A 226987-nucleotide genomic window follows, 5' to 3' on the forward strand; every position below is an offset into this window, starting at 1 on the left:
GGCAGAATGGCCTGTCCGTCGGTCTCATTGTACAAAGAGACGTTGCCCGACACGATCGGCATATCCAACGCGCCGACTGCGGCGCCGATGCCCTGTATGGCACCGACAAACTGGCCCATGATTTCGGGCTTTTCGGGATTGCCGAAGTTCAGGTTGTCCGTGGTGGCCAGCGGCTTGGCTCCGACGGCGGTCAGGTTGCGATAGGCTTCGGCCACCGCTTGTTTGCCGCCCTCAAAAGGGTTTGCGCGCACATAGCGCGGGGTCACGTCGGATGTGAAGGCAAGCACCTTGTCGGTCCCGTGGACGCGGACCAGGCCCGCACCCAGACCCGGCGTGCGGACGGAATCCGCCATCACCATGGTGTCGTATTGTTCATAGACCCATTGCTTGCCTGCGTAGTTGGGCGAAGCGAGCAGGGCGCGCAGCCCGTCAATCGGGTCGATCTGGGGCACTTCGGCCAGTTCCTCTGCCTGTGGCGTAGGCTCCCATGGGCGGTCGTATTCCGGCGCGGTGGAAGACAGTTTGGACAGAACCAGATCGGCTTTGACTTCACCGTTATGCATGATCAGAAAGCGGTCTTCGGCAATGGTTTCGCCAACGATTGCGAAATCAAGATCCCATTTTTCGAACACGGCGCGGGCCTCTGCCTCAAGCTCGGGCTTGAGGACCATCAGCATACGCTCCTGAGACTCGGACAGCATCATTTCATAGGCTGTCATGTTTTCTTCGCGCTGAGGAACGTTCTCCAGATCAAGACGCACGCCAAGGCCACCCTTGTCACCCATTTCAACGGCCGAGCAGGTCAGGCCCGCCGCGCCCATGTCCTGGATCGAGATCACCGCACCGGTCCGCATCAGTTCCAGCGTCGCCTCCATCAGGCGTTTTTCGGTGAAAGGGTCGCCGACCTGAACGGTGGGGCGCTTTTCTTCGATCGTGTCGTCGAATTCGGCGGATGCCATGGTTGCACCACCCACACCATCACGCCCGGTTTTTGCGCCCAGATAGACGACGGGCATACCCACGCCCGACGCGGCCGAATAGAAAATCTTGTCACTGTCAGCCAGACCGGCCGCAAAGGCGTTCACAAGGCAGTTGCCATTGTATGCGGGATGAAAGCGCACTTCGCCACCGACGCAAGGCACGCCGAAGCAGTTGCCATAACCACCGATGCCCTCGACCACGCCGTTGACCAGTTGGCGGGTCTTGTGATGGCCGGGATCGCCAAAGGACAATGCGTTCATGGACGCAATGGGACGCGCGCCCATGGTAAAGACGTCGCGCAGGATGCCCCCCACGCCGGTCGCCGCACCCTGATAGGGTTCGATGTAAGACGGGTGGTTGTGGCTTTCCATCTTGAAAACCACGGCCTGACCGTCGCCAATGTCCACCACGCCTGCGTTTTCACCGGGTCCGCAGATCACCTGGGGACCAGAGGTGGGCAGGGTGCGCAGCCATTTCTTCGAAGATTTGTAGGAACAGTGCTCGTTCCACATGGCCGAGAAAATGCCGAGCTCGGTGAAAGTAGGTTCACGCCCGATGATCTCGAGGATCATGTCATATTCCTCGGGCTTGAGCCCGTGTGCGGCAATCAGATCGGGTGTGATGGCGGGCTCTTGCATCTTCTGTCCTGTGTCCAAGTGGGCCGAGATTGCGCGCCTTGTAGGGCAAGCGCGCGCGTGTGGAAAGGGTCAAGACGGCGCAGGTTGCGTCTTTCAAAGAAAAACGGAACCGGCATCACTGCCGGTTCCGGATGAATGCGCCCCGAAATGGGTGCATGCAGCTGGCGTGGGCCGCGAGGGTTACGCCGATCCCTGATCCTTGTTGAGCTGCGCTGCGGCCGCGGCACCAACAGCCGTCTTCTGTTCCGGGGTCAGGTTTTCATTGTCGTCCAGACCCGGAATTGCAACGCGCACCTCGCGGCGGGCAAAGTCGATGCCGTTTTCCTTGAAGGCCGCCTTGACCCGGTTGAAGATCTCTTTGCGCAATGTGAACTGCTTGCCGGGCTTGGCCATGAACTTGCCACGGATGATCATGCCGACATCGTCAAAATCGAACACACCTTGCGATTTGAACGGTTGCAGGAAGCCATCCTTGTGGGTCTCGTCCTCCATCATCTCAGCACCGATCTTCTTGAAGATCTTCTTGACCTTGTTGGGATCGGTGTCGAACGGCACGGTGAATTTCAGCTTCATGATCACCCAGTCGCGGCTGAAATTTGTCAGCTTCTGAATCTCACCGTAGGGAATCGTGTGTACGGGGCCGCGATGGTGACGCAACTGCATCGAGCGAACCGAGATTTTCTCGACAGTTCCCATCGTGCCGCCGACGTCGACATATTCTCCGACGCGGAAGGCATCGTCGATCAGGAAGAAAACCCCGCCCACGATGTCAGCAACCAGCTTCTGCGCACCAAAACCGATCGCCAGACCCAGAACACCGGCACCGGCCAAAAGCGGCGTGATATTGATGCCCAATGCGCCCAGCGCCAGCAGGCCAAAAATCACGGCAATCGTAATCTGGGCCGTGATCCGCATCAGAGGCAGAACCGTCGCCAGACGAGAGCCGCCGGCACCGCCGCCTTCACCGCCTGCCTCTTCGTCCAGGGCCTCGGCCGCCGTCTGTTCCCGGGCCAATCGGCGGTTGATCCAGAGCGAGACGACCTCGTTCAGGATATAGCCAACGGCGATGATCAGCAGGAATTCGATCACAGCCCCGCCGACTTCGGCACCGACACCGGCCGAAGCGACGTTGCGCAGGTCAAGATGCCATGCGCGTGCAATCATGAAAACCACGACCAAGCCGGCGATAACGCGACCAATCCGGATATAGCTGCGTTTCGCGGAACGGTAGGCGCGTTCGGCAAGAGGGCCTTCGCCCGACATTGGCGGTTGCAAATGCCGCACAAGACCGCGGATCAGCGTATCCAGCGCAGGGGCAATCAACAACCAGAACATCGTCGTGAAATGCGCACCGCTGGTCAGCAATCTCAGTGTTGCCGGATCACGCTGCGCGACCAGGAACTCGACCAGCAGCCAGATTGCCACCGAAACGCCGATGGCAAAATAGGGGTAATAATGCGCAACTTCTTCATCGAATTTCGTGTGATCCGGGTCTGTCCCAAGCATCATCTGCGACAGTCCTTCGCGCGCGGTCCACGCGATTACGGCGATATAGACGTGAATTGCAGCGTTCAGCCAGAAGCCAATGCGGGTATCGTCACCCGTGACGCCATTGAGCGCGTTGAACCGTACGACGAACAGCGTGAACCCGATCAGGATCAACAGGCCGATCAGGTTGCGGTGCAGGTACTTTGCCCAGTGGTCGTCGATATTGACCAACCGAAATTGCGGCTTTTCCGGTGCCAGAACAAACCGGGACGCTGCTGCACCCAATCGCGGCACCCAGATAAGATAGAATACAAACGGTGCAGCATAGGTGATCTGTTCCGTGGTTAGAAGACCGCGGCCAACTGCGCGGATCACGACATAGAAAATGATCAGCCCGGCGATTTCGCGGCAGAACCGACGAAACAGGTATCTGACGGCGCCCCAAAGGTCGGCCTCGTCCGCCGCTTCGGTCGCTTCATGCCAGCGACGTGTCAGGAAGATGAACAGCTTTTCCGCAATGAAACCGACAACAAGTACAGAAAGGACAAGCCCCATAAGTGTAAAGACACCGGTCGTTCCGAATGTATCGCTAAAATTGCTGAACGCGGTAATCTGCGCGGTGATAATGTTGGGAGCAGTTGTCAGAACATGTGTCCAGGATGCGACCATGGCTGCCCAAATCTCGCTTATCTCGGTCAACGGGTCTTCTACGTCCGCCTTTTCGGCGGCTTGTTTTTCCGCCACAGCATCAAGACGCTCCAATAGAATTGCGCGAACCTGATCATCGGACATGCGTGCAACAAGATCGTCGACCTGTTCGGGTGTCAGGTCTTCCGGAATGGCCACTGTAGAAGTTGAACCGGAGTCCTGTGCATATAGTGGCACTGCCATGAACAATGCGGAGACGAGCGCCAAAACCAGGCGGAGTGGGTGGAACATGTATTTTCCCTCAAACACGAAATTGTATCGTTTTTTGGGGATCATATGCCTATGCGTGTATTTTTCCCAGAGCTTTCGCTGACTTAATGCAGGGTCCAGCCAAAAAAAAGGCCGAGCTATGAGCTCGGCCGTAGTCCAACAGGGAGGTATGAAGATGATGAGCGTTTCAGCATCACCGCCTTCGAGTGCTCATTTAGGGGTCAGTTTGTGAACGTTCAAGGCAATTAACTCTGTGATCACTTCATGTCCGTTATGCTATTTGCGCATAGCTACAGTTTTCCCATCTGTTTCAGCTGCTTACGCTGTGCGATGATTTCGTCCTGCACGAAGTCCCGAAACGCGCCAACGCGTTTTGAATGCCGTAATTCTTCCGGGTAGGCCAGATAAACCGGAACATCTGCGGTTTCGATGTCTGACAGGATGGGCACGAGGTGCGGAAAATCCTGAGTGACATAATCGGGCAGAACACCGATGCCCAGATTGTGCAAAACGCCCTGAAGCACACCAAAATAGTTGTTCACAGTCAGCAAGGACCCGGGATTATAGGTCATCAGGTGGCGCACCATAGCGGCACTGGCCCCAACCTGCGGCGCCGCAGGGGTCTGACAAATCAGACGGTGGTCCTTGATCTCTTCCAGGGACTGCAACATGCCGCCGTGGTTTTCGATATAATCCTGGGTTGCATACAACATCATCTGAACGGTCATTAGGCGCTTGCGCACCAGATCAGCCTGGCTGGGCTCTTTCATGCGGATGGCGACGTCCGCTTCGCGCATCGGAAGATCCAGAACGCGTTCTTCAAGCATCAGGTCGATGTTCAGGTCCGGGTATTGCTCATAAAGTTTCGGCAAGCGCGGTGCCAGCCAGAGCGTTCCAAAGCCGAAGGTCGTCGTGACACGCAAAACACCAAAGACTTCTTCCTCGCTGTCGCGAATACGTGCAGCTGCGGCATCCAACCGTTTCGACATGGCGGATGTGGCGTCAAACAACAACTCGCCCTGTTCGGTGAGAATCAGCCCCCGCGCGTGACGGTGGAACAGGGTGGCATCCAGAGACTCTTCCAATGCGCGGATCTGTCGGCTTACGGCGGATTGAGACAGGTTCAGCTTGTCTCCGGCGTGCGTAAGGCTGCCTGCATCGGCCACCGCGTGAAATATTCTAAGCTTGTCCCAATCCATCACCGCAACTTTCGTTATCTTTCAGAAGCCCTATATGAAATAGGTAACAAGTTCTACATTCAAAGGACGAAATCGTTACATATCAGTGGATAAATTCTATACAGGTCAGAAATTATGACCTAAAATGAACCCAAGTAAAGCACACTGATCTGACGAGGGGAGACGTCTGATGAGCCAGCCACAGATAACGCTGAACGACCGGTTCGATCTTGAGAAAAACCCGGTTCTTCTGAATGGAACGCAGGCGCTTGTGCGCTTGATGCTGATGCAAAAGGCCAGAGACCGGCAAGCGGGCCTTAACACGGCGGGATTGGTTACCGGGTACCGCGGGTCGCCTTTGGGCGCAGTGGATCAGCAAATGATGCGGGCCCAAAAGCCACTGGCCGAAAGCGATATCACGTTTCAGTTCGGTTTGAACGAAGACCTGGCGGCCACCGCGCTTTGGGGCAGCCAGCAGGCGGGTCTGCGCGGCGACGGCAAATTCGATGGGGTCTTCGGGCTTTGGTATGGCAAGGGGCCGGGCGTTGACCGGTCCGGTGACGTCATGCGCCACGCAAACATGGCGGGAACAGCCAAACATGGCGGTGTGCTCATGGCGATGGGCGATGACCATACCGGCGAAAGCTCGACGGTGCTGCATCAGTCGGAATGGTCGCTGGTCGACATGTACATGCCGATCGTCAGCCCTGCCGGCGTTCAGGAAATCCTTGATTATGGAATTTATGGATTTGCACTCAGCCGTTTCGCGGGGGTCTGGGTGGGTCTGAAGACGATGAAGGACACGATCGAAGTCACCTCGGTCGTGGATGGACGCCCGGACCGGATGCAAATGGTCATCCCAGAATTCGACATGCCGGAAGGGGGGTTGAACATCCGGTTGGGCGACACGCCGCACATGCAGGAAACGCGTGTCATCGATTACAAAAGGTTCGCGGCCGAAACGTTTTCACATGCCAACAAGCTGGACAAACGGATGTGGGGCAAACCCGGCGCCAAGATCGGCTTTGTCGCTGCGGGCAAAAACTGGTTGGACCTGACACATGCGCTTTCGCTTCTGAATATCGACGAAGCCGAGGCCGAGCGTCTGGGGATTACCACGTACAAGGTGGGGCAGACTTTCCCGCTGGATATGGCCGGATTCCACGACTGGGCCGAGGGGCTGGACCTGATCGTGATCGTCGAGGAAAAGCGCAAGCTGATCGAGGTTCAGGTCAAAGAGGCCATCTTTGACGACCGGCGCGGACGCCGAGTATATGGGTGGTACAAAGGCGGTGCCGGGACATTGCACCGCGAAGAACTGTTCCCGACGCGCGGTGCGCTTGATCCGATCATGATCGCTGAAAAGCTGGGCGAGATCCTGATTGAAGAGGGGCGCGAGACCGATGGTATCCGGGCCGGGCTGGCGTCTTTGTCAGAAGCGCGCCGGGCCGACAATGCACAGGAAATAGCGACGCGGCTACCGTATTTCTGTTCCGGCTGCCCGCATAACAGCTCGACAAGGGTGCCGGAAGGCAGCCGCGCCTATGCCGGTATCGGCTGTCACTACATGGTTCAATGGATGGATCGCGAGACGACCGGTTTCACTCAGATGGGTGGGGAAGGCGCCAACTGGATCGGCGAGGCGCCGTTTTCGACGACCAAGCACGTGTTCCAGAACCTTGGCGATGGCACGTACAACCATTCCGGCGTTCAGGCGATCCGGGCTGCGTTGTCCGCAGGAACGAACATCACCTTCAAGATCTTGTTCAACGACGCGGTTGCCATGACCGGCGGGCAGGAGAATGAGGGCGACCTGACCGCCGAACGGATCGTTGCCGAGGTCAAGGCAATGGGTGTCCGAGAGGTGGCCCTGGTTTACGATGAAAAAGAGGACGTCAACTTCAAGGCTCTGCCCGCCAGCGTTCAGACATACGAGCGTGCCGAACTCATGCAGGTGCAGGAGAAGTTTCGCGAGATCGAGGGCGTATCGGTCATCGTCTATGTACAAACCTGCGCTGCCGAAAAGCGCCGCCGCCGCAAGCGCGGTACATTCCCCGATCCCGACAAGCGCGTGTTCATCAACACCGATGTCTGCGAAGGCTGCGGCGATTGCGGTGTACAGTCAAATTGCGTGTCGATCGTTCCCAAACAGACCGAGCTGGGCCGCAAGCGGGCCATTGATCAATCGAGCTGCAACAAGGATTACTCGTGCTTGAACGGTTTCTGCCCGTCTTTCGTGACGCTTGAGGGCGCGAAAATTCGCAAAGAGGCGACGACCGAAATTGATCTGCCAGATTTGCCAACACCAGATCTGCCGAAGATCACCGGCACGCACAACGTCGTGATTACCGGCGTCGGCGGTACGGGTGTCGTCACCATTGGCGCCATCCTTGCGCAGGCGGCGCAGATTGACGGAAAAGGCGCGGGCATGATGGAAATGGCGGGGCTGGCGCAGAAAGGCGGCGCAGTCCACATCCACTGTAGATTGGCCAACCGCCCCGAGGATATCAGCGCGATTCGCGTCGCCACTGGCGAGGCCCACGCGCTGATCGGCGGCGATCTGGTGGTCTCGGCCGGCGCAAAGACGTTGGGCCTGACGCGCACTGGACGTACGGGGGCCGTCGTGAACAGCCATGAAACGGTGACGGGCGACTTCACGCGTGATACCGAGTTCCGCATTCCGGCGGATCAGCTGGAACTGGCCCTGCAAGCGCGGCTGAAAGAAGATGTCTCGCTGTTTGATGCGACCGAACTGGCGCGCGCGGTGATGGGGGATTCAATCTATTCCAACATGATGATCTTCGGCGCGACCTGGCAGCGCGGGCTGTTGCCGGTCAGCCATCAGGCGATCTTTGAGGCCATCGAATTGAACGGCACGGCGGTCGAACGCAACAAACGTGCGTTTGATATTGGACGTTGGGCGGTTCTGCACCCGGAAGACGTGCAATCCATCCTTGCGCCGACCGTGGCCGAGATGCCCAAGACACTGGATCAGATCATCGCGTTTCGCGCGCAGCACCTGACGGAATATCAAAGCGCCCGGCTGGCCAGGCGGTACCGCAAGCTGGTGGACAGTGTCGAGGACGCGGATGTGCGCGAAGCGGTGGCGAAAGGGTATCACAAGCTGTTGTCGTACAAGGACGAATACGAGGTTGCGCGCCTTCTGCTGACCAGTCGGGAAAAAGCGGCGGCCGAGTTTGATGGTGACTTCAAGATGACCTTTCACCTTGCCCCGCCGATATTCGGCGGATCGGGCAGCAATGGCAGGCCGAAAAAGCGTGCCTTCAGCGAATCCATCATGACTGCGTTGAAACTGTTGACCAAACTAAAGGCATTGCGCGGCACACCATTGGACATTTTCGGGTATTCATCCGAACGCAAGATGGAGCGCGCCCTGATCCGACAGTATGAAAAGGACATGCGCGAGGTACTGCCCCTGGTGTCGCAGGACACCCGTGATGCGATTGCCGCCCTGGCCCGTTTGCCGCTGGATATCCGCGGATTTGGGCCGGTACTGCGGGAAAACGAGGCCAAGGCTGCGAAACGGCGAGAAGAGCTGCTGGCCGTCATCCGCAGCGGTGGGCCTGAATTGCAAGCTGCGGCAGAGTAATTCGTCACAAGCGTGTCACGATAGCTGGTCAAACCTGTTGCTTGTACTTATTTTGCGGGCAGCAAAACGGAGCCCTTCATGTCTTCTCGTCGTCATGTCGTTCGTGACATCTCGTATGCGCATTCCGCCGAAACCAAGGGGGGGCGGTTGGTCATCAGGCTGATGGAGAACACCACGGGACGGTTGCGTCTGATCAAACGGGCCGACGGATATGAACAAGAAGTCGCAAAGGGTCGGGATTTTTGGTCGGTCATGGTCGATCGCTATGGATTGACCTTGGATGTCGTTGGTGGCTCGCTGGAGAATGTCCCCAAGAATGGTCCGCTTATCCTGATTGCAAACCATCCATATGGAATTCTGGATGGGCTGATGATGGGGCATATATTGTCCCAGACCCGTGGTGATTTCCGGATTCTCGCAAATCGCGTTTTCCGCAAGGCCGAAGACCTGAACCGTATCGTTTTGCCTGTTTCGTTTGATGAAACCAAAGAAGCGGTGAAACTGAATCTGGATACGCGGAAGACCGCATTGAACTACCTTGGCGATGGCGGCGCGATCGGGATTTTCCCTGGGGGTACGGTCAGCACTGGCGTTAATCCGTTCGCGCATCCCATGGATCCGGGTTGGCGCGGTTTCACGGCCCGAATGGTGGCCAAATCAAATGCCACCGTCGTTCCGGTGTTCTTCGACGGGCACACGTCACGTCTGTTTCAGATTGCTAGTCATATGCACAACACCCTGCGCATGGGGTTGCTGATCAAGGAATTCAAAAAACGTGTCGATACTCCGGTCAAAGTGGTGATTGGCACGCCTATCGAGCGCGACATTCTGGATCCGCTGGGCAAGGATACGCGCAAGATGATGGATTTCCTGCGCAAAGCGACGTATGAGCTGTCTCCGACACCGCTGAAGTCTTATGACTATGGCTATGAATTTGAGGAACGGCATCGCGCCTGAAGGGGCTAATGGCAGTAGGTATCTTTGATTCCGGATTGGGCGGTCTTACCGTCCTGAGCGCCGCGCAGACACGTCTGCCTGACGTTGATTTCCTGTATTACGCGGACAGCGCGCATGCCCCTTACGGTGTGCGCGATGCCGAGGACATCTATCAGCTGACCCGAAAGGCCGTGCAGGACCTTTGGGATCGCGGCTGCAACTTGGTGATTCTGGCCTGCAACACCGCCAGCGCGGCGGCGCTGCGCCGGATGCAGGAAGAGGGCGTGCCCGAAGGCAAACGTGTGCTTGGTGTCTTTGTTCCCTTGATCGAAGCCCTGACCGAGCGGCAATGGGGCGACAATTCCCCACCACGCGAAGTGGCGGTCAAGCATGTCGCCTTGTTCGCCACGCCAGCCACTGTATCCAGCCGGGCCTTTCAGCGCGAGCTGGCGTTCCGGGCAATTGGCGTGGATGTCGAGGCGCAGGCATGTGGTGGCGTCGTGGATGCCATTGAAGACGGTGACATGATCCTGGCCGAGGCGCTGGTGCGCAGCCATGTGGAAGCCCTCAAGCGCAAGATGCCTGAACCGCAGGCGGCCATACTGGGCTGTACGCATTACCCGCTAATGGCTGACGTATTTCAGGCGGCATTGGGACCTGATGTGCAGGTCTACAGCCAGGGGGCGCTGGTTGCGGAAAGCCTTGCGGATTATCTGCATCGCCACCCCAACATGCTGGGTAACGGCCCGGGAGGGTTCCTGACGACGGGGAAACCCAATGTGGTAAGCGATCGGGCGACACAGTTCCTCCGACGACAAATCACATTCGAGGCTGCCTGACTTCGGTCAAGGACGCGGCCGCTCTGCTTTCATTATTTCCAGACCGTCGCATCGGCGGTCGTAACAGGTGACACACGTTGAGAAGAGGTCTGACATGACCCATAAAATCGCAATTCTAGGCGCCTCGGGCTATACCGGCGCGGAACTGGTGCGGCTGATCGCCGAACACCCGAACATGGATATCGTTGCGCTGGCCGCTGAACGGAAGGCGGGAATGACAATGGCGCAGGTTTTCCCCCATCTGCGCCACATGGACCTGCCGGATCTGTGCAAGATTTCCGAGATCGATTTTTCCCGGATCGATCTGTGTTTTTGTGCCCTTCCGCACAAGACCAGTCAAGAAGTGATCAGTGCGCTGCCCAAGGATCTGAAGATCATTGACCTGTCTGCTGACTTCCGGCTGACTGACCCGGACGAATATGAAAAGTGGTACGGAAACCCGCATACCGCGCTCGAGCAGCAGGAAGAGGCCGTTTATGGCCTGACCGAGTTCTATCGCGACGAAATCCGGGACGCGCGACTGGTGGCGGGCACGGGGTGCAATGCGGCAACCGGGCAATACGTTCTTCGGCCGCTGATTTCTGCCGGAGTGATTGATCTGGACGATATCGTGCTGGATCTGAAATGCGCTGTTTCCGGGGCAGGGCGGTCGCTGAAAGAAAACCTGCTGCACGCTGAACTGAGCGAGGGCGCCAATGCCTATGCCGTCGGCGGGACCCACAGGCATCTGGGCGAGTTCGATCAGGAGTTTTCCACACTGGCCGGTCGTACGGTTCATGTGCAGTTCACTCCGCACCTGATCCCTGCAAACCGGGGCATTCTGGCCACCACCTACTTGAAAGGGGACCCGAATAGCATCTATGAAACGCTTGCAAAGGCTTATGCGGATGAGCCTTTCATTCAGATGCTGCCGATGGGCGAGACACCATCGACCCACCACGTGCGCGGGTCCAACTTCTGTCATATCGGTGTTGTGGCAGACCGGATCGAACGGCGCGCGATCGTGATCGCGGCGCTGGATAACCTGACAAAAGGTAGCAGTGGCCAAGCCTTGCAGAACGCCAATCTGATGTTAGGTGAGACTGAAACCCGGGGCCTGATGATGGCACCGTTATTTCCGTGAGGACGGTATGAAAACGCTCAAGAAACGTCGCCGAGTACAAGTCATTCTGGTAGCTGTCGTTGCCTTGGTGGCATCGACTGCGTTGATTGGCTATGCCATGCGCGACGGGATCAACTTTTTCCGCTCGCCAAGCCAGGTGATTGCCGAACCACCCAAGCCGACCGAGGTCTTTCGGATTGGCGGCCTGGTCGAAGAAGGTTCAATCATCCGTGGGCAGGGCGAAACCGTACATTTTGTCGTCACCGACGGCGGCGAAAGCGTAAAGGTATCTTTCACTGGGGTTCTGCCTGATCTGTTTTCGGAAAATCAGGGCATGGTCGGCACCGGGCGTTACGTGAACGGTGTGTTTGAAGCCACTGAAATTCTTGCCAAACATGACGAAACCTATATGCCGAAAGAAGTCGTGGACGCGTTGAAAGAGCAGGGCGTGTACAAAGAGGCTGAAGAAAGCTGACCTGACCCACATTCGTGTTGAGGGCGTTGCGCGCGGGATGCGGGCAGCGCCCTCTGTCGTTCAGGCTTGTTAATTCTTTTTCGGGATCGTCAGCGCCATTCAACGAAATGAGGGCGCTATGCAAACGGTTCGGCAGATTGCCAATGAAATTGTGCGCCGGGAAGGCGGGTACGTGAATGACCCGGACGATCCGGGCGGGGCAACCAAGTTCGGTGTCACGATCCATACGATGCGCCGGCTTGGATTGGATCTGACGGGGGATGGGCTGGTTGACGTGGCGGATGTCCGGGCGCTTACTCAGCGCGAGGCGGTCGATATCTTTGTTCAGCACTACTTTGAAAAGCCACGCATCGCGCTGTTGCCGGATGTTATGCATGCCTCTGTTTTTGACATGTATGTCAACGCCGGTGCGCAAGCAGTAATAATCCTGCAACGGCTTTTGCGTGATATGGGGTTTGACGTGGTGGCAGATGGCGTGATCGGCGCGCAAACGGCGCACGCATGCACAGACGCGGCCCAACCAAATCCCAACGCGTTGCGCGATGCGTACGGTGTGGCGCGGCGGAACTATTACTTTCGGCTGGCCGACAAACGACCGGCATCCAGAAAATACGCGCGCACCCGATCCGGTGGCAAAGGAGGCTGGATCAAACGGGCCGAAGAGTTTCTGTCGCCGCGCTATCGTCTGACGGAAAGTGAATTCAAGGAAAGGGTTGCGGCATGGGGTTGATCTCGGGGGTATTGGCGCTGCTATTCGGGGGCGGTCGCAACGCTGTGCGTGAGACGGTTGAAATATACCGGGAAAACGCCGAGTCCCGTGCCGAGCGCGCGACAGAGTTGCAAAGTCAGGCAATGACGCAGTTCGGCCGAGAGTTCGTGGTTCCTCAAAAAGGCCTGTTCGACCGCGTCATGGATGGTGTCAACCGGTTGCCGCGCCCGGCTTTGGCGCTTGGAACGCTGGGATTGTTTGTTGCCGCGATGGTGGATCCGCTGTGGTTCGCTGAATGCATGCAGGGCATTGCGCTGGTGCCGGAACCTCTTTGGTGGTTGCTGGGCGTGATTGTCTCTTTCTATTTTGGCGCGCGCCATCAGAGCAAAATGCAGGATTTTCAGCGGGATATAGGCGCAGCCATGCAGCGGTTGCCGACGGTCATGGGGAACATAGAAACGGTGCGGGCCATGCGCAGCGACAGCCCGGGCGTCGCCGACCCCGGCCCTGATGCCAACCTGATACAGAACGCCTCGCGTCCTGATGCGAATCCAGCATTGACCGATTGGCGCAAGCTTCGGGGGCTTTGACCCGCGACACTATGTGCCCTCGGATCGTGCGAAAGTTAATGGCCCCCGGTTCGGCCTCGCAGTATATTCCGGGGCATGATTACAGAGCTTGGCCACTTCGCCCTCATCCTCGCCTTTTTCGTCGCCATCGTGCAAAGCGTGGTGCCTCTGATCGGTGCGTCAAAAAACTGGACCGGCTGGGTGGCTTTTGCCGAGCCTGCGGCCATCGTGCAGTTTCTGCTGACTGCATTTTCCTTCGGTGCGCTGATCTGGGCTTTCATCGTGTCGGACTTTTCGCTGCGGATCGTGGTCGAAAACAGTCATTCGGCCAAGCCGATGATCTACAAGATCAGCGGGACGTGGGGAAACCACGAAGGATCGATGCTGCTTTGGGTGCTGATTGTCACGCTGTTCGGAGCGATGGCGGCATTCTTTGGGGGCGGGTTGCCCCCAAGCCTGAAGGCGCGTGTGCTTGCGGTTCAATCTGCCATTGCCGTGGCGTTTTTTGCTTTCATTCTGTTTACCTCGAACCCGTTTGACCGGCTGGCAATTGCGCCGTTTGACGGGCGAGATCTGAACCCGCTGTTGCAGGATCCCGGTTTGGCCTTCCACCCGCCATTTCTGTATCTCGGTTATGTGGGGCTGAGCATGGCGTTCAGTTTTGCCATCGCGGCGCTGATCGAAGGGCGTATCGATGCGGCATGGGGCCGCTGGGTTCGCCCATGGACGCTGGCCGCCTGGGTGTTTTTGACGATCGGCATCGCACTGGGGTCCTGGTGGGCCTATTACGAGCTGGGCTGGGGCGGTTTCTGGTTCTGGGATCCGGTTGAGAACGCCTCTTTCATGCCGTGGCTGCTGGCGGCAGCGCTGCTGCATTCGGCAATCGTTGTTGAAAAGCGCGAGGCGCTGAAAAGCTGGACCATCCTGCTGGCAATCATTGCCTTCGGGTTTTCGCTGATCGGAACATTCATCGTTCGTTCGGGGCTACTGACCTCGGTTCACGCCTTTGCCAATGACCCGGAACGCGGGGTGTTCATCCTGTTCATTCTGGTGGTTTTCATCGGTGGGGCGCTGACTTTGTTTGCCGCGCGGGCGCAGGCGATGGAGGCCAAGGGTGTTTTCGGCATGGTCAGCCGCGAAAGCGCGCTGATCGTAAACAACGTCCTGCTGGCGGTTAGTTGTTTCGTGGTCTTTGTCGGTACGATGTGGCCGATGGTGGCCGAGATGATGTTTGATCGCAAACTCTCGGTCGGGGCGCCGTTTTTCAACGCTGCATTCTCTCCTTTCATGGTTTTGCTGGGATTGATCCTTCCCATCGGGGCCATGTTGCCGTGGAAACGCGGGCGGATTGGAAAAACGGCCTGGTCGCTGCGCTATGCCTTTGGTCTGGCCTTGGCGATTGCCTTGCTGGTTTGGGCGATGCAGACCGGCCGCAGCGCTTTGGGGCCGGTGGGTCTGTTCCTTGGGGCGTGGATTACATTTGGCGCCATCGTTGATTTGTGGAGCCGTACGGGGCGCAACGGCAGCCTGAAACGCTTGTTCCGCCTGCCAGGTGCGGATTGGGGTAAAGCCGTCGCTCATACCGGGCTGGGTGTTACCATCTTTGCCATTGCAGGCCTGACTGCATGGGAGGACGAGGATATTCGCGTCGCCCAACCCAACCAACCTTTCGAAGTGGGACAGTTCACGCTGACGCTGCAAGATGTCCGTCGGGTCGAGGGGCCGAACTATTTTTCGACCACGGCGGATGTTCTGGTTGAAAAGAATGGTCGTCCGATCGGGACATTGCACCCGGAAAAACGGGACTACCCCGTTGCGCGGATGCCCACGACCGAAGCGGCGATCGATTATCGTTTCCTCGGGGACCTTTACGTCGTGATCGGCGATCAACAGGCAGATGGTGGCTGGGTGATGCGAACCTATATCAAGCCGCTTGCAAACTGGATCTGGGGCGGCTGTATCCTGATGGCGCTTGGCGGTGTCCTGAGCCTGTGTGACAGGCGCTTCCGTGTGGCCGCAGGCGCAAGAAAAACCCCGGTCGGCGGAGTACCTGCGGAATGAAACGCCTTGTTCTGATTCTGATGATGCTCGCAACACCCGTCTTTGCGGTGCAGCCTGACGAGGTTCTGGATGATCCGGTACTGGAACAGCGTGCGCGGGATCTCAGCGCCGGACTGCGTTGCCTCGTGTGCCGCAATGAGAGCATCGACGAAAGCAACGCGGATCTCGCGCGCGATTTGCGCGTGTTGTTGCGGGAACGGTTGATGGCTGGGGATACGGACGAACAGGCGATCGCGTTTATCGTTGATCGGTATGGCGAATACGTACTTCTGAAACCGACAGCCAGCGGCTCGAACCTGTTTTTGTGGCTGGCCGGGCCAATCATGCTGTTGATCGCTGCCGCGGTTGGGTTGAACTTTCTCCGTACCCGGGCCAAGGCCCGTGCTTCGGTGGACTCTGCCGCGTTGAGTGAGGACGAAAAAGAACGTCTGCGTCAAATTCTTGAAGACTGACGCGTGGTTCTGCTTTTCCCGTCCCGTCCGGGCCAGTAAGTGTGCAAAAACACATGGCGCGACGGGAGGGTTTTCATGAATTACGAAACGGTTGCTCTGGAGATTGCAGACGGTCTGGCGGTTCTGACGCTGAACAGGCCGGACAAGATGAACGCGCTGACCACCCAGATGCGGGCAGAGATTACGCACGCCATGAAAGATGCAGCGATCAAGGCGCGCTGTGTCGTCATCACCGGTTCGGGCCCTGCGTTTTGTTCCGGGCAGGATCTGGGCGATGCGTCTTCAACCGGCAAGATCGATCTGGAACGGTCGCTGCGCGATGAATATGAACCGATGCTGGAGACGATCCACAATTGCCCGGTGCCCACGATTGCCGCGGTGAACGGACCGGCGGCCGGGGCAGGCGCGAACCTTGCCCTTTGTGCCGATGTGGTGATTGCCACCGAAAGCGCCTACTTCCTACAGGCATTTGCCCGTATCGGTCTGCTTCCCGATGCCGGGGGAACATGGTTCATGCCCCGTCAGATGGGGTTGGCCAAAGCAATGGGCGCGGCCTTGTTTGCCGAAAAGATCACGGCAAAGCAGGCGGATGAATGGGGCATGATCTGGGAAGCCGTGCCGGATGACGCTTTCGCCGATCATTGGCGCAAGAGGGCAGAGTATCTGGCAAAAGGCCCCACGGCCGCCTATGGCGCGATCAAGCAAGCCATTCGCCGAACGTATGAAAACACTCTGCAACAGCAGCTTGCGACCGAGGCGCACCTGCAAGGCGAATGTGGCCGTTCGAGGGACTTTGCCGAAGGTGTCGTGGCCTTCATGGAAAAACGCCCTCCGAAATTCGAAGGGCGCTGATCAGGCTGACATCATGCGCGGCGGCGGCGGCGTGTGCGACGTTCCGGTGCCGCATCGTCATCCGTCCCGTCCGAGGCGGATGTGAACGGACCCAGCGCATCAGTGATCTGATCGAGCGTCGGGCGTTCACCACGCGGCGTGCTGTCCAGCGCCTCACGCATCTTGCGCAGGTGGTCGGGCATGGTTCCGCAGCACCCGCCAATGATGGTCGCGCCGGCATCCCGCGCCATGGCGGCATACTGCCCCATCAGTTCGGGCGTTCCGTCATAATGGATGTGACCATCCACGTATTTCGGAATGCCTGCGTTGCCCTTCGAGATCAGCGGGCGTTCAGTGCCTTGCGCGGCAAATCCCAGTACTGTGCGCAGAATGTCGGATGCGCCGGTGCCGCAGTTCGCACCGAAAGCGATGGGAGGATTCGGCAGAGTTTCGACCAGCTGGGCCAGATCGGCCGATGTGACACCCATCATCGTGCGTCCGGCAGTGTCAAAGCTCATTGTGCCGCACCAGGGCATGTCGGTCAGGGCAAAGGCTTCGGCGGCGGCGCGAAACTCTTCGGGGGCGCTGATGGTTTCCACCCACAGAACATCCACCCCACCTTCTTTCAGCGCTTCCGCCTGTTCATGGAACATTTCCACGGCTTCGGCGTGCGACAGGCTGCCGACCGGCTCCATGATTTCACCAGTCGGGCCGACCGATCCTGCAACGACGACAGGTCGTCCGGCCTTGTCGGCGATTTCGCGCCCCAGCTCGGCGCCGATGCGGTTCAGCTCGCCCACGCGGTTGTGCGCGTCATGAAGTTTCAGCCGTGCCGCTGTGCCGCCGAACGTGTTGGTCAGGAACAGATCGCTGCCTGCATCAACCGACCCCTGATACAGAGCCCGGATCTTGTCCGGGGCATCCACGTTCCAGAGTTCGGGAGCGTCACCAGATTGCAGGCCCATGTTGAACAGATTCGTTCCCGTGGCACCATCGGCCAGAATGGCGTCATTGGATTCCAGAAGCTTGCTCAGCGCGTTTGTCATAGGGTTGTTCCAGGAAAAGGCGCAAAACGCCGTTAAAAAAAGAGACGCCCCGTGTCTCATGACCAAGGCGTCAAATCAAATTCATAAAACTCATGAAGATCATGAGTCGGACGCCCTAGGCTCAGTTGGTCTCGCTCAGGACCTGCGCCTTGGCTTCCGGCAGAAGCTCGGCCATTTTTGCGCGGATTTCCTCGTCCGAGGACAGGTTGCCCAGATCGCCCGAAACCTTGCGAACGACATCTTCGTGCCCGGCTTCCTCGAAGTCGGAAATCACGACCGTCTTTGCATATTCTTCGGCGTCGGCACCGGATTTACCCAGTTTTTCAGCAGCCCACAGACCCAAAAGCTTGTTGCAGCGGGCTTGTGCCTTGAACTGCATCTCTTCGTCATGGGCAAACTTGGCTTCAAAGGCGTTTTCGCGTTCGTCGAACGTCGTCATAGGGCAAGGACCTCTTGGGTTATGTCTTCTTTCCTGATGATATGACTATACGACGTCCCATGCGCAAGGGATTTGCGCTGCGTCAAAGCCTCTCGGGTACATGAACTTGCGGGAAATGGGTGCTTGGACTATGAGGACGCCAACGTGAGGGGACTCAATCCCTCTGTGCAGAGTGGAAAGGTCGCTTATGGCGCGTCGCAAGAAAATCTACGAAGGCAAGGCCAAGATTCTGTACGAAGGCCCCGAACCGGGAACGATCGTCCAGTATTTCAAGGATGACGCCACCGCCTTCAACGCGGAAAAGAAGGACGTGATCGACGGCAAGGGTGTGCTCAACAACCGCCTGTCGGAATTCTTCATGACCGGCCTGACCCAGATTGGCATTCCGAACCACTTCATTCGCCGCCTGAACATGCGTGAACAGCTGGTTCGCAACTGCGAAATCGTTCCGCTGGAAGTGATCGTGCGCAACTATGCCGCCGGATCGATGTCCAAGCGCCTGGGCATTGCAGAGGGCACGCAACTGCCGCGCCCGATCGTCGAGTACTGCTATAAGGACGATTCGCTGGGTGATCCGTTGGTCACCGAAGAACACATCGCCGCGTTTGGCTGGGCCAGCCAGCAGGACATGGACGATATCCTCAGCCTTGCCTTGCGCGTGAACGATTTCATGAGCGGTGTGATGCTGGCGGTTGGCATTCGTCTGGTCGACTTCAAGATCGAGATCGGCCGCGTGTTTGAAGGCGATTATCAGCGCCTGATCGTTGCTGACGAAATCAGCCCCGACAGCTGCCGCCTGTGGGATATCGAAACCGGTCAGAAGCTGGACAAGGACGTGTTCCGCCGTGATTTGGGCAGTTTGACCGACGCCTATTCCGAAGTTGCACGCCGACTGGGTGTCCTGCCCAGCAACAATGTCACCAAGCCGACGCTGATCAACTAGGAACGGCCGGACCACAAGTTTGCCAAAGCGCCGCAACCGTGTTTGCGGCGCTTTTTCGTTCGTGGTTGAAATTGACAGTTTCTCGTTTCCCCAGCATGTTTGCCTCGGGCAGGCACAAAAGGTTCAGGATGGGTGTCAAATGGCGGAACTGTTTGATCAGACAGTATTTCTGAAGTTTCTGGCCGCCGTGCTTGCAATCTTCAATCCGCTTTACAACATCCCCATTTTTCTGAGCATGACCAAGAACTGCACTGCGGCAGAACGGCGGCATGTTGCGGTTGTTGTCATGATCTCGGTTACCGTCATTGCGCTGACCGCTGTCGTGATCGGGGAAGAGGTGCTTGGGATTTTTGGCATTGATGTGCCGGCTTTCCGGATTGCCGGAGGGATCATCATCTTCGGAATCGGGATGTCGATGCTGAAGGCCGAGGACCGGCCGCCGGGCGATCAGGCCGCGATGGACGACGGGCACGAGCGGAAACTGAATTTTGCGGTCGTACCGCTGGCGATACCTTTGACCATCGGGCCGGGCACGATCGCCATCACGATCGTTTTTTCGCACCAACTGTCAAGCGGCGCCGAAATCGTGACGCTGGGTTCGGCGGTCCTGATTGCCTGCGCGATCGTGGGGCTGGGATTGTTGTTCGCAGATCAGATCTCGCGCCTGTTGGGTGAGACAATGATCAACGTCCTGACCCGGATCATGGCCATCTTGCTGGTCGCCGTCGCGGTCGAGATGGTTCTGACTGGCACGTTCCATGCAATTGACGCGCATTACCCGGGATTGGCCAAAGAAGGCGGATAGTTGGATTGCTGCGGCAAACTGCTTTGCAAACAGGGTTGTCGAAAGCCATTTGGCGCGCTATCCCCCGCGCAACGAAATGGGCCTCGGATTGCGGCCCGCAGGTGGAGTTGCCAAAATGAAAGCACGGGTTCATGTGATGCTCAAGAACGGGGTGCTGGACCCGCAGGGCGAAGCGGTTCGGCACGCATTGGGCGCAATGGGCTTTGATCAGGTCGAAGGTGTGCGTCAGGGCAAGGTGATCGACCTTGAACTGGCCGACGGCGCGACCGAAGCAGATGTGACCGAGATGTGCGAAAAGCTTTTGGCCAACACGGTTATCGAACGCTACGAGATCGAACTGGTCTGATGGAATGCGGGCCGCGCGTCTGATCACCTACCGTCAGCCGCTTGAGGTAACGACGATCCCGGATCCCGCACCTGCGGAAGACGGCGTGGTCGTGCGGGTGCTGGCCAGCGGCGTGTGCCGGTCTGACTGGCACGCGTGGTCTGGTTCGGACCCGGACGTCATCCTGCCCATGACGCCAGGGCACGAGTATTGCGGCGAGGTGGTTTCCGTCGGCGCGCGCGTCACCCGGTGGCGTGTCGGAGATCGGGTGATTGCTCCTTTCATTCTGGCCTGTGGCCGGTGTCCGGATTGTGCGCAAGGTCATCAAACGATCTGCGCGGATCAGGTTGTGCCGGGGTTCACCTGTGACGGCGCTTTTGCGGAATATGTCGCGGTGGCTCATGCCGACGCGAACCTGACATCCTTGCCGGACAGCATCGCGCCGGACATCGCGGCCGCGTTGGGTTGCCGCGTGACGACAGCGTGGCAGGCATTGGTCGGCCGGGCACAGGTTCAGGGCGGTGAATGGATTGCCGTCTTCGGCGGTGGCGGTGTCGGGATTTCCACTTTGCTACTGGGCAAGGCGCTTGGCGCACGTGTGGTAATTGTCGATATCACGGATGACAAACTGAACTATGCCAAGGCTCTGGGCGCAGATGCGGTGGTCAATGCGGCAACCTGCGACGCGCCGCAGGCGGTGAAGGAAATCACTGGTGGCGGCGCCCATGTTGCGATCGAGGCGCTTGGCGTCGAAGCAACCGCCGTTTCCGCGATGCGTTCCCTGCGCAAAATGGGGCGCATGGTGCAGATCGGGATGCCTGCTGGAGATCACACCCAGATGGCGTTGCCGATGGATGTGCTTTACTCTGGCCAGCTTTCCGTCTTTGGCACACGCGGAATGCCAAGCTGGCGCTATCCGTCTTTGTTGTCGCTGATCGCGGGCGGTGGAATTGACCTGAGCCCGTTGGTCACGCGAAAAATATCTCTCAACCAAGTGAGCGCCGAGCTTGCCGCCTTTGACCATCCAACTCCTCCGGGCGTTGCGGTCGTCACCGATTTTGTCTCGTAGGAGGGCCCGCCATGCGCGCAGCCGTAATCGTTTTCCCCGGATCAAACTGTGACCGAGACCTCGCGGTCGCCTTTGAGCAGGCCGGTTTTCAGGTCGACATGGTCTGGCACAAAGATGCAGCGCTGCCGGACGGTATTGATATCGTGGGCGTTCCGGGCGGGTTTTCTTACGGTGACTATCTGCGGTGCGGTGCAATCGCTGCGCAGTCGCCGATCTGCAAGGCCGTGGTCAACCACACCGAACGCGGCGGTTATGCGGTCGGGATCTGCAACGGATTTCAGGTTCTGACAGAAACAGGTATCCTGCCGGGGGCGCTGCTGCGCAATGCCGGGTTGAAATACATCTGCAAGACTGTGGGCCTGAAAGTTGAAACCAGCGACAGCGTGTTTACCGGCGGCTACAATGCGGGCGACGTGATCGGTATTCCGATCGCGCATCACGACGGCAACTATTTCGCGGATGACGCAACGCTGGCGGCGTTGAGAGATCAGGACAGGATCGCATTCACCTATACCGAGAACCCCAATGGCTCGGTCGGTGATATCGCGGGGATCCTTTCCGAAAACCGTCGTGTTCTGGGTATGATGCCGCACCCCGAACGCGCGGCCGATCAAGGGCATGGCGGCACCGACGGGGCGGCGCTGTTCCGCGCATTGTCAGGTGTGTTTGAAGCGGCGTGACTTGAGGTCACGCGCGCCCGCGCGTAACGTCTGATCATGAACTCGGACGTGCGATCAGGCTGGTCAAAGCTGCTGAAACCGTTTCGCGGCGCCCCGTTGGGGTGGCGGCTGCGGCTGGCTGTTCTTGTTTTGATGGTGGCAACAATCGCAACGGTTTGGACCACCAACCGCTTGTTGACCGACAGGTTCACCGAATCCACCCGCAACCGGGCCGAGCTGCGCCTTGCGCTGTATTCCGGCAATTTGCTGAGCGAACTGCGCCGCAACTCGATCGTGCCCCAGTTGCTGGCGCGGGACCCGACCCTGATTTCGGCACTGCAATCCAGGGACTATTCGCTGTCGACGCAGCGTTTGATTTCGTTCGTAGAGGAAATCGGTGCGGCGTCGTTGATGCTGTTGGATGGAGACGGGCGAACGGTTGCGGCGACGGACCGGAACCGGCTGGGTGAGGCGCACCGGAATATTCCTTATTTTGTGGACGCGATCCGGTCAAATGCGACGATCTTTTCCGTTATTCCCAAGGAATCCGGCGGATACAGCTTTGTCTATTCCCGCCGGCTTGAAAACAGCGCGGAAATACTTGGCGTGATCGTTGTAGAAGTTGATCTGCAAAAGTTTGAACAGGCATGGGCCGGTATTTCGGATGCGGTGATGGTCACTGACAGCACCGGAACCATCATTCTGTCCACCGAACCGCGCTGGCGGGGTCTGGATGAGGGGGCGGCCCTGCTGCGTCAACCGCCGCAAGGGGCGATCCAGCGGGCCATTCGCGCAACGACCGACTGGACCGCTTTGCCGCCTGACGCCTACCTTCAAGGCGAGGCGGTAATGCGTCTGGAAACGCGCATCCCGTTCCGCGGCTGGCAAATGACATCATTCACGACCTATGCCTCGATCCGCGAGAAAGTGAACAGCGTTCTGGCGCTCGAGATCATGGGCTTTGCGATTCTTCTGGCACTGGCGTTCTACGCGCTGAGCCGACGCGCGACGTTGCGCATGACCCTGTTTCAGCGCGAGTCGGCAGAGCTTCGCGCATTGAACGCCAGGCTACAGCGGGAAATCGCTGAGCGCGAACGGGTTGAAAAGACGTTGGATTTGGCCGAACAGACCCTTGCCCAAAGCTCGAAACTTGCTGCTCTGGGTGAGATGTCAGCGGCGGTCAGTCACGAGCTGAATCAACCGCTGGCTGCAATGAAAACCTATCTGGCCGGCGCCCGTCTGCTGTTGCGTCGAAACCGGCCGGAAGAAGCGTTGGCAAGTTTCGGGCGCATCGATGGTCTGATTGAACGGATGGGGGCGATTACGCGGCAGCTCAAATCTTACGCCCGCAAGGGGGCGGATGCGTTTTCACCTGTAAATCTTGGCGAAGCGCTGGCCTCGGCCTTGTCGATGATGGAACCGCAGCTGCGCCAGCGCCATGTGAAGATCACCCAGATCCTGCCGGAAGAACCGGTGGTGGTGATGGGGGACCGGATGCGGATCGAGCAGGTGATGGTCAACCTCTTGCGCAATGCGCTGGACGCCACCAAATCAGTGGCAGAGCCGGATGTGGAAATCATCCTGGCGGCGGGTGACACGGCTGTGCTGACCGTGCGCGACAACGGGCATGGGATCGAAGATATCGAGAACCTGTTCGAACCGTTCTATACCACCAAACAACCCGGAGATGGAGTTGGGCTGGGGCTTGCCATCTCGTCGGGGATCGTGAACGACCATGGGGGACGGCTGACTGCGCGCAACGGCCAATACGGCGGTGCGGTGTTTGAAATGCAGTTGCCAGCACTGGGAAGCGACGGCCTCGAGGCCGCGGAATAACGAGGAATGACTATGGCACAGGCCATGAAAATTGCCATTGTGGATGACGAACAGGACATGCGCCAATCGATCAGCCAATGGCTTGCTTTGTCCGGATATGACACGGAAACCTTTGCCAGCGCGGAAGATGCGCTCAAGGTTCTGGGGCCGGATTATCCGGGGATCGTGATCTCGGACATCAAGATGCCGGGTATGGATGGCATTCAGCTTCTGAAAAAGCTGATGGGAGCCGACAGCACCCTGCCGGTGATCATGATCACCGGTCACGGCGATGTTCCGATGGCGGTCGAGGCGATGCGGGTTGGCGCGTTTGACTTCCTTGAAAAACCGTTCAATCCAGACCGTATGTCCGAGCTGGCCAAACGCGCCAGCAATGCGCGCCGACTGACACTGGACAACCGTGCGCTGCGGCGCGAGCTGTCCGGTGGCACGCAGATCATGAACAAGCTGATCGGTGCCAGCCCGGTCATGGAGCGGCTGCGCGAGGATATTCTGGATCTCGGCCAGGCCGACGGCCATGTGTTGATCGACGGTGAAACCGGTACCGGGAAAACGCTTGTGGCTCACGCGCTTCATGCCGTTGGCAGCCGTGCAGGCAAGAAATTTGTCCTGGTGTCCTGCGCCGCGCTTGAAGAGGATGCACTGGCCAAGCGTCTCTTTGGCCCCATGATGCCAGAGGATGCGCAACTGCCTGCCATCGAAGAGGCGCGGGGCGGAACGCTGGTTCTGGAAGATGTGGAAGCGTTGAGCGATACGTTGCAGGCCAAGCTGCTGAGCGTGATGAACGAGCAGGGCACACCTGCGGAGACCCGGATCGTTGCCATCTCGAACCTGCAGGAGGCGGGCAAGACGTCGGAAGACGTGCTGCGCCCGGACCTGTTCTATCGCCTGGCGGCGCTGCGCATCACAATGCCGCCGTTGCGGCAGAGGGGCGAAGATATCCTGACCCTGTTCACCCGCCTCAGTGAGCAGTTTGCCGAGGAATACGGTTGCGATGCACCCCAGGTGAGCGCGCAGGAGGCTGCGCAACTGTTGCAGGCCCCTTGGCCCGGCAATGTGCGTCAGTTGATCAACATTGCCGAACGGGCGGTGCTGCAATCGCGCCGTGGTTCGGGCACCATCGCGTCTTTGTTGATGTCCGATCACGAAGAGATGCAGCCGGTGATGACCACCGAGGGCAAGCCGCTGAAGGAATATGTCGAAGCTTTCGAACGAATGCTGATTGATAATACGATGCGCAGGCACAAAGGCTCTATCGCGTCAGTCATGGACGAGCTTTGCCTTCCTCGCCGGACGCTGAACGAGAAGATGGCCAAATACGGCCTTCAGCGTTCGGACTATCTGTAAGCGATGCGATTTGGGGGCTCTGCCCCCGTCGCCTATGGCGCCTCCCCCGGGATATTTTTGGCCAGATGAAGGGGATCCGTTGCGCTGGTTGGTGGCGGAGTGCAGTTTGCCCATTGTCTTTTCCACAGGGTTGCTTTTATTGTGTCGGAACGGGCCGGGCGATTTTGACGCCTGCAAGTCCCGAATCTTTGAGTTTCGCTGCTGATCCGTTGGTGAGGGTCAAGACCTCGCGGTTCAGCAGACCGATTATGCCCCTCAAGGGGCAGTGGAGTACCTGAGCCCGGGATCACTGGGCGAAAGGAATAAATGGGCAGGCTGCGTTCAGACGCGCCTGTCGGAGAAGAACCGCGATGACGCGCGCGCAACGATTGAGAGAACGGGCAGGGGGCCACAGCGCCAGACCCTGCCGCGCGCCGTCTGATATCGCCCTGACAAGACACCTCCCCAAAAGCGCCTGTCCGCCTGGACAGGTCAGGACAACGCGTTTGGCGCGGTGCACCAAGGACAAATGGCTAAGAAAATGCTTATCGATGCCACCCACGCGGAGGAAACCCGCGTCGTGGTGGTTGACGGAAACAAGGTCGAGGAGTTCGATTTTGAATCCGAAAACAAACGCCAGCTTGCCGGCAACATCTATCTTGCAAAAGTAACGCGGGTTGAGCCGTCGCTTCAGGCGGCCTTTGTGGATTATGGCGGGAACCGGCATGGCTTCCTGGCATTCTCTGAAATTCACCCGGATTATTACCAGATCCCCGTCGCCGACCGTGAGGCGTTGATGGAGGAAGAGCGCGCCTATGCCGAGGCCATGAAGGCGCGGGATGAGGCTGAGGAGGCCAAATCCAAGAAGCGGCGGACCCGGTCTCGCGCGAAGGCCGCTGACGTGAAATCGGATGATCCGGTTGAAACGATGGAGGTTTCGACCGAACCAACCGGCATGGAAACCATCGATCTGGACGAGGGTGAAGAAGCAGATGTTGAGGTTCCGGAAGGAACGTCACCGATGGAAGTCGTTGCTGAAACTCCGGTAGAGGAGCCGGTTGACGATGACGCGCCGGCCACTGAAGAAGCAACCGAAACCGCATCGGATGAGGCTGCGTCAGACGACGTTGCCGAGGAAGCCACTGAACAGGCCATTGAGGCGTCGGGTGACGACGCGGAGGATCAGGCCGAAGAGCCACTGGAAGCCGTTGAAGACGTTCAAACGGAGGGGGATGAAGCCCAATCCGAGCCGGAGCAAGCAGAAGAACCTGTTGAAGCTGCGGATGATGAACAAGACCCTGATGAGGACGTTGACGAAACCAAAAGCACAGACGCTGCATCAAAAGACGCATCGATTGAATCGGTTGCTGATGATGATGACAGCGAAGACATTCGTCCGCCGCGCAAACCGCGCCCGCGTCGCTACAAGATACAGGAAGTCATCAAAGTACGTCAGGTCCTTTTGGTGCAGGTTGTCAAGGAAGAGCGCGGAAACAAGGGTGCTGCGCTGACCACCTATCTTTCGCTGGCAGGACGGTATTGTGTTCTGATGCCCAATACCGCACGTGGTGGTGGCATCAGCCGCAAGATTACCAACGCGGCGGACCGGAAAAAGCTGAAAGAAATCGCAACGGATATCGATGTGCCGACCGGGGCGGGTTTGATCATTCGAACCGCCGGAGCCAAGCGAACCAAATCCGAGATCAAGCGCGACTATGAATACCTCCAGCGTTTGTGGGAGCAGATCCGGGCGCTGACACTGGAATCCATCGCGCCGGCAAAGATTTATGAAGAAGGTGATCTGATCAAACGGTCGATCCGAGACCTTTACAACCGTGATATCGACGAGGTCTTGGTCGAAGGCGAGGGCGGGTACCGCATCGCCAAGGACTTCATGAAGATGATCATGCCGTCGCACGCCAAGAACGTGAAACGGTACGAAGATGCGCTGCCTCTGTTCGCGCGCTATCAGGTGGAAAGCTATCTGGCCGGGATGTTCAATCCTACCGTACAGCTGAAATCCGGTGGCTATATCGTAATCGGCGTGACGGAAGCACTGGTGGCGATCGACGTGAACTCGGGCCGTGCCACCAAGGAAGGTTCGATCGAGGAAACCGCACTCAAGACCAACCTCGAGGCCGCTGAAGAGGTTGCACGTCAGCTGCGCCTGCGCGATCTCGCCGGTCTGATCGTCATCGACTTCATCGACATGGACGAGCGCAAGAACAACTCGGCTGTCGAAAAGCGTTTGAAAGACAAACTGAAAACGGACCGCGCCCGCATCCAGGTTGGTCGTATTTCGGGTTTTGGTCTGCTGGAGATGAGCCGTCAGCGTCTGCGCCCCGGCATGATCGAGGCAACGACACAGCCGTGCCCAGCCTGTCACGGCACCGGTCTGATCCGCTCGGACGACAACATGGCCTTGTCGATCCTGCGTCAGATCGAAGAAGAAGGTACCCGCCGCCGTTCGCGCGAAGTCCTGGTGCGCTGCCCTGTCAGCATCGCCAACTTCCTGATGAACCAGAAGCGAGAGCATATTGCGCAGATCGAGGCGCGTTATGGGCTTTCGGTGAGGATCGAAGGGGATATCCATTTGGTCAGCCCGGACTTCTCGATGGAGAAGTTCAAGACGGCCAGCCGGATTGTTCCCGAGGCCACGGCGCCTGTTGTTTCTGTCGATGCGTCGCTGATGGATCTTGTCGATTCATCGGACGCGGAAGAGACCGAAGAGGAAATCGCTCAGACCGAAGAAGAGGCAAAGCCCAAGCGCAAGCGCCGTCGTCGTCGTCGCAAGAAAGGTTCGGGCAATGGCGACACGCCAGAGCAGGCCGCGGAAGAGGGTGACGCGCCAGCACAGGAAGACGCAGAGAGCGATACGCCTGACGTCGAAAACGCTGAGCCGGCTGAAGCTGAGGCTTCGGAGGAAGAAAAGCCGGCAAAGCCCAAGCGCAAACGCGCCCCGCGCCGTCGCAAGAAAGACGCGGTTGCCGAAGAAGTTGCGGATCAGCCTGAAGAGCCATCCGCCGCGACGGCCGACGCTGTAACGGAAGAGCCGGCAGCCGAGGAAACCGGCGAGAGCATCGAGGGCGAAAGCGCCGAGATAGCGGCGGAGCCGGTTGAGGAGGCCGCTGAACCAGCCGAAGCACAGGCTGACGCTCCGCCGTCGGAAGAGCAACCTGCAAACGGTGTGGATGCGGCACGAGCGGTTGAAGAAGCGGATGAGACGGAAAAGCCATCTGCGGAAGCTGTAGAAGCCTCTGACGTTGCAGAAGCCGAAGATCCTGCCGAAGACTGGCCAGCAGAAGCAACGCCCGAGCCGGTGCTTGAAAGCGTGGCGGAAGAGCCTGAACCCGTACCCGCCAAACCCAAACGACGCGGTTGGTGGTCGCTGGGAAGTTAATGAAAAAGGCGGGCTGATCGGCCCGCCTTTTTTGACCTGCAACGAAGGTCAGCTGGATTTTTGGATCAGATAGATCTGATGTGCGCCGTCAGTGTCCTGCGAAAGCAGTGTATGCCCGGCCTCGGCACAAAAATGCGGAACATCCACGATGGCCGCAGGATCATCGGCCAGCACCCGCAGAACGGCACCCTCCGGCATGGATTTCAGTCGTTTGCGGGCTTTCAGGACGGGCAAGGGGCACAACAGGCCCAAAGCGTCCAGGGTATCTGTAATCTCTGACATGATTTTCGGGATAGGGTGAAGTTGTAATATTGTCCAGATTCCGAGCACGAGGATGTGACTGTTTGGCCCCGTGACGGATCGCTCTTCATCACATATGTGCAGAAACATGTTCGGAATCGAAATCATCGACGCGGGACTGCTGCCCGCCATGTTCGTCGCGCTGCTGGGTGGCCTGATCAGCTTTCTGTCGCCTTGCGTATTGCCAATCGTACCGCCTTATCTGGCGTATATGAGCGGCGTTACCATACATGAGATGCAGGACGAGGCCCGTGCGCGGCGCAAGGCAACCCTGTCGGCGCTGTTCTTTGTCATGGGCCTGTCGACCGTTTTTCTGCTGCTTGGCTTTACCGCATCGGCCTTTGGCGCGTTTGTGCTGCAAAATCAGGTGCTGTTCGCCAAGTTGTCCGGTGCCGTTGTCATCGTCTTTGGCCTTCACTTTCTGAATGTCTTCCGGATTCCTTTTCTGGATCGCGAAGCACGGATTGAAACCGGTGATTCCGGTGGGTCGGTCTTTGGCGCTTACATTCTTGGCCTGGCTTTTGCATTCGGCTGGACCCCGTGCATTGGTCCTCAACTGGGTGCGATCCTGTCACTGGCAGCCAACGAAGCGTCTGTCGCGCGTGGCACGTTTCTACTGGGGGTTTACGCTGCGGGTTTGGGTATTCCGTTCCTGTTGGCGGCCATGTTCCTGAATCGCTCCATGACCGTGATGAACCGGATCAAACCGTATATGGGCACGATCGAAAAGATCATGGGCGGGCTGTTGCTGTTTGTGGGCATCATGCTGATAACCGGGCTTTTCACCCGTTTCAGCTGGTGGTTGCTGGAGACTTTTCCGGCGCTGGCAAATTTCGGGTGATCAACTGACCCTCTTACCTTGACCTCAAGCCTGCGTTAACCTGCGCATCAGAAGGTAAGGGCATGAGCAGTCACACAAATCAGCCGCAGGTGCGCAGACGTCGGGTGTTCTATATACCCGGCTATGATCCGATGCCGCCCCGGCGATATCGCGAGCTGTATCGCACCGAGTCTCAGAAGCAGGCCCGGATCTCGGGGTACGAGATCGCAATCGCCCCAAAGACAACGGACGGACGTTTTGGCTGGCGTGTGAACTCGGAACAAGATGGGCTGACTGTTGAAACGGAATTCGAGGTTCTGGTGTGGTCCGACATCGTGCGCGACAGCATGTCGGTCTCGATCCCGGCGACCTATTGGCAATTGGCCCGCACGGCGTGGATTTACATATCAACCGGTACGTTGTGGCGTCTGATGCGATTGCGCAAGGGCCCGGTGATCGTTGCGTTGTATCCAGTGGCGATGTTGGTGTCTCAGCTGCTGATCGCGCTTGCGTTGGCGTGGGCGTGCATAGCCATGGCTGGTTGGTGGGGGGTATTCCCCGGAGCGGCCATCGCCGTCGCGTTACTGCTGTGGTTTCGCAAGGTCGATAACCGGCTGTTTGCGTATTACCTGATGCATGATTACGCCTATTCAGCGCAGTTGAGCGGGCAAATGCCGGTCGAGCTGCGGGAAAGGTTGTCTTCGTTTCGTGAAGCGATCCAAGACGCGTTGAATTCCGATGTGGATGAGGTGCTGGTCGTTGGCCACAGCTCGGGCGCGCATCTGGGGGTGTCTGTTCTGGCCAAGCTGATCCGAAGAACGAACGTGCACGAGCAACGCGCGGTGCTGTCGTTTCTCAGCCTGGGACAGGTGGTTCCCATGGTCTCGTTTCTGCCCCAGGCACACGATTTGCGGTCCGATCTGCATTTCCTGTCCACACGGTCCGAGCTCAGCTGGATCGATGTCTCGGCTCCCGGTGATGGCTGCGCCTTTGCGCTGTGCGATCCGATTGCGGTCACAGGGGTGGTCGATGCTGATAAACGCTGGCCGCTAGTCCTGTCAGCGGCTTTTTCGCAAACCTTGTCTCCGGAACGCTGGAAAGCTTTGCGATGGCGATTTTTTCGGCTTCATTTTCAGTATCTTTGCGCCTTCGATAAGCCGGAAAGCTATGATTATTTCCGGATAACGGCTGGCCCGTTGACGCTGGGGCAAAGGTTTGCGGATCGTGAGGCTTCGCGCAGCCGCATCGAGACGCCTGTCTCCAAGTTCACTTCGGTACACCCATGACCATAACCCCGCCCAAGCCAGACCCGCGCCCCGAGAAAGTTTCGTTGCTGCGCTATGTGAAACTGTTCAGACATGACCTGCTGTCGGCCCAGCCAGCCCGGCTGTATCGCGCGTGGATGGCAGAATTCAAAACCCCGTTCTTCCGGTCGTTTCTGATCAATCAACCGGATCTGGTTCAAACGGTCCTCAAGAAACGGGCTGACGATTTCCCCAAATCCGGCAGGATCAGCGAAGGCCTGCGTCCGTTGCTTGGCAATTCAGTGTTTCTGACCAATGGCGAGGCCTGGAAACGACAGCGGCGGATTATCGATCCCGCGTTCGAAGGGGGCCGTCTGAAGAATACATTCCCTGCCATGCTGGCCGCTGCCGAGGCGTGTGTGGAACGGCTGCGGCCTCATGTCGGCGAGGAACTCGAATTCGAAGAACAGACAAGCCATGCGGCGGCGGACGTGATATTTCGCACCCTGTTTTCCGTTCCTATCGACAACGCTATCGCCAGCCAGGTGTTCGAAAAGTTCCGGGCCTATCAACGCGCGCAACCTTTGCTGAATCTGGCGGCTTTTGTTCCTTTGCCAAAGTGGCTGCCCCGGTTTCATTCCGGGGCGACCAAACAGAACGCGCGGGATATCAGGGCGCTGATTGCCGAACTGACCAGAACACGCGCAAAGGCCATTAAGGACGGAACGGCACCTGACGATCTTGCGACCAAGATCATGACGACGGCTGACCCCGAAACCGGGCAGTTCTTCGACCCCGAGGAAATGGTTGATCAGGTGGCGATCTTTTTTCTTGCCGGGCATGAAACCAGTGCGTCAGCCTTGGCCTGGACGCTGTACCTGATGGCGCTTTATCCGGAATGGCAGCAGAAGGTTGCAGAGGAGGCCGCTGCTCTGGATGATCCTTCATTTGCCTCTGTTTCAAAACTTCGGATCAGCCGGGATGTGTTCCGCGAAGCGCTGCGCCTTTATCCTCCGGTGCCCATGATGGTCCGCGAGACCACGTGCCCTGAACGGTTCCGTAACCGGGATGTGCCGGTTGGCGCGCAGATCGTGATCAGCCCGTGGCATTTGCACCGTCAGGCGCGTTTGTGGGACGATTCGGACGGTTTTGATCCCAACCGTTGGGGCACGGAAAACGGCAAGCGGTGCCAGCGCGACGCTTACATCCCGTTCTCAGCAGGCCCCCGAGTGTGCACCGGGGCCGGGTTTGCAATGGTCGAAGGGCCGCTGATCCTGTCGATGCTCTTGCGCCGCTACAGGTTCGAAACAATCCCGGGAAAAACACCTGTTCCGGTCGCTCACCTGACGGTTCGATCCAAAGATGGCATATGGTTGCGCCTGTTTGAGCGCTAACAACCTACCATCGGTTCACGCCCTGTTGTATGCGGGGAGGAACATCGGAATCATCATTGAACGGGAAAACAATATGTCCAAAGCAGAACAGCGCGCGCAGATGATCAACGGCACGGGCTTTATCGCGGCACTGGATCAAAGCGGCGGATCAACCCCGAAAGCGCTTGCGTTGTATGGTGTCGAGGCATCCGACTACAACTCAGACGAAGAGATGTTCGGTGAAATCCAGAAGATGCGTGCCCGCATCATTCTGGCCGACGATTTCACAAAGGACAAAGTGATTGGTGCAATCCTGTTCGAACGTACCCTGGGCGAAGAGATCGAAGGCCGCAAGGTTGCCGATTACCTGTGGTCGGTCAAAGGTATCGTGCCTTTCCTGAAGATCGACAAAGGCTTGGAAGAACAGGCAAATGGCGTTCAGATGATGAAACCGATCCCCGGTCTGGCCGAGACCCTGGCCAAGGCCGATGGTGTGTTCGGCACCAAGGAACGCTCGGTCATTCACGAAGCGAATGCCGACGGCATCGCGGCGGTGGTTGCGCAACAGTTCGACGTCGCCCGCGAAGTCACCGATGCCGGTATGGTTCCGATCGTGGAACCCGAAGTGAACATCCATTCGGAAACCAAGGCCGAAGCAGAAGACATCCTGAAGGCTGAAATCCTCAAAAACCTCGATCAACTGGCCGAGGGTCAGGAAGTGATGCTGAAGCTGACGATCCCGACAAAGGCGAACCTGTATGACGCGCTGGCAGACCACCCGCGGGTATTGCGGGTTGTGGCCCTGTCGGGCGGTTATTCGACGGAAGAAGCCTGCGACCTGTTGAGCCGAAACGGCAAAATGATCGCATCCTTCTCGCGGGCTTTGACCGAAGGTCTGTCGAAGCAGCAGTCAGATGCCGAATTCAACGCGGCTCTGGGTGGCAACATCGACAAGATTTACAAAGCCTCGGTCTGATCCGTCAGGCAGGTTTGATGAAAGAGCGGCGCATCTGTGCCGCTTTTTTTCTGCCGATGCAGCCCTCGGCGTGGTCATTGACCAACCCCATGGCCTGCATGAACGCAAACACGGTTGTAGGGCCGACAAACTTCCACCCCCGTTTCTTGAGATCCTTCGACATGGCCACGGATTCGGGTGATGTGGATGCTGTTTGCGGGGGCGGAGGCGTTTCAGCCTCATAACGCCAGACATAAGCCGCCAGAGATCCTTCGGCGGCCACAAGGTCCTGCGCGCAACGCGCATTGTTGATCACCGCTTCAATCTTGCCGCGATGACGGATGATCCCGGCGTCCTGTAGCAGGCGTTCCACATCTGCATCAGAAAACGCGGCCATCTTGTTGAAATCAAATCCGCAGAAGGCTTTCCTGAAGTTTTCGCGCTTGTTCAGGATTGTCCGCCAGCTGAGGCCTGACTGAAAGCTTTCGAGGCACAGTTTTTCAAACAACCGTTGGTCATCGTCGACAGGGTAACCCCATTCATTGTCGTGATATTCAAAGAATTCGGGCGCGGCCTGACACCATGTGCATCTTTGCTGCCCATCCGGCCCGGTAATGGTGTCGCTCATGGTTGTACCCTTTTTGTTCCAGCTCACGTTACACGTCGAGGCGACGACGTGACAAGTCTCAATCAGGGTTTCGGAACCAGTTCAGCACAAAGACGCGTATGGCGGATGCAAGACCCGTTTCCGGGTCGCGCTCCACATCAATCTCAGCCGCCAAGACATTGATTGGCTTATCTTGTTCCTGAGCGATCTCGCGAAAAGCACGCCAGAATTCATCCTCGAGTGATACCGAGGTTCGATGCCCTTTCAGGGTCAAAGAGCGTTTGACAGGGCGGCCGCTCATTCGTCCAGCTCATGATTGTCGAGGTCGCGCTTTTGTTTTTTCTGTTGAAGCTTCACGACTTCTTTTTCAGCTTTCGTTCGCCCAAACGCGACGGCGTTCCGGTCGGCGCGGGCCTTTTTCACGGCCCGCGCTTTTTCTTTTCGATACCGGTTCAGATTGACCGGCTTGCCCATCAGTCTTTCGGGCCGATCATCTGTTCGGGACGGACGACGGCATCAAAGGTCGCTTCGTCCACGAAGCCCAGTGCGATGGCTTCTTCCTTGAGGGTGGTGCCGTTCTTATGAGCGGTTTTCGCAACGGTGGTCGCATTGTCATAACCGATTGTAGGGGCAAGCGCCGTGACCAGCATCAGCGATTCCTTCATCAGTTTGTCGATGCGCGGCTCGTTCGCTTTGATGCCCAGCAGCATCCGCTCGGTAAAGCTGTCGGTGGCATCCCCTAGCAACTGGATCGATTGCAGCAGGTTGTAGGACATCATCGGATTGTAGACGTTCAATTCGAAATGACCTTGCGACCCGGCAAAATTCATCGCCGCGTTGTTGCCCATCACATGCGCGGCGACCTGCGTCAGCGCTTCGGCCTGCGTTGGGTTTACCTTGCCGGGCATGATCGACGAGCCGGGCTCATTTTCCGGCAGGATCAGCTCACCCAGGCCGGAACGAGGCCCGGAGCCCAGGAAACGAATGTCGTTTGCGATCTTGTAGCAGCTGCCGGCAATCGTCGCCAAAGCGCCCGACAGGAAGACCATGGCATCATGGGCGGCCAGCGCTTCGAACTTGTTCGGTGCCGTCACGAAGGGCAGGCCGGTGATCTGGGCCATATGGCCTGCGACGGCCTTGTCCCAGCCGTGCTGGGTGTTCAGGCCGGTGCCAACGGCCGTACCGCCCTGGGCCAGTTCATAAATCCCCGGCATTGCCGCGTGTACACGTGCGATCCCCTGACGAACCTGGTGGGCATAGCCACTGAATTCCTGACCCAGTGTCAACGGTGTCGCGTCCTGCGTATGGGTTCGGCCGATCTTGATGATGTCCTTGAATTCCTCGGCCTTCTGCTCGAGCCCGGACGCCAGTTTCTCAAGCCCCGGAAGCAGCACGTCGCGCACGCTCATCGCCGTTGCGATATGCATGGCGGTAGGGAAGGTGTCGTTCGACGACTGTCCCATGTTGCAGTGGTCATTCGGGTGTACCGGGTCTTTGGATCCGATCTTTCCGCCCAGAATCTCGATGGCTCGGTTGGCGATGACCTCGTTCGCATTCATGTTCGACTGGGTGCCCGAACCCGTCTGCCACACGACCAACGGGAAGTTGTCGTCGAACTTGCCCTCAATCACCTCGCCTGCGGCCTGAATGATCGCATCTGCTATCTTTGCGTCCAGTTTACCCGTTGCCTTGTTTTCCATGGCGCAGGCTTTTTTGATCACGCCCAGCGCGCGCACGATGGCGACCGGCTGTTTTTCCCAGCCGATGGGAAAATTCATGATCGAGCGCTGCGTCTGCGCGCCCCAATATTTGTCGGCAGGAACCTCGAGCGGGCCAAAGCTGTCGGATTCTGTGCGGGTTTGAGACATCGGTCACTCCGTCTGGTATGCAGTTGTATGCCGTTTAGCCGCAGCCACGCCGTGACGCAATCGGCCAGTTGCGCGCACCTTAAACTCAAGGACGCCAAAGGTATAGGCGCGGGGTGCGTCACTTTAATCGTTATTGGCGGGGAATGTGCATTGTTTGCGGACACCTCTGGGCTACAATAGAGAAATGACCGCCCAGGAGGATAAAATGCCAAATTTACATCGCCTTAAGCTTGAAAAAGCTGCCGCGATACTTGCAGTTTGCGCTTTGTGGCTGTCGGTTCTGAGCGCAGCGGCTCGCGCGGCAGACATTACACCGTTCATAGGAGATTATATCGGTTCAGCCGAAGTCGTGGACGCGGATGGCACGACAACGCCCCGCGACATGAGCGTTTCCATCGTCGAGACCAAGAACGGTTTCAACGTCAGTTGGCGGACGACGACATACAAGCTGGATGGACGCGTAAAGGAACAGAAGTTCTCGATTGATTTTGTTCAGTCAGACCGCCCGGATGTGTTTTCGGCGGCGATGAAACGCAATGTCTTTGGTCACGAAGTCCCGCTGGACCCGATGAAGGGCGAGCCATTTGTATGGGGCCGCATCGTCGGCGAAACACTGACCGTGTTTTCTTTGTTCATTGACGAGGACGGAGGATATGAGTTGCAGCAATTCGACCGCACGCTTGCCCAAGGCGGGCTGAACCTCGCGTTTTCACGATTCATAGATGGTCAAAAATCACGATCGGTCGAGACTTTCCTGATGAAACGATAAACCCCGCGCCGGGCGGGGTTTGAAGGTTCATTTCCGAAAGCTGTCCAGCGATACGATATCCGCATCGTGATGTATTTCTTCTTCTTCGACTTCGATGTCGTCTTCGATGATTTGATCTTCTTCGATTTCGTCTTCCGGGCTTTCGAAGCGAAGGCCGAATTCCACGGATGGGTCCACGAAAGTCTTGATTGCAGAATAAGGGACGTACAGCGGTTCCGGGGCATCGCCAAAGTTCAAAGTGATGCCAAAGCCGAGGTCTCCGACTTCGAGGTTCTCGAACCAGTGCTGCATGACGATGGTCATTTCTTCGGGATATCGTTCACGCAGCCAGTCGGCGATTTCCACACCATCTTCACGTGTGTCGAAAGTGATGAAAAAGTGATGCGCCCCGGGTAGACCGGTTTCAGAAACTTCCTTCAGCACTGTTTTGATCAGGCCGCGCATGGCGGTGTGCATCAGGTTTCCATAATCGATGCCTTGCGACATGTGTGATCCTCAAAAGTGGTTATGCTCAGCATAGGGGTTTTGTTCGGAAACGAAAGGGCGGGTACGACCGTATTGATCAGATATTGTGTGCAGCCAGGCCGGCAATCGACATCAGGGCAAGCACGGTTCCCATCCCTAATTTTAGTCGAAAAATCAAGGCTCCAGCAAGGATAGTTAGACCGAACGCGGTAAAATTCAACGCGGAAATCTGCGGCATGGGGATTGCCAGAGGACCCCATGATTTTTCAGACACTGATTCGAAAAGAACATTCAGGGCGAACCACACGGAAAGGTTGAGAATCACTCCGACGACGGCCGCGGTGATTCCATGCAGGGCCGCAGACAGGCGGGGACGCGCGGCCAGACGGTCGAGATATGGGGCCGCAAGAAAAATCCAAAGAAAGCACGGAACGAACGTCGCCCACAATGCTACCGCTCCGGCTGCAAGCGCCAGCGTGAACCCGCCGGTCAGTTGTCCGGTCAGCATGGCGACAAACTGTGTGACAAGTATGAGCGGCCCCGGAGTCGTTTCCGCCAGCCCCAGCCCATCAATCATCTGATCCGTGCTGATCCAGTGGTACTGGTCGACAACCGTTTGGGTCATGTAGGCCAATACGGCATATGCGCCGCCAAAGGTTACAACGGCGAGCCGGGCAAAAAACCACCCCAGATCGCTCAGCAGTTGATGGCCTGTGACGCTCAGAGCGACGAGCGGGCCCAACCAAAGGGGCAACCAGACAGCAATCGTTCGCAGAGACCGCGCCAGATGTGGTGTTCCTTCTCGCGTGGGAGTTTCTACGGGTCCTTTGAAGGTCACGTACCCCCAGGCTGCGGCAACGAATATGATCGCCGGAAAAGGAAGGTTCAGCAGAAAAATGGCCAGGAAGGACAGGATTGCGATTGTTCGATGCTCGCGATCATTCAATGCCTTGCGCGAAAGATTGCGGAGCGCCTGCAAAACGATGACGATGACGGTTGCCTTGATGCCCGTGAAGGCCGACTGCACCAAGGGAACATCGCCAAATGCTGAATAGAGCGCGACCAGAACCGCAATCACCAACGCGCCGGGCAACACGAACAAGCTGCCGGCAATCAGCCCGCCAGCAACGCCGCGCAGACGCCACCCCGCATAGGTTGCCAGCTGCATCGCCTCGGGGCCCGGCAGCAACATGCACAGAGACAGTGCGCGCAGGTAAGTCTGTTCATCCAGCCAGGGTCGGCGTTCGACCAATTCCTGATGCATCAAGGAGATCTGAGCCGCAGGACCGCCGAAAGACAGCAGACCGATCCTGCCAAAAACCTTGGTAATCTCGGCCAGTGTCGGTGTCATGACGTTCGCCCGGTGGGCCAGTCGTGGCTTTCGTCAAACCCATCGCGCGCCCAGCGATACATCGCGTCGTAAAGGTTCATCCCGGCTTTCAGGTTTTCATGGTCATCGCGATACTGCCTTGAAAGCCCGACGGACACCGCCAGCAATCCCGCCGCTTCGGGTGCAAGCGCGTGCCGGTTCGTGTCCGCTGCCCGGATGACCGTCGCCAACCGGTCCAGCGCAGGGGAGTGAAGCCCGAATTCATCCAGCATGGTGTCAAACGTGCAATTGTCCCCTCGGTGGCTCCAGAACGTGTTCTCGATATCAAAAGGTGACGCCCCGAAAACAGTCGCAACGCTTTCGACTTCGCCGGGTGCCACAAACAGGAACTTGGCGTCGGGATCAACAAACCTGCGTATCAGCCAGGGACATGCGATTCTGTCGATCTTGGGTCGGTGACGCGTGACCCACAACGTGTTGCCACCAATTCGATCAGGAATGCGTGCTGCGGGCACACGTGGTGCATCGGCCATGTCGCGCCAGGCATGCATTCCACCTTCCAGATATTCGGCTTGATGGCCTTCGCTGCGCAACCAGGAGACAACGCCCTGGCTCAGCTTTTTGCCTTTCTGACAGATAATCACGGCTGGGCGATCGGAGATCTTGCACGAAAGCTCCCGAAGATCTGCGGCCGGGTGCCGGATTGATGCGGGGATCAGATAGGGATCTTCTTCAAAATCGTCATTCAGGCAGACGTCGAATAGAACGGGCACGTTCGGAGTACCAATCAGACGCAGGAGCTGTTTGGGAGAAATAGAGTTGGGCGATGCCATGGCATGTTTCCTTGTGACCGCGGATACATGCGAAACTTGGGCTGTCGCCTCACGGGGCGTTCGCAATCTTACCCCATGGCAATTGCTAGCGCGCAAGGGTCATGGGGGTCAAGATTGCTTTGGGTTCACGCCCAGTCCAGACGTTGCCCGGTCATGCATACGGGCAGGGTGTCCGATGGAAACTGGCCCAGTTCTTCAAAAAACGAGATGAAGTCAAAATGGTTGTAGGCTTCAACCATCTTTTTGTCCTTGAACCGCGCCATGACCTGGCCGGTGACTTCCAGCGGCGCGCCATTGTCAGCACGAAAAGTACGCACATGCAGAATGGCGGACACCCAGTCGCCGTTTTCGATGATCTTGGGCAATTCGACCTTGATGTCCCCCAGAATATGGCGGAACGCCATGACCAGATCCCGGAAATCGTCCGCACCGACCTGCATTTCCGGAATCAGCCCCTCGGCCATCGTTTCGGGTGCGAAGAACTGATCAATTGCTTCGGTGTTTCCATTTTCCCAAACCTCGGAGTACCACTTTCTGAGTATCTCTGAATTCGTCATCCCAGTTCTCCTGTCCAAGTGCTGGCAAGATGGCAAAAAGGAATGAATAAACTCTGAATCCGCCTAAGGGCGGGTAAAAAAAATCAGACATGTGGGTGATTAATGCAGGTTTCTGTTGCCAGGTACCTGCGAACCCCGCCTTACGCGGCTAGGCGCAAGGGCTTAAGTTTCGGTCTTGCTACTGCTTACGCAGCAACTGCAACCGGAGCACGATTGTCGTTTGCAATTGTACTGTTTTCGCCGGTAACGGTGGCAGACAGCCGAGACAAAGCTAACCCCTTTAGACGTTCGTCGATCCTGTTTCGGCCCCAAAATCCCCAAACGAAGGATGGTTGGTGGAGCCGCCGGGTACCGCCCCCGGGTCCGATCCGCTTATTACGAGCGCGTTTATGTCCATAGTCCCGAAGGACGACTCTTATATAGGTGAGGTAATGGGTGGATGCAAACTCAGAATGAACGCAACCGTGTTTAACATTTCCAATCTGTTAGGTGGCTTTGTTGAAGTTTGCAGCAATCAGCCAGACGGCCAAAACCAGTTCGATTCCCCCAAAGATCAACGCCTTGGCCAAGGGGGGATTGTCCAGCGCGACCGACACAAACCGGCCCAGCGCTGCACCGGAATAGACAATGCCCAGCATGACATAGGCCATTGGGTTGTTCAGCCAGATAACGGCAATCCCCGTCACAACAAACAAACCACCGACCGAGGCGCGCATCTCGGACAACCCCATCGTGCTGTTGGTCGGGGCCAAATCCAGGGCCGACGCGGTGTGGGCCGGCGCCAGAAACCCGAATGCGCCGAACCCGATGGTCAGCAATGCCGCGATGACGTTCAGAGTTGCGACCATTCCGGCCCCCTTATGGTTCAGGCCGCGTAGGCGGCGTCAAAGAAATCACGTTCCAGTTCGACAGCGCGATGGAACAGTCGCGTGACCTCGGCCTGTTCGGCCGCATCCAGCGTCGGCCAGACGTTGTCCAGCTGACTGCGCAGATATTCCACGACGCTTTCGAACCCTTCGCCCGCATGTAGCGTGATCCATTCCGCAAACCAGAACGGCAAGCCGTCCTTGGGCGGGTTTTCCGGGCTGGCCCAGCTCAGGTAAACCCATTCCGCCACGACGAGTACCGCCAGCATTTTCTGATAACGGCCAGAGGCTGCAGCTTCGGCCATCAGATCCTGAAACGCGCGTGTGGCGGGCGCGGGCTCGGTGCTGGGCTCAGTGCCCAAAGCGTCCATCGCGCGCAGGAAATAGGTGTTCTCGGGGCCTGTGATCACCGCCAGAAACTGCGCGGCCGGTACGCTGTCGGCAAGGGTCGGCGCATGCGCGATGGCGCTGGCCAAAAGACGCACGAAACCGTCGACGAACTGATAGTCCTGTTGCAGATACCAGCGCATCTTGTTCTCGGGCAGGGTGCCGTCAGACAACTCGCGGGTAAAGGCATGGGATGTGGCGGCCGTCCAGTCGTCGATTTTGCCCTGACGCAGCACTTCGGTTGGGCGGGTTTGGTCCTGCATTCGGAAGCTCCAGTTTTGTTTCGATGCAGACAAAGCGCGTTTCAAAACAAAGTACAAGGTCAGCCAATTGCGGACCAAAGACCCAGACCACCGACCAGAATGAGGCTCAGGGCCCAGAGGAGCTCCAGGTTGAACCAGCTGCGCGACAGGAATTGCAGACCAAGCCAACGATAGACCGCAAAGGCCAAAAACCCGCCACCCAAAACCATGGCGGCCGTATGCAGCGCGGCGACGCCCAGAACCAAAAGGGTGTTCGTGGTCATGATCTGAGAAATCGCTTGATGGCCCGCGTCCAGTTCATCTACGGCACACAGGCCCAGATAGATTGGAACCAGCATCAGGGCAGCCCCGTGGGCAAGCGCCACAAGAAAAGACCACAGCGCGAGCCTGCTTGGCGGGATCCGCGAAAGAAAGCGGGGGTGACGGCGGGTTATCGCGATGTACAGGCCCATGCCAATCACGACCAGAGCCGCGCCGATGCGGATTACATTTTGATAATCGACCAGTACGGCCATCAGGGCAAAAGGAAGAAGTACGCCGAGCATGGCTACGAAATGCCCGCCAGCCAAAGCCGCGAGTGCACCCCAAAGCGCGGATTGGCGTTGTTCCATCAAAGCCGAAGACACCGCCAGTGGCCAGCCCATGCCGGGGTTCAGGCCGTGATAGGCGCCGCTCAGAACAACGGCCAGCCACAGGCCAGCCGTTGATGACATCAAAAATTCCAACTCAGACCGACGGATAGCAGAAGCTGTCGGTTGAACAGTCTCCGCCCTCCAACCGGATCTGGTGGCTGCGATAGCCCTTGGGAAACTCTACCCAGAACTTCGGATCCAATGTCAGACCACCATTCTCGCCGACATCAGCCTTGACCATGGCCGCACCACCTTCCTCGGGGTAGAACTGATCGTCCCACGTGGAATAGAGCGAATTGGTCCAATAGACGCGTTTGCCGTCGCGGCTGATTTCGACCATCTGTGGACCATAGCCAAAGGTTTGACCATTTGGATGCTTTGTCTTTTTGACGATTCCGCCGATCTCGACCTTGCCTGCCAGGGTTGGGTTCATCGGGTCGGATACATCGTATTGATGCATCTCGCCGGTTCCCCAGCACGCGACATAGAGGTACTTGTCGTCCAGGCTCAGGTCGATATCAGTGACCAGCGGCGGAACGGCTGAGAAGCCCTTCAGAAGGTCAGGAAGATCATCAGGATCAGCGGGTTGCGGATCGATTGTTATGGTCTTCTTGGCTTCGAACGTGCCGTCATCATTGCGCCACCAGGTGAAGATCGCACCTTGCAGGTTGGTTGTGTCGACGACAACGCCGCAGAACCCGTATTGTTTAACGGGATCATGCGCGGGGCGGATTTCCAAGGCCATCTGATGGTTTTCGCCCAGATCGATGGTTTGAATATTCGTCCGGTTCCGAAGGTTCCAGAAATGGATCCGGTGGCCGTACTTGTTGGACAACAGATCCTCGGCCACCAGCCCGTTTTCGAATTGCGGCGGCAGCCCCCATTCGGAACTGACCATGTAGTCACGCGGTAGGTTCCACCAGAAATCATAATGCTTGTCCTGCACGCCGCGCTCGATCTCATAGCGCCCGATGATATCGAAGGTCTCGCAATCCATGATGAATATGCCCGGAGGGCCATCTGTGCCGTCAGGGCCACCACCACCAAGGGTGCTGACGTAGATCCCCTCGGGCCCGCAATGGATCGTGTGCGGACGGGAGTACCCTGTCTTTGCAAAGACTTCTTCGGGTTCGATGATCTTGTGAATCTTGGCTTCTAGCGGGTTCTTCACGTCAATGACATAAATCCGGCTGGACCGGATGCCCGGGATGATCAGATAGCGCCGCTCCAGAAACGCGTGACCGCTCAGCGGCGACAGGGAAGAAGAACAGGCGTTCCAGCCGAAATGGTGAAATTCGTCACCCTTTTCGGGCATGATCACCTGATGCACGATCTTTCCGAAATCGTCCGAGCTTGGATCGACATTCACAACCGCCAGCCCGTCGGGTTGAGAAAAGTCAGGGCTGAGCATCAGCGTGAATGCAAGTGTCTCGGCGGGGCCCTCCATCGCCAGTTTCGCGGATGGATAAAAACTTGGATCCGGTCTTTGGTTCATAACGTCCTCCCGTAAGTCATTGAACTTCAATTCATATTGAAAGTTCCGATCTTGGCGCCGGATGACAATCTGCCCGTTCGTATGCCCCTTGTTCTGATCTTGTTTCGAATGCGGCCCTCAGATCGGTTTACGTTTGCTTTCGACCACGTCGTGGGCCAGCCGTCGTGTGTAATGTTCCAGATCAATAAGTGCGGTGTCTACGGTGTCTGCGTCTTTTGCCTCAAGCGCGTCCACTATTCTGCTGTGCAGTCCGATGATCTCTTCGCGGGATCGCGCGGTAAACGTGATCATGTTCATCAACGGTTGCATCGCTTCCACGGCGCCTGCCAGCTGATAGGACAGGACCGGGTTGCCAGCCCCATCCACCAGCGCGCGATGGAAAGTCACGTCCGAGGCGCAAAATGCTTCGTCCGTCAGGCCCGGTTGGGACTGGCGGAATATTTCTGCCCGCATGGTCGCCAGGTGATCTGCCGTGCGCCGCTGGGCAGACAAGGCCGCACAGGCCCTTTCCAGGGCATATCGCGCTTCGCATGCGGTATCGAAGCTGACCGCATTCATCGACAGCAGCAATGTCGAAGTCGTGACTTGCTGAGAATAGGCATCCTCAAAGCTCAGGCGATTCACGAACGCTCCGCCAGAAGCGCCGCGTTGCGTGCGGATCAAGGATTGCGCGGCCAGCCGTTTCAATGCCTCACGTACGGTCGGGCGAGAGACCTGGAACTGATCCGACAGTTCGGCTTCGGACGGCAGGCGCGCGTCCACGATCAGTTCACCCGATACGATCGCATCCCGAATGGCCTGGGCGATCTGGGCAGACAGGTCTGCGGTTTTCCGGGGCGCGGTTTTCATCTTCAGACGACCTTGGGCAAATTTTTATTTGTCTGACATTTAAAAGTCTGACATTTGAAAAGCAAGGGAGTTGAGTCGGGAGGCCGAAGTGAGTCGTACGTGGCTGCGCAGCGGAATGTGGCTGGGCTTTTATGTTCTGATCTTGTGGGCGTGGTGGGTCATGTTCTCGATGAGCCGGGACATGGACCTTGATCTGATCGGCCGTCCGGGGCCGATGGGGCAGGCGATGGCCGCGATGGATCCGCGCATGGATATGTACATGCCCATGGCCGAGTTCGGCCCGCTGTTTTCAATGTGGGCGATCATGATGGCGGCCATGATGCTGCCGACCCTGATCCCGACCCTGCGCAGTTACGATGACCTGATCCGCAGCGCAAATGGCAGCCGCGCCGGCTGGCTGGGGGTTCTGGCCGGGTATTCCGTCGTCTGGGTCGGGTTTGCGGCCGTGATCGCAGGAATTCAGCTGGTTCTGCTGTTTGGCGGCGTTGTCGACATGCTGGGAATTGCCAAATCCGGATGGATCGCGGGCGGCTTGATGATTGCCGTGGGCGTCTTTCAGTTTTCCCGCGCCAAAGAGGTGTGCCACGGTGTCTGCCATGCCCCGCTGACCTATTTCCTGGGACATTGGAGAACCGGTTTTGCAGGTGGCGTGCGCATGGGACTGGGTCTTGGCGCGTTTTGCGTCGGCTGTTGCTGGGGCTTTATGGCACTTGGCTTTGTCGGCGGTGTGATGAGCCTGTTGTGGATGGGGCTCGCGACCCTGTTCATGGTTTTGGAGAAACTTCCTCAGATCGGGCACGCCGTGACCCGTCCAATGGGGTTTGTGTTGATTGCGGGCGGTCTTGTCCTGCTCGTGTATCCAATTAGCTACGGAGGATAAGCCAATGGCTAAAAACAGAAAACCAGACGCCGATCGGCTGCCCGTCAGCCAGCGTATCGACAGCCGCATGCCCAATCCCAAGCGGCGAGAGATGAGCCCGACGGAATGGGCCATCAAGGGCGAGTTAATCCTGAATTGTTCATGCGACGTGTTCTGCCCCTGCGTGGTGTCGCTAGGCTCACATCCCCCGACGGAAGGTCACTGCCATGCTTGGATGGGCATCATCGTTGATGAAGGCCACTATGAAGGCGAGGATCTGTCGGGTCTGAATGTCGGCTTGCTGGTCGATATTCCGGGCCGGATGGGGGAAGGCCAGTGGAAAGTCGCCGCTTATGTCGACGAGCGCGCAAGCGGCAAAGCTTATAACGGTTTGTTGCAAATCTTCAGCGGTCAGGCGGGCGGCACGACCGGTCTGTTTACTATGCTGGTCAGCGAGATCATTGGTGCGGAACGGGCGCCGGTCCAGATTGAGCGCGACGGAAACAAACGTCGGATCGCGATTGGTCGCAAAATCCAGGGAGAGATCGAGATGCTTGCGGGCAAGGACCCGGAGCATCCGGTGATGGTCTCAAATTCCAAATACTGGATGGGACCTGACATCATCGTGGCGCGTGGCACCAAATCGAAGGTGCGCGACTATGGCCGGGTCTGGGACTTTGGCGGCAAGTCCGCAGAGATCTGCCCGATCGACTGGCACGGGCCCAAATGATGATCACGGGTAGGTATGCGCAGGAAATGGCGCGTTACAATCACTGGCAGAACAAACAGTTGGCAGAGTTTTTGCAATCTCTGACACCGAAGGAGCTGACCCTTGAACGCGGGGCGTTCTTTGGCTCGATCATGGGCACGGTGAACCATCTGCTGTGGGGCGACTGGATGTGGATGTCGCGTTTCGAAAAGCGCGACGGGCCAGATGGCAATATTCACAAGGCGGGCGGGGGTATCCATGAAAGCGTATACCTGTGCCCGGACCTGCAAAGCTGGTTGGCGTTACGCGAAAAGATCGACACGCGTATCCTGCACTGGGCAGAAGGGCTGGGGGATGATCCGCTGACCGGATCGTTCACGTGGTATTCCGCCGCAAAAGAGGCCGATGTCACAATGCCTTACGCGCTGTGCGTGATCCATTTCTTCAATCATCAGACCCATCACAGGGGACAAGTGCACAAAATGCTAACCGAGACGGGCTCGGAAGCGCCTGTCAGTGATATCGTCTTTATGCCGCAGGAGGTATGAATGCCGCAGATTTCCGCCTCACGCCGCTTGCGGCGCACTCCGTTCTCTGAAGGAGTCGAAGCTGCCGGGGTCAAGGGCTATACGGTTTACAACCGCATGTTGTTGCCGACGGTATTTGAAAGTGTTGAAGCCGATTACCGGCATCTGAAGACCCATGTTCAGGTCTGGGATGTGTCGTGCGAGCGGCAGGTTGAATTGCGTGGCCCTGATGCTGCGCGTCTCATGCAGATGCTGACCCCGCGCGATCTGCGCGGTATGCTGCCGGGGCAATGTTTCTATGTGCCGATCGTTGACGAAACCGGCGGCATGCTGAACGACCCGGTGGCGGTGAAGTTGTCCGAAGACCGATGGTGGATCTCGATTGCCGACAGTGATCTGTTGCTGTGGGTCAAGGGTATCGCCGTTGGGTACCGTCTGGATGTGCTGGTGGATGAACCGGACGTGTCGCCGCTTGCCGTTCAGGGCCCGAAGGCGGACGAGCTGATGGCCCGTGTCTTCGGGGACCGAGTGCGCGACATCCGTTTCTTCAAATTCGACATGTTCGAGTTCGAGGGGCGCGATCTGGCCGTCGCGCGATCCGGTTATTCGAAACAGGGTGGTTTCGAGATATACGTGGAAGGTGGCGATATCGGCATGCCTTTGTGGAACGCCCTGTTTGCCGCCGGCGAAGACCTGCACGTGCGCGCGGGCTGCCCGAACCTGATCGAACGCATTGAGGGCGGGTTGTTGTCCTATGGGAACGACATGACCGACGACAATACCCCGCATGAATGCGGTCTGGGAAAGTTCTGCAACACGCATACCGCGATTGGCTGTATCGGTCGGGATGCCCTGTTGCGTGTCGCCAAGGAAGGGGCGGTGCAGCAAATCCGGCCAATCGCCATCGCCGGTGATCCGGTACCGGGTTGCGATCATCCCTGGGACCTGTTTGCAAGCGGCAAGCGCGTGGGGCAGGTGACATCGGCGGCTTGGTCTCCGGATTTTGAAACCAATGTGGCGATCGGTATGGTGCGCCTGAGCCATTGGGATGCCGGGACGGAACTGGAAGTGGAAACACCGGCTGGGATGCGCCGCGCGACCGTGCAATCGCATTTCTGGATCTAGCAGAATCAAGGACGCTGCCGCGTCGACCTCGGGATATTTTGAACCAGCTGACGACATGGGCTGGTCACTGAACACGAAAGGAATGACAGATGTTCAATGCACTTGTGATGGACAAGGATGAAGAGAGCGGACTTGCCACCGGCTCGATCAAACAATTGTCGGTGGATAATCTGCCGCATGGTGATGTCACGGTTGCGGTCGAATATTCCACGGTGAACTACAAGGATGGCCTGTGCCTGTCTCCGAAAGGGGGCGGGCTGGTGCGGGCCTATCCGCATGTCCCGGGCATTGACTACGCCGGCACGGTCGAGGCCTCATCGGATGACCGCTACAAACCCGGTGACAAGGTTGTTCTGACCGGATGGCGCGTTGGTGAGGCACACTGGGGCGGCTATTCGCAAAAAGCCAACGCGCGGGCCGATTGGCTGGTGCCGTTGCCCGATGGGCTGACAACGCGTCAGGCAATGGCTGTGGGCACTGCCGGGTTTACTGCGATGCTGGCGGTCATGGCGCTGGAGGATCATGGGCTGACCCCGGATCGTGGACCGGTATTGGTAACCGGTGCCGCGGGCGGTGTCGGGTCGGTGGCCACGGCCATTCTTGGCAATTTGGGCTATGAGGTCGCCGCGGTCACCGGACGGCCCGAAACCGGTGACTATCTGAAATCACTTGGTGCGACGACCATTGTGCCGCGCGACGACCTGAACGAGACCACAAAACGCCCCCTTGAGAGCGAAACATGGGCGGGCTGCGTTGATGCTGTGGGCGGCGCCATGCTGGCACGTGTTCTGGGCCAGATGAAATACGGATGTTCAGTTGCTGCGGTAGGTTTGGCAGGGGGCGCTGCTTTGCCTGCGACGGTGATTCCGTTCCTGCTGCGCGGCGTGAACCTTTTGGGCATCGACAGCGTGATGCAGCCCTATGACAACAGGGTGCGCGCGTGGAAACGGATCGCCACGGATCTGCCGATGGATAAGCTTGAGGCGATGGTTCAACCGGCCGGTCTGTCCGATCTGCCGCAACTGGGCGCCGACATTCTGAAAGGTCAGGTCAAGGGGCGCGTCGTGGTGGACGTGAACGCCTGAGGCTGACCCATGAACTCAACCTGGCCGAAGAAACTCGGCCAGGTTCCGGAAAAGATGTTTGCCCAAATTGGTCGCAACACCTCTGGCCATTGATACAATTCCCGATCATGATTGCTATACATCCCAATTGCGATGGCGTAAGACCCATCCAAAGATTACCTGAAGACGGGGAGTGAGCAGAATGTCTGACGACTTCGAACTGGACACCGATGATCTGCAGCGCCGCATGGATGGCGCAATGGCCAATCTGAAAACCGAATTTGCATCATTGCGAACGGGGCGTGCTTCGGCCTCGATGCTGGAACCTGTCATGGTTGACGCTTACGGTTCGATGACACCGATCAACCAGGTGGGCACCGTGAACGTGCCCGAACCGCGAATGGTCACTGTAAACGTCTGGGACAAGTCACTGGTGGGTAAGGTGGAAAAGGCCATCCGCGAAAGCGGCCTTGGGATCAATCCGCAATTGAACGGCACCATCATAATGCTGCCGATACCCGAGTTGAACGAAGAACGTCGCCGCGAGTTGAGCAAGGTCGCCGGTCACTACGCAGAAAACGCGCGCATTGCGATCCGGAACGTGCGTCGCGATGGCATGGATCAGATCAAGAAGGCCAAGGCGGACGGCATGTCGGAAGATGACCAGAAGCTTTGGGAAAGTGAAGTTCAGGACATGACGGATGAGATGATCAAGGCCGTAGATGCTGCGCTCGAAACCAAGCAAGCCGAAATCATGCAGGTCTGAGCCGAACTGATGCCAAAAGACCCGCAAACCGAGCTGGAGTCCGGCCCGCGCCATGTGGCCATCATCATGGATGGCAATGGTCGTTGGGCGCAGGCGCGCGGCCGTCCCCGGCTGTTCGGCCACCATGCCGGTGCGCGGCGCGTGCGCGAGGTTGTCGAGGCCTGCCCAGGTTTGGGGATCAAGTACCTGACAGTGTTCGCTTTTTCGACCGAAAACTGGAAGCGGACCCAGGTCGAGGTGGCCGGCCTGATGAACCTGTTCCGCCGCTATATCATCAAGGAAACCCGGACACTTGCGGATAATGGCATCCGCGTTCGGTTCATCGGAGATCGGGTCCGGCTGGATTCCAAGTTGATCGAGTTGATGGACTCGCTGGAAGAAGAAACCAAGAACAACGATCTGGTTCATTTGACCGTCGCGCTGAATTATGGTGGGCGCGACGAAGTCGCACGCGCCACCAAGCGTCTGGCGCGGGATGTGGCTGAAGGGCGGTTGAAACCCGAAGAGGTGGATGAAGAAACTCTTCCTAAGTATCTGGATACGCGAGTTCTTCCTGATCCCGACCTTGTTATTCGAACCAGCGGTGAAGCGCGAATTTCAAACTTTCTTCTTTGGCAATCGGCTTACTCGGAATATGAATTCATCGACACCCTCTGGCCGGACTTCACTGCTGCTGAACTGGCCCGTCTGTGCCAGAATTACGGCACCAGAGATCGGCGGTTCGGAGCGGTTCTGGCATGAGAGACGGCCGATGGTCTGACCTGACAACACGGGTTCTTTCTGCTGCAGTTCTGGTCGTGATCGGATCAATCGAAGTCTGGCTTGGCGGGTGGTGGTTCGAAACCTTCATTGCCGCAGCCTGTGGTCTGATGACGTGGGAATTGGTTCGAATGATCGACCCGCAAGCCCGCGGCGTGGCCGTTCAATTGGGGATTCTGACAAGCATCACCGTGGTTCTCAGCTATCATCTGCCGCCGATTTACACTTTGCCGGTCGTGCTTGCGCCTGCGCTTGTGGGAGTGGGGCAGATCAGTCGTTCGAAGGTTCTGTTCGGGATGTTCGTGGTCTGGATCGTCGGGGCCGGGCTGGGTTTCATTTCGATCCGCGAAAATTCCGGTTTTGGCTGGATGGTTTGGCTGATTGCTGTCGTGGTTGCCACGGACGTCGCGGGCTATTTCGTGGGCAAGGCGGTTGGTGGCCCGAAATTCTGGCCCAAGGTCAGCCCGAAGAAGACGTGGTCGGGAACCGCCGGCGGGTGGGCCGCCGCGGCATGTGTCGGCGCGGTTTTTGCAAGCCTGGCCGGCTTTGGATTCGCTTTTGTCGTTGTTTCCGTCTTGGCTTCAATGGCAAGTCAGGCCGGTGATATTGTCGAAAGCGCGGTCAAGCGCAAGTTCGGTGTCAAAGACAGTTCGAACCTGATACCGGGCCATGGCGGCTTTCTGGATCGGTTTGATGGCATGATGGGTGCTGCGCTGTTTGTTCTGATCGCAGGGCTGATCTATTCGCCGGGTGAAATGTAATGCGAAAGGTATCTGTTTTTGGAGCCACCGGGTCGATCGGGCAGAACACGATTGATCTGATTTCGCGCGCACCGTCCGAGTATGATGTCGTGGCCTTGACCGGTGGTGCCAATATTCAAAGGCTTGCGGATGACGCGCGTCGGCTCGGTGCCGATATTGCCGTCACCGCTCATGAAAACCGGCTTGATGACCTGCGTTCCGCTTTGGCCGGCAGTGACGTCGAGGCGGCTGCGGGCCGGCGTGCGATCGTCGAGGCTGCGGCACGTCCGGCGGATTGGATCATGTCGGCCATTGTCGGCTCGGCCGGGTTGGCGCCGGGCATCGAGGCGTTGAAACAGGGGGCGACCCTGGCGCTGGCAAACAAAGAGACATTGGTCTGCGCAGGATCATTGGTTCTGGAAACGGCCAAACAGCATGGTGCGCGATTGCTGCCGGTCGACAGCGAGCATTCGGCGGTGTTTCAGGCTTTGGTCGGTGAAGACGTCGAAACCGTCGAGCGCGTGATCATCACCGCCAGCGGCGGGGCGTTCCGAGATTGGCCCCTGAGAGAACTGGTGAACGCGACTGTTGAACAAGCCTCCAGCCATCCGAATTGGGATATGGGGCAGCGTATCACCATCGACAGCGCATCGATGTTCAACAAAGCGTTGGAAGTCATCGAAACAAAAGAATATTTCGGTGTTGAACCGGATCAGATCGAAGTGCTGGTGCATCCGGAATCCATAGTACACGCCCTGGTTGGCTATCGTGATGGTGCGATGATGGCCCATATGGGGGCACCCGATATGCGCCACGCCATCGGTTACGCGCTGCATTGGCCCGAAAGACGGGAATTGCCGATACAGCGCCTTGATTTGGCCAAGCTGGGGCAGTTGCGTTTCAACGCGCCGGATCTGGCACGTTATCCCGCATTGAAACTGGCCCGGGACGTGATGGCGCGTGGCGGCCTGGCGGGCGCTGTTTTCAACGCCGCGAAGGAACGTGCGCTGGATCATTTCATCGCACGCCGGACCGGATTTCTGGATATGGCTGATGCCGTCGCCGCGGTTCTCGACAGGTTCGACGCGTCAGACAGCCTTATTGATGCCCCGATGACCCTTGATAACGTACAGCAAACAGACCATCTGGCACGTCAGTGGGTCGATGACGCTGTGGTGGAACGAGCAGGATAGAATTTTGGACGTACTTTCCCTAATCCCGCAATTTGGCAATCTTCTCTGGACGATTGTCGCGTTTGTCATCGCATTGTCGGTCATCGTCGCGGTGCACGAATACGGCCACTACATTGTGGGGCGTTGGTCCGGTATCCATGCCGAAGTGTTCTCGATCGGGTTTGGCCCGGTTCTCTGGAGCCGTGTCGACAAACGGGGGACCAGATGGCAGATCGCGTTGCTGCCTTTTGGGGGGTATGTGAAGTTCCTGGGCGATGCCAATGCAGCATCGGGCAAGGATGAAAAGGCGATGGAAGGCATCGCTACCCAAAGCCCGGAAGAGCTGCGCCGCACCATGCACGGTGCCCCTTTGTGGGCACGGGCCGCAACGGTCGCGGCCGGACCTGTCTTCAACTTCGTCATGTCCATTCTGGTGTTTGGCCTGATTTTCTGGTCACAAGGCGTATCGAAAGAGCCGCTGACAGTCGGATCGTTGCAACCCTTGCCGGGCACTGTGCAGGAGCTGAGAGAAGGTGATGTGATCACGGCCATCGCCGGTGTTCCGACACCTGACTATGATGAAGAGGGGGCCTGGCAGGACTTTATTGAGGCGCTGCCTGTGGAACCGGTTCTGGATTACACGGTGATCCGGGACGGTGAAACGCTGGATGTACAAGCACCATGGATGTTTCCACCCCTGATCCGCCAAGTGGCCCCACGCAGCGCGGCGATGGATATTCAGCTGAAACAAGGCGATGTCATCACGGCGGTGAACGGGGAGCCGATCTTTGCCTTCGAGCAGCTGAAGGATTTTGTCGAAGGGTCCGATGGCCGGGTTCTTCTGTTGGACGTCTGGCGGGATGGGTCCGAGCTGGAATTCGCATTGGCCCCGCGACGCACGGATGAACCTCAGCCGGATGGCGGTTTCGTCACCCATTGGCGGATTGGGATCATCGGGGGCATGATGCTGGAGCCGGCAACTGAACCGGCTGGTATTCTGGATTCACTGACCGGTGGTGTCAGACAGACGGGCCGCATTATCGAAGGGTCGCTGTCGGGTATATGGCACATGGTGACGGGGGCAATCAGCACTTGCAACATCTCGGGGCCGATCGGAATCGCCGAAACCTCGGGGGCAATGGCCAGCCAGGGGGCGCAGAACTTCATTTTCTTCATCGCGGTTCTGTCGACGGCGGTCGGATTGCTGAACCTGTTTCCGATCCCGGCATTGGATGGCGGGCATCTCGTGTTCTACGCTTATGAAGCCATTGCAGGGAAACCACCCAGTGACGGGGCCTTGCGGGTGCTCATGGGGGTAGGGATCACCTTAATTCTCACCCTCATGCTGTTTTCAGTGAGCAACGATCTGTTCTGCTGATTGTGGCGCGCGGCGCAAGATTGGGCCGCAATATTGCCTCATTCTGACGTTATGATTTTTGCGTCTGAGGGAAAAGCCATGACCAAAACGCTGAAAAAATCGTATCAGAGCTTTAGCTTCCTGTTCGTGCTGAATTGGGACGTTCTGCTGAGCTTTGCGGTTACGGCGTTGGCTATGGCAGGTGCCGCCTATCTGGCGGCCATGTGATTCTTACCGAAATTAACGTCGTCAATTTGAATGGCAGTCTTCGCGGCTGCTTCTATTTCGCCTTTTGACAAGCTCATTCAATCCCGCTACTCAGCATTAAAGTCTTAAATTCTGGGTAGAGCATAAAATGACTGACAGGCGAGGGGCGGGCACATCCTGCGGGCAGCAAATGCCAACAAACAATATTTTGTGGCAGGCGCTAGCGGTTCTTTTCCTTTTTGTTGCTGCAAGCTTAATGACTTTTCCGCATGCAGCACTGGCGCAAAATTTCACGATCAATTCGTTTGACGTTGAGGGCAATCGCCGGATTGAAACCGGCACGATCATCGCCCGAACGGGAATCGAACCTGGCCAGACCGTAACTGCCGGCCAGCTCAATGATGCCTATCAGCGTTTGCTTGACAGTGGTGTATTTGAAACAGTTGAGCTGACGCCGCGGGGGTCTACGCTGGTCATCACGGTTCAGGAATATCCGACGATCAATCAGATCAGCATCGAGGGTAACGCCCGTGTCAAAGACGACGTGTTGTTGGACGTTATCGAATCTCAGCCGCGCCGCGTCTTTACCCCGCAGTTGGCCGAGTCTGACGCCGACATGATTGCTGAAGTGTATTCAGCCCAAGGCCGAGTTGCCGCGACCGTAATCCCTCGGATTATCCGCCGTAGCGACAACCGAGTCGATCTGGTTTTTGAAGTGGCAGAAGGCACGACCATTGAAGTGGAACGTGTCAGTTTTGTTGGCAACCGTGCCTTTTCGGACCGTCGTTTGCGCCGCGTTCTGGAAACCAAGCAGGCAACCTTCCTGCGGACGTTCTTCCGGAACGACACGTTCATCGGCGATCGTATCGAGTTCGACAAGCAAGTCATTCGGGATTTCTACCTTTCACGAGGCTATGTCGACTTCCGTGTGAACAGCGCCAACGTCGAGTTTACCCGTGAAAGGGATGCGTTTTTCCTGGTGATGAATGTAACCGAGGGCCAAAAATTCTCGTTCGGTAAAATCACGACCGTCAGTGAGATTCCGGGCGTCGATCCGGCACCTTATCAGGACGCGCTGAAGATCAAACCCGGCGTGACATATACGCCGACGCTTGTTGAAAACTCGATTACAAGACAGGAGCGACTGGGCCTGAAGCAAGGCGTGGATTTCCTTCGGGTGGAACCACGTGTTACGCGCAATGACCGCGATCTGACTTTGGATGTCGAATTTGTTCTGACAAAAGGTCCTCGGATCTTTGTCGAGCGGATCGATATTGAAGGCAACACAACCACCCTGGACCGAGTGATCCGGCGGCAGTTTGACACTGTCGAAGGTGACCCGTTCAACCCACGCGAAATCCGTCAGGCTGCGGAGCGTATCAATGCCTTGGGCTTCTTTGCTGTTGCCGAAGTCGAACCACGCGAGGGATCGTCGCCAAGCCAGGTCATTCTGGATGTAGACGTTGAAGAACAACCCACCGGCTCGTTGAGCCTCGGAGGCAGCTACTCGGTTACGGACGGTTTCGGGATTGCAATTGGTCTGAACGAATCCAACTTCCTGGGCCGTGGCCAGAACCTTGGTGTCTCGATCTCCACCGCGCAGGACTCGGAACAATATACGCTCAGCTTTACAGAGCCCTATCTGCTGGGTCGCAAGCTGCGCTTTGATCTTGGTCTGGGGCTGTCGGCTACCAATTCCGGGTTTGCAAGCTACGACACAAGCAGTCTTTTCTTTGCACCGCAGCTGACCTACGCGATTGGTGAATTGTCGGCTCTGCGGGTTCGCTATGGCTGGGACCGCAGCGAGATGACGCAGCAGGACAACGAAGTTAACGGTGCGGTGATTTCTTCTGAAATTGCGCAGGGCAAACGGACGTCCAGTTCATTGGGACTGTCCTACATTTATGACAGCCGTCTAGGCGGTCTGGACCCCAATACCGGCGTTCTGTTCGAGGTTGGCGTTGATGCTGCTGGGCTTGGTGGGGACAACAAATACTTCAAGACCACGGCGCGTGGTATCGCGCAAACCCGGGTTTGGAACGAAGAGGTGGTGCTTCGGGCAACGATGGAACTGGGCGCTCTGCATTGGCGGGGAAACGATTTCAGCCGTACTGTTGACCGGTTTGTGCTGGGCCCCAATACTTTCCGGGGTTTCGAACCTGCGGGTATCGGACCACGTGACCTGTCCAGCGGTCAGGATGACGCGATCGGGGGCAATTACTACTGGGTTGCCCGTTTCGAAACCGACTTCCCGCTGGGTCTTCCCGAGGAACTCGGTCTACGCGGTGGCTTGTTCTATGATGTTGGCAACCTCTACAACATCGACAACGTCAATACGGCAGGTGCAACTATTGTCGGTGCAAACGGATCGATCCGGCACGTGATTGGGATTTCGGTGCTCTGGGAAACTCCATTCGGGCCGTTGCAGTTCAACTTCTCGCAGCCTCTCAAGAAAGAATCTTTCGACAAGGAGCAGAACTTTGACTTCACGATCCAGGCCCGGTTCTGATCCGCGATGCTGAACAGATTGCTTGGCAGAACACGGGGCCCGCTTTGGGCCCTGTGTGCATTTGTGACGATGGTCTCGGCGCCTTTGGCAAATGCACAGCAGCTTGGTGTGCCACAAGCCAGTGTTGTCACCCTGTCCAGTGAAGAGCTGTTTGCCAAGTCCGCCTTTGGACAGCGCGTTTTTCGCGAAATTGAAAAGGAAAGCGCCTTACTGGCCGAAGAAAACCAACGGATTGTCGCGGAACTGAGCCGCGAAGAAAAGGAACTCACCGAGCAGCGCGCCACCATGTCGGCCGACGAGTTCCGCCCCCTGGCCGAGGCGTTTGATCTCAAGGTTCAGTCCCATCGCGAGGGGCAAAGGGCAAAGCTGGATGTTCTGGCCCGTCGCAGCGAAGAAGCCCAGCAGACCTTTTCCGAAATTGTGCGCCCGGTGCTTGTCGATCTGTTGCGCGAAATCGGGGCCAGCGTGATGATCGAGCGGTCCAATGTCGTCGTCAGCACGTCCGACATCACCGAAGCCGCAATCATCCGAATAAACGCTGCGATAGGTGACGGAAGCGATTTGCAACAGGGTCAAGGCGAATAGGTTCGCTTGCCCTTGCAGTGCTGTATTGCTAACCACGCAAAAAAAGAAACATCCAAAACGGGATATCTGCATCATGAGCACTGAAACCAAAAGCGCAGACATTCAGCTGATCCAGAGGATCCTGCCGCACCGCTATCCGTTTTTGCTGGTCGATAAGGTGGTAGATATCTCGGGCTATCAGTCGGCGCGCGGAATCAAGAATGTCACCATGAACGAACCGCATTTTCAGGGGCATTTCCCCGGTACGCCGATCATGCCGGGTGTCACGATTGTCGAGGCAATGGCGCAGACCGCCGGTGTGATGCTGGGTGTGGGAATGGACGTCATCGACACCGAACTGTTGATTTACTTCATGAGCATCGACAAATGCAAATTCCGCCGCAAGGTTGTGCCCGGTGATGTGCTGGAAATGCATGTGGAAACCGTACGTGGGAAAAAAGGCGGAAAGCTGTTCAAATTCAGCGGCCGTGCAACTGTCGAAGGCGAAGTCGCCGCCGAGGCGGAATTCTCGGCCTATGTCGACTGGGATATGGAAAAAACAACATGAACGGAGTCCATCCCAGCGCAATTATTGAAGATGGTGCGCAGATTGGACAGGATTGTATCATCGGTCCCTTCTGCCACGTGGGCCCACAGGTGAAACTGGGCGATCGGGTCGAGTTGAAATCGCATGTGGTCGTGACGGGCGACACCTCGATCGGCGACGATACCGTTGTGTTCAATTTCTCGGTGATTGGTGAGATCCCTCAGGATCTGAAATTCAGCGGCGAAAACACCCGGCTTGAGATTGGCAAACGCAACCGGATCCGCGAGCATGTGACAATCAATATCGGGACGGAAGGTGGCGGAGGGGTCACGCGGATCGGTGACGACTGTCTGTTGATGGCGGGTGTTCACGTGGCCCATGACGTTCAGATCGGCAGCCGTGTGATCATGGTGAACCATGCCGGCGCCGCCGGGCATTGTATCGTTGAAGACGACGTGATCGTCGGTGGCATTTCGGGGTTGCATCAATGGGTGCGCGTTGGACGCGGGGCCATTATTGGCGCGCTGACCATGGTGCCGAAAGATGTTATTCCTTACGGTCTGGTACAGGCGTCGAGGGGTGAGCTGGATGGCCTAAACCTCGTCGGTCTCAAGCGCAAGGGTGTATCGCGGGAAGATATCTCGGCGCTGCGCGCGGCCTTCAAGGAATTGTCCGACGGCGAAGGCACCTTTATGGATCGCGCCAGCCGGATCGGTGAAGGCAACGAAAGCGACTATGTGCAGCAGATCGTGGATTTCGTCACCGGCCACAGTGACCGATCCTTCCTGACCCCGAGGAAATAGGGTCATGCTTGCGTTGATTGCGGGAACCGGGGCGCTGCCGACCGAAGTTGTTGCGCAGTTGACAGAACGTCCTTTGATCTGCGCGATGGAGGGGTTTCTGCCGGACACCCTGAGCGCGGATGTCGTGTTTCCTCTGGAACAGCTGGGCAGTTTCATCGCTGACCTGAAGGCGCGGGGCGTGACCGATATCTGTCTGGCTGGCGCTGTTCGGCGCCCGCCAATTGACTCCTCGCGCATCGACGCCGCGACGCTGCCATTGGTTCCGATCATCCAAAAGGCCATCCTGTCCGGGGATGACGGCGCTTTGCGCGCCGTGATCGGAATTCTTGAAGGGGCCGGCCTCACCCTCAGGGCCGCGCATGAGATCGCGCCCGGTTTGTTGCCGCCTGTGGGATGTCTGACCGAAGCCCAGCCCTCGGACGCCGACATGGCCGACGCTGACCGCGCCGCCGGGATTCTTCGGGCAATGGGGGCGGCGGATACGGGGCAGGCTTGTGCCGTGTCCAAAGGGCAGGCGCTGGCCATCGAGGGGGTGTTCGGCACCGCGTGGATGCTGCAATCCCTGACCCAACGCCCCGACGCTGGCGGCGGCATTCTGTTCAAAGGTCCCAAACCCGATCAGGATCGGCGCGCCGATTTGCCCGCCATCGGGCCGGAAACTGTTACCGACACGGTTGCGGCAGGTTTGTCCGGGATCGTTTTGGAAAAAGGCGGTGTACTGGTTCTGGAAAAAGAGCGTGCCATCGCTGAATGCAACCGTCTGGGTCTGTTTCTCTATATCCGCGAGCGGGCGGTCTGATGCGTGTCTTTCTGGTCGCCGGTGAACCTTCGGGCGACCGGTTGGGCGGCGCGCTAATGGAGGGGTTGAAAACCCTGGTGCCTGATGTTGAATTCGACGGGGTCGGTGGCCCGTTGATGCAAGCGCAGGGCCTGAGCAGCCGGTTTCCCATGTCCGAGCTTTCGGTCATGGGGCTTGTTGAAGTTCTGCCGAAGTTTTTCCACCTGAAACGGCGGATTTCCGAGACAGCACAGGCGGTGCTGGACACGAAACCGGATGTATTGATCACCATAGACAGCCCTGATTTCAGCTTGCGCGTCGCCAAGATGGTCAAAGCCAACAGCAAAATCCGAACCGTGCATTATGTCGCGCCCAGTGTCTGGGCCTGGCGCCCCGGGCGTGCAGACAAGATGGCAAAGGTCATCGATCATGTGCTGGCGCTTCTTCCTTTTGAACCTCCGTATATGGAGCGGGCAGGGATGGAATGCGACTTTGTCGGCCATCCAGTGGTTGGCGAACCGATTACAACACCTGACGAGATCGCCGCCTTTCGCCACCGCTTTGATCTGGGCAATGCGCCGATCCTGCTGGCCTTGCCCGGGTCTCGGCGGGGTGAGATCGAACGTCTGGCAGAGTCTTTCGGCGGCGCGTTGCGGTTGTTTTTCGATGACCACCCGAATTACCGCGTGGTGATCCCGACCGTAGGTGCGACAACCAATCTGATAAATGACCTGGTACCAGAATGGCCAGGCGCGCCCGTGGTGCTGGACCCGCGCCAGGTGGGGGCAGAGCAAGCCATGGCCGACAAACGAGCAGCCTTTGGCGCCGCAGATCTTGCCCTTGCTGCTTCGGGAACGGTTTCGCTGGAACTTGCGGCGCAGAATACGCCGATGGTAATTGCATACAAACTCAACTGGCTAACGCAGAAAATGGCGGAACGGATGGTCAAGCTGGACACCGTTACACTGGTCAATCTGGTTTCGGAAACACGCGCCGTGCCGGAATGCCTGCTGGATGATTGTCAGCCTCAAAAAATCGCCGAAGCCTTGCGAAAGGTAGCCGACGCACCCGATGCGCAACAGCATGCCATGAACCTGACCATGGACAGGTTGGGGCGTGGGGGCGAAGCACCCGGCTTGCGCGCGGCGCGGGCGGTTTTGAACAGAATGCAGCCAAGCAATGCTTGATCACGCGCTGTTTGCAGTCTCTGCGGGGATCGCGATGATCTCTACCAATCTGGACAATCTGGCTGTCTTGTTGGGCTTGATTCTGGTGATGGAACAGCGCCGTGCGATCGTGGGCTTTGCCGTCGCTCAGACGATCGTACTTTCCCTGGCCATGACCGTGGCCGTGGGCCTGAACCAGAGCGGCCTTCCGTTTTGGATCGGCTATCTTGGCCTTGTCCCGCTGGTGTTTGGCTTGCGCGGAATCTGGCATCAGTTTCGCGACGCGGACACCGAAGGTGCGGAGTCAAAAGGGGCGGTGACTTCGGTGGTGACGCTTTTCCTGAGCCTCTCGATAGACAGTTTTGCGGTAATGACCCCTCTGCTTGCGGATTCGGCGCCGTCCTATCGGGTCGTGGCGTTGATCGGTGCCGCCAGCGCGGCCGCCTTGCTGGTTGTTGTTGCGGCATGGGGGGCACCCCACGCCAAAAGCCTTGGCCCGCGCGTTGCCCGGCTGGATCGGATTGCGCCATATATCATGGTCTGCGTCGGGCTTTATATTCTCTTCAATTCTCCCACCGATATTTTGTGACCCGGCAAAGAGAGCGCTTCGTATCGCATATGTGACCTGCAAGGTCTGTTGCTGGGGCGCAGGTCCAAGGTATCGTGACCCAGAAAAGGAGCTTTCGACATGACCCGCATCCCCCCTTTGTCGGATCAGGAAATGACCGCCGACGCGCGCGCGTCCCACGCTGCATTGGGCGCCTATGGACCATTTGACAACTGGGCCCGCGTCGCTGCGTATTGCCCTCCGGTTCTGAACCATGTCACGGGAATGCTGACAACCCTGCGAGAGCAAGAGAACTTGCCGCGCCGTGCGTTGGAGCTGGCGATGGTGACGGTTTCAAAACTGAATGCCTGCGATTATTGCGTCTCGCATCACACACCGCTGCTGACCGTGGCGGGGCTGAGCCTCGAAGGGGCGGCGCGTCTGCCGGACGTCGAGGATCATCCGGAACTGGATGCCTGTGACAAGGCGGTCGTGCGCTATGCCGAAGCCGTGACGATCCGGTCGGGCCGTATGAAGGATGCCGAAGTGGCGGATCTGAGGGAATGGTTCACCGATGCCCAGATCGTTGAGCTGACCTGGCGCATCGCCTTGTGCGGTGCGTTCAATCGGTTCAACGATGCATTGCAGATTCAGATCGAACCCGAGGTCGAGCCGGTTTCAGCCTAATACCCACGCCAGATCCAGCCGCCGCCGAACACGCGGCTGCCTTCGTTTGCGTAAAATACGCAGGCCTGCCCGGGCGAGATGCCTTCCTCGGGGGTCAGCAGTTCGACCTCGGCCGTGGTGTCCGACAGCGGCCGAATGATTGCCTCGCGTGGCGGGCGGGTCGAGCGGACTTTGACGGACAGATGCCATTCATCGCGTGACGAGAAGGGTTCATCGCCCAGCCAGTTGATCTCGCGCACCGGAACGACGCGCGTTGCCAGCATCTCTTTCGGGCCGACAACGACCTGCTTTTTGTCGACGTCCAGTTTGACGACGTAAAGCGGCTCGCTAAGGCCGCCGATGCCAAGACCGCGACGTTGCCCGATCGTATAGTGGATCACGCCGTTGTGCTGCGCCAGTACGCGGCCATCGGCGTGAACGATCTCGCCGGGTTCCGCGGCTCCGGGGCGCAGTTTTTCGATGACGCTGGCATAGTTGCCGTCGGGCACGAAGCAGATATCCTGGCTGTCGGGCTTGTCCGCCACCGACAGCCCATACTGCGCCGCCATCTCACGGGTTGCGTCTTTTGACGGCAGGTGGCCCAGCGGGAAGCGCAGAAAATTCAATTGCTCTGGCGTTGTCGAGAACAGGAAATAGGACTGATCGCGATTGGCGTCTTCGGCGCTGTGCAGTTCCGGTCCGTTAGCGCCCATCTTGCGCTGAATATAATGGCCGGTGGCCATGCAGTCTGCTTCGAGATCCTTGGCGGTTTCCAGAAGGTCCTTGAATTTCACGCGCTCGTTGCAGCGGATGCAGGGAACCGGCGTCGCGCCTGCCAGATAGCTGTCGGCAAACTCGTCGATCACGGCATCCTTGAAGATGTTCTCGTAATCCAGAACGTAATGCGGAAATCCCCGCTCTTCCGCCACGCGTCGCGCATCATGAATATCGATTCCAGCGCAACAGGCACCTTTCTTGGCCAATGCCGCGCCGTGGTCGTATAGCTGCAAAGTCACACCGACCACATCATAGCCCTGATCGGCCAGATAGGCCGCGACAACGGAACTGTCGACGCCCCCCGACATCGCCACAACGACCCGCGTTTCCGAAGGTGGTTTGGCAAAGCCAAGCGAGTTCAGCGGGGTCTCGGTATCGAGGGCCATTGCAGATTCCAGTCCGGGTTAAGAAAGACCGGCAGAATATAGGAAAATTCTACACACTCTCAAGGGGCGGTTTCACGCGACTTTAAGTAGGCTGAGGGCAGCTTTGGTGCAGCAAGAAGGGTAAAGCGATGTATTTGCACAAAGTTGAAGGGCCAAGGTCTGTTGCTCTGCCGGATGGATCCATTTTGACGCATGCGGATTTGCCGCCGGCGAACACAAGGCGATGGGTGGCGTCACGCAAGATTCTTGTCGTGCGTGGCGTGCTTTACGGGCTGATCAGCCTGTCTGACGCAAAAAAGAAATATGGCCTGAGCGACGAAGAATTCAACGGTTGGGTTTCTTTGGTCGCGGAACACGGCGCCGAGGCGTTGAAGGCGACGGCGCTAAAAAAGTATCGACAACCTAAAGGAGAGCGTGAATAAATAATTCAACGGTAACGTCAGATTAACCATTCTTGGTCAGGTTTAAATTTAATTGGAATTATTGACCCGAATTGGAGCAGTGAAAAATGCGCATACTTCTTGTCGAGGATGATCCGACCACGTCTAAAAGCATCGAACTGATGCTGACGCATGCGAACCTGAACGTCTATGCGACGGATCTTGGCGAAGAAGGAATCGATCTGGCGAAACTCTATGACTACGACCTGATCTTGCTGGATCTGAACCTGCCGGACATGAACGGGCATGAGGTTCTGCGCCAGTTGCGGATCGCCAGGGTGGAAACGCCGATTCTGATTTTGTCCGGTGCCGATGATACCGAAAGCAAGATCAAGGGATTCGGCTTTGGCGCCGATGATTATCTGACCAAGCCCTTCCATCGCGAAGAACTGGTGGCACGCATCCACGCCATCATCCGCCGTTCCAAAGGGCATTCGCAATCGATCATTCATACAGGGCGAATTGCTGTGAACCTTGATGCAAAAACCGTGGAAGTGGATGGCAAAACGGTTCATTTGACCGGCAAGGAATACCAGATGCTCGAGCTGCTCAGCCTGCGCAAGGGGACGACTTTGACCAAGGAAATGTTTCTGAACCACCTGTATGGCGGCATGGATGAACCTGAACTGAAAATCATCGATGTGTTCATCTGCAAACTACGCAAAAAGCTCAGCAATGCGACCGGCGGAGAGAACTATATCGAAACCGTCTGGGGCCGTGGCTATGTGCTGCGAGATCCGCAAAGCAACACGCTGGACGAAACACGGATGGCAGTCGGGCTTTGAATTGAACCACCCGTGCCGCCGGTGGTCCAGGGCGGCACATTGCACTCACGGCTCAGCACGTCTGGACCTGGCCATGGCCTCGCCCTATCACTGAGGTCCAAGTACGCGTGACAGGGCGAGGCCATGAGCAACTTAATTTCCATATCCGAGCTGACGGAAGATGAGGCGCGTGCCGAGCTTGCACGTCTGGCCGAACTATTGTCGAAAGCAAACACGCTGTATCACACGGCTGATGCGCCTGACATGTCGGATGCCGACTATGACGCTCTCAAACGGCGCAATGCCGAGATAGAAGCGCGCTTCCCTCATCTCAAGCGTCCCGACAGCCCGACGGATCAAGTGGGTGCAAAGCCTGCTGATGGTTTTTCGAAAGTCACGCACGCCGTGCGCATGATGTCGCTGGGCAACGCTTTCGATGATGACGACGTGGCCGATTTCGACAGGTCGATCCGGAAATACCTGGGTCTTGGGGCGGGTGAAAGTCTGGCCTACACCGCCGAACCCAAGATTGATGGCCTGTCGTTGTCATTGCGGTATGAAAACGGACAGCTTGTTCAGGCTGCCACGCGCGGAGATGGTGAAGTCGGTGAAAACGTAACGGCCAATGCCCGCACGGTATCTGATATCCCGCAGCACCTTGAAAACGCGCCAGAGGTTCTGGAAGTCAGGGGTGAGGTTTACATGTCTCACGCGGATTTCGAGGCGTTGAACGCGCGGCAGGCAGAGCGCGGCGGAAAACCCTTTGCCAATCCAAGAAACGCGGCGGCGGGGTCTTTGCGACAACTGGATCCGGAAATCACGCGCTCGCGCCCGTTGCGTTTCTTTGCTTACGCCTGGGGAGAGGTTTCAGAGCCATTGTCCGACTCGCAGATAGGGGCGATCGAGCGGTTGAAATCACTTGGATTTTCGACGAATCCCCTGACCCGCCTGTGCAAAACGACGCAAGAGATGCTGGAACATTACCGGGATATCGAAGCGCAACGTTCCACCTTGGGCTATGACATCGACGGGGTCGTCTACAAGGTGAATGATCTGTCGCTTCAGGCGCGTTTGGGGTTCCGCTCAACTACGCCGCGATGGGCGATTGCTCACAAGTTCCCGGCCGAACTGGCCTGGACGAGGCTGGAGGCGATCGACATTCAGGTCGGTCGCACAGGCGCGCTTAGCCCGGTTGCCCGGTTGCATCCAGTGACTGTGGGTGGTGTTGTTGTGTCCAACGCCACCTTGCACAACGAAGACTATATCGCGGGGCGCGATGCCAAGGGCGGCACGATCCGCGATGGCAAGGATATTCGTGTCGGTGACTGGGTTCAGGTATACCGCGCCGGGGATGTGATTCCGAAACTGTCAGATGTTGATCTGTCCAAGCGCCCGGCCGGTTCGCAGCCCTTTACCTTTCCGACGCGCTGTCCGGAATGTCAAAGCGAGGCGATCCGTGAAGAAGGTGATGCGGTCCGCCGCTGCACCGGTGGCTTGATTTGCCCCGCGCAGGCCGTTGAAAAACTGAAACATTTCGTCTCGCGCAAGGCGTTTGACATAGAAGGCCTTGGTGCAAAACAGATCGAGATGTTCTATGATGATCCGATCCTTCCGATAAAGACTCCGGCGGATATCTTTGCACTGGAGCAGCGTGACAGGGCCAATCTGGCACGGCTGAAAAACCGGGATGGGTGGGGGGAAACCTCGGCCAGAAACCTGTTTGCCGCGATCGACGAAAAGCGGACCATTCCGTTTGCGCGCCTGTTGTTCGCTTTGGGCATTCGACATGTCGGCGAGGTCGGAGCGCGCGACCTGGCGCTGTTTTACCGCGATTGGGAGACCATGACGCAGGCCCTGGACGCCGCCCGCCCTGCGGCTTTGGCTCAGCGGCAAGCGGATGAGGCCGAGGATGCCGAACGGGCAGCCGCGCTGGCAGAAGGTCGTCGGGCACGTGTCAAGGAAGTGCGGGATGCGGCCATAACCGCGGCGCGTGTTCCGCCGGATGCCAATGCCGCCTGGGCTGAGTTGATTGGAATAGATGGGATTGGCGCAACGCTGGGTCTGTCCCTGTCCGATGCGTTTTCGAACGTGGAAGAGAGGCGCGCGTTCGATACGTTGCGCAAGGAACTGACAATCGTCGCACCTGATGCGCCCGCCTCAGACAGCCCGGTGGCTGGCAAGACGGTCGTGTTCACCGGTACTCTGGAAAAGATGACCCGCGCCGAGGCAAAGGCACGGGCCGAGGCGTTGGGAGCGAAGGTTTCCGGTTCCGTCAGCAAGAAAACAGATATTCTGGTCGCCGGGCCCGGTGCGGGTTCGAAAGCCAGGAAAGCGGCAGAGCTGGGTATCGAAACCCTGGATGAGGATGGCTGGTTGCAGCTGATCGAAGGCGCATGAGCGGGAGGCCGGAACAGCTGTTCCCGCTGTTTGCGGGGCTTGAAACACTCGAGGGCGTCGGCCCCAAGACCGCGCAGGTCCTGCAACAGGCCGGCGTTGAGAGCCCACGCGACGTTCTGTTCGGCCTGCCTTATGCCGTCGTCGACCGACGTCGGCGAGAGACGATTCAGGGCGTCGATCTGCCCGCGACGTTGACGGTCGAAGTGACTGTCGGCCCACACAGGCCGCCTCGAAACAAGGGTGGCGCATACCGCGTGCATGTCGAAGACAGCCAGGCCGATTTTCAGCTGGTTTTCTTCCACGCGCGCGGGGACTATCTGAAGAAAGTGCTGCCTCAGGGCGCGCGCCGTTTGATCTCGGGCAAGCTGGAGCTGTTCGATGGCATGGCTCAGATGGTGCATCCGGATCATATGTTGCCGGTCGAGCAAGCCAGTGAAATTCCGGAATTCGAACCGGTATACCATCTGACACAGGGGCTGACCCAAAAGACGGCCTTCAAGGCCACCCGCAGCGCATTGGCGCGGGCGCCAGAGCTGGCCGAATGGATCGACCCGGCGCAGATGGCACAGCAAAACTGGCCGGATTGGATCTCGGCAATTCGTGCTGGCCACAATCCTCAGGGGGCTGATGATGTCTCACCATTTGCGCCCGCGCGTCAGCGTCTGGCCTATGACGAGCTGTTCGCCCATCAGTTGACGCTGGCTCTGGCGCGTCAGCGAGAGCGGAAATACCGTGGTGTCGTCAGCGTAGGGACAGGCGCGTTGCAATCCAGGGTGTTGGCCAGCCTTCCTTATCGTCCGACCAGCGCACAAAGCCGCGCGATCGAGGAAATCGCGGCCGATATGGCATCGGATTCCCGCATGAACCGATTGTTGCAGGGTGACGTGGGGGCCGGCAAGACATTGGTGGCCTTCATGGCCCTTCTGATTGCAGTCGAGGCTAAAGGGCAGGGCGTGATGATGGCCCCGACCGAGATACTCGCCCGCCAGCACTTGGAAGGGTTGCGCCCGTTGGCGGAAGAGGCCGGAGTGGTGTTGGAACTGCTCACCGGGCGTGACAAGGGCGCAGAGCGGCGCGCCAAGCTTGAGGCTTTGAAAAATGGCAATATCCAAATTCTGGTCGGCACCCATGCCGTGTTTCAGAGTGATGTTGAATTCAAAGCGCTGCGCTTGGCCATAGTTGATGAACAGCACCGGTTTGGCGTGCGCCAGAGGATGGAGTTGTCGGAAAAAGGGCAGGGCGCGGATGTATTGGTGATGACCGCCACCCCGATTCCACGCAGTCTGGCGCTGGCGCAATATGGCGATATGGATGTGTCGGTGCTGGACGAAAAGCCGCCGGGGCGCAAACCGATCAAGACAGCGATTGTCAGTACGCAGCGCATGGACGAGGTCGTGTCGCATCTGCGTCGGGCGATTGATGAGGGGCGGCAATGCTATTGGGTCTGCCCCTTGGTCGATGAATCCGAGGTCTCAGACCTGACGGCAGCTGAAGAACGGTTCAAACGCTTGCGTGCCATTTTGGGCGAAGGTGTGGTCGGGCTGGTTCACGGGCAAATGCCGCCGTCGGAAAAAGACGCGGCAATGTCCGCATTCCAGAACGGGGACACCAAGGTTCTTGTGGCCACGACCGTCATAGAAGTGGGGGTCAATGTGCCCAATGCCACGATCATGGTCATCGAACGGGCCGAAATCTTTGGTCTGGCCCAACTGCATCAATTGCGCGGCCGCGTGGGCCGGGGTCATGCGGAATCGACGTGTCTGTTGATGTATCAACCGCCGCTCAGCGACGGGGGACGCAAAAGGCTGGAGGTTCTGCGTGAAACCGAAGACGGGTTCCGTATTTCGGAAACCGATCTGGAGATGCGCGGCGCCGGGGATCTGATCGGAACTGCGCAGTCCGGTCTGCCAAAGTTCCGCATTGCGGATCTCGAGCGTCAGGCCGGCTTGATGGCCGTGGCCCAATCCGATGCCCGGGCATTGCTGAATGCGGATCCCAAGCTGACCTCGGACCGGGGGCGCGCGGCACGCGTACTTTTGTGGCTGATGAAGCAGGATCAGGCGATCCGTTTGATTTCAGTGGGTTAGGCAAAAAGTTCCAGAAAGTTCACAAATGTTCTCAAAAAGTTCTTTACCGACTCGCGTAAATATGAGAACAAAAGGTCAACACAGGATTAAAGCTCTGACCGGAGGTGACCCTATGCTGACCCAGATCAAGACCGTATTCAGCCGCTCGCAATCGACGATCCTACAGGATGCCGTGGGCGTGATGTCTCTGGTCGTGATCCTGATGGTCGCCTTGCACCTGCCGGTTGGCTTCTAAACCTTTCTGCCTGCGATCTCGTGCCGAAAAAAACCGCGCTGTCATCCCCATTTCAGTCAAGGGTGACCTGCCTGTCCCAAACCCCTTGAGGGGCCTTGCCTCGGCCCCGTGCGGTAATCCGGACCCCACGCGAGACACGCAATGCTTACCGCCGCCCTTTCGCCCGGAAGGTGCGGCGGTTTTTTTACAACTGGCCGGTTTTGAAAATCTCAAGCAATGCGGACAGGACCGAATTGACCGCGACCGAGGCTAGGATCATCCCCATGATACGGCTGATTATCGCCGCTCCTGAATGGCCAATCAGGCGGATGATCGGTTCGGCCAGAAGCATGAGAACAAAGGCTACTACCAAAACCGACAGCATGACCAATGCGGTAATCCCCTGATCGGCTGCACTGTATCTATGGTTGTCCGTCAGGATCACCACTGCAAGCATCGCGCCGGGCGAGGCCAGAGACGGAACCGCAAGAGGAAATATCGCGGGATTCTGCTTGTGATACTTATCTTCCTGATCCTCTTCGGCCTGACGCTGTTCTATGTCTTGTTTGCTTTCGCCAAAGATCATGGTCAGAGCGAACAGAAACAAGATGATGCCGCCTGCGACCTGAAATGAATTCAGTCCAATATCCAGCGCTTCGATCAGCAATTGCCCAAACACGAGAAAGAACAAAAGGACACCGGCGCTTATTATCGATGCCAACAGCGCTGTTTTGCGACGCGCGGCGGCCTCTAGCCCCGCAGTGACGGCAATGAAAACGGGAATAGTTCCAATCGGGTCTATTACGACCCAAAGAGTTACAAAATGCTCGAGTAGATTTTCCAAAACCCATCCCTCCTTAAATTTAAGCGGAAGGTAAACGGGTTTACATCAAATAGCTATGATCAGGCGCAATCTGCCTGTTCGGCCTGCGCCATGGCTTCGGCGGCGGCATCCAGCGCCAGCAGAATTGACGCGTGGCGGTTCTTGTAGTCCCGCGCCGGCATCAGGACCTCAAGACCGTCAAACGGCGCATCCGGGGCGGGGCCGTCCTTTTTCAACATGGCCGCAAGCTGATCGCGCGCTGCTTCGACCTGCGCACGCGTGGCACCAATGATCGCGTCGCCAACCACCGAAGCCGAGGCCTGTCCCAGCGCGCAAGCTTTGACGTCCTGCCCGAAGGCGCTGACACGTCCATCCTGAACCTTCAAATCAACCGTCACGGTAGAGCCGCAAAGAGGCGAGCGTTTCTTGACCGTTGCATCCGGGTTTTCCAAACGGTCCAGATGCGGGATGTCCGCCGCCAACGCCAGAATGCGTCCGGAATACAGCTTGATCAGGTCGTTCTCGCCGCTCATGGCTTTCCCTCGTCGTGTGTTCCTCATACATAGTGACCAACCCAACGGATGCAAAAGGTTTTTGTCATGTCTCACCCCGTCGCGTTTGATCCATCGACTCTGAAATATAACGAGGCGGGGCTGATTCCGGCAATTGCGCAGGATGAGGTGTCGGGCGAGGTTCTGATGATGGCATGGATGAACGCACAGGCCATTGAAAAGACACTGGAAACGGGCAGGGTGACCTATTGGTCGCGCTCGCGTCAATCTTTCTGGATCAAGGGTGAAACTTCGGGCCATGTGCAGGAACTGGTGGATTTCCGCATCGACTGTGACCGCGATTGCCTGTTGGTTCTGGTGCGTCAAACCGGTGCTGCCTGTCACACCAACCGCCGGACGTGCTTTTATACTGCGGTGCGGGACGGGGCCGAGACCGAACTGATGGCCCCGATGGAGTAACCGAGTCAGATCAAAGCCCCACCATATGCCGGATGTCTGCCGGGCTGGCACCATCGGCCCGGTATTTCGCGATGGCACGCGCATCGTCGCGTTTCGCCAGCCGTTTGCCGGCGTCATCGCGGATCAGATCGTGATGATAATACACAGGCGTCGGCAAATCCAACAGCACCTGAAGCAGCACATGGATGCGTGTGGCTTCGAACAGATCCTGACCTCGGACCACATGGGTGATCCCCTGGGCCGCGTCGTCAAGAACGACGGATAAATGGTAGGACGTGCCCATGTCGCGGCGGGCCAGAACGATATCGCCGACACTGGTTTCCAACTCATCCGGGGTAAAAGAAATTGTTCCTGTTTCGCCACCGGGGCCGGAGCCCAGTTCCAAGAATTGGAATTTGGCCGGATCTTGGATTGTTTGACAGGCCTTGGCAACATCCAGTCGCAACACCTGGTCCCTCGGGTGAGGGTTTTGACTTAAGTCTATACCCTGGTTTATTTTTCGACACGTTCCGGGATAGATAATTCCGTCTGGCCCAAGCAAGGGCGCGCCTTCCTGGGGCGCGCTTGCGGCGGCGGCAATATCCTTGCGATTGCACAGGCAGGGATACAGAAGACCTTTCATCCACAACCGCTCCAACGCGAGATCATAGATACTCAGCCGATCTGATTGACGCAGCACTGGTTCCGGCCATGTCAGCCCCAACCAATTGAGGTCATCATAGATCTGGTCCTCCCAATGCGAGCGCGAGCGGGACCGATCGATATCTTCGATGCGAAGCAAGAACCGGCCGCGTTCAGATCTGGCCATATCACTGGCGATCATCGCAGAATACGCGTGACCAAGGTGAAGCGGGCCAGTCGGGGATGGCGCGAAACGCGTTACGAAAGTCACGCTTTTTCTATAACATACACGTCAGAGTTAAGGTTGATGCCGGGCAAGTGCGGCCCGTGTTCACGAAATAGCAAACGTGCGGCACCCATGTCGACCCAATCCGTCAGTCGGCAGGTGAATTTGTGATCTGACAGCGCATGGTCGTTCAGGGAAAACGCCAGCAACCCACCTTTGGGCAAGGCGTGCATCAACTGGTCGAATGTCTCGGGCGGGGCCGCGCCCTGACCGATGACACCGATTGCGGTGATCACCGAATACGCGCCGCGCCTGAGGGGGGCCGGTTTGGTGATGTCAAACCCGGTCAGAGTTCGGTAAACACCCTTGGCCTCTGCCTCTTCCAGCATTTTGGGGGTGGGGTCGATGCCATCGATGACCTCAAATCCCGCCGCCCGCAAGGCGAGACCGGAAAGCCCCGTTCCGCAGCCGAAGTCCAGAATCGGCGTTTGGGGGTGAGGGTGGAATTGCCACAAAGCCGCGGCCACCCGTCCCGGGGTTGCATATCCCTGTTCCGCGACCTCTTTTTCGTAGGTCGCGGCCCAGTTCTGATAATGCGTTTCAGTGTCTTCAGGCGTGTCGAGATTGTAGGTGCTGTCCAGGAACTTGTCGCTCATCCCGTCATGCTAGGCCGAGATCACGCCGCGCGTCCAGTCAGCATTGATCCAACCAGGTTTGCCATTCTGTCTTGGCACGATCGGTATAGGCCTTGTACCGGTCCTTCCGGCCGCGCCGCCCGCCTTTCAGGCCGTCCACGGGGCGGAACAGGCCAAAGTTTACGTTCATCGGCTGAAACGTCTTGGCTTCGGCCCCGCCCGTAATGTGATGGATCAACGCACCCATTGCACTGTCTTTCGGAACTTCGGGCAAGTCTCGCCCCAGTATTTCCGCGGCGGCCATGCGACCGGCAAGCAATCCCATAGCGGCGCTTTCAACATAGCCTTCGACGCCCGTAATCTGGCCGGCAAAGCGGATGTTGGGCTTGGATTTCAAGCGCATCTGTGCATCGAGCAGGGTAGGAGAGTTGATGAACGTGTTGCGGTGGATGCCGCCCAGCCGGGCAAAGCTGGCGTTTTCCAGGCCGGGGATCATGCGGAACACGTCGGTCTGGGCGCCGTATTTCATCTTGGTCTGAAACCCCACGATATTGAACAATGTGCCCAACGCGTTATCGCGCCGCAACTGAACCACGGCATGGGGTTTGACGTCAGGTGCATGGGGGTTTGTCAGCCCAACAGGCTTCATCGGACCATGGCGCAGTGTCTCGCGCCCGCGTTCGGCCATGACTTCAATGGGAAGGCAGCCATCAAAATAGCCTGCGGTCTCACCTTCGTGAAACTCGGTTTTGTCCGCTGCCAGAAGGGCGTCGATGAAAGCCTCGTACTGATCACGGTCCATCGGGCAGTTCAGGTAAGCCGTGCGTTCTTCCTCGGTCTCGCCTTTGTCATACCGGGATTGCATCCACGCTTTGCTCATGTCGATGCTGTCGGCATAGACAATGGGCGCGATTGCATCGAAGAAGGCCAGCGCGTCCGATCCCGTTTCCGCCCGGATGGCTTCCCCCAATGCGGGTGAGGTCAACGGGCCGGTCGCAAATATCCAATGGCCGTCATCAGGCAGCGAGGTGACTTCCTGATCGGTGACGCTCACGCGTGGGTGGGCGCGCAGTTTTGCGGTGACCGTTTCGGCAAACGGGTCGCGATCCACGGCCAGAGCCCCCCCGGCAGGGAGCCTGTGTGCGTCGGCGGTTGTCATGATCAACCCATTGGCTGCTCGCATTTCCCAGTGCAGCAGACCGACGGCATTCTGTTCATCATCATCCGATCGGAACGAGTTCGAACACACCATTTCCGCCAGGTTTCCTGTCTGATGTGCGAAGGTGCCAACGGTGGGGCGCATTTCATGAATGATCACGTCAACGCCCATTTCAGCGGCTTGCCAGGCCGCTTCGGACCCGGCCATTCCACCGCCGACGATATGCAAAACTTGTGTCATGTGCAGCCACATAGGGCACCGCACACACAGGCGCAACTGCCGTATTGTACGTGACTGATTTGGTGGAGGGGTCTTGGGGTCGCCGCTGCGGGAATGTCAGCGCTGGTGAGAGAGACCAGCTGGAGGGACCTTCCGCCCACGGCGACCCAAAAGTGTCTTGAGGCCTTGGCCTCGACCCAGCTTTGCCACAGAGTTGCCCTTTTGGAAAGTGCAAAAATGAAAACAGTGGCAAAAAATGTTCAAAACAATTGCGTCATTGGGTCCAATTCGGGGGGCGCTTTTCAATAAAGGCGGAAATGCCTTCTTCTGTATCGCGGTACAACATATTCTGCGCCATTGCGTCTCCGGTATAGGCATAAGCTTGGTCCAAAGGCATTTGCAGCTGTTGATAGAACGCTTCTTTGCCGATCTTCACGGCGACGCCAAGCTTGGATGCGACCAGTTCCGCAAGCCCGTTGGCTTCTTGTTCCAGCAGCGCTTCTGGAACGACGCGATTTACCAGCCCCAATTCGGCGGCGCGCTCTGCTGAAATGAATTCGCCGGTGGTCAGCATTTCAAATGCCTGCTTTCTGGGGATGTTGCGGCTGAGAGCCACCATCGGCGTGGAACAGAACAAGCCGATATTGACCCCGTTGACACCAAACCGTGTTCCCTCCGCCGCCACTGCCATGTCGCAGGTCGCTACCAACTGACACCCGGCGGCAGTCGCAATGCCATGGACTTGCGCGATAACGGGTTGCGGCAGGGACTGGATCGACATCATCATCCGGGCGCAACGGGAAAAGAGATCTTGAAAGTAAGCTTTGCCACCATCTTCGGATTGGCGTCCGGCCGTCATCTGCTTCAGGTCATGCCCGGCGCAAAACGCCTTTCCCGCCCCTGACAGGACTACGGCCCGGATCGAGCCGTCGTCGCGCAGCGCATCAAGTTCGGCTTGCAGCGCAGCCAGCATCTCATCACTCAATGCGTTCAGCCGGTCCGGGGCGTTCAGTGTCAGCCGTGCCACCGCGCCCGTGTCGTAACGTTCCAGAATTGCCATCTTGCCCTCCGTTCCCAAGTTGGGCCAACTCTAGGTCGGCAAGAGCAGGAGGGGAAGTATGGCTTTGGCAATGAATCGGGACGAACTGTCACAATACCTCAAAGAGGTGTTCCCGCAGGTGCACAAGGATTTCGTCGTTGAAGATTTGACCGAAGACACGATCACCATGCGCCTTGTGGTTCAGGATCAACATCTGCGTCCCGGGGGCACGGTATCGGGCCCGTCGATGTTCGGGCTTGCCGATGTCAGTGTCTATGCGATGGTTCTGGCACGAAAAGGGCGTCAGTCACTGGCCGTTACCACCAACAGTTCTTTTGATTTCCTGCGCAAGCCGGAAGGCGGCGCCGATATGATTGCGGCCTGTCGTTTGTTGAAGCTGGGAAAAACACTGGCCGTTGGGGATGTGCTTTTATACTCGGAAGGCAGTGATCTTCCGGTTGCACGGGCAACGATGACCTATTCCCTGCCGCCAGCAGGGTCCGCTGCCGCGAATTTCGGATAAAAAAGGCCGGGGACAGGCCCCGGCCCAGGAAGAGGTCCCAATAATTGGGACTGGTGATCAGTCAGGGCTGCCAGAAAAAGCGCTTTGTTTCCCGGCCAGCCTGATGGCGGGTCAGCCCGACGTCCTGAAGCAGACGGTCATCCAGATAGCTCAGATTGACGCGACTGCGGCGACGGCGTTCCCATTGAGTGACCGCCGCCGCAAACCGCACGGCCATAGCCGCGAGCAGAGGCAGCCGTGGGCTGTCGTTCAGCAGCAGAAGGGCGGTGGTGTGCATTGTGCGTGTCATCTCGGAATTCCTTTCAAATTGTATTGACACAAAACAGTGTTGCTTGGTACACAGATTTGATACATTCGAAATTGTGTCAAAGGCAAAGGAAGAATTGTAATGGATACAATTTGGCCGGAGGCTCTGCCAAAATCCAAGGGTCCGAAATACACATTGGTTGCTGACGCAATAAGAAAAGCCATTGGTGACAAGAAATTAGATGTTGGCGCCAAGCTTCCGCCGGTTCGTGAACTGGCGTATCGCCTGCAAATCACACCTGGTACAGTCGCACGTGCCTATACGATCCTGACTGACGAAGGCTTGCTCCACGCCGAGGTTGGGCGTGGTACATTTGTGGCCCCGCCGAAATCACCGATTCTGGATGATGTCTGGGCCAGGCAACTGCATCTGAGGGAAGACAAGTACAACGCCAATGTCAGCCTGTTCAGCCCGCGTTTGCCGGATGCGGGGCAGGTCGCGCTCATCCGGGAATGCCTGCAAAAGGTTTCGCAAGCTGATCCCGGGCTGTTTCTGAATTACCCCACGCGGGACGCGTATATTCCCATGAGGCAATCGGTCGTGGATTGGCTGTCGGATTTGCCGCTGGGCCCGCTGACCCATGATGACATCGTCTTGACCCATGGCGGTCAGAACGGATTGTGTCTGGTGTTCCAGACCATCCTGCGCGGACCCAAACCGATCGTGTTGGTTGAGGACCTCTCTTACGCCGGGTTCCGTCGGGCCGGAGAGTTGATGCGCGCCGAAGTCATTGGCGTCAAGATGGACAAATGGGGCATCGATCCGGCGTCGATGGAGCATGTTTTGCGGCAAACCAATGCTCAGGCCGTTTGCGTCTCGCCAGAAGTTCAGAACCCCACCGGCATCCACACGCCGCTGGCACGCAGGAAAGAGGTCGTGGACGTCGCCCGGCGCTTCGACCTTCAGATCGTGGAAGACGATTGCTATCGCATGGGAGAGGCGCGTGAACCCAGTTATCGTGCGCTCGCCCCCGAGCGGGGCTGGCACGTGTCGTCCATTTCAAAGATACTCACACCGGCTTTGCGCGTTGGCTTTGCCATTGCCCCAAAGGATCGCAGCGCTGATCTGCGCCGATCGGCCGAATATGGGTATTTTGGCCTGGCTCAACCCTTGGCCGAACTGACCCGGCTGCTGCTGTCGGATCCGCGTACCCGCCAGATTGCCCAGGATGTGCGCAAACGGATGGGCGATTATGTTCGGATCACCGTCAATGCGCTGGGTGGTTTCGATCTGAACTGGGCACCGGATGTGCCGTTTGTCTGGCTGAACCTGCCATCGGGGTGGCGGTCTGCCGCGTTCAGCCGCGCGGCAGAGCGGGAAGGCATTCAGCTCAGATCAGCGGATGAGTTCGCCCTGCGCGACGGGCGCGCCCCAAACGCCGTACGCATCGCAATGAATGGCCACGTTTCGTTGGAACGGTTCGAGGACGCAATGCTGAGGTTGCGCGCTTTGCTGGACAATCCGCCTGAACAGATCAGCGTCTAGCATTCAACTCAGCGGCGGCGGGTCGCCAAAGAAACCGGCCAGATGGGCAATTCTTCCGTCCTTGTCCAATCGAATGAAATCATGCCCGGCCACCATGATTGCGCCGTCCGGGGCCACCATATGCCACGTGAAGTGGACGACATCATGGTGCGACACCGGACTGCTGGTGATTTCGACACGCCCATTCGAAGTCAATAGGACTTCGCCGATATGTGCACTCAACTGCTCTCGGCCTGAAACATCGGCTGTCGGATCCACGTACCGACCGTTTTCCGCAAAGCACTGGGTCAGAAGCGCAAGCCGTTTATCGGCGGACTTTTCCTGCCAGGCCGCGCCATAGTTTTCAATCGTGCGCATCAATTCCTGCATGCGACCCTCCGAGGTTGAGCATGATCAATTCCAACCGAGTGTATCAGAGTGTCGAAATTGGGGCGATTTCCGTGCTGACGATATGGGGTAAAATAATACCTATTTAACAAGTCATTGTTTTAAAACATTTTAAATGGCGTTTGGTCGCTTGACGTGGCGATCATGGGTGTCTAGATACGCATACATCGAATTCGGGCCGCCTCGCTTGGGGCGGTCTTTCACATCAAACAGGACTATCCTGCCATGAAAACCTTTTCTGCAACACCTGCAGACATCGACAAGAAATGGATCCTGATCGACGCCGAGGGCGTTGTTCTGGGCCGTCTTGCGTCGATCGTCGCCATGCGCCTGCGTGGCAAGCACAAAGCGTCGTTCACCCCGAACATGGACATGGGCGACAACGTCATCGTGATCAACGCTGACAAGATCCAGATGACCGGCAAGAAGCGCGACGAAAACTTCTACTGGCACACTGGCCACCCGGGCGGCATCAAGTCGCGCACCAAACAGCAGATCCTGGAAGGTGCACACCCCGAGCGCGTCGTCACCCAGGCGGTCAAGCGCATGCTGCCGGGCAATCGTCTGGCGCGCAAGCAGATGACCAACCTGCGCGTTTATGCCGGTGCCGAGCATCCCCACGAGGCGCAAGCGCCCGAAGTTCTGGACGTCAAGTCCATGAACAAGAAAAACACCCGGAGCTAATGACCGATGGCTGATCAGATCAATACTCTCGAAGAGCTGAGCGCCGTCGCAGGCGTTGAAACCGTGGCCGAAGAAGTCATCGTGCGTGAACCCGTACGTGACGAGCTGGGCCGTTCCTATGCCACCGGCAAGCGTAAAGACGCTGTTGCCCGCGTTTGGATCAAGCCGGGTTCCGGCAAGGTCACCGTGAACGGCAAGGATCAGGACGTCTATTTTGCACGCCCCGTTCTGCAACTGATCCTGCGCCAGCCGTTTCAGGTTGCTGGTGTCGAAGGCGAGTTCGACGTTGTCGCCACTGTCAAAGGCGGTGGCCTGACCGGTCAGGCCGGTGCGGTCAAGCACGGCATCTCGAAAGCGCTGCAACTGTACGATCCCAACCTGCGCGGCGCTTTGAAAGCTGCTGGCTTCCTGACCCGCGACAGCCGCGTTGTGGAACGTAAGAAATTCGGTAAGCGCAAAGCCCGCCGTTCGTTCCAGTTCTCCAAGCGTTAATTCGCCGGGAAAACCCAACAAAGAAAGGGCTCGCAATTGCGAGCCCTTTTGCATTGTTTTGCGGGAAATCTTATTCTTCGTAAACCAGTTTCCATGCGCCGTTTTCAACGACATTGACGAAAACCGTATCCGCCCCCTGGTGATCATCCGGGCCATAGGTAATGTGGTTGCCGACCAGGTCATCCTGATAGTCCAGCGACTCCATCGCTTCGATAAAGCTGTCATGCGTCAGGTCAGGGCCCGCTGCTTCAAGCGCCTTGACCATCATTTCGGCAGCGGAATAGCCCAACATGGCAAATCCAACCGGATCTTCGCCGGTCGCGGCCTTGTATTCTTCGATAAATGCCGCCGGGGCAGGTTGGTCCGCACGCGCCCAAAGATCCTGCCACGAGGCTGCTGCATAAAACCCGTCAGTCACCCCACCGGGAACCTGTGCCACGACAGTCAGGAAACTGGCCGAAGTCCCGAGGAACTTCATGTCCGTCAGACCCATCTTCTTGGCCGTGCCTACTACGGTGATCGCCTGCCGCACGCCAAGCGCCATGGTGACGATATCGCAGCCCTCTTCCTTTAGCTTGCTGAGCGACCCGACAAAATCTGTCTCATCCGGCTTGTGGGTCGTTTCAGATCCAAAAGCGATCCCGGCTTCTTCGGCGCCGGTCTTGCTGCCTTCAAGAATTTCCTCACCGAAATCTGTTGGCAGATACATGGTGCAAACCGTCTTTGATCCAAATTCGCCGGCCAGATATTTCACACCGACACGCGCCTGATCATAGTAGGTCGAGAAAGACGTGAACTTGTTTCGCATCGGCTCTTGCAACATCTGACGCGCAGCGGTCAGAGGGGCCACGTTGGGAATGCCCTTGGGATCCAACAACTTGAACCCAGCCATGTTCATCGGCGTGCCAAGCGATTGCAGCATGGCGAACACCTTGTCGCGGTTCAGCAGTTTGTTGTAGCCCTGCATCGCACGCGGCATCTGGTATCCGTTGTCCTCGACCACATAGCGGATTTTGCGCCCGTGTATGCCACCGGCTTCGTTCACCCGGTCGAATACCACGTTGGCACCTTTGGTCGCCGGGACACCCACCGCGGCAAAGATGCCGCTCAGGTCGTTGACGGACCCGATGACAATCTCATCATCCGTCACGCCCTGCGTCTGAGCCCAACCGATGCTTGCCGAGGCGGTCAACGCCGTGGCGGCGGCCAGCCATTTGAATGACTTCTTCATCTTTCTCCTCCCGAAAACTCTTTGGCTAAGTGTACATGTCTTCAATCAGATGTCCGTGTTTCTTTTCGACCAGGCCGCGTTTCAGCTTCATTGTGGCGGTAAGCTCGTCATCCTCGGCGGTCAGCAGAACGTCGATCAGGCGAAAATCCTTGATCTGCTCGACCCGTGCGAATTCCTTGTTGACTGCGGCCACTTCGGCGCCGATCAGCTCCTTGACTTCGGCCGCGGCGCAAAGCGAGGCAAAGTTCGAGAAAGGGATTTTCTGGTCCTGCGCATATTTTTCGACATTTTCCTGATCGATCATGATCAGCGCCGTGAGGTATTTGCGCCGGTCGCCGATGATCACCGCGTCCGAGATGTAATGGCTGAACTTCAGCCGGCTTTCGATTTCGGCCGGGGTTATGTTCTTGCCACCGGCGGTGATGATGATGTCTTTCAACCTGCCGGTGATGGTAACGTACCCGTCCTTGTCGATACGTCCCATATCGCCGGTGCGCAGCCAGCCATCGGCAGTAAAGCTTTCCGCCGTCTTTGCGTTGTTGCGCCAATAGCCCTGAAAGATGTTCATGCCCTTGAGTTGAATTTCACCCTCGTCCGAGATGCGGATATCGCACCCCGGGACGACCTTGCCGATGGTTCCGATCTTGTTGCTTTCCACAGTGTTGAGTGTGGCAAGGCCGGACGTTTCGGTCATGCCGAAGCCCTCGACGATCGGCACGCCGATGGCCCAGTACCATTTCAACAAATCCGCCGAGATAGGCGCAGCACCCGTGCCACCCCGGCGCAGTTTGTCCAAACCGAGCATCCGGCGCAAATTCTTCAGAACCAACTGATCCCAAACCCAGAACCGGGCTGCGATGGCGGCGGGAACGGGTTTTCCCGAACTCACGTACCCGGCCCGCCGTGCGCCGGCCTTCAGGGCAAGACCGTATGCCATTCGACCCAACGGCGTTGCATCCTGCGCCAGGATTTGCACATGCGCATAGATCTTTTCCCAAACTCTCGGCACTGCCGTGAAGGTCGAAGGCGAGACCTCTTGCAGATTTGCAAAGACCGTCTCAGGGCTTTCCGCGAAATTCACCGTGCAGCGGGCGGCCAGCGGGAAATAGACGGATACGTCGCGTTCCAGGATATGGCAGAGCGGCAGAAAGCACAGTTGTTCGTCACTGGCCTGTGTTGGCAATGACCAGGCACCGGCCTCGATGCCGGCCAGGATGTTTTCATGGCTTAACATCGCACCCTTGGGCTGGCCGGTGGTGCCGGATGTATAAACCAGCAAGGCTGTATCCTGAGGTTTGGCCAATGCGATTTCGGCTTCGAACCGTCCCGGATCTTCCTGTTCGGCCTGCTGGCCCAAAGCGTAAAGATCGTCGATCATCATGCAGCGCGGATGGCTCAGGTCGTGCAAGCCTTCGTCTTCCAGAATGATCACCTTGATCAGTTCCGGAACTTGATTTTCGACTTCCAGAAACTTGTCCAGATGCTCTTCGTCCTCGACGATGAGGAACTTGCTGCCACTGTCGTTGACCAGATATTGCAGTTGATTGGCCGAATCCGTGGTGTAGACGCCAGAAGAAATGCCCCCGACGCACTGAATGCCCATATCGAACCACATCCATTCCTTGCGGTCCTCGGACAGGATCGAAACAACGTCACCGCGTTCCAGGCCCAGCTTGCGCAGGGCAAGCCCGATCCACTTGGCGTGCTGCCAGTAGTCGGCCCAGGAATATGACTTCCAGATGCCCAAATCCTTTTCGCGATGGGCTGTACGATCCCCCAGTTCCGCGCAACGGTGTTGAAACAGCATGCTGATGGTGGTGCACCCATCCACGCGCAACGGGCGTTGTCCGGGGGTTGCATTCAGTTCAACGCCGTTGATCTTGACCTGCGAGGCGAGGGGCGTGGCATCCATCTTGCTTACCTCCACGTCTTCTTGCGTTTCCAACGGCGGCTTTCGCGTGCGCCTTCTTCCTGCACGCCAAGATAGAAGTTCTGGATGTCTTCGGATTTCAGCAACGTATCCGCAGCGCCGTCCATGACGATGCGGCCTACCTCCATCACGTATCCATGATGCGCCAGCCGCAACGCCGCATTGGCGTTCTGTTCGACCAGCAGCATCGTCATATGCTGTTCTTCGTTCAGACGTTTCAGAATGGTGAATATTTCCTGCACCAAAAGCGGTGACAGACCCAGCGACGGCTCATCCAGCAGCATGATGCGGGGACGGGCCATCAGCCCACGTCCGATTGCCAGCATCTGTTGCTGCCCACCTGACAGGGTGCCGGCCTCTTGCGTGCGACGATCTTTCAGAACGGGAAAGTAACTGAAAACAAGCTCGCGATCCTGGTCGATCTGCACTTTGTCCGTTCGGGTATACGCGCCGAGGCTCAGGTTTTCATCGACGGTGAGCAGGGGAAACACCTCGCGCCCTTCGGGTACATGCACGATCCCGCGCTGGACGACGGTATGCGGCTCGGCCCCCTGAATGTCGTCTCCATCAAAGGTGATCGTGCCTTTTTCCGGGTCCATCACCCCCGAGACGGTTTTCATCAACGTCGTCTTGCCGGCACCGTTTGCGCCAAGGATCGAAACAATCGTACCTTCGTGAACGTCCAGCGAAACACCGCGAATGGCCATGATCGGGCCATAAAAGCTTTCGACATTTCGGATTTTCAGGATTGGCGCGCTCATGAAGCCTTCCCAAGATAGGCTTCGATCACTGCCGGGTGCGATTGAACTTCGGCCGGGGTCCCAAGCGCCAGTTTTGCGCCGTCTGCCATGGCCAGAACCCGGTCTGACACGCCCGAGACCAGGCCCATGTCATGTTCTACCATCAAAACGGTGATGCCCATCTGCCGTCGGATATCATCGATCCACCAACGCATGTCCGTTGTTTCTTCCACGGACAACCCCGAGGCCGGCTCATCCAGCAGCAAGAGTTTTGGGTCAGTTGCCAAAGCCCGTGCAACTTCGACCACTTTGCGCACGCCGTAGGGCAGCCCCGATATCATCTTGTCGCGATAGGCTTGCAGGTCGAGAAAGTCGATGATCCGTTCGACTTTATCGCGGTTTTCCAGTTCCTGTCGCTTTGCCGACGGGGTGAACAGAATCTCGGAAATCAAGTTTGTCCTGCGGTGGCGGTGGCGTCCGACCAGCAGGTTTTGCAGAACGGTTGCGTGTTCGAACAGCTCGATGTTCTGAAATGTCCGCGCCACGCCATAAGCGGCGACACCGGACGGTTTGACCCGAAGCAGATCATGACCGTCATACCAGATCGCCCCGTCAACGGGATCGTAGAACCGGGAAATCAGGTTGAAAACAGTGGACTTGCCCGCACCGTTTGGACCGACGATGGCAAAGATTTCACCTTCCCGAACGTCGAATGACAGGTCATCCACCGCCGTCAGGCCGCCGAACTTGAGGGTTACATTTTCGAACTCCAGCAAGCTCATCTCAGACGCTCCGTCTTGAGATAGGATTTCTGCCGTTTGAACATGTCTTTTCGATAGAAGGGGAACAGCTCGAACCACGTGCGGATTTTCAGCCAGCGGCCATAGATGCCCATGGGTTCGAACAGGATGAAGGCGATCAGGATCATGCCGAAGATGCCGAACTCCAACCCCGGAATGGCGACTGTATTGCCGCCGAACAGGGCACCGGCATATTCTTTTGAGATCGACAGAAACTGCGGCAGGAACCCGATCACGATCGCGCCCAGAAATGCGCCATGGATCGATCCCAGCCCACCGATGACGATCATCATAAGCAGTTGGATCGAGATCAGAACGCTGAAGGTTTCGTTGTTGAACGCTCCGGCGAACAACCCCATCAGCGCCCCGGCCCAGCCCGTCACCGCGCAGGACAATGCGAAAGAGATCATCTTTGTCCGCGCGATGTCGATGCCCATCGCCTGGGCCGAAACCTCAGAGTCGCGCACCGCGATGAAGCTGCGCCCCAAAGGCGCGCGCAGCAGGTTGATATATCCCAGTGTGACCAGCACGGCGACGGTTAGGACCAGCCAGAAAAACTGATCGGGCGTTCCCCAGCGGTCCACCAGATGGCCGAAGATTTCGACCCCGCCGACATATTTGCCCGCAACGCCGCCAGTGATGGGTTCGGACAGAACGATGATGTCGTCCATCAGGATCGAAAGAGCCATGGTGAAGATGGCCAGATAGATGCCATGCAGGCGCAGGGCAGGGATCGCAACGGTCACGCCCGCGATCCCCGTCAGGATGCCGGCCAGCGGAAAAGCGAGAAGAAAGGGCACCCCGGCTTCAATCAGGGCAACGTTGGCATAGCAGCCAAAAGCCAGAAAGGCTGCGTGGCCCAGACTGACTTGACCTGTATGCCCGGTCAGGACCATCAGACCCAATCCGGCAATGGCCCAGATCAGCACGTTTGTCAGCTCGCCCAGATAAAACTCATCCAGCCACCAGGGGGCTGCGGCAACCACCGTCAGAAGGATCAGATACAGGACAAGCTGGTAACGGTCTTTCCACGGGCGGATATCCTGCATGTAGTCGGTTTTGAAGATGATCCGCATGGCTCAGACCTTTTTGACCCGAACCTGACTGAACAACCCGTTGGGGCGAAAGATCAGCACGGCAAGCAGCAGGGCGTATGGCGCGATCTGGCTGTAACCCGCCGCGATATAGCGGCTGGCGAAAGGCTCGATCACCCCGACGACAAGACCACCGGCCAGCGCCCCGGGCAGGCTTCCGAACCCGCCGATGACGGCGGCGGCAAATGCCTTGATGCCCAGCAATCCTGTTGTCGGATCCACGGCGCCCTTGGCGGCGAACAGAATGCCTGCAATCCCCGCCACGATCCCGGCCAGCGCCCAGATGAACCCCTGAACCCGCTTGACAGGCACGCCCATGTAATACGCCGCCAGCTGGTTTTGCGACGCCCCCTGCATCGCCAGCCCAAGTTTGGAGCGTTTGAAAAAGACGTAAAGGCCCCATGTCAGCAGGATGGTCACGACGATCACGGCGACATCCTCCAGCCCCAGCACAAGGCCGCCAAAGCGCAGATCTTTCCCCGCCAGCGGGTTTTGCAGTGTTTGCGGTTCGTGCCCCCAGATCAATCCGGCCACGAAACGGATCACGAAGCCCAGGGCGATGGTCAGGATAACAACGGCGGTCTGACTTTCGCCAAACAGGCGACGGATGATCAGGCGATCCAGAAGATATCCCAATGCCCCCATGATCCCCAGTGATATCGGCAGGGCCAGCCAGAACGGCAGGCCCATGTACTCGGTGTTGGTCAGGCCGATGGTGACAAAGGCCCCCAGCATCATGAAATCGCCCTGCGCGAAATTTACCGCTTCGGTCGCCTTGTAGATCAGAACAAAGCCAAGCGCGATCAGGCCATAGACACACCCGTTTGCCAGTCCGCTGATCAGCAGCTGTGCGTTATCCAAACTGTCCTCCCTCGACCGGTTTGCCGGTGTCGCGTTCTGCCCGCGCGTATCCTGCGGTGACGCGGGTTTGTTCTACTATGGCGTGATAATCACCTTGCCGTCACTCTTTTTCAGCGCATCCGCCAGATTTGGCACAAGATTTTTCAGCCTAAGATGTTCTGAAACATCCGTTTTCCAGCGTCCGTCGGCAAACCGGGCCTGAACCTCGGCCACGACGCGCATCTGATCGGCGGGCGGGGTCGACATCATCCAGTTTGTCAGCCAGAAGCCTTCGATCCGCTTGCTCATGAAGATCAGTTGTCCGGTCTGCGTCAGCGTCGGCGCCTCGGTAGACAGCTTGCCATAACTGATCCAGCGCGCCCGGTTGGGCATGGCGCAGAACAATTGTTCAGACAACTGGTCCGTCACGGCATCCAGAAACACGCGCGGTTTCAGCTGCGCGCTCAGATCCGCAAACTTGGCGACAACGTCTTCATCGGTTGTCACCAGCACTTCGGCCGCGCCAAGGTCTTTCAACATCCCTGTCGTCTCGGCCCGGCGCACCAAGGCGATCGGCTTCAACCCCAGGTCGCGGCCAAGGCTGCACATCAGCTTGCCCAATTGGCTGGTCGCGGCTGATACGACAAAGGCATCTCCATCAGCCTTGGCCATATCCACCATGGCCATCGCCGTCATTGGATTGACGATCTGAGCAGCCCCATCATCGTCCGAGATATCAGGGCGCAGAGGGATGCACATCTGCATCTGCGTGACGACATATTCCGCCCAGGCCCCCGATCCGGCGGCGACGAACGCGACGCGTTGCCCTTGCAGGGCCTCGGCGCCCTTTCCTGCGGCCACGACGTCTCCGCATCCTTCAAAGCCGGCGGGGGATCCCTTGACCCTTGGCTGCCCGTATTCACCTTTGATGAAATGCAGATCGGACGGATTGACCGAAGCCGCGCGCAAACGGATCAGCACCTGGCCCGGGCCGGGTTCCGGCGTGGGAACTTCGGCTCCTTCCAACCAGTCGGCGGCGTTTTCAATGGCCGGTCCGGTGGCCGTACCGGAATACCCGTTATGCTTAAGGATTGCGGCGAACATAGTCTGTGGCAGGTCGGTCATCGGTTGATCCTCGAATTTGGCTGAATCAAAGCGCGCCCCTTGTCCGAAAAGCCTCAGACCAGTCGGGCAGGGCGCGGGCTTTTTGTCAGGCACAGCCAATCAAAAGCCGCGCAAGAGGTCAATTCAACGACACCGTAACGTAGGGGCAGCGCAGATGCGCCCCAGGGCAAAGGCCGACCCGTGGATCGGCCTTCAACACTTTACTGTTGGGTCAGCAGGTTGGTCAGTTCCTGAATTTTCTGAACAATCGTTTCAGGCGAATCCTTGATATCATTCACAATCTTGATCGCCTGATCTTTCAGATCGGTGGCCAGAGTGCTGTCCTGAAGGGATGTCATAATGCCATCATAGTCGAAGTTGGTCGGGTCCAGCTTGCCTTCCTGAATCCATGAGTTCAGCAACTCCTGCCCTTGACCGGCCAGCGCGGCCACCTGATCGCTGGCCTCCTGAGCCGCATCAGAGGCCTGATCCGCCACCGATGACGCCGCTTCGCTTGCCTGATCTGCAACCGATGACGCCGCTTCTGTAGCTTGGTCCGTCAGCGACGAAGCTGCTTCGGCGGCTTGTTCGGTCGCTGCATCGACAGCGTCAGAGGCAGCGTCCTGTACAGATGAAGCTGCGTCTGTCACCGCTTCGGCGGCTTCTTCTGCCGCGGTTTCCAAACGCTCGGCGGGTGTGGGTTCGGGTTGATTCAGGTAATAGTATCCGCCGGCGCCAATTGCGGCGATGACGATGGCAAGAATTAGAGTACGCGACATGTGTGTCTCCTTTGGAAATTGTGTCGCCGGGATGCGCTAAAAATAACTCAGGTACAAAGGGGAATTCCCGATAATTCTCAGCAGAATAGAGTATAAGCCGGGCTATGCTCATTGTCCTTTGAAACGCGGCAAGAACACGCCGGCACAAAGATGTCGCGCCCTGTTTTGGCGGCGATCCGCCGGGAATGGCCCGCAGGCGCAACCAATTTTCGGGCGTTTCTAGTGGGCCAAAAGGCAGCATTGGGCCAGCATCGGAAAAGTGGCGGAGAGACAGGGATTCGAACCCTGGGTGGGCTTGCACCCACAACGGTTTTCGAGACCGCCCCGTTCGACCACTCCGGCACCTCTCCGCGGGGGTCTGTGAGGGGGGGATTTAGTGAGGAACGGGCAGGGGTGCAAGCAGAAAATTCGGGAATTGAAGAAACCCGGGATTTTCCGTTGCCTGCCAGCGCAAAACTCCTAGTCTGATATCCATGATACAGTTTGTACGCCGCTCCGCCTTTTGGTTTCTGGCCCCGCTCTTTGCGCTTGTTCTGATCCCGTTGGAACTTTCCGCCGCCAGCCGTGATCGGATAGAGGCCTTTCTGACCACGACCGGGTTTGACGTTGCCCTGGAAAGCATCGCGCTGAGCTCGAGGTCTGCCCCCCAGATGCTGGGGATTGATCCCGATGGCTTCGGTTCGGACTGGACGCGTCTGGCAGACGAAGTCTTTGACGTCGGCGCCATGCACGAGACCGCGGTTTCCATCCTCGAACAAACCCTGAGTGATGAGGCTCTGACACACGCGGTTGACTTTTATGCATCGGATCTGGGTCAGCGCTTGGTAGAGGCCGAAAACGCCTCGCATATGCTCGAGGACGATGAGGCCAAGCAGCTGGAAGGCCAAAAAATCATCGCAGACTTGATCAAGGACGGATCGCAACGGGTCGAAAGTTTCAAGCGTATGAACAAGGCGATCGATTCGACCGGTACCGCAGTGCGGGCCCTGCAAGAAATTCAGGTGCGTTTTCTTCTGGCAGCCAGCGCATCAGGTGTCATTGACCTGCAACTTGATGCGGATGAATTGCGTGCGCTGATGAAGCGGAACGAAGCCGGTATGCGCCAGTCGCTGCAACTGTCCAGCCTTGCGGGGGCAGCGTATACCTATCAGGACTTTTCCGATGCGGATGTCGACTCGTATGTCGAGGCGCTGGAACAACCCCTGATGCAGGAAGTGTATGAACTGCTGAACGCGATCCAATACGAAATCATGGCCATGCGGTTCGAAGTACTTGCGGCCCGAATGGCCGAACTGCATCCCGCGCAGGATATTTGATGCACCGCGTTTTTCTGGCGATTGCGTTTGTTCTGTGGGGCGCTCAATTGCTGGCCGATCAAAGGGTCGACCGGCTGGCGCAGGCCATGCATCTTTCGCATGTGATGGAAATTCTCGTACAGGAAGGTCAAGGGCACCGCGAGGAACTTGACGAAACGCTGTTGGACAATACCGGCGGCGCCTATTTTGAAGCGCAGGTCAAAGATATTTACGACCCGGTCTGGATGCAGAAATTCCTGACGGATGCCTTTGAGGCGGGTCTGTCCGTTGCGCAGCTTGATCAGGCGATCCTGTTTTTCGAAAGCGATCTTGGTCAGACGATCGTGTCGCTGGAAAACTCGGCCCGGCAGGCGATGTCGGACCAGGCCATCGAGGACATGGCCCGCGAAGCTTACGAGTCCGTTGAGCGCGATTCGACTCGTTTCGAGTTGGTCGATGAGTACATCCGGGCAAATGACCTTGTCGAAAAGAACGTTCATGGGGCGCTGAGTTCCGACTACAGCTTCTTTCAGGGTCTTGATGTCGACGCGCAAGGCGACGATCAGGAATTGCTGGCCGAACTTCTGTCACAGAAAGAAAGCCGCGCAGCGGAAACCGAGGCGTGGCTTTATTCCTTTCTTCTGATGGCCTATCGGCCGTTGAACGAGACCCAGATGCGTGAGAATATTGCGTTCTCCAGAACCGAAACCGGGCGCGCCCTGAATGAGGCGCTGTTTGACGGCTTTGACCGGATGTTCAACGATATCTCTTTCCGGTTGGGGCGGGCGGTCGCACAGACACTCAGGGCGTCTGATCTCTGACGACGCTTTGGTGTTGACTTTTCCCGGCGATCTATGGATAAGCGCGCATCCCGGCCGGTTTTCCGTGCCGGGTATCGTTATTATTTGACCCTTGGGATGTCCTGATGGTCATTCACACAGCCCGAAAAGGGCGCGCTGTTCGAGGTGGCTTTCAAGTGTCTTGGAGCCGGAAACTCCCGAAAGGGGACCACAGAACGCGGTTAGACAAAGGAAAGACGCATGTTTGCGGTCCTCAAGACTGGCGGCAAGCAGTACAAGGTTCAGGCGGGTGATATCCTCCGCGTTGAAAAGTTGGCTGCCGACGCAGGTGAAAAAGTTCAATTCAACGATGTTCTGATGCTGGGTGGCGACGCTCCGGTTGTTGGCGCACCGTTCATCGAAGGCGCAGGCGTTCAGGCCGAAGTTATCGAACAGATCAAAGGTGACAAGGTCATCAAGTTCGTCAAGCGTCGTCGTAAGCACAGCTCGAAGCGTACCGTTGGCCACCGTCAGAAGCTGACACTGGTCAAGATCACCGACATCCTGTCGTCGGGCGCTGACAAGTCGGGCATCAAGGCTGCAACCGGTTCGGCTCCGGCTGGCGAAGCGGCACCTGCTGCAAAACCTGCCAAGAAAGCCGAAGCCAAGGCAGAGGCACCTGCCGCTGCTGCTGCGGACGATCTGACCAAGCTGAACGGTGTCGGCCCTGCCGCTGCCAAGAAGCTTGCCGAAGCCGGTATCGAGAGCTTTGCCGCTCTGGCCGCCTTGTCGGACGAGCAGATTGCTGCTATCGAAACGGTCAAAGTGAAACCCGAATGGGTTGAGCAGGCCAAAGAGCTGGCCAAAGGCTAAGGAGAGAGAGAATGGCACATAAAAAAGCTGGCGGTTCCTCCCGTAACGGCCGCGACTCAGCGGGTCGTCGCCTTGGCGTCAAACTGTATGGTGGCCAGGCTGCCATCGCAGGCAACATTATCGTGCGTCAGCGCGGCACCAAGTTCTGGCCGGGCGAAGGCGTAGGCATGGGCAAGGATCACACCATCTTTGCAACTACTGATGGCGCCGTGAAGTTCCACAAGGGGCTCAAAAACCGCACCTTCATTTCGGTCCTGCCAGTGGCGGAGGCCGCAGAGTAAGCCGAAACCCAGAAGGTTTAAGAAAAATTCATGGGGGACCGGCACAAAGTGCCGGTCCCTTTTTCGTTTTAACGCAGTCGTGATCAAACAAACCGATGACAGTTGCAACCACCAGTTTCCTGATCTTTGCCGCCAGCCAGGTCGGCACGCCGGGACCGGCCAACATGGTCCTGCTGGGTACTGGTGCGCGTTTTGGATTTCGCGCCGCGTTGCCTTTTGTCGGGGGTGTTATCCTTGGGAAGCAGTTGATCATTTGGCCGGTCGGCTTTGGATTGCTGCATCTCGCGGATCAGGCACCCGCGGTGTTTACGGTGCTTAAATACGCGTCAGCGGCCTATATTTTTTGGCTGGCGTGGAAGATCGCCAACACGCGTTTGTCGCGACAACAGGCTGAAGGGAACGCCCCCGGCTTTCTGGCCGGGCTGATTGTTCATCCGCTCAACCCCAAGGCCTGGGCCATGATCATTGCCGGGTTCACCGGGTTCGTGGCTGCGGGCACCCCCAGTTTCGAAGCGACGGTTACGATTGCTCTGTGTTTGTTGTTTTGCCAGGTGATCCTTCATCCGATCTGGACTTTTGCGGGCGATAGAATTGCCCATGCGGTTGAAGGACGACCCGTTGAAAAATATCTGATGTGGACGTTGGCAGGCCTTACGGTTGCGTCCGTACTTTTCGTGTTGTTCGGAGGAGGAACACACCCATGAAACTTGAAACAATAATAAATCAGCCGGTCATAGAAACCGAGCGGTTCGATCTGCGCCCTCTGCGTCGGTCGGATATGGGGCTGATCGAGCACTATGCCGGTGATGAGCGTGTGGCGCGCATGACGACGAGTATCGCGCATCCTTTGGCCCCCGGCTCGACCGAGGCCTTTGTGACGCGCTCGATGGCCGAGGACCGGGACGAGGACGTCTGGGTCATGGATGCCACCAAGGACGGCGGTCCGGAACTGATTGGTCTGATCACGCTGAAGCGGCTGGATCGGAACCAGTCCGAAGTGGGCTATTGGGTGGCGCCGATCTACTGGAACACCGGCATTGCGTCGATGGCTGTCGAAGCGCTGGTAAATGCCAACCCGCTGAAAAACGCGACGATGTTTGCCAGCGTGTTTCAGGACAATCCGGCCTCGGCCCGGGTCCTGACTCATTGCGGGTTCCAGTATCTTGGCGATGCAGAAAGCTATTCGGTGGCGCGTGATGCGAATGTGCCCACCTGGACATACAGTAAAAAACTCTGACTTGTGGCCGATGGGGCCTTTGCAGTAGGGGACAGACCATGAAATTTCTCGATCTTGCAAAGGTCTACATCCGGTCCGGGGCCGGCGGTAGCGGCTGCGTCAGCTTCCGACGCGAAAAATACATCGAATACGGCGGCCCTGATGGCGGGGACGGCGGTAAGGGCGGGTCTGTCTGGGCCGAAGTCGTGGACGGGCTGAACACCCTGATCGACTTCCGGTATCAGCAGCATTTCTTTGCCAAGAACGGCCAGCCGGGCAGGGGCCAGCAACGTACCGGCAAGGATGGCGATGACATTGTCCTGCGCGTGCCTGTCGGCACCGAGATCCTGGACGAGGATGAAGAAACCGTCATCTGCGATCTGACCGAGGTGGGTCAGCGCGTTCTTCTGGCAAAAGGGGGCAATGGCGGTTTCGGCAATCTGCACTTCAAATCGGCCACCAACCAGGCCCCCCGGCGTGCAAATCCGGGGCAGGCGGGCATTGACCGCACGATCTGGCTGCGTCTGAAGCTGATCGCCGATGTAGGGCTGCTGGGCATGCCAAATGCAGGCAAATCGACCTTTCTTGCAGCCACGTCAAACGCGCGGCCCAAGATCGCGGATTATCCGTTTACCACGCTGCACCCAAATCTGGGTGTCGTGGGGGTCGACAACGTGGAATTCGTGGTGGCTGACATCCCCGGCCTGATCGAAGGCGCGCATGAAGGACGCGGGATCGGAGACCGCTTTCTTGGTCATGTTGAGCGCTGCGCCGTGCTGTTGCATCTTGTCGATGGTACCTCGGAAACGGTTGCCGATGATTACCGCACAATTATCCACGAGCTTGAGGCCTATGGCGGCGAGCTGGCCCAGAAACCCCGGATCACCGTCCTGAACAAGGTCGATGCACTGGATGACGAAGAACGTGATTTGGCCAAAGCCGAGCTTGAAGAGGCCGTTGGCGGCCCGGTGATGATGATGTCCGGTGTTGCTCATCAAGGTGTAACCGAGGTTTTGCGCGCGTTGCGCGGCCAGATCGATGACAATCGTGTGCGTCAGAAACCCGCTGAGGAGGCGCAGCCTTGGCAACCCTGACTTCAGCGCGCCGATTGGTTGTCAAAATCGGGTCGGCTTTGCTGGTTGATCGCGAAACCGGCCTGTTGCGCAAGGAATGGTTGTTTTCGTTGGCGCAGGATGTCGCGTGGCTCAAGGGGCAGGGGACAGATGTAATCCTCGTCTCGTCCGGGTCGATTGCACTGGGCCGCGGCGTTTTGCGTCTGTCCATGGCGACATTGCCATTGGAAAAGTCGCAAGCTGCCGCTGCCGTCGGGCAAATTCGTCTGGCGCGCGCATATGAAGAGGCGTTGACACCTCATGGGATCACCACGGCGCAGGTTTTGGTGACATTGGAGGACAGCGAGGATCGCCGCCGCTATCTGAATTCACGCGCGACCCTGGAAACTCTGCTGGGTTTGGGTGTCGTGCCGATCGTCAACGAAAACGATACCGTGGCAACGGATGAGATCCGGTATGGCGACAATGATCGTCTGGCCGCGCAAATTGCCGTGACCGTGGGGGCGGATCAGTTGATCCTGCTGTCGGATGTCGATGGATTCTATTCGGGTAATCCGAACGAGGACGCCTCGGCCACGCGTTTCGAAACGATCGACAAGATCACGCCCGAGATCGAAGCCATGGCGGGCGATGCGGGCTCTGGCCTGTCAAAGGGCGGAATGAAGACAAAGCTGCTGGCCGCCAAGATGGCCACCGGGGGCGGATGTGCGATGGCGATCACTGAAGGATCGGTTCTGAATCCTCTGAAAACGCTGGGAAATGGCGCGAACTCGACGTGGTTTACCGCAACGCTGGACCCGCATGCTGCGCGCAAACGTTGGATTTCGGCCATGAAACCGCGTGGCGAAATCACCATCGATGAAGGGGCTGCCAATGCGCTGGCAAATGGCAAAAGCCTGTTGCCCGCGGGTATTGTTGAAGTGACCGGCGATTTCGGGCGCGGCGACCCTGTCGCGATCCTTGACCCCAAGGCCCGCCGGCTGGCGCAGGGGATCAGCCGTTACACCGCGCAGGAGGCTGACGCGATCAAGGGGCGCAAGTCGTCCGAGATCGAGGCGACACTTGGATATCCCGGCCGTGCGGCCTTGATTCACCGGGATGATCTGGCCCTGTAAATACTGAAAAAGGTGACCTGAAAGGCACGCGACATGAAAGATTTCGACAGCATTCCCGCTCTGATGGCTGATCTTGGGAAACGTGCCAAAGCGGCATCGCGCGATCTGGCTTTTGCAAACCCAGAACGCAAACATGCCGCCCTGATTGCAGCGGCCGACGCGGTTTGGGCCAATCGGGCGCAGATCATCGAAGCCAACCGGAAGGATCTGGAGTTCGGCCGCGAGAAAGGTCTGAGCCCCGCGATGATGGATCGGCTGATGCTGGATGAGGCGCGTGTTCAGGGCATGGTCGATGGTCTGCGCGCAGTGGCTGATCAGACCGATCCGGTGGGCGAAGTGCTGGCCGAATGGGACCGCCCGACAGGATTGAAAATCCAACGCGTACGCACCCCGCTGGGTGTGATCGGCGTGATCTATGAAAGCCGCCCCAATGTCACGGCCGACGCAGGTGCGCTGTGTCTGAAATCCGGAAATGCGGTCATTCTGCGCGGCGGCTCCGAGAGCTTTCATTCTTCGACAGCAATTCATGCCTGCCTGGTCGAGGGGCTGAAGGCCGCCGATCTGCCGGAAGATACGATTCAACTGGTGCCGACACGTGACCGTGCGGCGGTTCAGGAATTGCTGACCATGACCGACTATGTCGACGTCATCGTTCCGCGCGGCGGCAAGGGGTTGGTCGGGCTGGTCCAGCGTGAGGCCCGTGTGCCTGTTTTTGCCCATCTTGAAGGCATCGTGCACATCTATGTCGACAAGGCCGCAGATCCGCGGAAAACGCTGGACGTGGTGTTGAACGCCAAGACACGCCGTACCGGGATCTGCGGCGCTGCCGAATGCCTGCTGATCCATCAGGACGTCGCCGAAACGCTGGGGCGTGACGTGATTGCCGCGTTGCTGAAAGCAGGGGTCGAGGTTCACGCCGAAGGCGCACTTGCGGTCGAGGGTACAATTCCCGCTACGGCGGAGGATTGGGGAAAAGAGTTTCTGGACAGCGTGATCGCGGCCAAGCCCGTCGCCGATATCGATGCTGCCATTGCGCATATCCAGCATTACGGGTCGAACCATACAGATTGTATCATGACCGAGGATGACACGGCCGTGGCCCGTTTCTTTGAGCGTTTGGATAGCGCGATCCTTATGCACAACGCTTCGACTCAGTTCGCCGATGGTGGTGAATTCGGGATGGGCGCCGAGATCGGTATCGCCACGGGCAAAATGCATGCCCGCGGCCCGGTGGGGGCCGCCCAATTGACCAGTTTCAAATATCTGGTGCGCGGGAACGGAACAATTCGGAATTAAAAACGCAGCACAAGGCGGGTCGCGGCGGTTTCCACGGAAACGCGTCGACCCATCGCATTTGCCGTTTCCGGCAGCAGAGCGAACTGGACCTGCGCGGGGGTAATCTTGTTGGGGAACCGGCCGGTTGCAACGTGTTTCCATAAGGTATTGTCTACGTTCAACTTGTCGGCAGTTCCGGTCACTGTCCAATTGGTGCCTTGGTTCTCGATCTCAACCTCTCCGCCCATCGGCATGGCACTTTCGCAGCACATGAGCGCAAGGAACGCCAGCTTGATTTGGTTGCGCGGCATGGGCTCGGTCATAAACCAGTTTACCCGCACCCGTCCGGTGCGTTCGATGTCCTTGAGCAGTTCGGCCACTTCGGCCCGGCCCAGCGGCTGTTCTCCTGCTGATCCGAAGGCAACCCGAAAAAACCGGATACGCGCGCCCGCACTGCCGACGCTGCCCGAGATCAACTCCATCTCGGGGCCCTGGACAGCACCAACCATGTCCAACAGCTCCAGCCCGTTGGTGATCGCCCCGATCGGGCTGATCAGATCGTGGCAGATCCGTGAGCCGATCAATTCAGCCAGGTTGACGTTCGTGTTGCCCATGCGTACCTCCTGCGGTATCTGCCGCTGGAACCGGAAGCCCCAAATGACAGACATGAATGCTATTCTTGCACCGGGCATGTTTGTTCGCCACCCGGATTTCCCCGAATGGGGTGTCGGACAGGTTCAGTCCAACATCGCAGGCAAGATCACCGTTAACTTTCGCGAGCAGGGGAAAGTGGTAATCGACGGAATACGCATCGCCCTGATGCCGGTCTTTGATCCGTGAAACTGGTTTAAGAAGAGTTAACGGAAAAGACCAGATCTCCACTTGTTGCCTTCCCCCGAAGAACTGAGGTATCAGCCGCGTTGATAAAACAGGATTGATAAGTCTGACATGCCGGACGCTGGCCCCTCGTTCACGATCAAACTGGCGGAAACCCAGGACGAACTGCGCGCAGCGCAGCGGTTGCGTTATGACGTATTTGTGCGCGAACTCGACGGCGGAGGGGCTCTGGTCGATCATGTGGCCAGGCTGGAACGGGACCGGTTTGATCCCTATTTCGATCACATGCTGGCCATTGATGATGCGACCGGAGAAGTTGTCGGCGTTTACAGGCTGTTACCGGGTGATCGCGCCGCTGAATTGGGGCAGTTTTATTCCGAAGACGAATACGATCTGAGCGTTCTCAAGCAAAGTGGCCGCAAGTTGCTGGAACTGGGCCGGTCGTGCCTGCACAGGGACTACCGGGGCGGTACGGCCATGTATCATCTCTGGAATGGTCTCTCTCGCTATGTGGCCGAACGCCAGATCGAAGTTCTGTTTGGCGTCGCCAGCTTTCACGGCACGGATGTTCAGGAACTGGCCCAGCCGCTGTCGATGCTGCATCACAATCATCTGGCGCCGCCAGACCTGCGGGTGCGCGCCCAGCCGAGCGTGTTTCAGACCATGGATCTTGTCGCACCGGACGCGCTGGATCGTCGCCGTGCCATGGTACAGGTTCCGGCCCTGATCAAAGCCTATCTGAGGCTTGGCGGGTTTGTGGGTGAGGGGGCGTTCATCGATCATTCCTTCAACACCACCGATGTGTGCCTGATCCTGGATACGACCCGTATGAACGAGCGGCAGAAGCGCATTTATGGCGGGGCTTGATCCGGTGAATGATCCGCTTTGGAACAGTGAGGATGCGCCGGATCCGATCGAACTGGGTTTTGTCGGCTGGATTCTTGTGATCCTGAGGGGCTTGCCCTTGGCCATCCTTGTGTTCGGTGGGCTGCTTGTTCTGTTGGCCATTCGACTGATCGAGTTGCCACTTTGTGGTGTTCGTCGCCCCGTTACACCGTTCATCAGCCAGTTCGTGTGCCGAAACGCGTTCCGAATCCTGGGAATCGGATTTCGCTGCTCGGGCGCGTTGATGAAGCAACACGGTGCCGTTGTCGCCAATCACACATCCTGGCTGGATATCTTTGCCCTGAACGCCCGAAAAAGGGTCTACTTCGTGTCCAAGGCAGAAGTTGCGACCTGGCCGGGTATCGGGTGGTTGGCACGGGCCACCGGGACCGTATTCATCGAAAGGGATCGCAAAAAGGCGCGCGAGCAGACGGCGATCTTCGAAGAACGCCTGAAGGCCGGACACAAGCTGTTGTTTTTCCCCGAAGGCACCTCGACCGACGGATTGCGTGTTTTGCCATTTAAAACAACGCTCTTTGCCGCTTTCTTCGCAGACGAGCTGCGGGATTTCATGTATGTTCAACCGGTCTCGGTGGTGTTTCACGCGCCGAAAGGTCAGCCTGACCGGTTCTATGGCTGGTGGGGCGATATGGATTTCGCGCCCCATCTGCTCAAGACATTGGGCGCGCGCAGGCAGGGGTCCGTTGAGCTGATCTATCACGCTCCCGCCCGGGTCAGGGATTTCGCCAACCGCAAGGAACTGGCGGCCCATTGCGAGGCGGCAGTGCGCCACGCGCATGCATTGGCGCGGCTTGAAAAATAAGGCTTTGACCCTTGCACTGCCTTTAAACCTGCCGTATACGCGCGCCATTCAAACCCGCAGGCGGGGTTTGGGCCTTGTAGGGGAGACATCCCTATCTGGCCCGCCGGTTGGAGCATTCGCTTCTTTCACCCCCGCCGAGGCGTAAACCGGAAAAGGAAAACATAGCATGGCTCTTCCCGAGTTCACCATGCGTCAGCTGCTGGAAGCTGGCGTTCACTTCGGCCACCAGACACAGCGTTGGAATCCCCGCATGGGCCCGTTCATCTACGGCTCGCGCAATGGCATCCACATCATGGACCTGACCCAGACCGTTCCGATGCTGGACCAGGCTTTGCAGGCCGTTCGTGACACCGTTGCCAAAGGTGGCCGCGTTTTGTTCGTTGGTACCAAGCGTCAGGCTGCTGGCCCGATCGCAGAAGCGGCTGAAAAGTCGGCTCAGTACTACATGAACCACCGCTGGCTGGGCGGCACGCTGACCAACTGGAAAACCGTTTCCCAGTCGATCAACCGTCTGAACCAGATCGACGAAGCGATGGAATCGGGCGCCGAAGGCCTGACCAAGAAAGAGCGTCTGGGCATGGAGCGTGACCAGGCCAAGCTGCAGGCTTCGCTGGGCGGTATCCGCGAGATGGGCGGCGTACCTGATCTGCTGTTCGTCATCGACGTCAAGAAAGAAGCACTGGCCATCGCCGAAGCCAACAAGCTGGGTATTCCGGTTGTGGCTGTTGTCGACACCAACTGCTCGCCCGACGGTGTTGATTACATCATCCCTGGCAACGATGACGCAGCCCGCGCGATCTCGCTGTACTGCGATCTGGCCGCACGTGCCGCTCTGGACGGCATGACCGCTCAGCTGGGTGCCGCTGGCGTTGATTTGGGTGAATTCGAAGAAGCGCCGGTTGAAGAAGCCGTTGCGGAAGAAGCACCCGCTGAAGAAGCTGCTCCGGAAGCCAAAGCCGAAGCGTAAGCTGCCCGTCACGTAAATGACATATGGGGCAGGGTAGACCTGCCCCAATTCCATTTGAATTGAGGAGAGCCTAAAGATGGCAATCACAGCAGCAATGGTTAAAGAACTGCGCGACTCGACCGGCGCAGGCATGATGGACGCGAAAAAAGCGCTGACCGAAACCGGCGGCAACATGGATGAAGCCGTTGACTGGCTGCGCACCAAAGGTCTGGCTAAGGCGGCCAAGAAATCGGGCCGTACCGCAGCTGAAGGTCTGGTTGCAGTGCATGTCGATGGCGGCAACGGTGTTGCTGTTGAAGTGAACTCGGAAACCGACTTTGTCGCGAAAAACGCCGAGTTCCAGGAAATGGTCGGCAAGATTGCATATGCGGCTGAAGGCGTCGACAATGTAGAGGAACTGCTGGCAGCAGATCTGGGCGGTAAGTCCGTCGCGGACACCCTGACTGACAAAATCGCCACCATCGGTGAAAACATGTCGGTGCGTCGCATGGCGAAACTGTCGGGCGACACCGTTGTGTCCTATGTCCACAATGCGGCCACCAACGGCATGGGCAAAATCGGCGTTCTGGTTGCTTTGACCGGTGGCGACGAAGCGATTGGCAAGCAGGTTGCAATGCACATCGCGGCTGTGAACCCGGCGGCCCTGTCCGAAGCAGACATGGACCCGGCAGTTGTCGAGAAAGAAAAGCAGGTCCAGATGGACATCGCCCGCGAATCCGGCAAGCCGGAGCAGGTGATCGAAAAGATGATCGAAGGCCGCATGAAGAAATTCGTCGCGGAATCGACTCTGCTGAACCAGCAATTTGTCGTGAACCCTGACCTGACCGTCGAAGCAGCGGCCAAGGAAGCAGGCGCGACCATCACCGGCTTCATCCGTCTGGAAGTTGGCGAAGGCATCGTGGTTGAAAAAGAAGATTTCGCCGCCGAAGTCGCCAAAGCCGCGCAAGGCTAAAAGGGCACAGGGAAAGTACCAGCAACGGCCTTTCCCAACAAATCTAAAGGGTTACGCACTGCGTAACCCTTTTTTCTGCCATCGGCGGATTTCAAAATTCTGAAATGAAGAGAAGAATTGGAGGGCCCCGCATGATGGGGATGGTCGAGGCCCCCCAAAATTCCGACACCGGTACGCGGACAAATAGGCGCCCCCTTGTCAGAGTGATCGGAGAGCTTTGTTATTGCAAAGATCCAATCCAATGTTCCCTGGCTAAAGCCACCACTCACGGAACACTCTCACTTTGCAACTTTTCCGATTGGTTTGAAAAGTAGTGATTTCCTTACCTAGGGTAAACTGACGCGGGATAGCGTCAAAATATTGCGGTTATGCTTCCATAATGAACATCTGGTTGTGCAGTGACGCCTTGAGAACCGCTTGCGCCGTCGTTTCGACCGAAAGCGCCTCGCGCGCGAGTCGCAGGTGCTTTTCCACCGTTGCAGATGTCAGACCCATCAGCAGCGCGATGTCCTGAGTGGTTTTCCCGTCACCAACCCACTGCAAAGCTTCGCGTTGGCGTTTGGTAAGTGCCCGGTTCGGCGGATGGAACGGCAATGTCAGGATTTTCAGGTGGGCGACATTGTTCATAAGTAGAATGTCGTCGCCGTGCTCTTCCCAGACCGCATCCACATCCTCCTGGCTCAACCCATTATTGGCCGACAGGGAAATCGCCCCTTTCGAGCGCATGGAAACCGAGTTGAAGCTGACGGTATAACCGGAAACCACGCCCATGGATTTGTTGAACTCGAAAACTTCGCGTTCCTTCGCGGTCATCGTCCCGCCCGAGTTCATGTCCTGCAACATTTTCCAGCTGGCGGCGCCTTCGTTGTCCAAGGCCCACTTCAACATAGGAGCGTGAAAATACAGACCATCCTTGATGAACCCGTCCACATAGGCCCGTTTGTGGTTCGTCAGGATTACGAAATCTTCTGGATCACCCAGAGACGTGGCCGTCCGGAATTGCGTGTACCCATAGATCAGGCGGGTAAAACCAAATTCAGCCATTTGGCGGCAATGTGCATCCCACAGGTCTTCCAGGGTTTTGGCGTAGCTGACAAACCGAAGATATTCCTTGAGCTTCATGTCGTGCTGCCTGCTTTCAGATGAGCCGCGAGCGCATCCAGCGCGAGGATATAGCTGTGGGCACCGAATCCACAGATCTGACCCAGTGCGACAGGGGCTATGTAGGACCTGTGCCGAAACGTTTCCCGGGCATGAATGTTGGAAAGATGCACTTCGACAACCGGCAGTTCCACCGATGCAATCGCATCCATAAGGGCAATCGACGTATGCGTGAACGCGCCTGCGTTCAGTATCAGCCCGCTTTGTACACCGCGGGCCGCGTGAATGGCGTCAAGCAGCACACCTTCGTGATTGGATTGCAGGTGGGTGACGTCCAGCCCAATGGAGGCGCCATGCTGAACGCAACGATCCTCGATCATATGTAGTGTCGTACTGCCGTAAACCTCGGGCTGCCGTGTTCCAAGCAGGTTGAGGTTTGGGCCATTCAATACCAAAACGTTATGCATGTTTTCACGATCCCCATAGTTGGTTCATAGACGCGATAAGGCCGGGTTGTCTACCTGACTTTGGTGGATTGAATACAGAGAGTTGCCCTGAAAACAGACCTTGAGATGGAAGAGGAAACCAAGTTCAGTCCTTCGACACGACGACACCGCGCGTCCGTTTGGACTTGGGCCGTACCTTTTCGTCCGTTTTTCGATTGCGGGAAAACAGGTTTTCGGGCGCATTGTCGTCGGTATCAGTATCGGAACATTGGAACTATCCGGGCTTACCAGCCGGCGCTTTGCGACGCTGAGTAATCCTTGCAAACCGTCTCTGATGCGATTGAAGATTGTCATGTGGAGTTTTGGTGCAACCCGGTTTCGTGCCAACGCAGCGGGCGGCTGATCGCCGCAAAGACAACAAGGCTTTGAACCGGGCCGGAATGCAACCGAAATCAGATTTAGCAGAGGAACATGACAATGACCCCCGATACCCTTTTCTCGCTGCCCGGCAAAACCGCATTGGTCACCGGAGGCGCCACGGGTATCGGTCGGATGGCCGCAGAGGCGTTGGTCAGTGCCGGCGCGCGCGTGTTGATTGCTTCTCGAAACGGGGACGCCTGCGTCGCGGCCGCCGCCGAGCTGAATGCACTGGAGGCACCGGGAAGTGCCGAAGGGTTTGCCGGAGACATCAGCAGCGAGGCAAGTATCGCTAAACTGGTTTCGGACATTCAGGAGCGGACAGAAAGGCTTGATATTCTTATGAATAACTCTGGCGTGACCTGGGGGGCACCCTTGGGCCAGTTTCCGTATGACGCGTGGGACAAGGTGATGTCGGTCAACGTGGCCGGGGTATTCGAGCTTACTCAGAGGCTGCTGCCGATGTTGATGCAATCCGGAACCGCAGACGATCCGGCCCGTGTCGTGAACGTCGGATCCGTGATGGGAGAGGTTCCCATGGGGGATGGCGCCTATAGCTATTCAGCCTCGAAAGCTGCGGTTCTGCATTTGACAAAAATCATGGCCAAGGAACTTTCGCCTTACCACGTGACGGTCAACGCGCTGGCTCCGGGGCCGTTCGTATCGCGGATGACAGCCTTTGCTACGGCGGATGAGGACAAGCGTGAAAAGGTCGGCAAGTCAGTGCCTCTTGGGCGCGTCGGCTGTGATGAAGATATAGCGGGGTGCGTGCTGTTTCTGTGTGGACGCGGGGGCAGTTATGTAACCGGTTCGATCATCCCGGTTTCTGGTGGGATCAACGTTGTAACGTCGGGCAATATCTTTGCCGAAGCTTTCTAAGTCGCGCTGCGATCAAAACCGATCCCGTTCACAACGTGTTGGATTTGTGTCGTTTCTTGTTTTTCGACAGTTCAATTTCCAGGTTCGGCAAGCTGTTCTTGCCAAAGAACATTTCAGAGCCGTAAAACAGGCTGGGAACGCCAAAAACGCCGCGGCGCACGAACGATTTGGTCTGATCCTTCAGATCCTGTTTGATTTCAGGGCTTGTCATGGCCTCGCGCAGCTTGCGAACCGGCAGTTCATTTTCCTGTAGAATGTCAATCAGAACGGCCAGTTCATCCGCCTTTTGGCCATGCACCCATATGGCATCAAAGATGGCGTTTATGTATTTGATTTCCCATGATTTACCACTAGCGAACCGGGCGCCGCGCATCGCAAATTTCGTATTGATCGGAAAATGCGGGCTCATGTGAAAGCTCAGCCCGCGACGCCGCGCGAACCGATGCAAGTCATGAGTAAGATAGGCGGTTTTCTGGCGGTTTTCGGAAAACGCCTGAAACGGGCTCTGGTTGTGCGTTGCCTTGAAAACAACAGGCAGAAGGACAGGGGAAAACGTGATCTTGGCACTATGCCGCGCGGCCAGCTCTGGCAGCATCTTGTGGGCCAGAAAGGCATTTGGGCTGCAAAAATCGTAAACGAAATCTATGCTTTGCGTCATGCTATTCCTCCAGGCCAATCCGGCACGTCGCCGTCCAACAATTTACAAGCGAATCTGTGACGGTTTCACTGTATCACTTGGATTTAAGGCGTGCCTCTTGGCTCTGCTTGTATAACCATTCATTTCAGCCCGGGTTTTGCTGTTGTTTCAGGCCCTACGCGTACACGATGTTAGTCAACTTCTGGTGGAACTCAAAAATGCTTCGAAAACAAGTCATGTTCGATGAAACGCGCCTGAACCGGATTCGCATCTGGATGGACAGCTATGTTGAGCAGCGCAAGTACGCGGGTTCGTCCTTTTTGCTGAAGCACAATGGGGATGAGGTCTTTTTCCACGCCAGCGGCCTTCGAAATCTTGAAGAGGACTTGCCGTTCCAACGCGATACGCTGGTGCGCATCTACTCGATGACCAAACCCGTCACGTCTGTTGCCTTGATGATGCTGGCGGAACGTGGGCTGTTTCACCTCGACGCGCCGCTGTCGGATTTCCTTCCCGAGTACAAACAGATGCAGGCTCTGGTACCCGGCGCGGACAAGCTGGATCAAACCGAGGACGCGGCAAGCCCGACCCTTCATCAGTTGCTGACCCATACCAGCGGTTTCAGCTATCCGTTCAACCCCGGGATCCTGCCGGAGGCGATGGATGAAAAGGACCTTATATTTAAACCAAATCAGGGTCTTCTGAAAGATCGCGTACGTGAACTGGCAGAGTTACCCTTGGCTTTCCAGCCGGGAACACGGTGGGAATATTCGGTTGGAACCGATGTGCTTGGGCGCGTTGTCGAGGTCGTCTCGGGACAGACCCTGGAACAATTCTTCCGGCAGGAAATCTTGGCGCCCCTCGAGATGCGCGAAACCGGGTTTTCCGTGCCCGACGGGGCAGGGGGCCGGTTCGCCTCGCTTTATACGCCGCTGGCCGGCGACGCGATGGCGTTGAATTCCGCAGATCAGGGAGGCGATACCTTGCGGCTGGTGGATGCCCACGAAACCTCTCCATTTGCGAATGCGACAACGTTCTCGGGCGGCGGCGGGCTGGTTTCCACAATCGATGACTATGTCAAATTCGTCGACATGCTTCGCAATCGCGGGTCCGGCAACGGGCATCAACTGCTTGGCCCGAAAACGGTGGACTTCATGATGCGCAACCACTTGCCGGGCGATATCGCTTCGATGGGACCAAAGAGCTTTGCAGAACAGCCCATGGAAGGCATGGGATTTGGCCTTGCAGGGTCGATTGTCCTCAACCCGGGTCGGGTGCGCGTGCCCGGATCCGTTGGTGATTTCAGCTGGGGTGGCATGGCCTCGACCTATTTCTGGATCGACTGGCAGAACGATCTGACGGCTGTGTTCTTCACGCAATTGTCGCCGTCCAGTTCCTACCCATCCCGGGCTGAACTCAAGGCCTTAGTGCACGCCGCCATGATTGAATGATTTTGCTCAGGCTGATACCCGGGTTTCGATCAATTAGCCCATGAGCAGACAATGACCGAAGCGGAACGCATCTTACTGGACCTTCTGGATATCGAACGACTTGAAGTCGATCTTTTCCGCGGCACAGGATCGGGTGGAGAAACACCGACCCGAATTTTCGGCGGTCAGGTCATTGCGCAGGCCCTGGCCGCGGCATACAGAACCGTGGAAGACCGGTTGTGCCATTCCCTGCACGCCTATTTCATCCGCCCCGGGAATCCAGATAAACCTGTTATTTATCAGGTAGATAGGGCGCGTGACGGTGGGTCGTTCACAACCCGTCGCGTTGTTGCCATTCAAAATGGCAAGCAGATCCTGAATATGTCAGCTTCCTTTCACGTTCAGGATGAAGGTTGGGATCATCAGCATCCGATGCCAACCGTGAATCCTCCACAGACATACCCATCACGTTCCGAGCTTCGACACGCATATGTGGATCGCGTGCCCGAAGGTTTTCGCGGTGAGCTTCTGCGTGAACGCCCGATCGAAGTGCGGGAGGTGGACCATCTGGATCCGTTCAACCCCGAAGTGTCGGACGACCGCAATAAAACCTGGTTTCGCATGGCGGCTGCCGCGTCTGCGGACGCGAAAACTCAACATCTGCTTTTGGCCTATGCGTCTGATATGAACCTGATGTCGTCAGGTTTGCGACCGCACGGGCTGAGCTGGTTTTCCGGAGAGTTCAACGGCGCCAGTCTGGACCATGCTTTGTGGTTTCATGCACCTGTGAAATTTCAGAACTGGCATCTGTATGTGATGGATTCTCCGTGGACGGGGCAGGGACGCAGCTTCAATCGCGGATCGATCTATTCAGAAGACGGAACCCTGGTCGCGTCGGTGGCTCAGGAAGGTCTTATGAGGAAGGTTCAGAGAAAACGTTAAGTATCTGGCGTAAACTGTTGATTCAACTTTCGCATCCCGCCCAGCCAGCGATCGTAGTCAGCCGCTTTGAGTTGCAGATAATCCAAAACCTGCGGATGCGGAAGAACCAGAAATCGTTCTTCCCGGATGGCTTGTACGCAGGTTTCAGCGACGTCATCGGGCTCCAGCATTCCGTCGATCGATGCCACTGAAACCTCATGTCCTTCAGTCATTTTTGACCGAACCGCCTGAGGACAAAGAACCGAAACCCGCAGACCTTTGGCGCCATATGTCAGCGACAGCCACTCGGCAAATCCGACCGCCGCGTGTTTCGTGACACCGTATGGCGCTGCACCCGGTTGGTTCAGCAAACCCGCCGCAGAGGCCGTCGTCAGAATATATCCGCCGCCGCGACCGATCATGCGAGGCACCAAATGGCGCGCGGTCCACACGTGCGACATCACGTTGATTTTCCAAATTTTTTCCCATTGATCATCGGGAACATCCAGACCGCCAAGCGTCAGGATGCCGGCATTTGCGCAGAACAGATCAATTGGGCCAACAGTATCTTCAGTGAAATCAATTAACGCCTTGATCTGTTCCTCATCCGAGACGTCACACGTGAAGGCAACGCCGCCAGTTTGAGTTGCGATGTCACGGGCTCCGGCCTCGTCAATATCCGAACAGATGACGCGCGCACCTTCCTGAGCAAAACGTTCCGCCAAACCCCGGCCAATGCCATCTGCGGCACCGGTCACGATGACAGTTCTATTTCTGAGCTCCATGGCGCATTCCAAAACAAGTCTTATGTGTTCTGGGCAGAGTGTTCGCTTTGCTGCCAAGTTACAAGCGGCCAATAATTACCATAATACCGATTATACGAACACTCGAATGCCGCCACGGAGGCGCCACCCACAAATACGGCTCCTGCCAGAATTCAAACGTTTTTGGCGTCATATGCGCAGGATGTGGTTACCCCAAGGCGTATCCAGCGCCTCGGACGGTTCGTACTGGATCGGTCCCGCCATATTGCGTCAGAGCTTTGCGCAATCGCCCGATATGCACATCAACGGTTCGGGTATCGACATAGATGTCGCGACCCCAAACCCGGTCCAGCAATTGCTCGCGGCTCCAGACCCTACCCGGCTTTTCCATGAATGTGCTGAGAAGACGGAACTCGGTCGGCCCGAGTTTTAGGGGTTTGTTGTCCCGGCTGACCTTGTGCGTCTCGGAGTCAAGAATGATGTCATCGAATTCCAAGCGCAAACCAACGGTCGAAGGACGGACGCGGCGCAATTGCGTGCGAACGCGCGCCATAAGCTCGACCACGGAATATGGCTTGACCACGTAATCATCCGCGCCGGTCTCAAGACCGCGGACTTTGTCGACTTCCTCGGTCCGGGCCGACAACATGATAATCGGGATTGAACGCGTGTCCGGACGGCTTTTCAGGCGTCGGCAGACTTCGATACCGCTCAGATTGGGCATCATCCAGTCCAGAACAATGATGTCCGGACAGTCTTCGTCAACCAACAGCATGGCTTCTTCGCCGTTGCCAGCCTTGGAAACCCGAAACCCTTCAGCTTCAAGGTTGTAAGCCAAAACCTCACGCTGGGCCATTTCATCCTCTACAACCAAAACGGTAGGTTGATCTGCGGACATCTCGCTCGTCTCCTAAACAGTTTGCGACGTGTTGTCAGCCTTGGGCCGGGCTTCGGCCGGGCGGTCGCCGGTGACCAGATACACGACCTGTTCAGCGATCGAGGTTACGTGATCGCCCATGCGTTCGATGTTCTTGGCGATGAAATGCAGGTGCATGCAGGCCGAGATATTGCGTGGGTCTTCGGCCATGAATGTCAGAAACTCCCGGAACAGGCCGTTATACATCTGGTCAACTTCTTCATCACGGTTGATGACGTCTGTGGCCAGTTCCGCATCGCGCTGAATATAGGCATCCAGCGCATCACGCAGCATCCGCTCGACCTCGCGTGCCATACGGCGCAGGGCCGCAGCGCTTCCGTTAATCTCGCTGGCATTGACCAGAACCGTAGTTCGTTTGGCGATATTCTTGGCATAGTCGCCAATGCGCTCAAGGTTGCCGGACACCTTCAGAACCGACAGGATCAGCCGCAAGTCACTGGCCGTGGGTGCCCGCAGCGCAATCAACCTGGCCGTTTCTTCGTTGATCAGTTCTTCAAGCGCGTCGATGGCTTTGTCGCCTTTTCGCACCTCTTGCGCCAACTCTTCATCACGGGTTTCCAGCGAGCGGGCCGCGCCTATGATGGCGGCCTCGACCAGTCCGCCCATCTTCATGATATGCGCTTGGATCGCCTCGAGGTCGCGGTCAAAAGCAGTTGCAATATGTTGTTCGCTCATTGTCAGATACCTGTGCTTAGCCGATGCGGCCTGTAATGTAGCTTTCCGTGCGCGGATCTATCGGATTGGTAAAGATCTGGCCGGTTTCACCGAATTCAACCAGATTACCCAAATGGAAAAAGGCCGTTTTCTGACTGACCCGTGCCGCCTGCTGCATCGAGTGGGTGACGATCACAACAGAAAACCGCGACCTCAGTTCATCGATCAACTCTTCGACCTGTGCGGTCGCAATCGGATCAAGGGCCGAACACGGCTCGTCCATCAACAGAACTTCGGGTTCGGTGGCGACGGCCCGGGCGATGCACAAACGCTGCTGCTGGCCGCCGGAAAGGCCGGTGCCCGGTGCATCCAGACGATCCTTGACCTCATCCCAGATCGCGCCGCGGCGCAGGGATTTTTCCACGATTTCATCCAGTTCCGCCTTGTTGCGGGCCATGCCGTGAATGCGCGGGCCATAGGCCACGTTGTCATAGATCGATTTCGGGAACGGGTTGGGTTTTTGAAACACCATTCCGACCTTGGCGCGCAACTGGACCGGATCGACACGCTTGTCATAGATGTCTTCACCATCCAGCAGGATGTCGCCTTCGACACGGCAGATATCAATGGTGTCATTCATTCGGTTCAGGCAGCGCAAGAAGGTGGACTTGCCACAACCAGATGGCCCGATGAAGGCCGTGACGGTCTTGTCTTCGATCTCAACGCTCACGTCCTTGATGGCATGGGTTTCACCGTAGAAAACCTGTACGTTCTTGGCGTTGATCTTGATGTCTTTGGAGTCCACGGTTCTCTCCACTCGTGTCATGTCGTTCATTCCAGCCCCCATTTACCAGCGGCGTTCAAAGCGGCGGCGCAAGATGATTGCGATGATATTCATGGTCAGCAGGAACATCAAAAGTATGATGATCCCACCCCACGCCTTCTCGTAAAAGCCAACGTCAGCACGTGCGGCCCATGTATAGATCTGGGCGGGCATGGCTGAATTCGGCTCGGTAAAGCCTGCAAGAAAGCCGTCGGGATATCCGCGTGCGACAAACCCCACCATGCCGATCAGCAAAAGAGGTGCGGTTTCACCCAAGGCTTGCGCCAGACCGATGATGGTACCTGTCAGAATGCCCGGCGCAGCCAGCGGCAGCACGTGGTGAAACACCGCCTGCATTTTCGACGCCCCTACCCCAAGCGCCGCGTCGCGTATCGACGGAGGCACGGCCTTCAAAGACGCGCGGGTCGAGATGATGATCGTCGGAAGCGTCATCAGGGTCAGAACCAGACCGCCGACCAGCGGTGCCGATTGCGGCAAGTGCATGAACTGAATGAAAACGGCCAGGCCCAGAATACCGAAGACGATGGACGGAACCGCGGCCAGGTTCGAAATGTTCACCTCGATCAGGTCAGTCAGCTTGTTTTGCGGCGCAAACTCCTCGAGATAGATCGAAGCTGCAACGCCAATCGGCAGAGACAGACACAGAACGACCAGCATCATGAAGAACGATCCCACAACCGAGACACCGATGCCTGCGCCGCCGGGGTTGTCCACGCCTGCGTCCGCGCCGGTGATGAAGGGCCAGTTGAATGCCTGCCTGATGATGCCGGCCTGTTCCAGCGCATCGACCAGATCCAGATCGCTTTTTTGCAGAAACCGGCTGTCCTGTATCGTGTCGCGGGATACGCGGCCTTTGAAATACCCGTCCACCCGGCTGGATGCCGCCAGATCGAAATGGACCGGCTCACCCAGCTTGTCGGGGTTTTCGGTGTAAAAGGTCCGGATCGTCCCGCCGACTTTACCCAAAAGACGCTCGATCGCGGCCTCATCAAAATCAACGCTGATCCCGCGTTCAGCAAGTTCACTGTTCAACTGAGCGACGAACAGGCTGGAATAGACTTTTGTCTTGAACAGGGCCCCTTCGGCCTCGTCCCGCTGCGGTTCGGTCAGTGTGAAATCAATGCTGACGACCGTGCGCTGGAAGGCCGGAATCCCCTGCGACAGGATCGAAGCGAACAGAACAACCAGAAAGAACAGACCGGTTGCGATTGCGGCGATGCCATAAGCACGGAACCGTTTCTCGGCTTTGGCACGTTTCTTCGTGCGTTCATCCGAAGCCGTGAGCGAGATCGTATGGCGACCGGATTGGGGGCTTTGCATACTGGTGTCGGTCATTCGTACTGCTCCCGGTACTTGCGCACGATATACAGGGCACACACGTTGAGCCCCAAGGTGAGAATGAAAAGGGTCATGCCAAGTGCGAAGGCGACCAGCGCCTCGGGCGAGGCAAAGTCGGCGTCCCCCGTCAACTGGCTGACGATCTTGGCTGTCACAGTTGTCATGGCTTCGAACGGGTTCAGGCTGAGGCGGGCCGCAGCCCCTGCCCCAAGAACCACGATCATGGTCTCGCCGATGGCGCGCGATGCCGCCAGAAGGATCGCGCCGACGATACCGGGCAACGCGGCGGGCAGAACGACCTGACGGATGGTTTCGGATTGCGTGGCGCCAAGACCGTAGGAACCGTCGCGCATGGCCTGCGGCACCGCGTTGATAATGTCGTCAGACAGTGATGAGACAAACGGGATCAACATGATCCCCATCACCAGACCCGCAGTCATGACGGCGGTTCCGGCTTTCATCCAGCCCAGGCCACTTTCACCAAAAACATCCAACAGCAGCGGGCCAACGGTCAACAAAGCGAAGAGACCGTAAACGATGGTCGGAATCCCGGCCAGCACCTCAAGCAGCGGCTTGGCGACAGACCGCAAACGGGGCGAAGCGTATTCGCTGAGATAGATCGCGGCGAACAACCCGATCGGCACTGCGACCAGCAACGCCACGACAGAGATGTAGAGCGTCCCCCACAGCAGCGGCAAGATCCCAAGTTCGGACAACCCGCCGCGGCCCGAAAAGCTGGGCGCCCAGGTCATACCGAAAAAGAAATCTGACGCCGGGTATAGTTTGAAGAACTCCCAGGTGTTGAACACAAGAGACAGGACAATGCCCACCGTTGTGAGGATTGCAACCGACGCGGCCGCCAGAAGTAAGACACGAACCCCCTGTTCCACAACGTTGCGCGCACGGTATTCGGCGTTGGTTTGCAACCAGCCCGCTACGGCACCGATCAAGGCAACCGCGATAACGGCAATGGACATGATCGCATACCCGGTCGAGCTCATGGCGCGATAGCTCTGCGCAGCGCGCAGTACCGGTTGAGTGATGTCCGAGGTCACCACCTGCCCCGCATCCTTCAAAAGCTGTGTGATCTCGCCGATATTTGCATCGGCATCACTGGCGGCGTTCTCGGTCAGGGTTCCAAGCGCAACCGCATTGTCCAGCCCGGCGGCCGTGCGGCGTACTTCGGCCATCACCAGGCTGCGAGAGGAACCTTCCTTTATCACGGAGTCCGGTATCATGTCCGACACCTGCGCATTGAGAAAGAAAGGCTGCGCCAACAGCCACACGATCAAGAGACCGAAGGCCGGAACAAGTGTCTTCAGCGCAACGTTTGCGCCGTAAAATGATGGCAGGGAATGCAGATTCCGACTGTCACCATCTGCGTTTTGCAGTGCGCGTGTGCGTCCCAACAGATAGCCGACAGCCGCGATCGCCGAAACGATCAGAAAGAGCCAAAGTATCGGCATGACACCCCCATTGCCTTCTATTGCGAGTAGTAAAAAGACAGTGAAGGGGCGACTGATCCGTCGCCCCTATTTGCATTAGAACGGTGTCAGGCTCAGCTGCCCGAACCCATGGTGACTTCGTTGGCGATCGCGTCCTGAGTTTTTGCCAGTTCGGGATCGGCGACAAGGCCATAGTTGGCAAGCGGGCCCGAGGGACCGGCGATTTCGTCATGGGTGAAGAACTGCGCGTATTCCTTCAGGCCCGGGATCACGCCGATATGAGCTTTCTTCACGTAGAAGAACAGCGGGCGAGAAACCGGATATTCGCCGGTCGAGATGGTTTCGGTCGACGGCGCGACACCCGACATGGTGGCAACCTTCAACTTGTCGGTGTTGTTCTCGTAGAACGCCAGACCAAACACGCCGATACCGTTGGGGTTGGTGTCGATACGCGCCAGGGTTTCGGTGTAGTCACCGTCGATATCAACCGATTTGCCATCGGTGCGAACCGCCAGACAGGCATCTTCAGCGTCGTCTTCGCTCATGCCGCCCGCGATCATGGCTTCCATGGCGCCGGTTTCTTCACAACCGATCAGCAGAACTTTTTCTTCGAACACTTCGCGGGTGCCGTGCTTGGTGCCCGGGATGAAGCTTGCGATTTCAACATCGGGCAGTTCTGGGTTGAACTCGGCCCAGGTGTTGTACGGGTTGTCAACGATCTCGCCGTCTTTCAGAACTTTTGCACCCAGAGCGTTGAAAATGTCGGACGGTTCGAACGCGGTGAAGGCAGGCCCGGTCTGCTGGCTAGCGAATACGATGCCGTCATAACCGATGCGGATTTCCATGATGTCGGTCACGCCGTTTTCGGCACAGGCTTTGATCTCTTTTTCACGGATCGCGCGCGACGCGTTTGCAACGTCGATGGTGTTTTCGCCGACGCCTTCGCAGAAACGCTTCAGACCAGCCGACGAACCGCCGGATTCAACAACCGGAGTTGGAAAGTCTGTGTTTTCACCGAACAGTTCGGCTACGATCGAGGCATAAGGCAGAACGGTCGACGAACCGGCGATCTGAACATTGTCACGCGCCGCAGCAGTGGTCGCCGAGACGGCAGCGATAGCCAGCGCAGATGCCGACAGTTTTACAAAGGACATTTCAGTCTCCCTGAAAAGGTGTACTTGATCACCACCATGATGATCCTGCGGGGACCCCTATGGGGCGTGCGTAAGCCTTTTGTGACACATGCGTAACGGTTTTATGACAGCAGGGCATTTTTTTGCGTTTGACCCCTGGAACAGCCAATGCCCCGTGGGGTCAGATTAAAAGCAAACTTGCATTCCAAGTTGTTTCAACGGGGCAAAATGACCGTAAAAACAGAACCTTTTCCCAATTCGCTTTCGACACGAAGTCTTCCACGATGGCGATTGACGATGTGCTTCACGATCGCAAGGCCAAGCCCGGTTCCACCCAGCTGCCGCGACCTGTGGCTGTCGGCGCGATAGAATCGCTCTGTCAGGCGCGGCAGGTGAACGGCATCTATGCCGGGCCCTTTGTCTATGAACTGGATTCGGACAGCCGGGCCGCGCATCGCCGGATCCCTGTCCGCCGGCAGGACACGTACCGTAACACTACCGCCACTGGCGCCATACTTGATCCCGTTCTCGATAAGATTGGTGAAAACCTGCCGCAACTGGTCGCCGTCACCGGTGACTGAAAGCGGGCCGTTTTTCACATCCAGCGACAAAACCACGCCAGCATCCTCCGCAAGGGGCCGCAGCGAGTTTATCGTGGATTGAAGAAGACCGGTAAGTTCCAGCTGTTGCCTGGGTCGCACACGTTCTTCGCTTTCGACCCGGTTCAACGACAACAGATCCCCGACCAGACGGTTCATCCGGTTGGCCTCGTCGGCCATGATCTTGAGGAACCGGTCACGCGCGGCGGGGTCATCCCGGGCCGGACCGCGCAGGGTTTCGATAAACCCCATCAAGGCAGTCAACGGCGTGCGCAATTCATGGCTGACATTGGCCACGAAGTCCCTCCGCATCTGGCTGGCGTGCTCCAGATGGGTGGTATCCTGAAACGTGACCATGACGGCCCCTTCGGAAGCGACCCCGTTCATGTATCTGCATTCAACTGTGTATGTTGTGTCCTGCGCACCGTCATTTGACAGATGACGTGCTTTCTTTGCGCTTCTGCTTGTCAGGCTTTGCTCAATCGCGTCCAGAACCTGTGGCTGTCGCAATATGGTCGCAAAATGACGTCCAACAATGTTCTGGCCCAGAAGGGACGTTGCATCTGTGTTCGCGGCAATGATCCGTTCGGTCTGATCCACCATCAGCGCCGGCAGCGGGATCGCAAGAACAATGTCCTCAAGAACGTCTTCGGTCATGCGTCAAAACCCACTCATTCCGTGGCGTCAAAGCGCAGGTTTCAGGGTTTCGCGGAATTTGCGCATGTTTTCCTGATAGTGCAGCGCACTGAACGTGATCCTTTGCGCCGCGGCCTCATCCAGCTGGCGCACGACCTTGCCCGGCGATCCCATGACAAGCGAATTGTCGGGGATTTCCTTGCCCTCGGTGATCAGGGCCCCTGCTCCGATCAGACAGTTCCGGCCGATCTTTGCCCCGTTCAGGACGATTGCGCACATTCCGACCAACGTGTTTTCGCCTATGGTGCAGCCATGCAGCATCACCTTGTGGCCGATGGTGCAATTTCGGCCAATCGTCAGGGGAAAACCGGCATCGATATGCATCACGCAGTTTTCCTGAACGTTGCTGCCCTCGCCGATCCGGATTTCTTCGTGATCCGCGCGAATCGTACAGCCGAACCAGACCGAGGCCCCCTGCTCCAGCACAACCTTGCCAATCAGATTGGCATCCGGCGCGACCCAGGTGTCCTCGTGAATGTGCGGAGCTTGCTCTCCCAAAGCATATATGGTCATGACAGTCCCTCGAATTCTCTCTGCAACTTGCGGACGTGCTGTTGCAACCTGGGTTGCTGAATGCGGCGCATCCGTTCCGCGCTGACGATGGTTTTCAGCTTTTCTTCGGTTGCCTCGAGGTCGTCGTTGATCAGGACGTAGTCGTAATAGCCCCAGTGGCTGATTTCATCCCAGCTTTTGAGCATTCGACGAGCGATGACGTCATCACTGTCCTGCCCGCGTGTTTCCAGCCGGCGGCGCAGCTCGGGGATGGACGGCGGCAGAATGAAGATCGACAACGCGTGTTTGCCCAGATCCGAGTTTCGGATCTGCACTTCACCCTGCCAGTCGACGTCGAACAATACGTCCTTACCGGCATTGATCGAATTTTTGACCGGCTCGGCAGGCGAACCATAGAAGTTTCCGAATACATGGGCGTGTTCCAGCATCTGCCCATCAGCGACCTGCTGTTTGAACTCGTCCTCGGACAGGAAGAAATACTCGCGCCCATGCTCTTCCCCGAGGCGCGGGGCACGGGTCGTCGCCGAGATCGAGAATTCCAGATCCGTATCCCAGGCCATCAGCCGTCTGGCCAGGGTCGATTTGCCCGCTCCGGACGGAGAAGACAGGATGATTAGTAGGCCTCGGCGGTCCGCCATGTCAGTCGTTCCCATTCTTATTCCACATTCTGCACTTGCTCGCGCATCTGATCGATCACCGCTTTCAGTTCCAGCCCGACCGATGTCAGGTCCGAGCTTTGCGCCTTGGAACACAGCGTGTTGGCTTCGCGATTGAACTCTTGCATCAGGAAATCCAGCTTGCGGCCCACGGCCCCGTCCTGTGCCAACAACTCACGAGCGGCCGCCGCATGCGCGGTCAGGCGGTCGATTTCTTCGGTGATATCCGCCTTGACCGCGATCATCGCAAGCTCTTGCGCGACACGATCGGGATCCGCGCCCTGCGTATTCTCCAGCACCCGCGCGAGATTCTCGCGCAGCCCCTCGGTCATCTTGTCCTTGCGTTGCTCGGCAATCTCTGCGGCCTGCGCCGTCAGCTCCGCGACCTGATCCAGTTGCGTGTTCAAGACAGCGGCCAAAGCTGCCCCTTCGGCTTTGCGCATATCTATGAACGCCGCCAGAAGATCTTTGAATTCGGACGTTAGATGAGCAACAAGCGGAGCCGGATCGTCGGCCTCGGTTCCTGCATCCATCATCCCCTTGAGCGCCAAAAGATCTGACGCACGCGACGGCGCAAGCGTGATGCCGCGCGCAGCTGCCCGCGCTTCAGTTCGCTCAAGAGCCGTCAGGGCCGCAGCCATCGCGGTTTCGTTCAAGGCCAGTTCCGGGGGAGAATCCTCGCGGTTCAAGCGCATCGACAGGGTCACGTTTCCCCGGCTCAGGGATTTGGACAGGGACGCCCGCAACGCGACTTCGAGGCCGGTCAACCAGTCGGGCACGCGCAGACGCATGTCCAGCCCCTTGCCATTTACGCTGCGAAGTTCCCACGACCAACTGTGCGGGCCGAAAGTTCCCTTCCCCGAGGCAAACCCGGTCATGGATCTGATCATGATGGCCCTTTCCTGTTCCCCTGCTGTTTCGAGCATGTGCCGCACCTAATGCCATTGACTGGTGCAGAGCAAGAGTTTGCTGACGACGCAATTGTTTGGCGCAAGTTAACCATTCGTTAAAGAATTGCTCCAAAATTGAATTAACCCGAGTCAAAATGCCTATAGCAATGGTTTGCGGGCCGCAGATGCTTCCAATGTGTTGCATTTTATGAAAAAGGCGGCCAATTGACGGTAGGGTAATGAAAATGAAAACCTTTTTCGGGATAGGTTCCGGGTCAGAATTTGGAAAGATCGTCGCAATGGATCGCTTTGACAGTGGGCGCAGCCTATCGCCGATCCGCCAGGCCGAGGCGTATTGGACCGCATTGTTGAGCGGCGACAGCGTGCCGATGCGGTCTCAAATCGACCCGCGCGGTCTTGAGAATGTTCTTGAATACACTTTCATCCTGGAACGCATCGCACCCGGCCTGGCCCGTTTTCGTCTGGCAGGCAGCCATCTGAACGCGCTTGCAGGTATGGAAGTGCGGGGAATGCCGTTGACCGCGTTCTTTCAACCCGATGCCCGCGCGCAGACCAAGGATGTACTGGAGCAGGTGTTTGCGTCCCCGGCTGTTGCCGAATTGAGTCTGAACTCGGGCGGGGTGTTGGGACGTACCCGGATGCAGGCCCGGATGATCCTTCTGCCGCTGAAAAGTGACCTTGGGGATGTCAGTCGTGTTTTGGGGGTCATGATCGCCGATGGCGCAATCGGCAAGACACCGCGCCGGTTTTCACTGACCGATACGCGGATCAAACCGGTTTCTGAAATTCAGGTGCCCGCGCCCACACAGCGCCGCCCTGTGGACGGTTTTGCCGAGGAACAACGCGAATTCAAACGCTCTGCCAGCCATCTTCATCTGGTGGTGTCTCGCGACGACTGAGACCTGCCGATTGCTGTGATCAGAAACAGCGGGCCGATGGCCCGCTGTTGTCATTGTTACAGATGCGCTCAGCTTACCGCGCGTTTCGATCCGTTGCGGCGCAGGTTGGTCAGCTCTTCCGCCACCAGGAACGCAAGTTCCAGCGACTGCGACGCGTTCAAGCGCGGATCGCAAGCGGTGTGGTAGCGGTCCGACAGGTCCTCTTCAGTCACGGCACGTACACCGCCGGTGCATTCGGTCACATCCAGCCCGGTCATTTCGAAATGCACGCCACCGGGGATGGTTCCCTCGGCCTGATGCACTCCGAAAAAGTCACGCACCTCGCGCAGAACAGAATCGAACGGGCGGGTTTTATAGCCCGTGGCCGATTTGATCGTATTTCCGTGCATCGGGTCGCAGACCCAAGTGACCTTGGCGCCCTCTTCCTTGACCGCCTTGATCAGACGCGGCAGATGCTCGCCCGCCTTGCCCGCACCGAAGCGCGCGATCAGGGTCAGACGCCCCTCTTCATTGTCAGGGTTCAGCTTGGACATCAGAAATTTGAGGTCCTCGGCCGTGGTGGTCGGGCCGCATTTCAGACCGATCGGATTCAGAACCCCGCGGCAGAACTCGACATGCGCGCCGTCGGGCTGACGGGTGCGGTCGCCGATCCAGATCATGTGACCAGAGCCAGCCAGCCAGTTGCCCGAGGTGGAATCCAGACGCGTCAGTGCCTCTTCGTATTCAAGCAGCAGCCCTTCGTGGCTGGTGTAGAATTCGACGGTCGAGAATTCATGGGTTGTTTCCGCAGTGATTCCAGCGGCTTCCATGAAGTCGATGGTGTCCTGAATGCGATCGGCAACCTCGGAATATTTCTGAACGTCCTGTTCATCCGCGAAACCCAAAGTCCAGGCATGCACGCGGCTCATATCCGCGAAGCCGCCGGTCGAGAACGCACGCAGCAGGTTCAGCGTCGCCGCCGCTTGCGTGTAGGCCTGCAACATCTTGTTGGGATTCGGAATCCGGGCTTCGGGCGTGAAGGCCAATTCGTTGATGATGTCGCCGCGGTAGCTTGGCAGTTCCACACCATTAACGACTTCGGTCGGGGCACTGCGTGGTTTGGCAAATTGCCCGGCCATACGACCGACTTTGACCACTGGCACCTTGGCGCCATAAGTCAAAACCATCGCCATTTGCAGCATCACCTTGAAGGTGTCACGGATCGCATCAGCGCTGAATTGTTCAAAGCTTTCAGCGCAATCCCCGCCTTGCAGTAGGAAGGCCTCGCCGCGCCCGGCGGCACCCAGATGCTGTTTGAGACGCCGCGCCTCGCCGGCGAAGACCAGCGGGGGATACTTTGAAAGCTGAGCCTCGACCTTGGCCAGCGCGGCCGCGTCGGTATAATCTGGCATCTGAACCCGGGGCTTGTTGCGCCAGTTCGATTTTTGCCATTCGGTCATAGCTTTGATCTCCGCTGAAGTTTTCAGGTGGTCTCTATACAAAATGCAATGAAGAGTGACCATATCCCATTTGCGCCTCTTGACGACGTAAACAAGCTTTGATCATGGTGGCTGTCAAATCTGCTGCTGGATAATCAACTGACCAGCAGCGAAGCAAGGACATCTCGCCATGCAAGAGCAACGCCAAGTTGTCACGGTGGAAGACACTGCGGCCCCACCCCGGAATTTCGTGTTTGTCCTTTTGGACAAATTCTCGCTTCTGTCCTTTGCTTCGGCGCTTGACAGTCTGCGCATCGCCAACCGCATGGCGAACAGACAGCTTTACACCTGGAAGCTGATGGGAGAAGGCGGAGAGACGGTAACCTGCTCGGCCGGGACCGAGTTCAAGCTTGACAGTGATCTGGTAGAGCTGCAGCGAGACGACGTTGTTCTGATTTGCGGTGGCGTGGACGTTCAGGCGGCCACCAGCAAGCGCGTGCTGAACTGGCTGCGGCGCGAAGCCCGAAGGGGATTGCGGATCGGCGGCCTCTGCACTGCGGCCTATACTCTGGCAAAGGCCGGGTTGTTGGACAACAAGAAGGCAACGATCCATTGGGAGAACTCTGACAGTTTCATCGAGGAATTCGATGAGGTCGAACTGACCAAAGCCGTCTTTCAGATCGATGGCAGCCGCATGACGACTGCGGGCGGCACCTCGTCGATTGACCTGATGCTCAAGCTGATTGCAGATGACTATGGCGAGGATCTGGCCAACGCGGTGGCGGATCAGATGATCTATTCCTCGATTCGAACCGACCAGGACACGCAGCGCCTGTCAACTCCGACCCGAATCGGTGTGCGGCATCCGAAGTTGAGCCAGGTTATCCTGATGATGGAGAAAAACATCGAAGAGCCGATCTCGCCCTCGATCCTTGCCAAGGACGTGGGTATGTCAACCCGCCAGCTGGAGCGTCTGTTCCGCCGGTATCTCAGCCGTTCCCCCAAGCGCTATTACATGGAACTGCGCCTGCACAAGGCCCGCAACCTGCTGATGCAGACAGACATGAGCGTCATCAACGTGGCGCTGGCCTGTGGTTTCGCCTCGCCCAGCCATTTCTCGAAATGCTACCGGGCGCATTACAACACCACGCCCTATCGCGAGCGTGGTGCGCAAAGTGGAAGACTGTCAGTCTAAGGCTCAGCGTCAAAGCTCTTTGACGAAATAGTGCAAGTACGGTCGGAGCATGGGCTGATCTTTGTAGGTTGTTGTCTCGATCGGAGAGTCCAGTTCCACAAACCCGAGCTTGGGATACAAAGACCTCATTTCCACATTTGGGGTGAGTGTATCTGCGATTAACCGCTTCAGCCCCATAGCTCTGGCGGCTTGTTCTCGTGCTTGAATCAATGCGCGCCCGACTCCGGTACCCCGAGCGTCTTCGGTTACAAATACACGTTTCAACTCGCCGGTAGACTGATCAAACCGTTTCATCATTCCACACCCCACGATTTTGCCACCTCGGTTTCTTGCGACGATTAGGCATCCGTTCGGAGGCATGTAGTCATCCGTGTTCGCCCAGAATTCCTCAAGTGCGCTTTGCGGTGCGGAAGGATCCAATTCGAACCCCATACCCTGCATTCTTTGAGCGATAAGAGCATAATATTGCTCCAAAATAATATTCAGCTCGGTTCTTGGCGGGATACTTGTGCACAATTCAATGTCGAAATCACTCATTGATATCCCCTTAACCGTGTAACCTGTTGGACAGAGTGACTGCGACGATGGAAACGCGCAAACGGAATTGTAAAGTCTGCTGGCATGCCTTGTATGTCACTGTTTGACAGACATCCTGTAAACCGCGCCCTGCCCGACTGAAATGAACCAGATCGCCCCATCCGGGGCCTGCACGATGTCGCGGACTCGTTCGGTCTCGGGGCCCTTGATCTGCTCGACCTCGCGCAGCGGATCTCCAGACAGCCGCGCGATATAGTCGAATTTCAGCGAGCCTACGAAAATGTCGCCCCGCCATTCAGGAAACATATCGCCGGAATAAACCATCAACCCCGACGGCGCGATCGACGGGTCCCAGTACAGGCGCGGCTGTTCCATACCGGGCTTGCTGGTGCCCTCGCCGATCTTCTCTCCGGAATAATGCGTGCCGTACGAGATGACCGGCCAGCCGAAATTGGCGCCGGGTTTGACAAGGTTCACCTCGTCACCGCCGCGCGCACCGTGTTCAGACACCCACAATCGGCCGCGCGCATCCAGATCGGCCCCCTGTGGGTTGCGGTGCCCATAGGTCCAGATTTCAGGTCGGATATCTGCCTTCCCGATGAAAGGATTGTCCGACGGCACCGAGCCGTCGCGGTTGATACGGATCACGGACCCTATGGCGTTCGAGCGATCTTGCGCCTGTGGCGCATCTCCTCGGTCTCCGATGGTTACAAAAAGCGTGCCGTCATTGGCTTCTACAACGCGCGAGCCGAAATGCCGCCCGCCTGATCCGCCGGGGGAAGCCTCGAAAATGACCCGCAGATTCGTCAGGCGCGTGCCGTTCTTAGACAGGCGCGCGACGGTGACAGCCGTGCCTGCGCCACCTTTTTGCGGTTTTGAAAAGGTCAGAAAGACCTCGCGGCTTTGATTGAAATCGCGCGGGATCGTGATGTCCAGCAATCCGCCCTGCCCCGAAGCTGCAACCTTGGGAACGCCGGATATGGCTTTCGCCTCTCCGTCCTTAACATACAGCAGGTTTCCGTCCCGTTCGGTGACAAGAAAACTGCCGTCAGGCAGGATGCCTACGGCCCAGGGCGTATCCAGCCCGCCTGCCATTTCGACAAGTTCAATATTCCCGACCGAGGTCGACAACGCCTGTGCCAAGGCGCTTTGAGTGCAAAAAGTGAAGAACAGAATCGCGGCAGCTCTGAGCATGTTGACCCCTCTCCGGACAATCTTGGGCAAACCCTAACAAAACAGATAGATTTCCGATCGATAAAGGCACGATTGCGTTAGGACTTTTCTTTTCCGGGCAGCTTGCCTAGGTTCGTGGCCAGAACGAATACGTTCACAATAGGGAGTAACCATATGAAAAAGCTGCTTACAGCAACTGCAGCATCCGCTTTGCTGGCCGGTCCTGCGCTGGCCGAAGACATTACGCTTGGTGTTTTGTTCGGTTTCACCGGCCCAATTGAATCGCTGGCACCCGCAATGGGTTCGGGCGCTGAATTGGCGATGGCGGAAGTCACCGAATCCGGAAAACTGCTGGATGGATCCAAAGTGACCACATCGCGCGCCGACACCGGCTGCATTGATAACGGTCTGGCCACTTCGAACGGCGAACGCATGATTGCCGACGGTGTTGCCGGCATCATAGGCGGCGATTGCTCGGGCGTGACCGGTGCGATCCTTCAGAACGTCGCGATTCCGAATGGCATGGTCATGATCTCACCCTCGGCGACCTCGCCGGGCCTGTCGACCATGGAAGACAACGGCCTGTTCTTCCGCACCGCGCCTTCAGATGCGCGCGAAGGCCAGGTGATGGCGGATATCCTGAAGGATCGCGGCATCAACTCGATCGCTCTGACCTATACCAACAACGACTACGGCAAGGGTCTGGCGGACGCGATCCAAACCTCTTTCGAGGCAGCAGGTGGTGAAGTGACCATCGTTGCAGCGCACGAGGATGGCAAGGCCGACTATTCGGCCGAAGTTGGTGCTCTGGCCTCGGCCGGTGGCGACATTCTGGTTGTTGCGGGCTATCTGGATCAGGGCGGTTTGGGCATCATCCAGTCGGCGCTGGACAGCGGTGCGTTTGACACCTTTGGCCTGCCCGGCGGCATGATCGGTGACTCGCTGCCGGCCAATGTCGGCCCCGACCTGAACGGTTCGTTCGGTCAGATCGCCGGTTCGGGCGGTGAAGGCGCCGAAAAGTATTTCGCCATGGCCGAGGCAGCAGGCTTCGACGGTTCGTCGCCCTATTCGCCCGAATCCTATGACGCTGCGGCTCTGTTCATGCTGGCCATGCAGGCTGCCGGATCGACCAATCCGGCCGACTATGGCGGCAAGATCATGGACGTTGCCAACGCTCCGGGCGAAAAGATCTATCCCGGCGAACTGGCCAAGGGTCTGGAATTGCTGGCAAACGGTCAGGACATCGACTATGTCGGTGCGTCCGGTGTCGAGCTGATCGGCCCCGGCGAAAGCGCGGGGTCCTATCGTGAGATCGAAGTGACCGACGGTGAAAACAAGACCGTCAACTTCCGTTGATTGATCGCCAAAAGCTATGAATGCAAGCAGCCCGGGCCTTGTGTCCGGGCTGTTTCAATGAAAAAAGACCGCACCCGGCAAACGGGGTCGAGACAACAGCGCCGAACAGGCGGCAAGGGGAAAAGATGATCGTCGTCGAGGACGTGCACAAGCATTTCGGCGGATTTCATGCGGTGGACGGGGCATCGCTGGAAATCCAGAAAGGGTCGATCACCGGCCTGATCGGGCCCAACGGGGCAGGAAAAACCACTCTGTTCAATGTGATCGCAGGTGTTCTGCCGCCGACCAGCGGCAAGGTGGTGATGGACGGCGAGGATATCACCGGTCTGCCCCCGCATGAACTGTTCCACAAGGGTCTGTTGCGCACGTTTCAGATTGCACATGAATTCCCGTCTATGACCTGCCGCGAAAACCTGATGATGGTGCCCGGCGCGCAATCAGGCGAGTCGCTGTGGAACACGTGGTTTGGCCGCAAGCGCATCGCTGATGAAGAACGCGCGTTGAAGGCCAAGGCCGATGAGGTGCTGGAGTTTCTGACGATTGAACATCTGGCCGATCACAAGGCGGGTCAGGTCTCGGGTGGTCAGAAAAAGCTGCTGGAGCTGGGCCGCACGATGATGGTGGATGCCAAGATCGTGTTTCTGGACGAGGTCGGCGCGGGTGTGAACCGCACCCTGTTGATGACCATTGCCGACACGATCCTGCGGCTGAACAAGGAACGCGGCTATACCTTCGTTGTCATCGAACATGACATGGATTTCATCGGCAAGATCTGTGATCCGGTCATCTGCATGGCTGAAGGCAAGGTTCTGGCCGAGGGTACCTTGGACGAGATCAAGGCGAACGAGCACGTGATCGAAGCCTATCTGGGCACCGGCCTGAAGAACAAAGACAAACTGGAGGCAGGCGCGTGAGCGACAACCCCTATCAGGATGACAAGGGCAACAAGGACGCCTCGATCACCAATCCGCACGGTGTCGGCACCATGACTCCGGCCCATCGCAAAAGTGGTGCGACGCATAAGGTCGAGGGCGGCCCGTTTCTGATCGGCGACACCATGACGGGTGGCTACGGCAAAGGGCCCGACATCCTGCATGACTGCACCATCGCGGTGGACAAGGGTGAAATCGCAGTCATCGTCGGCCCCAACGGTGCGGGAAAGTCTACGGCGATGAAAGCCGTGTTCGGGATGCTGGGTGTCCGTTCAGGGTCTGTGCGTCTGGATGGCGAGGATATTACAAACCTCACCCCGCAGGATCGGGTCATGCGTGGCATGGGCTTTGTGCCGCAAACACAGAACATCTTTACCTCTATGACGGTGGAGGAAAACCTGGAAATGGGCGCCTTCATCCGTCGCGACGACATCAGCCAGACGATGGAGCAGGTCTATGACCTGTTCCCCATCCTCCGCGACAAACGCAATCAGGCCGCCGGAGAGCTGTCGGGCGGACAACGCCAACAGGTCGCCGTGGGCCGCGCCCTGATGACCCAGCCCAAGGTCCTGATGCTGGACGAGCCTACGGCAGGTGTTTCGCCGATCGTGATGGATGAACTGTTCGACCGGATCATCGAAGTGTCCCGCACCGGCCTGCCGATCCTGATGGTCGAGCAAAACGCCCGCCAGGCCTTGGAGATTGCCGACAAGGGATACGTTCTGGTTCAGGGGCGCAACGCCTATTCCGGAACGGGCAAGGAACTGCTGGCCGACCCCGAGGTGCGAAAGTCGTTTTTGGGCGGCTGATCGACGCTTTTCAATGGAAGATTTTCATGTGGGGCCAGTCGAGATTCTCGGCTGGTCGTTTTGCTTGATCGCAATGCGCAAAATTGAAGGCCAGAACATGGCAACCGGTGGTTCAAACCGAGGCTCAGGACATGAGAGCCTTTATTAGGTATCTGAAAAATATCAATTAATCTCCTGCGGACCGTTGCGGAAAAAAGACTTTGAAAACGCGCTGAATGCCAATCTGCTGCTTTAATCAGGCCCAATTTCAAAAATATCGCTGCGCCCGAACACCTAAACCAATCCCCGAAACGCGCCCCGGTTGGGGACACAAGAATTGGAAGTCAAAATGAAAAAATGGATGATCGCCGCCCTGGCCGCACAACTGGCAACCGGTGCCGCCGCTCAGCAGCGCGAATATGTGTGTACATCGGAAATTGATGGAACCGAGTATCGGTTGACGCGGTTTGAAGGTGCGCAAAAGGGATCGGTCAAGTTCGGTGACACGACCGGGGACGCGCAGGTGTTTCCGGGGCTGAACAACTTGACGTTCATCCTGACGACCGAACAGCATGTCATGACGTTCTTCGTCAAAAGCCCGGATCTGTCCTACAACCTGTCCATCCGCCGCCCGGTTCTGCAAAATGATCGCGGCCAATGCATGGAAACCGGTGCCTAGCCCCGCGATCTTTCACGATTTCGGACCGCGCCCCTCAGTGTGGCGCGGTCTTTTTCTTTGGGGAAGAACCAAGGGGCCTCTGCCAGCGTGTCCGAAGCCTGCCAAACGGCATAAAAACATGCATAAAGCCCTAAAAATCATGTTCCAAATTGTTGTGTCTTTCGTCGGCGTCGTGCCATAAAGCCGCACCCGGACAGTGAGAAGAAATAATGGATCTACTCAACGCGCTTGTTGCGCTTGCGAATTTTGTGTTGGTGCCAGCGGTCGCCTATGGCAGCCAACTGGCCTTGGGCGCGCTTGGCGTGACCCTAATCTACGGCATCCTGCGGTTTTCGAACTTTGCCCATGGCGACACCATGGCCTTTGGCGCGATGGTCGCCGTACTGGTCACATGGGGGTTGCAGGCCGCCGGAATCAGCTTTGGACCGTTGCCAACCGCCCTGCTTGCCCTGCCCTTTGCCATCCTGGGCTGTATCGTGCTGGTGCTGATCACCGACAGGCTGGTCTACAAATTCTACCGTGAACAAAAGGCAAAGCCCGTTATTCTGGTGATCGTCTCCATGGGCGTGATGTTCATCATGAACGGCCTTGTCCGGTTTATCATCGGGCCGGATGACCAACGGTTCTCGGATGGGGCTCGGTTCATTGTTTCGGCGCGCGATTTCAAGGCGATGACCGGTCTGCGCGAGGGTCTCGCCATCAAGACGTCGCAAGGCATCACGGTGATCGTGGTCGTTGTTGCCGTGGCGCTGCTGTTCTGGTTTCTGAACAAGACGCGCACCGGTAAGTCGATGCGGGCCTATTCGGACAACGAGGATCTGGCGCTGTTGTCAGGCATCAACCCGGAACGTGTGGTGATGATCACATGGATCATCGTTGCGGCACTGGCCACAACTGCTGGCGTTCTTTACGGGCTGGACAAAAGCTTCAAACCCTTCGTTTATTTCCAGCTTCTGCTGCCGATCTTTGCCTCGGCCATCGTGGGTGGTTTGGGCAATCCTCTGGGCGCCATCGCAGGCGGGTTTATCATCGCGTTTTCGGAAGTGACGATAACATACGCTTGGAAGAAGGTGCTGACCTATGTGTCGCCTGATAGTCTGGCGCCGTCAGGTTTGGTCCAGCTCCTCTCGACCGATTACAAGTTCGCGGTCAGCTTTGTCATCCTGCTGATTGTGCTTCTGTTCAAGCCCACGGGACTTTTCAAGGGAAAGGCCGTATGACCGACTCTGTCAAAAACACGCTGCTGTTCGCAATTGTCGGCGGCCTGATCCTGTTGACCGGTTTCACGCAAAGCTGGAACACCGCGATCCTGATCCTGAATATGGGGCTGATTTCCGCCATCATGGCGATCGGAGTAAACCTGCAATGGGGTTTTGCCGGTCTGTTCAATGTGGGCGTGATGGGCTTTGTCGCACTGGGCGGTCTGGCCGTCGTACTGGTTTCAACGCCGCCCACGCCCGGTGCTTGGGCCGCCGGAGGTTATGGCATCGTTCTGTCTTTGCTGCTGGGCGCCGCGACAGTGGTTGCCGCCGTTCTGGTGGCAACAAAGCTGCCGAAAGGCCGTGTGCAAACCCTGACGATCATCGCCGTTCTTGTCGTGGGCTTTTTTGTCTATCGCGCGGTGTTCGATCCCAGCATTGCGGCGGTCGAGGCCATCGACCCGGCGATTGCCGGCAATATCGGCGGTTTGAATCTGCCGGTTCTGTTGGCCTGGCCGGCGGGTGGTTTGCTGGCGGCGGGTGCTGCGTGGCTGATTGGTAAAACGGCGCTGGGCCTGCGTTCGGATTATCTGGCGATTGCCACATTGGGTATCGCCGAAATCATCATCGCCGTCATGAAAAACGAAGACTGGCTGGCCCGGGGCGTCAAGAATGTCTACGGCATCCCACGCCCGTCCCCTGTTGTGGGCTACGAAGTGGATTTGCAGAACGACCCGGCCTTTCTGGCGCGGGCCGAATGGTTGGGGTTGGACCCCGTCACCGCGTCCACCCTCTCGGTCAAACTCGGCTATTCGCTGCTGTTCATGATAGTACTTCTGGTTCTGCTCTGGATGGCACAGATGGCGCTGAAAAGCCCGTGGGGCCGGATGATGCGCGCAATCCGTGACAATGAAGTGGCGGCTGAGGCCATGGGCAAGGATGTCACCCGTCGTCATCTGCAAATATTCGTACTGGGTTCGGCCATTTGCGGTATCGCGGGTGCGATGATGACAACGCTGGACGGCCAGTTGACGCCAAGCGCCTATCAACCGCTGCGCTTTACCTTTCTGGTCTGGGTGATGGTGATCGTGGGTGGTTCGGGCAACAACTTCGGGGCCGTTCTGGGCGCATTCCTGATCTGGTTCCTGTGGGTTCAGGTTGAACCGATCGGGTTGTGGCTGATGAATGTCATTACCGCCGGCTTGCCGGACGGAAGTGCATTGAAAGCTCACCTGCTGGACAGCGCCGCGCATATGCGCCTGTTCACGATGGGTCTGATCTTGTTGATTGTTCTCAGATTCAGCCCAAGAGGGCTGATCCCAGAGAAATAGATCACTTCCACCTTCAATAAGCGAAACCGCGCCTCTCATCCGGCGCGGTTTCTTGATTCTTAACGATTTTTTGAATAAACGGACACACCGCAGTGTTTTCTTTTTGCGGTATGTCGCCGGCACTCACATCCGTCTACGCCGATCTGTAACGATCATTTACACGTTTTGAAAAGAGTCAAAAATGAAAGCACCACGGTTCAAGACACTGCTTCTGTTTCCGGTTGTTGCCATCGTAACAACCGCCTGCATTCCCACACCGGAAGAACTTGAGACAACTCCCGTCAAGGTTCAAACGCCCAAAGGTGTCGTAACCTGTCAGCTATACCGTCACGACCGGGTGACCTGGGACCGGGCGATTGACTTCCCGGCTTCGAAAATGTCCGTGCCGGAGGCTGACGCCTACTGCCGTCAGGAAGGCCAGCGTCGTCTGAAGTAAACACTACGGCGCCCGTGATGGGCGCCGTAACGTCATCTGTTGCGGAACAATCCACCCAGAATACCGCGAACAATCCGGCGTCCGGTCGTTCCCTTCAGTTCCTTGATCACCGCATCGGTCATCGCCGATGCAAACGTGTCTTTCCGCCGTTGCACCCGGGACGAGGATCTGCCGACCCGGCTTCCCGAATATCTGCGAGCCGAAGAATACTCTCGTTCCATCGGTGATTGTGCCTCCAGCAATTCATCGGCCTCTGCCTGTTCAGCGGCCTTGGCGGCGGCCTCAGCCCGAGCCTGGAGGATTTCAAAGGCCGATTTTCGATCAATTTCATGATCATATTTCGACGCCATTGGCGAGGCATCGAGAATGGTCCGCCGCTGCGCATCAGATATGGGCCCCAACTGGGAACCCGGCGGACGAATCAATGTGCGCTCGACAATTCCGGGAACACCTTTTTTCTGCAGCATCGACGTGACAGCCTCACCAACGCCCACCTCACGAATTGCGGCTTCGGTGTCGAAGGCGGGGTTTTCGCGATAGGTTTCCGCCGCCAGACGCAGGTTCTTTCGGTCACGCGCCGTGAAGGCTCGCAAAGCGTGCTGAACGCGATTGCCCAACTGCCCCAGAATATCCTCGGGAATATCGGCGGGATTCTGGGTGATGAAATAGACTCCCACGCCTTTGGACCGGATCAGGCGCGCAACCTGTTCGACCTTGTCCACCAGCACTTTCGGAGCACCGTCAAACAACAGATGCGCCTCATCGAAGAAGAACACCAGCTTGGGTTTGTCAGGATCACCGACTTCGGGAAGTTCCTCAAACAATTCGCTCAGCAGCCACAGCAGGAATGTCGCATAAAGCCGTGGCGCGGCCATCAGTTTGTCCGAAGCAAGGATGTTCACCATCCCCTGCCCGTTTTCATCGGTGCACATCAAATCGGACAGATCCAGCGCGGGTTCGCCAAACAGCTTTGTTCCACCCTGGTTTTCCAATACCAGCAATCGCCGCTGGATCGCACCGATCGAAGATGTCGATACATTGCCATATCGCAATGAAAGCTGGGCCCGGTTCTCGCCGATCCAGACCAGCAGCGCCTGAAGGTCTTTGAGATCCAGAAGAGGCATTCCCTCTTCATCGGCCACGCGGAACGCGATGTTCAGGATGCCTTCCTGCGCTTCGCTCAATTCCATCAACCGGGACAGCAGCAAAGGGCCCATTTCAGTGACCGTCGTCCGCACCGGATGGCCCTGTTCGCCAAAAAGATCCCAGAACGCAACCGGGCAGGCAGAATAGGAAAAATCGTCGAACCCAATGCGTTTGGCACGATCCATAAATGCCTGATGCATTTTGTGCGCGTCGCTTCCGGGCAAAGCCAGGCCCGACAGATCACCTTTGACATCGGACAAAAACACCGGAACTCCGGCTTGGGAAAAGCCTTCCGCGAGGATTTGCAACGTTACGGTCTTACCGGTCCCGGTGGCGCCGGCAATCAGCCCATGACGGTTCGCATATTTCAGCGCCAGTTCCTGCGGCTGGTCATAGCCTTCGCCTCCGCCACCCAAAAATATATTCTTGCCCATTAACATTGCCTTATGTTTCACCGATCCGTGACCAGCATACAAAGTTAACCTTTGACTGCGATAGTCAATTTGCCCCGCGTTTGTTTCCTTCACGTGGGGCAGACTTCCTCCCTGTCGACTGGCCGTGCCTTCGGGCACGGCTTTTTTGCAGGTTCGAATTTGGTTTCAAAGTTCTGACCGTAAAATTAAAATTTGAGGATAGCTGTTGACCCGTCTGCGCCCCTTTCGTAGGGTTTGCGCATAAATAAGTCGGCCAGTCCGACGGGGAGAACCTTTTGGAAAAGAGAGCTGGCTTATACAGCTCTCTTTTTCTGTCTCAGGGCAGTTGGTTTCTGGTGTTCTGGCAAGAATCCGTTCACGTTCAGACATGGCGTTCTGTTAGTGCCTGACACCAGTTCAGAAGAGTGTTAAACGAAGCAAAAAGCTCAAGCATCAAGTCGAGGCATTCATGATCAAGAAAATCCTCTCGCTAAGTACAGTGGCGGCAATTCTTCTATGTGGCGCAGGATATGCGCAGGACACAACGACATCCGAACCGGACAACGGTCTCGATTTGGGTCAGGAAGGCCCGCGCCCCGGAGAACAGTTCGTCAAGGAAAAGTTCGGTGACTGGGACTTGTCCTGCATCAAGGCGCAGCAAGGCGAAGACCCGTGCGCCATCGTCCAGATTCTGAAGGGCAACCAGGGTGATCCGATAGCTGAGGTGTCGATTGGAAGACTGCCCGAGGGCGGCGCGGCAGTTGCATGGGCGAATGTGATCGTTCCGTTGGAAACACTGCTGCAAGCTCAGCTCGCCCTGTCCATCGATGGTGCGCCCCGCAAGTTGTACAACTATCATCATTGCCTGCCTGTTGGCTGCGTCGCACAGCTGGGCCTAAGCCAAGGCGATATCGATGCAATGAAAGCTGGCACCAAGGCGATCTTCTCGCTCGTTCCGGCCCGCTTCCCTGATCAGGTACTGGAGATGGAGATGTCGTTGTCCGGCTTTACGTCCGGCTATGACACTCTGACCGTCAACGCGAACTGAGGGTGCGTTTACGATTGTGCCGCCGCACCGATTGCGGCGGCGCTTCGCTGATTAAATTCGCTTCAACGCCAAAACCGCATTCAGCCCGCCGAAAGCAAACGCATTGCTGAGCGCGACGTCAACTTTGGCTTCCCGAGCCTCGTTCGGCACAACATCAAGCGCGCATTCCGGATCGGGTTCCTCGTATCCGATGGTGGGTGCAATCACACCGTCCCGCAGCGCCATGATACATGCCAAGAGTTCCACCGCGCCGGTTCCACCAATCAGGTGACCATGCATGGATTTGGTCGACGATATCATCAGGTCGTCAGCATGGGGCCCAAAAACATCCGCAACGGCGGCGCATTCGGTTTTGTCATTCGCGGCCGTCCCGGTGCCGTGTGCGTTGATATAGCCCACATCGCTTGCATTCAATCTGGCGTCGGCCAAGGCACCTGACATGGCCCTTGAAGCCCCTTGCTTGCTGGGCATCACGATATCGGCCGCATCCGACGACATGGCAAAACCAACGACTTCGCACATGATCTCGGCGCCACGGGCGCGGGCGTGCTCGTATTCCTCGAAAACAAAGATACCGGCCCCTTCGCCCTGTACCATTCCGTTGCGGTTGGCGCTGAACGGTCGACACGCATCCTTGGACATGACGCGCAACCCTTCCCAGGCCTTGACGCCTCCAAAGCACAACATGGATTCAGATCCGCCAGTGATCATGACCGGGGCCATACCGCTTCGGACCATCTGAAAGGCCTGAGCCATGGCATGGTTCGACGACGCGCAGGCGGTCGACACGGTGAAGCTGGGGCCTTTGAGATTGTGTTCCATAGAAACATGGCTGGCCGCCGCATTGTTCATGAGTTTGGGAACAACAAACGGGTGTACCCGGTTCTTTCCGTCCTCATAAACCGAGCGATAATTGTCATCCCAGGTCGATACGCCACCGCCGGCGGTCCCCAAAACAACACCTGATTTTGCGGCCAACTCTCCGTGAAACTCGATGCCGGACTGATCGATGGCCTCTTTGGCGGCGGTCAGAGTGAACTGAGTGAACCGGTCATACAACGACATCTGCTGACGGTTGAACCGACCTTCAGCCTCAAAGCCGCGAACCTGCCCGCCGATTTTGATGGCCAACCGATCAACATCCCGAAATTCCAGTTCCGAGATGCCGCAACGGCCTTCGCGCATGGCTTCCAGGGTGTCAGGAACCGAATGGCCCAGTGAATTGATCGTACCTGCGCCGGTAATGACAACACGTTTCATGAGCGCCAGTCAGACCTTTTCCGACACGAGCTTTTCGATCCCGGCAATGATCGCAGCGACATTGGATATGTCAAAATCGTTGGCCTTGGGTTCGTTGGCGTTGAACGGAATTGAAATGTCGAACTCTTCCTCGATGGCGAAAATACTTTCGACCAGACCAAGGCTGTCGATTCCCAGATCTTCCAGCGTGCTTTCGGGCGTCACATCCGATGGCTCCAGCACGGCCTGCTCTGCAATGATTGCGATGACGCGGTCGCTGATGCTCATGTCGATCCCCTGATTTTCAGTTTGACGATGATTTAATCGCTTGGGGTCTGTTTGAAAACAGCCTTTTTCAGTGCCTCAACGTCGCGTGCCATTCGGGGCAGTCGCCGCTGCGCCTTGTAGACATCGGTATGCGTCTCCATTTTGATGCCCGGATACCCCATTACGACGCGCCCGGCGGGCACATTTGACAGAATCTTCGTGCCCCCACCCGAAATGACGCCGTCCCCTATGAAGATATTGTCGACCACTCCGGTCTGACCACCCAGAACAACGTTGTTGCCGATCTCGACCGAGCCGGACACACCCGTCTGACCGCACAACAGACAATCCCGCCCGACGCGGGTGTTGTGCCCGACATGGACAAGATTATCCAGCTTGGTGCCGTTACCGATCCGCGTGTTGCGGATGGTTCCATTATCGACGGTGCAATTGGCGCCAACCTCGACATCGTCACCAATCTCAACCGCGCCCAAAGAATGAATACGAAGCCAGCTTTGGGCCTTGGCGTCCCCCTGATCACCCAACGTTTCGCGGGCGCGCTCAGCGCCAGAGACCTCGGGCGTTACGAAACTGAACCCGTCGCCGCCAATTCTTGCACCGGGTTGCGCGATGAACCGATCCCCGATTTGTGCGCGCGCGCCAATACTAACCATTTCGCGCAACAGGGCCTGTTCGCCAAGAATGGCGTCCATTCCCACCACGCAGTGTGCACCGATGACCGAGCCCGAACCTATTCGCGCCCGAGCACCAACAACAGTCAGAGGTCCTATCGCCACATCTGGTCCAATTTCGGCCGTTGGATCGATCACTGCGGAAGGGTGAATGCCCGGTTCAATCCCTTGCCCGCGATCCAGCATTGCGGTGATCCCCGCCATCGCCATGCGCGGACGCTTCACGAAAATGGCCGCTCGCAACCCCATTGCCTGCCAATCCGCGCCTTCCCACAGAACGGCGGCGCGCGCTTCCCCTTTCGAAAGCGCTTCGGCGTATTTCGGTGACATGGCCATGGCCAGATCTGTTGGTCCGGCATCGCCCGGCTCGGCCGCCCGCACGATCGTCAGGCCACCATCGCCTTGGCATTCGGCACCCAAAGCGTCGGCGATTTGCTGAATGGTAAACTGCATCTCGGGCTTCCTTTTGGCAGGATTTGCCCTGTGCTTAACCCTGAACGTCCGGCAGGGCCACCCCTGCCTTTTGCAGGGCTTCCCAAATCTTGCGGTCCCGGCCATAGACATCGCGGCGATACTGCACCTCGCCTTTTGGACCGACATATGCCGTTCTATAGATCAGGTGGACCGGAACTTTTTGTTCCAAATCAACCTTGGTTTCTTTTCCCGTGTTCAGAACACGATGAAAGAATGCTTTGGGGTCCTCTTCCTGTTTGGCCAACAATGCATAGGCAAATTCGAAAGGCTGTGCCAGTCGGATGCAGCCGTGCGAGAACGCCCGAACCTCACGCGCGAACAGGCTTTTCTGAGGCGTATCATGCAGATAGATATTGTACTTGTTGGGGAACATGAACTTGACCAGCCCCAAAGCATTGCTTTTGCTGGGCGGCTGGCGCATCGCAAAAGGAAAGCTTCGCGCGGTGAACTGATTGAAATCAACCGCCCCGCGATTGACCTGCCGCCCCCTGCTGTCCGTGATCTGGATATGACCGACCGCGTTGGGGTTCGCTTTCAGCTTCGGAAGGTATTCCTTGGTGATGATCGAGCGCGGGACATACCAGCTGGGGTTTATCACCATATGTTCCATCACGTCCGAGAACTCTGGGCTGCGGCGATCATGCGTGTTTTTGCCGATCACCGCACGGGTCTCGAACGTGACTTGCCCGTCATCCACGATCTTTGCCGAAAAATCTGTCTGGTTGACAAGAATATGACGCGCGCCGCGTTCCCGAGGCAACCAGCGCTCTCGTTCCAGAGCAACATAAACAGCCTTGAGCCGGTCCACGGCGGGGCGATTCAACTCGGCAATCGTGCCCTTGCCTGCAACACCATCGGGTTCCAATCCATGCGCGATTTGAAAGGCCCTGACCCCTTCCAGCAGCGCGGCGTCGAAAGACGGGCTGGCCGATGGTTTCATGTAGCCCATCAACACCAGCCGATTGCGAAGCTTTACAACATTAGGCCCGGTATCACCGTATTCCAGCTTGGTTTCCGGGACGGTCGCCCCCCAACCGCCTTGATCTATCAAATCCTGTAGCGCCAGTTTCTGCTTCATAAGAGCCCGGTACTGAAGGGTTTGAGGAGCCAATTGCGCAAGATACGCGGCGCCATGTGTGTTCAGGGCGTTCAGATGCTCGGCCGCGCTGCGACGATCCACCGACCGAACAAGCCCGTCGTCGATGTTTCCGGGCCGAAGAAAACCCGAGTACAATGCGTCGGCAAACTCTACGAAAACCCTGCTCAGTTCAGCCTCAACGGCGCCAAGGTCGCGTGTCGAGCGTGCATCCTGCATTTTCTGAATCAAGGATGAAACAGTGGCATCAGCCTGCGGCAGACCGTGCAGATGCGCATGTGACAGTGCCTGGATCAATGCGGCCCGGCGTTGCATATGCTCATCGGATTCACCCACCCAAATCGGCGAAAACCCGTTTGTCCGGTAAAACTCTGCGATCTGCGATTCCCGTGGGGTATGTTCTGCAACGGCCATCTGAAACGCCGTGTTGTGCGCAGGTTCAGAAGTGGTGTTTGCCATACTGGCGGTGGCCGCAAAACAGGCGGCAAGCAGGATACTGGTACGGGTTCGGAAAACAGAAAGCATTGGATGGCCTTGGAATCAATGGCTTGGTTGGTGATACGTGCGTCGAACAACTATGAGTTTGACTGCGCAGACTTGTCTATTCACAAATTCCTTACCGAATTGCTTCTATTGTCGCCTGATGCGCGTTTGCATCGGCCCGGTGATGCGCAGCCCACACTTGCAAATATTCTGCGCTCGGCTGTGACATTTGCGCAAAAATCTGCCGAAAATTCCCCCTTGAAAAGGTGACTATGAAACACTTCTTGGCCGTCGAATCCGATTGTGTCATAAATTCCGCATCTGGGATGGGAAAAAATTAAGACAGCGCGCGTAACATCGTGCGCAGGCAGGAACAGTACGGGACGAACCAAAATGACCAAGAGCAGTTCCTCGGGCTTGACCCGACGTGCCCTATTGGGTGCGTTTGCAGCAACAGCAGTCGCAGCAGCACCCACCTACTCCAAAGCAGCAGGCTTTTTGCGCGGCGGCGGCGATATCCGTCGCATTCGCATGTATTCCGGTCGCACGGGCGAACGGTTGGACATGATTTATTGGGTCGATGGTAAATATATCAAGGACGCTGTCAAAGAAGTGAACCATTTCATGCGCGATTGGCGCACGGATCACGTAAAATCCATCGATTTACGTACGATTGATATCATGGCGGCATCACACAACCTTCTGGATGTCAACGAACCTTACATGTTGCTGTCGGGCTATCGCTCCCCCCAGACCAACGCCATGCTCCGCGCCCGCTCTCGCGGCGTCGCCCGGAAGTCGCTTCATATGAAGGGACAAGCGGCAGACCTGCGCCTGTCTTCCCGCTCAGTCTCGCAGATGGCTAAGGCTGCTATGTCATGCCGGGCCGGCGGTGTCGGTCAATATTACGGATCCAATTTCGTGCATATGGACTGCGGTGTCGTCCGCACCTGGCGCGGCTAAGACAGCGACTTTACGATCTCGGCTTTTATGACAGGGGTTTGACTGGGGCGGCCAGTTACATCCCCGCGTCTCCCCCTCCGCCGCCGGCATCTCCGCCTCCGGTGTCATTGCTGGATGCTGTCGCCGTAGTGGAATTGCTGGTCTCACGAGACTTTTCATCACCGACGTCAGTGGGAACACTGGAACCGGAAGCATTGTCGCTTTCTGAATCATCATCGCTTTCGGGTTCTTCATCATCGGTCAGCTTTCCAATGATAAACGCCAGAATTACGGCGACCACGATCCATCCTAAAACGCTTGAAGCTGAAACCCCGGTAATCGCGCTACCCAATAGTGCTACAATCACGACAACGATTATCAGCTTCTTATTTGAAGAGATGACTTTCACATTCCTTCCTCCATTTGAGCTGACGCGCGCCAGCCTCGTTCGTAAAGTGTACATCAAAAAAACCACTGCTTGAGGGGTTAAGCCTCAAAATGATTGTCAGGATTAATAGGGTGGTGGCAAGCGGGCGAAAAACGGAGGCGTGCAGACACTATCCATGGCCCGAAGGGGTATTCGCGTTGAAAATTTCCCGAGAGGGGATCAGCCAGGACACCTTTCGTAGTTTCAACAGCAGATGCGGGTTGGAACTGTCGGAAGCCAAGATGCTTCGGGCGCTGGAAACCGAAAACGCGAAAGCAAAAGAATTCCTGGCCGGTCAGATGTTGAATGACGCTATTCTGCGGCATATCCTCGGACCAGCGCAGGACGCTTGTCCTTCATTAGCGACGGCCATGTGGCCCGCGAACTTCTGCCAATTCGGCGCAGAAGTTCCTGTTTTGCCAAAAAGCCTTAGAAATTTGGCGATGGTGGCGCACCTGAGAGGATTCGAACCTCTGGCCTCTGCCTTCGGAGGGCAGCGCTCTATCCAGCTGAGCTACAGGTGCCTTGGCCGTTAGCTAACCTTGTTCCGATCCGGGTGCAACTGAAAATCGTGATTGTTGCACCCTCTTTGAAACCAAAATCAGGCGAAAAGATCATGCGCCAATTCAAGCGCTTCGATCAGCGTGTCGACCTCATCCGTCGTGTTATACAGACCAAAGCTGGCACGACAGGTCGCCGTGACGCCCAAGTGATCCATAAGCGGGCCTGCGCAGTGATGCCCGGCGCGGACGGCAACGCCTTTTTTGTCCAGAATGGTGGATACATCATGCGCATGGCCGGCCCCGTCCAGCGTAAAGCTGAAGATGGCTGCCTTGTCTGGCCGCGTGCCCTGCACCTGAAGCCAGTTGAGACCGTTCAGGCACTGCATCGCATAATCCCGCAAGCCGGATTCATGGGCGGCAATGTTTTCCATTCCCAAATCCATCATGTATTCCAGCGCAACGCCCAAGCCGATGGTTTGGACAATGCCGGGTGTTCCGGCCTCGAACTTCATAGGCGGGTCGTTGTAGATCACCTGATCCTTGCTGACCTCTTTGATCATGTCTCCGCCACCGATAAAGGGGTGCATCTCGGCCATGCGTTCGGACTTGATGTAGATCGCACCCGACCCCGACGGGCCATACAGCTTGTGGCCGGTGATGGCGTAAAAATCGCAACCGATGTCCTGAACGTTCACCGGCATATGCACCGCGCCCTGACTGCCATCAACCAGCACCGGAACGCCCCTGGCATGTGCACCTTCGGTGATGGATTTGACATCCACGACAGTACCCAGAACATTGGAACATTGCGTCACGGCCACAAGTTTGGTTTTCGGGCCGATCGCATCGATCACCGCCTGGGGATCCAGCCCTCCGTCAGCGTCCACATCCACCCACTTCAGAACGACGCCCTGCCGTTCCCGCAGGAAATGCCAGGGCACGATGTTGGCGTGATGCTCCATGACGCTCAGGACGATCTCATCCCCGGCTTCCAGGCGCGGCATGGCCCAGCCATAGGCAACAAGATTGATCCCTTCGGTCGTTCCGGAATTCAGAACGATCTCATCCTCGTTCGATGCCCCCAGGAAACGGGCGATGATCCCCCGAACAGCTTCGTATTTCTCGGTCGACAGATTGGACAGATAGTGCAATCCACGGTGAACATTCGAATACTCTTCGGAATAGGCACGGGTCACCGCATCGATGACGACCTGAGGCTTTTGAGCAGACGCACCGTTGTCCAGATAGGTCAACGGCTTGCCATTCACCTGACGTGACAGGATCGGAAAGTCAGAGCGAATTTTCTGCACATCATACATGATACGGTTTTCCTAGACAGGCGCGGCCGGTGTTAAATACAGGACGAAGGGAACCGCAATCAGGGCTGACAACAGGATTACGGCGAAGGACTTCCAAAGGGATCCGAATTGATGCGCTTCGTTCAGGAAATGAAGCGTGATGTAAAGGCTCAGGATCGCCGTTGCGAACAGCATCATCATCATCAGAAACGGCATCGTCAGGCTTAGAACAAGCGTCATGACCAGGGCGACGATTTGCAGGAACTGCAACCACACTGTCAGGACCATCAGATCGTCAAAGCTTGCTTTGCCGCCTATCGCTTTTCCAACGACGAAGAACGCGAGGATGCTCAGCAGCATTGCTCCGGCGGATCGCAGCAAAACAACTGGGACACTTTCGGGTGGTGGTGCGATTTGACCTTGCGGCACAGGCACCGACAAATCGATTCCCAACTGCACGAGACAGTTCAAAACCACTGCCAGCGCAAAGGCCAGCCACAACCCTTCCCGCCCCGGTTTCAGGGACAACAGCTGGCGGGCGGCTTGGTCGGGGCTTCTGATCGTCAGAACCGCCAGAGCGCCGAGGGAATTGATAGTCATGCAGCGGACCTTTGTACTTGTCTCAGACCGGATAACCAGAACCAGACAAAAACAGCAACCCAGACGACACCCACAATTGTCAAAGCGGGCCCGGGCCCGATGAACCCGGCAACCAGACCATTCAACAAGACCAGGGGGGCGGATGCCAACAACGCCCAGAACAGGGCCAGTCGTGCGCCATAAGCAGTGCCCTGCCCGCCCGCCATCCGCGCTGCCCAATAGGAAATCAGCGCCAGCGTGTAGAAAAACAACGGCAGTATGAACACCGACCCCAGTAAAGCGCCGCCCAAAAGCATGTTCAGCTCGACGCCTTCAAGATGCGCTTTGCGGGCAAGGCTGGGCATTTGCGCGACAAAGGCCACAACGCAAAATGCCATGACAAACACCAGCGCCCTGTCTTCCCGCCGACCCATTTCAAGAAGCCGGCGCACCACGCGCCCCGGCCCCCGGTATGTGGCCAATATGTCAGACGAGACGGCCATCAGCTACGACGCGCCAGCCACCCTTCCAGACGGCTTACGATCTCTTCCGCCAAGGCGCTGTCTTCGATCTCATCCACCGCTTCGGCAAGAAAGGCCAAAGTCAGCATGTTGGTTGCGTCCTTGACCGGCACGCCACGGGACCGCAGATAGAACAGCGCGGTTTCGTCGATCGCACCCGAGGTCGAGCCGTGCGAACACGCCACGTCATCGGCATAGATCTCAAGCTCGGGCTTGGCGAGGAATTGGCTGTCATCATCCAGAAGCAGCGATTGGCTGATCTGGTAACCGTCGGTCTTCTGGGCGCCTTCCTTCACGAGGATCTTGCCCTGGAACACGCCGGTCGCCCCGTTGCGCAGCACTTTCTTGAACACCTGCCGGCTTTCGCAGTTTACCGCGTCATGGGTGATGAAGACCGTGTCGTCATGATGGAAGTCGCCATCGCCAACACAGGCCCCGGCCACATGGGCGACCGCGTCATCGCCGGTCAGCTCGACGACCTGCTCATTGCGGGTCAGCACGCCGTTCACGGTCAAAGTGAATGACTTGTAGACCGATTCCGTGCCCAGACGGGTGAACATATGGGTCGCGGCGCGACGTTCATGGTCCCTGCCCTGCGCGCGCACATGGTGCAGCGTGCCCTTGTCGGCGATGTCGATCTCCATGCATTTGTTGAAGCGTGACGCAGCCGGGCCGGTTTCCAGTATGGTGGCCTCGGCCCCGCTTTCCACGCGAATGACGTGGTGCAGGATCGCATCCGAGGTCGGCGACGCATGGCGATAGATCAGGTTGATCGGTTTGGACGGTTTGCCGGTGACATGAATGGCCACACCATCCGACGCAAAAGCCGTGTTCAGCGCCGCCAGCGGACGCTGGACCGGAGACTGACCGCGCGTCTCTAGCACGCCATACAGGTCTTTCGCCCAATGAATGTCCTTGCAGCAGATATCCTCGAGCCGGTCGATGGTCACGCCTTCCAGCGTCAGGTCGTCCGACTCTTCGGCGCTGAATTCACCGTCCACGAAGACGATGTTCAGCCGGTCGAGCCCGCTGAACATCAACGGCTCGTCATCGGCAAACACCGCAGCCGGAGGCGCGTCTGGCCAGACCAGAGTGTCCGGTTGAGTGTATTTCCAATATTCGTCACGCCGTCCGGGCAGACCAGTTTCCAGAACACGGGCCAGCGCGTCTTCGCGCGCGGCGCGGGTGCATCCCGCGTCGGGCATGGTCAAGGCGGACAGCCGGGCCTCGGTCGCGGTTTGTTTGACTTCGGGCAAGGCCATCAGTTCACCTCGGCAAGAATGTCGGCATAACCGTTGTTTTCAACCTCAAGCGCCAGATCTGGGCCTCCGGTTTTGACAATGCGGCCATCGGCCATGATGTGCACGACGTCGGGTTTGATGTGATCCAGCAGGCGCTGGTAATGGGTGATGACCAGGAACCCGCGACCTTCATCGCGCAGCGCATTCACACCTTCGGCGACCAATTTCATCGCATCCACATCCAGACCCGAGTCGGTTTCGTCCATGATGCACATCTTGGGTTCCAGCATGGCCATTTGCAGGATTTCATTGCGCTTTTTTTCACCGCCCGAGAAGCCCACATTGACCGGACGCTTGAGCATATCCGCATCGATCTTCAGCGTCTTGGCCTTGGCACGCACTTCCTTGAGGAAATCCGCGGCGGACAGCTCGTCCTCACCCCGCGCCTTGCGCTGTGCATTCACGGCGGTGCGCAGGAAGGTCATGTTGCCCACGCCCGGAATTTCGACCGGGTACTGGAAGGCCAGAAACACGCCGGCAGCGGCGCGCTCTTCCGGTTCCATCTCCAGCAGATCCTCGCCATCCAGCGTGGCGGAACCCTCGGTCACTTCGTACCCGTCGCGGCCCGACAGCACGTAGCTGAGTGTTGACTTGCCTGACCCGTTCGGCCCCATGATCGCGTGTACCTTGCCGGCTTCAACCGTAAGGTCCACACCCTTTAGGATCTGCTTGTCTTCTTCTTCAAGCTTCACGTGCAGATTCTTGATTTCCAGCATTTTTTATCCTTTTGCGTATCGCAGGGGGCACCGTGGCCCCGAAACCTTCTTATCCCAGCAACTTGCGGATCAGACGCGCGACGATCCAGCCCAGGATCGCCCCTCCGCCAACCGCCCAAACCGGGTTGATGAATTCCATGTGGTTGATGTTGACGTAAGCCATACCCAGCAGACCGCCAAGAACCGGCAACGCGTAACCCAGCCAGGTCAGCACGTCTTCTTTCCGGATGCCGCTTCGTGACGCCCGCGTCATCAGCCAACCGACCCTTCCAGCGAGATTGCCACCAGTTGCTGCGCTTCCATGGCGAACTCCATCGGCAGTGCTTGCAGAACGTCCTTGCAGAACCCGTTGACCACCAAAGCCACGGCCTCTTCTTCATCCATGCCGCGCTGACGGCAATAGAACAGCTGATCGTCATCCACCTTGGATGTCGTCGCCTCATGCTCAACGCGGGAGGAGTTGTTCTTGACCTCGATATACGGAACTGTATGCGCGCCGCATTTGTCGCCGATCAGCAAGCTGTCGCACTGGGTATAGTTGCGGCTGTCCTTGGCCTTCGGGTGCATCGAGACCAGACCACGATAGGTGTTCTGCGCCTTGCCCGCACTGATGCCCTTGGACACGATGCGCGACTTGGTGTTCTTGCCCAGATGAACCATCTTGGTGCCGGTATCGGCCTGCTGATAGTTGTTGGCAATCGCGATCGAATAGAACTCACCCTGGCTTTCGTTGCCGCGCAAGATGCAGGACGGGTATTTCCAGGTCACGGCAGACCCAGTTTCCACCTGCGTCCACATCACTTTGGACCGATCACCTCGGCAATCGGCGCGTTTGGTCACAAAGTTATAGATGCCGCCCTTGCCGTTCTCATCCCCGGGGAACCAGTTCTGAACGGTCGAGTATTTCACCTCTGCATCTTCTTCGACGATGATCTCGACCACGGCCGCGTGCAGCTGCGCGGTGTCGCGCTGGGGCGCGGTGCAGCCTTCCAGATAGGACACGTACGAGCCTTTGTCAGCGATGATCAGAGTGCGCTCGAACTGGCCCGTGTTTTCGGCGTTGATGCGGAAATAGGTGCTCAGCTCCATCGGGCAGCGGACACCGGGCGGAATGTAGACGAAGGACCCATCCGAAAACACGGCCGAGTTCAAAGTTGCATAAAAGTTGTCCGACACCGGAACCACAGTGCCCAGATACTTTTTGACCAGCTCAGGATGTTCCTTGATCGCTTCGGAAATCGAACAGAAAATCACACCGGCCTTTTTCAGTTCGGCCTGAAAGGTCGTGCCGACGGACACCGAGTCAAACACCGCGTCCACAGCAACCTTGCGCCCCTCGGCCGGCGCATCCTCAGCACCTTCGACGCCGGCCAGAATCATCTGTTCTTTCAGAGGGATACCAAGCTTTTCGTAAGTGGCCAGCAGCTTGGGGTCGACATCGTCCAACGATTTGGGTTTCTCTTCCATCGATTTCGGACGCGCATAGTAATACTGATCCTGAAAATCGATCTTCGGATATGTGACCATGGCCCATTTCGGTTCTTCCATCTTGGTCCAGCGTTCAAACGCGGCCAGACGCCACTCGGTCATCCATTCCGGTTCTTCATTCTTTTCCGAGATCAGACGAACGATGTCCGGGTTCACACCTTTCGGCGCGTACTCCATTTCAATGTCCGTGTCCCAGCCGTATTTATAGGTTCCGACCTCGCGCACCGCATCCACGGTTTCCTGATCGACACCCTCTTTCACCTGGGTCTGGTCCAAAGCGGCCATAACTTACCCTCCGTCAGATCACGCGGCGCGCGCGCGATGCTTTTTCTCTTTCTCAAGCCACGTTTCGGCGAAACGCAGCACATCTTCTTCCGTTGTCCGAGGTCCCAGCGATACGCGGAGTGCGCTGCTGGCCGTTTCCTCGTCAAATCCCATGGCGGTAAGCACCGCGCTGGAACGAACCTTGCCGCTGGAACAGGCAGAGCCCGCACTGACCGCAAATCCCGACAGGTCCATTTGCATGACCTGGGTTTCGCCCTTCCACCCGGGCGCAGCAAAACACAGGGTGTTCGGCAGGCGTTGCCGCCCTTTCCCGACAAAAATAGGTGATTTTACAGCGGCCTCAAGAGCGTTTTCTAGAATATTTCTAAATTCTTCGATCTGCTCCCAAACGCCATTGGCCAGATCCTGCATCGCAGCTTCAGCTGCGGCCCCGAACCCCACGATACCAATGACATTTTCGGTTCCTGACCTGCGGCCCATTTCCTGGCCGCCCCCCTTGATCTGAGCTGCCAGATCGGTTCCGCGCTGCATCACAACGGCCCCGACACCCTTTGGACCGCCCAGTTTATGCGCCGAGACCAGGGCCATCTGGGCATTCATCCAGTTGAACGCGACGGGCAGCTTGCCAAAAGCCTGTGTGGCGTCTGTCACGGCTAGGCCGGACGGCAGTGTTTGAACAATCCCCGTCTCTGAGTTTGCCAATTGCAATGTCGACATTTCGGGCGCGATTACCTGCACGTCTCCGACCTCGGAAACCGTAAGATCCTCTTTGATCCAAGCTCTTACCGCGTCATGTTCAATCGCCGCGCCGTGCAATTGGCGCCCCGACAAGGCCAGCGCCGAACCTTCGGTTGACCCAGATGTAAAGACGATATCCGCTCCATCCGCCCCAAAGGCCGATGCAACCTGGGCCCGGGCGCGCTCGATCAGAGCTTTGGCGGCCCGACCTTCCGCATGAACCGACGAGGGATTGCCGCAGACATCCATCGCCGCAATCATCGCGTCCCTCGCTTCGGGGCGCAGCGGCGTTGTTGCATTGTGATCCAGGTAAACACGTTTCATGGATACATCTTTTTTGCCGACAGACTTCATTTCCTATCCCGCCCGTTCAGATCATTCATCTACAACGGAAAACAGGCTCGGAACGGCCGGGCACGGGGCGAGGTCGTTCTTGATCACATCTGACAAACGGGTTTGATGCAGGAACACATAGACATGCGCACTGAGACTTTCCCAAAGCCGATTGGTCAATGATTGAGCGCGGCTGCCGGACGAGGCCCCGGACGCTCCGGCCCCTTTTTGCAGCGCATCAACGGTTTCGTCCACGGCCGCCAGAATTTCGACGACACGAATTTCAGATGCCGGGCGTGCCAGTCGATACCCGCCGCCGGGCCCCCGCACGGAAGACACCATGTCCGCCCGGCGCAGTTTGACAAAGAGCTGCTCGAGATATGGTAACGAAATGTCCTGCCTTTCGGAGATTTCCCCAAGCGTCACCAGTCGTTCCGTCGGCTGGAGCGCAATATCCGCCAGGGCGACCATTGCGTAACGCCCTTTGGTCGACAGCTTCATTCCATGCCCCCTTTCAGCAGGATTTGCGCGAAATCATTGACGCCGACGTTGCCAGTGCGTATCTCCGACTGACAGCGCAGAAAAGCGCCATGCAATGCAATTAGAACCGTTCTAAGGTGCCCGACGATTATCGTCAAGTATATCCGGGCATCTGTACGAAAAAGACAGGACCAAAGCACACATGCCCGAGGTGATTTTTCCCGGACCCGAAGGCCGCCTGGAAGGCCGCTACCACCCGCAAAAGGAAAAAGACGCACCGATCGCCATCGTGCTTCACCCGCACCCTCAGTTCGGCGGGACCATGAACAACAAGGTGGTCTACAATCTGCACTATGCCTTCTACAACATGGGTTTCACCGTGTTGCGCTTTAACTTCCGCGGCGTCGGTCGCAGCCAGGGCGAGTATGATCAGGGCGTGGGCGAGCTGAGCGATGCGGCGTCGGCGCTGGACTACCTGCAATCGATGAACAACAATTCGAAACACTGCTGGGTCGCAGGTTTCTCGTTCGGTGCGTGGATCGGTATGCAACTGCTGATGCGCCGCCCTGAGATCACGGGGTTCATCAGTGTATCGCCCCCTGCAAACATGTATGACTTTTCGTTCCTTGCCCCCTGCCCGTCTTCCGGCCTGATCATCAACGGCACCGCTGACAGGGTGGCGCCACCGGCTGACACGACCTCGCTGGTGAACAAGCTGCACGAGCAGAAGGGAATCACCATCACTCACACCGAAGTAGAAGGTGCAGATCACTTCTTTCAGGATCGTCATATGGATACGCTGATCACCAATGTCAGCGACTATGTGAAACGCCGCCTGACCGAGAACACCCGCTGATGTCCGACACCATCACATCTCTTGCCGCCAAACTGGCCGAAGATACGATGAAGGTTATGGATGAGACAGGCGAAGACAGGTTCTTTGTCGAAGTTGGTGAAGTGCTCGGGGCCGCGTCTCAGTCTCTGGAAGAGGCGTTTCTGACGGAAATTCGTGTTCGGTTGGCTGAGCGGAAAGCCAGGCAGTTCGTGATCAAACGCTTGTCTGCGCATCGTGCAAAGCAGAAGGCGATCGAAAAGCAATGACCGACCGTTTGTCGGCGCAAATCGCATTTCTGAAACGGGCCGACGAACTGAAAATGGTCGAGCGGGCAAATGTCCTGCTTGACCGGTCCAGACCCGAAAACTCGGCAGAACACAGCTGGCATCTGGCCTTGTGGGCCTTGGTCATGGCCCCGTTGGCAGGGCCGGATGTCTCGATTGATCGGGTCATACGCATGCTATTGCTGCATGACCTTGTTGAAATCGTTGTCGGCGACCACCCAATTCACCTTGAGACTGATTGGAACCTGGTTGCCAAGGCCGAGCAAGCCGCAGCCAAAGAGCTGTTTGGGCTGTTGCCAAAGGATCAGGCCGATGCGTTTCACGCTGTCTGGCGTGAATTTGAAGAGGATCAGACCGCCGACGCCCGGTTTGCAAAGGTTCTGGATCGTTGTCAGCCACTGTTTCAGGTTCTGTGTGCCCCGAACCCCAATCCGGATCACGTGGACATAGCGCGTTCAAATCTCGAAGGCGGTCGCGCCGCCTATCTGGAAAAGGTTTTTCCACTGGCCTACGAGCACGCCGCAAACCTGCTGGCTGGTGCAGATACGCAGGCCAACGCGTTTACGACACGGCTGGCGTTTCTGACCGAAGCTGATCAGCTGAAGTCCGTTCTCCGTGCCTCGCGGCTGATGGCGGGTGATCGTTTCGAAAACTCGGCAGAACACTCATGGCACATCATGCTCTACGCCTGGGTCCTGGCTGAAAACGCGCCCCCGGGGATCAGTGTTGATCGGGTCCTTCAGATGCTGTTGCTGCACGATATCGTCGAAATCGACGCTGGCGACAATCCGATCCACGGGCAGGTCGATCACGCAGCGCAAGCAGCCAAGGAACAAGCGGCGGCCAAGCGCTTGTTCGGGTTGCTGCCCGACACGCAATGCAACACCTTCACGACATTGTGGCACGAGTTTGAAGCGGCAGACAGCCCCGACGCCAGGTTCGCCAAAGCCGTTGATCGTTTTCAGACACCTGTCGCCAATCTGGAAACCGGTGGCGGATCGTGGGTCGATTACAAGGTAACATATGCCCAGCTTGAGGCACGCGTTCAGCCTGCGATTGCAGCAGGTTCTCCCGGGCTGTGGGATTGGCTGCAACCGCAACTGGCTGCACACTTCCAGAGCGTCGAGGCTGTACACCACTAGGCAGAAAAGAAAAAAGGAGCCCGACGGCTCCTTTTTCCCTGCTAAGCTCTACGTGGCGCTTAAAAAACACTACTACCATCAAACTGTTCAACCATGTTGGCTGCTTCAACTTCGACGGACCCCCCGTCAGCAAGCCACCCAATCGCCACTGTCAGACCCGCAGCAAATATTACGGATTTCGAAAATGTCGTCATAACTCAAAACTCAATAACAAATCATAAAATACGTTGAGAAGACTACACCAATTCGATTCTCTGAATAGTCAGGTATACCTGACCTCAGATGGTATTCTCATATCCTCAGACCCAAAAAATCGCCTTGCCCACCCCTTCGGTTTCATGCTCAACGCGAGGGTATCTTTCCTGTTTCGAGGATCAAAATGCCCCAAGCGTATCTGTATCTGATGCTGGCTGTTGTTGCGGAAACCATTGGCACCACGGCCTTGCAGGCTAGTCAACAATTCACGCGGTTCTGGCCGTCCGTCCTTGTGGTCGTAGGGTACGGACTCGCATTTTACCTCATGGCGCTGACGCTGAAATACATGCCTGTCGGTATCGTTTATGCGATCTGGTCCGGTCTGGGCATCTTTCTGATCGCCGTGATCGGATTCATCGTGTTCGGCCAAAGGCTGGATTGGCCTGCGATCCTGGGGTTGACGTTGATCTTGTCCGGAATCCTGATCATTCACCTCTTTTCCAAGACTGCCGGTCACTGATCATCGGTTAGGGCTGGTATATTTTGTCGCGCCGCGCTATGCGCGCGGCAACTTCCCGTTCAAAGGCTGACCTCTCATGGACCTGCGCAACATCGCAATCATCGCTCACGTGGACCACGGCAAGACGACCCTGGTGGATGAGCTGCTCAAACAATCCGGCGCGTTCCGGGAAAACCAGGCCGTGGCGGAACGCGCCATGGACAGCAACGATCTGGAGCGCGAGCGTGGCATCACCATTCTGGCCAAGGCAACTTCGGTCGAATGGAAAGACACACGCATCAACATCGTCGACACCCCCGGCCACGCCGATTTCGGTGGTGAGGTCGAGCGTATCCTCAGCATGGTCGATGGCGTTGTCCTGCTGGTTGACGCCGCCGAAGGCCCGATGCCGCAGACCAAATTCGTGACGTCGAAGGCGTTGGCGCTGGGCCTGCGCCCGATCGTGGTTCTGAACAAGGTCGACAAGCCGGATGCGGAACCTGATCGCGCACTGGATGAATGCTTTGACCTGTTCGCAAACCTCGGTGCCGATGATGATCAATTGGATTTCCCGGCCATGTATGCCTCAGGCCGTTCAGGCTGGGCGGATATGGAGCTGGACGGCCCGCGCAAGGACCTGAGCGCACTGTTTGATCTGATCGTCGATCACGTTCCTGCCCCGAAACAGATCGCGCATAAGGGCGAGCCGTTCCGGATGCTGGCCACCACTTTGGGCAGCGATCCTTTCATCGGCCGCATTCTGACGGGTCGTGTGGAAAGCGGCACATTGAAAGCTGGCGACAGCCTGAAAGCCCTGAGCCGTGACGGATCGTTGATCGAAAACTTTCGCGCCTCAAAAATATTGGCATTCCGTGGGCTGGCTCAGCAACCTATCGATGTGGCCGAAGCCGGTGACATCGTCACCATCGCCGGCATGAGCAAAGCCACCGTGGCAGATTCTCTGGTTGCTCCGCAGGTCGAAGAAGCCCTGCCTGCACAGCCCATCGACCCGCCGACGATCACCGTAACTTTTGGCATCAATGATTCTCCGTTGGCCGGTCGTGACGGCAAGAAGGTTCAGTCGCGCGTCATCCGTGATCGCCTGATGAAAGAAGCCGAATCCAATGTCGCGATTCGCGTCACCGACACGCCCGGCGGCGAGGCTTTCGAGGTTGCGGGCCGCGGCGAATTGCAGATGGGTGTTCTGATCGAGAACATGCGCCGTGAAGGGTTCGAACTCAGCATCTCGCGCCCTCAGGTTCTGTTCCGTGAAGAAAACGGCCAGCGGCTGGAACCGATCGAGGAAGTCACCATTGACGTGGACGATGAATACTCGGGCGCCGTGATCGAAAAGATCACCGGGGCCCGCAAAGGTGAGTTGGTCGAGATGCGCCCGGCAGGTGCAGGCAAGACCCGCATCATCGCGCACGTACCGTCCCGTGGCCTGATTGGCTATCACGGCGAATTCCTGACTGACACCCGCGGCACAGGTGTTCTGAACCGCGTGTTCCATGGCTGGGCGCCGCACAAAGGCCCGATCCCGGGCCGCCGGGCGGGTGTTCTGATCTCGATGGAGAATGGCCAAGCCGTGGCCTATGCCCTGTGGAACCTGGAGGAGCGTGGCCGGATGTTTGTCGGTCCTCAAACGGATGTCTATCAAGGCATGGTGATTGGCGAGCATTCTCGTGACAATGATCTGGAAGTGAACCCGCTGAAAGGCAAGAAGCTGACAAACGTACGCGCCAGTGGCTCGGACGATGCGGTTCGTCTAACGCCGCATATTCAGTTCTCGCTGGAAGAGGCTATTGCTTATATTGACGACGACGAACTGGTCGAAGTCACCCCGAATGCAGTGCGCTTGCGCAAGCGTTATCTTGACCCGCACGAGCGCAAGCGGATGGCCAAGTCGGCCTGATTTACCCGGCAGACCGCTGCCGCAATCGGAAACAATTGCCCAAGTGTGGCAATTTTGCGTCCAAACGGACGAAAGATAAAAAACGGACAACCGGGCACTACGCCCGGTTTTCAATTGAAAAGATTAATATTTCTTCTTTAGGTTGCATTAATTCTCCATCACTCCCCCAATCCACATATTGTGATTGAGACCCGTTTAAGGTGAAATTGTGCCAGTTGTGTGACGTCGTTCATAAACACACTCGCTTCGGTGGTTCATATGAACACGTAGTAAAGTATCGAGTTTCGAGGAGTTCCAAATGGGTATCCGGTCCCGCAATATCCCGCTGTATTTTGTTGCTACGACGTTTTTGTTTTCGCCCGCGGGCGAAGCTTTCGCAGCCGGAACATGTACCGTTCAAACAGCCAGACAATCCGCAGCATCCGCACAGGTGTTATGTGAGTGCGACGCTGTGACATCGGGCATGATCCGATACATTCAACGCCGGCACGATTTCGATCAAATTCTGGCGCGTGTTGGAGCTGAATGTACACCACTTGCAGACTTGCTTTCTGATTTTCCCACGGCCTCGATCGGCGCAAGTGATCAGCGATCCGGAGATGGTCCGTCCGATGAGACAGTCGACAGCAGCCCGGATTTCGGAGGAGGCGGCGGTTCAAGCGGTGGATCTGGCGGCACAAGCGGTGAAAACGGCGGCACCGGCGGCGGTGGCACTGGCCGAGGGGGCGAAGGCAGCGGTTCTGGCGGCGGCGAAAACGAAGGCGGCGGTGAAAACGAAGGCGGCGGCGAAAACGAAGGCGGCGGCGAAAACGAAGGCGGCGGCGAAAACGAAGGCGGCGGCGAAAACGAAGGCGGCGGCGAAAACGAAGGCGGCGGCGAAAACGAAGGCGGCGGCGAAACGTTCTAATTGGGAAGCAATATTACCGGTGCAAGATACGATTGCACCGGTATTCAGTTTGTCAAAAAGACTTTCAGGTTTCCTCAGCTATGGCCGTACACACCGACCCAACGTCCGGGCCGGTTCGGGTCTTGCATGCGAAGAAACAGGTACCGCGTCGCCGTCCAGGGTTTGATACGGTTTGTGAGGTTGTCCAAAACCAAATCACCGTTTGAAGAGCGATACACCAGCACCGCATGAGGCACCCGACGCGTGTCCAGAACCGTAGCGATCAACAGTTTACTTGGATCGACGCCGGCATGGATCAAATCCCTTTTCTTCAACAGCGCGAAGTCTTCGCAATCGCCACCCCTGGCTGTCGGAAGAGCCCAACGCTCGGTCATCTTGTACTGAGATTGATCGGTGACTTCTCGCGTCGATCTGTTCACGCGCCGATTTACCTGTTCGACAACCTTCAGTTCTTGCTGGCTGGACATGGATACGGATCGTTTTCCTGCACAGGCCCATTGGTACTGAGCACACAGGTTGATAGCTCCTGACGGTGGCGGCGAGGACGCGACACTTGGGATAAACCCGTTCCCGGAAGCATGTGCGGCGGGGGCCATGGCGATGGTGCAAACGCCCAAAAAACTGATGCTGAAAGCCCGCACTGAAACCGGCAGAAGTCTTGCACCAAACCGCTTGGCCAGATTTGTGAAGTGTTTCATACCTGTACCCCAATCCGATGTTCTTCGTACGATTGCACGTCAAACAGGGTCGCATTCCGATTCGTGAAACTATCCGCGAACAACCCCGCGCAGGCAATCACCTAAAAAGTTGAAGGGGAAAAAGGGCGGAAATTCGTCCGTCAATCTGACCTTTTTGCGCAAGAATTTGGGTGAAGCAGCCACAATTCAGGCGCTAAACGCGCAAATCCGCGACGGCGTGACCTGACAAGTAATTGAAATAATGAAAAAATAAACTCAGCCCATATTTGCGAGCTGAGTTTCCAAGGTCGATCGTGGCATAAGCCAATGATTGCCTATTGGCTGCCCGTTTACCGGGCAAACCGCGCTACACTTCGTGAACGCAGACGTTCACTCCGTGATTTCAACCACAACCAATTCACGTTCACTGGCGTCGCGCGCATGACTCAATGCTTGTTGATAGTCATCCGAGTTATAGCATTCGACAGCCGCTTCAAGCGACGGGAAACGGGCAACAACGTTGCGTGGCCGTTCCTTGCCTTCCAACTGAACGTAACGCGCCGCACGGGCGATGAAAGTGCCCCCGTGCTTGGCAATGGCCGGCCCGGCCAATTCGGCATATTTTCCATACGCCTCAGCATCGGTCACCGTCACATGTGCAATCCAGAGTGCGGCCATCTTATCCTCCCAAAACCTGTTCTGCGGCCTTGATCGCCGAATCCGCGTTTGACGCATCCCGTCCACCGCCCTGGGCCATATCCGGGCGGCCGCCGCCGCCCTTGCCGCCCAATTCCACCACGGCGGCCTTGACCAGATCGACCGCCGAAACGGTTCCTGTCAGGTCTTCGGTGACGCCAGCCGCAACCGCGGCCTTGCCGCCGGTATCCGCGATGAGCAACACCGCCCCCGACCCAAGACGCGCCTTGTGTTCGTCGATCAATGCCGGAAGATCCTTGCCGGACACCCCGCTGAGGGCCTGCGCTATGAATTTCACGCCGTTCACATCACGCGCTTCGGCACCACCGCCCTGCCCGTTCCCGCCGGCCATCGCCAGATCTCGACGCAGTTGCGCCACTTCGTTCTGCAATGACTTGCGTTCCTCCAGCAGGCTTTTCACGCGGGCCACCACATCATCCGGCTGCGCCTTCAGTTCCGACGCCACCTGCGCAAGACGATGATCCTGTGCCGAAAGGTAACGGAACGCCTCATCCCCGGTCAGTGCCTCGATGCGGCGCACGCCGGCACTGCTTGCGCTGTCGCCCAGGATAACAAAGGTGCCGATGTCACCCGTCTGGCGCACGTGGGTGCCGCCGCACAGTTCGATCGACCAGGTTTCGCCATCATGGCCCTTGCCTGTAGGTGCCTTGCCCATCGAAACAACACGCACCTCGTCACCGTATTTCTCGCCGAACAGTGCCTGCGCGCCCAGTTTGCGCGCGTCATCCGGTGTCATGACCCGTGTCTCGACAGCCGAGTTCTGGCGGACGAAATCGTTCACCTCACGTTCGATCTTCTGGATTTCCTCCAGGCTCAGCGCTTTGGAATGGCTGAAGTCGAACCGCAGACGATCCGCCGCATTCAGCGAGCCGCGTTGCGCCACATGGTCGCCCAGCGTTTCCCGCAGCGCTTCATGCAGCAAGTGCGTGGCCGAATGGTTGGCCCGGATTGCCGTGCGGCGCGCATGATCGACTTCCAGTTCGACAGAATCGCCTTTTGACACGGCACCGCTGAAGACCGTCACCTTATGTGCATAGACCTTCCCATCGGCGAATTTTCTGGTGTCCTCCACCCGGCTGAGGTGATCGCGATCTTCAAGACGCCGCAACTCGCCGGTGTCGCCCACCTGGCCACCAGCTTCGCCATAGAACGGCGTCTGGTTCACCACGACCCAGCCGCTGTTGCCCGCTTCGATCTTGTCAACCAAGGCACCGTCGACAACCAGTGCCATAACCTGAGCTTCGGCTTTCTCGGTGTCATAGCCAAGGAAGTCGGTCGCCCCGGCGCTGTCCAGAACATCGAACCATACCGCCTGATCCGCGGCTTCACCGGACCCGGCCCAGGCAGCCCGCGCTTTGGCCTTTTGTTCGGCCATCGCCGTTTCAAAGCCTTCGGTGTCAACTGTCCGGCCTTTTTCACGCAGAGCATCCTGTGTCAGGTCCAGTGGGAAACCGTAGGTGTCATACAGTTTGAATGCCGCTTCACCGGACAAAGGCGCCCCCTCGGAAAGGCCGGACACCTCATCGTCCAGCAGCCTCAACCCCCGGTCCAGCGTCTGCTTGAAACGCGTTTCTTCAAGCAACAAAGTCTCTTCGATCAATGGCTGTGCCTGGGTCAACTCGGCATAGTGACCGCCCATCTGTTGTACCAATGCCGGGACAAGCCGGTGCATGACAGGATCCTTGGCACCCAACAGATGCGCATGACGCATGGCACGACGCATGATGCGGCGAAGAACATAGCCGCGGCCGTCATTGCTGGGCATCACGCCATCAGCAATCAGGAACGAAGTCGAACGCAGGTGGTCCGCGATCACGCGGTGGTGCACGTTCTGATCCCCGTAAGGATCCACGCCGGTTGCATCGGCCGATGCCTCGATCAGGGCCTTGAACAGATCGGTGTCATAATTGTCATGGCTGCCCTGCAACAATGCACCGATCCGCTCGAGCCCCATGCCCGTATCAATCGACTGCATGTCGAGCTCGACCATCGAGCCGTCTTCGAACTGCTCGTTTTGCATGAAGACGACGTTCCAGATTTCAATGAACCGATCGCCGTCCTCTTCGGCAGAGCCCGGAGGACCACCCCAGATGTGGTCTCCGTGGTCGTAGAAGATCTCGGTACACGGGCCGCAGGGGCCGGTCGGGCCCATCTGCCAGAAATTGTCGCTGGTGGCGATGCGGATGATCCGGTCTTCGGGTACACCGACCTTTTTCCAGATTTCAAACGCTTCGTCATCGGTATGATAGACCGTTGTCAGCAGGCGGTTCTTGTCGATCCCAAATTCCTTGGTGATCAGCTCCCACGCGAATGGGATCGCTTCGTGTTTGAAGTAATCACCAAACGAGAAGTTCCCCAACATCTCGAAGAATGTATGGTGGCGCGCCGTGTAACCCACATTGTCGAGATCGTTGTGCTTGCCGCCGGCACGCACGCATTTCTGCGCCGTGGTGGCGCGCTTGTAGTCACGTGTTTCCAGGCCGGTGAACAGGTTCTTGAACTGCACCATGCCCGAATTGACGAACATCAGCGTCGGGTCGTTGCGCGGCACCAGCGGGCTGGACGCCACGACCTCATGCCCCTGTTTTTCAAAGTAGTTCAGAAAGGTCGATCGGATGTCGTTCAGGGTTGGCATAGGGCTCTCTCGGCGCACAAAAAACTTGGTCCCCGCAGGTTTATCCCCCTGTCAAACGAGTGTCCACAGTAGAGGCGCGTCCGAAAGAAACAAGGCGGTCCGGGGACCGCCTTGTTCATGTATTTTCAACACAGCGCCTCGGGTCGGGAACGTACCGCACCCCGTCAGCGACCGTCAGGCTTCAAGGATGTCATCATCCTCGGCTGCGCCCGGAGGCATGTCGAAATCCAGCCCGTGAGCCGCCCGAATCTTGTCTTCGATCTCAAAGGCAATGCGGCTGTTGTCGCGCAGATATTGTTTGGCATTCTCACGCCCCTGCCCGATCCGTTCGTCGCCATAGCTGAACCATGACCCTGACTTTTCGACCACACCGGCTTTGACACCCAGATCCAGCAGTTCGCCCATCTTGCTGATGCCTTCGCCGTACATGATGTCGAATTCCACCTGCTTGAAGGGGGGTGCAACCTTGTTTTTGACGACCTTGACGCGCGTCTGGTTGCCAACAACTTCGTCCCGGTCCTTGATCGCGCCGATGCGCCGGATATCCAGACGGACCGAGCTGTAGAATTTCAGTGCATTACCGCCGGTGGTGGTTTCGGGGCTGCCGAACATCACGCCGATTTTCATCCTGATCTGGTTGATGAAGATCACCATGCAGTTCGAGCGGCTGATCGAGCCCGTCAGTTTCCGCATCGCCTGGCTCATCAGACGGGCCTGAACGCCGACATTGCTATCACCCATGTCGCCTTCCAGTTCGGATTTCGGCGTCAGCGCCGCAACCGAATCGACCACGACCATGTTGACCGCGCCCGAGCGCACCAGCGTATCGGTGATCTCCAGCGCCTGCTCACCGGTATCGGGCTGCGAGATCAGAAGCTCATCCAGATCAACGCCCAGCTTTCGCGCATATTGCGGGTCCAGCGCGTGCTCGGCGTCAACAAAGGCGCAGACGCCGCCGCGTTTCTGCTGTTCTGCAATGCAATGCAGCGTCAGCGTCGTCTTCCCCGAGCTTTCGGGGCCGTAAATCTCAACAATACGCCCCATGGGCAGACCGCCGATTCCCAACGCAATATCCAGCCCGAGCGAGCCTGTCGAACTTGCGTCGATGTCCTGTTTGGCGCCTTCGCCAAGCTTCATGATGGAGCCTTTGCCGAACTGCCGTTCGATCTGGGCCAGCGCGCTGTCGAGCGCCTTTTGCTTGTCTGCGTTTTTCTTGTCGCTCATTGTCAGAAGATCCGCCATTGTCCTGTCGCCTTCCCTTTTGTCACACCCTTGATCGGGCGGCAATCGCTGCTTTGTTCGCCTCTTGTTCCTTATGGGACCAAAAGAAGAACATTTCAATAAAAACTTACGGGATTTAGTCTTCAGCAATTGTATTAAGAAGTCCTTTACGACAATCTGCGCGCATAGCCGGATGACAATTGGAGCAATTAAATGCTTGTTTTCTATGAGGAACGCCTTGCCTTCCTTGCCGTTCCGAAAACCGGCAGCACGGCTTATCACACGGCGTTGCGGGATCGCGCTGATATCGTTGTCACTCATCCGCCCGAGCTCAAACATGCTCCGGTGCGCAGGTATGATCGGTTTTTCCAGAACGTTTTTCGGAAGATGTACGATACCGAGATGGAGATCCTGGCAGTTGTTCGCGAACCCGTTGACTGGCTGGGCAGCTGGTATCGATTTCGCAGCCGCGCCGATCTGGTCGGCCACGTCCATTCGACCCGAGACATGAGTTTCGATGCGTTTGTGCAAGCCTATATGACAAACCCGCGCCCGGATTTTGCCGATGTTGGCAGCCAAAGCCAGTTTTTCCGTACCCGCAGCAATGGTCGCGGCGCCACGCATATTTTCAAATACGAAAACCAGGACAAAATTCTCGACTTCCTGCAAGCGCGACTGAATATGCAGATCGACCTGCCGCAAGAGAATGTATCACCACCGGGTGATCTGACGCTGACGCCCGAGACACGGCAGAAATTTCGCAAAAGACACGCAGAGGAATTCGCGCTCCACGATGCAGCCTTGTAGGGTGCTCAGTTCAGCTGTTGGAAAACCGCCTCGGTCAACTGGGTGAGGGAAAACGGCTTGGGCAGGAAGGTCGAATTGGCGATCTCGGATTCTGAATCGCCAAAGGCACCTTCCGTGTAACCCGATACGAAGACCACGCGGGCATCCGGACGTGTTTCCCGAGCTTTGCGCACCCAGGTCGGCCCATCCATACCGGGCATGACCACATCCGTTACGAATACGTCCACGTTCAAAGACGGATCTTCCAGAAGCCGCAGGGCTTCCTCGGCCGAATCCGCCTCCAGCACGGTATAGCCCTTGAGCCGCAGGGCCCGGGTTGCAAAGGCGCGGACCGGCGCTTCGTCTTCAACCAAAAGCACGACGCCCTCTCCTTGCCGGGCGCTTTGGGTTTCGGGCTGGGCCGGAGTGTCCTGTTCAGCCTCTGCCACCGTGGCGCAAACCGGTAGAAAGACGGTGAATTCGGTGCCTCGACCCACCGTACTGTCGACAAAGATGAAACCGCCCGTCTGCTTGACGATACCATACGCTGTTGAAAGCCCAAGCCCTGTCCCCTCGCCCGTACGCTTTGTCGTATAGAACGGCTCGAAAACCTTTTGCAGTTTGTCGGCAGGAATTCCCACACCGCTGTCCATGACCCTGACCGTAACGTATTCGCCGGGCTGGACGGTCGCCCTGTCCCTGCTGAGCGGTTGCGACAGGTTCAACACCTCGGTCTCGATACGGATCTCGCCCCCGTCAGGCATGGCATCGCGCGCGTTGACGACAAGGTTCATCAACACCTGTTCCAACTGCCGTTTGTCCGCCCGAACCGGCTTTAACACCGGATCATGGCTGAGGGTCAGCAGAACTTTCTCGCCCACAAGGCGGTTCAACAAGTGAATGAGATCCGAGATCGTGTCGCGCAAATCCAAGACTTCGGGCCTGAGAGTCTGTTTGCGCGAGAATGCCAGAAGCTGGCTGACCAGCGCAGCGGCCCGGTTGGCGTTCTGATTGATCTGAACCAGATCCCCATAATCCGGGTCATTCTGATCGTGACGCAACAACAGCAGATCGCAGTGCCCGGAAATGGCCGTCAGCAGGTTGTTGAAATCATGTGCGACCCCGCCGGCCAATTGACCCACAGCTTGCATTTTCTGCCCTTGGACGAATTGAGCCTCCAAAGTCTTCAACTCGGTCGCATCATTCAGAACCGCGATCAGACAGATCTTACCATCGACAACGACACGGCTCAGCGTGACCTGTACGAAGACTTCCTTGTCTTTTCGGGTCAACTGAAGAAACTCGGATCGTTGCGCGTCTTCTTGCGCGGCCGTCCGCGCCAGCCAATCCAGAATGGGGTGCCCCATACCCCGCATGATGTCGGCTATGTTCGTGCCTTCCAGGTTTTCATTTCCCAGCAGCTTATTCGCCAGCCTGTTGGCATTCAGAATGGCCCCCGCCGGAGACAGGGTGAGAACCGGAACCGGAAGATCTGCAAAAGACGTGCTGGCCCCGGGCGCCTGAGTTTCAATGAGCGGCACCAACCCAAGGCTTCGTTCCTTGCTGGATCGGGAAAGTTCCGTCACAGCGACCGAAATCATTCCGTCCTGTGACTTGATGATGTTTGAGGCTCCGATCCGGGGGTCAGCATCACCGAAGATGTCGCGAACCCGACCGGGACGCGGCCCAAGCAACTTTTTCGCCGCCGGATTCGGGCGCACCACGTCATCCGCGCATCCGATGGTCAGAACCGGCAGGTTGAAAGACTGCCAGCTTTCCTGTTCTGACTGTTGAAACCGCCAGCAAAAAATGTCGGGAGCCAATAGAAACACGGTTACACTGCTTGTGTTTCCCCCGATCACGCAGTCTTCGCGGGCCCGACCGAATGATCGGGCCTGAGATTGCAACCTCAACAAAATCACCTGAGGGGTCGAGAACGTCGAACTGAGGCAGTTTTCAAGGCTGGCTCCTTTCGCCGCACCGAACTGTTCCCGCGCTGATGCGTTGGACGCCAGAACGTCGCCATAGGTGTTTGCGATCAGGAAAGGTGACTCTTCCTGTTCTGCAAACGCGGCCATGACGGCAGTGGCTTGTTGCGCATGTCTGGCGTGGACCTGGCCCTTGATCACGACGCATAGTGCAACGATCAAAAGTGAAGTTCCCGCGACCATCATGCCCATGGTCCAATTCGGTGGCAGCAACCCGACCATGGGGGCAATGCTGATCAACAATGCCACCGCCACCAACGACCATAGACGAGATGCGGAAGGCGTGTGGACAAGAGATGGGTCGCTGAAAAATTCTGCTGTGTCAGACATAAACGGCTCGGGCGCAAAGGTATCGGCTATAACGGCCAAAATTGGTTAATTCCCGCTTAACGGCGTTCGGAAAGCAGCGATCTACCCAAGGTTGTTATTTGCCAAAAACTCAGCGCGTCAAGTGCGACGTAAAGAACCCGTCAGATTCGTGTGTAACGTGCCACGTTTTCCGGAAGGTTTCCCGCCACTGGGAAAACTGATCCAGAAAATCGTCTATGATCTTGCCGTTTTCATCGTTCAGAACCGAACAGGTTGCGTAAGCCAGCAGGCCGCCCGGATGCACCAAAGGCGCAATGTCCGATAGAATACCGGCCTGAATGGCGGTGAGGTCCCGCAAGCGATCCTCGGTCAAGGCCCATTTCCCGGCCGGCGCCCTTCGCCACGATCCGCTGCCAGAGCACGGCGCATCAACCAAAACCACATCAAACGGATCAACACCTGTAAGGTCATCGGAGTTGAGGATGGTTATCTTTGCACCTGCTCGTTCCGCCCGGGTCGGAATATCCTTCATGCGACCGGCATTCACATCATGTGCAAACACGTCGACGCCCTCGTGCGCAGCAAGCGCCAGCGCCTTGCCGCCACCACCCGCGCAATAATCCAGAACACGCATCCCCGGCCGCAGATCCAGCGCGGCCACGACCGCCTGGCTTGCAGCGTCCTGAAGCTCGACCAGACCCCGGGCATAGGCCTGGCTTTGGGCAATGCGCCGGGCCCCCTCTGTCACCTCGAGCGCGGTTTGGCATACCTGAACCGGATGGGCGATCACGCCCTCGGACTTCAAGGCATCGATGGCCCCGCCAAGATCGGTTATTCGCAAGTTGACCCGCAGTTGAACGGGCGCCCGGTTCTGCAATGACATCACGCAAGGAACCAAGGCATCCTTCAGAGAGTCAACGAACCGAGGCCACAGCCACTCCGGAATGTCATATCTTTCGGCCTCGGACGCGAAATCTCGCGCCGTTTCCGTTTCCTCAACCGGCATCGGAGCGTGACGGTCGCCGGTGAACAGGTCGGCCAGATCCCAGCCTGACGCACGGGTCGCACCGATCATCAAACCGCGCCCGGTGTCGGACCCTCCCAACGCAGCGTACGAGCGCTTACGTCGTAGCGCGTCGAATACGTGATCGCGAATGGCCGCGCGATCCTTGGATCCAGCAAAGCGACTGCGCCGCGCCCAGCCGGTGAGTGCTTTTTCGACCGGCGCGCCAGCCAGAATATCATCCAGAATTTCGATCGAGGCCTGAACACGGGCGGCGGGTGTCATGGTGGAATACCTCGGAGGAAATGGGCCCGGCTGGCCGATCCAATTGGTAAAATGGCACCCGCTCGCGAGTGCCTTGTGTCTTGCTGGATGGCTTACATGACCCGGTAGTTCGGGCTTTCGCGGGTGATCTGAACATCGTGCACGTGGCTCTCCTTCAGACCGGCGCCGGTAATTTTCACGAAATTGCAGTTCTTGCGCATCTCTTCGATGGTGGCGCAGCCGGTATACCCCATCGCCGCACGCAAGCCGCCAACCAACTGGTGGATCACGGCACTGGCCGAGCCTTTGTAGGGCACCTGCCCTTCGATGCCTTCGGGCACCAGTTTGTCATTGGCTGCATCTTTCTGGAAATAGCGGTCGGCTGATCCGCGCGCCATTGCACCCAGGCTGCCCATCCCGCGATAGGATTTGAACGAACGGCCCTGATACAGGATCACCTCGCCCGGGCTTTCGTCGGTGCCCGCAATCATCGACCCGACCATGGCACAGGATGCCCCGGCGGCAATCGCCTTTGCAAAGTCACCCGAGAACTTGATACCGCCATCCGCGATGACCGGAACGTCGCCCGCTGCTGCCGCACAATCGCTGATCGCGGTCAACTGAGGAACACCAACCCCCGCCACCATCCGTGTGGTACAGATCGACCCCGGGCCAATACCCACCTTGATCGCGTCGGCACCAGCATCGATCAGCGCTTTGGTCGCCTCGCCGGTTGCAACGTTGCCGGCAATGATTTGAACCTCGTTCGACAGGGTCTTGACCCGCCTCACAGCGTCCAGCACGCCCTGAGAATGACCATGCGCCGTATCGACGACGATGATGTCGACACCCGAATCCACCAATTGCTCGGACCGTTCGAATCCGGCATCCCCGACCGACGTCGCCGCAGCAACCCGCAGGCGACCCAGGCGGTCCTTGCAAGCGGTTGGGTTCAAAACGGCCTGTTCCGTATCCTTCAGCGTCAGAAGACCGGTCAGCTTGCCTTCACCATCCACGACCAGCAGCTTTTCGATACGGCGCGCCCGCATCAGGCTTTTGGCTTCTTCCAGATCGGCCGGTTCCTGTAGCATCGCCAGGTTTTCCGAAGTCATCATCGCGTGTACCGGTGTATCGTCCGAGTTCGCAAAGCGCATGTCGCGGTTGGTCAGGATACCCACCACGCGGCCCTGCTCGTCGACGACTGGAAAACCGGTGAAGTTGTAGCGCTGTACCAGCGCGTTGGCGTCGGCCAATGTCTGATCCACCCGCAACGTCACGGGGTTATAGACAATACCGGATTCGAACCGCTTGACCCGGCGGACTTCGCGGGCCTGTTCTTCCACCGAAAGGTTCTTGTGTACCACACCGATGCCGCCCGCCTGCGCCATGGCAATGGCCATTCGTGCCTCGGTCACGGTGTCCATGGCCGAACTCAGCAGCGGGATGTTCATGGTGATTTCGCGCGTCACACGCGTGGTCGTATCCGCCGTTGCCGGCAGCACGGAAGATGCGCCCGGAACCAGGAGAACGTCGTCAAAGGTAAGTGCCTCACGAATCTGCATCTGAATACCCCATGCAAAAGCCCGTTTGGCGGTGACCCTATTACATGGATTGAACCAAAGGAAAAGCCCTTGGGGGCAACTCTTTGGCTCTGGTTGTCGATGCAGTGGAAGAAAACGACGCTCGTTGTGCAGATCGTGCCGCTGATGGCCTTTCCCTTTTCGCGCAAACCCATATCTTGCCCGGCATACGCGCGAATATGAAAAGGTATGTCACTGATGACCACCGACCCTCTTGTCGTCTTTACCCCGTCCGGCAAACGCGGGCACTTCCCCGTCGGCACCCCAATTCTGACGGCGGCCCGTCAATTGGGGGTGGATCTGGATTCGGTCTGCGGGGGCCGCGGCATCTGTTCAAAGTGCCAGATCACACCCAGCTATGGCGAATTTCCCAAGCACGGCGTCACGGTGTCAGAGGATGCGTTGAGCGAATGGAACGCCGTCGAACAGCGTTATGACGACAAACGCGGTCTGAAACCGGGCCGCCGTCTGGGCTGTCAGGCCTCGGTTCAGGGCGATGTGGTGATCGACGTACCGCCCGAAAGCCAGGTGCACCGGCAGGTCGTGCGCAAGGCAGCCGCCGCGCGTGCCATCACGATGGACCCGGCCACGCGCCTTTACTTCGTTGTGGTGGAAGAACCCGACATGCATTCGCCCACCGGTGATCTGGAACGGCTGGAGCGGGCGTTACGCGAGCAGTGGGACATCGAAGCCGTCACGGCGGACCTCACGTTGATGTCCAAACTTCAACCGGTTCTGCGCAAGGGTAAATGGGAAGTCACCGTGGCGCTCCACAAAGGTCACAAGGACAGCGTGGCGCGTATCGTCGAAATCTGGCCCGGCCTGCATGAAGGCGGGCTGTATGGTCTGGCCATCGACCTTGGCTCGACCACCATCGCCGCGCATCTGACCGATCTGGAAACCGGCGAGGTCAAGGCATCCTCTGGCCTCATGAATCCACAGATCCGCTTTGGTGAAGACCTGATGAGCCGCGTTTCGTACTCCATGATGAACCCCGGCGGCGATCGGGAAATGACCAAGGCAGTGCGCGAGGCGATCAACGACCTGGCCACATCGATTGCCGAAGAGGCAGGCATTGACACCTCTCTGATCGTGGAAACGGTGTTCGTCTGCAACCCGGTCATGCATCACTTGCTGCTGGGGCTGGACCCGGTGGAACTGGGTCAGGCGCCGTTTGCGCTGGCAACGTCGGAAAGCATGTCGCTGCCCGCGCGCGAGATGGATCTGACCACCATGAACCCACGCGCGCAGGTCTACATCCTGCCCTGTATCGCGGGCCATGTGGGCGCAGATTGCGCGGCGGTTGCCCTGTCCGAAGAACCCGGCAAGTCCGAAGATCTGGTTCTGATCGTCGACGTTGGCACCAACGCCGAAATCCTGCTGGGCAATACCAGCCGCGTGCTCGCCTGTTCCTCACCCACCGGGCCTGCCTTCGAAGGTGCTCAGATCAGTTCTGGCCAGCGCGCTGCGCCCGGCGCAATCGAGAGAATCGAGATCGACCCTGTCACCAAGGAACCCCGATTCCGCGTCATCGGGTCCGAGAAGTGGTCTGACGAAGATGGCTTTGATCAGGAGATCGCCACGACCGGGATCACAGGCATCTGCGGATCCGGTATCATCGAGGCAGTGGCCGAGATGCGTATCGCAGGCCTGCTGGACGAAGGCGGCCTGATCGGATCGGCGGAACAGACTGGCACTGCACGCTGCGTGCCCGAAGGTCGCACGCACGCCTATCTGATCCACGATGCCAGCGCCGAAGGTGGCCCCCGCATCACGGTCACGCAGGGTGACATCCGTGCCATCCAGCTTGCGAAATCCGCATTGTACGCAGGTGCACGCCTGCTGATGGACGAAATGAATGTCGAAAAGGTGGATCGCGTGGTTCTGGCCGGTGCGTTCGGCGCGCATATCTCGACCAAACACGCCATGGTGCTGGGAATGATACCCGACGCGCCACTGGATAAAGTCTCCAGCGCGGGCAACGCCGCAGGCACCGGCGCACGTATCGCGCTGTGCAATATCGAATCGCGCGCCGAGATCGAGCGCGTCGTGCGCGAGATCACCAAGATCGAAACCGCCATCGAGCCGAAGTTTCAGGATCACTTCGTGGCCGCCAATGCGATCCCGCACAAGACGGATCCGTTCCCGGAACTGGCCCAGGTTGTCACTTTGCCCAACCCAAGCTTCAACACCGGCGGCGAAACCGAAGCAGGTGGCGGTCGGCGTCGCAGGCGCCGCGGTTAAAGCGACAGCTCAGTGACCCGTGGGAAACCTCGGGTCATTGCCGTCATCCACATCAAGCGTTGCGTCGGACCTCGTCCAGCGACGTGACGCCCAGCTGGGCCATGGCGATGCTGATTTCTTCGCTGAGTACCGACCATAGCTGCGCCAGACCCTTTTCGCCTTCGGCCGCAATTGCAAATTGAAGGATGCGACCGAAAAAGGCAAAGTCCGCCCCGTTCGCAAGCGCCTTGAGAACGTCTTCACCAGAACGCAGCCCGCTGTCGTAGAAAAGCGGAAAATCCGGACCGACGGCCTTGCGTATCTGGGGCAGCACCGTGATTGGCGCGGGCGCACTTTCCAACTGGCGTGCACCATGGCTTGAGACCTGAATTGCGTCCACGCCCGCTGACTTGAGCCTTTGCGCGTCGTCTGCGTCCAATACGCCTTTGACCACCAGATTTCCGGTCCACTGGTCGCGCAGACGGGCCAATGTCTCCCACGTGGCCTTGGCGCGGCTTTCAGTGCGGTCGAAATCGTAGCCATCCATCCGGAAATTCGCCATTTCCGGCTTGCCTTTCAGCAGGACCGGCAAGGACCACCGGGGGTGCAAGGCAAAATCCATCACCTGCTTTGGCCCCATTTTGAAGGGCATTTTGAACCCATGACGCAACTCGCGCGGGCGTCGGCCAACCTCGGGCACATCCACGGTCAGCACCAGTGTCTCGTACCCCGCCGCCTTGGCGCGATCGACCAGCTTGAATGTGCCGCTGCCATCGCCGCTGAAATACAGCTGGAACCAGGCATGGCCTTCCGCTTCGACGATCAGATCCTCCATCGCGGTCGAGGCCACAGTCGAAACCCCAAGCGGCACCTCGTGGCGTGCCGCGATGCGGGCCAGCATCAAGTCGGCCCCCGGCGCGGACAAATTGCACATGCCCATCGGCGCGATACCAAACGGGCGTTTCGCGGGCCGGTCGAACAGCGAAGTTGCCAGAGATCTTTCACTGACGTCGCGCAGGATGCGCGGGCGCAAGGTCATTGCATCCAAAGCGGATCGATTGCGACCGGCACCCATCTCGGCCCCGGCTGCACCATCAATATAGTCGAACACCATCCACGGAAGACGCCGCCGCGCCAGGCGGCGGGCGTCCTCGGCGCTGTGGATGGCGCTTGCACCCATCAGGCCTGAACGGCCTTCATGAAGCGGTCGCGGATGACCACCGGATCCATCGTGATCGGCGGCATCTTGGCATTGCCGCTTTCGCACTTGCTGACGATGATGGTCATCTGTTTGGCATCCAGCGCCTCTTGCAGCACACGCCCGGTGTCTTCGGCGGCACATTCGATCACGCGCTCACACCCGGCGGCCTCGGCCATTTTGGCCAGCGAGGTCTTTTGCCCCGCATAGGTCGGCTGATCGCCGGTCGAGCCGTACGAGCCATTGTCCACGATCAGCAGGATGTAATTGTCCGCCACGTTGTTGGCGATCGTTGGCAGGGTGCCCAGATTGGTCAGGATCGAGCCGTCGCCGTCGATGACGATCACCGGCTTCGGCTGTGACAGCGCCAGCCCCAGACCGATCGAGGACGCAAGCCCCATGGTGCCAAGCATGTAGAAGTTGGTGGGCTGGTCGTCGATGGCATGCAGCTCCTGGCTGGGAATGCCGATGTTGCAGACAACCAGTTGATCACGCAGGATCGGGGCGATTTCCTTCAGAATTTCAGAACGGATCATTGGTCGCCATAGCCTCCCCAGAAATTGGCGTCGGTCAGGATGGCGACCGGCTTGTTGCACATGAAGGTGTATTTCAGGATCGCGTCGAGCTCTTCGACATCGGCCTGATGGTGGAAGTGGTAGGTGGGGATGTTCAGCTGAGCCAGCAGCGCCTTGGTGTGAACCGCCATTTCAACCTGGCAGGCAATGGGTTCGCGCAATTCCCCTCGGTACGATATCAGCATCGGCAGCGGCATCCGGTAATACTGGATCAGCGTGGCCAGCGTATTGATCGTTACGCCAATGGCTGTGTTCTGCATGATGATCGCGGGCCGCTTGCCGCCCATCCAAGCCCCTGCACACAGGCCCATCCCTTCGTCTTCCTTGTTGGACGGGATGTGATAGATGCCTTCGCGCTCGTCGATTTCCGCGATGACACCTGCCAATTGCTTGCACGGGACAGTGGTGACAAACGAGATATCGTTGGCCACCAGATCGTCGGTGATCTTTTTGTCTATGTTCATGATCCAGCTTTTGGTCCTGTTTGGGGCGCTAGACGCGCGATTGAGGAATTCAGGCCCTTCGGTGCACGTGTACGGCACAGGGGGCATGGCGGACGACGCGCGAAGCGGTCGATCCAAGGAAGTAGTCGCTCAGGTCCGGCTTGTGCGAGCCGATTACGATACAGTCGACATTCTTGCTGCTGGCATAGTCGATGATGGACCGCGCAGTATGGCCTTTGACGATTTCGGCCGTCACTCCTTCAAGCCCTTCGACTTTTTGCAACAATTGCAAACGGGCCCGTTCGAACCCTTCGGCGACAACCGATTTGTCCAGATAGGCGCTGACCGATCCCTGAGGCATCTCGTAGACATGCAGCGCAATTATTTCTGCGCCCTCTCCTGACAAGGCCCGTGCGATTTCCAGTGTGTGTTGCGATATGCCGTGATCCAAAGCTAACGGGACCAGTATTTTTGTGTACATGAAGGTCTCCAGTTCTGTCAGTTCTATCCCCAGGGTCTCAGGATAATCTTCGGTGCGGCCACGGCGCCAGACCGGATATCGCAAAACGCTTGCGCGCCGTCGGCCAGAGCGCGTTCTTCTATCCAGTCCAGAGCCCCCAGCCGCCCGTCAAAGATCGCCTGAGCCGTCTGGCGAAAGTCTTTGGCGGTGTATGTGTAAGTCCCTATGAATGTGATTTCCTGCAAGGTCATCCGGCGAACATCCAGACCACCGGTATCCTCACCCAAACCCACATGCGCGATCACGCCGCCCGGTTCGGCCATGGCCGAGGCAACCGACCGCGTCGCAGCGTACCCCACGGCATCTATGACCAACGGGTAAGTCCCTTTGGCTGACTCCACCAGCGCAAAGCTTTCGATTTTCGCCAGGTAGTTGCGACGCAGCTGGTTTGGTTCCGCGATGGTCACATCGTCAACGCCCATTGCCCGCAAGGCCAACGCCGCCGCAAGGCCGATGGCCCCGCCGCCGATCACCAGTGCGCGACGGTCCATCGCAGGATGCAGAACCTCGATCCCCAACCGGACCGCATGCCAGCTGACGGCAAGCGGTTCCGCCAGCGCGGCTTTGGCAAACGAAACATCCTCCGGGACCTCAACAAGATTGCTGGCAGGCATGGTGACGTATTGAGCAAACGCCCCTTCCCGCGGAGGCATCGAGATGATCTGGCGATCCGGACACAGGTTTTCCCGGCCGGCCAGGCAGGCCGCGCATTGACCGCAGCTTACCAGCGGATTGATCGTGACACGATCACCGGCTCGTATCCCGTCGACAATCACACCGGCCGCCTCGTGCCCCAGAATCAGCGGAGCCGGACGGCGGGCATCATGGCCCAGATAGGCGTGCATGTCCGACCCGCAGATGCCAACCGCCTCGATCCGGATCAAATGCTCGGACGGACCCGCCTCGGCATCCGGCACATCGCCGAACACCATCTGCTCCACACCTTGGTAAACCAGTGCCTTCATTTGGCTGTGAACCCTCCATCAACCATAAGAACCTGCCCCGTGACATAGCCGGACGCGTTCGAGCACAAAAACAGGATCGGCCCGTCGATATCCTGCATCTGCCCATTGCGCCCAATGCAGGTTTGAGCGGCGTTGCGTTCCGCGCGCTGGGGGTCGTCAAACACGGCCTGGGTCAGCTCGGTCGGAAAGAACCCCGGACCGATTGCGTTGGCGGTAATGCCAAAGGGCGACCAGGCTTCGGCCATGGCACGGGTCAATTGCGCGATCCCGGCCTTGGTCGCGCCATAGGCAATGCCGCCCGGAAAGGCCCGCGTCGTTTGCAGCGAGGCGAAATTGACGATGCGCCCCCACCCCTTTTTTTTCATTTCGGGCACCATCGACTGACTCAGGAAAAACGGCGCGCTCAGGTTCAGGGCAAGCGTGGCATCCCAGCCATCAGGTGTCACCTCGTCGGCGGCCTCACGCGTGTTGACGCCGGCCGCGTGCACCAGAATATCCGGTGCGCCAAACTTGGAATTGATCACCTGCACCAGCCCGCCGATTCCGGCACGATCCGCAACATCAGCAACGACGGCTTCTGCGTGTTCGCCGATTTCGGCCTGCATCTGCGCCAACGCGTCGCTGCGCCGTGCCACGCCGACAACGCGCGCGCCGGCCGCGGCAAGTGTCCGCGCCACCTGCCGCCCCAGCCCCGAACTGGCGCCGGTGATGCAGGCCACCCGGCCCGTCAGGTCAAACAGTGTGCGCGGGTCATCCATCGGCGGTCAGATCGAACTGCTCATCCGGGAAATACTTGGCCAGACGCACATCCGCTGCACGGGCGTGACCTTCCATACCTTCCAGTCGGGAAATCCGTGCGGTGGCTTCGGCGATCGATTTCGATCCTTCACGTGTCGCGCGCTGCCAGGTGACGATCTTCATGTATTTGTGAACACTCAAACCGCCGGTGTAACTGGCCGCACCCGAAGTCGGCAGAACATGGTTCGTTCCGGTTGCCTTGTCCCCGTAGGACACGGTGGTTTCCTCACCCAGGAACAGCGAACCATAGCAGGTCAGGCGATCCAGCCACCAATCCAGATCCTCGGCCTGAACTGTCAGGTGCTCGGGCGCATATTCATCGGAACAGGCGGCCATCTCTTCGCGGTCGGAACAGACAATGACTTCGGCATAGTCGCGCCACGCGGCCGAGGCGTTTTCCCGGTTCAGCTCGGGCAGATCGTCGATCAAAACCGGAACCAGCTCCATGACATTCTGCGCAAGGTCGCGATCATCCGTCACCAGCCAGACGGGCGAATTGTACCCGTGCTCGGCCTGACTGACCAGATCGGTTGCCACCACATGCGCGTCCGCGGAACTGTCGGCAAGGATCAGGCTGTCGGTCGGGCCGGCGATCATGTCGATACCAACCTTGCCGTACAGGATGCGTTTGGCCTCGGCCACGAACTGGTTTCCCGGCCCCACAAGGATATTGGCGCGTGGCAAACCGAACAAACCATAGGTCATGGCGGCCACGCCCTGCACACCGCCCATGGCCAGAATGCTGTCGGCTCCGCAGATATGCGCGGCATAGACAATCGCTGGCGCCACGCCCTCGCCCGGACGGGGCGGAGAACAGGCCGTGATGTGACGGCACCCGGCAACCTTGGCCGTTGTCACCGTCATGATCGCGCTGGCGATATGGCTATAGCGCCCACCGGGAACATAGCATCCTGCCGCATCCACCGGGATCGCCTTTTGCCCCGCAACGAAACCGGGAACGATCTCCATCTGTACGTCCGACACGGTAGCCTTCTGCGTCTCGGCAAAGCGTCGGACGTTGTCATGGGCAAAGCGTATATCGGCCTTCAGTTTTTCCGGCACCAGCGCGATGGCAGCATCAATCTCGTCCTGCGTCATCAGGACATTTCCTTCGAACTTGTCGAACTTGACGGCGTATTCCAGCGCCTTGGCATCGCCACCGGCCTCGATATCGGCAAGGATGGTCTTGACCGTATCATGCACCTCTGAGGCATGTGATTGAGCGGTTAAAGTCGCCTTTTTCAAATATTCACGAGGCATGTTCAGCAGGTCCTATTGGTAGATTTCAGGAAGCAGTGTGGTCGACACAGCAGGCACGTAGGCGATCAGGATCACCACGATCAGCATGGTCAGTACGAAAGGAATGGCCCGAGCGGCAATCTTCAGAATGGACTCACCGGTAATGCCAGATACGACGAACAGGTTCAGACCCAGCGGCGGCGTGATGAAGCCCACACCCAGCGCGGTGATCATCATGATGCAGAACTGGATTTCATTCATGCCGATATTGTCGGCCAGCGGTTTCAGGATCGGCGCCAGGATCACGATGTTCGGCGTTGTCTCCATCACACAGCCCGCTGCGATCAGGATGCCGATCATCAGCAAGATCAACAGATACGGATCATCGGTAAGCGACGTGACCGAGGCCACGAAGCCCTGTGGCACGCCCATGATCGCCAGTGCTTCGGCCAAGGGTGCCGAGAAGGCGATGATCGGCAGGATGACTCCGTTCACCTTCGCCGAACTGACCAGCATCGATGGAAAGTCCGCCAGCGTCAGTGTGCGCAGGATGAAGCCCATGATGATGGTGACGACCACGGCGGTTGCGCCGGCTTCGGTCGGGGTCAGGCGACCTGAGAAGATGCCGTAGAAAATGATCCCCGGCACGATGAACGCGTACCAGCCCGATTTCAGCGCCTTGCCCAGATTGGCCAGCCATTCCCCCATGGTCATCATGCCGCCGCCCTCATAGGCGTAAAGACGGTTCATGATGATGTTGGTGATCAGGATCGACACCAGGATGGCCAGACCCGGGATCAAGGCTGCTAGAAACAGGGTCGAGGCGGAAATACCCAGCACGAGGCCGATGATGATATAGGCGATCGAGGGCGGGATCAGGATGCCGGTACAGGCACCAGCCGCAACCAGAGCACAGGCATAGGGACGCGGATATCCGCTTTCCACCAGCCGGTTGATGGTCATCCGACCAACCGCCGCCGCCCCGGCAGCATCCGACCCTGAAATCGCGGCAAACATACCGCAGACCAGAACCGTTGCCGAACCGAACCCGCCTTTGGCGAAGCATGTCAGCGCCTCGGCTACGTCCAGGAATTTGCGCGACAGACCGGTCCGTACCAGAACGTCCCCGGTCAGGATGAACAATGGCACAGCGGTCAGGGCAAATGCGTCGATACCTGTGAACAGGCTTTCTCCGACCAGGCTGAGAGGTAGATCACCGGACATGATCAGCATCACGATCGCCGCTGTTCCTATGGCGGCCCAAACGGGCACGGCCAAGGCGATCAGGCCTACGAACAGGATCACCGGCAGGTAAAAATCCCAGCCCAGTTCAACGGTTTGATTGAGAGAATTCCAAAGCATCCGTATTCTCCTCAGTCAAACAGCTTGTCGCCTTCGAAGACGGGGGTGCCGTCACGAAGTGATTTCAGGTCACGCAGGAAGGATTGGATCAGCCGCCATATCATCAGGGCAAATCCAGTGGGCACGGCCATAAGGAACCAGACTTTCGAGACCCGAAGCCCATCCGTGACCGAGCCGAACTTGGCCGAAACGTGAACCGCCTCATACGACCAGTAGAGCGCGATGATCGCCACGCCGAACATCACCAGATCGCCAAAAATATAAAGCACCGCCTTGGGGCGCGGCCCGATGTAGTGCATGATCACATCGATCCGTATGTGCGCCCGCTCTTTCACCGCAGCGGCGGCACCGATCCAGGCAAGGTAGATGAAGGAATACCGAACGATCTCCTCGCCCCAGATCGACGAATAGGCAAAAATCTCGCGCCGCAGCACCTCGATGGCCATGGTAATCACCAGCATCACGTAGAACACCAGCAGCAACCAACGCTCTGCGTTTCGGTCTATGTTTTGAAGAATGGTCATCTGATCCTCCGGCGCAGGGACAGCCTGACCCGCGCCTTATGTGGCGGGTTGTTGTCGGGCTGACTGAAAGTAAGGTTCGTGGACGCCCGTCAGGCGTCCACGGCTTGGGCTTACGCGTCGTGGACGTAGTATTTGCCCTGAGTACCGGCGGCTTCGACCAGCTTTTCGAAGTTTTCCATCGATCCAGCCAGTTCCATCTTGAACGGATCCCAATCGGCGTTTTGATACCCGCCGGCATCCTGCCATTCCGCTAGTTGGTCGTCACTGAGCGAGTGGAACTGCACCCCGGCCTTGTTCAGCTCGGCCATGGCATAGGCGCGGGCCGACGGAACCTTGGACAGGTTCTGATGGCTGGTCATTTCCGACCCCCACATGATGCCTTCCTGCACATCAGCCGGCATCGAGTTGAACCATTCCAGATTACAGGAATAAACTTGGCTGTCCGGCACCGCCTGCGTGAAGGTCACATGGCTGAGGATGTCCTTGAAGCCGAAGACATAGAGTGCGCCAACCGAAGGATCGAGCGCATCCGCAACGCCCTGCTTGATGGCCGAGGGGGTCTCGCCCCAGGCAACGGGCGTCGGGTTGGCGCCGACCATCCGGTAGTATTGTTGCAGCATCTTGGATCCCGGCACGCGGAACTTGATCCCGCTCATATCACCGGGTGTGAGCACGGCATTGCCGCCCTGACGAACCGCAACGACGCGCGGGTCGATGTTCACATAGAACAGAGCCTTGAACCCTGCCGCTTCGACCTTGGGGTGAACCTCACTTTTCCACGTGTCCGAATGGACAAGGTTCGTGAAACGCTGGTTCGAGCCGCACAGGTACGGCATGTTGATCAGGTCGACTGTCGACGCGAACGGCGCGAAATTCGACAGCGAATGCTGCGCCGCCTGAATGGTGCCGCCCTGCACCTTCTGGACCAGTGCGCCACCCGCACCAAGCTGACCGCCGGGGGCCAGTTTGACATAGACCTTGCCGTTTGTGGCGTTCTGGATGTTCTCTTTCAGATCCAGTTGCATGATGGGGTAGCTGCGCGATGCGCCCAGCACGTAAGCTGTGGCTACTGTCATTACATGGTCAGCGGCCTTTTCACGCTCGCTTTCTTCCTTCGCGGTCTGCGCGGCGGCCTCGGAAGACCACAAAACGCCCCCTGCCCCAGCGACCAATGCGGCCGTAAACGCGCCACTGGCGCTCAGTTTCAGAAAATTGCGGCGCTCGGCCGATGCCAGTTCGGTCTTGTCGGTTTTCATCAATTGCCCTCCCAAGCAAAAGTTCAGCTGCCGTCTTGTGCGTCCCGGTCAGCTTCCTTTTTCAGAATTGCGACAACGAACAGGATCGAAGCCGCGAACAGAACCAACATCTCTCCAACGTCGCCAAGAAACGCGCTGCTCGCAAAAGCACCCAAAGCGACATTTGCGAAATAGATCGCAAAAACGATGACTGATGCAGCGAGATACATTTCCGGGACTCCCTTCAGAATCGGCTCAAATACATTTGTAAGCGCTTACATCATAAATGCAAGCGCTTACATAAACGCTTTCATCCTTGGAAAAATGCGACTAACTTAGGCGAACCGGAATTGAGAGTTCGAGAATGTCAAAACATCGGTCCGCACCGACGCTGGATGACGTTGCCAAGGCAGCAGGCGTTTCAACTGCCACCGTGTCACGGTGCCTGAACACCCCGCAACAGGTGGTCGAGGCAACGCGGAAACGTGTTCTGTCTGCCGTAGACACCCTTGGCTACACGCCGAACTTTGCAGCCCGAGTGATGGCTGCACGGCGTTCTTTCACGATCGGCGCGATAATTCCGACGATGGAAAATGCAATCTTTGCAAGGGGGTTGCAGGCGTTCCAAGAGGAGATTCACAAACAGGGCTACACCTTGCTGGTCTCCAGCTCGGCTTACCAGCCGGCCGCAGAAGAAGAACAGATCCGAACGCTGGTTGCGCGGGGCGCCGACGGGCTGTTGCTGATCGGGCATGACCGGGACGTGCAAATCTACGACTATCTCGAAAGGCGTAAAGTGCCGGCCCTTGTCGCGTGGTCCTTCCTGCCAGACGAACCAATACCGTCCGTCGGGTTTGACAACAGACGGGCGATGAAGGCTTTGACAAGCAAGATCATCGAATTAGGCCATACGCGGTTGGCAACGATTTCAGGCATCAGCAAGGGCAACGACCGTGCGCGTCTGAGGATCCAGGGGATAAAAGACGCGATGTCCCGACATGGACTGTCGCAGGACGACCTGTCGGTGATCGAAACCTCGTACGAGATTGAAAACGGCGCCGATGCGTTCAAGCATCTCATGTCGAATGACAACCCGCCGACCGCGGTGTTGTGCGGCAACGACGTTCTGGCCGTCGGTGCGGTACGCCAAGCTCAGCAGATGGGACTGCGGGTGCCCGAAGATGTATCGATCACCGGATTTGATGATATCGAGCTTGCGCGCATTGTCGCCCCTGCCCTGACAACTGTCCATGTTCCTCATCGTGACATGGGACGCAAGGCTGCCCAGGCGTTGATTCAGATGATCGAATCCAATGCACCGGGCAAATCTGTTGAACTGCCGACGCACATCGTTGGCAGAGAGTCCTTGCTTGGCCTCAACAGCTAGAACCGGCTATACAAGCCCTTTGATCAAATCCGTGGAAACACGTGCCGATTAGATCCGCGAAGGTGGTGGCAAAGCCACGCAGCGTCACCTTTTTCGATGAAATAACAGCGCCTTGCAGTCCGGTTTTGGAGCGGGTAGCGGGAATCGAACCCGCGCGTTCAGCTTGGGAAGCTGACAGGCTACCATTACATCATACCCGCCTTGTCAGATGAAATAACACCAGAACATCCAGACGTTCAACCCGGATCGCAACCAACCTTTTTCGGGTTCTTATTCGGTTCGGGCTCGCAGGCTGTCGATCAGGGACTGGTCGACTGCCAAGGTCTTGCCTGCCGCTTCCAAGGTACGGCGATCCAGATGCTGGGGGTTCAGATCAACCCCTTCCGAAAACGCCTCGACAATGGCCTTCATGGCCGTGATCCTCGCATATTTCTTGTTGTTGGACGGGATCACGTGCCAAGGGGCAACTTCTGTAGACGTCCGTGCCAGCATTTCATCCACGGCCACCTCTGCGACATCCCATTTTTCGCGGTTTCTGAAATCTTCATAAGTCAGCTTCCAGCGTTTCATCGGGTTGGTCAGCCGCTCAGTAAATCGGCGCATCTGCTCTTCCTGCGAAATGTGGAAGAACAGTTTCACGATTCGAGTCCCGTCATCGACCAGCATTCGTTCGAAATCATTGATTTCCTGATACGCGGCCCGCCAGCGTGTTTCCGGAGTCAGCTTTTCGATCCGCTCAACCAAAACTCGGCCATACCAGCTGCGGTCGAAAGCGGAAATCGCACCCGAAGGCGGCAGGCGTTCCCAGAAACGCAACAGATAATGCCGGTTGAGATAGTAGTTCCGGGGTGCACCGATCGGCCAGACCTTGAAGCTGCGCGGGTCCAGGGCCTGACTGATCCGGCGAATGGTCCCCCCTTTTCCGGCAGCGTCCCACCCTTCGAAAACCAACACGCCCTTGAGCCCATGAAACAGATAGGCTTGCTGAATTCTGGCCAATCGTGTCTGCAATTCGATCAACTGATCGAAGTAGACCTTTTTGTTCAGTTTCCTGGTCAGATCCGCATCCGAGAGTTTTGGGGGGTGATGTTTACTCATGCTGCCACCTGATCAATGCATCCTGGATCAGGGTATTCTGAAACCTTCTGCAAATTCGACATTGATCAGGGTCAAATGCAAAAGGCCGGTCGCTGAGCCCGGCCTTTGCAGTCTGTGTCGTTCAGATCAGGCGCGGCGCCGACGGCCACCACCGCGACGTCCACCTACGGGTCCTGCGGCACCCGCTTCGTCCGGTGCTTTGTTGAACCGGATCCACTCACCGCCATGCGGGTCGTTGTTGGTCAGCAGGTTTGCCGCGCGGATGGCTTCCATTTCCTTGCCGGCGCGCGGCTTGGTCGATCCCAGACCGAACATCTGCACGAAGGTTTCATCGTCCATGCCTTCAGGCAGGATGATACCGGCTGCCGCCACGGCCTCTTTTTTCTCGGCGATCTTCTTCTGCGTCACGGGCAACGCCACCGGGTTCATGATGGCCGAGGTCATGCCCGCACCCATCGCCATCGGCAGGAACGCGTTGTTGATGCCGTGACGGTTCGGCAGACCGAACGAGATGTTGGACGCACCGCAGGTGGTGTTCACACCCAGTTCTTCGCGCAGACGACGGACCAGCGCGAACACTTGTTGACCGGCGGTCGCCATCGCACCGATGGGCATGACCAGCGGGTCAACCACGATGTCATGTGCAGGGATGCCGAAATCGGCAGCGCGCTCGACGATCTTCTTGGCGACGTCAAAGCGCACATCGGGGTCTTCCGAAATGCCAGTGTCATCGTTCGAGATAGCCACGACCGGTACGTTGTACTTTTTGACCAGCGGCAGAACCAGTTCCAGACGTTCTTCTTCGCCGGTGACCGAGTTCAGCAGTGGGCGGCCTTCTGCGGCCTCAAGGCCGGCTTCCAGCGCGCCCGGAACCGACGAGTCGATACACAGCGGCACGTCAACCAGACCCTGCACCAGCTCGACGATCTTTCGCATCAGCGGTGGTTCGGTCTCGTTCGGGTTGGGGTTCGAGTTGTAGACAACGCCCGCATTGATATCCAGAACGGTCGCGCCAGCCGCCACCTGAGCCAAGGCGTCCTTTTCAACGGTCGAAAAGTCGCCCGCTTCCAGCTCGGCGGCCAGTTTCTTACGGCCGGTCGGGTTGATCCGCTCACCGATCACGCAGAACGGTTCGTCAAAGCCCAGGACGGCTGTTTTTGTTTTTGATTCTACGACTGTTCGGGTCATGTCCGTTCCTTAGGAGTTTACAGGCTTTGCCGAAGCGCCGCCGTTATTGATCGCCCAGTTGGCGTTGGTCTTGATCCCGCCCAGCGGGAAGAAGTGCACGTTGGTGATGTTGAAATCCGGGTTGGCCGCCTTGTGGTTGGCCAGTTCGGTCACGACATCGGTCGGCTCGTAGGGCAGCAACAGCTTGGAGACATCCATGGCGCGCTTTTGCAGAACCTTCAGAGACGGCCCAACGCCACACGCGATAGCGAATTTGATCAGGGTTTGCAGCTTGGCCGGACCCGCGATTCCGATATGGATCGGCAGATCGATGCCCGCTTCCTTCAGGCTGTCGGCCCAGGCGATGATCGGCTTGGCGTCAAAGGCGAACTGTGTTGCCAGCGCCATTTCGGCATCCGTGGTCTCGTTGAACTTCTGCTTCCAGCGCAACGCGTCATCGACGTTCTTGGTCGAACCGTCGGGGTCGATGTCCTTGTTGCCTTCGGGGTGGCCCGCCACGTGCAGGCGCTTGAAGCCCGCCTTGTCAAACAGACCACTTTCCAGCAGCTGCATCGAGCTGTCGAACTCGCCATGCGGGTTGGCGACACCGCCCGCCAGCAACAACGCCTGTTCAACGCCTGCTTCGCCCTGATACATGGCGATCCAGTTTTCCAACGTCGCCGCATCCTTGATGATACGTGCCGGAAAATGCGGCATGACAGGGTAACCTTCCGCCGCAATTCGCTTGGCCGTCTTGACCATGTCTTCGATGGGCGTGCCCTCGATATGGGCGATGTAAACGCTTGTCCCCTCGGGCAGCAGCGCGCGGAAATCGTCGACCTTTTCGGCGGTACGCGGCATGACCTCGATCGAATAGCCTTGCAAAAAGGCTTCGACGGTCGGATTTACTGGGCCGCTTTCGACCGCATCACGTTTCTTGAAGTTCAGCAAAGCCATTTCGGCCTCCCATAAAGTCTGGGGCTCATGCCCAACCGTCATTTGCGATCAGCGCTTTGACGCGGTCCTGATCGTATTCCGTTTCCAGACGCACAGCCTCGGCTTCGGCAATCTCGGCAGGATCGCCTTCAACCGCGAAAGGTTCGGCTTTGCGCCATTCGGCCAGATAGGCATCACTGTCCTTGGCGTTCACCTTCATTGCGGCACGGTCGATTGCTTGTTCAAACCGTTCTTCCAACTGCCGCTTTGCGCCACGACGGCCTTTGCCGACGATGACCTGAGCGGGAATGTCGCGCCAATATACGATGGTGACGTCAGGCATTGCTGTGATTCCTCCTAACCCGATGGGCCGGTTCTAAACTTCAATGTAGGCCTGGGTCGGTCGATTTTCGACACACGACGCTTTCCAAACGACGTTTTGCGCCCACTGCTGTGTAGTGGCTTTTACCCAGTTTCCGGGAAAACGCGCATATCATAATTCTCATCGTCTCTATGAAAGCGCTGCATGAAAAAGAAAAACCCCGGACGGGAAAAACCGTCCGAGGCAAGAATTGATGGGGCAAATGGCCTTAGCCGACCAAACCGCCATCTTCGCGCGTAATGGCGATAATGGCCGAGCGTGGCACCGAGTCCCCGCCTTCAGGCCAATGGCTGTTGCCATCTTCGCCCGGGTGCTGAATGCCGACAAACATCGTACGACGGTCCGGCGACCAGCTGAGACCGGTGACCTCGCATTCGTTGGGGCCAACCAGAAAACGGCGGATTTCGCCGGTGACAGGGTCGCCTGCCAGCATCTGGTTGTTGCCCTGCCCGGCGAAGTCGCCTTCGTTGCCATAATTGCCATCGGTCTGGATCCACAGCAAGCCGTTGCTGTCGAACTTCAATCCATCGGGTGAGTTGAACATATTGTCGGCGTTCACGTTCTCGGATCCGGCATAGGCGTCTTGGTGGACAGTGGGATTGCCTGCCAGAACGTACAGATCCCAGCCAAAGCCAGCCGCAGCATGATCGCCGCCATCCGGGCGCCAGCGAACGATCTGACCGTAGTTGTTCTTGTCCCGCGGGTTCGGGCCGTTGGCCGAGGTATCGTCGCCCCCTGCATTCGGCTTCACGCCACGGTTCTTGTTGTTGGTCAAGCAACAGTAAACCTCGGGCGCGTTTGGATTAGCCGCAACCCACTCGGGACGATCCATGGTGGTTGCTCCAACTGCCGAACCAGCCTGACGGGTGTGGATGCTGATCTCGGCCTGCGAGGCCATGCCAGTGCTTTCCGGCGTCAGATCAAGCCACTCACCGGTTCCATCGTCGTTGAACTTGGCAACCGAAAGTGTGCCTTGTTCCAACAGTGCGTTTGTGTCCACACCAGCGGCATAAACACCTTCCGAGACAAAGCGGTAAAGAAACTCGCCGCGTTCATCATCGCCCATGTAAACGACGACGCGACCGTCATTGTTTACTATGACTTCGGCGTTTTCGTGCTTGAAGCGTCCCAGAGCGGTCAATTTTCGCGGAGTCGAGGTTGGGTCAGTCGGATCGATCTCAACCACAAAACCAGCACGGTTCGGTTCGTTTGGGTTTTTCGAGACGTCGAACCGGTCATCAATTTTGGCCCAATCGTAACCCCAGTCTTTTGACGATACGCCATAACGTTTCAGATCAGCATTGACCTCGTGATTTTCGTCTTCGGCCGAGAAGTAGCCATTGAAGTTTTCTTCACAAGCCAGGTAAGTGCCCCACGGCGTCACGCCATTTCCGCAATTGTTCCATGTTCCCTTGCACGTCGTTCCGGACGGATCGGCGGCCGTTTTCATCAAGTCATGACCGGCGGCCGGACCCGTAATGGACATTTCGGTCTGCGGTGTAACGCGGCGGTTATAGGGGCTGTCCTTCACAATGCCCCACTTGCCATCGGTGCTCGCGATTTCCACGATCGTGACACCATGCGCCATCATGCCCTTTGCGATGTCGTCATCGGATGCTGGCTTGGCGTCCGGATTGTTGCCCCACAGGATGTCACGATTGGTATATTCGTTGTTTACAACCAGCAGAACGTGACCGTCATGCAAGAAAATGTCCTGACCATCGGTATTGTCACCAAAGGCGCGTTCCTGGCTGGCAGCCGTACCACGGGTCGCGTGATCGAACTCTGGCGCGTCCGACCAAAGCGGATCGCCCCAGCGCACCATAACATCCGCCTTGTATCCAGCGGGAACAATGACCTCGTCCGCAGTCGACACGGGAATCGCCTCAAACGCGAAGCGGTTGGAAACCGCGTGAGCCCCTGAAGGAATCAGCGAACCACCAACAGCTGTGAAACTGCCCATCGCCAAAACGCCGCCCAGAAAACCGCGACGGGACAATGCGCGTTCGACAACGCGATCAAATTCACATTCTTCTGGGCGCGGATTTACGACTTCATCGAATTCGTCGAAGGAAAGGATGCGCTCATCTTTCATTGCGGTCTCCGTATCTGGCTGAGAGCTAATAGATAAACCCGAACGTGGGTTCGCCCATGGAGATCGCATCATTTTGTGAACGGCATGTGACATGCGCGTTAATTTCAAAATTGAAATCACTTGCACGTCGGCAATCCCCCGCCTAGGGTCGGGGTAACTCGAAAATCGGAGGGCGTAAAGATGGCGCCCAAGCGTCCCAAAGGTGCGGGCGCGTTCCCGAAAGCGGTCGAAAGCCCCGCGCCGGCAAGACCCGATCCGGATGCTCTTTACGCGGCACTGGATCTGGGGACAAATAGTTGCCGCATGTTGATAGCCCAGCCCAAGGGAAGTGGGTTCCATGTGGTCGACAGCTTCTCCAAATCCGTGCAGTTGGGCGCGGGTCTGGAACGCACCGGGCGACTGTCGCGGGCGTCGATGTCGCGTACCGTTCAGGCATTGCGAATCTGTCAGCAAAAGCTGAAACGCAACAAGGTCAAACGGATGCGTCTGATCGCGACCGAGGCGTGCCGCCGCGCCAAGAACTCGCGCGAATTCATCCGGCAGGTGAAGCGCGAAACCGGCCTTACGCTTGAGATTATTCAGCCCGAGGAAGAAGCCCGTCTGGCGGTGATTTCCTGTGCCCCGCTGGTTTCGACCAAGACCGAGCAGTTGCTGGTCGTCGATATCGGAGGCGGCTCGACCGAATTGGTCTGGATCGACATCTCGTCCGTTCCACGGCGCGACCGACCTGCGGCCATCATGCGGCTGCACCACGGGTTTCACACTGTCGACAGCCCTTTTCCAGCGGCCAAGGTCGTTGACTGGATCAGCGTGCCGCTGGGCGTCGCAACGCTGCGGGACCAATTCAATGATGTCGAGGATGACGCGGCCCGTTTTGCGTTGATGAGTTGGTTTTTCGAGGAAAACCTTGCCGACTTTGCCCCCTACAAGGACGAACAGGCGCGCGAAGGGTTTCAGATCGTCGGCACCAGCGGCACGGTCACCACTGTTGCGGCCTCGCACCTGGGCCTCAAGCGGTATGACCGGACCAAAGTGGACGGGCTGCGCATGACCAGCGATCAGATTGACAAAGTCATACGCGGGTATTTAGAACTCGGCCCTCATGGGCGGCGCCGGGACCCTCGCATCGGTGAAGACCGGCAAGCCCTGATCATGTCCGGTTCGGCCATATTGCAGGCTTTGCTTCGTTGCTGGCCCACTGACCGCCTTTCGGTGGCGGACCGGGGGCTGCGCGAAGGTCTGCTTTATGCACAGATGAGCGCGGACGGTGTATTGGAAGACGGACCGTTCTGATGGCGAAGACACCAAGTGGAAAAAACAATTCAGGCCGCGGACAGCGCGACCTGAAGGTCAAGGTCAAGACAGCGCGCGGGCGCAAGCTCAGCTCGACCCGCTGGCTCGAGCGGCAGTTGAACGATCCTTATGTAAAACGCGCTCAGGCCGATGGATATCGTGGGCGAGCGGCATATAAAATTCTGGAACTGGACGACAAATTCCGCTTTCTGGTGCCCGGCGCGCGCGTGGTGGATCTGGGTTGCGCGCCCGGTGGCTGGTGTCAGGTCGCCGTCAAGCGGGTGAACGCGCTGGGCGAGAAATCAGGCAAACGGATCGGATCGGTGCTGGGCATTGACCTGCAAGAGGTCGAACCGGTCGCCGGCGCCGAGATCCATGTTCTGGACTTCATGGAAGATGACGCCGACCAGAAGGTCAAAGACTGGCTGGACGGCAAGGCAGACGTCGTGATGTCGGATATGGCCGCGGCATCATCTGGTCACAAGCAGACCGATCACCTGCGAATCATGGCGCTGTGCGAAGCCGCAGCTTATTTCGCGTTTGACGTTCTGGAAGAAGGCGGAACCTTCGTCGCCAAAGTTCTCGCAGGCGGTGCTGAAGGCGATCTGCAAAAACTGCTGAAGCAGAAGTTTCAGAAAGTTGCCAACGTCAAACCGCCTGCGTCACGCTCGGACAGTTCGGAAAAATTCGTTGTGGCAACAGGGTTTCGCGGCGATTCTTAATCATCCAACCGAATGCGATTTCCGCTCAGGCGTTGTTCGCGCAACGACGTGGCCGCCATGCCCTGCAACATCAATGTGTCACCATGGGTCAGGTATTCAGGTTCGCGGCTGCGCAACTCTTCAATACGTTGCGCCAACGAAATAGATCGTACACCCGTTGGTCTCTGCTTTGACACTTCAATGGACATCCGTCACCTCTGAACAGCACACCTGAAATGTTGTTAGCGGGGAATTTTGCCGCGAACATGGAGCAAATCGGGCACGTATATGCCGGTTCAGGGGCTGAGTTGTTGCGACAATTGCAGCAGGTTCGGATCATCCGGCAGCCTGTCCAGCGCCTCTTGCATCACTATGCGCGCAGCTTCCGGGCCACGATTGATCTGCGCCAGTTGTACCAGCATCGGCCACGCCTCGGCCCGCTGCGGGTCCAGCGTCACAACTTCGCGAAAGGCCTGTTCAGCCGCAGGAGCGTTGCGAAGCGTCAACGCCATGCCCCCCAGAACAAGGTGGGTTTCCGGGGCATCCAGCCTATTCGAAATCGACTGCTGCCATTCTGACATGCCCTTCCCGGTCAAAGCCCGTTGCCGAGGTGTCAAAGACTGCGGAGGAATGCTCAGGAACTCTTTGGCGGCAGCGATGCGCACGTTTCGCAGAGGGTCAGACAACAAGGGCTCAAGTCTTTGCACCTGATCTGCCGGGCTGGCCTGACGTTGCAGCGCCGCTGCATTTGCTCGTATCAGCGGGTCAACGTCCTGCAAAAGCGGCGCTGTGTCAGCGGCGATCTGTGGCGACCCAAACGGTTGCAACAGATACGCGGCGGTCGCTCTGACGATCCCGGGCTGCGACGCATCCATTGCGACCGCAAGCAAACCTTCGGGCGTGTCGAGCTGCCCTTCGGCCGCAGCTTTGAAAACCGTCCCGTAATGCGGGCGTCGATTTGGCGATTCCGGAAACCAGCCTTCAATCTGGCTTGCGGCCCAGGCCTGATCCTGGTCTTGATGGCAGTCCGTGCAGGCATCAACGCCCAACCCAAGATCCGGTCGCGGTATGCGAAAGCTGTGATCGCGTCGACCATCGACACCCATGTAGGTCCGCTGGATCATATGGCAGCTTTTGCACTGGGCCCCTTCCCCGCCTTCCGGGTGATTGTGATGCGCAGGCGTGTCATAGTTCTTTGCGGCAAGGGTGGCGAATTCCGGATTTCCGGCAGGCGAATGGCATTGTGTGCAAACCCCGTTTCCTTCGGCTTTCAACTCTGCACTGTGCGGCTCGTGGCAGCTTATGCATCCGACGCCCTGCGCGTACATCTTGGATTGCAGGAACGATCCATAGACGTAAACCTCATCCAGTATCTGCCCGTCGGGATGATAGGTCCCGGGGCGCAGCACGGCCAGATTATACGCATCATGGTACGGAGTTCCCGGAACCGGGTTTCCGTTGCCATGCGCCTCGCGCCGGGAATGACATCCGGCGCATTGCTGTATTTCTTCTTCGGTCCGCCCCTTGCCCCAATTCAACAGAAAGCCGGCATTGCCAAGGCCATCTGAAGACCCCTGTTCCCGGACCCAATCGATATGAGCGGACCCCGGCCCGTGGCAGGCCTCGCACCCGACCCCGATTTCGACCTGCTGAGACGTGTAGGATCTGGTTTGAGGGTTGTAGTTCTTCTCAAAACCCGTGGCATGACATTCGGCGCAGCGCGCGTTCCAGTTCTTGTAAGGACCGGTCCAATGCAACCCGTCATCAGGCGGCAGATCCTGATCAGGGTACAGGTGATACCAGCGTTTTTGCTCTGTGTCCCAAACCACATCGAAACTTTGCAAACGGCCCGGTTCGGTCTCGAAAAGGTATTGCTGCAAGGGCTCGATTCCAACGACGGAATGCACGTCATATTCCGTCGTCGCACCGTCTTTTTCCGTTACGCGGGCCGAGTACCTGCTGCCTGCCTCACGTTTGAACTGGACGGACATACCGTCATGATCGAACCGGGTTCCGTCAAAATCGGCCGCAAGAGCGCCGTCAGTGGTATCTGTCCACGCCAGCGCATGATGTGACCCAGCCCAGGCTTCGGCTTCTTGCTGATGACAGTCGGTACACTGATCTGAGCCCACATATTCTGGGGTCTGCGCCTGAGCTTCGCCTGCGATTGCAAGGCAGGCCAGTATCAGGGCAAATCTCATGCCGTATCTCCTTCTGAGGCATTTTGCAGATCAATCATTGCACCATTGTATTCGGCCCCCAGAATCAGGATCGCGGAATAGAGATACAGGAAAATCAATGCCGCCATGGCCCCCGCCAATCCTGCATAGGTGGCGCTGTAGGTGGCGAACTGACTGATATAAATTGAAAACGCCCATCCACCGGCCGCCCACAAGGCCAAAGTCAGCAGGACACCGGGCAGAATTTGCATCAGGCTGTGCCTGCGGGTCGGCAGCACGAGATGTGCCAGAAGAACGGTGCCCGCAGGAACCGCCACCGTGAACGTCCAGCGCAGGCGATCCACGGAAAACCAGTTGGCCACGGCAACTTCCGTGTGTTCGGCCACCAGTTTCGTATAGACCGGCAAAACCACCTCGACCGCGGCGATGATCAGAATGGCCGACCCACCCAGAATGACCAGCACCAGGCATAGCAGCCGGGTTTTCCAGAACGGCCAACTGTCTTCGTCATGGTAGGCCTGGTTCATGGCTGCACGTACGGCGGCAACGCCGTTTGAGGCAAAATAGATCGCCAGCAAACCACCCAAGGTGATGACACCCGAACCGGATCCGGCCAGAACGGCCCGCAGTTCGGCCACGATCGGATCTGCGACGTCCTTGGGCCACGCTCCGAAAATCAGGTCAATTAACTCATCGGTGACATAGCCTTGCGACAACGCCCCTGCCAGCGCCACGGTGAACAGCACAAAGGGAAACAGCGCCATCATCAGCGACATGGCCACGTGGCTGCTCATGACGAAACCGTTCTTTCTGCTGAACCGGCTGATCGACAGCCAAAGTGCCTGAACAGGTCGGCCAAACAGGGGATTCGCGGCAGTGGACATGCTGCAACCCTAACCTGCCGAAATAGAACACAGAACCCGTCGTGAAAATCTATTTGTAGAATGAGGGCCAACAAACGCCTGAACGCATTGCATAAACAAGACCTCGCGTGCAGGATTGGGTCACGCAGGATGGGAAATGGGCACTGCTTGTGCCGGACACAGGATACCGAATGACCCCGGATCAAAAAGACATTACGGTTAGTCCCAGGCTTCGACTGTCTGTTGTCCGGGATACATGCATCATCGCGACGCTGATCGTGCTGGGCCTCTATGCCGGGGCAAACTTCCTGATCCCGCTTGCCATGGCGCTGCTGGTCAATGTTCTGATCATCGCACTGAGCGATCGCGTCGTAGCCCTGACCCGCGCTCCGGTCTGGCTGGCCAATATTGCCGGTGTGACTGTCGTTCTGGCGGGTTTGTTCATGATCATGTACGTGCTGGGCAGTCAGGCGACGCAGTTTGCACGCTCCATCAGCACCTATGAAAACCAGTTTGATGGTGCAGTCGAGCGTGTAACGGGGCTGGTCGGCAACGACGTGACCACCTTCATTCGTGACAATCTGGTCAGTATCGACATGTCCTATGTCGCACGCGTATTGCTGGGCAGCGCCACCTCATTGTTGAACCAGTTCTTCCTGATCAGCCTTTATGTCGCCTTTCTGATGGCCGAACGACTGGCCTTTCGGAAAAAGATCCAACTGGCCGCCGGAGATCCTGTCGCCGCAGCAGAGTTTTCCACCATGCTCGACGCGATTTCGGTCAGCTTGCAGCGCTATGTCGGCGTCAAAACCCTGATCAGCCTGATAACGGCAACCATCAGTTATACGGTTTTCCGCGCGCTTGGTCTGGAATACGCGGAAACCTGGGCCGTATTGACCTTTGCCCTGAACTTCATCCCCTCGATCGGTTCGATCATAGCGGTGTTTTTTCCGGCCATGATCGCGCTTGTTCAATTCGAAACGATCCTTCCCTTCCTGGTGATCGTGCTGGGATGTGGAACGATCCAATTCCTGATCGGCAATTTCCTGGATCCGGCCATGCTTGGCCGATCCCTGAACATGTCGACCTTTCTTGTCATTCTGGCCCTGACCTTCTGGACAACGGTCTGGGGGCTGATCGGTGCGTTTCTGAGCGTACCTCTGACCGTATGCATCCTGATCGTGTTCAGCCACATCCCGGCCCTTCGGCCGGTCGCCATACTGATGTCATTGGATGGCAGGTTGGGCGAGGATAACAGTCAGGCCGCAGCAAGCTAGGTCATGAAGCGCCCCCTGTTCATCGGATCGGATATCTACCGCAACTCGACCTACGGTTCAAAACACCCGCTGGCCATTCCACGGGTTTCAACCGTCATCGATCTGTGTCGCGAACTAGGTTGGTTGACGCCCGAAAACTACCGCGTCAGCCCCTGCGCAAAGCCAAGTGTATTGGAAAGGTTTCATACGCCGGACTATATCGCCGCCCTGCAAAAGGCAGAAGCGGACCAGCATGTCACGGACGAAACACGGGATAAATACGGTTTGGGGACGCTGTCGAACCCAGTCTTCGCCGAGATGTACCGCCGGCCGGCAACCGCCGCCGGTGGTTCCATGCTGGCCGCCGAACTGATCCGGGATGGAGGGATCGTTTTCAACCCTGCGGGCGGTACCCACCATGGCCTTGCGGACCGGGCGAACGGGTTTTGTTATCTGAACGATCCGGTTCTGGCGATACAGACCCTTTTGAGCGCTGGCCTGGATCGCGTGGTCTATGTCGACATCGACGCCCATCATTGCGACGGGGTTGAACTTGCGTTTCACGGGTCGGACAAAGTTCGGATGATTTCGGTCCATGAAACGCGGCGATGGCCGTTCACGGGCCAACTTGAGGAAGACGCCGGTGGCGCGGCCTTCAACCTGCCTGTTCCAAGGAATCTGAACGACGACGAATTCGCCGCCATTCTGGATCAATTGATCCTGCCAGCGTCCGAGGCGTTCAAACCGCAAGCCATTGTCCTGCAATGCGGGGCCGACGCCGTGGCCGAAGACCCGCTTTCGCGTTTGACCCTGTCCAACAACGCGCATTGGCGAACAGTCGCGGCGCTGAAGCCTCTTTCGCCTCGTTTTCTGGTTCTGGGTGGCGGCGGATACAATCCCTGGTCCGTAGGGCGCTTGTGGAGCGGCGTCTGGGCCACCCTGAATGATTTCGAAATTCCTGACACACTTGACGTCGGTGCACAGAAAATCCTGCGGGATCTGACCTGGAGCAGGGCCGCGGGACAGGCGCCTCACCCTCACTGGCTGGACAGTTTGCGCGACGCGCCAAACACTGGGCCCATACGACAGGAACTGAGGAAAGATTTGCGCCACCTCACCGCCAGGCATTCACGGTAGATCGGTCCGCCAAAGCCTGTTAGCATTCCGATATTTCGGGATATTCCTGACCGGCTTACCCCCTGTTCCGTTATCAATTCGTTTCTTCCAGCTTGGCACCGATTGGACCACCACCCATGAATGCACTTAATCAGATACTTGATCTCAAAACCCGCATGGGCCAGTCCATCATCGGGCAAACCGAGGTCATCGACCGACTGCTGATCGGGATGCTGGCCAACGGAAACCTTCTGATCGAAGGTCTGCCCGGATTGGCCAAAACACGTGCGGTCAAGGCGATGGCGCGCAATCTGGATGCAGCCTTCAGCAGGATCCAGTTCACACCTGACCTGCTGCCTTCAGACGTGACGGGAACCGAGGTGTTTCAACAAACTGACGAAGGCGGCACCTTTCGGTTCGAACCCGGGCCGATCTTTGCCAATATCGTCCTCGCTGACGAAATCAACAGGGCACCGGCCAAGGTGCAGGCCGCTTTGCTGGAGGCGATGGAAGAACGCCAGGTTACGGTTTCCGGGACCACCCACAAGATGGAACCGCTGTTCATCGTGATGGCAACCCAGAACCCTATTGAACAAGAAGGCACCTATCCCCTGCCCGAAGCGCAGATGGACCGGTTCCTGATGCATGTTCAGATCACCTATCCGCCGGTCGAGGACGAGGTTGAAGTGATCCGGCTGGTGCGGGGCGAAGAGATCGCCGCCGGGAAAGGCGCGTCAAGCGAGCCACCACCGACAATCCCGCAGGACGCCGTTTTTGCAGCGCGTTCGGAAATCGGGCAGATCCATGTTTCGGACGCAATGGATCGCTATATGGCCGATCTGGTTCAGGCGACCCGGACGCCTGCGGCGCTCAGCGAAGAACTGGCCAGCTGGATCGAAATCGGTGCCAGCCCGCGTGCCTCATTGGCATTGGACAAATGCGGTCGGGCGCATGCGTGGATGAACCAGCGTGACTATGTGGACCCTGCGGATATTCGAGCCATTGCACATGACGTGTTCCGTCACCGCATCACGCTGAGCTTCGAGGCGCAGGGGAACGCCAAAACGGCAGATGACGTGATCGCGGAAATCCTGCGTCTCGTCGCGCTGCCCTGACTGTTAGGGTTGGCCGGGTGCAGCGATCCTCAGCATATCCCGATGATCCCCGCATTCACGTCGATGCGGATCACCTGTTGCGTCTGGAACTGCATTCCCGTGCCCTGAGCTTTTTACCACGTCAGCCTGCCCGCTCGATCCTGAATGGCAGACACGCATCGCGCCTGCGCGGACGCGGCCTGAATTTCGAGGAATTGCGCAACTACCAACCGGGCGACGACATCCGAACAATTGACTGGAAAGTCACGGCACGAACCGGTGAGCCCCATGTTAGGGTCTATACCGAGGAACGAGACCGCCCTGCCCTGTTGCTGGTCGATCAGCGCGTTTCGATGTTTTTCGGAACCGAAGTCTACATGAAATCGGTCATCGCAGCCGAAGCTGCCGCAATCACCGCGCATCGCGTTCTTGGTCAGGGCGATCGTGTCGGTGGTCTGGTATTCAACGACACAAGCGTTGCTGAACACAGGCCGCAGCGCCGCGCGGCGGCGCTCATGCGGTTTCTGTCTTCCATCGGGGCTGCCAATTCGGCCTTGCATGCTGCCTTGAACCCGCAACCAACCGTGACTTTGAATGACATGTTGTCGGAAGCCGCGCGTATGCTCCAAACCAACGGGCTGGTTTGCCTGTTTTCCGACTGCGACGGGCTTGACGAAAGATCGGAATCCCTGCTGCGCCGTATTGCGGTTTCAAACGATATGATCGTGTTCAATATTGCTGACAAGACAGCAAAGGGGCTGGCGCCTGATCTGAAACTCACGGTCTCGGACGGGCGCGACCAGATCGAAATCGACAGCGCCGACCCCGAATTGTCCGGCAAAATTCGCAAATCCATGGAAGACAGGTTGGACCACCTGCACACATGGTCCCGTCGATACGGTTTTCCGGTTGTTCCATTGACGACCGCGGAACCTGCCCTGGATCAGTTACTGTATCTGTTCGGACATCGCAGGGGGCAGAAATGAGCATCGACACGACAGGGAAATCTCTGGTTGATCTGCTGAATATGCTCGAGCCGGCACCGGAACCCACGCCTGTTTCGATGTTTCCGCAGACATGGGGGTGGTTGGCGCTGGCCATCATACTGCTTGGCCTTGCCGTACTGGTCAGTGTTCTTTTCGTCCGGCGAAGTCGGGCGAACGCGTATCGCCGCCATGCGCTGGCCGAGCTGGCAGACCCGGATATCACGTCGGCAAAAGTTGCCGAAATCCTTCGCCGCACCGCGTTGGTCGCGTATCCGCGCAGGCAGGTTGCAGGGATTCACGGGGATGACTGGTTGAACTTCCTTTCGCAAACATCTGATAAAAAGTCTTTTTTATCAGAGGTCGGGCAAACACTGATCGACGCGCCGTACAAAGACCTGCCGCCAAACCGTGCCTTGACCCAGCTTGCTCGGCATTGGGTCAAGTCCCATAAACGGTATCGGTGAACGTGATGTTTTCCTTCTCAGCCCCCTGGGTATTTCTGCTTTTGCCGCTGCCGCTGCTGGTGTACGCCATTGCTCCGCCCCGGCGGGAAACAACCGTGTCCATTCGCATTCCGTTTTTTCGCCGCGTGGCGCAGGCGGCGGGCGTCGAGCCGCAATCCGGGTCAATGATCCGAACCCGGGCCCGGCTGCAAACAGTCAGCGCCGGCTTGATCTGGATACTTCTGGTTCTGGCGCTGGCGCGTCCGGAACGTCTGGGCGACCCCGTGGTGATGGAAAAATCTGCACGCGATGTGGTTTTGGCGCTGGATATCTCTGGCTCGATGGATCAGCGCGACTTCCAGACCGGATCCGGTGCCCCGATGCAACGGTTGGAGGCGGTCAAAGAGGTTCTCAAGCAGTTCATCTCTGAAAGAGATGGTGACAGGATGGCGCTGATCATCTTTGGAACACGCGCGTTCATTCAAGCGCCCTTCACGGAAGATCTGAACAGTTTGAATGGGTTCCTGGACCAAACTCAAGTTGGCATGGCGGGTCCGAACACGGCTTTGGGCGATGCGATCGGGCTTGGCATTCGAACTTTTGAATCCAGCGAGGTTGACCAGCGCCTGATGATCGTTCTCAGCGATGGCGCTGATACGTCCAGTCGCATGGCACCCGTCAATGCCTCGGCCATTGCTGCGGAAAAGAACGTGGTTGTCTATACGATTGGTGTCGGAGACCCGAATGCCACGGGCGAAGACCGTGTCGATCTTCAGGCACTGAAGGACATAGCCGATCGCACGGGCGGAGAATATTTCTTTGCCGACGATGCAACGGCCCTTGAACAGACCTATGCACGCATTGATTCACTGAACCCCAGAATGGTGGAAACGCAAAGCTATCGCCCCAAGCAAAGCCTTGCCCATATTCCGTTACTCATCGCGTTGATCGTCATTTTGGTCAGCATGACCTGGTTCCATTTTTCACAGCGACACCAGGGGGCCGTCTGACAATGGATCTGGCTGATTTCCATTTTATCCGAGGCTATTACCTGCTGCTTCTCATTCCCATCCTTGTGTTGTGGTGGCGGATCAGACCCAGACCGATGGCAGACACCAAACTGCCATCAGGGATCGCCCCGCACCTTGCAGAGGCCTTGCTGCTGGGCAAGGAAGAAAACAGGCGCATCCAGCCCATTGATGTTGCGCTGATCATTGCGGCGCTTGTCACATTGGCGGCCTCGGGTCCGACATGGTCGCGCGCGCCCAACCCGTTGATCGCAGACACGGCCCCGTTGGTGATCGCTCTCAAAGTCACCGACAGTATGGAAAGCTCGGATCTTGCGCCATCGCGGCTGGATCGGGCACGGTTCAAGATTTCCGACCTGATCACCGAACGTGCCGGCGCACGAACCGCTTTGATCGCCTATGCAGGAACGCCGCACCGAGTTGCGCCTTTGACCGAAGACGCGAACATACTTCGTCCGTTGCTTGAGGGGTTGACGCCTGCGGTGATGCCGAAGGATGGCGATGCGGCAGCCGATGCGCTTGCGTTGGCTCAGTCCATTCTGGACGACAGCGACAGCCCGGGGGCGATTCTGTTTGTATTGGACGACCTTGATCCATCTCAGGTAATGGGGCTAAGCTCCTCTTCTTCTGATATTTTCTTTCTCACCATGCTGCCGGATGGTGGTCGTATCGCGCAGCTGGACAACATCCCAAACGCCTCAGTGGTCGCGTTTTCGGACGACGATCAGGACATCAATCAACTGATGCGCCGCATTCAATCGGCCTATACTGCCGCCCTGGATGACGATGATCGTCTGGACTGGCAGGACAAGGGCTGGATCCTGGCCTGGCCTGCTGCGGTGTTGTCTCTGCTGTGGTTCCGCAAGGGCTGGGTAATTCGTTGGGCGGTTCTGGTTTTGATTGCGTTGCCTTCATCCGGCGCGCGGGCAGAAGGATGGCGAGACTGGTTTTTCACCCCCAACCAACAAGGCCAGATCGCGTTGAACCAAAAACGATTTGGCGACGCGGCCGAGATGTTCGAAGACCCATATCACAAGGGATATGCCTATCTCAGGGATGGTCAATATGAAAAGGCGTCGTCCGTGTTTTCCACACTGGACACACCGGAAGCTGCGTTTGCCGAAGGTATGGCCCGCATAAAAAACCGCGAGTATCGCCCAGCCATATCGGCGTTCGAGACCGCCTTGGAACGTCGCCCCGACTGGCCCGAAGCCCAGCATAATCTCGACCTGTCCAAGGCCATCCTGGACTATGTCGAAACGACGCGTGAACAGTCTGACACAGGGGAGGAGGCTGGCATCGGTGCCGATGATACGGTGTTTGACAACGATGCAGCACGTGGCAGTGACACCACGGTTCAAGCCCCCAAGGACGGGCCACAGTCACTGTCCGCCGACCAGTGGATCAGCATGATCGACACCGACATGCAGGATTTTCTGAGAAACCGTTTCCTTTTGGAAATTCAGGAGCAAACAGAATGAGATACCTTGCCATCTTCATCCTGTTGTTGCCGTTATCCGTGTCCGCACAGGAAAACTCAGGCTATCAACCTCGGGTGTCAGTGGACGTCCCGAACGAGGCCGTCATCGTCGGCCAACCCGCCATCGTCCGCATCAAGGTTCTGGTACCGACCTTCATGCCGCAGCCGCCCGTATTCCCACCATTGGAGCAACAAAATGTCCTTGTTCGCCTGCCTGAGAGGGCTTCTGGTCCGATAAGCGAAACGGTAGACGGAGAAACGTGGTCCGGAGTACAGCGCAGTTATCGCCTGTATCCGCTGACATCAGGGCCGGTTGCGTATGATGCGCAAGAGGTTGTCGTGACATTTGCCGACCCGCAGTCCAATGACCCGGTTCAGGTTTCGGTGGCGCTTCCTTCCATACAGCTGAACGCTGAGATCCCCGAGGGCGCTCAAGGTCTTGACCCGCTGATCATCGCAAGTGGTTTCTCTCTTGATCAGAAGCTGGACGGTCCGACCGATATGCAGGCCGGCGATTCCATCACGCGCGAGATAAGCGCGCAGATCTCTGGCACCACGGCCCTGACAATCCCGGCGCTGACGCCGCAGGATCAAAGCCAACTGCTTCGCGCCTATCCCAAGGAGCCCCGCTTTTCGGAAACAGAAGACCGGGGCATCTTGTCCGGGCAGCGGGTCGAAGAAACCGTGTACATCGCCCAAGATGGTGGCGAAACACAGTTGTCGGCCGTTTCCATCGACTGGTTCAATCTGGACACCGGTCAGATCGAAACGGCATCACTTCCCTCGACCAAGCTGACACTGGCACCACCCAGGCGACAGCCGCCTGACGCGCAAACCATCATCAAATCAGTTCTTTACCTTGTCATTGTTGTATTCGCATTGTGGACATTGGGAAGGTTTCTGCGCCCGCGCTACTCAACCTGGAAAACGGAACGGCGCCGCAGATATCTGGCATCCGAGAAATATGCCATCGATGCCTTGCGATCCGCTTTAATATCACGGGATTTGCCTGCGGTTTATCAGGCATTGGATCTTTGGAAATCGCGAAGCGCGCATCCAGAGCGTTCTTTGGATCTTGAGAAGAGCCTTATGAATATCGGTGCGGCGCGGTATTCAGCGACGGCTTGCAACAGCCCGGAAGACTGGGAAGCGGCCGTGCAACACCTAGGCGCACTGAAAAGCGCAACAGAACGAAAGAGCGGGTCTTTGCCCCCGCTCAACCCTTAGACTTCAACTTTGACAGTTGCTGATCAGCTTGCGCCGGTCGATCAACCGCAGCCGGCCATACCCCAATTCCACAAGGCCCAGATCCGCCAGATGATGCAGATGTCGATGCAAGGTCGGCTGAGATACCGCAACCATTTCAGCAAGTTCTTCCTGAGACACAACAATCCATCCGTCCGAACTCAAGGCGCCTTCGTCAAGATGCAGCAGACGCAGCACAAGGCGCTTTTCAGACCCCGTAACCGCAAGATTGGCCATGATGCGCAGAGCAGTCTTCATGTTTTCATGCGTCAACGCATAGAAATCACGGATGTATTCCGGGTTCTTCTGAACCAGGCGTTCTACCCGCGAGCCGGGAAAATACAAGGTGCGGGTCTTTTGCGTTGCCACGACGCTGACCAGGCGTTTGGCTTCGGCAAACAGCGCAAGATCCCCGATCCAGAATCCTGATCCATCCTGATGCAAAACGAATTCCTGTCCATCATCGGCAGGCGCCGTGATCTGAAGCGCGCCTGCGAGCACCGCATGAATACCGTTGGCGCGGTCACCGTGGTGGTACAGTGTTTCTCCGGAATCGAAGGTTCTTTGAATTGCGCACGTCATAAGATCGCTCTGAAACTTTGAATCGCGCGTGCCAAACCAGTCGGTCTTGGCCAGAATCCGCATATCGTCATCAGAATCAAACATTTGTATCTTTCAAAGTGATCATATGATAAGTTTTCGATACGTTTCATCGCGTAAAATAGCTGTGTTCACTGCCCGAACAAGAAATTGTTTTTATTCGGGCAATCAAGAACTTGCTTGCAGCTTCAAGTTATAGGCTAGCGGCTTCAATTAAATTTCAATTTTCCGGGTCATTAAGGCTCGACTGATCAGGAGCACTTCATGTCTTCTCCACGAATGATTGCAGATAATTGGCGTAGAACACTGCGCCGGTTCGCAGTGGCGACCGTAACTGTCGCCCTTGCCGTGCCCGCCTGGGCGCAGGATCAAAAGCCCAATATTCTTGTGATATGGGGCGACGATATCGGTCAATCCAACATCTCGGCCTACACAATGGGTCTCATGGGATATCAAACACCCAATATCGACAGGGTTGCCAAAGAAGGCATGATCTTTACCGATTATTACGGCGAACAATCCTGTACCGCCGGCCGTTCGTCATACATCATGGGGCAATCCGTGTTCCGCACCGGTCTTTCCAAAGTCGGCCTGCCTGGGGCAGATCTTGGAATGCAGGTTGAAGACCCAACTATCCCGGGACTTCTTAAAGACCACGGCTATGTGACCGGTCAATTCGGCAAAAACCACCTTGGTGACAAAGACGAACATCTTCCGACAAACCACGGTTTTGACGAATTTTTTGGAAATCTTTACCACCTGAATGCCGAAGAAGAGCCGGAAAACGAAGACTATCCGGGTGATCGCGTTCTGGCGGATGGGCGAACCTTCCGCGAAGCCTATGGCCCGCGCGGCGTCATCAAGTCCAAAGCGGATGGCACGATCGAAGACACCGGACCGTTGACCCGCAAGCGCATGGAAACGGTAGATGACGAAACCGTGGCCGCGGCCATCGACTTCATCAAGCGGGCGCATGAGCAAGGTCAGCCCTTCTATGTCTGGTGGAACGGTACCCGCATGCACTTCCGCACCCACGTCAAAGACGAGATGCGCGCCAAGGCCAATGAGTTGTCGGGGCGGGTCGCTGATGAATACACCGCCGGTATGATCGAACACGACATGCATGTAGGTCAGCTGCTGGATCTGCTGGATGAGCTTGGCATCGCTGACAACACGATCGTGCACTATTCCACTGACAATGGTCCGCACATGAACACCTGGCCGGATGCAGCTGCGACGCCGTTCTGGGGCGAGAAGAATACCAACTGGGAAGGTGGTTGGCGTGTTCCGTCAATGGTACGCTGGCCGGGCAAGATCGAGGCCGGATCAGTCACCAACGAGATCGTGCATCACATGGACTGGCTGCCCACTTACCTCGCTGTGGCCGGCGATCCGGACATCAAGGAAAAACTGAAGACCGGCTACAGCTCATCGGGCATGGGTCGCGACTATAAGGTGCACCTTGATGGCTACAATATTCTGCCGCTGCTGACTGGTGAGACTGCGGCAAGCCCCCGGAAAGAAATCTTCTATTTCTCGGATGATGGTGACCTCACGGCGCTGCGCTTCGAAGACTGGAAGCTCATCTTCCTGGAGCAGAAGGCCTGGGCCACGTTGCGTGCCTGGATCGAACCATGGACCGAACTGCGCATCCCGCTGATCGTCAACCTGCGCCGCGATCCGTATGAACGCGCGTACCGCACGTCCAACACCTATTACGATTGGCTGTTGGACCGGGCCTATTTCCTTGTGCCCGCCCAGCAATACGTTGGCAATTTCCTAAGCACGTTCGAGGAGTTCCCGCCACGTCAGAAAGCAGCAAGCTTCAACCTGGATCAGGTCATGGAGAAGCTGACAACGCCGACCAACAACTAGGACCGGCGGCCCCACGCTGTAGGCCGCCCTGCGCAGGGCGGCCTTTTTTCAACACAACAGATATCGAGAGCTTCATGAAACACGTTCTTTTGGGTGCCTTTCTGACCTGTGTTCCCGTATCCCTGCTCGCTGATCCGCTGCCCAGTTGGAACGCCACAGCGGCAAAAGAGGCGATCCTTGAATTCGTGTCCAGTGTTACCGACGCGGAAGGACCTGACTATGTCACGCCTTCAGATCGGATCGCGGTATTTGACAATGACGGCACACTCTGGGCCGAACAGCCGGTTTATTTCCAGTTTATCTTTGCCATGGATCGACTTTCTGAACTGGCTGAACAAGATCCTTCGATCCTGTCCACACCCGCTTTGAAAGCCGCTGCCGAAGGTGATCTTGCGACGGTTCTTCAAGGGGGCCACGATGCGTTGATCGAAGTTGTCAACGCGTCACATTCCGGAACGACTGTCGAGGCGTTTCAGGCCCAAGTCGCGGAATGGCTGGCCGAGGCCCGACACCCGGACACCGGATTGCCCTATGACCAGATGACCTATCAGCCCATGGTCGAGCTGTTGCGCTATCTTCGGGACGAAGGGTTCAAGACCTATATTGTCTCGGGTGGCGGTATTCACTTCATGCGGGTTTTCGCGGAACAGGCCTACGGCATTCCGCCGGAACAGGTTCTGGGCACATATGGAAACTCGACATTCGAAGATGTCGATGGCGTTCCGACTGTCATTAAGGCCCCCGGCATTGCCTTCATCGACGACAAGGAAGGCAAACCCATCAACATCGAACGCACGATCGGCAAACGCCCCATTCTGGCCGGAGGAAACTCAGACGGCGATTTCGCCATGCTGGATTGGACAACCTCGGGTAACGGACCACGGCTGGGTGTTCTGATCCACCATACGGATGCCGAACGTGAATGGGCCTATGATCGGGAAAGTCCGATTGGGCGGTTGGTTGACGGTCTGGATCAGGGGCCGGACAAAGGCTGGATCATCGTCGATATGGCGAAAGACTGGTCGCGGGTCTACACTGGAGGAAACTGAACGACCCGAAAGACTTAACGCCCATGTGGACATTGCTTGTATCCATCTTTGTTTTTGCGTTGTACGCAACCGCAGTTGTGTTTTCGGTGCGCGCTGCACAAACCGCGCGCACACCGCAAGGAGCCGTTGGCTGGGTGGTCTTTTTGGTATCGGCGCCAATCTTTGCGGTTCCGATGTACCTGTTTCTGGGGCATCACAGGTTTCGCGGCTATCGCATCTCGCGCCAACAAAGCGAACGGGTCGTCGAAGGCATCAAGACCTTTGCTGACTACTCCAGACCTGACCCATCCACGATGTCGGTCAATCCACGACCATTCGAATTTCTGGCTCATCTTCCGGTATCCAGTGGCAATGGCGCTCAGCTTCTGATCGATGGTCAGGCAACGTTTGACGCCATTTTTCAGGCGATAGACGAGGCCAGGAACTATATCCTGATCCAATTCTACATCGTCAGAGACGATGCCTTGGGCCGACAGCTTCAGACCAAGCTGATAGAGGCTGCGAAACGCGGGGTGCATGTCCGTTTCATGACCGATGCCGTCGGCAGCTATGGATTGGCAAACACCTATCTGGACACAATGCGCGACGCGGGAATTGACGTGGCCGACCCGCGTGAGCAACGCGGGCCGAATTTCAGGTTTCAGCTGAATTACCGGAACCATCGCAAAACCGTCATCATCGACGGTGAAACAGGCTTTATCGGCGGTCACAACGTGGGTGTTGAATATCTGGGCGAAGACCCGCATTTCGGCCATTGGCGCGACACGCATATCAAGATGACCGGCCACATCGTCCGGCAATTGCAGCTCATCTTCACCGAAGACTGGCACTGGGCCCGCGATGAAGACCTGATTGACGACCTCGACTGGGCAGGCAGCGAGGCCGAGCAAGACATGAATGCCCTGTTGGTGGCCACCGGACCCGGAGACGAAACCGAAACCGGCGCCATGATGTTCTTTTCGGCCATCGCTGAGGCGAAAGAAAGATTGTGGATTGCCTCGCCCTATTTTGTGCCCGACATCGACGTCATGACCGCATTGCAACATGCAGCGATGCGCGGTGTGGACGTGCGCATCCTTGTCCCGGATATGATTGATCATCGGCTGCCGTGGCTGGCTGCTTTTGCCTATTTCGACGAAATCCGAGATTGCGGCGTACGCGTGTTCCGATACACGGACGGTTTCATGCACCAGAAGGTTTTCGTGGTAGACGACACGCTGGCTGCGGTCGGCACGACCAATCTGGACAACCGGTCCTTCCGGCTGAACTTCGAGGCGATGGCCCTGTTTTTCGATGCCCGCGCAGCCCTGGCTGTTGATCACATGCTGCGCGCGGATTTCGAGGCAAGCTATGAATTGACGCGCAGTCTGGCCCAGCAACCCGCGCATATCCGGTTTGGCGCCCCCTTGGCGCGGTTGTTTGCGCCTATCCTTTAGGTAAAGAACTTCTCTTGAAAGACGCGCGTCATCATCGCCACCAGATAAGCGGTCGACAGACCAAAGGCCAGAAGACCAGCAACCGCGGCAAAAGACCCAAAGATGCGCAACCCTTCGCCCAAAACGATATCGCCATATCCCAGGGTCGTGAACGTCACCAATGAGAAATAGATGGCCGAGTTCCAATCCGGCAGAACCTCAAGCAACACCCAGACGATGGCCCAAATCCAGACCTGAATAGTGTGCGTCGCGACAATAAAGGCCAAAGATACCGCGATTGGTGTTGCCGTTCCAAAGAACACCCCCTTGGCCGACCATTTTTCATCCCACTTGATGATCGTGACGGTACACCAGGTCAACAAAAGAATCTCGACCAAGAAGCAGAGCGCCAGAAATGTACTGCCCCAAACGATCTGATGCAGCAACGTCATGTTTTTCATCCCGATTTACGACAGTGTACCGTCCGAGCAGAATGACCCGTTGAGGTGCAGGGCACAACCCCGGCGATCGTGAAGAACGCCTGCGGCGAATGGAACCGAGTGCGGGTCCGCACTGGACAGTTTGGAATTCCGTCGCACATCCTTGGAAGAAAAAAGGCCAGATCATGCTGTTGACCATCGACCGTGTTCAGAAAACCTATCCCGGCGGGCGCCCGGTTCTGCGCGACGTGTCGCTGACGTTGGATGAAGGGCGGACACTGGCCCTGACCGGCGAAAGCGGCAGTGGCAAAAGCACTCTGCTGAACCTTGCCGCGGCGCTTGATTGTTTCGACAGCGGTGAAATCATCTTGAACCGAACGCCTCTGTCCCATCTGGACGATGCCGGGCGGGCTGAATTGCGGCGCAGTCAGCTTTCGTTGGTGTTTCAGCAGTTCAATCTGATCCCTTCGCTGACCGTTGCGCAGAACCTTTCCTTTCACGCCCGCCTTGCCGGCTCCGAGGATGCCGATTGGACCGCGCATCTGACCGAACGCTTGGGCCTGTCCGATCTTTTGGACCGATATCCCGAAAACCTGTCCGGCGGGCAACAGCAGCGGGTCGCGATTGGTCGTGCCATGGCTGCGCGTCCGAAACTGCTGCTGGCGGATGAGCCCACGGGCAATCTGGATGAAACCGCCAGCGCAAGGGTTCTGGATCTGATGTTGGCCTTGGTGGCTGATACCGGCGCAGCGCTTCTGTTGGTCACGCATTCCCAACAGATTGCGGCCCGCCTGGATCGAACCGTCCAGCTCTGCGGTGGTCGTATCCAATGACACGCGCCGTCATTCAGGCATTGATGTCACACTGGCGGGTGCACTGGTTGCAACTGGCGACGCTTTTGACTGGCATCGCTTTGGCCACCGGACTCTGGTCCGCGGTTCAGGCCATCAATGCCGAAGCGCGCGCCAGCTATGCCCGGGCCAACGCGCAGCTTGCCCTTGGGCAGTTCGACGAGCTGCGCGATCCTTCCGGTCTGATCCCGGTTTCTCGTTACGTCGATCTGCGTCGTGCTGGCTGGCAGGTGGCGGCCGTCCTGGAGGGCCCCTATCGTATTCGGGGCCGCACATTGCGCCTGATGGGTGTGGATATGGTCGCCTACCCGGCCCTGCCCGCCGTCACCGAAGCCGACCAAAGCACCGCGCTGACTGAGCCGGCGGACATGCTGACCGCTCCGGGGCGGCTTCTGGTCGCGGCAGAGCTGGAGCTGCTGTTGCGCGACCAGAACAACCTTCCGCCGTTTTCAATCACCACGGCGCTGCCACCAGACGTAATTCTGACGGATATCGGCACAGCCGAAGCCCTGCTGAACCAAACCGGTTTCATCTCGCGCCTCATTGTATTGCCGGATCAGCCGCGTGATCGGCCACCTTTGGCCGAAATCGCGCCCGAACTGGAGCGCGCCAGCCCATCCTCGCAAGTCGATACTGCTCGGCTGACTGACAGTTTTCACCTGAACCTGTCGGCTTTTGGCCTGTTGTCCTTTGCCGTTGGCCTGTTCATCGTGAACGGCACCGTCGGGCTGGCTTTTGCCCAACGCCGAGGCATGATCCGCACCCTGCGTGCACTGGGCGTTTCGATGCGGCGGCTGGTCTTCCTGATCCTGACCGAACTGACGGGGCTGGCCCTGATCGGTGGAACCTTGGGTCTGCTTCTTGGGTTCTTTCTGGCCGGAGCGTTGTTGCCCGATGTCGCAGCAACCCTTCGCGGCCTGTATGGTGCGCCCGTGACTGGACAGCTGACACTGCACCCCCATTGGGTGTTTGCCGGGATGGCGATGGCTGTCTGCGGCACCTTGTTTGCCAGTGGCCATGCGCTGTGGCGATTGTCTCGTATGCCCCTTCTGGCGGGGCCCGGTGTGCAAGCCTGGCAGGGCAATGCCGGCACACGTCTTGTGACAGGTTTGCTCGGCTTGTCCCTGATCGTCGGCGGTGTCATCGCCTATCTCGGCATCGGTGGTCTGGTTGCCGGTTTCGTGCTGTTGGCCGGATTGCTGACGGGTGCCGCGCTTTTGTTGCCGGCGCTTCTGACCTTTGCGCTTTCCGTCTTTGGCAACAGCTCCCGTGGCGCCGTCGCGCAGTGGGTCTGGGCCGACATGCGCGCCCAATTGCCCGGGCTGTCGCTTGCCCTGATGGCCCTGTTGCTTGCGCTTGCGGCAAATATCGGTGTGGGCACAATGGTTTCAAGTTTCCGGCTGACATTTGTCGGCTGGCTCGACCAGCGCCTGACCTCAGAGCTGTATCTGACCGTCCGTGACGAAGAACAGGGTCGCGAGATCACGGATTGGCTGCGGCCACAGGTCGACGCCATCCTTCCAATTCGCAACATGGAACTGTCGCACGAGACGGGCCCCCTGTTTCTGTACGGGGTCATTGACGATCCGGTCTATCGGCAGCACTGGCCGTTGATATCGGCAAACTCGACCGTATGGGACGACGTCATGGCCGGAGACGCGGTGCTGATCAACGAACAACTGGCACGGCGCGCGAACCTCTGGCCCGGAGATACGCTGACGCTGTCCCCGGATCGAACGCTGACCATCGCCGGGGTTTATTCGGATTATGGAAATCCAACCGGGCAAGCCATTGTGTCGATGAGCCAACTTGACCGGATCGCACCAGGGGCCGAAACCCGACGGTTTGGCGTCCGTTTGAACCCCGAACAGGCGACTGAAATGGCGCAAGCCTTGCGCGAGCGGTTTGCCCTGCCGCGTCAGGCCGTGGTCCAGCAGGCCGCCATGAAGGCGCAATCATTAGCAGTCTTCGAAAAGACCTTTGTCGTGACATCGGCGCTCAATGTTCTGACCCTCGGCGTGGCGGGATTTGCCATACTCACCAGCCTGCTGACCCTGTGGACCCAGCGCTTGCCTCAGATTGCTCCGGTATGGGCGCTGGGACTGAACCGGGCGCAACTGGCGCGGCTGGAGCTTTTGCGCAGCGTACTGCTCGCGGCTCTGACCGCGTGCCTGGCGTTGCCGCTTGGTCTGATCCTCGCCTGGGTTCTGTTGGCAGTGATCAATGTGCAAGCCTTTGGCTGGCGGTTGCCGATGTTCGTGTTTCCCTGGGATTGGTTGTGGCTGTTCCTGTTGACCCTGCTGGCCGCCCTGGTTGCAGCGGCCCTGCCCGCGCTGCGCATGTTGCGTCTGCCCCCTGCCGATTTGCTGAAGGTGTTCGCCAATGAACGTTAAAACCCTTTTGGCCGTTCTCGTGATTTTGTGCCCATCGCCTCTTTGGGCGCAGGGCTATGCAGGTCTTGGAGGGTCGGCGGAAGGCTTCGAGGTTCCGCAGGCGGGGATTGAATTCGACTTTCCCAAAGACCACGGACCTCACCCCGCCTATCGGATCGAATGGTGGTATCTGACGGCCAACCTCAAAGGCGAGGACGGGCGTGACTATGGCATCCAATGGACCCTTTTCCGGTCGGCCCTGAAACCGTTTGAAACAGATGGATGGCAAAGCCCGCAGATCTGGATGGGCCATGCGGCTGTCACCACGCCTGACACCCACTATTTTGCCGAACGCCTGTCGCGTGGGGGGATTGGGCAGGCAGGTGTTGCGGTGCAACCGTTCGAGGCCTGGATCGACGAATGGCGCATGGCCGGGCCGGATATGGACACCCTGACCCTGACGGCAAACGGGGCTGATTTCGGGTACGATCTTGCGCTGAGCGCACAAGGCCCGTTGGTGTTTCATGGCCAAGCGGGCTATTCCGTCAAATCCGCCGACGGACAAGCCAGCTATTACTATTCGCAACCCTTCTATTCAGTCGAAGGCGTACTGCGCCTGCCGGATGGCGATATGCGCGTCACCGGTCAGGGCTGGCTGGACCGGGAATGGTCTTCGCAACCCCTGGCCGAGGATCAAACCGGCTGGGATTGGTTTTCGCTCAGCTTCGAGGGCGGGGACAAGCTGATGGCCTTTCGCCTGCGCGGTGGTCGCGGCGATTTCACTTCGGCCACATGGATCAATTCAGACGGCAGCACCGATGCCATCCCCGACGGATCCGTCAGGCTTGAGCCGCTTGCGACCGATCAGGTGGCAGGGCGCGACGTCCCGACGCAATGGCGCGTCGTGCTTGCGGACCGAGGCATCGACGTCAAGGTATCCGCCCTGACGCCGGATGCCTGGATGGGGACACGTTTTGAATATTGGGAAGGTCCGGTCACGGTCACCGGCAGCCACGAGGGCGTCGGGTATCTCGAGATGACGGGCTACTGACCTGGCTGCGGGAGCCCGAACGGCGGCAGGCGACCGTCGGGGCTCCGGCACCTCTGTGCACGGCATCTGCTTTTCGCGTCAGCGCACCACGTAAACCGAGACGTTGGAATGTCGCACCACGCGCGCGGCATTCGGGCCCAGCAGGTAATCCTTGAAATCCGGCTTGTGGGCTCCGATTACGATCAAATCAGAGCCGGCACTTTCGGCCGTCTTCAAAATCTCCTGATAAGCTGTTCCTGTCGCAACCACATGGCGGATGGTTTCGTTGCGCTCGGCCCCCAGGGCCGATACGCACAGCGCCGTCAGCTTGGCCTGCGCTTCCTCCAACGCCTTGTCGTGAAAACCGGATTCAAAAAACCCCGACACCCAGCTTTCCCCGAAATCGGGCAGCACTGTTACCACGTCAAGTTGCGCCCCTTCCATATCCGCCAGAGCGGCTGCTTTTTGCAGCACCGGTGCATCAATCTCGCCATTGCTGATATCAACGGCACACAGAACGGAACGTGTCATACGAGCACCTCTTGTCTGGCGGCACGGCCGCGTTGCAGGAAAGCGATCAGACCCAGAAGGATCAGCGCCGGGATATAGACCAGTTGCTTCGGAGGCTGGCTGGACGGCAGGCTGACCGAGCTCAGACGCACGGCCTCGTCACCGTAATAGTCAAAGTTGGCCAGATCTTCGGCAACCGGTGATCCAAACATCGGCTCGTCAAGTTTGACAAGGCCATCCTCTTCCAGCAACAGCAGCCCCATGGCATCGACGCGCGCTTCACCGCCCTCTTCGGATCCGACTGGCACCACAATCGTGGTGTCCACCATCTTGCCGGTATCAAAATCCGGCCCGCTGATCACCATGCGAACCTCGGTTCCGGGAGGAGTCTGGCCAATGGTTTCGACAAACGCCGCAGGCTCGACCGAAGTGTATGGAGGCGCGATGCGATCCATGAAGAAATCCGGCCTGAACAGGGCGAAGGCAACGGCGATCAGAGCGATACTTTCGTAGATGCGGCTGTGGGTCAGGAAGTACCCCATGGTGCCTGCCGTGAAGACAAGGATCGCTATCGTCGCAAAAATCGCCACTATGATCCCTTCGACCCATGTCACATCGATCAGCAGAAGATCGGTGTTGAAAATGAACACGAAGGGCAGCGCCACAGTACGCAGGCTGTAGAAGAAGGCCGTGAAACCGGTTTTGATCGCATCACCGCCCGACACGGCCGCGGCGGCAAAACTGGCCAGCCCGACCGGAGGTGTCACGTCGGCCATGATCCCGAAATAGAACACGAACAGGTGGACAGCGATCAAAGGAACGATCAGCCCGCTCTGTGCGCCCAACTCAACAACCACCCCGGCCATCAACGAGCTGACAACGATGTAGTTCGCGGTTGTCGGCAGACCCATGCCCAGGATCAGGCTGAGCAGCCCGACCATGACCAGCATCAGGATCAGATTGCCGCCCGACAGGAACTCGACCAGATCGGCCATCACCTGACCAACACCCGTCAACGTGACGGTTCCCACGATCACGCCCGCAGTTGCCGTGGCAAGCGCGATGCCGATCATGTTGCGTGCCCCGTCGATCAGACCTTGCCACAGGTCGGCAACACCATCGATGAAAGTGTTGTACAGGTTGCTCTGCCCTCGGAACATCGCCTTCAGCGGCTTCTGCGTCAGCAGGATGACAAACAGCAGCGATGTCGCCCAGAACGCGGACAGGCCCGGTGACTTCTGTTCAATCATCAGGAAATAGACCAGAACGATGATCGGCAGCAGGTAATGCAGACCTGCCTTGTAGATATCGGCGATGACCGGCAGCGTAACCTCTTTTGCGTTCGGGTCGTCCGGTTCCAAATCAGGCACCTGTGCCGCCAGATAGAGCAGTGCGACATAAACCGCGCAGATAATCAGGCTGAGCACGATCCCAGCGGCCGACGGCACCCAGCTTGTCACGGCATCCACCGGGAATTGTGACCCATAGCAAAGACCTGCAAACACCAGGAAAAAGCCGAGCATCCCCACCACAGTCCGCGCCAGATGTACATCGCGGTCGCCCAGCGTGGGCATGTTCCGCTTCACGGCCTCGAGATGCACGATATAGACCAGAGCGATGTAGGAAATCGCTGCCGGCAGGAAGGCATGGGTGATCACCTCGACATATGAGATGCCCACATACTCCACCATCAGGAATGCAGCGGCCCCCATCACCGGCGGCATGATCTGCCCGTTGACCGAACTGGCAACCTCGACCGAGCCCGCTTGTTCACTGCTGAACCCGACGCGCTTCATCAGCGGGATGGTGAAGGTACCGGTGGTAACAACATTGGCAATCGACGAGCCCGAGATCAGGCCGGTCGCAGCCGAGCCCACAACCGCCGCCTTGGCCGGACCACCACGCAGGTGGCCCAGGGCCCCAAAGGCCATCTTGATAAAGTAGTTCCCTGCCCCGGCTTTATCCAGCAATGCGCCAAACAGCACGAACAGGAAGACGAATTTCGTGGAAACACCCAGTGCGATACCAAACACGCCCTCGGACGTGATCCACATGTGGCTCATCGCCTTTTTCAGGCTCGCGCCCTTCCAGCGGATAACTTCGGGCACCCATTCCGAGGCACCGAAGAAGACATAGGCCAAAAATATGGTCGCGATAATTGCCATGGCCGGGCCAAGCGCACGGCGCGCGGCCTCGAACAACAGCACCAGGCCAAGCAACGCAACCCATTTGTCGGTGTCGTCGGCCAAACCGCCCGCATTAACGATCTTGTCATAGAAGAAATAGCCGTACAGCGCGACGAACGCGCCCACCAATCCCATGATCCAATCCTGAACCGGAATATAGTTCCGGGGGCTGGATTTGAGCGCCGGATAAGCGGCAAAGGCCAGAAACAAAGCAAAAGCCAGATGGAATTGCCGAGCATTGTTCACGACGCTTCCGGGCAAGACATAATTCGCCAGGGGCGAGGCCAGAACAACTTGAAATATCGACCAGATCGCGGCCACGACCGCCAGGAAAACGCCCACGTTCCCGACCGGATTGCGCCCTCCGGCGTCAGAAGATGCAACCAGATCCTGAAGCTCTTCTTCGGAAAGCGGACGATTGGATTGAGTGTCGGAATTCATCAAATGTCTCCCCGTCGCGGCCATTGTTCGGCCTTCTGAAATCCCGTTTCACACGGGTTGTGTGCAGGGCGCCCTTGGGCACCCTGCGTCAGGTCTGGTTTACTGAATCCAGCCTTTTTCTTTGTAGTACTTCTCGGCACCCGGATGCAGCGGAGCCGACAGGCCATCCGCAATCATCTCTTCTGGCTTCAGGTTCGCAAACGCGGGGTGCAGCTTTTTGAAGTCATCGAAGTTTTCGAAGACCGAGCTTACAACCGCATAAACCGCGTCATCCGACACGTCTGCCGAGGTTACGAAAGTCGCGCCAACACCAAAGGTCGAGGTGTCTTCGTCAGATCCACGGTACATGCCACCGGGAATGGTTGCCTTGCGGTAGAACGAGTTTTCGTTGACCAGCTTGTCCACGGCCTCACCGCTGACGTTCACCAGAACCGAGTCACACGCGGTGGTGGCTTCCTGAATCGAACCCGAGGGGTGGCCAACGGTGTACACCATCGCGTCGATCTGGTTGTCGCACAAGGCTGCCGACTGTTCAGCCGCTTTCAGCTCGGTCGCCAGTTCGAAATCATCTGTGGTCCAGCCCATTTCGCCCAGCAGGACTTCCATGGTGCCGCGCTGACCGGAACCGGGGTTGCCGATGTTGACGCGCTTGCCCTTCAGGTCTTCAAAGTTGGTGATGCCGGAATCGGCGCGGGCCACAACGGTGAAGGGTTCGGGGTGCACCGAGAACACGGCGCGCAGGCCTTCGAACGGGCCGGCTTCTTCGAATTTCGAGGTGCCGTTATAGGCGTGGTACTGCCAGTCGGACTGGGCCACACCAAACTCCAGCTCGCCTTCGCGGATGGTGTTGATGTTGTAGACTGAACCACCGGTCGATTCGACCGAGCAGCGCACGCCGTGCTCTTTCCGGCCTTTGTTGACCAGACGACAGATCGCGCCGCCGGTCGGATAGTAAACGCCGGTGACACCACCGGTACCGATCGTAATGAACTCTTCGGCATATGCCGCCGGAGCCAGAAGGGCTGCGGTGACGAAGGCGCCGACGCTCAGTTTGCTGCTGTTTTTCATCTGTTAACTCCCACTTTTTTTGTCTGGCAGTTGGAAATCAAGTTTGATCACCTGCTCAGGGAAGCGTGCCGATAATACAAACCGGCCCGCATCGCAACGGCTACAAATCTTTGAATTTCCCAATTTCTCCCAACCCTTTCGAGGTTTCATTCAGATACCCACAATGTCAAGGCCGGCACCGGTCTGACCTGCGCCAATTCGCATATATGAGCATAAATCCCGAACTTTCCCCATCAGTTCACAGCGAGCCGTCTGGGTTCATGCAGTCACTCCAAATCCAAAACCTGACCTCATTCCTGGCGCTAATCACCACGAAACAGAGTGAACCGCGTTTCTGATAAGGAGGCAGGGCAAGTCACGGTTGTACGTTCCGGCGAATCTGGCAAAGGCCCTTCAACACCAACCCGGTTCAAGATCCCCCGTCCGGAGGCCTGATGACCTGTCTGCTGATGCAGGCCCGGAACGTTGTGGCATTCACGGCTCGTTACAGAGGACCTCAAACAGGACATGAAGATCAAGGTTGCGGATCATCACCTTGATCACGGCACCCCGCCAAGAGGACGGACGGTGTTCTGAGTTTGTCGGAATTGTGGTGCCCAAGGAGAGACTCGAACTCTCACGCCCGTGAAGGCGGGGGATTTTGAATCCCCTGCGTCTACCATTCCGCCACTTGGGCCACGAACACTGGATTAGCGCCCATCCGAGCGAAGGTCCAGAGGCAAAAACCATCCAATAATCCATTTGTTTCGCCCTCGACTGTTGACGGTCCGTCGGGCGCATGGTTTGGCTGGGCTTCAGACCGAAAACGGGATTTGAGTGCTTTATGTTACGATCGCTTTATGACTGGACCATTCGTCTGGCCGAACACCCTCACGCGCTGTGGGCGCTGGCCATCGTGGCTTTCATCGAAAGTTCGTTCTTCCCGATTCCCCCCGATGTGTTGATGATTCCGATGATTCTGGCCCGCCCGTCTCGCGCATGGCTGATCGCAACCGTGGCACTGGTGGCTTCGGTTCTGGGGGGCATGCTGGGCTATGCGATTGGTGCGTTTTTCTATGAAAGCATCGGGCAGCCCATTCTGGAATCCATGGGGAAAGCCCATGCCATGGAAGAGTTCAATACCCGTTTCAACGACTTCGGATTCTGGGCCGTTCTGGCCGCTGGTGTGACCCCCTTCCCTTACAAGGTCATCACTATTATGTCCGGCTGGACCGGCATGCCGCTTGGAACCTTCATTGCCACCTCGATTCTGGCTCGCGCCTTGAGGTTCTTCCTGGTGGCAGGCCTGCTCTGGGGATTCGGTGAGCCGATCCGCGACTTCATCGAAAAGCGCCTGGGGCTAATGTTCACTTTGTTCATCATCCTCCTGTTTGGCGGATTCCTGTTGGTGAAATACTTATGACGAGACGTTCGCAACTTGTCGCGGTGGCAAGTCTTGGATCACTGGCGCTTCTTCTGGCCGCTTTTGGCTTTCAGCATCTCGGCGGGCTTGCGCCATGCAAGATGTGCATCTGGCAGCGCTATCCACATGCAGTGGCCATCGCGATCGGCGCCGTGGCTCTGGCTTTACCGAGGCTGACCTTTCTTCCTTTGCTGGGCGCAGCGGCGGCCGCGACGACATCGGCGGTGGGTGCATTTCACGCCGGCGTTGAACAAGGCTGGTGGGAAGGCCCAAGCAGCTGCACATCCGGCAGCATCAGCGGTCTGTCCGCAGACGATCTGTTCGATCAAATCATGTCCGCGCCTTTGGTGCCGTGCGATGATATCCCTTGGGAGATGTTCGGCATCTCGATGGCTGGCTGGAACGCTATTGCTTCCGCTGTGCTGGTACTGATCTGGCTGGCCGCATGGAAATCCCGCGCGGCTTAGAACTCGTCCAGCTCTGCATCCCAGTACAGGAAATCGATCCAGCTTTCATGCAGGTGGTTCGGTGGGAATTTCCGTCCGATATTGCGCAACGCTTCGGCATCGGGCTGACGAGGCGGCTTGCGCAAGGTCATCCGAGCCTGGCGCAGCGATTTCGACCCTTTGCGCAGATTGCACGGGCTGCACGCCGCCACCACGTTCTGCCAACTGGTCACACCACCGGCGGCCCGCGGCACCACATGATCGAAGGTCAGGTTGTCACGGCTGCCGCAGTACTGGCAGCGGAATTCATCCCGCAAAAATAAATTAAAGCGCGTGAAGGCCACGCGCTTTCTGGGTTTTACATAGTCTTTCAAAACAACGACCGAGGGTATTCGAATCTCGGTGCTCGGGCTGCGGACGACCTCGTCATATTCAGCCACGATATCGACCCGATCCAGCCAGGCCGCCTTGATCGCTTCTTGCCAGGGCCACAGTGACAGCGGGTAATAGGACAAGGGGCGATAATCGGCGTTCAAAACCAGGGCCGGGTGTTGTTTGAGCGCACCCGGCTCCCTTACAAATTCGGTCCTGAAGTCTCCGTCCATCACAGAATCGCTCCTCGCTCTCAGCTGCCCGTTTGTGACACCAGAGCGGGGAGCACCCGCCCCGGTCTTTTTATAACTATATATCGTGTTAAAACTCTGACAAGCCCTGATTTTCCACAATATGTCGCAGACGGGGTAACGCGAATCCGTAACAGGCACATGACAGTTATCCACAGCTTGCACCGGGGGTGATCTTCAGGCTATGCGCAGATCATGTCGTGGTTCATTCGCTTCAACAAACCTTATGATGTTCTGCCGCAGTTCACCGACCGCGCCAATACGGACAGCCCGCGCAGCACGCTGTCCGATTTCATCGATCTGACGGGCGTCTATCCGGCGGGCAGACTAGATCGTGACAGTGAAGGTTTGATGCTGCTGACGGATCAAGGGAAGTTGCAGTCCCAGATCTCTGACCCAAAGCACAAGATGGCCAAAACCTATTGGGTCCAAGTTGAAGGCACCCCCGATGAGGCGGCCCTGAAAACGCTTCGCAACGGGGTCGAATTGAAGGATGGTTTGACCCGCCCTGCGAAAGCTCGTCAGATCGACGAACCCGAGGCGCTCTGGCCGCGCACCCCACCGATCCGTGAACGCAAGACGGTACCGGACAGTTGGCTTGAACTGACCATACGTGAAGGCAAAAACCGACAGGTGCGCCGGATGACAGCGGCAGTTGGTCTGCCGACGCTGCGCCTGATCCGGTACCGCATCGGAGACTGGACCCTGGATGATCTTGAGCCCGGGCACTGGGACAGTCTGCCAATGCCGACACTGAACGCGGCCCCCCAACGCAAGCGCGACCGTCGCCCACGCCGGTGACAGACCCTGCCCCGATCTGCTAAACTGGGGTCATGAAGAAAACGCCTGACATCCCGGCCCCTTCGGCCATTCTGGAAGCGGCGCTCTATGTCGATGATCTGGACGCGGCAGAACAGTTTTATGGCCAAGTTCTTGGGCTCGAACGCATCCAACGTGTCGCTGACCGCCATGTTTTCTATCGCATCGGCGGATCGGTCCTGCTTATATTCAACCCCGACCAGACCGAACAACCGCCGCTCGACCCCGGCATGCCGGTTCCGCCCCACGGCGCGCGCGGCCCCGGACATGTGTGTCTTGTGCTGTCACGAGAGGAAATCGCAGTGATGCGCAAACACCTTCTGGACTGGAATATTCCGGTAGATGCCGAGTTTGACTGGCCCGGCGGCGTACGGTCCTTATATGTGCGCGACCCGGCCGGAAACTCGGTCGAGTTCGCCGAAGGCCACTTGTGGGCTTGATCCGGTGCGGAACGCATGGGCGCTCCGCGGATCAAGTTCCAAAGACTAAAGGCTCAGCTTGTCGCGCATGAAGGCCAGCGCAACGCTCAGCCCATCCGGGGCGATACCGTGCCCGGTACCTTTCATGACATGGGCATAGACCTCTTTGAAGCCGGCAGCCTGCAAGGCTTCGGCCGCTTCCGGCAGGGACTGCGGCGGAACAACGTCATCAGCGTCGCCATGCACCAGCAAGACAGGCATCCGGCTGACAGTTTCATCCACCAGCAGATCGGGTTCCAGCAAACGGCCTGAGAAGGCTACGATCCCGGCCACGGGATCTTCCCGCCGCGGCGCAACGTGCAGGCTCATCATGGTGCCTTGGCTGAAGCCAAACAACACAACCTGTTCGGGCAGAACATCTTCGTCCACCATCAGCGCGTCCAGAAAGGCGTTGAAGTCCTCGACAGCCATTTCCATGCCCCGGCGGGCTTCTTCTTCGGAAGATCCATCGATCCACGGAATCGGAAACCACTGATACCCGTTGGGCATTCCGGGGATCTGCTCGGGGGCGTCGGGGGCCACGAACAACGTGTCGGGCAGGTGTTCACCCAGCGGATCGGCCAATCCCAGCAGATCGGCACCGTTTGCACCATAGCCATGCACGAACACCACGACCGAGCGCGTGTCGCCCGAAACAGGCTCTTTCCGGAGCGCATTCAAAACCCGTGTCATCTGATCCCTTCTCTTTGTTTTGCAACCCGGTAATAGGCCCACAGCACCCGTGCCGCAACCGAACGCCAGGGCGACCAGGCCTCGGCCATTTTGCGCAATTCCTTGTCCGTTGGACGTTCAGGCAAGTCATAAAGGATGCGCGCCGCCTCTTGCACGGCCAGATCACCGGGTGCGATGACATCTGCGCGACCCAGTGAGAACATCGCATAGATTTCGGCTGTCCAGACACCGATACCCGGAACTTGCGTCAATGTGGCGACGACATCGGCGTCAGTTGCATCGCGTAGTGCCTTATAGTCGATACGTGCCTCGGCCAGTGCCCGCGCATATCGGATCTTCTGTCGGCTCAGCCCAACTGCCCGCAGATCATCATCCGTTGCCCACAGGATCTTGCGCGGGCCGGTCAACCTTGCATCCTGAAGCCGTTTCCAGATCGCATTGGCCGAAGCCACGCTGACTTGCTGACTGACGATAGCACTCAATAATTGCGCAAACCCATCGGGGCGGCGGCGCAGCGGCAAGGGGCCGGTCTGATCCATCGCATACGCCATGCGCGGACAGGTTTTGGCCAGCCACTCGGCCCCTTCGGCCACACAGTCCGATGTTTCGATGATGCGGCCCGCGGGCATGCGGCCTCCCTGCTCTTTTGTTTCGGGCAGGTTAGGCGCATGTGACGCAGATGCAACCCGCTTGTGCCGCAAACACTTAGCCGATAACCATTCGCCCATGACGATGATTTCAACCCTTCCGGACGACCGGCAGGCCAAACGCAATGTGGCCGTACTGGTGGCTGCCCAAGCCATTCTGGGCGCGCAGATGCCGATGATGTTCATCGTCGGCGGGCTTGCAGGTCAGTCGCTGGCCTCGAACCCCTGCCTAGCGACGCTGCCGATATCCCTGATCGTTCTGGGATCGATGCTGGCAGCCACGCCGATCTCGGCCATCATGCAAAAATGGGGCCGTCGCGTGGGGTTCCTTGTCGGGGCAACGGCCGGTGCACTGGGCGGGTTGATCGGGGCCTATGGTCTGTTTCTGGGCTCGTTCCCCACCTTTCTTGTCGGCAGCCTGCTGACCGGCATCTACATGAGCGCACACGGGTTCTATCGCTTTGCGGCAGCAGACACCGCGTCAGACGATTACCGCCCAAAAGCGATTTCATACGTGATGGCCGGCGGGCTGGCGGCCGCCATCATCGGGCCTCAGATCGTGAAGCTTACGTCTGAAGCATACGTCATCCCTTTTCTGGGAACATATATGGCCGTAATCGGCATCAACGTTCTGGGCTCGGCGCTGTTCTTCTTTCTCGACATTCCGACACCTGCGAAACCTGCGGCCGATGAACCCAAGGGGCGGTCACGGATCGAGTTGCTGAAAACACCCCGCATCGCCGTCGCGATCATCTGTGCCATGGTGTCTTATGCGTTGATGAATCTGGTCATGACCTCGACGCCGCTTGCCGTTGTCGGATGTGGATTTTCTGCCAATGACGCGGCGGATATCGTGACAAGTCACGTGCTGGCAATGTATGTCCCCAGCTTCTTTACCGGGCACCTGATCGCCCGGTTTGGCGTTGAAAAGATCGTCGCTCTGGGCTTGGCCATACTTGCCGCATCAGGGGTGGTTGCGCTGCAAGGCGTCGAATTGGGGAACTTTTTTGTCGCCCTTGTTCTTCTGGGCATTGGTTGGAATTTCGGCTTCATCGGCGCGACCACGATGCTGGCCGCGTCGCATGAACCGCAAGAGCGCGGACGGATGCAGGGCCTCAATGACCTGTTGGTGTTTGGCGGTGTGACATTGGCATCGCTGGCCTCGGGCGGGTTGATGAACTGCTCGGGCGGATCCGCGATCGAGGGGTGGAATGCCGTCAACCTGGCCATGATCCCTTTGCTGACACTGGCAGGTGGCGCATTGCTGTGGCTGGTTCTGCGCCCGGCCGATCCCGAAAGGGTCTGATCACCAGCGCCCGCTGCCGACGGTCCACATCAGCGACAGTCGCTGACGCATTTCGCCTGGCTCAAGCGTTCCTGCCGCCACCCGCTCGGGTTGGGCGATGGCCTGCTTCAGAACTCGTTCCGCCAGCCAACCCGCATACAGCGCGGGACGCGCCTCAGGTGCGATGTCGCCCCGCTTTGATCGCGCCTTGCGCAATCGGTCCAAAGCGGATTGGGCCAATTGCTGAACGCCGCCCTTCGTACCATCAAGCAAAGGTACGCGACCCCGCTTTTCCAGTTCGGGAATGGCGCGGAACCAATTTGCCACACCGACCCCGTACCCGAAATCGCGCAACACGCTTTCATCCGCCACACCCAGCGCCTGCGCAGAGGCGACGAAAAGAGATCCGGAACTGTGGTTGATATAGGCGTCAAAGTGTTCCTGATCCTCGAACGGATCCCGGTATATATCCCAACGTCTTACGGCAACAAATTCATCCAGAACGCCTGCCAGATGCGGCGACAGGACCCGCGACAGAGGCGTCACCACCTCGTGCCGCCGCACCGCGGCCCCTTCTGCAATCTCCTGCAACGCGTCGCGCCACCATTGCAGCCGCATTTCGGCAATCATGGCCTCTTGCGTCACCCATGGCGCGCGGGCGACTTCAACATTCAACGCATAGATCGGAAACAAAACCACGCGGGCCGCGACCGGAGCAGCCATCGTCGCCCGGAAACGATCAGGATCCGCACGCTGTACCAACGCGGCGCAGGCTTTGACATCATCGTCGAAGGTCACACTCACTCGGCCGCTGCCTTTTGCGGATCGCAATCACGGACCAATTTCCACTGGATCGCATCCAGCAGCGCCTCAAAGGACGCATCAACTATGTTCGCGCTTACGCCAACGGTCGACCAGCGCCGCCCCTGACCGTCTTCGCTGTCGATGATGACTCGGGTCACCGCTTCGGTCCCGCCCTGGGTGATACGGACCTTGAAATCGACAAGGCGCATATCCGACAAGACCTGCGAATATTGGCCCAAATCCTTCGCCAGCGCCTTGGCCAGCGCGTTCACAGGCCCCCTGTCGTTTCCGGAGTCGTCCATGGACTCGCTGACCGACAGTTTCTTTTCACCGTCCACTTTGACCACAACGACAGCTTCGGACAAGCTGACCATCTTGTTGTATTTGTTCTTCCGGCGCTCAACAGTGACCTTGTAGCGCTTGACCTCGAAGAACTCAGGCAGTTGTCCCAGTTCATCCCGCGCCAACAGTTCGAAACTGGCCTGCGCGGTGTCGTAGGAATACCCAACCGCTTCACGATCCTTGATCCGTTCAAGGATGCGGCCCAATGCGGGATCACCGGCTTTGACGCTCAGCCCCGCCTCGGTCAGGCGTTTGCGCAGGTTCGACTGACCCGCCTGGTTCGACATCGGAATGATACGTTCATTGCCTATGCTCGCCGGGTCCACATGTTCGTAAGTCGATGGGTCCTTCAGGATCGCGCTGGCGTGCAACCCCGCCTTATGCGCAAAAGCCGACGCGCCCACATACGCCGCCTGCTTGCTGGGAACCCGGTTCAGGACATCGTCCAACATGCGGCTGATGCGGGTCAGCCCGGCCAGCGCATCAGGGCTGACGCCGGTTTCGAACTGCGAGGCGTAGGGTTCTTTCAGCAGCAATGTCGGGATCAGCGCCGTCAGGTTTGCGTTGCCGCAGCGTTCCCCCAGACCATTCAGCGTTCCCTGAATTTGCCGTGCACCTGCTTCGACCGCTGCCAGAGAACAGGCCACTGCGTTCTCGGTATCGTTATGGGTGTGGATACCCAACCGTTCACCCGGCAGACCGGCCGCGATCACTTCGGACACGATCCGCCCGACCTCGGACGGCAACGCGCCACCGTTGGTGTCACACAGCACAACCCATCGCGCGCCCGCCTCCAGCGCGGCCCGGCAAACTTCCGTCGCGTATTCGGGGTTGTCCTTGTACCCGTCAAAGAAATGTTCGGCATCGAACAGCGCCTCTCGCCCATGCGCCACGATATGCGCCACCGAAGCACGAACGTTTTCCGTGTTCTCTTCAAGCGAAATGCCAAGCGCGTGGGTCACGTGATAATCATGCGACTTGCCAACTAGACAAACGGCCTGCGTTCCTGCATTCATCACCGCAGCCAGCACATCGTCATTCTCGGCCGAGCGCCCCGCCCGCTTGGTCATGCCAAAGGCCGTCAAGCGGGCCGCGGTCTTTGGCGCCGCCTCGAAAAACGCGCTGTCGGTGGGGTTGGCGCCGGGCCAGCCGCCTTCGATGTAGTCCACCCCCAAAGCGTCCAACGCCTGCGCGATCTGCACTTTTTCAGCGGTCGAAAACTGCACGCCCTGGGTCTGCTGCCCGTCACGCAGCGTCGTGTCGTAAAGATAGAGGCGTTCTCTGGTCATCAGACCTCCTCCAGCTTGGCGGCATCAAAACCGGCGCCCGGCACCAGTTCAACACCTTCCTTGCTCATTCGAACCTCAAGCCCTGCCGCAATATACGCCGCCTTGAGGCGGTCGACCTCCGAGAAATCTTTGTTTTCCATTGCAGATACGCGCGCCTTTGCCAAGCGATCTGCATGGGCACTCAGGTCTATGGACGCCGTGTCCGCCCAGTCCCCCATCTGGGGCAGCAGCAAACCCAGCATTTGTGCGCTTGCCAGCAATCCCGCAGCGTTTCCATCTGACGCCAGACGGTAAAGCTCGGCCATGGCACCTGCTGTGTTCAGATCGTCGCTCAGCGCTGCGATCACTTCAGGTGCCGCGCTGGCAGCGGGTTCTATGCCCGATGTCAGCGCCCGCCATTTGCGCAGCGTCGCCTCCGCCTCACGGGCTTTCTTCTCGGTCCAGTCCATCGGCTTGCGATAATGCGTCTGCAAAAAGACAAAGCGGATCACTTCGCCCGGAACGCCCTGCTCCAGCAGATCATGCACGGTAAAGAAATTGCCCAGCGATTTGGACATCTTCTTGCCTTCGACCTGCAACATCTCGTTATGCAGCCAGACCCGCGCGAATTCACCGTGCGGGTGTGCGCATTTGCTCTGGGCGATCTCGTTCTCGTGGTGCGGGAACATCAGGTCGTTGCCGCCACCGTGGATATCAAAACTCTCACCCAGCAACTCATAGCTCATGGCCGAGCATTCGATGTGCCAGCCCGGACGTCCCCGCCCCCATGGGCTGTCCCAGCCCGGCAATTCATCGGTCGAAGGCTTCCACAAGACAAAATCCATCGGGTTCTTCTTGTAGGGCGCCACCTCGACCCGCGCGCCGGCGATCATGTCATCCACCGAGCGCCCCGACAGCTTACCGTAGCTCTCTTTCCAGCTATCCACCGCGAACAGAACATGGCCTTCGGCGGCATAGGCATGACCCTTAGCGATCAGGTCTTCGATCATCGCGATCATCTGCGCGATGAACTGGGTCGCGCGCGGCATCTCGTTCGGCTCCAACGTGCCCAAAGCGCCCATATCATGCAGGTACCAGCCGATGGTCTCATCAGATCGTTCCTGCACCAATTGCTCCAGCGTGCCTTCCGCGCCCGCCTGTTTGCGGGCCAGCGCCGTGGCGTTGATCTTGTCGTCCACGTCGGTGAAGTTGCGCACATAGGTCACGTGTTCTGCGCCATAGACATGGCGCAACAGACGATAAAGAACGTCGAACACGACCACCGGGCGGGCATTGCCCAGATGGGCGCGGTCATAGACCGTCGGACCACAGACATACATCCGCACGTTGTCAGGGTCGATCGGTACGAAATCTTCCTTCGTCCGCGTCCGCGTGTTGTGCAGCTTGATCGTCGTCATCGGTCGGGCTCCTAGAAAACAGCAAAGGCTTGCGCGTTGGCGCGGGCTTAGCAACTTGTCTCAGGGATGAAAACGAAAGAAACCGGCCCGCTTGATAAATCAGCAGGTAATGCAGCAGATAATGATGCAGGTCACCGGGTTCATGCCCCTCGGTTAGCACGGGAACCCCGCCAAGCCAAGCGTTGAGTTTGCTCACCCGGTCCGGCAGAGTGCCCGTCATGGATCGAGACTTCATCAATTCCATCTGCAAGGAATTTCCCGGAGCCGAGCTGTCGGACCCGTGGGGCGGCGGTCATGACGCGTGGAAGGTTGGCGGCAAGATGTTTGCCTGTATCGGAACTGCAAATGACGGCGTGTCGGTCAAAACACCCGACGTGGAAACGGCTCAGATGGTGATTGATGCCGGTGTCGCGGTGAAAGCCCCCTATTTTCACCGCAGCTGGGTCCGCCTGCCGTTTGATGCCGAGACCGAGGAGCTGCGCCATCGTTTGACGGTTTCCTATGATCTCGTTCGCGCTTCGTTGACTAAAAAGCTTCAGGCGAAGCTGCCACCGCGAAGCTGATTGACAAACGGCCACTGCTCTGCCCCATTCAGCGCAAGGCAAGCAGGGGCGATGGGATGAAACTGTCTGAACGCATCACGCAGATCACCGGCGGCGGCAGCGATGGCTGGGACGTGTTTTATCGCGCCCGCCGGATGCAGAGCGAAGGACAAGCCGTAACAGAACTGACGATCGGTGAACATGACACCCGAACCGACCCTTCGATTCTTCAGGCGATGGAGCTGTCGGCCCGCAACGGCCACACAGGTTACGCGATGGTGCCCGGCACGGACCTGCTGCGCGACACGGTCGCCGCTCAGGTTCAGACCCGCACTGGCGTTCCGACCTCTCGGAACAACGTTCTGATCACCCCCGGCGGGCAAGCCGCCCTGTTCGCGGCACATATGGCCGTGTGCGATCCCGGTGATGTCGGATTGTATCTCGACCCCTACTACGCCACCTATCCAGGCACGATTCGGGGCGTTGGCGCCGTGGCCCGCGCGGTTCAAACCACCGCTGAAGGCGCTTTCCAGCCCAAAGCCGAGCGGATCGATGCCGCCGCTGAAGGCGCGGTTTCGTTGTTGATCAACACGCCGAACAATCCGACCGGCGTGGTCTATTCCCGTCAATCGCTCGAGGCGGTCGCTGATGTTTGCAGGCGGCGCGATCTCTGGCTGATCTCGGATGAGGTGTACGACACCCAGGTCTGGGACGGCGAGCACATTTCGCCGCGTGCGCTGCCCGACATGGCAGAGCGAACGCTTGTGGTTGGATCCATGTCCAAGTCCCATGCCATGACCGGGTCTCGGTGTGGATGGGTCGTCGGCCCCGAGGATGTCATCGCCCATCTGATCAATCTGGCGACCCACACCACCTACGGCGTTCCCGGGTTCGTGCAGGACGCCTCCAGCTTTGCGCTGACCGCGGGTGTTGAACTGGAAGAAAAAATCGCCGCCCCGTTCCGCCGCCGGCGTGCCCTGGGAATGGATATTCTGGCCTCGCAAAACACCGTAGGCCTCGTCCCCGCGCAGGGTGCCATGTATCTGATGCTGGATATCCGCGCGACCGGGTTGTCGGGGGACTCGTTTGCCAACGCGCTGCTGGACGCACACAGAATTGCCGTCATGCCCGGCGAAAGCTTCGGCAAGGCCGCTGCCGGGCACGTACGGGTGGCCATGACCGTGGCGGATGAACGCTTTGCGGATGCGCTGAAAACGCTGTGCAAATTCGCGTCGCATCTTGCGAGGAAGCACGCAGCTGAATAAGCCTGTTGTCAGAAACGAAACGTTGTACGCAGGTTGAAGACGTTGGAATCCAGACCACCGGTGGATCGGGTGACATCATCGAAATCTTGCCGCAGCGCCTCACCGCTGATGACAAAATTCTCGCCAATCGGATAAGCGATGCCGATCCCGTAAACAGCGGCGGTATCGCTGTCGACGGATGTTTCGGCCCGTGCCGCACCAACGACGACATACCCCAGCGCGCTGCCGAAATCGTACCCGCCACGCAGTTTCAATCGGGTCATGCTGTCCAGACTGCCCTGAGACTGGCTGAGATTCAGGGAAAGTCGGTTGTATTCAAGTTCACCGCCCAGAACGAAAGCCCCGAAATCCTGATCATAGCCTACATGCGCACCAAAGGCGGTGTCATCCCCGCTTGATCCGCCCAGTCCATCCGCATCCGCGTACCCAAAGCTGAGCCCAACGTACCCCCCTGTCCAATCCTCTGCCAAAACCTGGCCGGCGCTGGCCGTCAGAGCCACGACAATCAGGACAGAAAAAAGTTCAAAAGTCTGTTTCAACGCGATTTCACTCGGGCTTCAGATCATGTGTTAACTTATAATTCAACTGGGATCGCTTTTGTCAGAGTTCAATTCCTTGCACGCAAAGCTCAAGAGTAAGTGAATGCAGTATAACAGATTTCTGTCCTCGCGGGAGAAAATCTGCCTTAGAATTCCGTCAGAGGTTTGTTGGGCAGATATTTGCTGAAGTAAATTCCGTTGAGGTCGCAAACAGAACAGATTGCGTCGCCGTGTTTTGGAATTGTTGCGCCAAACGTTGAGAGGCGGAATGACTGACCACGACTGGAAAATCAGCCTGATCAGCCGCACCATTGGTGCGGACCGGGGGCGTGCAGCGAGAGGACGGCCGTAAGCGGCCATTTGCTAGTTCCCCAAACATCTCTCACAGATCGGAAAAAGAAATGAACGACCAATCCCGCAACACATCGCGCAGCGGCGGTCGCGCTGCGCGTCGCGCTGCCCGCGCAACCGCATTGCCTGAACATCTGCGTCCCGTGCGCCCCGGTATGGAAGGCGGTGTCCTGAATGTTCTGACCCAGGCACAGATCGAACGTATCCACGAGGCCGCCCTGACCGCATTGGAAACCATTGGTCTGGCGGACGCGCCGCAAAGCGGGATCGACTATCTGGTTGGTGCAGGCTGCACATTGGGCGACGATGGCCGCATCCGCTTTCCCCGTGTGCTTGTCGAAGACACGATCGCAAAGGCGAACCGCAATGTCACTTTGTACAGCCGTGACGGAAAAACCGATCTGGACCTTACAGGTACAAAAGTACATTACGGCACGGCTGGTGCAGCCGTTTCCATGGTCGACGTGCATGGTCGCGAGTATCGCGATTCAACCGTTCAGGATTTGCACGATGCCGCACGTATCTGCCAACAGCTTGACAATATTCACTTTGTTCAGCGCCCCATGGTCTGTCGCGACATTGCGGACAACCTGGAAATGGACCTGAACACGATCTACGCCAGCTGTTCAGGAACATTCAAACACGTCGGCACATCCTTCACGGAACCCAGCCACGTCGCCCCCGCGATGGAGATGATCTACATGATCGCGGGCGGCGAAGACAAATATCGCGAGCGGCCTTTCGTGTCGAACTCGAACTGCTTCGTCGTCCCACCGATGAAATTCGCCACTGAAAGCTGCGAAGTGATGGAGGAATGCATCAAGGCCGGAATGCCGGTTCTGTTGCTGTCAGCCGGAATGGCCGGCGCCACCGCGCCATCAACCATCGCCGGAGCAATCACACAGGCCACGGCGGAATGCCTTGCGGGATTGATTTATGTAAACGCCGTAAGTCCCGGCGCGCCCGCAGTTTTCGGCACCTGGCCTTTTGGTCTTGATCTGCGGACCGGCGCAATGTCCATCGGTTCCGGAGAACAAGCCCTGCTGACGGCAGGCTGCGCCCAGATGCACCGTTTCTACGACTTGCCTGGGGGTGCGGCGGCCGGTGCATCAGATTCGAAGCTGCCCGACATGCAGGCCGGGTGGGAACAGATGTGCTCGAACGTGATGGCGGGGCTGTCCGGTCTGAACATGGTATATGAAGCCGCTGGCATGCACGCCTCGCTGCTGGGATTCTGCTTTGAAAGTCTCATCCTCAGCGACGACCTGATCGGTCAGGCACAACGCTGTGTGCGCGGGATCGAAGTGACCGATGAAACCCTGGCGTTGGATCAGATCGCATCCGTGTGCATGGGCGGCCCCGGTCATTATCTGGGCACCGATGCGACCCTCAGCCGTATGCAGGCCGACTATGTCTATCCGACCTTTGGTGACCGCTCGTCCCCCAAGGAATGGGTGGAGCTTGGCAAGCCGGATCTGGTTGAAAAGGCAGTGGCCCGAAAGAATGAGATCCTGTCCACCCCGTCGGCGGCCCGGTTCGACCCGCTTCTGGATGCTGAGATTCGGGAAAAATTCAACATTCACTTGCCGTTATAACATCTGAAAAAGCGGCCCGATGAGTGTCGGGCCGCCCTTTCTTGTTTACCCGTTGCTGGGTGGAAGCAAACCTGCCTCTTGTGCAACGGCCACTTCATCAGCATCCAGCGCCCCGTCGCCATTTGCGTCCATCGCCGAAAATGTATCGGCGTCAACGTCGGGCAACACGGCCTGAATTTCTTCGATGGTCAGAACGCCGTCGCCATTGGCGTCGGTTGAGGACTGCGCCGAGAGCACTCCCGGCAAGGTCAGTGCAGCAATGGAAATCCCAATCAAGTACTGCGGTTTCATTTTCGTGCCTCCTGGATAAGTTGATTATGTCTTCGTCCGGACAGGCCCCAGAAACACCGGAACAGCCGCAGGCGTCACCCGTTTTGCGTGATTTCCGGGAAGTCGCGCCAATCTTTGCGTGTTTGCCCGAGTCGGTGTTGCGACACACCGCCGGGCAAAACCTTGCCAGACCCGTTTCGGCAGAACTTGCCCGACAGGCATGGCCCGATCCGGCAAGACCGCGCTCATCCGGGCAACCAGTCGCAAAAAAGAAAGGGGGCCGAAGCCCCCTGTCAGTTTCGCCATCCAGGCTCATTTCGTTGACCGCCCGGTGTTTTTTTGCCTGCGGCCTGGACGTCGCATGGAACGAGCGCACCCGTTCCGTGAAAGAGTGGGAGGGAGCAAATATTCCGCCCCACCCTGTTCCCGGCCAACACGGGCATGTCGGCCGAGTGAAGAAAGGACATCTGGTAAGTCTTGTGTCCTTTCTCCGAATTCGTCGGGGTCGGTTACCTAGGGCAGCGTCCGACCCCTACGCCCCGGGGTGCCGGGGCGCTGTCCTTAGCTACACCCGCTTGTCGCGCCACAGGTGTTGCATTTCATGCAGGTGCCGTTGCGCACCAGCGTGTAGTTTCCGCATTCGCCGCAGGGATCGCCCTCGTACCCCTGCATCTTGGCCTTCGTGCGGGCGTCCATGCCGGTGGCCACCGCCGTTTCGGCTGCCGGTGCTTCGAAGGAAGCCGCCGGTTCAGCCATGCCGTTCACCTCGACCTGACCGGCGTTGAACACCGCCAGATCTTGCGGCAAGCGCTTGCGCAGATAGCCGGTGGAGCTGATTTGTTTCAGCACTTCCAACGACCTGGACGCGGCTGTTTCGCTGATTTCCGAAACGTTCGAGACACCCTCGTCTTCGCCCCGGCCCAGATCATCGAAGGTTGCGCCTTCGGGTTTCACATGGGCCAGATCGGTACGATCCAGATAAGACACGGCCAATTCGCGGAAGATGTAATCCAGGATCGACGTCGCGTTCTTGATCGAGTCGTTGCCCTGCACCATCCCCGCGGGTTCGAACTTGGTGAAGGTGAAGGCGTCCACGAATTCTTCCAGCGGCACGCCGTATTGCAGACCAACCGACACGGCGATGGCAAAGTTGTTCATCATCGCCCGGAAGCCAGCGCCTTCCTTGTGCATGTCGATGAAAATCTCGCCCAACTGGCCGTCTTCGAACTCACCTGTGCGCAGATACACCTTGTGGCCACCGACGATTGCCTTCTGGGTATAGCCCTTGCGGCGATGCGGCAGTTTTTCACGATGGCTGCGGATGATTTCCTTGACCACAACCTTCTCGATCACCTTCTCGGCCAGAACGACGGCCTTTTCCTGCGCCGAGCCGCTTTCCAGCACCTCTGCCGCCTCGTCGTCATCCTCGACCAGTGCTGCCGCCAGCGGTTGCGACAGTTTCGAGCCGTCACGATAAAGCGCGTTGGCCTTCACACCCAGCGACCAGCTGAGTTCATAGGCTTTCTGGCAATCTTCGATGGTCGCGTCATTCGGCATGTTGATCGTCTTCGAGATCGCACCCGAGATGAAGCTCTGCGCCGCCGCCATCATGGTGATATGGCTTTCAACTCCAAGGAAACGCTTGCCTTTTTTTCCGCACGGGTTGGCGCAATCAAAGATCGAATAATGCTCTTCCTTCAGGTGCGGCGCACCTTCCAGCGTCATGGTTCCGCAGACGTGATCGTTGGCCGCCTCGATATCCGCACGGGAAAAACCAAGATGACGCAGCAGGTCGAATGTCGGGTCATTCAGCTTGGTCGCCGGGATGCCCAGAACACCGGTGCAGAAATCCTCGCCCAGTGTCCACTGGTTGAAGACGAACCGGATGTCGAAGGCGCTTTCCAGAGCCGCATCCACCTTGGCCAGTTCATTCGGGCCAAAGCCATGACCGGTCAGCGAGGTGTGGTTGATCCCTGGCGCATTGCCGATGGTGCCGTGACCAACGGCATAGGATACGATCTCTTCGATCTGCGACGAGGAATAGCCCAGCTTTTCCAGCGCCGATGGCACCGAGCGGTTGATGATCTTGAAATACCCGCCACCGGCCAGCTTCTTGAACTTCACCAGCGCAAAGTCAGGCTCGATCCCGGTGGTGTCGCAATCCATCACAAGACCGATGGTGCCGGTGGGCGCGATCACGGTGGCCTGCGCGTTGCGATAGCCATTTTTCTCACCAAGGCTCAGCGCCTCATCCCAGGCGGACATGGCCAGATCGACCAGGCGCTTGTCCGGGCAGTTGCCGTGATCCAGTGGCACGGGTTTGACGGCCAGTTTCTCGTAGCCTTCTGTCACACCCTGCGCCGCGCGGCGGTGGTTGCGGATGACACGCAGCATATGCTCGGCGTTGCGCTCATAGCCTTTGAACGGGCCAAGCTCACCGGCAATCTCAGCCGAAGTCGCATAGGCCACACCGGTCATGATCGCGGTCAGCGCGCCACAGATCGCCCGACCCTCGTCCGAGTCATAGCTGTAGCCCATGTTCATCAGCAGTCCGCCGATATTGGCATAACCCAGACCCAGTGTGCGGAAGTCATAAGACAACTGCGCGATTTCCTTCGACGGGAACTGCGCCATGGTCACCGAGATTTCTAGCGTCAGGGTCCACAGGCGCGAAGCGTGCATGTAATCCGCTGCCTGGAACTCACCATCCTTGAGGAAGGTCAGCAGGTTCATCGAAGCAAGGTTACAGGCCGTGTCATCCAGGAACATGTATTCCGAGCACGGGTTCGAGCCGCGGATCTCACCATCTTCGGGGCATGTGTGCCACTCGTTCACCGTGTCATGGAACTGGATGCCCGGATCGGCACAGGCCCACGCTGCATGGCCGACCTTTTCCCACAGATCGCGCGCCTTGACCACCTTGGCCACCTTGCCGTCGGTGCGGTTGATCAATTCCCAATCGGCATCCTTTTCAACCGCCTTGAGGAACGCATTGGTCACGCGGATGGAATTGTTCGAGTTCTGGCCCGAAACCGAGCTGTAGGCCTCCGAATCCCAGTCTGTATCATAGGTCGGAAACTCGATGCTGTCGTGGCCCTGCCTGGCATAATCCAAGACACGCTTGATGTAAGTTTCTGGTATTGCAACCTTTTTCGCTTCACGAACCGCCTTTTTCAGCGCGTCGTTCTTGTTCGGATCATAGGCGTCGTCGGCAGATCCATCCCAAGACCGGATGGCCTCGAAAATGCCGTTCAGCATCTTCTCGTGCATCTTCGATCCGGCAACGATCGAGGCCACCTTCTGTTCTTCGATCACCTTCCATTCGATGAATTGCTCGATGTCCGGGTGATCTGCATCGACGATCACCATCTTTGCTGCCCGACGGGTTGTTCCGCCTGATTTGATCGCGCCAGCGGCGCGGTCGCCGATCTTGAGAAAGCCCATGAGGCCCGAGGACTTGCCGCCGCCCGACAGCGCCTCGCCTTCTGCACGCAGATGGCTGAAGTTGGTGCCTGTGCCGCTCCCGTATTTGAACAGGCGCGCCTCGCGCACCCACAGGTCCATGATGCCACCTTCGTTCACCAGATCATCATCGACCGACTGGATGAAGCACGCGTGCGGCTGAGGATGTTCATAGGCCGATTTCGACTTGGTCAGCTTGCCGGTCTTGTAATCGACATAGTGGTGCCCCTGCGCCGGGCCATCGATTCCATAGGCCCAGTGCAGGCCGGTGTTGAACCACTGCGGTGAGTTTGGCGCCGCACGCTGGGTCGCCAGCATATAGCGCATCTCGTCGAAATAGGCGCGCGCGTCTTCTTCGGTCGAGAAATAGCCGCCCTTCCAGCCCCAATAGGCCCAGGCACCAGCCAGACGGTCGAACACTTGCTTCGACGATGTTTCTCCTTCGAACTCTGCGCCTTCCGCGGGAACCGATCGCCACAGAAATTCAGGAACATCCTTTTCTTTCACCTTCTTGAGCTTGGTGGGCACCCCCGCCTTGCGGAAGTATTTCTGCGCAATCACATCACTTGCAACCTGCGACCAACTGGAAGGGACTTCGATGTCATCAAGACGAAAGACAATTGTACCGTCCGGATTTCGGATTTCAGATGTTGCCGACACAAAATTCAGTTCCGCATAGGCGTCCTGATCCGGTTTGGTGAATTTTCTTTCAATCTTCATGTCCGCAGCCCTGGTTTATTCAGCTCAATTTCAGATTCCCGACACCAAATCTTGTGTTGCAGGGTGTCGCCCACAACGCCCTGAGAAGCGTGCAAAAAGGTACTGTTCGCTGCCTTGGACAGCGCAATGCCGCTAATGCGGCCGCACGATAATCGTTTGTGCTTATCCGACCCTCGCCCGCTGCCTTTTCTGGAATATACACCAGATGTTGTGGCAATCTCGTTGGCTCATACAATTTGACGTATGTTCCCATAGTAGGTCAACGCCCTTTTTCGGTCATTTCCCAAATCTTTTTTATTGACCTGATGGTTGCATGAGGCCTTCTGCGTGCAGGCCGCGATTCCTCCACAGCTTCGTCCACGGCGAATTTCCGCCGACGTTTTGCGCTCTCAAAATGAATTCCCGTTTTTACCAGCATAGTTATCTGGATTTGATCAACCAATGGCATGCTGGTTACCTTGAAAGGGAATCAATACCGTCCGGGCAAACAGACCTGCGCCATGTGCCGAACGGTTTACCCAAGAGCGAGGGAGTTCAAACGAATGAAGTTGTTTCATTTTTTCCCGGCCATGGCCTGCATCGTTGCATGCGCACCACAAGATGTGCCCATCCCGTCACGCAGCGCACAGTTTGAATCCTTCCCGAAACGCCTGTTCGATACGTTTGAAACCAGTTGCTCGGGCCCTGGCGAGTCTTTCAAAAAAACCGCGAACCAAGTTTTTGAATGCAGTGAGTTCCTGCCCCCGAAGGCGACAGCTTTTCTGATTCTGAACTATGACGGCCATCCGCAGGAACTGCCCCAAAGCGTCATGCGTCTTACGTCAACAAAAACAAACGCAGGGTATCGCGTGGACGCGCATGTTTTCTTCCACGTCCCGCAAAAAACCGGTGCGGCAGTTGAAGTTCCGGTTGAAAGTAAGGTTTTGAATCAAGCCATCGGCGAGCTCTACCAGACAATGGGTGGCTCGCCGAATTAGCTTGATGGAAGTGGTCGGGGCGGCAGGATTCGAACCTACGACCCCCTGTACCCAAAACAGGTGCGCTACCAGACTGCGCCACGCCCCGGACCGTGCGCCTTCCTAACGACGCCGATCTGATTTGAAAAGCCCTAACAGGGCCAAATTGCAGGTCCTTGCGAAAAAATTTCGTGCTTCATCTGTGTCCCGGGCCTGATGGAGTAGCGCGCGGACAATCCTGCATTGATTTCCAGCACCGCAAATACGGAATCGCCCCCTTCAATCGGCGTAAGATCACCCGGAATCGCGCCTTCATGCACACGCGTCACCAAACCGGTGCGATCCAGAAAAACCATATCGAGCGGGATCAGTGTGTTCTTCATCCAGAAAGCAACGGGTTGCGGCGGATCAAAGACGAACAGCATACCGGATCGAGCCGGCAACGATTCGCGAAACATCAAACCGCGGGATCGCTCTTGCGGAGTGACGGCGACTTCCACGTTAAATTGCACGGTCGCACTGTCATTTCTGAGTGTGACACGATCCGATCTGCAAGCAGCAGCGGCAACTCCTGCCCACAACGTTACGAATATGGTCAAGAGTATCCGAAGCCGTTTCATCCGGTTCAGCTATCCAAAGCCGCTTCCCAGGCCAGAACCTGCGCGGCCATCCGACCACGCTTGCCGTCGATCACCCTCATGGCCAGTGCTTCACCTGGTTGCAGATCAGCAAGACCCGACCGGCGCAACACCTCAATATGAAGGAATACGTCTTCATTTCGCCCAAAGACATTGGCAAATCCGAAACCCTTGCCTTTGTCGAACCATTTCACCCGTGCGGCTTCCAGCGGCGCCTTTGCGATAGCCTCCGGATCCAGCTCGGCGAAATCGGCAAGCATCATCGAGTCGGTCCGCGCCGGCGGATCAATCGCAACGACCTCGACCGCTTGAACCCCTCGGTCCGTGCGGTGAGTCATGATTTCAATGCTGGCGCCATCCGCAACCGAACTCTGGCCGTAATTGCGCAGAACATTCACGTGCAACAGAATATCCGGGCCGCCCTCTTCGGATACAACAAAGCCATAA

225 protein-coding genes, 5 tRNA genes and 1 other RNA gene (2 of these 231 running past the window's edge) are annotated in these 226987 nt (G+C 57.8%); 114 read left to right on the forward strand and 117 right to left on the reverse strand.

Annotation, left to right across the window (positions count from 1 at the left end):
• From purL to GS620_RS02485, 3 genes are all read right to left on the reverse strand, one after another.
• Positions 1–1619, reverse strand: partial view of a phosphoribosylformylglycinamidine synthase subunit PurL gene (gene purL / locus GS620_RS02475; RefSeq protein WP_171613904.1) — the 5' portion only. Its footprint begins 541 nt before the window's first position; only the first 1619 of its 2160 coding nucleotides appear in the window; its start codon is at positions 1617–1619; the stop codon falls past the left edge of the window.
• A 180-nt stretch (positions 1620–1799) separates the two neighbouring features.
• Positions 1800–4046, reverse strand: coding sequence for a mechanosensitive ion channel domain-containing protein (locus tag GS620_RS02480; RefSeq protein WP_171613906.1), 2247 nt, complete (start codon positions 4044–4046; stop codon positions 1800–1802).
• 269 nt (positions 4047–4315) lie between these two features.
• On the reverse strand, positions 4316–5224 hold the full coding sequence (locus tag GS620_RS02485) for a LysR family transcriptional regulator (RefSeq protein WP_171116088.1): 909 nt from the start codon (positions 5222–5224) through the stop codon (positions 4316–4318).
• Positions 5225–5393: 169 nt separating this feature from the next.
• On the opposite strand from GS620_RS02485, the gene GS620_RS02490 reads away from it, so the two are divergent.
• The 10 genes from GS620_RS02490 (at position 5394) to GS620_RS02535 (ending at position 16808) form a co-directional block, all read left to right on the forward strand.
• Positions 5394–8813 carry an indolepyruvate ferredoxin oxidoreductase family protein gene (locus GS620_RS02490; protein WP_171613908.1) on the forward strand — a complete coding sequence of 1140 codons (3420 nt, stop codon included), beginning with the start codon at positions 5394–5396 and terminating at the stop codon, positions 8811–8813.
• Positions 8814–8891: 78 nt separating this feature from the next.
• On the forward strand, positions 8892–9770 hold the full coding sequence (locus GS620_RS02495; protein ID WP_171613910.1) for a lysophospholipid acyltransferase family protein: 879 nt from the start codon (positions 8892–8894) through the stop codon (positions 9768–9770).
• Between the two features lie 8 nt (positions 9771–9778).
• Entirely contained in the window at positions 9779–10588 is an 810-nt protein-coding gene (locus GS620_RS02500) for a glutamate racemase (protein ID WP_171116081.1), read from the forward strand.
• Between the two features lie 94 nt (positions 10589–10682).
• Positions 10683–11711 carry an N-acetyl-gamma-glutamyl-phosphate reductase gene (gene argC, locus GS620_RS02505; protein ID WP_171613912.1) on the forward strand — a complete coding sequence of 343 codons (1029 nt, stop codon included), beginning with the start codon at positions 10683–10685 and terminating at the stop codon, positions 11709–11711.
• 7 nt (positions 11712–11718) lie between these two features.
• Positions 11719–12165, forward strand: a complete 447-nt coding sequence (gene ccmE, locus GS620_RS02510; RefSeq protein ID WP_171116077.1) for a cytochrome c maturation protein CcmE — start codon at positions 11719–11721, stop codon at positions 12163–12165.
• 118 nt (positions 12166–12283) lie between these two features.
• Positions 12284–12895: a holin-associated N-acetylmuramidase gene (locus GS620_RS02515; RefSeq protein WP_171613914.1), complete on the forward strand. Its 612-nt coding sequence runs from the start codon at positions 12284–12286 to the stop codon at positions 12893–12895.
• On the forward strand, positions 12886–13464 hold the full coding sequence (locus GS620_RS02520) for a holin family protein (protein WP_171168288.1): 579 nt from the start codon (positions 12886–12888) through the stop codon (positions 13462–13464). Before GS620_RS02515 ends, GS620_RS02520 begins: the two co-directional genes overlap by 10 nt.
• Positions 13465–13539: 75 nt before the next feature.
• Positions 13540–15504 carry a heme lyase CcmF/NrfE family subunit gene (locus GS620_RS02525; RefSeq protein WP_171613916.1) on the forward strand — a complete coding sequence of 655 codons (1965 nt, stop codon included), beginning with the start codon at positions 13540–13542 and terminating at the stop codon, positions 15502–15504.
• Positions 15501–15956, forward strand: coding sequence for a cytochrome c-type biogenesis protein (locus GS620_RS02530; protein ID WP_152457890.1), 456 nt, complete (start codon positions 15501–15503; stop codon positions 15954–15956). The genes GS620_RS02525 and GS620_RS02530 overlap by 4 nt, the downstream gene beginning before the upstream one ends.
• Positions 15957–16031: 75 nt before the next feature.
• Complete coding sequence (locus GS620_RS02535) at positions 16032–16808, forward strand: enoyl-CoA hydratase-related protein (RefSeq protein ID WP_171116067.1); 777 nt, start codon at positions 16032–16034, stop codon at positions 16806–16808.
• An 11-nt stretch (positions 16809–16819) separates the two neighbouring features.
• Here the strand turns inward: GS620_RS02535 and bmt are convergent, their stop codons facing one another.
• Positions 16820–17833 carry a betaine--homocysteine S-methyltransferase gene (gene bmt / locus GS620_RS02540; protein ID WP_171204712.1) on the reverse strand — a complete coding sequence of 338 codons (1014 nt, stop codon included), beginning with the start codon at positions 17831–17833 and terminating at the stop codon, positions 16820–16822.
• Positions 17834–17954: 121 nt separating this feature from the next.
• Entirely contained in the window at positions 17955–18272 is a 318-nt protein-coding gene (locus GS620_RS02545; protein ID WP_152457893.1) for a DUF1476 domain-containing protein, read from the reverse strand.
• Between the two features lie 187 nt (positions 18273–18459).
• On the opposite strand from GS620_RS02545, the gene purC reads away from it, so the two are divergent.
• The 8 genes from purC to GS620_RS02585 all read left to right on the forward strand — a co-directional run bounded on the left by purC (position 18460) and on the right by GS620_RS02585 (position 28635).
• Entirely contained in the window at positions 18460–19215 is a 756-nt protein-coding gene (gene purC, locus GS620_RS02550; protein ID WP_117869044.1) for a phosphoribosylaminoimidazolesuccinocarboxamide synthase, read from the forward strand.
• A 139-nt stretch (positions 19216–19354) separates the two neighbouring features.
• On the forward strand, positions 19355–20020 hold the full coding sequence (locus tag GS620_RS02555; RefSeq protein ID WP_171613918.1) for a MarC family protein: 666 nt from the start codon (positions 19355–19357) through the stop codon (positions 20018–20020).
• A gap of 115 nt (positions 20021–20135) precedes the next feature.
• Positions 20136–20366, forward strand: coding sequence for a phosphoribosylformylglycinamidine synthase subunit PurS (gene purS, locus GS620_RS02560; protein ID WP_117872765.1), 231 nt, complete (start codon positions 20136–20138; stop codon positions 20364–20366).
• Between the two features lie 4 nt (positions 20367–20370).
• Positions 20371–21414 (forward strand): zinc-dependent alcohol dehydrogenase family protein, encoded by a 1044-nt coding sequence (locus tag GS620_RS02565; RefSeq protein ID WP_171613920.1) that lies wholly within the window; start codon positions 20371–20373, stop codon positions 21412–21414.
• Between the two features lie 11 nt (positions 21415–21425).
• Positions 21426–22094, forward strand: coding sequence for a phosphoribosylformylglycinamidine synthase subunit PurQ (gene purQ, locus GS620_RS02570; RefSeq protein WP_152457897.1), 669 nt, complete (start codon positions 21426–21428; stop codon positions 22092–22094).
• A gap of 132 nt (positions 22095–22226) precedes the next feature.
• On the forward strand, positions 22227–23909 hold the full coding sequence (locus GS620_RS02575; protein ID WP_371809329.1) for an ATP-binding protein: 1683 nt from the start codon (positions 22227–22229) through the stop codon (positions 23907–23909).
• Positions 23910–23921: 12 nt separating this feature from the next.
• Positions 23922–25256, forward strand: coding sequence for a sigma-54 dependent transcriptional regulator (locus tag GS620_RS02580; RefSeq protein WP_050603452.1), 1335 nt, complete (start codon positions 23922–23924; stop codon positions 25254–25256).
• Between the two features lie 508 nt (positions 25257–25764).
• A complete protein-coding gene (locus tag GS620_RS02585; RefSeq protein ID WP_171613923.1) occupies positions 25765–28635 on the forward strand; it encodes a ribonuclease E/G in 2871 nt (956 codons plus the stop codon).
• A 48-nt stretch (positions 28636–28683) separates the two neighbouring features.
• Here the strand turns inward: GS620_RS02585 and GS620_RS02590 are convergent, their stop codons facing one another.
• Entirely contained in the window at positions 28684–28917 is a 234-nt protein-coding gene (locus GS620_RS02590) for a sulfurtransferase TusA family protein (protein ID WP_152457900.1), read from the reverse strand.
• Between the two features lie 106 nt (positions 28918–29023).
• Between GS620_RS02590 and GS620_RS02595 the strand changes: the two genes are divergently transcribed.
• The 4 genes from GS620_RS02595 to GS620_RS02610 all read left to right on the forward strand — a co-directional run bounded on the left by GS620_RS02595 (position 29024) and on the right by GS620_RS02610 (position 33348).
• Positions 29024–29776 carry a cytochrome c biogenesis CcdA family protein gene (locus GS620_RS02595; protein WP_171116053.1) on the forward strand — a complete coding sequence of 251 codons (753 nt, stop codon included), beginning with the start codon at positions 29024–29026 and terminating at the stop codon, positions 29774–29776.
• A gap of 62 nt (positions 29777–29838) precedes the next feature.
• On the forward strand, positions 29839–31041 hold the full coding sequence (locus tag GS620_RS02600) for a hypothetical protein (RefSeq protein ID WP_171613925.1): 1203 nt from the start codon (positions 29839–29841) through the stop codon (positions 31039–31041).
• Entirely contained in the window at positions 31038–32393 is a 1356-nt protein-coding gene (locus tag GS620_RS02605) for a cytochrome P450 (RefSeq protein WP_171613927.1), read from the forward strand. Before GS620_RS02600 ends, GS620_RS02605 begins: the two co-directional genes overlap by 4 nt.
• 73 nt (positions 32394–32466) lie before the next feature.
• Complete coding sequence (locus tag GS620_RS02610; RefSeq protein ID WP_170344395.1) at positions 32467–33348, forward strand: fructose bisphosphate aldolase; 882 nt, start codon at positions 32467–32469, stop codon at positions 33346–33348.
• Positions 33349–33352: 4 nt separating this feature from the next.
• Here the strand turns inward: GS620_RS02610 and GS620_RS02615 are convergent, their stop codons facing one another.
• Genes GS620_RS02615 through fumC form a run of 4 tightly spaced genes read right to left on the reverse strand, consistent with a single transcriptional unit; the run spans position 33353 to position 35802 of the window.
• On the reverse strand, positions 33353–33955 hold the full coding sequence (locus GS620_RS02615; RefSeq protein WP_171613929.1) for a DNA-3-methyladenine glycosylase I: 603 nt from the start codon (positions 33953–33955) through the stop codon (positions 33353–33355).
• A 58-nt stretch (positions 33956–34013) separates the two neighbouring features.
• Positions 34014–34235: a ribbon-helix-helix domain-containing protein gene (locus GS620_RS02620; protein ID WP_170344392.1), complete on the reverse strand. Its 222-nt coding sequence runs from the start codon at positions 34233–34235 to the stop codon at positions 34014–34016.
• The gene (locus tag GS620_RS02625) at positions 34232–34408 is read right to left on the reverse strand and encodes a DUF4169 family protein (protein WP_170344391.1); all 177 of its coding nucleotides are present in this window, start codon (positions 34406–34408) and stop codon (positions 34232–34234) included. The genes GS620_RS02620 and GS620_RS02625 overlap by 4 nt, the downstream gene beginning before the upstream one ends.
• On the reverse strand, positions 34408–35802 hold the full coding sequence (gene fumC, locus GS620_RS02630) for a class II fumarate hydratase (RefSeq protein WP_171613931.1): 1395 nt from the start codon (positions 35800–35802) through the stop codon (positions 34408–34410). Before fumC ends, GS620_RS02625 begins: the two co-directional genes overlap by 1 nt.
• Before the next feature lie 205 nt (positions 35803–36007).
• Here fumC and GS620_RS02635 point away from each other — a divergent pair, with 205 nt between their 5' ends.
• Positions 36008–36571: a hypothetical protein gene (locus GS620_RS02635; protein WP_171613933.1), complete on the forward strand. Its 564-nt coding sequence runs from the start codon at positions 36008–36010 to the stop codon at positions 36569–36571.
• Positions 36572–36598: 27 nt separating this feature from the next.
• On the opposite strand, the gene GS620_RS02640 is transcribed toward GS620_RS02635, so the two are convergent.
• The 10 genes from GS620_RS02640 to GS620_RS02685 all read right to left on the reverse strand — a co-directional run bounded on the left by GS620_RS02640 (position 36599) and on the right by GS620_RS02685 (position 44248).
• Positions 36599–37057, reverse strand: coding sequence for an SspB family protein (locus GS620_RS02640; RefSeq protein ID WP_152457909.1), 459 nt, complete (start codon positions 37055–37057; stop codon positions 36599–36601).
• A gap of 76 nt (positions 37058–37133) precedes the next feature.
• A complete protein-coding gene (gene chrA / locus GS620_RS02645; protein ID WP_171231678.1) occupies positions 37134–38387 on the reverse strand; it encodes a chromate efflux transporter in 1254 nt (417 codons plus the stop codon).
• Entirely contained in the window at positions 38384–39199 is an 816-nt protein-coding gene (locus GS620_RS02650) for a sulfurtransferase/chromate resistance protein (protein ID WP_171328494.1), read from the reverse strand. The genes chrA and GS620_RS02650 overlap by 4 nt, the downstream gene beginning before the upstream one ends.
• A 125-nt stretch (positions 39200–39324) precedes the next feature.
• Complete coding sequence (locus GS620_RS02655) at positions 39325–39756, reverse strand: ester cyclase (RefSeq protein WP_152457912.1); 432 nt, start codon at positions 39754–39756, stop codon at positions 39325–39327.
• A 101-nt stretch (positions 39757–39857) separates the two neighbouring features.
• Positions 39858–40205, reverse strand: a transfer-messenger RNA (tmRNA) gene (gene ssrA / locus GS620_RS02660).
• Positions 40206–40241: 36 nt separating this feature from the next.
• Positions 40242–40604 (reverse strand): DUF4345 family protein, encoded by a 363-nt coding sequence (locus tag GS620_RS02665; protein ID WP_152457913.1) that lies wholly within the window; start codon positions 40602–40604, stop codon positions 40242–40244.
• Positions 40605–40621: 17 nt separating this feature from the next.
• A complete protein-coding gene (locus tag GS620_RS02670) occupies positions 40622–41272 on the reverse strand; it encodes a TenA family protein (protein ID WP_171613935.1) in 651 nt (216 codons plus the stop codon).
• Between the two features lie 59 nt (positions 41273–41331).
• Positions 41332–41985, reverse strand: coding sequence for a hypothetical protein (locus GS620_RS02675; protein ID WP_171613937.1), 654 nt, complete (start codon positions 41983–41985; stop codon positions 41332–41334).
• 13 nt (positions 41986–41998) lie between these two features.
• Positions 41999–43399 (reverse strand): selenium-binding protein SBP56-related protein, encoded by a 1401-nt coding sequence (locus GS620_RS02680; protein WP_152457916.1) that lies wholly within the window; start codon positions 43397–43399, stop codon positions 41999–42001.
• 117 nt (positions 43400–43516) lie between these two features.
• Positions 43517–44248: a FadR/GntR family transcriptional regulator gene (locus GS620_RS02685; protein WP_171613939.1), complete on the reverse strand. Its 732-nt coding sequence runs from the start codon at positions 44246–44248 to the stop codon at positions 43517–43519.
• A gap of 115 nt (positions 44249–44363) precedes the next feature.
• On the opposite strand from GS620_RS02685, the gene GS620_RS02690 reads away from it, so the two are divergent.
• From GS620_RS02690 to GS620_RS02775, 19 genes are all read left to right on the forward strand, one after another.
• The gene (locus tag GS620_RS02690; protein WP_171614483.1) at positions 44364–45128 is read left to right on the forward strand and encodes a DUF2182 domain-containing protein; all 765 of its coding nucleotides are present in this window, start codon (positions 44364–44366) and stop codon (positions 45126–45128) included.
• A gap of 4 nt (positions 45129–45132) precedes the next feature.
• Entirely contained in the window at positions 45133–45837 is a 705-nt protein-coding gene (locus GS620_RS02695) for a DUF1326 domain-containing protein (protein ID WP_171116019.1), read from the forward strand.
• A gap of 26 nt (positions 45838–45863) precedes the next feature.
• Complete coding sequence (locus GS620_RS02700) at positions 45864–46364, forward strand: DinB family protein (protein ID WP_371809766.1); 501 nt, start codon at positions 45864–45866, stop codon at positions 46362–46364.
• The gene (locus GS620_RS02705) at positions 46365–47468 is read left to right on the forward strand and encodes a dimethylsulfoniopropionate demethylase (RefSeq protein ID WP_171613944.1); all 1104 of its coding nucleotides are present in this window, start codon (positions 46365–46367) and stop codon (positions 47466–47468) included.
• An 89-nt stretch (positions 47469–47557) separates the two neighbouring features.
• Positions 47558–48553 carry an acryloyl-CoA reductase gene (gene acuI / locus GS620_RS02710; protein WP_171613946.1) on the forward strand — a complete coding sequence of 332 codons (996 nt, stop codon included), beginning with the start codon at positions 47558–47560 and terminating at the stop codon, positions 48551–48553.
• Between the two features lie 181 nt (positions 48554–48734).
• Positions 48735–49298 carry a ribosome recycling factor gene (gene frr / locus GS620_RS02715; protein WP_171116013.1) on the forward strand — a complete coding sequence of 188 codons (564 nt, stop codon included), beginning with the start codon at positions 48735–48737 and terminating at the stop codon, positions 49296–49298.
• Between the two features lie 9 nt (positions 49299–49307).
• Positions 49308–50039 (forward strand): isoprenyl transferase, encoded by a 732-nt coding sequence (locus GS620_RS02720; protein WP_171116012.1) that lies wholly within the window; start codon positions 49308–49310, stop codon positions 50037–50039.
• A complete protein-coding gene (locus GS620_RS02725) occupies positions 50036–50818 on the forward strand; it encodes a phosphatidate cytidylyltransferase (protein WP_152457923.1) in 783 nt (260 codons plus the stop codon). Before GS620_RS02720 ends, GS620_RS02725 begins: the two co-directional genes overlap by 4 nt.
• Positions 50818–51990, forward strand: a complete 1173-nt coding sequence (gene dxr / locus GS620_RS02730) for a 1-deoxy-D-xylulose-5-phosphate reductoisomerase (protein ID WP_171613948.1) — start codon at positions 50818–50820, stop codon at positions 51988–51990. The genes GS620_RS02725 and dxr overlap by 1 nt, the downstream gene beginning before the upstream one ends.
• Before the next feature lie 4 nt (positions 51991–51994).
• Positions 51995–53347 carry an RIP metalloprotease RseP gene (rseP, locus tag GS620_RS02735; protein ID WP_171231669.1) on the forward strand — a complete coding sequence of 451 codons (1353 nt, stop codon included), beginning with the start codon at positions 51995–51997 and terminating at the stop codon, positions 53345–53347.
• A 78-nt stretch (positions 53348–53425) separates the two neighbouring features.
• The gene (locus GS620_RS22175; protein ID WP_256367495.1) at positions 53426–53554 is read left to right on the forward strand and encodes a hypothetical protein; all 129 of its coding nucleotides are present in this window, start codon (positions 53426–53428) and stop codon (positions 53552–53554) included.
• 235 nt (positions 53555–53789) lie between these two features.
• Complete coding sequence (gene bamA, locus GS620_RS02740) at positions 53790–56042, forward strand: outer membrane protein assembly factor BamA (RefSeq protein WP_371809767.1); 2253 nt, start codon at positions 53790–53792, stop codon at positions 56040–56042.
• Positions 56043–56048: 6 nt separating this feature from the next.
• The gene (locus tag GS620_RS02745) at positions 56049–56627 is read left to right on the forward strand and encodes an OmpH family outer membrane protein (protein ID WP_171231667.1); all 579 of its coding nucleotides are present in this window, start codon (positions 56049–56051) and stop codon (positions 56625–56627) included.
• A 73-nt stretch (positions 56628–56700) separates the two neighbouring features.
• A complete protein-coding gene (fabZ, locus tag GS620_RS02750) occupies positions 56701–57174 on the forward strand; it encodes a 3-hydroxyacyl-ACP dehydratase FabZ (RefSeq protein ID WP_152457928.1) in 474 nt (157 codons plus the stop codon).
• Positions 57171–57956 carry an acyl-ACP--UDP-N-acetylglucosamine O-acyltransferase gene (gene lpxA, locus GS620_RS02755; RefSeq protein WP_171613952.1) on the forward strand — a complete coding sequence of 262 codons (786 nt, stop codon included), beginning with the start codon at positions 57171–57173 and terminating at the stop codon, positions 57954–57956. Before fabZ ends, lpxA begins: the two co-directional genes overlap by 4 nt.
• A 4-nt stretch (positions 57957–57960) precedes the next feature.
• Positions 57961–58755 carry an LpxI family protein gene (locus GS620_RS02760; protein WP_171613954.1) on the forward strand — a complete coding sequence of 265 codons (795 nt, stop codon included), beginning with the start codon at positions 57961–57963 and terminating at the stop codon, positions 58753–58755.
• Positions 58755–59921 (forward strand): lipid-A-disaccharide synthase, encoded by a 1167-nt coding sequence (gene lpxB, locus GS620_RS02765; RefSeq protein ID WP_171613956.1) that lies wholly within the window; start codon positions 58755–58757, stop codon positions 59919–59921. Before GS620_RS02760 ends, lpxB begins: the two co-directional genes overlap by 1 nt.
• The gene (locus GS620_RS02770) at positions 59914–60489 is read left to right on the forward strand and encodes a hypothetical protein (protein WP_171613958.1); all 576 of its coding nucleotides are present in this window, start codon (positions 59914–59916) and stop codon (positions 60487–60489) included. The genes lpxB and GS620_RS02770 overlap by 8 nt, the downstream gene beginning before the upstream one ends.
• 99 nt (positions 60490–60588) lie before the next feature.
• Positions 60589–61134: a carboxymuconolactone decarboxylase family protein gene (locus GS620_RS02775; protein WP_171613960.1), complete on the forward strand. Its 546-nt coding sequence runs from the start codon at positions 60589–60591 to the stop codon at positions 61132–61134.
• Here the strand turns inward: GS620_RS02775 and mnmA are convergent.
• Positions 61131–62276 (reverse strand): tRNA 2-thiouridine(34) synthase MnmA, encoded by a 1146-nt coding sequence (gene mnmA, locus GS620_RS02780; RefSeq protein ID WP_152457934.1) that lies wholly within the window; start codon positions 62274–62276, stop codon positions 61131–61133. The two genes, GS620_RS02775 and mnmA, sit on opposite strands and share 4 nt — an antisense overlap.
• Positions 62277–62404: 128 nt before the next feature.
• Between mnmA and GS620_RS02785 the strand changes: the two genes are divergently transcribed.
• From GS620_RS02785 to GS620_RS22180, 5 genes are all read left to right on the forward strand, one after another.
• Complete coding sequence (locus tag GS620_RS02785; protein WP_171168228.1) at positions 62405–62698, forward strand: DUF1153 domain-containing protein; 294 nt, start codon at positions 62405–62407, stop codon at positions 62696–62698.
• An 86-nt stretch (positions 62699–62784) separates the two neighbouring features.
• Positions 62785–63501: a response regulator transcription factor CtrA gene (gene ctrA / locus GS620_RS02790; protein WP_152457936.1), complete on the forward strand. Its 717-nt coding sequence runs from the start codon at positions 62785–62787 to the stop codon at positions 63499–63501.
• Positions 63502–63624: 123 nt separating this feature from the next.
• Positions 63625–65877: an NAD-dependent DNA ligase LigA gene (gene ligA / locus GS620_RS02795; protein ID WP_171613962.1), complete on the forward strand. Its 2253-nt coding sequence runs from the start codon at positions 63625–63627 to the stop codon at positions 65875–65877.
• Positions 65874–67964: an ATP-dependent DNA helicase RecG gene (recG, locus tag GS620_RS02800; RefSeq protein ID WP_171613964.1), complete on the forward strand. Its 2091-nt coding sequence runs from the start codon at positions 65874–65876 to the stop codon at positions 67962–67964. The genes ligA and recG overlap by 4 nt, the downstream gene beginning before the upstream one ends.
• Positions 67965–68076: 112 nt before the next feature.
• Positions 68077–68199, forward strand: coding sequence for a hypothetical protein (locus tag GS620_RS22180; RefSeq protein WP_256367496.1), 123 nt, complete (start codon positions 68077–68079; stop codon positions 68197–68199).
• Positions 68200–68383: 184 nt separating this feature from the next.
• Here GS620_RS22180 and GS620_RS02805 read toward each other — a convergent pair whose 3' ends face one another.
• Positions 68384–69022: a MarC family protein gene (locus tag GS620_RS02805; protein WP_152457939.1), complete on the reverse strand. Its 639-nt coding sequence runs from the start codon at positions 69020–69022 to the stop codon at positions 68384–68386.
• Positions 69023–69081: 59 nt separating this feature from the next.
• Entirely contained in the window at positions 69082–69534 is a 453-nt protein-coding gene (locus tag GS620_RS02810) for an iron-sulfur cluster assembly scaffold protein (RefSeq protein ID WP_152457940.1), read from the reverse strand.
• A 48-nt stretch (positions 69535–69582) separates the two neighbouring features.
• On the opposite strand from GS620_RS02810, the gene hisI reads away from it, so the two are divergent.
• Positions 69583–69972, forward strand: a complete 390-nt coding sequence (gene hisI, locus GS620_RS02815) for a phosphoribosyl-AMP cyclohydrolase (RefSeq protein WP_171228735.1) — start codon at positions 69583–69585, stop codon at positions 69970–69972.
• Between the two features lie 10 nt (positions 69973–69982).
• Here hisI and gluQRS read toward each other — a convergent pair whose 3' ends face one another.
• The 4 genes from gluQRS to GS620_RS02835 form a co-directional block, all read right to left on the reverse strand.
• The gene (gluQRS, locus tag GS620_RS02820; protein ID WP_171168219.1) at positions 69983–70864 is read right to left on the reverse strand and encodes a tRNA glutamyl-Q(34) synthetase GluQRS; all 882 of its coding nucleotides are present in this window, start codon (positions 70862–70864) and stop codon (positions 69983–69985) included.
• Entirely contained in the window at positions 70861–71475 is a 615-nt protein-coding gene (locus GS620_RS02825) for a class I SAM-dependent methyltransferase (protein WP_171613966.1), read from the reverse strand. Before GS620_RS02825 ends, gluQRS begins: the two co-directional genes overlap by 4 nt.
• Before the next feature lie 37 nt (positions 71476–71512).
• The gene (gene trmFO, locus GS620_RS02830; protein WP_171613968.1) at positions 71513–72853 is read right to left on the reverse strand and encodes a methylenetetrahydrofolate--tRNA-(uracil(54)-C(5))-methyltransferase (FADH(2)-oxidizing) TrmFO; all 1341 of its coding nucleotides are present in this window, start codon (positions 72851–72853) and stop codon (positions 71513–71515) included.
• A gap of 253 nt (positions 72854–73106) precedes the next feature.
• Positions 73107–73892: an enoyl-CoA hydratase gene (locus GS620_RS02835; RefSeq protein ID WP_171168213.1), complete on the reverse strand. Its 786-nt coding sequence runs from the start codon at positions 73890–73892 to the stop codon at positions 73107–73109.
• Between the two features lie 58 nt (positions 73893–73950).
• Here GS620_RS02835 and GS620_RS02840 point away from each other — a divergent pair, with 58 nt between their 5' ends.
• Positions 73951–74394, forward strand: coding sequence for a PaaI family thioesterase (locus tag GS620_RS02840; protein ID WP_171228740.1), 444 nt, complete (start codon positions 73951–73953; stop codon positions 74392–74394).
• 61 nt (positions 74395–74455) lie between these two features.
• On the opposite strand, the gene GS620_RS02845 is transcribed toward GS620_RS02840, so the two are convergent.
• Entirely contained in the window at positions 74456–74683 is a 228-nt protein-coding gene (locus GS620_RS02845) for a DUF1127 domain-containing protein (protein ID WP_171613970.1), read from the reverse strand.
• A 99-nt stretch (positions 74684–74782) separates the two neighbouring features.
• Between GS620_RS02845 and GS620_RS02850 the strand changes: the two genes are divergently transcribed.
• Positions 74783–76186 carry a PLP-dependent aminotransferase family protein gene (locus GS620_RS02850; RefSeq protein WP_171613972.1) on the forward strand — a complete coding sequence of 468 codons (1404 nt, stop codon included), beginning with the start codon at positions 74783–74785 and terminating at the stop codon, positions 76184–76186.
• Positions 76187–76189: 3 nt separating this feature from the next.
• On the opposite strand, the gene GS620_RS02855 is transcribed toward GS620_RS02850, so the two are convergent.
• Positions 76190–76555: a nuclear transport factor 2 family protein gene (locus GS620_RS02855; protein ID WP_171613974.1), complete on the reverse strand. Its 366-nt coding sequence runs from the start codon at positions 76553–76555 to the stop codon at positions 76190–76192.
• Between the two features lie 243 nt (positions 76556–76798).
• On the opposite strand from GS620_RS02855, the gene rplM reads away from it, so the two are divergent.
• The gene (gene rplM / locus GS620_RS02860) at positions 76799–77257 is read left to right on the forward strand and encodes a 50S ribosomal protein L13 (RefSeq protein ID WP_171328443.1); all 459 of its coding nucleotides are present in this window, start codon (positions 76799–76801) and stop codon (positions 77255–77257) included.
• Between the two features lie 6 nt (positions 77258–77263).
• Positions 77264–77749, forward strand: coding sequence for a 30S ribosomal protein S9 (gene rpsI, locus GS620_RS02865; RefSeq protein WP_152457951.1), 486 nt, complete (start codon positions 77264–77266; stop codon positions 77747–77749).
• 70 nt (positions 77750–77819) lie between these two features.
• Here rpsI and GS620_RS02870 read toward each other — a convergent pair whose 3' ends face one another.
• The 9 genes from GS620_RS02870 to GS620_RS02910 form a co-directional block, all read right to left on the reverse strand.
• Positions 77820–78980 (reverse strand): ABC transporter substrate-binding protein, encoded by a 1161-nt coding sequence (locus GS620_RS02870; protein ID WP_171115963.1) that lies wholly within the window; start codon positions 78978–78980, stop codon positions 77820–77822.
• 25 nt (positions 78981–79005) lie between these two features.
• On the reverse strand, positions 79006–80892 hold the full coding sequence (locus GS620_RS02875) for a long-chain fatty acid--CoA ligase (RefSeq protein ID WP_171613976.1): 1887 nt from the start codon (positions 80890–80892) through the stop codon (positions 79006–79008).
• A 5-nt stretch (positions 80893–80897) separates the two neighbouring features.
• Positions 80898–81671 (reverse strand): ABC transporter ATP-binding protein, encoded by a 774-nt coding sequence (locus GS620_RS02880; RefSeq protein ID WP_171613978.1) that lies wholly within the window; start codon positions 81669–81671, stop codon positions 80898–80900.
• On the reverse strand, positions 81668–82432 hold the full coding sequence (locus tag GS620_RS02885) for an ABC transporter ATP-binding protein (RefSeq protein WP_171613980.1): 765 nt from the start codon (positions 82430–82432) through the stop codon (positions 81668–81670). The genes GS620_RS02880 and GS620_RS02885 overlap by 4 nt, the downstream gene beginning before the upstream one ends.
• Entirely contained in the window at positions 82429–83526 is a 1098-nt protein-coding gene (locus GS620_RS02890) for a branched-chain amino acid ABC transporter permease (protein ID WP_152457956.1), read from the reverse strand. The genes GS620_RS02885 and GS620_RS02890 overlap by 4 nt, the downstream gene beginning before the upstream one ends.
• A 3-nt stretch (positions 83527–83529) precedes the next feature.
• The gene (locus tag GS620_RS02895) at positions 83530–84405 is read right to left on the reverse strand and encodes a branched-chain amino acid ABC transporter permease (RefSeq protein ID WP_171613982.1); all 876 of its coding nucleotides are present in this window, start codon (positions 84403–84405) and stop codon (positions 83530–83532) included.
• A gap of 75 nt (positions 84406–84480) precedes the next feature.
• Entirely contained in the window at positions 84481–85509 is a 1029-nt protein-coding gene (locus tag GS620_RS02900) for an alcohol dehydrogenase catalytic domain-containing protein (protein WP_171613985.1), read from the reverse strand.
• Positions 85510–85709: 200 nt separating this feature from the next.
• On the reverse strand, positions 85710–86267 hold the full coding sequence (locus tag GS620_RS02905; RefSeq protein ID WP_152457959.1) for a hypothetical protein: 558 nt from the start codon (positions 86265–86267) through the stop codon (positions 85710–85712).
• A gap of 260 nt (positions 86268–86527) precedes the next feature.
• Positions 86528–86617 (reverse strand) — tRNA-Ser (locus GS620_RS02910).
• Positions 86618–86740: 123 nt separating this feature from the next.
• Here GS620_RS02910 and GS620_RS02915 point away from each other — a divergent pair.
• From GS620_RS02915 to GS620_RS02955, 9 genes are all read left to right on the forward strand, one after another.
• Positions 86741–87583, forward strand: coding sequence for a DUF2059 domain-containing protein (locus GS620_RS02915; protein WP_171168195.1), 843 nt, complete (start codon positions 86741–86743; stop codon positions 87581–87583).
• On the forward strand, positions 87583–88383 hold the full coding sequence (locus tag GS620_RS02920) for a DUF2059 domain-containing protein (RefSeq protein WP_171362865.1): 801 nt from the start codon (positions 87583–87585) through the stop codon (positions 88381–88383). Before GS620_RS02915 ends, GS620_RS02920 begins: the two co-directional genes overlap by 1 nt.
• A gap of 219 nt (positions 88384–88602) precedes the next feature.
• The gene (locus GS620_RS02925) at positions 88603–89214 is read left to right on the forward strand and encodes a 50S ribosomal protein L21 (RefSeq protein WP_152457962.1); all 612 of its coding nucleotides are present in this window, start codon (positions 88603–88605) and stop codon (positions 89212–89214) included.
• 11 nt (positions 89215–89225) lie between these two features.
• Entirely contained in the window at positions 89226–89495 is a 270-nt protein-coding gene (gene rpmA / locus GS620_RS02930; RefSeq protein ID WP_039535512.1) for a 50S ribosomal protein L27, read from the forward strand.
• Between the two features lie 95 nt (positions 89496–89590).
• Complete coding sequence (locus GS620_RS02935) at positions 89591–90199, forward strand: LysE family translocator (protein WP_152457963.1); 609 nt, start codon at positions 89591–89593, stop codon at positions 90197–90199.
• Positions 90196–90732, forward strand: a complete 537-nt coding sequence (locus GS620_RS02940; RefSeq protein WP_152457964.1) for a GNAT family N-acetyltransferase — start codon at positions 90196–90198, stop codon at positions 90730–90732. Before GS620_RS02935 ends, GS620_RS02940 begins: the two co-directional genes overlap by 4 nt.
• A gap of 38 nt (positions 90733–90770) precedes the next feature.
• The gene (obgE, locus tag GS620_RS02945) at positions 90771–91805 is read left to right on the forward strand and encodes a GTPase ObgE (protein ID WP_171228752.1); all 1035 of its coding nucleotides are present in this window, start codon (positions 90771–90773) and stop codon (positions 91803–91805) included.
• Complete coding sequence (gene proB, locus GS620_RS02950; protein WP_171613987.1) at positions 91793–92899, forward strand: glutamate 5-kinase; 1107 nt, start codon at positions 91793–91795, stop codon at positions 92897–92899. The genes obgE and proB overlap by 13 nt, the downstream gene beginning before the upstream one ends.
• A 33-nt stretch (positions 92900–92932) precedes the next feature.
• Complete coding sequence (locus GS620_RS02955) at positions 92933–94195, forward strand: glutamate-5-semialdehyde dehydrogenase (RefSeq protein WP_171613989.1); 1263 nt, start codon at positions 92933–92935, stop codon at positions 94193–94195.
• Here GS620_RS02955 and GS620_RS02960 read toward each other — a convergent pair.
• Positions 94192–94788 (reverse strand): histidine phosphotransferase family protein, encoded by a 597-nt coding sequence (locus GS620_RS02960; RefSeq protein ID WP_171204754.1) that lies wholly within the window; start codon positions 94786–94788, stop codon positions 94192–94194. The two genes, GS620_RS02955 and GS620_RS02960, sit on opposite strands and share 4 nt — an antisense overlap.
• 43 nt (positions 94789–94831) lie before the next feature.
• Here GS620_RS02960 and GS620_RS02965 point away from each other — a divergent pair, with 43 nt between their 5' ends.
• The 5 genes from GS620_RS02965 (at position 94832) to tsf (ending at position 98638) form a co-directional block, all read left to right on the forward strand.
• The gene (locus tag GS620_RS02965) at positions 94832–95014 is read left to right on the forward strand and encodes a DUF3553 domain-containing protein (RefSeq protein WP_171613991.1); all 183 of its coding nucleotides are present in this window, start codon (positions 94832–94834) and stop codon (positions 95012–95014) included.
• Positions 95015–95122: 108 nt separating this feature from the next.
• The gene (locus GS620_RS02970; protein ID WP_171613993.1) at positions 95123–95878 is read left to right on the forward strand and encodes a GNAT family N-acetyltransferase; all 756 of its coding nucleotides are present in this window, start codon (positions 95123–95125) and stop codon (positions 95876–95878) included.
• Positions 95865–96719 carry a 1-acyl-sn-glycerol-3-phosphate acyltransferase gene (locus tag GS620_RS02975; protein ID WP_171613995.1) on the forward strand — a complete coding sequence of 285 codons (855 nt, stop codon included), beginning with the start codon at positions 95865–95867 and terminating at the stop codon, positions 96717–96719. The genes GS620_RS02970 and GS620_RS02975 overlap by 14 nt, the downstream gene beginning before the upstream one ends.
• A gap of 166 nt (positions 96720–96885) precedes the next feature.
• Positions 96886–97686: a 30S ribosomal protein S2 gene (rpsB, locus tag GS620_RS02980; RefSeq protein WP_152457971.1), complete on the forward strand. Its 801-nt coding sequence runs from the start codon at positions 96886–96888 to the stop codon at positions 97684–97686.
• Between the two features lie 76 nt (positions 97687–97762).
• The gene (gene tsf, locus GS620_RS02985; protein WP_152457972.1) at positions 97763–98638 is read left to right on the forward strand and encodes a translation elongation factor Ts; all 876 of its coding nucleotides are present in this window, start codon (positions 97763–97765) and stop codon (positions 98636–98638) included.
• Between the two features lie 366 nt (positions 98639–99004).
• On the opposite strand, the gene GS620_RS02990 is transcribed toward tsf, so the two are convergent.
• Together GS620_RS02990 and aroQ are read right to left on the reverse strand one after the other, a co-directional pair.
• Complete coding sequence (locus GS620_RS02990; protein ID WP_152457973.1) at positions 99005–99760, reverse strand: autoinducer binding domain-containing protein; 756 nt, start codon at positions 99758–99760, stop codon at positions 99005–99007.
• Positions 99757–100206, reverse strand: coding sequence for a type II 3-dehydroquinate dehydratase (gene aroQ, locus GS620_RS02995; protein ID WP_152457974.1), 450 nt, complete (start codon positions 100204–100206; stop codon positions 99757–99759). Before aroQ ends, GS620_RS02990 begins: the two co-directional genes overlap by 4 nt.
• Before the next feature lie 456 nt (positions 100207–100662).
• On the opposite strand from aroQ, the gene GS620_RS03000 reads away from it, so the two are divergent.
• Positions 100663–101481 carry an SDR family oxidoreductase gene (locus GS620_RS03000; RefSeq protein ID WP_171613997.1) on the forward strand — a complete coding sequence of 273 codons (819 nt, stop codon included), beginning with the start codon at positions 100663–100665 and terminating at the stop codon, positions 101479–101481.
• Between the two features lie 28 nt (positions 101482–101509).
• Here the strand turns inward: GS620_RS03000 and GS620_RS03005 are convergent, their stop codons facing one another.
• Positions 101510–102139: a 2-hydroxychromene-2-carboxylate isomerase gene (locus tag GS620_RS03005; RefSeq protein WP_171613999.1), complete on the reverse strand. Its 630-nt coding sequence runs from the start codon at positions 102137–102139 to the stop codon at positions 101510–101512.
• Between the two features lie 197 nt (positions 102140–102336).
• On the opposite strand from GS620_RS03005, the gene GS620_RS03010 reads away from it, so the two are divergent.
• Both GS620_RS03010 and GS620_RS03015 read left to right on the forward strand, forming a co-directional pair.
• Positions 102337–103569 (forward strand): serine hydrolase, encoded by a 1233-nt coding sequence (locus tag GS620_RS03010; protein ID WP_171614001.1) that lies wholly within the window; start codon positions 102337–102339, stop codon positions 103567–103569.
• 51 nt (positions 103570–103620) lie between these two features.
• Positions 103621–104490 carry an acyl-CoA thioesterase II gene (locus GS620_RS03015; protein WP_171614003.1) on the forward strand — a complete coding sequence of 290 codons (870 nt, stop codon included), beginning with the start codon at positions 103621–103623 and terminating at the stop codon, positions 104488–104490.
• Here GS620_RS03015 and GS620_RS03020 read toward each other — a convergent pair.
• From GS620_RS03020 to GS620_RS03070, 11 genes are all read right to left on the reverse strand, one after another.
• Positions 104487–105254: an SDR family oxidoreductase gene (locus GS620_RS03020; RefSeq protein WP_171204760.1), complete on the reverse strand. Its 768-nt coding sequence runs from the start codon at positions 105252–105254 to the stop codon at positions 104487–104489. The genes GS620_RS03015 and GS620_RS03020 overlap by 4 nt on opposite strands.
• Positions 105255–105441: 187 nt before the next feature.
• The gene (gene phoB / locus GS620_RS03025; protein WP_152457978.1) at positions 105442–106131 is read right to left on the reverse strand and encodes a phosphate regulon transcriptional regulator PhoB; all 690 of its coding nucleotides are present in this window, start codon (positions 106129–106131) and stop codon (positions 105442–105444) included.
• A gap of 12 nt (positions 106132–106143) precedes the next feature.
• Positions 106144–106845, reverse strand: a complete 702-nt coding sequence (gene phoU / locus GS620_RS03030) for a phosphate signaling complex protein PhoU (protein WP_171115921.1) — start codon at positions 106843–106845, stop codon at positions 106144–106146.
• A 16-nt stretch (positions 106846–106861) separates the two neighbouring features.
• Positions 106862–107659, reverse strand: coding sequence for a phosphate ABC transporter ATP-binding protein PstB (gene pstB, locus GS620_RS03035; RefSeq protein ID WP_152457980.1), 798 nt, complete (start codon positions 107657–107659; stop codon positions 106862–106864).
• 12 nt (positions 107660–107671) lie between these two features.
• Positions 107672–109003 carry a phosphate ABC transporter permease PstA gene (gene pstA, locus GS620_RS03040; RefSeq protein WP_171614005.1) on the reverse strand — a complete coding sequence of 444 codons (1332 nt, stop codon included), beginning with the start codon at positions 109001–109003 and terminating at the stop codon, positions 107672–107674.
• Positions 109000–110472 carry a phosphate ABC transporter permease subunit PstC gene (gene pstC / locus GS620_RS03045; protein WP_171328407.1) on the reverse strand — a complete coding sequence of 491 codons (1473 nt, stop codon included), beginning with the start codon at positions 110470–110472 and terminating at the stop codon, positions 109000–109002. The genes pstA and pstC overlap by 4 nt, the downstream gene beginning before the upstream one ends.
• 92 nt (positions 110473–110564) lie before the next feature.
• Positions 110565–111605: a substrate-binding domain-containing protein gene (locus GS620_RS03050; RefSeq protein ID WP_171168163.1), complete on the reverse strand. Its 1041-nt coding sequence runs from the start codon at positions 111603–111605 to the stop codon at positions 110565–110567.
• 194 nt (positions 111606–111799) lie between these two features.
• Positions 111800–112840 (reverse strand): cell wall metabolism sensor histidine kinase WalK, encoded by a 1041-nt coding sequence (locus GS620_RS03055; RefSeq protein ID WP_171168162.1) that lies wholly within the window; start codon positions 112838–112840, stop codon positions 111800–111802.
• 27 nt (positions 112841–112867) lie between these two features.
• Entirely contained in the window at positions 112868–113392 is a 525-nt protein-coding gene (locus tag GS620_RS03060; RefSeq protein ID WP_171614007.1) for a gamma carbonic anhydrase family protein, read from the reverse strand.
• The gene (gene gmk, locus GS620_RS03065) at positions 113389–114030 is read right to left on the reverse strand and encodes a guanylate kinase (RefSeq protein ID WP_171614009.1); all 642 of its coding nucleotides are present in this window, start codon (positions 114028–114030) and stop codon (positions 113389–113391) included. The genes GS620_RS03060 and gmk overlap by 4 nt, the downstream gene beginning before the upstream one ends.
• Positions 114031–114047: 17 nt before the next feature.
• Positions 114048–114938, reverse strand: a complete 891-nt coding sequence (locus GS620_RS03070) for a YicC/YloC family endoribonuclease (protein ID WP_171168683.1) — start codon at positions 114936–114938, stop codon at positions 114048–114050.
• Positions 114939–115183: 245 nt separating this feature from the next.
• On the opposite strand from GS620_RS03070, the gene GS620_RS03075 reads away from it, so the two are divergent.
• Complete coding sequence (locus GS620_RS03075; protein WP_171168158.1) at positions 115184–115858, forward strand: PAS domain-containing protein; 675 nt, start codon at positions 115184–115186, stop codon at positions 115856–115858.
• A 68-nt stretch (positions 115859–115926) separates the two neighbouring features.
• Here GS620_RS03075 and GS620_RS03080 read toward each other — a convergent pair whose 3' ends face one another.
• A complete protein-coding gene (locus GS620_RS03080; RefSeq protein ID WP_171614011.1) occupies positions 115927–117297 on the reverse strand; it encodes a class II 3-deoxy-7-phosphoheptulonate synthase in 1371 nt (456 codons plus the stop codon).
• Between the two features lie 169 nt (positions 117298–117466).
• Here GS620_RS03080 and GS620_RS03085 point away from each other — a divergent pair, with 169 nt between their 5' ends.
• On the forward strand, positions 117467–118471 hold the full coding sequence (locus tag GS620_RS03085) for a GlxA family transcriptional regulator (RefSeq protein ID WP_171168156.1): 1005 nt from the start codon (positions 117467–117469) through the stop codon (positions 118469–118471).
• 9 nt (positions 118472–118480) lie between these two features.
• Here the strand turns inward: GS620_RS03085 and GS620_RS03090 are convergent, their stop codons facing one another.
• Both GS620_RS03090 and GS620_RS03095 read right to left on the reverse strand, forming a co-directional pair.
• Positions 118481–119008, reverse strand: a complete 528-nt coding sequence (locus GS620_RS03090) for a GNAT family N-acetyltransferase (protein WP_171115904.1) — start codon at positions 119006–119008, stop codon at positions 118481–118483.
• Positions 119009–119104: 96 nt separating this feature from the next.
• A complete protein-coding gene (locus tag GS620_RS03095; protein WP_171168154.1) occupies positions 119105–120202 on the reverse strand; it encodes a PQQ-dependent sugar dehydrogenase in 1098 nt (365 codons plus the stop codon).
• Positions 120203–120355: 153 nt separating this feature from the next.
• Here GS620_RS03095 and GS620_RS03100 point away from each other — a divergent pair, with 153 nt between their 5' ends.
• The 7 genes from GS620_RS03100 (at position 120356) to GS620_RS03130 (ending at position 126902) form a co-directional block, all read left to right on the forward strand.
• Positions 120356–121537: an ABC transporter substrate-binding protein gene (locus GS620_RS03100; RefSeq protein ID WP_171614013.1), complete on the forward strand. Its 1182-nt coding sequence runs from the start codon at positions 120356–120358 to the stop codon at positions 121535–121537.
• A 125-nt stretch (positions 121538–121662) separates the two neighbouring features.
• Positions 121663–122451 (forward strand): ABC transporter ATP-binding protein, encoded by a 789-nt coding sequence (locus tag GS620_RS03105; protein ID WP_152457994.1) that lies wholly within the window; start codon positions 121663–121665, stop codon positions 122449–122451.
• Positions 122448–123278, forward strand: coding sequence for an ATP-binding cassette domain-containing protein (locus GS620_RS03110; protein ID WP_171614015.1), 831 nt, complete (start codon positions 122448–122450; stop codon positions 123276–123278). Before GS620_RS03105 ends, GS620_RS03110 begins: the two co-directional genes overlap by 4 nt.
• Before the next feature lie 328 nt (positions 123279–123606).
• Complete coding sequence (locus tag GS620_RS03115; RefSeq protein ID WP_171614017.1) at positions 123607–123936, forward strand: hypothetical protein; 330 nt, start codon at positions 123607–123609, stop codon at positions 123934–123936.
• Between the two features lie 209 nt (positions 123937–124145).
• On the forward strand, positions 124146–125156 hold the full coding sequence (locus GS620_RS03120) for a branched-chain amino acid ABC transporter permease (RefSeq protein ID WP_171614019.1): 1011 nt from the start codon (positions 124146–124148) through the stop codon (positions 125154–125156).
• Entirely contained in the window at positions 125153–126466 is a 1314-nt protein-coding gene (locus GS620_RS03125; protein ID WP_171204767.1) for a branched-chain amino acid ABC transporter permease, read from the forward strand. The genes GS620_RS03120 and GS620_RS03125 overlap by 4 nt, the downstream gene beginning before the upstream one ends.
• A gap of 181 nt (positions 126467–126647) precedes the next feature.
• Positions 126648–126902 carry a hypothetical protein gene (locus GS620_RS03130; RefSeq protein ID WP_171115893.1) on the forward strand — a complete coding sequence of 85 codons (255 nt, stop codon included), beginning with the start codon at positions 126648–126650 and terminating at the stop codon, positions 126900–126902.
• 32 nt (positions 126903–126934) lie between these two features.
• On the opposite strand, the gene GS620_RS03135 is transcribed toward GS620_RS03130, so the two are convergent.
• Positions 126935–128482: a helicase HerA-like domain-containing protein gene (locus GS620_RS03135; protein WP_171614021.1), complete on the reverse strand. Its 1548-nt coding sequence runs from the start codon at positions 128480–128482 to the stop codon at positions 126935–126937.
• 448 nt (positions 128483–128930) lie between these two features.
• Here GS620_RS03135 and GS620_RS03140 point away from each other — a divergent pair, with 448 nt between their 5' ends.
• The gene (locus GS620_RS03140; protein WP_171115889.1) at positions 128931–129509 is read left to right on the forward strand and encodes an invasion associated locus B family protein; all 579 of its coding nucleotides are present in this window, start codon (positions 128931–128933) and stop codon (positions 129507–129509) included.
• A gap of 51 nt (positions 129510–129560) precedes the next feature.
• Here the strand turns inward: GS620_RS03140 and GS620_RS03145 are convergent, their stop codons facing one another.
• From GS620_RS03145 to GS620_RS03160, 4 genes are read right to left on the reverse strand one after another with little or no spacing between them, the layout of a single operon-like run.
• A complete protein-coding gene (locus GS620_RS03145) occupies positions 129561–130769 on the reverse strand; it encodes a beta-ketoacyl synthase (protein ID WP_152458002.1) in 1209 nt (402 codons plus the stop codon).
• Between the two features lie 9 nt (positions 130770–130778).
• A complete protein-coding gene (locus GS620_RS03150) occupies positions 130779–131036 on the reverse strand; it encodes an acyl carrier protein (protein WP_171204768.1) in 258 nt (85 codons plus the stop codon).
• A gap of 32 nt (positions 131037–131068) precedes the next feature.
• Positions 131069–132160 carry a UDP-3-O-(3-hydroxymyristoyl)glucosamine N-acyltransferase gene (gene lpxD, locus GS620_RS03155; protein ID WP_171614023.1) on the reverse strand — a complete coding sequence of 364 codons (1092 nt, stop codon included), beginning with the start codon at positions 132158–132160 and terminating at the stop codon, positions 131069–131071.
• Positions 132161–132194: 34 nt separating this feature from the next.
• Positions 132195–133802 (reverse strand): murein L,D-transpeptidase, encoded by a 1608-nt coding sequence (locus GS620_RS03160; RefSeq protein WP_171614025.1) that lies wholly within the window; start codon positions 133800–133802, stop codon positions 132195–132197.
• 351 nt (positions 133803–134153) lie between these two features.
• Here GS620_RS03160 and GS620_RS03165 point away from each other — a divergent pair, with 351 nt between their 5' ends.
• A complete protein-coding gene (locus GS620_RS03165; RefSeq protein WP_152458006.1) occupies positions 134154–134723 on the forward strand; it encodes a DUF882 domain-containing protein in 570 nt (189 codons plus the stop codon).
• Positions 134724–134778: 55 nt separating this feature from the next.
• Here the strand turns inward: GS620_RS03165 and GS620_RS03170 are convergent, their stop codons facing one another.
• From GS620_RS03170 to GS620_RS03220, 11 genes are all read right to left on the reverse strand, one after another.
• A complete protein-coding gene (locus tag GS620_RS03170) occupies positions 134779–135111 on the reverse strand; it encodes a hypothetical protein (RefSeq protein WP_171614027.1) in 333 nt (110 codons plus the stop codon).
• A 465-nt stretch (positions 135112–135576) separates the two neighbouring features.
• Positions 135577–135653: transfer RNA gene (locus GS620_RS03175), tRNA-Arg, on the reverse strand.
• Positions 135654–135730: 77 nt separating this feature from the next.
• The gene (locus GS620_RS03180; protein WP_171614029.1) at positions 135731–136951 is read right to left on the reverse strand and encodes a cysteine desulfurase; all 1221 of its coding nucleotides are present in this window, start codon (positions 136949–136951) and stop codon (positions 135731–135733) included.
• 12 nt (positions 136952–136963) lie between these two features.
• The gene (locus GS620_RS03185; protein WP_171328360.1) at positions 136964–137530 is read right to left on the reverse strand and encodes a YIP1 family protein; all 567 of its coding nucleotides are present in this window, start codon (positions 137528–137530) and stop codon (positions 136964–136966) included.
• Positions 137527–138012 (reverse strand): YIP1 family protein, encoded by a 486-nt coding sequence (locus GS620_RS03190; protein WP_171614031.1) that lies wholly within the window; start codon positions 138010–138012, stop codon positions 137527–137529. Before GS620_RS03190 ends, GS620_RS03185 begins: the two co-directional genes overlap by 4 nt.
• Positions 138012–139292, reverse strand: coding sequence for a SufD family Fe-S cluster assembly protein (locus GS620_RS03195; RefSeq protein ID WP_171614033.1), 1281 nt, complete (start codon positions 139290–139292; stop codon positions 138012–138014). The genes GS620_RS03190 and GS620_RS03195 overlap by 1 nt, the downstream gene beginning before the upstream one ends.
• Entirely contained in the window at positions 139292–140047 is a 756-nt protein-coding gene (sufC, locus tag GS620_RS03200) for a Fe-S cluster assembly ATPase SufC (protein ID WP_152458012.1), read from the reverse strand. The genes GS620_RS03195 and sufC overlap by 1 nt, the downstream gene beginning before the upstream one ends.
• Positions 140048–140096: 49 nt before the next feature.
• Positions 140097–140300 carry a hypothetical protein gene (locus GS620_RS03205; RefSeq protein ID WP_152458013.1) on the reverse strand — a complete coding sequence of 68 codons (204 nt, stop codon included), beginning with the start codon at positions 140298–140300 and terminating at the stop codon, positions 140097–140099.
• Complete coding sequence (sufB, locus tag GS620_RS03210) at positions 140300–141820, reverse strand: Fe-S cluster assembly protein SufB (RefSeq protein ID WP_171204775.1); 1521 nt, start codon at positions 141818–141820, stop codon at positions 140300–140302. The genes GS620_RS03205 and sufB overlap by 1 nt, the downstream gene beginning before the upstream one ends.
• Before the next feature lie 18 nt (positions 141821–141838).
• Positions 141839–142882: a cysteine desulfurase family protein gene (locus GS620_RS03215; protein WP_171614035.1), complete on the reverse strand. Its 1044-nt coding sequence runs from the start codon at positions 142880–142882 to the stop codon at positions 141839–141841.
• A gap of 51 nt (positions 142883–142933) precedes the next feature.
• Positions 142934–143392: an Rrf2 family transcriptional regulator gene (locus GS620_RS03220; RefSeq protein ID WP_171115867.1), complete on the reverse strand. Its 459-nt coding sequence runs from the start codon at positions 143390–143392 to the stop codon at positions 142934–142936.
• A gap of 181 nt (positions 143393–143573) precedes the next feature.
• Here GS620_RS03220 and GS620_RS03225 point away from each other — a divergent pair, with 181 nt between their 5' ends.
• The 6 genes from GS620_RS03225 to GS620_RS03250 all read left to right on the forward strand — a co-directional run bounded on the left by GS620_RS03225 (position 143574) and on the right by GS620_RS03250 (position 149148).
• Positions 143574–144227, forward strand: coding sequence for an alpha/beta hydrolase (locus tag GS620_RS03225; RefSeq protein WP_152458017.1), 654 nt, complete (start codon positions 143574–143576; stop codon positions 144225–144227).
• The gene (locus tag GS620_RS03230) at positions 144227–144472 is read left to right on the forward strand and encodes a hypothetical protein (protein WP_152458018.1); all 246 of its coding nucleotides are present in this window, start codon (positions 144227–144229) and stop codon (positions 144470–144472) included. Before GS620_RS03225 ends, GS620_RS03230 begins: the two co-directional genes overlap by 1 nt.
• Positions 144469–145632, forward strand: coding sequence for an HD domain-containing protein (locus GS620_RS03235; protein ID WP_171614037.1), 1164 nt, complete (start codon positions 144469–144471; stop codon positions 145630–145632). The genes GS620_RS03230 and GS620_RS03235 overlap by 4 nt, the downstream gene beginning before the upstream one ends.
• Before the next feature lie 379 nt (positions 145633–146011).
• Positions 146012–146347 (forward strand): multidrug efflux SMR transporter, encoded by a 336-nt coding sequence (locus GS620_RS03240; protein ID WP_152458020.1) that lies wholly within the window; start codon positions 146012–146014, stop codon positions 146345–146347.
• Between the two features lie 76 nt (positions 146348–146423).
• A complete protein-coding gene (typA, locus tag GS620_RS03245) occupies positions 146424–148241 on the forward strand; it encodes a translational GTPase TypA (protein WP_152458021.1) in 1818 nt (605 codons plus the stop codon).
• A gap of 463 nt (positions 148242–148704) precedes the next feature.
• Complete coding sequence (locus tag GS620_RS03250; protein WP_171613444.1) at positions 148705–149148, forward strand: hypothetical protein; 444 nt, start codon at positions 148705–148707, stop codon at positions 149146–149148.
• 74 nt (positions 149149–149222) lie between these two features.
• On the opposite strand, the gene GS620_RS03255 is transcribed toward GS620_RS03250, so the two are convergent.
• The 4 genes from GS620_RS03255 to recA form a co-directional block, all read right to left on the reverse strand.
• On the reverse strand, positions 149223–149846 hold the full coding sequence (locus GS620_RS03255; RefSeq protein ID WP_253283778.1) for a transglutaminase-like cysteine peptidase: 624 nt from the start codon (positions 149844–149846) through the stop codon (positions 149223–149225).
• Positions 149847–150215: 369 nt separating this feature from the next.
• Positions 150216–150503 carry a DUF1330 domain-containing protein gene (locus GS620_RS03260; RefSeq protein WP_170344227.1) on the reverse strand — a complete coding sequence of 96 codons (288 nt, stop codon included), beginning with the start codon at positions 150501–150503 and terminating at the stop codon, positions 150216–150218.
• 1 nt (position 150504) lies between these two features.
• Entirely contained in the window at positions 150505–153177 is a 2673-nt protein-coding gene (gene alaS, locus GS620_RS03265; RefSeq protein WP_171614039.1) for an alanine--tRNA ligase, read from the reverse strand.
• Positions 153178–153351: 174 nt separating this feature from the next.
• Complete coding sequence (recA, locus tag GS620_RS03270; RefSeq protein ID WP_152458025.1) at positions 153352–154419, reverse strand: recombinase RecA; 1068 nt, start codon at positions 154417–154419, stop codon at positions 153352–153354.
• Between the two features lie 192 nt (positions 154420–154611).
• Here recA and GS620_RS03275 point away from each other — a divergent pair, with 192 nt between their 5' ends.
• Positions 154612–155205 carry a sulfotransferase family 2 domain-containing protein gene (locus tag GS620_RS03275; protein ID WP_171228307.1) on the forward strand — a complete coding sequence of 198 codons (594 nt, stop codon included), beginning with the start codon at positions 154612–154614 and terminating at the stop codon, positions 155203–155205.
• Positions 155206–155210: 5 nt separating this feature from the next.
• On the opposite strand, the gene GS620_RS03280 is transcribed toward GS620_RS03275, so the two are convergent.
• From GS620_RS03280 to guaB, 3 genes are all read right to left on the reverse strand, one after another.
• Positions 155211–157502 carry an ATP-binding protein gene (locus GS620_RS03280; protein ID WP_171614041.1) on the reverse strand — a complete coding sequence of 764 codons (2292 nt, stop codon included), beginning with the start codon at positions 157500–157502 and terminating at the stop codon, positions 155211–155213.
• 109 nt (positions 157503–157611) lie between these two features.
• On the reverse strand, positions 157612–158769 hold the full coding sequence (locus GS620_RS03285) for an RsmB/NOP family class I SAM-dependent RNA methyltransferase (RefSeq protein ID WP_171115855.1): 1158 nt from the start codon (positions 158767–158769) through the stop codon (positions 157612–157614).
• Positions 158770–158861: 92 nt separating this feature from the next.
• Positions 158862–160310 carry an IMP dehydrogenase gene (guaB, locus tag GS620_RS03290; RefSeq protein WP_170344221.1) on the reverse strand — a complete coding sequence of 483 codons (1449 nt, stop codon included), beginning with the start codon at positions 160308–160310 and terminating at the stop codon, positions 158862–158864.
• A gap of 216 nt (positions 160311–160526) precedes the next feature.
• Here guaB and GS620_RS03295 point away from each other — a divergent pair, with 216 nt between their 5' ends.
• Positions 160527–162572: an ASKHA domain-containing protein gene (locus tag GS620_RS03295; protein ID WP_171614487.1), complete on the forward strand. Its 2046-nt coding sequence runs from the start codon at positions 160527–160529 to the stop codon at positions 162570–162572.
• A 52-nt stretch (positions 162573–162624) separates the two neighbouring features.
• Here the strand turns inward: GS620_RS03295 and GS620_RS03300 are convergent, their stop codons facing one another.
• From GS620_RS03300 to GS620_RS03350, 11 genes are all read right to left on the reverse strand, one after another.
• Positions 162625–163731, reverse strand: coding sequence for an alpha-hydroxy acid oxidase (locus GS620_RS03300; RefSeq protein WP_171614043.1), 1107 nt, complete (start codon positions 163729–163731; stop codon positions 162625–162627).
• Positions 163731–164285 carry a sulfopyruvate decarboxylase subunit beta gene (gene comE, locus GS620_RS03305; protein ID WP_171228302.1) on the reverse strand — a complete coding sequence of 185 codons (555 nt, stop codon included), beginning with the start codon at positions 164283–164285 and terminating at the stop codon, positions 163731–163733. The genes GS620_RS03300 and comE overlap by 1 nt, the downstream gene beginning before the upstream one ends.
• Positions 164282–164788, reverse strand: a complete 507-nt coding sequence (comD, locus tag GS620_RS03310; protein WP_152458032.1) for a sulfopyruvate decarboxylase subunit alpha — start codon at positions 164786–164788, stop codon at positions 164282–164284. The genes comE and comD overlap by 4 nt, the downstream gene beginning before the upstream one ends.
• Positions 164789–164837: 49 nt before the next feature.
• A complete protein-coding gene (locus tag GS620_RS03315) occupies positions 164838–165248 on the reverse strand; it encodes a universal stress protein (RefSeq protein ID WP_152458033.1) in 411 nt (136 codons plus the stop codon).
• A 23-nt stretch (positions 165249–165271) separates the two neighbouring features.
• On the reverse strand, positions 165272–166252 hold the full coding sequence (locus tag GS620_RS03320; RefSeq protein ID WP_171614045.1) for a zinc-binding dehydrogenase: 981 nt from the start codon (positions 166250–166252) through the stop codon (positions 165272–165274).
• Complete coding sequence (locus tag GS620_RS03325; RefSeq protein ID WP_171204787.1) at positions 166249–167010, reverse strand: SDR family NAD(P)-dependent oxidoreductase; 762 nt, start codon at positions 167008–167010, stop codon at positions 166249–166251. Before GS620_RS03325 ends, GS620_RS03320 begins: the two co-directional genes overlap by 4 nt.
• Complete coding sequence (hisD, locus tag GS620_RS03330; protein WP_171614047.1) at positions 167003–168310, reverse strand: histidinol dehydrogenase; 1308 nt, start codon at positions 168308–168310, stop codon at positions 167003–167005. The genes GS620_RS03325 and hisD overlap by 8 nt, the downstream gene beginning before the upstream one ends.
• Positions 168311–168322: 12 nt before the next feature.
• Positions 168323–169651: a TRAP transporter large permease gene (locus GS620_RS03335; RefSeq protein WP_170344209.1), complete on the reverse strand. Its 1329-nt coding sequence runs from the start codon at positions 169649–169651 to the stop codon at positions 168323–168325.
• An 11-nt stretch (positions 169652–169662) separates the two neighbouring features.
• Positions 169663–170175, reverse strand: a complete 513-nt coding sequence (locus GS620_RS03340; RefSeq protein WP_170344207.1) for a TRAP transporter small permease — start codon at positions 170173–170175, stop codon at positions 169663–169665.
• A 110-nt stretch (positions 170176–170285) separates the two neighbouring features.
• Positions 170286–171431 (reverse strand): TRAP transporter substrate-binding protein, encoded by a 1146-nt coding sequence (locus GS620_RS03345; protein ID WP_171168041.1) that lies wholly within the window; start codon positions 171429–171431, stop codon positions 170286–170288.
• A gap of 23 nt (positions 171432–171454) precedes the next feature.
• Positions 171455–171640 carry a hypothetical protein gene (locus GS620_RS03350; protein WP_171115836.1) on the reverse strand — a complete coding sequence of 62 codons (186 nt, stop codon included), beginning with the start codon at positions 171638–171640 and terminating at the stop codon, positions 171455–171457.
• 134 nt (positions 171641–171774) lie between these two features.
• Here GS620_RS03350 and GS620_RS03355 point away from each other — a divergent pair, with 134 nt between their 5' ends.
• Positions 171775–172797 (forward strand): LacI family DNA-binding transcriptional regulator, encoded by a 1023-nt coding sequence (locus GS620_RS03355; RefSeq protein ID WP_171614050.1) that lies wholly within the window; start codon positions 171775–171777, stop codon positions 172795–172797.
• A 126-nt stretch (positions 172798–172923) separates the two neighbouring features.
• On the opposite strand, the gene GS620_RS03360 is transcribed toward GS620_RS03355, so the two are convergent.
• From GS620_RS03360 to GS620_RS03385, 6 genes are all read right to left on the reverse strand, one after another.
• Positions 172924–172997: transfer RNA gene (locus tag GS620_RS03360), tRNA-Gly, on the reverse strand.
• A 70-nt stretch (positions 172998–173067) separates the two neighbouring features.
• Complete coding sequence (locus GS620_RS03365; protein WP_152458042.1) at positions 173068–173895, reverse strand: polyphosphate kinase 2 family protein; 828 nt, start codon at positions 173893–173895, stop codon at positions 173068–173070.
• Positions 173896–174021: 126 nt separating this feature from the next.
• Positions 174022–175083 (reverse strand): methyltetrahydrofolate cobalamin methyltransferase, encoded by a 1062-nt coding sequence (locus tag GS620_RS03370; RefSeq protein WP_152458043.1) that lies wholly within the window; start codon positions 175081–175083, stop codon positions 174022–174024.
• A gap of 9 nt (positions 175084–175092) precedes the next feature.
• The gene (locus GS620_RS03375; protein ID WP_171614052.1) at positions 175093–176019 is read right to left on the reverse strand and encodes a methylenetetrahydrofolate reductase; all 927 of its coding nucleotides are present in this window, start codon (positions 176017–176019) and stop codon (positions 175093–175095) included.
• A gap of 25 nt (positions 176020–176044) precedes the next feature.
• Positions 176045–176341 (reverse strand): virulence factor, encoded by a 297-nt coding sequence (locus GS620_RS03380; protein WP_117868895.1) that lies wholly within the window; start codon positions 176339–176341, stop codon positions 176045–176047.
• Positions 176342–176588: 247 nt separating this feature from the next.
• On the reverse strand, positions 176589–178475 hold the full coding sequence (locus tag GS620_RS03385; protein ID WP_171614054.1) for a PhoX family phosphatase: 1887 nt from the start codon (positions 178473–178475) through the stop codon (positions 176589–176591).
• A 180-nt stretch (positions 178476–178655) separates the two neighbouring features.
• Here GS620_RS03385 and GS620_RS03390 point away from each other — a divergent pair, with 180 nt between their 5' ends.
• Both GS620_RS03390 and GS620_RS03395 read left to right on the forward strand, forming a co-directional pair.
• Entirely contained in the window at positions 178656–179768 is a 1113-nt protein-coding gene (locus GS620_RS03390; RefSeq protein ID WP_171115826.1) for a Ppx/GppA phosphatase family protein, read from the forward strand.
• Positions 179768–180490: an RlmE family RNA methyltransferase gene (locus GS620_RS03395; protein ID WP_170344195.1), complete on the forward strand. Its 723-nt coding sequence runs from the start codon at positions 179768–179770 to the stop codon at positions 180488–180490. Before GS620_RS03390 ends, GS620_RS03395 begins: the two co-directional genes overlap by 1 nt.
• On the opposite strand, the gene GS620_RS03400 is transcribed toward GS620_RS03395, so the two are convergent.
• The 3 genes from GS620_RS03400 to GS620_RS03410 all read right to left on the reverse strand — a co-directional run bounded on the left by GS620_RS03400 (position 180487) and on the right by GS620_RS03410 (position 183533).
• A complete protein-coding gene (locus tag GS620_RS03400) occupies positions 180487–180627 on the reverse strand; it encodes a hypothetical protein (RefSeq protein WP_170344194.1) in 141 nt (46 codons plus the stop codon). The two genes, GS620_RS03395 and GS620_RS03400, sit on opposite strands and share 4 nt — an antisense overlap.
• 138 nt (positions 180628–180765) lie before the next feature.
• The gene (locus GS620_RS03405) at positions 180766–182670 is read right to left on the reverse strand and encodes a cytochrome c3 family protein (RefSeq protein ID WP_171614056.1); all 1905 of its coding nucleotides are present in this window, start codon (positions 182668–182670) and stop codon (positions 180766–180768) included.
• Positions 182667–183533 carry a YihY/virulence factor BrkB family protein gene (locus GS620_RS03410; RefSeq protein WP_171614058.1) on the reverse strand — a complete coding sequence of 289 codons (867 nt, stop codon included), beginning with the start codon at positions 183531–183533 and terminating at the stop codon, positions 182667–182669. The genes GS620_RS03405 and GS620_RS03410 overlap by 4 nt, the downstream gene beginning before the upstream one ends.
• Before the next feature lie 170 nt (positions 183534–183703).
• On the opposite strand from GS620_RS03410, the gene GS620_RS03415 reads away from it, so the two are divergent.
• The 8 genes from GS620_RS03415 to GS620_RS03450 all read left to right on the forward strand — a co-directional run bounded on the left by GS620_RS03415 (position 183704) and on the right by GS620_RS03450 (position 192142).
• The gene (locus GS620_RS03415; protein WP_171614060.1) at positions 183704–184789 is read left to right on the forward strand and encodes an AI-2E family transporter; all 1086 of its coding nucleotides are present in this window, start codon (positions 183704–183706) and stop codon (positions 184787–184789) included.
• Between the two features lie 3 nt (positions 184790–184792).
• Positions 184793–185905, forward strand: coding sequence for an acetoin utilization protein AcuC (locus GS620_RS03420; RefSeq protein ID WP_171614062.1), 1113 nt, complete (start codon positions 184793–184795; stop codon positions 185903–185905).
• A gap of 116 nt (positions 185906–186021) precedes the next feature.
• A complete protein-coding gene (locus GS620_RS03425; RefSeq protein WP_171614064.1) occupies positions 186022–186999 on the forward strand; it encodes a MoxR family ATPase in 978 nt (325 codons plus the stop codon).
• Between the two features lie 17 nt (positions 187000–187016).
• Positions 187017–187964: a DUF58 domain-containing protein gene (locus GS620_RS03430; protein WP_171231597.1), complete on the forward strand. Its 948-nt coding sequence runs from the start codon at positions 187017–187019 to the stop codon at positions 187962–187964.
• The gene (locus GS620_RS03435; protein WP_171614066.1) at positions 187961–188428 is read left to right on the forward strand and encodes a DUF4381 domain-containing protein; all 468 of its coding nucleotides are present in this window, start codon (positions 187961–187963) and stop codon (positions 188426–188428) included. Before GS620_RS03430 ends, GS620_RS03435 begins: the two co-directional genes overlap by 4 nt.
• 5 nt (positions 188429–188433) lie before the next feature.
• Entirely contained in the window at positions 188434–189417 is a 984-nt protein-coding gene (locus GS620_RS03440) for a VWA domain-containing protein (protein WP_171614068.1), read from the forward strand.
• A 2-nt stretch (positions 189418–189419) separates the two neighbouring features.
• The gene (locus tag GS620_RS03445; RefSeq protein ID WP_171614070.1) at positions 189420–190916 is read left to right on the forward strand and encodes a VWA domain-containing protein; all 1497 of its coding nucleotides are present in this window, start codon (positions 189420–189422) and stop codon (positions 190914–190916) included.
• Positions 190913–192142: a BatD family protein gene (locus GS620_RS03450; protein WP_171614072.1), complete on the forward strand. Its 1230-nt coding sequence runs from the start codon at positions 190913–190915 to the stop codon at positions 192140–192142. The genes GS620_RS03445 and GS620_RS03450 overlap by 4 nt, the downstream gene beginning before the upstream one ends.
• A gap of 3 nt (positions 192143–192145) precedes the next feature.
• Here the strand turns inward: GS620_RS03450 and GS620_RS03455 are convergent, their stop codons facing one another.
• Positions 192146–192826: a Crp/Fnr family transcriptional regulator gene (locus GS620_RS03455; RefSeq protein WP_171204803.1), complete on the reverse strand. Its 681-nt coding sequence runs from the start codon at positions 192824–192826 to the stop codon at positions 192146–192148.
• A gap of 198 nt (positions 192827–193024) precedes the next feature.
• Here GS620_RS03455 and GS620_RS03460 point away from each other — a divergent pair, with 198 nt between their 5' ends.
• From GS620_RS03460 to cls, 3 genes are all read left to right on the forward strand, one after another.
• Complete coding sequence (locus tag GS620_RS03460) at positions 193025–194635, forward strand: arylsulfatase (RefSeq protein ID WP_253283779.1); 1611 nt, start codon at positions 193025–193027, stop codon at positions 194633–194635.
• A 74-nt stretch (positions 194636–194709) separates the two neighbouring features.
• Positions 194710–195684, forward strand: coding sequence for an HAD family phosphatase (locus GS620_RS03465; RefSeq protein WP_171614074.1), 975 nt, complete (start codon positions 194710–194712; stop codon positions 195682–195684).
• 23 nt (positions 195685–195707) lie between these two features.
• A complete protein-coding gene (gene cls, locus GS620_RS03470) occupies positions 195708–197120 on the forward strand; it encodes a cardiolipin synthase (RefSeq protein WP_152458062.1) in 1413 nt (470 codons plus the stop codon).
• Here the strand turns inward: cls and GS620_RS03475 are convergent.
• Positions 197117–197551 (reverse strand): ion channel, encoded by a 435-nt coding sequence (locus GS620_RS03475; RefSeq protein ID WP_152458063.1) that lies wholly within the window; start codon positions 197549–197551, stop codon positions 197117–197119. The genes cls and GS620_RS03475 overlap by 4 nt on opposite strands.
• Before the next feature lie 173 nt (positions 197552–197724).
• Between GS620_RS03475 and GS620_RS03480 the strand changes: the two genes are divergently transcribed.
• Genes GS620_RS03480 through GS620_RS03490 form a run of 3 tightly spaced genes read left to right on the forward strand, consistent with a single transcriptional unit; the run spans position 197725 to position 201813 of the window.
• Complete coding sequence (locus GS620_RS03480) at positions 197725–198372, forward strand: ABC transporter ATP-binding protein (RefSeq protein WP_152458064.1); 648 nt, start codon at positions 197725–197727, stop codon at positions 198370–198372.
• Positions 198369–200783, forward strand: a complete 2415-nt coding sequence (locus GS620_RS03485; protein WP_171614076.1) for an FtsX-like permease family protein — start codon at positions 198369–198371, stop codon at positions 200781–200783. The genes GS620_RS03480 and GS620_RS03485 overlap by 4 nt, the downstream gene beginning before the upstream one ends.
• Positions 200773–201813, forward strand: a complete 1041-nt coding sequence (locus tag GS620_RS03490; RefSeq protein ID WP_171167998.1) for a lipocalin-like domain-containing protein — start codon at positions 200773–200775, stop codon at positions 201811–201813. The genes GS620_RS03485 and GS620_RS03490 overlap by 11 nt, the downstream gene beginning before the upstream one ends.
• Positions 201814–201891: 78 nt before the next feature.
• Here the strand turns inward: GS620_RS03490 and GS620_RS03495 are convergent, their stop codons facing one another.
• The 4 genes from GS620_RS03495 to GS620_RS03510 all read right to left on the reverse strand — a co-directional run bounded on the left by GS620_RS03495 (position 201892) and on the right by GS620_RS03510 (position 206673).
• A complete protein-coding gene (locus tag GS620_RS03495; RefSeq protein ID WP_171115790.1) occupies positions 201892–202323 on the reverse strand; it encodes a universal stress protein in 432 nt (143 codons plus the stop codon).
• On the reverse strand, positions 202320–204929 hold the full coding sequence (locus GS620_RS03500) for a TRAP transporter permease (RefSeq protein ID WP_152458068.1): 2610 nt from the start codon (positions 204927–204929) through the stop codon (positions 202320–202322). The genes GS620_RS03495 and GS620_RS03500 overlap by 4 nt, the downstream gene beginning before the upstream one ends.
• A 99-nt stretch (positions 204930–205028) precedes the next feature.
• Positions 205029–205997, reverse strand: coding sequence for a TAXI family TRAP transporter solute-binding subunit (locus GS620_RS03505; protein WP_171115786.1), 969 nt, complete (start codon positions 205995–205997; stop codon positions 205029–205031).
• Positions 205998–206587: 590 nt separating this feature from the next.
• Positions 206588–206673, reverse strand: a tRNA-Leu gene (locus GS620_RS03510).
• Between the two features lie 147 nt (positions 206674–206820).
• Between GS620_RS03510 and GS620_RS03515 the strand changes: the two genes are divergently transcribed.
• Complete coding sequence (locus GS620_RS03515) at positions 206821–207399, forward strand: YqaA family protein (protein ID WP_171614078.1); 579 nt, start codon at positions 206821–206823, stop codon at positions 207397–207399.
• Positions 207396–207866 (forward strand): disulfide bond formation protein B, encoded by a 471-nt coding sequence (locus GS620_RS03520; RefSeq protein ID WP_171614080.1) that lies wholly within the window; start codon positions 207396–207398, stop codon positions 207864–207866. The genes GS620_RS03515 and GS620_RS03520 overlap by 4 nt, the downstream gene beginning before the upstream one ends.
• Here GS620_RS03520 and GS620_RS03525 read toward each other — a convergent pair.
• Positions 207863–208450 carry an HNH endonuclease gene (locus GS620_RS03525; RefSeq protein ID WP_152458073.1) on the reverse strand — a complete coding sequence of 196 codons (588 nt, stop codon included), beginning with the start codon at positions 208448–208450 and terminating at the stop codon, positions 207863–207865. The two genes, GS620_RS03520 and GS620_RS03525, sit on opposite strands and share 4 nt — an antisense overlap.
• Before the next feature lie 213 nt (positions 208451–208663).
• Between GS620_RS03525 and GS620_RS03530 the strand changes: the two genes are divergently transcribed.
• The gene (locus GS620_RS03530) at positions 208664–209269 is read left to right on the forward strand and encodes an rRNA large subunit pseudouridine synthase E (protein WP_171614083.1); all 606 of its coding nucleotides are present in this window, start codon (positions 208664–208666) and stop codon (positions 209267–209269) included.
• A gap of 32 nt (positions 209270–209301) precedes the next feature.
• The gene (locus tag GS620_RS03535; RefSeq protein WP_171614085.1) at positions 209302–209727 is read left to right on the forward strand and encodes a VOC family protein; all 426 of its coding nucleotides are present in this window, start codon (positions 209302–209304) and stop codon (positions 209725–209727) included.
• Positions 209728–209772: 45 nt separating this feature from the next.
• On the opposite strand, the gene GS620_RS03540 is transcribed toward GS620_RS03535, so the two are convergent.
• A complete protein-coding gene (locus tag GS620_RS03540; RefSeq protein ID WP_152458076.1) occupies positions 209773–210438 on the reverse strand; it encodes an alpha/beta hydrolase in 666 nt (221 codons plus the stop codon).
• Positions 210435–211067: a DNA-3-methyladenine glycosylase gene (locus GS620_RS03545; protein ID WP_171614087.1), complete on the reverse strand. Its 633-nt coding sequence runs from the start codon at positions 211065–211067 to the stop codon at positions 210435–210437. Before GS620_RS03545 ends, GS620_RS03540 begins: the two co-directional genes overlap by 4 nt.
• A 97-nt stretch (positions 211068–211164) precedes the next feature.
• On the opposite strand from GS620_RS03545, the gene GS620_RS03550 reads away from it, so the two are divergent.
• Complete coding sequence (locus GS620_RS03550) at positions 211165–212391, forward strand: MFS transporter (RefSeq protein WP_171115775.1); 1227 nt, start codon at positions 211165–211167, stop codon at positions 212389–212391.
• Here GS620_RS03550 and GS620_RS03555 read toward each other — a convergent pair whose 3' ends face one another.
• The 3 genes from GS620_RS03555 to cysS are packed head-to-tail and all read right to left on the reverse strand — an operon-like array spanning position 212392 to position 216202.
• On the reverse strand, positions 212392–213168 hold the full coding sequence (locus GS620_RS03555; protein ID WP_171614492.1) for a squalene/phytoene synthase family protein: 777 nt from the start codon (positions 213166–213168) through the stop codon (positions 212392–212394).
• Between the two features lie 2 nt (positions 213169–213170).
• A complete protein-coding gene (cimA, locus tag GS620_RS03560) occupies positions 213171–214805 on the reverse strand; it encodes a citramalate synthase (protein ID WP_171614089.1) in 1635 nt (544 codons plus the stop codon).
• Positions 214805–216202 (reverse strand): cysteine--tRNA ligase, encoded by a 1398-nt coding sequence (gene cysS / locus GS620_RS03565; protein ID WP_171231581.1) that lies wholly within the window; start codon positions 216200–216202, stop codon positions 214805–214807. Before cysS ends, cimA begins: the two co-directional genes overlap by 1 nt.
• 218 nt (positions 216203–216420) lie before the next feature.
• Here cysS and GS620_RS03570 point away from each other — a divergent pair, with 218 nt between their 5' ends.
• Both GS620_RS03570 and GS620_RS03575 read left to right on the forward strand, forming a co-directional pair.
• Complete coding sequence (locus GS620_RS03570) at positions 216421–216765, forward strand: MmcQ/YjbR family DNA-binding protein (protein WP_170344164.1); 345 nt, start codon at positions 216421–216423, stop codon at positions 216763–216765.
• A 56-nt stretch (positions 216766–216821) separates the two neighbouring features.
• Entirely contained in the window at positions 216822–218009 is a 1188-nt protein-coding gene (locus GS620_RS03575; RefSeq protein ID WP_171614091.1) for a pyridoxal phosphate-dependent aminotransferase, read from the forward strand.
• An 8-nt stretch (positions 218010–218017) separates the two neighbouring features.
• Here the strand turns inward: GS620_RS03575 and GS620_RS03580 are convergent, their stop codons facing one another.
• The gene (locus tag GS620_RS03580) at positions 218018–218548 is read right to left on the reverse strand and encodes an outer membrane protein (protein WP_253283780.1); all 531 of its coding nucleotides are present in this window, start codon (positions 218546–218548) and stop codon (positions 218018–218020) included.
• A 401-nt stretch (positions 218549–218949) separates the two neighbouring features.
• On the opposite strand from GS620_RS03580, the gene GS620_RS03585 reads away from it, so the two are divergent.
• Entirely contained in the window at positions 218950–220494 is a 1545-nt protein-coding gene (locus tag GS620_RS03585; protein ID WP_171614093.1) for a trimethylamine methyltransferase family protein, read from the forward strand.
• A gap of 45 nt (positions 220495–220539) precedes the next feature.
• Here the strand turns inward: GS620_RS03585 and GS620_RS03590 are convergent, their stop codons facing one another.
• Both GS620_RS03590 and GS620_RS03595 read right to left on the reverse strand, forming a co-directional pair.
• Complete coding sequence (locus GS620_RS03590; protein ID WP_117868858.1) at positions 220540–220785, reverse strand: hypothetical protein; 246 nt, start codon at positions 220783–220785, stop codon at positions 220540–220542.
• Positions 220786–221325: 540 nt separating this feature from the next.
• Entirely contained in the window at positions 221326–224946 is a 3621-nt protein-coding gene (locus GS620_RS03595) for a vitamin B12-dependent ribonucleotide reductase (protein ID WP_171614095.1), read from the reverse strand.
• Between the two features lie 446 nt (positions 224947–225392).
• Here GS620_RS03595 and GS620_RS03600 point away from each other — a divergent pair, with 446 nt between their 5' ends.
• On the forward strand, positions 225393–225923 hold the full coding sequence (locus GS620_RS03600; protein ID WP_253283781.1) for a hypothetical protein: 531 nt from the start codon (positions 225393–225395) through the stop codon (positions 225921–225923).
• A gap of 11 nt (positions 225924–225934) precedes the next feature.
• Here the strand turns inward: GS620_RS03600 and GS620_RS03605 are convergent.
• The 3 genes from GS620_RS03605 to GS620_RS03615 all read right to left on the reverse strand — a co-directional run.
• A tRNA-Pro gene (locus tag GS620_RS03605) sits at positions 225935–226011 on the reverse strand.
• Positions 226012–226054: 43 nt separating this feature from the next.
• A complete protein-coding gene (locus GS620_RS03610; protein WP_171328270.1) occupies positions 226055–226522 on the reverse strand; it encodes a DUF192 domain-containing protein in 468 nt (155 codons plus the stop codon).
• Positions 226523–226527: 5 nt separating this feature from the next.
• On the reverse strand, positions 226528–226987 hold the 3' portion of the coding sequence (locus GS620_RS03615; protein WP_174829352.1) for a cold-shock protein. It continues 47 nt past the right edge of the window; the window shows 460 of its 507 coding nt (coding positions 48–507); the start codon falls outside the window, past its right edge — the gene reads right to left on this strand; its stop codon occupies positions 226528–226530.

It is taken from the genome of Ruegeria sp. HKCCD6428, assembly GCF_013110595.1.
Classification (GTDB): domain Bacteria; phylum Pseudomonadota; class Alphaproteobacteria; order Rhodobacterales; family Rhodobacteraceae; genus Ruegeria.

Excerpts from the sequence above, each read along its gene's own strand:
- GS620_RS02480 (WP_171613906.1), bottom strand. The coding sequence starts at position 4,046 with ATGTTCCACCCACTCCGCCTGGTTTTGGCGCTCGTCTCCGCATTGTTC.
- GS620_RS02485 (WP_171116088.1), bottom strand. The coding sequence starts at position 5,224 with ATGGATTGGGACAAGCTTAGAATATTTCACGCGGTGGCCGATGCAGGC.
- GS620_RS02490 (WP_171613908.1), top strand. The coding sequence starts at position 5,394 with ATGAGCCAGCCACAGATAACGCTGAACGACCGGTTCGATCTTGAGAAA.
- GS620_RS02495 (WP_171613910.1), top strand. The coding sequence starts at position 8,892 with ATGTCTTCTCGTCGTCATGTCGTTCGTGACATCTCGTATGCGCATTCC.
- GS620_RS02500 (WP_171116081.1), top strand. The coding sequence starts at position 9,779 with ATGGCAGTAGGTATCTTTGATTCCGGATTGGGCGGTCTTACCGTCCTG.
- argC (WP_171613912.1), top strand. The coding sequence starts at position 10,683 with ATGACCCATAAAATCGCAATTCTAGGCGCCTCGGGCTATACCGGCGCG.
- ccmE (WP_171116077.1), top strand. The coding sequence starts at position 11,719 with ATGAAAACGCTCAAGAAACGTCGCCGAGTACAAGTCATTCTGGTAGCT.
- GS620_RS02515 (WP_171613914.1), top strand. The coding sequence starts at position 12,284 with ATGCAAACGGTTCGGCAGATTGCCAATGAAATTGTGCGCCGGGAAGGC.
- GS620_RS02520 (WP_171168288.1), top strand. The coding sequence starts at position 12,886 with ATGGGGTTGATCTCGGGGGTATTGGCGCTGCTATTCGGGGGCGGTCGC.
- GS620_RS02525 (WP_171613916.1), top strand. The coding sequence starts at position 13,540 with ATGATTACAGAGCTTGGCCACTTCGCCCTCATCCTCGCCTTTTTCGTC.
- GS620_RS02530 (WP_152457890.1), top strand. The coding sequence starts at position 15,501 with ATGAAACGCCTTGTTCTGATTCTGATGATGCTCGCAACACCCGTCTTT.
- GS620_RS02535 (WP_171116067.1), top strand. The coding sequence starts at position 16,032 with ATGAATTACGAAACGGTTGCTCTGGAGATTGCAGACGGTCTGGCGGTT.
- bmt (WP_171204712.1), bottom strand. The coding sequence starts at position 17,833 with ATGACAAACGCGCTGAGCAAGCTTCTGGAATCCAATGACGCCATTCTG.
- GS620_RS02545 (WP_152457893.1), bottom strand. The coding sequence starts at position 18,272 with ATGACGACGTTCGACGAACGCGAAAACGCCTTTGAAGCCAAGTTTGCC.
- purC (WP_117869044.1), top strand. The coding sequence starts at position 18,460 with ATGGCGCGTCGCAAGAAAATCTACGAAGGCAAGGCCAAGATTCTGTAC.
- GS620_RS02555 (WP_171613918.1), top strand. The coding sequence starts at position 19,355 with ATGGCGGAACTGTTTGATCAGACAGTATTTCTGAAGTTTCTGGCCGCC.
- purS (WP_117872765.1), top strand. The coding sequence starts at position 20,136 with ATGAAAGCACGGGTTCATGTGATGCTCAAGAACGGGGTGCTGGACCCG.
- GS620_RS02565 (WP_171613920.1), top strand. The coding sequence starts at position 20,371 with ATGCGGGCCGCGCGTCTGATCACCTACCGTCAGCCGCTTGAGGTAACG.
- purQ (WP_152457897.1), top strand. The coding sequence starts at position 21,426 with ATGCGCGCAGCCGTAATCGTTTTCCCCGGATCAAACTGTGACCGAGAC.
- GS620_RS02575 (WP_371809329.1), top strand. The coding sequence starts at position 22,227 with ATGGTGGCAACAATCGCAACGGTTTGGACCACCAACCGCTTGTTGACC.
- GS620_RS02580 (WP_050603452.1), top strand. The coding sequence starts at position 23,922 with ATGGCACAGGCCATGAAAATTGCCATTGTGGATGACGAACAGGACATG.
- GS620_RS02585 (WP_171613923.1), top strand. The coding sequence starts at position 25,765 with ATGGCTAAGAAAATGCTTATCGATGCCACCCACGCGGAGGAAACCCGC.
- GS620_RS02590 (WP_152457900.1), bottom strand. The coding sequence starts at position 28,917 with ATGTCAGAGATTACAGATACCCTGGACGCTTTGGGCCTGTTGTGCCCC.
- GS620_RS02595 (WP_171116053.1), top strand. The coding sequence starts at position 29,024 with ATGTTCGGAATCGAAATCATCGACGCGGGACTGCTGCCCGCCATGTTC.
- GS620_RS02600 (WP_171613925.1), top strand. The coding sequence starts at position 29,839 with ATGAGCAGTCACACAAATCAGCCGCAGGTGCGCAGACGTCGGGTGTTC.
- GS620_RS02605 (WP_171613927.1), top strand. The coding sequence starts at position 31,038 with ATGACCATAACCCCGCCCAAGCCAGACCCGCGCCCCGAGAAAGTTTCG.
- GS620_RS02610 (WP_170344395.1), top strand. The coding sequence starts at position 32,467 with ATGTCCAAAGCAGAACAGCGCGCGCAGATGATCAACGGCACGGGCTTT.
- GS620_RS02615 (WP_171613929.1), bottom strand. The coding sequence starts at position 33,955 with ATGAGCGACACCATTACCGGGCCGGATGGGCAGCAAAGATGCACATGG.
- GS620_RS02620 (WP_170344392.1), bottom strand. The coding sequence starts at position 34,235 with ATGAGCGGCCGCCCTGTCAAACGCTCTTTGACCCTGAAAGGGCATCGA.
- GS620_RS02625 (WP_170344391.1), bottom strand. The coding sequence starts at position 34,408 with ATGGGCAAGCCGGTCAATCTGAACCGGTATCGAAAAGAAAAAGCGCGG.
- fumC (WP_171613931.1), bottom strand. The coding sequence starts at position 35,802 with ATGTCTCAAACCCGCACAGAATCCGACAGCTTTGGCCCGCTCGAGGTT.
- GS620_RS02635 (WP_171613933.1), top strand. The coding sequence starts at position 36,008 with ATGCCAAATTTACATCGCCTTAAGCTTGAAAAAGCTGCCGCGATACTT.
- GS620_RS02640 (WP_152457909.1), bottom strand. The coding sequence starts at position 37,057 with ATGTCGCAAGGCATCGATTATGGAAACCTGATGCACACCGCCATGCGC.
- chrA (WP_171231678.1), bottom strand. The coding sequence starts at position 38,387 with ATGACACCGACACTGGCCGAGATTACCAAGGTTTTTGGCAGGATCGGT.
- GS620_RS02650 (WP_171328494.1), bottom strand. The coding sequence starts at position 39,199 with ATGGCATCGCCCAACTCTATTTCTCCCAAACAGCTCCTGCGTCTGATT.
- GS620_RS02655 (WP_152457912.1), bottom strand. The coding sequence starts at position 39,756 with ATGACGAATTCAGAGATACTCAGAAAGTGGTACTCCGAGGTTTGGGAA.
- GS620_RS02665 (WP_152457913.1), bottom strand. The coding sequence starts at position 40,604 with ATGGTCGCAACTCTGAACGTCATCGCGGCATTGCTGACCATCGGGTTC.
- GS620_RS02670 (WP_171613935.1), bottom strand. The coding sequence starts at position 41,272 with ATGCAGGACCAAACCCGCCCAACCGAAGTGCTGCGTCAGGGCAAAATC.
- GS620_RS02675 (WP_171613937.1), bottom strand. The coding sequence starts at position 41,985 with ATGTCATCAACGGCTGGCCTGTGGCTGGCCGTTGTTCTGAGCGGCGCC.
- GS620_RS02680 (WP_152457916.1), bottom strand. The coding sequence starts at position 43,399 with ATGAACCAAAGACCGGATCCAAGTTTTTATCCATCCGCGAAACTGGCG.
- GS620_RS02685 (WP_171613939.1), bottom strand. The coding sequence starts at position 44,248 with ATGAAAACCGCGCCCCGGAAAACCGCAGACCTGTCTGCCCAGATCGCC.
- GS620_RS02690 (WP_171614483.1), top strand. The coding sequence starts at position 44,364 with ATGTGGCTGGGCTTTTATGTTCTGATCTTGTGGGCGTGGTGGGTCATG.
- GS620_RS02695 (WP_171116019.1), top strand. The coding sequence starts at position 45,133 with ATGGCTAAAAACAGAAAACCAGACGCCGATCGGCTGCCCGTCAGCCAG.
- GS620_RS02700 (WP_371809766.1), top strand. The coding sequence starts at position 45,864 with ATGGCGCGTTACAATCACTGGCAGAACAAACAGTTGGCAGAGTTTTTG.
- GS620_RS02705 (WP_171613944.1), top strand. The coding sequence starts at position 46,365 with ATGCCGCAGATTTCCGCCTCACGCCGCTTGCGGCGCACTCCGTTCTCT.
- acuI (WP_171613946.1), top strand. The coding sequence starts at position 47,558 with ATGTTCAATGCACTTGTGATGGACAAGGATGAAGAGAGCGGACTTGCC.
- frr (WP_171116013.1), top strand. The coding sequence starts at position 48,735 with ATGTCTGACGACTTCGAACTGGACACCGATGATCTGCAGCGCCGCATG.
- GS620_RS02720 (WP_171116012.1), top strand. The coding sequence starts at position 49,308 with ATGCCAAAAGACCCGCAAACCGAGCTGGAGTCCGGCCCGCGCCATGTG.
- GS620_RS02725 (WP_152457923.1), top strand. The coding sequence starts at position 50,036 with ATGAGAGACGGCCGATGGTCTGACCTGACAACACGGGTTCTTTCTGCT.
- dxr (WP_171613948.1), top strand. The coding sequence starts at position 50,818 with ATGCGAAAGGTATCTGTTTTTGGAGCCACCGGGTCGATCGGGCAGAAC.
- GS620_RS22175 (WP_256367495.1), top strand. The coding sequence starts at position 53,426 with ATGACCAAAACGCTGAAAAAATCGTATCAGAGCTTTAGCTTCCTGTTC.
- bamA (WP_371809767.1), top strand. The coding sequence starts at position 53,790 with ATGACTTTTCCGCATGCAGCACTGGCGCAAAATTTCACGATCAATTCG.
- GS620_RS02745 (WP_171231667.1), top strand. The coding sequence starts at position 56,049 with ATGCTGAACAGATTGCTTGGCAGAACACGGGGCCCGCTTTGGGCCCTG.
- fabZ (WP_152457928.1), top strand. The coding sequence starts at position 56,701 with ATGAGCACTGAAACCAAAAGCGCAGACATTCAGCTGATCCAGAGGATC.
- lpxA (WP_171613952.1), top strand. The coding sequence starts at position 57,171 with ATGAACGGAGTCCATCCCAGCGCAATTATTGAAGATGGTGCGCAGATT.
- GS620_RS02760 (WP_171613954.1), top strand. The coding sequence starts at position 57,961 with ATGCTTGCGTTGATTGCGGGAACCGGGGCGCTGCCGACCGAAGTTGTT.
- lpxB (WP_171613956.1), top strand. The coding sequence starts at position 58,755 with ATGCGTGTCTTTCTGGTCGCCGGTGAACCTTCGGGCGACCGGTTGGGC.
- GS620_RS02770 (WP_171613958.1), top strand. The coding sequence starts at position 59,914 with ATGCTTGATCACGCGCTGTTTGCAGTCTCTGCGGGGATCGCGATGATC.
- GS620_RS02775 (WP_171613960.1), top strand. The coding sequence starts at position 60,589 with ATGACCCGCATCCCCCCTTTGTCGGATCAGGAAATGACCGCCGACGCG.
- mnmA (WP_152457934.1), bottom strand. The coding sequence starts at position 62,276 with ATGGCCCTCGATACCGAGACCCCGCTGAACTCGCTTGGCTTTGCCAAA.
- GS620_RS02785 (WP_171168228.1), top strand. The coding sequence starts at position 62,405 with ATGTATTTGCACAAAGTTGAAGGGCCAAGGTCTGTTGCTCTGCCGGAT.
- ctrA (WP_152457936.1), top strand. The coding sequence starts at position 62,785 with ATGCGCATACTTCTTGTCGAGGATGATCCGACCACGTCTAAAAGCATC.
- ligA (WP_171613962.1), top strand. The coding sequence starts at position 63,625 with ATGAGCAACTTAATTTCCATATCCGAGCTGACGGAAGATGAGGCGCGT.
- recG (WP_171613964.1), top strand. The coding sequence starts at position 65,874 with ATGAGCGGGAGGCCGGAACAGCTGTTCCCGCTGTTTGCGGGGCTTGAA.
- GS620_RS22180 (WP_256367496.1), top strand. The coding sequence starts at position 68,077 with ATGCTGACCCAGATCAAGACCGTATTCAGCCGCTCGCAATCGACGATC.
- GS620_RS02810 (WP_152457940.1), bottom strand. The coding sequence starts at position 69,534 with ATGAGCGGCGAGAACGACCTGATCAAGCTGTATTCCGGACGCATTCTG.
- hisI (WP_171228735.1), top strand. The coding sequence starts at position 69,583 with ATGCAAAAGGTTTTTGTCATGTCTCACCCCGTCGCGTTTGATCCATCG.
- GS620_RS02825 (WP_171613966.1), bottom strand. The coding sequence starts at position 71,475 with ATGAGCGACAAGTTCCTGGACAGCACCTACAATCTCGACACGCCTGAA.
- trmFO (WP_171613968.1), bottom strand. The coding sequence starts at position 72,853 with ATGACACAAGTTTTGCATATCGTCGGCGGTGGAATGGCCGGGTCCGAA.
- GS620_RS02835 (WP_171168213.1), bottom strand. The coding sequence starts at position 73,892 with ATGGCAATTCTGGAACGTTACGACACGGGCGCGGTGGCACGGCTGACA.
- GS620_RS02840 (WP_171228740.1), top strand. The coding sequence starts at position 73,951 with ATGGCTTTGGCAATGAATCGGGACGAACTGTCACAATACCTCAAAGAG.
- GS620_RS02845 (WP_171613970.1), bottom strand. The coding sequence starts at position 74,683 with ATGACACGCACAATGCACACCACCGCCCTTCTGCTGCTGAACGACAGC.
- GS620_RS02850 (WP_171613972.1), top strand. The coding sequence starts at position 74,783 with ATGGATACAATTTGGCCGGAGGCTCTGCCAAAATCCAAGGGTCCGAAA.
- GS620_RS02855 (WP_171613974.1), bottom strand. The coding sequence starts at position 76,555 with ATGCAGGAATTGATGCGCACGATTGAAAACTATGGCGCGGCCTGGCAG.
- rplM (WP_171328443.1), top strand. The coding sequence starts at position 76,799 with ATGAAAACCTTTTCTGCAACACCTGCAGACATCGACAAGAAATGGATC.
- rpsI (WP_152457951.1), top strand. The coding sequence starts at position 77,264 with ATGGCTGATCAGATCAATACTCTCGAAGAGCTGAGCGCCGTCGCAGGC.
- GS620_RS02870 (WP_171115963.1), bottom strand. The coding sequence starts at position 78,980 with ATGAAGAAGTCATTCAAATGGCTGGCCGCCGCCACGGCGTTGACCGCC.
- GS620_RS02875 (WP_171613976.1), bottom strand. The coding sequence starts at position 80,892 with ATGGATGCCACGCCCCTCGCCTCGCAGGTCAAGATCAACGGCGTTGAA.
- GS620_RS02880 (WP_171613978.1), bottom strand. The coding sequence starts at position 81,671 with ATGAGCGCGCCAATCCTGAAAATCCGAAATGTCGAAAGCTTTTATGGC.
- GS620_RS02885 (WP_171613980.1), bottom strand. The coding sequence starts at position 82,432 with ATGAGCTTGCTGGAGTTCGAAAATGTAACCCTCAAGTTCGGCGGCCTG.
- GS620_RS02890 (WP_152457956.1), bottom strand. The coding sequence starts at position 83,526 with ATGCGGATCATCTTCAAAACCGACTACATGCAGGATATCCGCCCGTGG.
- GS620_RS02900 (WP_171613985.1), bottom strand. The coding sequence starts at position 85,509 with ATGACCGACCTGCCACAGACTATGTTCGCCGCAATCCTTAAGCATAAC.
- GS620_RS02905 (WP_152457959.1), bottom strand. The coding sequence starts at position 86,267 with ATGTCGCGTACTCTAATTCTTGCCATCGTCATCGCCGCAATTGGCGCC.
- GS620_RS02915 (WP_171168195.1), top strand. The coding sequence starts at position 86,741 with ATGATACAGTTTGTACGCCGCTCCGCCTTTTGGTTTCTGGCCCCGCTC.
- GS620_RS02920 (WP_171362865.1), top strand. The coding sequence starts at position 87,583 with ATGCACCGCGTTTTTCTGGCGATTGCGTTTGTTCTGTGGGGCGCTCAA.
- GS620_RS02925 (WP_152457962.1), top strand. The coding sequence starts at position 88,603 with ATGTTTGCGGTCCTCAAGACTGGCGGCAAGCAGTACAAGGTTCAGGCG.
- rpmA (WP_039535512.1), top strand. The coding sequence starts at position 89,226 with ATGGCACATAAAAAAGCTGGCGGTTCCTCCCGTAACGGCCGCGACTCA.
- GS620_RS02935 (WP_152457963.1), top strand. The coding sequence starts at position 89,591 with ATGACAGTTGCAACCACCAGTTTCCTGATCTTTGCCGCCAGCCAGGTC.
- GS620_RS02940 (WP_152457964.1), top strand. The coding sequence starts at position 90,196 with ATGAAACTTGAAACAATAATAAATCAGCCGGTCATAGAAACCGAGCGG.
- obgE (WP_171228752.1), top strand. The coding sequence starts at position 90,771 with ATGAAATTTCTCGATCTTGCAAAGGTCTACATCCGGTCCGGGGCCGGC.
- GS620_RS02955 (WP_171613989.1), top strand. The coding sequence starts at position 92,933 with ATGAAAGATTTCGACAGCATTCCCGCTCTGATGGCTGATCTTGGGAAA.
- GS620_RS02960 (WP_171204754.1), bottom strand. The coding sequence starts at position 94,788 with ATGGGCAACACGAACGTCAACCTGGCTGAATTGATCGGCTCACGGATC.
- GS620_RS02965 (WP_171613991.1), top strand. The coding sequence starts at position 94,832 with ATGACAGACATGAATGCTATTCTTGCACCGGGCATGTTTGTTCGCCAC.
- GS620_RS02970 (WP_171613993.1), top strand. The coding sequence starts at position 95,123 with ATGCCGGACGCTGGCCCCTCGTTCACGATCAAACTGGCGGAAACCCAG.
- GS620_RS02975 (WP_171613995.1), top strand. The coding sequence starts at position 95,865 with ATGGCGGGGCTTGATCCGGTGAATGATCCGCTTTGGAACAGTGAGGAT.
- rpsB (WP_152457971.1), top strand. The coding sequence starts at position 96,886 with ATGGCTCTTCCCGAGTTCACCATGCGTCAGCTGCTGGAAGCTGGCGTT.
- tsf (WP_152457972.1), top strand. The coding sequence starts at position 97,763 with ATGGCAATCACAGCAGCAATGGTTAAAGAACTGCGCGACTCGACCGGC.
- GS620_RS02990 (WP_152457973.1), bottom strand. The coding sequence starts at position 99,760 with ATGAAGCTCAAGGAATATCTTCGGTTTGTCAGCTACGCCAAAACCCTG.
- aroQ (WP_152457974.1), bottom strand. The coding sequence starts at position 100,206 with ATGCATAACGTTTTGGTATTGAATGGCCCAAACCTCAACCTGCTTGGA.
- GS620_RS03000 (WP_171613997.1), top strand. The coding sequence starts at position 100,663 with ATGACCCCCGATACCCTTTTCTCGCTGCCCGGCAAAACCGCATTGGTC.
- GS620_RS03005 (WP_171613999.1), bottom strand. The coding sequence starts at position 102,139 with ATGACGCAAAGCATAGATTTCGTTTACGATTTTTGCAGCCCAAATGCC.
- GS620_RS03010 (WP_171614001.1), top strand. The coding sequence starts at position 102,337 with ATGCTTCGAAAACAAGTCATGTTCGATGAAACGCGCCTGAACCGGATT.
- GS620_RS03015 (WP_171614003.1), top strand. The coding sequence starts at position 103,621 with ATGACCGAAGCGGAACGCATCTTACTGGACCTTCTGGATATCGAACGA.
- GS620_RS03020 (WP_171204760.1), bottom strand. The coding sequence starts at position 105,254 with ATGGAGCTCAGAAATAGAACTGTCATCGTGACCGGTGCCGCAGATGGC.
- phoB (WP_152457978.1), bottom strand. The coding sequence starts at position 106,131 with ATGTCCGCAGATCAACCTACCGTTTTGGTTGTAGAGGATGAAATGGCC.
- phoU (WP_171115921.1), bottom strand. The coding sequence starts at position 106,845 with ATGAGCGAACAACATATTGCAACTGCTTTTGACCGCGACCTCGAGGCG.
- pstB (WP_152457980.1), bottom strand. The coding sequence starts at position 107,659 with ATGAACGACATGACACGAGTGGAGAGAACCGTGGACTCCAAAGACATC.
- pstA (WP_171614005.1), bottom strand. The coding sequence starts at position 109,003 with ATGACCGACACCAGTATGCAAAGCCCCCAATCCGGTCGCCATACGATC.
- pstC (WP_171328407.1), bottom strand. The coding sequence starts at position 110,472 with ATGCCGATACTTTGGCTCTTTCTGATCGTTTCGGCGATCGCGGCTGTC.
- GS620_RS03050 (WP_171168163.1), bottom strand. The coding sequence starts at position 111,605 with ATGTCCTTTGTAAAACTGTCGGCATCTGCGCTGGCTATCGCTGCCGTC.
- GS620_RS03055 (WP_171168162.1), bottom strand. The coding sequence starts at position 112,840 with ATGACCGAAGACGTTCTTGAGGACATTGTTCTTGCGATCCCGCTGCCG.
- GS620_RS03060 (WP_171614007.1), bottom strand. The coding sequence starts at position 113,392 with ATGACCATATATGCTTTGGGAGAGCAAGCTCCGCACATTCACGAGGAC.
- gmk (WP_171614009.1), bottom strand. The coding sequence starts at position 114,030 with ATGGCGGACCGCCGAGGCCTACTAATCATCCTGTCTTCTCCGTCCGGA.
- GS620_RS03070 (WP_171168683.1), bottom strand. The coding sequence starts at position 114,938 with ATGATCAGATCCATGACCGGGTTTGCCTCGGGGAAGGGAACTTTCGGC.
- GS620_RS03075 (WP_171168158.1), top strand. The coding sequence starts at position 115,184 with ATGAAAACCTTTTTCGGGATAGGTTCCGGGTCAGAATTTGGAAAGATC.
- GS620_RS03080 (WP_171614011.1), bottom strand. The coding sequence starts at position 117,297 with ATGACCGAATGGCAAAAATCGAACTGGCGCAACAAGCCCCGGGTTCAG.
- GS620_RS03085 (WP_171168156.1), top strand. The coding sequence starts at position 117,467 with ATGCAAGAGCAACGCCAAGTTGTCACGGTGGAAGACACTGCGGCCCCA.
- GS620_RS03090 (WP_171115904.1), bottom strand. The coding sequence starts at position 119,008 with ATGAGTGATTTCGACATTGAATTGTGCACAAGTATCCCGCCAAGAACC.
- GS620_RS03095 (WP_171168154.1), bottom strand. The coding sequence starts at position 120,202 with ATGCTCAGAGCTGCCGCGATTCTGTTCTTCACTTTTTGCACTCAAAGC.
- GS620_RS03100 (WP_171614013.1), top strand. The coding sequence starts at position 120,356 with ATGAAAAAGCTGCTTACAGCAACTGCAGCATCCGCTTTGCTGGCCGGT.
- GS620_RS03105 (WP_152457994.1), top strand. The coding sequence starts at position 121,663 with ATGATCGTCGTCGAGGACGTGCACAAGCATTTCGGCGGATTTCATGCG.
- GS620_RS03115 (WP_171614017.1), top strand. The coding sequence starts at position 123,607 with ATGAAAAAATGGATGATCGCCGCCCTGGCCGCACAACTGGCAACCGGT.
- GS620_RS03120 (WP_171614019.1), top strand. The coding sequence starts at position 124,146 with ATGGATCTACTCAACGCGCTTGTTGCGCTTGCGAATTTTGTGTTGGTG.
- GS620_RS03125 (WP_171204767.1), top strand. The coding sequence starts at position 125,153 with ATGACCGACTCTGTCAAAAACACGCTGCTGTTCGCAATTGTCGGCGGC.
- GS620_RS03130 (WP_171115893.1), top strand. The coding sequence starts at position 126,648 with ATGAAAGCACCACGGTTCAAGACACTGCTTCTGTTTCCGGTTGTTGCC.
- GS620_RS03135 (WP_171614021.1), bottom strand. The coding sequence starts at position 128,482 with ATGGGCAAGAATATATTTTTGGGTGGCGGAGGCGAAGGCTATGACCAG.
- GS620_RS03140 (WP_171115889.1), top strand. The coding sequence starts at position 128,931 with ATGATCAAGAAAATCCTCTCGCTAAGTACAGTGGCGGCAATTCTTCTA.
- GS620_RS03145 (WP_152458002.1), bottom strand. The coding sequence starts at position 130,769 with ATGAAACGTGTTGTCATTACCGGCGCAGGTACGATCAATTCACTGGGC.
- GS620_RS03150 (WP_171204768.1), bottom strand. The coding sequence starts at position 131,036 with ATGAGCATCAGCGACCGCGTCATCGCAATCATTGCAGAGCAGGCCGTG.
- lpxD (WP_171614023.1), bottom strand. The coding sequence starts at position 132,160 with ATGCAGTTTACCATTCAGCAAATCGCCGACGCTTTGGGTGCCGAATGC.
- GS620_RS03160 (WP_171614025.1), bottom strand. The coding sequence starts at position 133,802 with ATGCTTTCTGTTTTCCGAACCCGTACCAGTATCCTGCTTGCCGCCTGT.
- GS620_RS03165 (WP_152458006.1), top strand. The coding sequence starts at position 134,154 with ATGACCAAGAGCAGTTCCTCGGGCTTGACCCGACGTGCCCTATTGGGT.
- GS620_RS03180 (WP_171614029.1), bottom strand. The coding sequence starts at position 136,951 with ATGTATGATGTGCAGAAAATTCGCTCTGACTTTCCGATCCTGTCACGT.
- GS620_RS03185 (WP_171328360.1), bottom strand. The coding sequence starts at position 137,530 with ATGACTATCAATTCCCTCGGCGCTCTGGCGGTTCTGACGATCAGAAGC.
- GS620_RS03190 (WP_171614031.1), bottom strand. The coding sequence starts at position 138,012 with ATGGCCGTCTCGTCTGACATATTGGCCACATACCGGGGGCCGGGGCGC.
- GS620_RS03195 (WP_171614033.1), bottom strand. The coding sequence starts at position 139,292 with ATGGCCTTGCCCGAAGTCAAACAAACCGCGACCGAGGCCCGGCTGTCC.
- sufC (WP_152458012.1), bottom strand. The coding sequence starts at position 140,047 with ATGCTGGAAATCAAGAATCTGCACGTGAAGCTTGAAGAAGAAGACAAG.
- GS620_RS03205 (WP_152458013.1), bottom strand. The coding sequence starts at position 140,300 with ATGACGCGGGCGTCACGAAGCGGCATCCGGAAAGAAGACGTGCTGACC.
- sufB (WP_171204775.1), bottom strand. The coding sequence starts at position 141,820 with ATGGCCGCTTTGGACCAGACCCAGGTGAAAGAGGGTGTCGATCAGGAA.
- GS620_RS03215 (WP_171614035.1), bottom strand. The coding sequence starts at position 142,882 with ATGAAACGTGTTTACCTGGATCACAATGCAACAACGCCGCTGCGCCCC.
- GS620_RS03220 (WP_171115867.1), bottom strand. The coding sequence starts at position 143,392 with ATGAAGCTGTCGACCAAAGGGCGTTACGCAATGGTCGCCCTGGCGGAT.
- GS620_RS03225 (WP_152458017.1), top strand. The coding sequence starts at position 143,574 with ATGCCCGAGGTGATTTTTCCCGGACCCGAAGGCCGCCTGGAAGGCCGC.
- GS620_RS03230 (WP_152458018.1), top strand. The coding sequence starts at position 144,227 with ATGTCCGACACCATCACATCTCTTGCCGCCAAACTGGCCGAAGATACG.
- GS620_RS03235 (WP_171614037.1), top strand. The coding sequence starts at position 144,469 with ATGACCGACCGTTTGTCGGCGCAAATCGCATTTCTGAAACGGGCCGAC.
- GS620_RS03240 (WP_152458020.1), top strand. The coding sequence starts at position 146,012 with ATGCCCCAAGCGTATCTGTATCTGATGCTGGCTGTTGTTGCGGAAACC.
- typA (WP_152458021.1), top strand. The coding sequence starts at position 146,424 with ATGGACCTGCGCAACATCGCAATCATCGCTCACGTGGACCACGGCAAG.
- GS620_RS03250 (WP_171613444.1), top strand. The coding sequence starts at position 148,705 with ATGATCCGATACATTCAACGCCGGCACGATTTCGATCAAATTCTGGCG.
- GS620_RS03255 (WP_253283778.1), bottom strand. The coding sequence starts at position 149,846 with ATGAAACACTTCACAAATCTGGCCAAGCGGTTTGGTGCAAGACTTCTG.
- GS620_RS03260 (WP_170344227.1), bottom strand. The coding sequence starts at position 150,503 with ATGGCCGCACTCTGGATTGCACATGTGACGGTGACCGATGCTGAGGCG.
- alaS (WP_171614039.1), bottom strand. The coding sequence starts at position 153,177 with ATGCCAACCCTGAACGACATCCGATCGACCTTTCTGAACTACTTTGAA.
- recA (WP_152458025.1), bottom strand. The coding sequence starts at position 154,419 with ATGGCGGATCTTCTGACAATGAGCGACAAGAAAAACGCAGACAAGCAA.
- GS620_RS03275 (WP_171228307.1), top strand. The coding sequence starts at position 154,612 with ATGCTTGTTTTCTATGAGGAACGCCTTGCCTTCCTTGCCGTTCCGAAA.
- GS620_RS03280 (WP_171614041.1), bottom strand. The coding sequence starts at position 157,502 with ATGTCTGACACAGCAGAATTTTTCAGCGACCCATCTCTTGTCCACACG.
- GS620_RS03285 (WP_171115855.1), bottom strand. The coding sequence starts at position 158,769 with ATGACACCCGCCGCCCGTGTTCAGGCCTCGATCGAAATTCTGGATGAT.
- guaB (WP_170344221.1), bottom strand. The coding sequence starts at position 160,310 with ATGCAGATTCGTGAGGCACTTACCTTTGACGACGTTCTCCTGGTTCCG.
- GS620_RS03295 (WP_171614487.1), top strand. The coding sequence starts at position 160,527 with ATGACCACCGACCCTCTTGTCGTCTTTACCCCGTCCGGCAAACGCGGG.
- GS620_RS03300 (WP_171614043.1), bottom strand. The coding sequence starts at position 163,731 with ATGGGTGCAAGCGCCATCCACAGCGCCGAGGACGCCCGCCGCCTGGCG.
- comE (WP_171228302.1), bottom strand. The coding sequence starts at position 164,285 with ATGATCCGTTCTGAAATTCTGAAGGAAATCGCCCCGATCCTGCGTGAT.
- comD (WP_152458032.1), bottom strand. The coding sequence starts at position 164,788 with ATGAACATAGACAAAAAGATCACCGACGATCTGGTGGCCAACGATATC.
- GS620_RS03315 (WP_152458033.1), bottom strand. The coding sequence starts at position 165,248 with ATGTACACAAAAATACTGGTCCCGTTAGCTTTGGATCACGGCATATCG.
- GS620_RS03320 (WP_171614045.1), bottom strand. The coding sequence starts at position 166,252 with ATGAAGGCACTGGTTTACCAAGGTGTGGAGCAGATGGTGTTCGGCGAT.
- GS620_RS03325 (WP_171204787.1), bottom strand. The coding sequence starts at position 167,010 with ATGGATGACCCGCGCACACTGTTTGACCTGACGGGCCGGGTGGCCTGC.
- hisD (WP_171614047.1), bottom strand. The coding sequence starts at position 168,310 with ATGCCTCGTGAATATTTGAAAAAGGCGACTTTAACCGCTCAATCACAT.
- GS620_RS03335 (WP_170344209.1), bottom strand. The coding sequence starts at position 169,651 with ATGCTTTGGAATTCTCTCAATCAAACCGTTGAACTGGGCTGGGATTTT.
- GS620_RS03340 (WP_170344207.1), bottom strand. The coding sequence starts at position 170,175 with ATGACCATTCTTCAAAACATAGACCGAAACGCAGAGCGTTGGTTGCTG.
- GS620_RS03345 (WP_171168041.1), bottom strand. The coding sequence starts at position 171,431 with ATGAAAACCGACAAGACCGAACTGGCATCGGCCGAGCGCCGCAATTTT.
- GS620_RS03350 (WP_171115836.1), bottom strand. The coding sequence starts at position 171,640 with ATGTATCTCGCTGCATCAGTCATCGTTTTTGCGATCTATTTCGCAAAT.
- GS620_RS03355 (WP_171614050.1), top strand. The coding sequence starts at position 171,775 with ATGTCAAAACATCGGTCCGCACCGACGCTGGATGACGTTGCCAAGGCA.
- GS620_RS03365 (WP_152458042.1), bottom strand. The coding sequence starts at position 173,895 with ATGAGTAAACATCACCCCCCAAAACTCTCGGATGCGGATCTGACCAGG.
- GS620_RS03370 (WP_152458043.1), bottom strand. The coding sequence starts at position 175,083 with ATGACCCGAACAGTCGTAGAATCAAAAACAAAAACAGCCGTCCTGGGC.
- GS620_RS03375 (WP_171614052.1), bottom strand. The coding sequence starts at position 176,019 with ATGGCTTTGCTGAACTTCAAGAAACGTGATGCGGTCGAAAGCGGCCCA.
- GS620_RS03380 (WP_117868895.1), bottom strand. The coding sequence starts at position 176,341 with ATGCCTGACGTCACCATCGTATATTGGCGCGACATTCCCGCTCAGGTC.
- GS620_RS03385 (WP_171614054.1), bottom strand. The coding sequence starts at position 178,475 with ATGAAAGATGAGCGCATCCTTTCCTTCGACGAATTCGATGAAGTCGTA.
- GS620_RS03390 (WP_171115826.1), top strand. The coding sequence starts at position 178,656 with ATGGCGCCCAAGCGTCCCAAAGGTGCGGGCGCGTTCCCGAAAGCGGTC.
- GS620_RS03395 (WP_170344195.1), top strand. The coding sequence starts at position 179,768 with ATGGCGAAGACACCAAGTGGAAAAAACAATTCAGGCCGCGGACAGCGC.
- GS620_RS03405 (WP_171614056.1), bottom strand. The coding sequence starts at position 182,670 with ATGAGATTTGCCCTGATACTGGCCTGCCTTGCAATCGCAGGCGAAGCT.
- GS620_RS03410 (WP_171614058.1), bottom strand. The coding sequence starts at position 183,533 with ATGTCCACTGCCGCGAATCCCCTGTTTGGCCGACCTGTTCAGGCACTT.
- GS620_RS03415 (WP_171614060.1), top strand. The coding sequence starts at position 183,704 with ATGACCCCGGATCAAAAAGACATTACGGTTAGTCCCAGGCTTCGACTG.
- GS620_RS03420 (WP_171614062.1), top strand. The coding sequence starts at position 184,793 with ATGAAGCGCCCCCTGTTCATCGGATCGGATATCTACCGCAACTCGACC.
- GS620_RS03425 (WP_171614064.1), top strand. The coding sequence starts at position 186,022 with ATGAATGCACTTAATCAGATACTTGATCTCAAAACCCGCATGGGCCAG.
- GS620_RS03435 (WP_171614066.1), top strand. The coding sequence starts at position 187,961 with ATGAGCATCGACACGACAGGGAAATCTCTGGTTGATCTGCTGAATATG.
- GS620_RS03440 (WP_171614068.1), top strand. The coding sequence starts at position 188,434 with ATGTTTTCCTTCTCAGCCCCCTGGGTATTTCTGCTTTTGCCGCTGCCG.
- GS620_RS03445 (WP_171614070.1), top strand. The coding sequence starts at position 189,420 with ATGGATCTGGCTGATTTCCATTTTATCCGAGGCTATTACCTGCTGCTT.
- GS620_RS03450 (WP_171614072.1), top strand. The coding sequence starts at position 190,913 with ATGAGATACCTTGCCATCTTCATCCTGTTGTTGCCGTTATCCGTGTCC.
- GS620_RS03455 (WP_171204803.1), bottom strand. The coding sequence starts at position 192,826 with ATGTTTGATTCTGATGACGATATGCGGATTCTGGCCAAGACCGACTGG.
- GS620_RS03460 (WP_253283779.1), top strand. The coding sequence starts at position 193,025 with ATGTCTTCTCCACGAATGATTGCAGATAATTGGCGTAGAACACTGCGC.
- GS620_RS03465 (WP_171614074.1), top strand. The coding sequence starts at position 194,710 with ATGAAACACGTTCTTTTGGGTGCCTTTCTGACCTGTGTTCCCGTATCC.
- cls (WP_152458062.1), top strand. The coding sequence starts at position 195,708 with ATGTGGACATTGCTTGTATCCATCTTTGTTTTTGCGTTGTACGCAACC.
- GS620_RS03475 (WP_152458063.1), bottom strand. The coding sequence starts at position 197,551 with ATGACGTTGCTGCATCAGATCGTTTGGGGCAGTACATTTCTGGCGCTC.
- GS620_RS03480 (WP_152458064.1), top strand. The coding sequence starts at position 197,725 with ATGCTGTTGACCATCGACCGTGTTCAGAAAACCTATCCCGGCGGGCGC.
- GS620_RS03485 (WP_171614076.1), top strand. The coding sequence starts at position 198,369 with ATGACACGCGCCGTCATTCAGGCATTGATGTCACACTGGCGGGTGCAC.
- GS620_RS03490 (WP_171167998.1), top strand. The coding sequence starts at position 200,773 with ATGAACGTTAAAACCCTTTTGGCCGTTCTCGTGATTTTGTGCCCATCG.
- GS620_RS03495 (WP_171115790.1), bottom strand. The coding sequence starts at position 202,323 with ATGACACGTTCCGTTCTGTGTGCCGTTGATATCAGCAATGGCGAGATT.
- GS620_RS03500 (WP_152458068.1), bottom strand. The coding sequence starts at position 204,929 with ATGAATTCCGACACTCAATCCAATCGTCCGCTTTCCGAAGAAGAGCTT.
- GS620_RS03505 (WP_171115786.1), bottom strand. The coding sequence starts at position 205,997 with ATGAAAAACAGCAGCAAACTGAGCGTCGGCGCCTTCGTCACCGCAGCC.
- GS620_RS03515 (WP_171614078.1), top strand. The coding sequence starts at position 206,821 with ATGTTACGATCGCTTTATGACTGGACCATTCGTCTGGCCGAACACCCT.
- GS620_RS03520 (WP_171614080.1), top strand. The coding sequence starts at position 207,396 with ATGACGAGACGTTCGCAACTTGTCGCGGTGGCAAGTCTTGGATCACTG.
- GS620_RS03525 (WP_152458073.1), bottom strand. The coding sequence starts at position 208,450 with ATGGACGGAGACTTCAGGACCGAATTTGTAAGGGAGCCGGGTGCGCTC.
- GS620_RS03530 (WP_171614083.1), top strand. The coding sequence starts at position 208,664 with ATGTCGTGGTTCATTCGCTTCAACAAACCTTATGATGTTCTGCCGCAG.
- GS620_RS03535 (WP_171614085.1), top strand. The coding sequence starts at position 209,302 with ATGAAGAAAACGCCTGACATCCCGGCCCCTTCGGCCATTCTGGAAGCG.
- GS620_RS03540 (WP_152458076.1), bottom strand. The coding sequence starts at position 210,438 with ATGACACGGGTTTTGAATGCGCTCCGGAAAGAGCCTGTTTCGGGCGAC.
- GS620_RS03545 (WP_171614087.1), bottom strand. The coding sequence starts at position 211,067 with ATGCCCGCGGGCCGCATCATCGAAACATCGGACTGTGTGGCCGAAGGG.
- GS620_RS03550 (WP_171115775.1), top strand. The coding sequence starts at position 211,165 with ATGACGATGATTTCAACCCTTCCGGACGACCGGCAGGCCAAACGCAAT.
- cimA (WP_171614089.1), bottom strand. The coding sequence starts at position 214,805 with ATGACCAGAGAACGCCTCTATCTTTACGACACGACGCTGCGTGACGGG.
- cysS (WP_171231581.1), bottom strand. The coding sequence starts at position 216,202 with ATGACGACGATCAAGCTGCACAACACGCGGACGCGGACGAAGGAAGAT.
- GS620_RS03570 (WP_170344164.1), top strand. The coding sequence starts at position 216,421 with ATGGATCGAGACTTCATCAATTCCATCTGCAAGGAATTTCCCGGAGCC.
- GS620_RS03575 (WP_171614091.1), top strand. The coding sequence starts at position 216,822 with ATGAAACTGTCTGAACGCATCACGCAGATCACCGGCGGCGGCAGCGAT.
- GS620_RS03585 (WP_171614093.1), top strand. The coding sequence starts at position 218,950 with ATGAACGACCAATCCCGCAACACATCGCGCAGCGGCGGTCGCGCTGCG.
- GS620_RS03590 (WP_117868858.1), bottom strand. The coding sequence starts at position 220,785 with ATGAAACCGCAGTACTTGATTGGGATTTCCATTGCTGCACTGACCTTG.
- GS620_RS03595 (WP_171614095.1), bottom strand. The coding sequence starts at position 224,946 with ATGAAGATTGAAAGAAAATTCACCAAACCGGATCAGGACGCCTATGCG.
- GS620_RS03600 (WP_253283781.1), top strand. The coding sequence starts at position 225,393 with ATGCTGGTTACCTTGAAAGGGAATCAATACCGTCCGGGCAAACAGACC.
- GS620_RS03610 (WP_171328270.1), bottom strand. The coding sequence starts at position 226,522 with ATGAAACGGCTTCGGATACTCTTGACCATATTCGTAACGTTGTGGGCA.